The organism is Shewanella sp. SM55, assembly GCF_025654025.1.
GTDB classification, from domain to species: domain Bacteria; phylum Pseudomonadota; class Gammaproteobacteria; order Enterobacterales; family Shewanellaceae; genus Shewanella; species Shewanella oncorhynchi.
On the sequence record NZ_JAKKRS010000009.1, the window covers coordinates 1 to 193,835 of the forward strand.

A 193,835-nucleotide genomic window follows, 5' to 3' on the forward strand; every position below is an offset into this window, starting at 1 on the left:
TGGTGTGCCACCCTGGCGTTCTAGTTTTAACTGTCTCACCCACTTATCCATAGTGGACTTACCTACGTTCATCGCCTTTGCAGCTTCGATGATGCTATGGTTTTTATCGAGGACTAATTGGGCTGCTTCAAGTTTGAATTCAGCACTAAATGTTTTTCTGGTTGTCGATCTCATGTGTTCACCTAAAGTCATCTACGAGGTAATAATATCACCTCTATTTAGGTGGCCAAAATTAGTGTGCCACTACATATGGGCACATTTAGATGCTTAAGGTACAGGCTATGAACAATGGATGTCTTGATAATATTGATAATAAAGCAGAAAAAGAGTTATGGGAGTCCTGACTTTCGCTTATATGCTCAATGCATAGCCGAGCAAGTCGAGTCTAGTGACCAAAAGAAATCGAGCTTGGATGAAAACCGCATTTCTTGAAAAGATATTAATGGCTGGGCTTGCCAAGGCGGACAAAATATGAACATTTACGCGATTACCCTGGGAACCAGACGAGATAAGTCTGGTTCAGTGAATTGCAGATTTAAATTTTATTTATTTTTTACCATGATTAATTGACCATCTTTATAAATCTCTTCAGATGCTAATTGCCCATCGTCACAATAGCTTTTAAGAACTCCTTCTAATAAGTCATTTTTATAAGTCCCTTCCTCCATCAATTGACCACTTTCATAATATCGCTTATATGGACCTTCTTTTAGATTATTTTCAATAATTGCATCACAATTGACCTTTCCATTTTCATAATAATGTATAGAGTGGCCATTTTCCAAACCACTTTTATACGTCATCTCCCACCACAACTGACCACTTTCATAATAATATCTAGAAAGGCCTTCCTGCTTACCATCCTTACAGAAAACCACTCCCCACAATTGACCATTTTCATAATATGATTCACAAATTCCTTCTGGAAGTCCATTTTTCTTAGTTCCTTTTCTCAATATCCTCCCACTTTCATAATATCTATTATAAGGACCATCTTCTAATCCATTATTATAATTCCCTACAAGCCTTACAGCGCCATTTTTATAAAATATCTTGTAAGGGCCTTCTTCTAATCCATTTCTATAACTTCCTTCCTTCTCCACTCCGCCATTTTCATAATATTTTTTGTAAGGGCCTTCTTCCAACCCATTTTTATAAGATCCTTCGAACAATAGCAAACCATCTTCATCATATGTTTTAAAAGGACCGTCTTCTAGACCATTTCTGTAAGTTATTTCCCTATATCCGTCACAATCATCACTTTCATAATACCTTTTACTTTTCCCAGTAAAAGGTATTTGTGTATCTATTTCATAATAGATCCCATTTATATTTTGCAATTGATTAAAATCTATTTCCTTCATCGATAACTCCTTTTTTATCTATAATTCTCAATGCTCTCACACCTACCATCGGTGTTTTTCAAGGTAGTAGGCACTCCTTGCTCAAATATTATGCTTCAAGCTGAGCTTGCACTAAGGCCTCGGGTGTCGCTATTTTTGCGGTTAAATTGCTCAAAGATGATTCCTTACTGAAATGAATTAGCTCGAAATGCATTGCTGTGTAGGGAGGGAAAGAGCGCTTGTCGTCGCGCTACTCTCATCGCGCTCATTATCATCGCCATGACTGCTTTCTTTCCCTCTAATATTTTCTCAGTTAAGTACACTATTCCAATAGCTTAAGCTGTATTTTTCCCCATTGGGTGGCATAGGGCATGGCTTCTTGCGGGCTGAGGATAAACTCATTTTCACAGCCATCGCCGCGGGGCGTTTCCCAGAATTTGATCCCCTTTGGCTCAAGGGTGAGCTGGTAATATCCCGAGCCGTCTGATGTGGGGCATTCTGCGTCCGGTGCTTTGCCAGTAAACAATTTGTCTCTTAATGCTGGGGGTAAAGGATGACTCATACCCACGAGCATACTTTGTGGTTGCGTATCGGCGAGAAACCACTGCCACGGGTGGAAAGGTTTGCCGTCGGTAAGGGAGAAACTCACAAATTCTTGGCTGATACCATTGGCGCCATAACCTGCAGCCCAGCGATATAGGCGCACACTGAGCCAATGCTGATTAATAAAAATCGGTTCGGCAAAGGTTTCGTCAGTTACAAAACTGCCCATTTGTGCCAGCATTCTGCGGCGAGTGTCAAAGGTTTGTGCTAGTTGGGCTTCATCGGTGAGCTTATGTTCAAGCCATTGATTAATTACCAAGATACCCGTTTGTGGGCCTTTAAATTCGATACCTACATCTGTGCCAAACGTCAGCGGGCGATACTCAATATTTTCGTAGTTTTGCCATTTACCTCGGCTGAGTTTTGGCGTGGTTTCTAGCGGTAGATTGTAAGCATCGGCACCACAATCCTCGACTTTATCTGGGCTGATTTCTCGCTCAAGTTGCACTGGTAATGATTTACTCGCGGTATCTTTAAACCAATGGCCGCTCAGTTTTTGTGGTGTGACACTATCAAACTGCCAATTTCCGGTATTGCCTTCTTCTTTCCACAGTTCATCTTGCTGCTCGAGTTTTATCGGCGTTAAGTAGCGTTGATAGTAATAACTGCCTGTTCCATATTGATTAAAACAAATTCTGACCTTGCTTTTACCTAACTGTCCCTGCCAGATCCCTGTGAGTTCATTGGCCGCAAAGGTCGGCAAAGAGATCGTGGCGGTCAGCAACAGGCTTGAAGATAAAACGGAGAATAACATCCTTGTGGGCATACTGATTTTCTCTTAAAAGGTGATAAGTAAGGGCCGTATTCTAAGCGCAGGATACTGACCGATTGTGTATTAAAAATCAAAATCTGATAAAAAAGTCGCCCGTAGGCGACTTGATGTTAAAGACTTAAGGCTTACTCAACTTGCCAATCAATGGCTTCTCCAGCACGAATAGGCACTACGTTAGTATCGCCAAGCGGGTAAGTTGCAGGAACACCCCATGACTTTTTGACCAGCGTGATGGTATCGGTATTGCGTGGTAGATGGTAAAAGTCTGGGCCGTTAAAGCTTGCGAACGCTTCGAGTTTATCCAGCGCATTGACCGACTCGAAGGCTTCGGCATACAGCTCAATGGCGGCATGAGCCGTGTAGGAACCCGCGCAGCCACAGGCCGCTTCTTTCTTATCCTTGGCGTGTGGCGCTGAATCTGTACCGAGGAAAAACTTCTTGTTGCCGCTTGCCGCTGCACCTAACAACGCCTGCTGGTGGGTGTTGCGTTTTAAAATAGGGAGGCAGTAAAAATGCGGACGAATACCGCCTGCCAGCATGTGATTGCGGTTATACAGCAAATGGTGGGCTGTGATAGTCGCGGCCACATTATCAGAGGCTTGAGTGACAAAATCGACGGCATCTTTGGTGGTGATATGCTCAAGCACGATTTTAAGTTCTGGGAAATCGGCGACAATTTTACTGAGGATATTTTCAATAAAGACACGCTCGCGGTCGAAAATATCAATGGCTGAATCTGTGACTTCACCGTGGACTAAAAACAGCATGCCGACTTCTTGCATGGCTTGGAGTACGGGATAGATGTTTTTAACATCGGTTACGCCGGAATCTGAGTTAGTCGTCGCGCCCGCTGGGTAGAGTTTAGCGGCGACAATTTTACCCGAGGCTTTGGCCTTGCGGATTTCATCTGGGCTGGTTTTGTCGGTTAAATACAACACCATTAAAGGTTCGAATTGTGAGCCCGCGGGCACTTGCGCTTTAATGCGATCGTAATAGGCCAGTGCGGTTTCGGTATCGATAGCGGGGGGCACTAAGTTTGGCATGACGATGGCGCGGCCCATATAGCGGCTGATGTCGCGCACTGTATCTTTAAGCTGGGCGCCGTCTCTTAAGTGAATATGCCAGTCGTCTGGGCGAGTGATTGTTATTGTAGTCATAGGGTTTGGTCTTTTGATCGTTTTTGCTGCGAGGGTGGCGGGATCTTATGTGGCAAGGATTTTACTGTAAAGGGAAACTCGGCTGTTTTGGTTAATAAATCTAGATTCTAGACCCTAGAATCTAGGAACTGCTTTTTTTCAATCGGACACTTTTCATTTCACTGCTGCGGACACTTTTAAATAAAAGCCCCAGTGTCCGCGGACACTTTTATCTGTGATTTTTCATTAAGATTATGAAAGTAAATGATTTTACTTGTTTGGCATAGGCTTTGCTATCTCTAGGGTAGAGATTTCCAATAGTGTCCGTTGATACGTTCCGGCACTGATGATTCCAACAGGGAAGCGAGTAAAGCCATGATTAAAGATACTAGCGGCCAAGATACAGTACTTGTGCCATCGACCTCTAAACGTCTTAAGTTACCGCTGATCATTGGCGGTTGCGCCTTATTAGTCAGCGCCTTAGTGTGGGCAAGTTTAGGCACTGATAGCGTGAGCAAATCCTTAAGCCGCAGCGACATCACTACCGCAAAACTCTTCGTTGGAACGTTAACCCGCGATGTGGCGACCACAGGTAAAATCGTGGCGGCCAATGCGCCTATTTTGTATAGCACAGAGGAAGGTACTGTGACTCTGCTCAGCAATCCTGGCGATACTGTTAATAAGGGCGATGTGGTCGCCAAACTTGATAGTCCAAGACTCACTAATCAGCTAGAGCAAGCCAAGTCCCTATTAGCGGGTATGGAGAGTGCATTAGAGCGCGCTAAGTTGGATGCAAGACGCGATCAATTACAAGCTTATCAAACCTTAGATATCGCAACGGTCGATCTTGAAGCGGCGGATAGGGAAAGCCGACGCGGAGAGGAGCTGATTCAAAGTCAGCTTATTGGCCAGATTGATTATGAAAAAGGCAAAGATGATCTACACAAAGCCAAGCTGAAGTTTAAGCATGCAGAGCAAGAAGTTGCGTTAACGAAAGATACGTTAACCTTTGAAATTAAAAATAAAGCCCTAGAAGTTGAGCGTCAAACTCTCGCGGTGCGTGAATTAGAACGTCAAGTCGATGCCTTGAATATTGTCGCACCTGTTAACGGTATTATCGGTAACTGGATTACCGAGCAGAAAACCCGTCTTAGCGCTAACCAACCGATTTTAACCGTCGTGGATTTAAGCGCCTATGAGGCTGAGTTAGCCGTGCCTGAGTCCTATGCGGACGATCTGGGTTTAGGCATGGAAGTCGAGTTGAGTTTTGGCAGTATTAAGTTAATGGGCAAGTTATCGTCAATTTCCCCTGAAGTGCGTAACCGTGAAGTGACCGCTAGGGTGCAATTTGACCAAAGCGACAGCCTAACACTGCGCCAGAATCAACGTATCTCGGCCCGAGTGTTATTAGAGCACAGACCCAATGTTCTTATGGTAAAACGCGGCGCCTTTATGACCAGCGGTGGGGGTAATGTGGCTTATCAAATCGAGGGCGATTTAGCCAGTCGTCGTGAGGTTAAGCTCGGCAGTACTAGCCTGAGCCAAGTCGAAGTGCTTGATGGTGGCAAAGCCGGAGATGAGTGGGTTATTTCAAGTGTTGATCCCTTTAATCACGCCGAACAGGTCAGAATTCATTGATGACCGATATTCGTAAATTATTAAACAACCAATCTGATGAATTTAACAGCGCAGTGATCAAGGTGAATGACGAAACCTGCTGCGACATGGATAAGAAAAGGAGCCGGAAATGCGTGATAAACAATTTGATATCAGCGTGTTGATGTCATCCAAAATGTTTGGAGTACTAGCCTTATTATTACTGGTGGTTGCGGTGGAATTAAGTATCGGTGAGGCCAATAGCTGGTTTTTCCTCGGACTCAATTTGTTGGAATGGAGCAATCCTTTGGATGAGTTTCGCCAAGTGGGTGAGGTTTCCACCGAAACTGCCAACCTTATGCTGGGGGCTTTTATGTGGTTTTTAGAGTGTGTCGTTGAGCCATTCTTTGGCTGATAAAGGTGTGCTGATTACGGTCGCACATGAGTCGATGCCTAAGGTGTAGACGCAGAGTCTAGGCGCAAAAATAGATTTGATTATTTAAAGGAAATTAACATGTTATCAATGAAGAATGTGAGCAAGGTTTTTAAAACGGATTTAGTAGAAACCCACGCCCTGCGCGATTTTAACCTCGAGGTGAACGAAGGCGAATTTGTCGCAGTCACAGGCCCTTCTGGCTCGGGTAAAACCACCTTTTTAAATATTGCAGGTTTACTCGAAGGTTTTACTCACGGTGACTATTTTCTCGATGGGATTAACGTGTCTAACTTGAGCGATAACAAGAGCGCCACTATCCGAAATGAGAAAATTGGCTTTATTTTCCAAGGTTTTAACTTAATTCCCGATCTTAACTTAGCTGAGAATATTGAAGTGCCGCTGCGCTATCGTGGTTTTAACGCCAAGGAGCGCCAACGTCGTGTACAAGAGGCATTAGAGCAAGTGGGCTTAGCTTCACGGCTCAAACATTTACCTACTCAGTTGTCGGGTGGACAACAACAAAGGGTGGCGATTGCTCGTGCTTTGGCAGGTGAGCCACGTTTCCTACTCGCCGACGAACCTACGGGAAACCTCGACAGCTTAATGGCACGTCAAGTGATGGAATTACTCGAAAATATCAATCAAGCGGGCACGACCATTATCATGGTGACGCACGATCCTGAACTCGCTCGTCGTGCCCAACGCAACATTCAAATTGTTGATGGTCAAGTGTGTGACTTTACTATGTATCATCAAGGTCATCGACATGTCAGTGATATCACTGCTGCGACTGATATCGACAAACTTGTTGCCAACGCTGACCGTTAAGGATATGCATTATGTTCTTTTATTATGTTGATTTAGCTTGGCGCAGCATTAAGAAAACCCCAGTGTTGTCGCTGCTGATGGTGTTGGCGATTTCGATTGGTATTGGTATCACGATTACTACGTTAAACGTGTACAAGATGATGTCATTTAATCCTGCGGGTGAACGCTCTGATGAGTTAAATGCGGTACAGCTTTGGAGCCAAGGTCCTGATTCTTGGGATGAGTTAAACTCGTTAGTGACTTATCAAGACGCGATGAATCTGCGCAACAATACCTTACCTAAACGCCAAGCTGCGATGTTTCGCACTGGGATGGCAGTGCAAACGGAGGATGCCAATTTTGCGCCTATTTTAGAAAGCATTCGGGTGACGGACAGTGACTTTTTTAAGCTGTTTGACGTGCCATTTTTGTACGGTAATGCGTGGGATAAATCCGTCGACACTGAACCTGCTTATCAAGTGGTGATTAACGATAAACTCAATCAAAAGTTGTTTGCGGGTCAAAACAGTGTTGGCAAAGTTATCTATCTTAATCGTAAACCTTATCAAGTGGTTGGGGTGATTGATGCTTGGGATCCTAAGCCTAAATATTATGATCCCACTAACGGCGCCTTTAACGACACGGAACAAATTTTTGTGCCGTTTTCGCTGACGCCTATCGAAGAGTTTGATGTATGGGGTAACACGTCGGGTTGGAAGTTTGAGACGATGAATAGTTACAGCGATCGCCTTAACTCTGAAAAAGTGTGGCTGCTGTATTGGGTTGAGTTACCAAATAAAGACGCAGTAGCCAGTTACCGTTCTTGGCTCAGCAATTATGTGGCGGAGCAAAAAGCCCTAGGCCGTTTTACGGATAATAAATCTGCCGCTGACTCAGTCAAAGTATCCGATGTGGCAACTTGGCTTGAATACAATCATGTGGTGCCAGAAGACAATAAAATCTTGGTTGGCTTGAGTGCGCTGTTTTTAAGTGTTTGTTTAGTCAATATATTAGGTTTAATGCTGACAAAGTTCCTCAAGCGAGCTCCCGAGGTGGGAGTGCGCCGCGCTATTGGTGCTAGCCGTGGCCAAATCTTCGCTCAATATATGGTGGAAGTGGGCATGATTGGCTTATTCGGTGGTTTGCTGGGACTCGCTTGGGCCTACGCTTCGCTTTATGGGTTATCGGCCCAGTTTGAGGTCGCGAAGGGTTTAACCCATTTATCGGCGAGTATGTGGATTATCACCCCAAGTATTGCGGTAGGCACAGCCTTGTTGGCTGGCTTGTATCCCGCATGGGTGGTGTGTCGTACTAAACCTAGCGTTTATCTGAAAAGCCAGTAAGGGACTCATTATGTTGCATATTAAACCTATTCTCAGCAGTTTATTGCGCAGTAAAAGCGGTCCAGTCTTACTGCTTATTCAGATTATCTTGTCTGTGGCGATTGTGGCGAATGCGAGCTTTATTATTCAAGAGCGTTTAGCCCTGATGCAGCGTGATTCGGGGATTAAAGAGTCAGAAGTCTTGACCTTTAGCTTGTTCAACTTCGATCCATTGATTGATAAAACCGCGCAAAACAAAATTGATCAGCAAATTTTGCGGGGACTAGCCAATGTGATTGATGCGACCTCAACCAATATGTTGCCGTTAAGCGGTGGCGGCTGGTCGAGCACGTTAAATCTGGGCCCCGACCCAGATAGCGCTAAATCGACACCGCAATTTGCCATGTATTTAGGGACAGATCACACCATTGAGACCTTAGGCCTTAAGCTGATTGAGGGACGTAACTTTTACCCCCATGAACTTAAGGATAACCTCGATAGCCCAAGCCGATTAGCGATCATCTCCAGTGTGTTAGCCAAAGCCATTTGGCCTGATGAATCCGCACTTGGCAAAGTGTTGTATGAAGGTAAGGATGCACAGATCACTGTGATTGGCGTAGTCGAAAAACTACAAGGCGCGTGGATTGACAGTTCTAGCCTTGAAAACAGCGTGATTCAAAATGTGGATTATGGCAGCAGTTCTTACATGGTACGGGCCAAACCTGAGTTTCACGCCGAGCTTAAAGACACGATAAAAAAAGCGCTGCTGGCGGAGAATCCAAACCGAGTGCTCGATGGATTTAAGTCAATCGAGGCCTTAAAAGATAGTTCATATCGCGATCATAAATTGATGATTACTGTGTTAACTATGATGGTGGTGTTGTTATTGCTTATCACCTCGCTCGGTTTAACGGGCATGGTGATGTTTAATATCCAGCGCCGCACTAAGCAGATAGGTACCCGCCGCGCATTGGGTGCTAAAAAGCGCGATATTATCAGTTACTTCCTCGTGGAGAACTATTTGATTTGCTTAGCGGGAGGCGTGCTGGGCGGCTTGTTAGCGATACAGTTAGGCCAACAGTTAATGAAAATCTATAGCTTGCCTATGTTGGACTTAAGCTACCCACTAATTACTGTGGCAGGTTTGTTTATTGTCACCACATTAGCGGTTTACTTACCAGCGCGTAAGGCGGCAAATATTTCGCCAGCAACCGCAACTCGCAGCGTATAGCGGAATATTTGATGTCACTCAAGGTGCTATAAAAGCTCGACAAAAGTGCGATAACAATAGGATGTTATTGCACTTTTTGTTACTTTACGGTTAACAGTTTTACTTAGGACAACACTCACACTTATGGATACTATCCTTATCGTCGATGACAATCATGCCATCTGCCAAGCCCTAGGTTTGATGCTAGAACTCAATGATTATCGGGTGCTGACTTGCCATAGTCCGGAGGACGCCCTTGGATTATTGGCGACGCAAGATGTGGATTTAGTGATCCAAGATATGAACTTTACCCGTGATACCACCTCGGGCGAGGAAGGCAAGCAGCTGTTTTACGCCCTGCGCGAACGCCAAGGGGATTTGCCGATTATTTTGATGACGGCGTGGACGCAACTCGAAACGGCAGTTGAATTAGTCAAAGCGGGCGCTGCCGATTATATGGGCAAACCTTGGGATGACGCTAAGCTACTCAATAGCATCACTAATCTGATTGCGCTTTATAAACTCTCCTGTGCTAACCACCGCTTGGAGCGGGTGAATCACCAACGCCAAGTGGCGATCGCCGATGCGGATCTCTGCGGTATTGTCTTTGGTAGTGGTGCTATGCAGCGTTGTATTGACTTAGCCTTGCAACTGGCACGCTCCGATGTGTCGGTCTTGATCTCTGGCCCCAATGGCGCGGGAAAAGACAAGCTTGCCGATATTCTCCATGCCAATTCACCCTTAAAAAACAAACCTTTTATTAAGGTTAATGTCGGCGCCTTGCCGATGGATTTATTAGAGGCTGAGCTGTTTGGTGCCGAGGCGGGCGCTTTTACTGGCGCGACTAAAGCACGTATTGGCCGTTTCGAAGCGGCAGACGGCGGCACGTTGTTTCTAGATGAAATTGGTAATTTGCCGTTATCTGGGCAAGTGAAATTATTGCGGGTGCTACAAACTGGCGAATTTGAACGCTTAGGAAGCCATAAAACCCAGAAAGTAAAAGTGCGGCTGATCAGTGCGACCAATGCGGATCTGGCCCAAGATATCGCCGAAGGGCGATTCCGTGAGGATTTGTTTTACCGCTTAAACGTGATTGAACTGGCATTGCCACCGCTGAATCAACGCATCGATGATATTTTACCTTTAGTACAGCATTTTATCGGCAGCGATTTTAGCTTGAGTAAACCCGCGTTGCAGGCGTTATTACAGCACCGCTGGCCGGGAAATGTGCGCGAGCTTGAAAATGCCTGTAAGCGAGCGGTATTGTTGGCGCAAAGCCATGTGCTGGCTGAGGCTGACTTTGGTTTGGCACCTGTTGCGAGTGTCATCAAATCTGCTTCCAGTGTTTCGGCTGTATCTGAGTCGCGGCTATCTGGCTTGAGACACTCTGATCCTCTACCTGTTTATTCGCCCGCTTCCATCCCCGTAAATACCGCATTTTATCATGAGTCTGTTCGTGCCCAAGTGTCAGATACCAATGAGGCGATAGACGTGAGCCGAGAAGATATCGAAGCGGCGCTAAAACAGCATCATGGCGTAATTGCTCGGGTGGCAAAAGCGCTTGGACTCAGTCGCCAAGCACTGTATCGGCGGATGGACAAGTTTGGTTTAGATAAGTCATAGGCTAAGTGCAGATGCTAGGGTAAAGGCTATCGATTAAGGAATCCGAGTGTTAATTCGAACTAAAATCATCATTTTTTCAATGGCTTGCTGCGCCTTTGGCGTCTTGCTGAGTTTTGCCTTGGTGAAGTATATCTCGCCCTATGCTTCGTCTGTTGCCACGTCTAACACGATTGAAATCCCTGATGTGAATGTGCAACTGGATTTTGCGGAGCTTGAGAAAACGGTCGCCTCCATCGAACTCGCCCTTAACAATAGTGAGCAATTGCAGGAGGCTGCGGCGATGCAAGCGCACCAGAGGGCCGAGCAGATTAAAGCCGAGCTGCAAAAGCTTGAACAACTTAAACAAGAGCAGTTACAAATAAAACTCTTCAAGTTAGAACAACTTAAAGAAGGGCTGTTTAATTCTATTCCTCATGTGGTTGAGCCTTTACGTGTAGAACCGCTATCTATTTTACCGCCCAAAGCACCTGTATCTCCTGCGATATCCGCTGAGATAGCTAAGGGAGAGCGTGTCTCGAGTTTGACCTTAGGTGAAGGTTTGATCGTGTTGTTTCTCGCTTGTGCTGTCTGTGGTTTAGGTATTGCTTGGTTGACTCGACATCTCGGCCGCAGTTTAGATTCCCTTGAAGTCGGCTTGCTAAATTTTAGTGATAATGACTTTAGTGTGAGTATTCCTGAACATGGCGAAGGTCAGCTCAAAACCTTAGCGCAGTTATTTAACCATTCGGCGGCAAAATTGCACCAAGAAAGGCAGTACATTTACCAGCGGGAGTTATTACTGGATAAGGTGATTCAAAGTTCTCCCAATGTGATGTTGTTACTGGACGATCATCAGCGGCTCATTTATGCCAACGATGCGGCGCGTCACCTATTTCATAAAAAGGGCAGAATGGAAGGCTTGAGCTTAGATGAATTGCTGGTGGATTTGCCCGAAGTATTGGCCTTGGCGCTTAAACATGAAAAGAACGGACTCTTCGCCATGGGTGAAGATGATGTGGAAACTTGGTATTTAAGTCGCGGCCAATTTTTATTGAATAACCAACAGCATAACTTGATTTTGCTCAAGCAGATGACCCGCGAGCTCAATCGTCAAGAGGTGGCAGTATGGAAAAAAGTCATCCGCATTATTAGCCATGAACTCAATAACTCAGTGGCGCCCATCGCCTCTATGGTGAACTCGGGCCGACTTCTCACCAAAGATATTGATAATCCCAAGCTAACCTTAATTTTCGATACTATCGAGAATCGTACCAGTCATCTAAGCCAGTTTATCTTCAACTATGCCCGTTTTGCTAAGTTGCCGCTCCCGCAACGGCGTCAGGTAAATTGGGGGCAATTTACTACCCAGTTAACTCAGCATTATCCCTTTAAACTCATTCATGAGTTACCTGAGGTTGATGGTTTTTTCGATCAAGGACAGATGGAGCAAGTGCTCCTCAATTTACTTAAAAACGCCCATGAATCTGGCTCAAACCCCGAGGATGTCACTCTATCGATTCGGTATCAAACCTTAGTGGATGGTGGAGGTTTTAGTATTGTGATTGAGGATCGCGGCGCAGGTATGTCTGGTGAAGTATTAGAACAGGCGCTACTGCCGTTTTACTCAACAAAACAATCGGGTACAGGCTTAGGTTTACCTTTGTGCCGTGAAATTATCGAAGCCCATGATGGCAGTATTAGCATGCATAATCGCAGTGACGGTGGCCTGTTGGTTCGACTATGGTTACCACAATAATGCTCGCGTTTTGAATTAACACCGTAATGCGACTCTTAAGTCGCATTTTTATTGCTTATCTTATCCGCTTGTTTAAAGCATAACTCCTATCCTCAACTGCCTCTTGGCGTATTAGCCAAATGGGCTATTTTTGCCTTTTTACCTTAGCTCTTCGGGCTAATTTGCCCCCTAGCGTAATGACGGGAGATCTTTAACCCTGTTAACCTGTTTTATCGAAAATTTGCGTTAAAACTCACCTTGTTCTAACAGAGGTTAGCGCGGTTTTTAAGGTTCGATTAAAAAGGTTAAGGAGGGATAAGTGAAACAGTTAAAACAGCGTCTGCTTACTTACGTTTTATGTCCATTCCTGCTGCTGGCTTCCCCTATCACTATTGCCGATAACGACATTGAAATTAGTGGCTTAGTAATAGATAGAACCTTGACTCGGTTTGGTAAGGACTTTGGCTTTTACTACTCAAGCTATTGGCGCGAACTGCCCTTTACCCAAGGCTTTAACGTCACTCTATATGAGACAGTGTTTCCACAGGCTGGAACCGTTTTAACTTTAGAGGTAAACGGGACTCGGATTTACACCACCCATTTTGGTCGTCGTGCAAATCCGATTAAAGAGAGCGCAGAGCAGGCGATTTTGCTTACGATTGATTATTTAGCGCAAGTCAGAGCCAATGCAATAACAGGTGATTTTTCAGGAACATCGGACGACTTTTAGGATAATAATAATGACATACAGGACGTTACTTGCTCTTGTCACGCTATGTGTGGCAAGCAGTGGCCAAGCCACTGAATTGATTTATACGCCAGTGAATCCCAGTTTTGGCGGCAATCCACAAAATGGGGCTTTTCTATTAAATAAAGCCCAAGCCCAGAATGACAATAAATCTACCTCGACCGAGAAGGACTTTGTCACCCGTTTTAAAGAATCCCTAGAGCGTAATATCATTAACTCAATCACCCGCGGTGTTGCTGATGGTGAAATTACCGATGGTGTTTATGATACAGGTGATTTTCGGATTGAAGTGGCTTCTACGGGAAATGGCGTGATGCTAACTATTACTAATACTGCAACCGGTGAAGTCACTGTGATTGAAATGCCGACATTCGGAGGAGTCAACTAATGGCCCGTCTAGTGTTAGTGAGTTTATTACTGCTAAGTGTGTCGGCCTGTAGCCTGATCTCCAAACCCGATTTAAATATCACGGCTGCCGAGGTTAACCCCTTGAGTGAGGTGATGCGTGGGTTGCAAACTCAACCAGGACCTAAGTTTCCTATCCCTGTGGCCGTGTATTCCTTTCGCGATCAAACTGGCCAATATAAGCCGCAGGCTAACGTGAGTTCGTTTTCGACCGCGGTAACTCAGGGCGCAACATCGATGTTGATGCAGACTTTGCTCGACTCGAAATGGTTTACACCCGTTGAGCGTGAAGGGCTACAAAATTTGCTTACCGAGCGTAAGATCAGCAACAAACAGAGCGGTACTAAGGGCGATGAAGTGCCCGTATTATCCACCGCCAGATTGTTACTCGAAGGTGGGGTGATTAGTTATGAGACCAACACTAGCACAGGTGGTAGCGGTGTCGAATACTACGGCATTGGCGCCTCTGAAATGTACCGTGAAGATCTGGTGACCATTTATCTACGCGCCGTGGATGTACACACAGGTAAAGTCATGATGTCGGTCTCAACCAGCAAACGAGTCTTGTCCCAAGAAATGCGTGCGGGCTTGTTCCGTTACACGAGTTTAAATCGACTCGCTGAGGCTGAAGTCGGTTTTACTACCAATGAGCCAGTGCAATTTTGCGTGTTACAAGCCATTGAATTGGCGGTCGCTGAGCTGATTGATAAGGGTATCAAACAAGGTTACTGGAGCCCAACTCAAGTGGCGCAGCCAGCAGAAAAAGCCCAAGAGTTGAGTCAGGGATAGGTGCTTGAAAGTCGGTATTAGATGCTAGAGCAAAGCAGGCTTCTGCTTGAGCACTTAGTCGCGATAGCGTAAAAGAAAACCGAGCCAGTTAAGCTGACTCGGTTTTTTATTGCGGTTATTGCAGCAATCAGTTGATATTTGGCTATTTTAGTCCGCTTGCATGGCCTTCCAAAACAGTTCAAAACTGGCATCGCGGTATGTTCTATCTGTCCCCAAGTGCGGATTATCGATAAAGAAACGCGTTGCTGCTAGATATTGGCCGTGGCAGTTTTCTAGCATCAATTCCACTGGATAATGGGCGATTAGCCCCATCATTTGTCCCTGCTTAATGAGTTCGCTAATAAAGCCTAAGATGCTATTCATGGCTTGATCGCGCACCTTAGCAGCAATCATGGGCGACATTGAATATTGCTGAAAAAACAGTTGTTTGACAGGGTTATCCAGCGACCAATCTATCGTACTTTGCCATAGTTGTAGGGCATTGTGTTTAAGATCGCTGCACTTATGGGTGTTTAATAGTAAGGCATCGGCAAATTCTTGTTTTATGGTAAGAAACAAAGATTCCATCAAGGCTTCCTTAGAAGGAAAGTGATGGAACAAGGTGCCCGTTGCTACACCTGCTTGTTTCGCAATCGAGGCGGTAGACGTGCCATGAAATCCTTGGCTGACAAAGAGCGCTAAGGCAGTATCGAGAATAGCTTGGCGTTTATCTGTCATGGTTTTAATGGGTTGTGTTGTTGATGGTTTATTCAAGATTTATCCCCCAATGACTAGCGCAAAAATAGCTTCATTAAGATACGCTGGATAAAAGTGCCGTAGGGCGGGTGAACAAATTTGCCTGTGTTGAATCGGCCACGGCTGAGTACCGTTTTAGCGTGGCTGAAGGTCAAAAAGCCTTCCTTGCCATGGTAATGCCCCATGCCCGACGGGCCTATTCCGCCGAAGGGCGCATCGTCGGCGGCGACATGAAACACGGTTTCATTGATACAAACACCGCCAGAATGGGTCTGCTGGAGGATCTTTTGCTGAGTTGGATCATCGAAACTCATCACATAAAGCGCTAAGGGCCTGGCTCTGTGGTTGATGTACTGAATCGCTTCATCTAAGGAGTCGTAGCCAATGATCGGCAGTAATGGACCAAAGATTTCCTCTTGCATCAATAGCATGTCTTCACTGGTGTGAGTTATCAACTGAGTTGCGAGTTTACGATGTTGGCTATCTATGGCTTCGTCAGTTGCTGAAATAACACGGGCACCTTTTGCTTTAGCGTCTTCGAGCACTGTCATCAAGCGGTCAAACTGACGTGTATTAATGATGCTGCCATAGTCCTTATTGTGGTTAATGGTGCCGTACATGGCCTTAAACTTAGCTTGGTAGGCGGCGATAAAGTCATCCACCTTGGTTTTAGGGCAAAGCACATAATCAGGGGCGACGCAGATTTGCCCGGCATTCAAACACTTACCGTAAATCATTCGTTCTACTGCTATCTCAAGCGGCATATCGGGGGCGATAATCACAGGCGATTTACCACCCAATTCGAGTGTTACTGGGGTGAGGTTATTCGCAGCGGCGCGCATCACATGGCGGCCGACTGTGGTCGAGCCTGTAAAGAGTAAATGATCGAAGGGCAGGGCAGAAAATTGGGCAGCAATGTCCGCCTCACCTTCAACAACCGCCACGTGGGATTCATCGAAGACTTGTGCCAATAACTGTTTGATCACTTGGTTGGTCGCTGGGGTAAATTCTGACATTTTGAGCATGGCATGATTACCCGCGGCAATAGCAGTCACTAGCGGGCCAATTGACAGCATGACGGGGAAATTCCAAGGCACGATAATACCGATCACCCCCAAAGGTTGATAATGCACTGTGACTTTGGCGGGTGCGAGTAAGATGCCCGCATGGCGAGCGCTGGGTTTGAGCCATTTTTTGAGATTTTTCAAGCTGTAATTGATGTTGTTGATGACAGGCATAATGTCTGAGATCAGGCTGTCATCAATCGATCTATGGCCGTAGTCTTGGCTTAAGGCTTCGACTAAGGGTGTTTGAAATTGCAGTATGGCCGCCTTCAGTCGAGTTAATTGCTCCACTCGCGTAGCGTAATTAGGATTCGGCGCCGCTAAATAACTGCTGCGTTGGCGTTGGAGTAACTGAGTCAGTGGCGAAGTATTAAGGTGTTCGGTGGCCATATTCATAGTGGTTGCTCCAAGGGAAATGGTAGGCTGAGTCTTATTCGGTACTTTATTTAAGTAATCGTCTAGATTGAGTCGTTTATTAAACCAGCACCGACTGATTAGTCGGTTTATCCTAGCTTGCTTAGTGAGATGGTGCAAGGTATCTGGTGTATTTTTGAGCAAGATCACGGCTTGTTGTGGCGTTAGCTTTTACACTAAATCAAGGGTTGTTACATAAGGAGTATGTATGGCATTGTTAAAGCACGGAATTTCGATTGGTATTGAGCGTTATGGTGATGATGATTTTTTCGTTACCTTTAAAGCTATCGGTACCTTAACTCATCAAGACTACGAAATGATGGTGCCTGTGTTGGAGTCTGCATTAGCTGGGGTGAAAGATCCTGATATCTTCGCCTTGGTAGATGTCACCGAGTTGGAAGGCTTGGAACTACAGGCCGCTTGGGACGATCTCAAACTTGGGGTGAAGCATATTCGTCATTTTGAGAAAATAGCTATCGTCGGTAAGACGACTTTGCAGGAAGTGTTGGCTAAATTGGCAAACTGGTTTACGCCTGCTGAGGTAAGGTTTTTTGTTGATAATGGCGATGCTGTTGCTTGGCTGAGAGACTAAGGTTGTGAGATGAAGTTTGTGGTCTGCCAATGCGCTAAATCGGGCGTTATAGCAGCACAGTAAAGATTCACCCAGCAATCCATTCGCGCCATAGAAGGAGTACAAATTATGCGTACAGGTCAAATACTCTGGCCCACAGATTTTTCGGAAACTGCGGCCCATGCACTGAGTTATGCCATTGAAATGGCTAATCTATACCATGTAGGGCTAAAAATCTTACATGTGGTTGAACAGCCGATCGGTGATGAAAACTTTATGATTCTATCTATTACCCCTGAAGAGCTTGCTAAAAGCATGGAGGAAGCGGCGGCAACTAAAATGCGAGCACTATTGGATGGATTGAATACTGAGCTTCCTATCACTACCTTGATCCGCCGTGGCGATCCTGTCTATCAAATTTTAGAAGAGGCCAACAGTAAAGACATTGGCATGGTAGTAATTGCTAGCCATGGCCGAACTGGGATTTCGCATTTTTTACACACCAATGTCTCAGAAGCGGTGGCGAATGGTGCAGCTTGTCCTGTGCTTGTGGTTAAGTAACTGGCTTTGACTCTATAAATCCAAAGGGCGCTTATAGCGTCCTTTCTTTTTGATTGATAAAGAATAATTAATTGAAATGGGTACGCAAGAAGCATAGCAAACTGCTATAAAATAGTGGTATTTTGGCCTTAATAATTAGCTTAATTAAAAACTCAAATGATGGATAAGCTTATGCGTACTCAAGAAGTGTTATGCCCTACGGATTTTTCATCCACTGCGGCCCATGCGTTAAAATATGCGGTTGAAATGGCAAATGTTTATCACGTCGATATTCGGTTGTTGCATGTGACTAGCCCTGCCCGTGGCGCCCATTGTTATGGTATTGCGGTCGATATTCCCGCTACATTGGAAAATGAACTCAAAGCTTTCGTTGATGCAAAAATGCAAAGTTTGCAGCAGGAAATGCAGCAGAACCTTACCGAAGGGCTCAATATTAAGTTAGTCGTGCGCCATGGTGATGCTATTGATGAGATTTTAGCGGAAGCCGTTGATGTAGGCATGGTGGTTATCGCTAGTCATGGGAGCAGCGGTTTAGCTGACTTTTTAAAACCCCACGTTACACAGGATATTGTTAAGTACGCTAAGTGCCCTGTGTTGGTGGTGAAATAACACTATGGGATAAGTTTAGTAGGAATCATTTTTGATCATTTTAGGTTCTGTTAACTTAGTCGACGCCTCGGCTTCATTGTCAAATGACATCAGGCGTCGATACTTTTCCTGCAGAGCCACTAAGCTACCATCTTGGGTAATTTGTTTGAGTCCCGCATTAAAATCATCCCGAATTTGTTCACTGAGAAACGCGAACTTGTATTCTGTAGGTGGGAATATTTGGTGGCAAATCGCCTGTTGTTTTAAGTCTTTCTCAGTGAGTTTGCCCTCAAGATAGGCCTGCTTTAAGTAGTATTTGAAAATATTTTTATCCATCACAACGACATCGGCTCTGCGCTTCATCAGCATATAAACCTGCTGCACTTGCCTCGCTTGTTCTTGGTAGCCGCTATTGGTCTTAACCATGTTGGCAAACTCTTCCCCCAGTAACGATGATGCACGTTGAAAGGCGACGACTTGTTTGTTGTTTAAGTCTTCTATGCTATTGATGTTAAATTGATTACTCTCGAGGCTAATGGCGCAGTTTTGGTAGGTTATCGCAACGTTGGAATAAAAAACGTTGTTAATCATTCCTTCTTTGATGTTGATGATGCCATCGAGTTTACCCTCCCTGAGTTCATGGAAAGTGCGCGCCAGTGGTAAGTAGTGGATAGAAGCAGTATGGCCTTTAACGGCGAGGGCTTGGTTAAGTAATTCGAGTTCGATCCCGCTATTGGTTGCTTGGATGACATAGGGCGGGATAGACAGGCTGACGCCTATCTTAATTTCAGCCGCTTGGCCGAGCTGAGCGCCGCATAGGATGAGTAACCCCATCAATTTATAGCGGTTACGACGAGCCACTGAGCTATTTGGCTTATTTAGTTTATGCGCCATAAGTTACCAACACCTCCGCGGTATACACTTGCAACTGTGTTTGATACTCGCCAAGTCATTCCATGACTTTCTTGAGTAAGTGTAGTGTGTCTGTGAACTCAGCACGGCTTTATTTATCAAATACACATTAACGCTTTAACCTATTACAGGCTCAAAAGGATGAGCCCGGTTCAGTCAGAAAAGCAATTTCTTCCGCCGTAGACTCCCTGCCTAAGATAATATTTCTATGTGGATAGCGGCCAAACCTGTCGATAATCGCTTTATGGCGCAGTTCAAACGCGAGGTTTGTTATCGCAGCTTCGCGATTAAACAGTTTTACTGCTACTTGGTGAATGGCTGCCGATTCGCTGTGCATATAGGGCATAAATAGAAAAGGGACTTGTTTGGATTTTAGTGCTGTGTCGACCCGTTGGGCAACGGCCTCTTGGGCGAGCACTAGGGCTATCGCATCGGCTTCGAATGCGGCAGGCGTATTGCGGTAAATATTACGGGAGAATTGATCGAGCACTATGATCTCAGCTAATCGACCTTGAGGCGTGATTCGCCAATGTGAAAGCTCTCCCCGTTTAGCTTGAAGTAGTACACCTTCGAAGCGCTGTTTGATCTGGGTATCAAATTCAACATCTTTAATCCACCAAAGCTTTGGGTCAATGTCTTCAAACCAAAATGTCAGTATTTGGTCTGCTGTGATTGTCTGGCTCATTTTAGCCTTTCTTCATAGGTGTTGAGTGATATTAGAAATAACAGTTGTTGGGGGAGGATGACAAGTCGTTTTGTTTGATTTAAGTGCAGATTTGTTATCTGATGATCTTGTCGCGAACCGTAAGTATTTAGTATTGGCTATTGCCTTATTGACTGAATATAAAGTAGTTTTGATGATAATTACTTTTGTTTCCAGACAGGTCATCCTATGTCACTTTCAATGCCAGCATCCGAACAGGTTTCAAAGCAAAATAAGGCGTTTCTGCGTAAGTTATATTTGGCGCATTTAATGGATGATGACCGCCATAATCTATTATCACTCAATAAGTTAACCGGAATGCCTCGCCGAACTTTACAGGACGCTATCGCAGCTTTTGAGGATATAGGTATTCGAGTCGAGTTTGTGCAGGAAGGCAGCCGTAACAATTCAGGTTATTACCGCATAGTCACCTGGGGGCCGATCAGCAGCGCTTGGGTCGATACCCATCTAAGCGAAATCGCTGAGCTGATAGGATTTTACGATAAGTCAATTTAAACGCTGTTTGTTACCAAGGATGAATTTGAGAACTCTTCAACTGTTAGGTTTTATTCTTGCCATTGCAGGCGTCATTTTAGGATATATAACGCTAGCATCTATTGACTGTCAAACATCTGAAGCTTCTGCTGGGGCTGCGGGTTTAGGCATGATTTTTATGGTATTACCAACCTTTGGCTGTTCTGCGTTAATGTTGGTACCTTCTTCTTTAACATTATGCAAATCAGAAGTAAGGCTACGTACATATTTTAAAGGGAGTTTTTGGTTGAGTCTGTGGAAATTGAATTTAGTTATTTCTGCTGTATATATCCTTGTTACTCTTTATGTGGGCTGTTTATGGCTACAAATCAGCATTGGTCGCTAACGAGTGAATCATCTTGTTCATAATATGTTCATTTTTTATGCTTAACCTTCAACGCGAGTCTCACCCGAGGATATTGCATTCGTTTGCATAGATATTTGAGCATTTTCTCTTCATTACTCCTTTGCCAATTTTCTGGCCTGACCAGCCTAAACTCCCTATAATCGGCTGCAAATGTCATCACGTTACATAGTGTTCACATCTAAATACCCTACATACTTAAAATAAAAAGGAACCTTGTTCCATGTTAGAAAAACTGTTCAAACTGAAACAAAATCAAACGAGCCTCAAGCAGGAAGCGGTCGCCGGTTTGACAACATTTATGACGATGGCCTACATCATTTTTGTGAATCCAATGATGTTAGCCGATGCGGGCATGGACCATGGGGCTGTATTCGTGGCGACTTGTTTGGCTGCGGCTGTCGGCTGTTTAGTTATGGGCTTGATGGCGAATTATCCTATCGCGCTTGCACCCGGCATGGGGCTGAACGCCTTTTTTACCTACACAGTTGTGGGTGAGATGGGTTACAGCTGGGAAACGGCCTTAGGCGCGGTATTCCTGTCGGGTATTTGCTTTTTAATCTTATCTTTAGTGCGCATTCGAGAGTGGATTGTAAATAGCATTCCCATGTCGCTGCGTATTGGTATTGCCGCTGGTATTGGTCTGTTCCTTGCGCTGATTGGCCTTAAGAGTGCCGGTATTGTGGTGGCAAGCCCTGCAACCTTAGTGACCTTAGGCGATATCACTGCATTTCCGGCGGTCATGGCTGTGTTAGGCTTTTTCCTGATCATTGCTATGGTGCAACGTGGAATGAAGTCGGCGGTTATCCTAAGTATCTTGATTATCACAGGGCTGGGATTAGTGTTTGGCGATGTGCAGTATCACGGCATTGTGTCTATGCCGCCGTCGATCATGCCAACATTTTTGAAGATGGATTTATCCCAAGTCTTTGAAGTCAGCATGTTATCTGTGGTGTTTGCCTTCTTGTTTGTCGATCTTTTCGATACATCTGGCACTTTAGTTGCGGTTGCGCAGCGCGGTGGTTTCCTCGATGAGAAGGGCCGTTTACCGCGATTAAACCGTGCCTTAACCGCCGACAGTTTAGCGACTATTGCGGGCGCCGCTTTTGGTACGTCGACGACCACAAGTTATATCGAAAGTACGGCGGGAGTGAGCGCGGGTGGTCGTACTGGTTTAACGGCAGTTGTCGTGGGATTACTCTTTATTGCTGCGTTATTCCTGTCGCCATTGGCGGGCATGATCCCAGCTTATGCGACGGCGGGCACACTGTTTTATGTGGCGATTCTGATGATGTCGGGGCTCGTGCATGTCGAATGGGAAGATTTGACTGAAGCCGCGCCGGTAGTCGTTGTGTGTATTTTAATGCCACTGACGTTTTCTATCGCAACAGGCATCGCCTTTGGGATGATCTCTTACGCCGCAATCAAATTACTCACAGGTCGTTTTAGCGATCTCAATGTGGGCATTGTCGTCTTGGCTGCGCTGTTTGTAGCTAAGTTTATCTATGGCTAATCCTATCGATTAGTGACTCGTGTAGTGTGAGCTCACAACGTAGATTGTCTACAATAGACAATATTTTTTGAGGGTCATCTCATAGATGGCCCTTTTTCATGCGCGATTCCAAGCAAAATCGAAAATTTCTCTCGAGTTAATAACTCCCTGCTACCAATTACCCAGCGGATTAGGTATAAGGATTGTTCGGTTATTTTTTACAAATGAATAATGAACTTAAGTGAGATTGCGTATCGCCGCGTAGTAGTGAAATTGGGGACGAGTGTGCTGACCTCTGGCAGTAAACAGCTAGATAAAGCCCACATGGTTGAGCTTGCTCGTCAAATGGCCGCACTGATGAAGTCAGGGGTCGAAGTCGTATTATGCACCTCAGGGGCCATTGCCGCTGGGCGTGAACATCTCCAATACCCGACACTGCCCGACACTATGGCCAATAAGCAATTGTTAGCCGCTGTCGGGCAAAGTCAGTTGATCCTCGCTTGGGCACAACTCTTTAGTATTTATGGGCTGCACGTGGGCCAATTGCTGCTGACCCGTGCCGACTTGCAGGATAGGGAGCGTTACCTTAACGCCCGCGACACGCTTAATGCCTTGTTGGCGAATAATATTGTGCCGATCATCAATGAAAACGATGCCGTTGCCACCAATGAGATCAAAGTGGGCGATAACGACAATTTATCGGCGCGCGCAGCACTCTTATGCGATGCTGACTTATTGATTTTATTGACGGATCAAAAGGGCTTATTCGATGCTGATCCGCGCACTAACCCGAACGCTAAGTTGATTTCACAGGTGGTGAAGATTGACGATAGTCTGCGTATGTTGGCGGGCGGTTCTGTATCGGGTTTAGGCACGGGTGGTATGTCGACTAAATTGGAAGCGGCGGATATTGCTCGCCGTGCTGGCATCGAAGTGGTTATCGCCTCTGGCCATCACCCTGATGTGATCAAAAAAGTGGTCGCCAAAGAGTCAGTCGGTACTCACTTTAGTGCCATCGAAAACCCGCTCGAAAGCCGCAAACAGTGGATTCTAGCGGGACCTGCGACTCAAGGTTCTTTAGTGCTTGATGCGGGCGCGGTCAAAGCCGTGACTGACAAGGGCCGCAGTCTATTGTCTAAAGGTATCGTAGGCGTTAAAGGTCAGTTTGAACGTGGTGCGACGCTACAATTAGTTGATCAACAAGGTAAAGTGATTGCTAAAGGGATGACACGATACTGTGGCCAAGCCCTGAGTTTGATTGCAGGTAAGCATTCCGACGAGATCGAGTCTGTACTCGGTTACGATTATGGTGACGCAATAGTGCACCGCAACGACATGGTTGTCTTATAAGCGAGGTCTGTTTTGAGTCAAATGAATCAAGATCAGTATTTACAGCAACTTGGCCAAAATGCCAAACAGGCCAGTTATGCTTTAGCCAACTTAACGGCGAGCCAAAAGGCTGACTTACTCGAAGCTATTGCCGATGCGCTGACGGCAAACTCCGCCGCCATTTTAGCCGCTAATGCTAAAGACGTTGCCGCCGCTAAGAACGATGGATTAACTGAGGCGATGATCGACAGACTGTTGCTCGATGATGCGCGTTTAGCGGGCATTATCGGTGATATCAGCGATGTGATCCGCCTTGCTGATCCCGTGGGCGAAGAGTTTGGCAGCAAGTTATTAGATAACGGTTTAAGGCTGACTCGCCGCCGCGTACCGCTGGGCGTGATTGGGGTTATCTACGAGGCGCGCCCGAATGTGACTGTCGATATCGCGGTACTCGCCCTTAAAACGGGTAATGCGGTGATCCTCCGTGGCGGTAAAGAAACCCTTGAATCGAATAAGCTTATCAGCGAAGTGATCCGCGGCGCGATTGTCGCCCAAGGTTTGCCCATAGATGCGGTGCAATTTATTGATTCTTCAGACAGAGCCCTAGTGACAGGTTTACTTAAGCTCGATCAATATGTCGACATGATAGTGCCGCGCGGCGGTCAAGCATTGCAGCGCTTATGTGCTGAGCAAGCGACCATTCCGGTGATCTTAGGTGGCATAGGTATTTGCCACTTGTATGTCGATAAAAATGCCGACCTTGAGCGTGCCTTAGGCGTAATCGCTAATGCCAAAGTGCAGCGTCCAACTGTGTGCAATGCTCTTGATACCTTGCTGGTGGATGAGCGCGTGGCTAGCAGCTTTGTACCGCAAATTGCCGAATATCTGCATCGTCTAGGCGTGCGTTTTTCAGTTTGTGACACAAGTTTTAGTCTGCTGGATGGTTTAGGGTTCAATGTGACGCTTGCTAAGTCTGAGGATTTTGGTATTGAATGGCTGTCATTAACCTTAGGTATTAAAGTCGTGAGCGATATCGATGCCGCCGTTAGTCATATTCGCCAGTATTCTAGCGGCCATTCGGAAGCCATTTTGACCGATGATATTCATGCAGCGGCGCACTTTATGAATGAAGTGAACTCAGCCGCCGTGTATGTGAATGCCAGTACTCGTTTTACCGATGGCGGTCAGTTTGGTCTTGGCGCTGAAGTGGCTGTGAGCACCCAAAAACTGCACGCCCGCGGTCCAATGGGGCTTGAGGCATTAACCACATATAAGTGGTTAGCTTGGGGTGATTACACTAGTCGTGTTTAGCGGTAAATACCGATAAACCCAAAGCCGTTAACCTACTACGTTGACGGCTTTTTTGTTTGCGGTATCCAACTGAATAGCGACATTAATGTGTTTGGCTAACAAGTTTAGCTGCTTATGGTGAGCGGGGTATAAGTAACAAGTAACCAGATACAGAAAAATATCGTCGACATAACGACAGTGAATTTACGAAAGGCCTTGATGTATTCCAAGGTATAAATAAAGTACTTTTCTTGTACTCTGCGAGTGAGTAAAACCGAAGGCAGCATAAAACTGCAATAGAGCATGACTACCATAGTGGTAAAACTGTTTCCCCAGAAATGCTCATAAATAAATAAGGCGATGCAGAGTAGCATGGCGCACCAACTGATAGGGCTGATGCTATTTTCTGGATTCCATTGGGTTGATTTTTCCATCTGACTATCCTTAGTCGATTTGTACCTCAGTACAATTTATAGACGGATATCACGGCTTTATCAAACGCTTTCCACAGTTAGACTCTGTACGCTGGCCAGTTTGTTGCCGTTTGAGCCTTGTTCACCATTTATCTAACATGAGTGCGTACAACTTAAAGTGGAGTGAATTACTTACTTAACGTCGAATGACTTGTGCTTAATGTGGTCGAGATCGCTTAAAGTGTCTTGATATCGGCAAATTCGCCTTTGCAAAGCTGAGCTAAGTCTGTGGCCGCTAAGCTTATCTCTAAACCGCGTCTGCCCGCGCTGACATAAATCCTGTCGAAGCCTTGAGCGCTGGCATCAATCAAGGTTGGCAATTGTTTCTTTTGCGCTAAGGGACTAATACCGCCAACCAGATAGCCTGAGGATTTTTGTGCTAGGTCGGCATCGGCCATTTGTAGTTTCTTTTGTCTTAAGCATTTAGCTACGGCTTTTAGATTAAGCAGATGATCGACGGGCACTAGCGCGACGGCAATCGGCGCATGGGCTTTGTCGATGGCAACTAAAAGGGTTTTAAACACTTGTGCGGGTTCGAGCCCTAAGGTGTTAGCGGCTTCTTCGCCGTAGGCGGCGCAGTGTGGATCGTGGCTGTACTCTAAGATATCAAACGCGATCTTGGCTTTTTTAGCCAATCGGACGGCCGGGGTCATTTTATACTCCTTCACAAAACGGGGGATATTAGCGCTTAATCTTGGCTTAAAATGTTAGCGAGCTCTTTTAATTGGCTCATTGCCGTGAGCTAACATTATTTAAGGCTGTTACTCAACGATTATTCCGCTAGCTTTGTGCTTATCTTGTTTTTACGCTCTAAATAACGGGGCAGAAGTTGCTGCAACATCATCCCCGATAAAATAAAGGCTAGGCCGAGATAGGTTGCCATCGCAATCGTTTCTTGCAAAATCCACGCGATAAAACCAATCGACATCACAGGGGATAAAAACACCATAGTGCTGATGTTCGCGGTGCGAGTGGCGGTTTTCAGCGCCATTAACCAGAGCACGAAGGTAATGCCCATCTCAAATAAGCCCACATACATACCTGCAAATATCGCCTTAATACTAAAACTGGGCAGGGTATCTGTCAGCACTAAGGTGACGGCAACAAAAGGTAAGCCGATAAGAAAACTCAATAATAAACTCACCACAGGATCGCCTTGATCTTTAGTGTTGACGATCCAATATAGGCACCAGAGTAAGGTGCTGGTGAGAGCAAGGCCGATACCGAGCGGGCTATCAAAACTAAAGCCGCTGATATCGCCGCCGGTGGCAATAATAAACACACCAGTGTAGGCAATCAGCGCCGCTGCAATGTCGCTTTTACGCAAATGTTGCTTTAACAAAGGCGCGGCCAGTAACGGCAGTAATACCGCCCAAGTGTAATTAAGTGACAATGCTTGCTGCGCTGGCAGTAAGGAATACGCTTTAAATAACACGACATAGTAAAGTAAGGGATTGATGAGCCCAGTCACCAGATAAAACATGGGGCGGCGTAAAAACTGTTGCTTGAGTAAGGAAAGCTTTTTTTGCCAAGCAAGGATTCCGGCAAGGGCAATAATCGAAGTGAGTACGGCAACAAACACCAGTTGCAGCGGTGTGTAGTAACTCAAGGCAATCTTAAAGGCCGTGGCCACAGTAGACCAGAGAAAGACAGCCGCCATGCCATACACGTACGCTAAATTCGAAGACTTCACTCTGCTACCTTACTAGGATAAACATCCGCCAAATGTGGGCAGATTGAATAACAGCTTTGGTTGATAAGCAAGACTATTTTATGTGATTGGATATTTTATCCCACTGTAGATGCGAGAAAGATAAATCAGAAAATTTTTTTGTTCGCCCTTGTAATTAAATTCCCTGTCCCAATATAGGTATCAAGGCAGAGAAGGTGGCCAACGATGGACTTGATATTTAAACCGTCTAGCCCCATATCAAAACCAACTAAACAAATTTAGATTGAATGAAATTTTTCGGAGGACCTCATGGGTAAAATTATTGGTATCGACTTAGGCACAACAAACTCTTGTGTAGCTGTCCTCGATGGTGGCAAAGCACGTGTGTTAGAAAACGCTGAAGGCGATCGCACAACCCCGTCAATCATCGCTTATACAGATGATGAAACCATTGTCGGTTCGCCAGCAAAACGTCAAGCTGTGACTAACCCAACTAACACATTTTTCGCGATTAAGCGTTTGATCGGTCGTCGTTTTAAAGATGACGAAGTCCAACGTGACGTGAACATCATGCCATTCAAAATCATTCAAGCCGACAACGGTGATGCATGGGTTGAATCGCGTGGCAACAAGATGGCTCCACCACAAGTTTCTGCAGAAATCTTGAAAAAGATGAAGAAAACCGCAGAAGACTTTTTAGGTGAAGAAGTAACAGAAGCGGTTATTACTGTTCCTGCATACTTCAACGATTCACAACGTCAAGCGACTAAAGATGCGGGTCGTATCGCAGGTCTTGATGTTAAACGTATTATCAACGAACCAACGGCAGCAGCATTAGCCTACGGTATTGATAAGAAACAAGGCGACAACATTGTTGCGGTATACGATTTAGGTGGTGGTACATTCGATATCTCTATCATCGAAATCGACAGCAACGATGGCGACCAAACATTTGAAGTGTTGGCAACCAACGGTGACACCCACTTAGGTGGTGAAGACTTTGACAACCGTTTGATCAACTACTTAGCTGATGAATTCAAGAAAGAGCAAGGCTTAGATCTGCGTAAAGATCCATTAGCAATGCAACGTCTGAAAGAGGCAGCAGAAAAAGCGAAAATTGAACTTTCAAGCACCAACCACACTGAAGTGAACCTGCCATACATCACGGCAGACGCAACAGGTCCTAAGCATTTAGTGATTAAAATCACTCGTGCTAAATTGGAATCACTGGTTGAAGACTTGATTATCCGTACATTAGAGCCACTAAAAGTTGCCCTGGCTGATGCAGATTTATCTGTAACAGACATCAACGAAGTGATTCTAGTGGGTGGTCAAACACGTATGCCTAAGGTTCAAGAAGCAGTGACAAACTTCTTCGGCAAAGAACCTCGTAAAGACGTGAACCCAGACGAAGCGGTAGCCGTAGGTGCTGCAATTCAAGCGGGCGTTCTGTCAGGCGACGTGAAAGACGTATTACTGTTAGACGTAACACCACTGTCTCTGGGTATCGAAACCATGGGCAGCGTGATGACTAAGTTGATTGAAAAGAACACCACTATTCCTACTAAGGCGCAGCAAGTGTTCTCAACAGCCGATGACAACCAAAACGCAGTGACGATTCACGTACTGCAAGGTGAGCGTAAGCAAGCGAGCGCGAACAAGTCATTAGGCCAGTTCAACTTAGACGGTATTGAGCCAGCTCCACGTGGCCAGCCACAAATTGAAGTGATGTTCGACATCGATGCCGACGGTATTCTGCATGTGTCTGCGACAGACAAGAAAACCGGCAAGAAACAAAACATTACCATCAAAGCTTCTTCTGGCTTAAGCGAAGAAGAAGTGGCGCAAATGGTACGTGATGCCGAAGCTCACGCAGATGAAGACAAGAAGTTTGAAGAGTTAGTGCAAGCACGCAACCAAGCTGACGGCTTAGTCCACGCGACTAAGAAACAAGTGGAAGAAGCGGGTGATGCATTGCCAAGCGAAGATAAAGAGAAAATCCAAGCTGCTATGGCCGCTGTTGACACTGCCAGCAAAGGCAATGACAAAGAAGCCATTGAAAAGGCAACTCAAAACTTGATCGAAGCATCTGCTAAGCTGATGGAAATCGCTCAAGCTAAGTCTCAAGCTCAAGGCGGCGACAATGCCGACGCGGGCAAACAGGCTAACGCTACTGCCGATGACGTTGTCGATGCTGAATTCGAAGAAGTGAAAGACGACAAGAAATAATGACTTGTTTTCAATCAAATAGATTGATTTCAAAGCGTTAATTTCTAGGCGGGCGTTACGGGGCAACCCTAACGCCCGTTTGTTCAACACCAGCTGAGAAGCATGAGATTATGTCAAAGCGAGATTATTACGAAGTATTAGGTGTCAGTCGTGACACCAGCGAACGTGAAATTAAAAAGGCCTACAAACGTCTGGCCATGAAATTTCACCCAGATCGCAACCCAGGCGACAAAACCGCAGAAGCTAACTTTAAAGAAATTAAAGAAGCCTACGAGATCCTAACCGACGCCGACAAAAAAGCGGCCTATGACCAATTTGGTCATGCGGGTGTGGATCCTAATCGCGGTGGCGGTGGTTACGGTGGTGGTCAAGGCGATTTCGGTGATATTTTCGGTGATGTCTTTGGCGATATTTTCGGCGGTGGACGTCGTGGCGGTCAACGCCAAGCGGCCCGCGGCTCAGATTTACGTTACAACCTAGAGTTATCACTGGAAGAAGCCGTTAAAGGCTTAACCAAAGAACTGCGGATTCCAACGCTGGCGACTTGCGATCTGTGTGAAGGCAGCGGCGCGAAAAAAGGCACCTCTGCAACCACCTGTGGCACCTGTCATGGTCAAGGCCAAGTGCAAATGCGCCAAGGTTTCTTTGCCGTGCAACAGCCTTGTCCAACCTGTCATGGCCGCGGCAAGATCATCAAAGATCCTTGCACTAAGTGTCATGGCGATGGCCGTGTTGAAAAGAGCAAAACCTTATCGGTTAAGATCCCAGCCGGCGTTGATACGGGTGATCGTATTCGTTTAGCGGGTGAAGGCGAAGCGGGTGAGTTTGGCGCGCCAGCAGGGGATTTATACGTTCAGGTCAGTGTGCGTGAGCATGCGATTTTTGTCCGTGATGGCAACAACCTTTACTGCGAAGTGCCGATATCCTTCAGTAAAGCGGCCCTAGGCGGTGAGATTGAAGTGCCAACACTGGATGGTAAAGTCAGCCTGAAGATCCCAGCCGAAACGCAAACGGGCCGTATGTTCCGTTTACGTGGTAAAGGCGTCAAGTCGGTTCGCAGCCATGCGGTAGGTGACTTGCTCTGCAAAGTGGTTATGGAAACCCCAGTTAACTTAAACGATCGTCAAAAAGAACTGTTACGCGAATTTGAAGCCACCTTAACCGGTGAGTCAAAGAAGCACAGCCCAAAGGCTGAGGGCTTTTTCGATGGCGTGAAAAAGTTCTTTCAAGATCTGAATAGCTAACTTGGTCTAGTGGCGCAGAGGTTAGCTGCGCACTAGATGAATAAAGCCTCGCAGTGTTTAGCACTTGCGGGGCTTTTTTATGGTTGTTTTATGCTAAAACCACTTAAAAGGCTAGATGTTAGTTTGATCGTTCTGCTTTGCTATTTGGCTTTATAGCCGAGATTGTTTGTGACTTAAACCTAGCTTTAGGTTTCTCTTTTTTAAAGAAAATCAAAGTCGTGGGGCTTCACCCCACACCCGACCAAGGAGGACTGCTCGTCCTATCCTCCTTGGATGCTCCATGACGCCCCCAACGGAGTTGAAAGCCCCTTGTGCTCATTGGCAAATTTGCTGACGCTTCCGATGGGGCGTCCCTTCCCCTCGAAAGCTAGCTTGCCATCCATGGCAAGACTCACGCAATTTGTCTATTCGCCCTGCGGCAACTCCGAGGGGATGGTGTATTCCTTTGATTCTGGTGTTATCGGTAAATTGTTCAGGTATAAAAGTTATTCATGTCCGGTCTTTACGTTCGCCCAGCGGCAATTCCGAGGGGATAGTGTATTACGTATTCATTGATGCTATTGATAAGCAAATAAATAATAAAATCAAGCTCACATAACCTTTCATTTATCTAAAAGTATATAAAATGAGATTTAAGAACAACTATCTAGTTTTAAATTATTGTTTACAAAGAGGAAAAACAGTGGGAAATTGAGTGTATTCAATATTGTTCATTTGTGTATCTAAACACTGTAAATGTAAAGTAATTAGAATTATTTATATATGGAGTATCGATGAAAGTATTTATAAGTTGGTCTGGTGAAATGAGTCATAAAGTCGCCAAGTCGCTAAGAGACTGGCTACCATCTGTAATACAGAGTATTACACCTTACGTTTCTTCAGAAGATATTGACAAAGGAGCACGTTGGTCCAGTGACATTGCATCAGAACTCGATGAATCATCTTTTGGCTTATTATGCGTAACGCCGGACAATATAAACGCACCGTGGTTAAATTTTGAAGCTGGAGCACTTGGTAAAAGTGTAGATAAGAGTAGGGTTTGTCCTTTTTTGTTTAGGATTAAACGCTCTGATATAAAAGGACCTGTACTCCAGTTTCAATCAACTATTCATGATAAAGAAGATATTTATAAGTTATTAAAATCTATCAATGATGCTTGTGGAGATCAGGGGATAGAGGAAACTAGACTTGAAAAAACATTTGCAGTTTGGTGGCCTAAATTAGATGAAGAACTTTCTCAAATTCCAAATCCGCAAGAAGCTCAAGAGGTTACTTCGAATCAACCTGAAGAAATGTATGGGTATGTTTCTAGAGTTCTAGAAGAGGTCTTAGAAGTTAGCCGAACAAATCAAAGGTTACTTCGTGATCCTACCACCCTCTTACCAGTGGACTATTTCGAGCATGTTTTGGATAGGCTAAATAGGGATAGTAGGTTGCGTAAAAGATCAATGGAGGAACGTATTATAGAAGAACGTATTCATCCGGCTGCATTAGAAGAATTGGTTGTTAGATATCGAGAATTCCTAAAGTTTTTTGGTAAAACTAGACATAAATTTGGCGAAAATCCTGAAATGATGGAAGAGTTGCTCTTTTTACTTCGACGCATGGATGATCCTCTTCGATATTTATGCAACAACATAGGTATGAGGCTACCAAAAGAGATGCTTGATGAGTTTGATAGACTATAAATCAGATTTATCTTACTTTGCGGTATTTAACCATTGATACCTTCAAATACCTATCGTCATAGACTCTTGTTTATAAAGATAGGTATTTGAGCGTGAGCCATCAATGATGATCAATGGCTCTTTTGAGAGGTTACTCTTCTGTATCAGTAAATGCGGCTTCGGCTTTCTCTAACTCTTGCTCGGTTTTCAGCTGAAACGCTTGTTGCTTTTTAAGTTTGGCTTCTTCTTCAAGTGCGGCTTCTCTTTGTTTAAATTCGTGTCTCTCTGGTTTAGTCAGAAACTTAAACGCGAGCTTGTTGCCTAGCACGTAGGCGACCACGTCTTCGCCTTTTGTGCGGCGTTCATCGACGCGTTGTGAAAAACGGGCGTTATCGCGGGCTTTACGTTCTTCGGCATTTAACTTACTCATAATCTGTTCTCCTCATTTAGTTAATCACGGTAGTGTTCCACTACGTTCAGTTAAACAAATGAGTTGTGTTGCACATTCATAAAGCTGATTGGGCGGGATTCTACCATAAGCAATCACGAAAGCTGTGGGATTAAAATCTACCATTCCATCACCTGCGTTAACTTTGCGCACATAAGAAAGATGCGGCTGGAGTCTCTTTTAAGATACACCACAAACATCGAAGCGACAGGAATTCACCTATTCCTGCGAACTGGCCGTTATATATGGACCTTGCCGGCAACGGAGATCCAAGAGGAGATTGCTGTTGATCCCCTCTTGGTCGACTCTTGATTTAACATCAGGGGGGGAAGCCCCACGACTTTGATTTTGATTTGATATTCGGTTTAGAAATTCAAACGAAGTTTAAAACTAGACTTTCTTCGTTGCGTAACGCAAATGCCGTAACTGTATCGTTGCAAACCGTACCGTTGTAAAGAGTACCGTTGCAAACTGAACCAAGGCTTGCGTAAATACCTAAACAACATTGGTATTCACTGCCAACTCTCAGTAAACTTTCGCTCCCATGTTTTGATCCGGTGCTGTGATGACCTTTCCCGAGCTTTCTTCCCCTGAGTCGTTAACTTTTGCTGAGCTTGGCTTAAATTCGGCGTTACTTAAGGCCTTGCCTGCAACACTGGCGCATCCGACTCGGGTGCAGCAATTGGCGATTCCGGCCATTCTTGCGAGACGGGATTTGTTAGCCTTAGCACAAACCGGTAGCGGGAAAACCTTAGCTTTTGGTTTACCACTTCTACAACAACTTTTGTTGCAACAGCAAACACAGTTACAGGGTGCTAAGTCTGTGCAGGCCCTAAATGCGCAGGCCTTAGTGCTGGTGCCTACGCGGGAATTAGCGCTGCAAGTGACTGAAGCGTTGCAAGCGGTGGCGAGTCAGTTATCGGCTTCGTTGAACATTCAGCTTCTGTGTGGCGGCGTCCCCTTGGAAGACCAATTAGTAGAACTTGCAGCCAAGCCGCAGGTATTAGTGGCAACCCCTGGGCGTTTACTGGATTTATGCAAACAGTCCCACGTCAGCCTAGATTCGATAAAACATCTCGTGCTTGATGAAGCTGACCGCCTGCTGGAAATGGGGTTTTGGCCCGATGTGCAAAAGCTGATGGCGTTTATGCCTAAGCTTAAGCAAACCTCGTTGTTTTCTGCCACCTTGCCCGAGGCGTTGGATACATTGGCGGGCAAGCTGCTGGTGAATGAGCCGCTACGGGTTGAAGCCCACAAGGTGAATTCAGTGGCAGGTGAAATCGAAGAACAACTCTATTTAGTCAACAAGGGCAGTAAAGCGCAGGTATTGATTGCGCTATTAAAACAGTATCAATGGCCGCAGGTGTTGGTGTTTATCAGCGCCCGTGATGATGCCGATGCCGTCGCTAAACGACTCGCCAAAGCGGGGATGAAAGTCGCTGCGCTGCACGGTGAAAAAGAGCAAACCGTGCGCAGCCAAACCTTGGCCGACTTTAAAGCCAATCGCATTCAAGTATTAGTTGCGACTGACTTGATAGCGCGCGGCATTCATGTTGATGCCTTGCCAGTCGTTATCAATTTGGATTTGCCCATGAGCGCGCCTGTGTACGTGCACCGCATTGGCCGCACCGCGCGCGCTGGCGAAAAAGGGCTGGCGATTTCCCTCGTGTGCCACGGTGAAATGGCAACTTTAACGGCGATCCGCAGTTTAACTGCGCGGGAGTTACCGCTGGCATTATTGGCTGACTTTCCGGTAACGGATAAGCCGAGTGAAAATACCAGTGATGGCGCCACAGAGAGTAAAGTTGAGCGTAAGCGACCACCACGGGATAAACAGGCGAATCGCCGTAGCATCAATAAGCATAGCGCCAAAGAGTTTAAAGGTAAGCGCTGAGCTTGAAGCTATTCATAGTGAAGCTAAAGCGATGCCATCCTCAAGCAAAGAGTGAAGCGATTCATAGCATCCAAGCTTGGCGCGCAGCTATCACTAGACTGATAACAGAATAAAGCGCATTAGCCGCTGTTAACGTTTTCGCTCTGGGTGTAACTTAGTGACTTATTTACATTAAGGGAGCTAAGTTATGGCATCGACATTGGCGTTAAGCAAAGCACTTCATAAAGTGGTGAATAACGGTTTAACGACTGAGCACTTTGTACTTAGGCCATTCCAGCGAGCGGATTTTGAGGCTTTTACCGCCTATCGAGCCGACCCTAAGGTCGCTAAATATCAAAGCTGGACGGATTACCGCTATAGCGATGCAGTCGCGCTGTTCGACAATATGGATTACGCACAATTTGGTGCGGCGGATACATGGTTTCAACTTGCGATTGTCACTGCCGCGTCGGGAGTAACACCGACCGCGCTCGTTGGCGATCTGGCGCTGCACTTTATTGATGAGCAGCAGGTAGAAATCGGTTTTACGATTGCGCCTGAGCATCAAGGTAAACAGGTCGCTTTTGAGGCCGTCAGTGCATTGCTGGATTACCTCTTTATTGAATTGCATAAGCATCGCGTTATTGCCATCACCGACGCACAAAATCTTGCCAGCTGTCGCTTACTCGAAAAACTCCACTTTAGGCGCGAAGCCCATTATGTGAAAAACATCTTCTTTAAGGGCGCGTGGGGCGATGAGTATCTCTACGCCTTGTTAAAAGAAGAGTATTAATTCCCTTTAGGTGCAAAGTATCGCTAACGCGCGCCGCCAGTGTTTCTCTATTTGGCTTATCTTGTCTATCTCAGTAAAATCTTTCCATTAGTTGAGCCCCTGTTGGCTCAAAGATCTTCACGCCCGTCATGGGATTTAAGGAGTGCCACATGAAATCAATGCGTTTAGGCTTAGTGGGAATGGCGGTTGCGCTCGGATTATCGGCCTGTGCGACCACGCAATCGCCAACGGGGCGAGGGCAGACCTTGTTGTATTCAGCGGCGCAAATGCAGCAGATGGGCGATTCCTCCTTCGAGGAAATGAAAAAACAGCAAAAAGTGAGTAGTGATAAAAAGCTGACGCAATACGTCAATTGTGTCGCTAATCGTATTACCGCAGTGCTGCCGGACCAAACCCAACGCTGGGATGTGGTTTTGTTTGACTCAGAACAAGTTAACGCTTTTGCTCTGCCGGGTGGGCATATTGGGGTTTATACCGGATTGCTTAAGGTCGCTAAGGGACCTGATCAGCTTGCTACTGTGCTCGGTCACGAAGTCGCGCATGTGTTGGCGCAACATGGTAACGAGCAGGTTTCCCGTGGACAGTTAACGGGCGTTGGAATGCAGATTGCCGATGCAGCGCTAGGGGCGAGTGGTGTGTCGAATCGCGACTTATATATGTCGGCATTGGGACTCGGTGCTCAGGTAGGGGTTATTCTGCCCTTTGGCCGTGCCCAAGAGAGCGAAGCCGATATCATGGGCGTAGAGTTAATGGCTCGAGCGGGTTTCAATCCGGCTCAGAGTGTTGAGTTATGGCAGAATATGTCGAAGGTGGGCGGTAGCCAAGGGCCGGAGTTATTATCGACCCATCCATCGAACAGTAATCGCATTGCTCAGCTACAACAATTGCAAGCACAGATGCAGCCACTTTATGCCAGTGCTAAAGCGCAGGTGAAGAATCAATGTGTGGCGCCGAAATAAGCTGAAGTCTATTTAAGATCTAAGTGCCCGTTTGGTGAGTGTTCGCTGTCGTTTGTGGAGAGATATGTGTCCTTAACCTATTTATGCTTTTGGATAAATACGCAATAAGTGTGTAAAAAAGCCTCCTTAGTTAAATAAGCAGTCAGTTTACCAGCATAGCTCGCTGAACTATGGTAAACTGGCGCGCAAAATTCCACTGATAATTGAGAGTCGTTAATTATGTCTGATAAATTCAGTACTGTTGAACAGCAAGCAAGCTACGGTGTAGGCCGTCAAATGGGTGAGCAACTGGCCGCCAATTCTTTTGATGGTGTGGATATTCCAGCCGTTCAAGCGGGTTTAGCCGATGCGTTTGCCGGTTTAGAAAGTGCTGTGTCTATGCAAGATCTGCAAGTTGCTTTCACTGAAATTAGCGGTCGTATTCAAGCTGCTCAAGAGCAAGCTGCTGCTGCTGCGTCTGCTGAAGGCGATGCCTTCTTAGCTGAAAATGCTAAGCGTGATGGCGTGACTGTGACTGACTCTGGTCTGCAGTTCGAAGTATTAGTCCAAGGTGACGGTGCTACTCCAACTTACGAAGATACTGTTCGTACTCACTACCATGGTTCTTTCATCAATGGTGATGTGTTCGACAGCTCTGTAGTTCGTGGCCAACCTGCTGAGTTCCCAGTTTCTGGCGTTATCGCTGGCTGGACTGAAGCACTGCAACTGATGCCAGTAGGCACTAAGTTGAAATTATTTGTGCCACATCACTTAGCTTACGGTGAGCGCGGCGCGGGGGCATCGATTCCTCCTTATTCAACTTTGGTATTCGAAGTTGAATTATTAGATATCATCTAATATTGAAAAAACGCCTAAGCCTGTCTTAGGCGTTTTCTTATGGAATACAAAGAAAGATTGAGGAGATTGAAATGAGTGGACAAGTGAGAGTGGCAATCGTCGGTGCCGGTGGTCGTATGGGACGCACTCTTATTGAAGCGGCCTACAATCACGACCATATTTTACTGGGTGCTGCCATTGAGCGTGCAGGCTCAAGTTTAGTGGGTGTGGATGCGGGTGAGTTAGCTGGTGTGGGTAAATTAAACGTCATGATCATGGATTCGCTCGATTATGCGACCGATGATTTTGATGTGTTGATCGATTTCACCGCGCCAGACGCCAGTATTGTCCATTTAGATTGGTGTGTTCGCCATAAGAAAGCCATGGTGATTGGCACAACGGGTTTCAATCATGCTCAAAAAGAACAGATCAATGCCTTTGCCGAGCAAACGCCGGTCGTGATGGCGCCGAATATGTCTGTGGGTGTCAATTTGATGTGGAAATTACTCGAACTGGCTGCCGAAGTCATGGGTGATTACACGGATATCGAAATTATCGAAGGCCACCACAGACACAAAAAAGATGCACCGTCGGGTACAGCCCTGAAAATGGGTGAAGTGATTGCTAAGACCTTAGGTCGCGATCTTGAAAAATGTGCCGTATATGGCCGCGAAGGGATCACGGGTGAACGTGACCGTGAAACTATCGGTTTTGCGACTATTCGTGCCGGTGATTTAGTTGGTGAACATACGGCCATGTTTGCCGATATCGGTGAGCGTTTAGAGATCACCCATAAAGCTTCGAGTCGTATGACCTTTGCTAATGGTGCTATGCGTGCCGCTCACTGGCTCGTGGAGCAAAAGCCGGGCTTGTATGATATGCAGCAGGTTTTAGGTTTGCATTAATATTAAAAACGCCGATATGGCGTTTTTTTTTGCACCCAGTTACCAGTGGGTGGACGGTTTCGCGTTTTTACTGTAAACTCGCTGGAATTTGTCAAAATTTCGTAAATTAGCGGAAATTGGTATCTTAACATAACATAAAAACATTATATTTCAGTGGCTTGGCTCTTTATGGAGGTCGCGTTGACAAAGTCTGCCTTACTCGTACTCGAAGATGGAACTGTATTCTCTGGCACAGCAATTGGTGCCGATGGTCTCTCTGTTGGTGAAGTTGTTTTTAACACTTCCATGACAGGATACCAAGAAATTTTAACTGATCCATCCTACTCACGCCAGATTGTAACATTAACCTACCCACACATAGGCAACACTGGTACCAATGATGAAGATATTGAATCCGATGGGGTTCACGCTTGTGGTCTTATCATTCGTGATCTTCCGCTCATCGCAAGTAGTTTCCGTAATCAACAAAGCTTAAGTGATTATCTCAAAGCGAACAATGTCGTTGGCATAGCTGATATTGATACTCGCAAGTTAACTCGTATTCTCCGTGAAAAAGGTGCTCAAGCCGGTTGTATTATGGCAGGTGCAGACTTAGACGAAGCAAAAGCGCTCGCCGCTGCCAAAGCTTTCCCCGGTTTAAAAGGCATGGATCTGGCTAAAGAAGTCACGACCAAAACTGCCTATCCATGGCGTAAAGGTAGCTGGCGTTTAGTGGGCGGCTTACCAGAAGATACGCCAGCAAATGAGCTTAAATACAAAGTAGTAGCCTACGACTACGGCGTTAAGCAAAACATTCTGCGCATGTTAGTGGACCGCGGTTGTGACGTTACCGTAGTGCCAGCTAAAACTTCAGCTGCCGAAGTGTTAGCGATGAATCCCGATGGTGTGTTCCTTTCGAACGGCCCTGGCGATCCAGAGCCATGCGATTACGCGATTGAAGCGATTCAACAAATTCTGAAAACCGACACGCCGATTTTCGGTATCTGTTTAGGTCATCAGCTACTCGCGCTGGCCTCAGGTGCAAAAACCTTGAAGATGAAGTTTGGTCATCACGGTGCAAACCACCCTGTGAGCAATATCGAGAAAGGTAACGTGATGATCACCAGTCAAAACCACGGTTTTGCTGCCGATGAAACGACCTTACCCGCCAATATTAAGGTGACGCATAAGTCGCTGTTTGATGGTTCACTCCAAGGTATCCATCTCACGGACAAGCCCGCGTTCAGCTTCCAAGGTCACCCTGAAGCGAGCCCTGGCCCGAACGATGCCGCCCCGCTGTTCGATCACTTTATCGAGCTAATCGACATATACCGTCAGAACGCCAAGTAGTACGCTAGCTAGGAGAAGAGAGAAGCAATGCCAAAACGTACAGATATAAAGAGTATTCTTATCCTAGGCGCCGGCCCAATCGTGATTGGTCAGGCATGTGAATTTGACTATTCTGGCGCACAAGCGTGTAAAGCGCTGCGTGAAGAAGGCTACCGTGTCATTCTGGTGAACTCTAACCCTGCCACCATTATGACTGATCCAGAAATGGCCGATGCCACTTATATCGAGCCGATTCACTGGGAAGTGGTCCGTAACATTATTGCTAAAGAACGCCCAGATGCGATTCTGCCAACCATGGGCGGCCAAACCGCACTGAACTGCGCATTAGAACTTGAAGCCAAAGGCGTACTGAAAGAATTTAACGTCGAGATGATTGGCGCGACTGCCGATGCTATCGATAAAGCTGAAGACCGTAGCCGCTTTGATAAAGCGATGAAAAGTATTGGTCTTGATTGTCCACGCGCGGGCATTGCCCACAATATGGACGAAGCTTATGGCGTACTTGATCAAGTGGGTTTCCCTTGCATTATCCGCCCATCCTTTACTATGGGTGGCTCGGGTGGCGGTATCGCTTACAACAGGGAAGAGTTCGAAGAGATCTGTTCACAGGGCTTAGAGTTATCGCCAACGAGTGAACTGCTGATCGACGAATCACTGATCGGTTGGAAAGAATACGAGATGGAAGTGGTCCGTGACCGCAACGATAACTGCATTATCGTCTGCGCCATCGAAAATTTCGATCCTATGGGCGTGCACACGGGCGACTCTATTACTGTTGCACCCGCGCAAACCCTGACTGATAAAGAATACCAAATCATGCGTAACGCCTCTATGGCCGTACTGCGTGAGATTGGTGTTGAGACAGGCGGTTCGAACGTACAGTTTGGTATCAATCCGAAAGATGGCCGTATGGTTATCATCGAGATGAACCCACGGGTATCGCGCTCTTCAGCATTAGCATCAAAGGCAACAGGTTTCCCGATTGCAAAAATCGCCGCTAAGTTAGCGGTTGGTTTCACCCTTGATGAGCTGATGAACGACATCACTGGCGGTCGCACGCCAGCATCATTCGAGCCTGCTATCGATTACGTTGTGACTAAAGTGCCACGCTTTAACTTTGAAAAGTTTGCCGGCGCCAATGATCGCTTAACCACACAGATGAAATCTGTGGGTGAAGTGATGGCGATTGGCCGTACTTTCCAAGAGTCACTGCAAAAAGCCTTACGTGGTTTAGAAGTTAGCCGTAACGGTCTCGATCCTGTCACAGACATGTCTAAACCTGAGGCGATGTCGCGTATTCGCCACGAGCTGAAAGAGCCTGGTTGCGACCGTATTTGGTACATAGCTGATGCGATGCGTGCGGGGCTGAGCTTAGATGAAATCTTTAAACTGACCAATATCGACCCTTGGTTCCTCGTGCAAATCGAAGAGCTGGTTCAGCTCGAAGGTGTTGTTGCTGAAGCGGGTCTGGCGGGTCTGGATATCGACTTACTGCGCAAACTGAAACGTAAAGGTTTTGCCGATGCGCGTCTGGCCGATGTATTAGGCGTGAACGAAGCCGAGGTGCGTAAGCTGCGTGATAAGTTCGACCTGCACCCAGTCTATAAGCGTGTGGATACCTGTGCGGCTGAGTTTGCAACAGACACGGCTTACATGTACTCAACGTATGAAGAAGAATGTGAAGCTAACCCATCGACCCGTGACAAAATCATGGTGTTAGGTGGTGGGCCAAACCGTATCGGTCAAGGTATTGAGTTCGATTATTGCTGTGTGCACGCGGCGTTAGCGCTACGTGAAGACGGCTATGAAACCATCATGGTGAACTGTAACCCTGAAACAGTTTCAACTGACTACGACACTTCAGACCGTCTGTACTTCGAACCCGTCACACTGGAAGACGTATTAGAAATCGTCCGTATCGAGAAGCCAAAGGGCGTTATCGTGCAGTACGGTGGTCAAACGCCATTGAAATTGGCCCGTGCCTTAGAAGCTGCTGGCGTACCTGTAATTGGTACTAGCCCAGATGCCATCGACCGCGCCGAAGACCGTGAGCGTTTCCAGCAAGCTATTCAACGCTTAGAGATGAAGCAGCCTGAAAATGATACCGTGACTACGGTTGAAGGTGCTGTGATTGCCGCTGAGCGTATCGGTTATCCGCTAGTTGTGCGTCCATCCTATGTACTGGGCGGCCGCGCGATGGAAATCGTCTATGATAAGCAAGATTTGCTACGTTACTTCAACGAAGCCGTGAGCGTATCGAACGCGTCGCCAGTATTGCTCGATCGCTTCTTAGATGATGCGATTGAAGTGGATATTGATGCAGTATGTGACGGCGAAATCGTGGTGATAGGCGCGATTATGGAGCATATCGAACAAGCGGGTGTTCACTCTGGTGACTCAGGTTGTTCTCTACCGCCATACACGCTAAGCCAAGAAATCCAAGATCGCATGCGCGTTCAAGTCGGCAAGTTGGCGATGGAACTCGGTGTTGTCGGTCTGATGAACGTACAGTTCGCCGTGAAAGATAACGAAATCTATATGATTGAAGTTAACCCACGTGCTGCCCGTACTGTGCCATTCGTGTCTAAAGCGACCGGTGTGCCTTTAGCTAAGATCGCCGCGCGTGTGATGGCGGGTCAAAGCTTAACGTCGCAAAACTTCACTAAAGAAGTGATCCCACCTTTCTACTCAGTGAAAGAAGTGGTGTTGCCCTTTAACAAGTTCCCAGGTGTTGACCCACTGTTAGGCCCTGAAATGCGCTCTACCGGTGAAGTCATGGGCGTGGGCGATACGTTCGCCGAAGCCTATGCTAAGGCGCAGTTAGGTGCGACTTCTGAGGTGCCTAAGTCGGGCCGTGCATTATTGTCTGTGCGTAACAGCGATAAGAAACGCGTTGCCGATTTAGCGGCTAAGTTAATTGAGCTCGGTTATCAAATCGATGCGACTCATGGTACTGCGGTTATCCTAGGCGAAGCGGGTATCAACCCACGTTTAGTGAACAAGGTGCACGAAGGGCGTCCACACATTCTCGATCGCATCAAGAATGGTGAATACACTTATATCGTGAACACTACCGAAGGTCGCCAAGCGATTGAAGATTCTCGTCAATTGCGCCGCGGTGCACTGCGTTACAAAGTTAACTACACGACGACCATGAATGCTGCATTCGCCACTTGTATGGCCCATGCCGCCGATGACCGTACTAACGTGACGTCAGTACAAGAACTGCATCTGCGCGTATTGGCTAAATAAGCCACAGGGTTAATGCCGTTAATTAGAGGGCCGCATAACTTAGGTTATGCGGCCTTATTATTTCGTCCATTTTGAGCGCTTCGTTCATTTTATCTTCTACTTAGATTGCCTGAGAAAACTATGCCTGCGCCAGCCGATAGCCTTGCCAAAGTCGATACTTTTATTGCGCCGCCTTGCCTCGGGCAAATACGCGTGCTTTATCAAGATAACGATATTCTACTGATTGATAAGCCGAGCGGATTATTGAGTTTGTCGGGGAAGAATCCGCTGAATCTCGACTCAGTGCATTATCGTTTAGTGCAGGATTTTCCGACGGCCACTTTGCTGCACAGGCTCGATTTTGGCACTTCCGGTATCATGCTGGTGGCGCTGAATAAAAGCGTGAATGGTTTGCTGACAAAACAGTTTCAGGCGCGCACGGTTGAAAAGCGTTATACCGCCTTGCTGCACGGGCATTTAGCCGCTGACAGCGGGGTGATTAATCTGCCGATCGCTAAAGATGTTGAGCATTTCCCACTGCAGAAGATCTGCCATAGCACAGGCAAAGTTGCGATCAGTGAATATCAGGTGCTGGAACGATTAACCGAACCTTTCGCCACGCGGGTCGAATTTATCCCTGTTTCTGGCCGAACCCATCAACTGCGGATCCACAGTCAGCAATTGGGTCACTCAATACTGGGGTGCGATCTCTACGGTGGCGTGGGTGAGTGCGTGACTGATAAGGCTGATGCAGATGAAGCTGATATCACTAATACGACGAGCAGCAGATTAATGCTGCATGCGACCCGCTTAGCGTTTAACCATCCTATCAAGGGTGAGCGTATCGACTGGGTTTGTGAGTGTCCTTTTTAAGCGCTTTTAAAAGAGCAATAGAGTTTAACTCTCAGCATTCAGCACTTAGCACGTAGAATTTAGAGCAATGGGTTTAGTTGCTAAACCCGATACGTTCGGTCTGCATTGGCGGCGTATCGTTGGGGAGCCAAGTATGGTAAATCGTTGCGAAGGTGCCATCTGCTTTTATCGCTTCTAGGCTGTTTTTCCACTGTTCGATCACATCATTGGGTGTGCCTTGTGAAAAGGCAATATAAAGATGATTAGCACTAATCGTGAAGAGCGACTCTACGTCATCAATGCTCGCGCCCGCATCCGACAGAATACTCGGCGCGGTGAGATTGGCATTACACCAAAGATCGACACGTTGCTTCATCAATTGTTTGGCACTCAATAAGGGCTCGGATGAGGCCGCAACATTCGTAAATCCCAGTTCGAGCAATAGGCGTTCTTCCACCGAGGCACGATAGACACCAATTGCCTTAGCTGTCTTTGCATCATCTATAGTGGTTATTTTTATACCGCTATTTTTTAAGGCATAAAAATTAGTCGTGCCGATAGCAACAGGCCCAATCATAGTAAACATTTGCTCCCTTTCTGCTGTGCGCGTCATAGTAAACAGCACAGTATTAGGTTGCTCGGTCAGCATTTTCCAGCCGCGAGCCCAAGGTACGACCTTGATTGGATCTGGGTTGTTTATGCGCTTTTGAATTTCTTGTACTACCTGTACAGCTAAACCATCGGGTTTGCCATCGACAGAAAAGCTGATTGGTGACCATTCTTCGGTATAGATGTTGAGCGGCTGCGCGCGAAGAGAAACTGCGCTGCTAAGGGTGAGTGATAACAATAAACTTGTGACTAATTTCATTAATAACCCTAAAAATTAGAATGTTATAATTGAGTCTCACTGCTTGCTCTTGAAACGATTAAAGATGAAGGCTGTGTTTAAATCAAGTATAGCTAGGGGTTCATTTTCTAAGATTAAATTTACTATACCGTTTTGAACGATAAAAAAAGAGCGCTTGTATGGCGCTCTTAGGTAGGCTTATTTATGGGCGATAGCTTATCTTTCTGTGCCTATATATCACGCTCGATATACATCACGCATAAGGTTATCAATGCAATGCACAACACGCATACTGGCGTCTTCCATTGAGTGCAGTTGTTTGACCATCTCAGGCAAATTACCTTTTTGTCTCGCATTGAGCGCCGCTTTTCCTGCCTCGTGTACCGCTTTATGTGGTGCATCTAATGCTTTGAAGTTACTTAAATGCTGATAATTCTCGGCACCAAATCCTTTGAAATACCATTGCCCTAGGCGGCACTCAGTGTGTGAGTTCACATTGTGGTTATGCTGTGGTTTTTCAATTAATTGATAAACACTACTTTTCCAGACTGCGTGGTCGAGCTTAGTGGTATTCAAGAATGACGCTGTGGCTGCGTTATGGATAACGTGCTGCATTTGTTTTGAGCGTTGCAGGACATCTTCAACGACTTGACCAATTTGGGTTGAGGAGGTGGCTACATCAACGGCACTACTTTGATTATTATGAACAATTTCTTTAATCTCAGCCGCTTGCGCGACGATTTGTTTCACGAGTTTTTCAATATGGCTACTGGCTTCATGGGCTTTGCTTGCAAGCTGGCGCACTTCATCGGCCACCACGGCAAACCCCCGTCCCGCTTCGCCTGCACGGGCGGCTTCAATGGCGGCGTTCAATGCCAGCAAGTTTGTTTGTTCTGAAATTCCTTGAATAGCCGCGACAAATTGATTGATTGAAGAGGTCGTAGCATCGAGTTCTGTGACAGCTTTCATGCTGTTCGATGCTTGATCATTAATATAAGTTGCTCTAGTGCCTAAATTGGCAATGGCCACACGGGTTTGATCAAAAACGTGATTGAGTTCAGACAGTGATTCTTTTTCCGCAGAGAGTAATTCGGCACTGCTGGCTAAGCCTTCGCGCACGGCATTAAGCATATCTCCGCCTAGGTTTTGGCAGGCGATCACTTCAGTGTAGTGGTCTGCATTTTGGCGCGACTGTTGCTGCATAGTCTCATTTTCACGGATCATGCCACGCAGTTCATCTATTTCATTTTGGTGTTGGCGTTCTAGTTGGATGAGTCGCTCTTTTAGCGCCTGGTTTTCAGCTTTGAGCTGGGAATTAAACCACATATAAAACCTCTCAAGTCGCTAGGACTATCACTATTGCTTATCGACTTACTGTGACTGGGCTCAGCGGTAAATACTGCAATGTTAATAAAAAGTAAAACGATTCAGGTATGGAAATATTAACTGATCTTTAAGCTTTATTCTTAATTTTTTTAAGGTTATTGAAGCTTTTATGCTTTGTCATAAATGGGTTAGTACTATCGAATGATAAGTGAACCACGCTAAGGTTAACTTAGCTTGGTTCACTTTGAGGTCTTAGGTCTTAGGCCTATGGCATAGGTAAGTCGAGCACCACTGTGGCTATGCTGAAATACACGAGTACACCTATGATATCGGCGATGGAGGTGATGAGTGGCGCACTAGCGGCCGCAGGGTCCATCTTTAACTTGCTCAGTAAGAAAGGCAGAGACATACCAATCAAGCTGCCAATAATCACCACAATTTGCATTGTGAGTGCCACAACCAGCGCGATTTCAGGTCCGCCGCGCCAAAATCCTAGCAAGGACACTGCCGCTGCCATGCTGGCTCCTAATAATCCGGCGACAAATAACTCGCGCCCTAGCATAGATAACCAATCCTTGAGAACCACTTCCCCTGTGGCTAAGCCACGTACCATTAAGGTCGCCGATTGTGATCCCGCATTACCGCCGCTATCGATCAGTAGCGGCAGGAAGAAGACTAAAGAGACATAACTGGCAATCGTGTCTTCGAAGAAGGCGATACCGGCCCCTGAGAAGATATTACCAAAGACCAAAATCACCAGCCAAACCACGCGCTTGCGGTAGAGTAAGCCTATGCTGGCGGTCTTAAGGTTATGGTCAATATTGCCGATGGCCGCAGTTTTTGTGAACTCAAGATCCGCCTGTGAGCTGGCGATATCCATAGCATCATCATAGGTGACGATACCGACGAGCTGGCCTTTGCCATTGACTACTGGCAGCGCCATTAAGTCGTAATGGGCGATCATCTGCACCGCTTCTTCGCGAAAGGCATTGGCATCGAGCGCGACGGGGTCGGGTTTCATAAAGTCGACCACTCGCTCGTGCGGTTGCGCCAGCAATAACTGCCTTAAAGATACAGTTCCTATTAAGCGGCCTAACATATCCACCACATAGGTTTGATAAATCGTTTCTTTATCAGCAGCTTCAGTACGCAGAGTATCGATGGCTTCTGCCGCAGTATGGCGGCTATTCAGTAATGTGTAATCCGAGGTCATGACCGCGCCAACTTTAGCTTTATCATAGGCGGCGAGGGTGCGCATATCTTCGCGTTTGGCCAATGCTAGCGCAGGTAAAATCGCCGCTTGCTGGGTTTCATCAAGTAGATTATAGAGGTCGGCACGTTCATCTGCAGCCATGTGAACCAGTAGCGCAGATAGCGTGGTTTTATCTAATTGCTGTACTAAGCTGGCTTGCAATTCATCGGTCAGGTAGCGAAACAAATTGGCGCAAACCTTAGGTGAGGCCAGTTGCAATAATAGGACTTGTTGAGCTTGATTAAAGACGTTAAATACGGCTGCAATATCGGCAGGGTGGCGTTTTTCGGCTAATTCAGCCATGGCGCTGGCACTGCGTTGCTCGATAATCATTTGCAGGTTATGGATGATTTTTTTAGTGTTGTTTGTGCTGTTATTCATGTTCATAGTTCATTCTCTCAACGATCTAGTGACCAAAGTAAAAGGTGATGTCTGCGCCAAGTTGCAGCGCGTTGCCACGAAGGGCATTGCCTAAGCTCAATTCCAGCTGTAGCTGTTGTTGCGGTGTGTGTTGATAAGCGAACTGATAGGTAGTCTCGCTCAATTCTTTTTGATAAATCTCAGCTATCACGCGATGGTGACTACTGAGTTCATACGCCGCCGCGATACCCACAAGCAATTGGGTTGATTGATTAAACTCATGGGTAAAACCTACATTGGCATAGAGACTGACATCAGAATCGCCTAAGGTTTTGCCAAAAATGCCGAAGACTTCGGTGGCTAATTCGTTACTGGCATCGAGGTTTTTCTGCAAGTTAATCACCAGTGCGCTGTGCCAATCATCCTGTTGCTGCTCTGGATCTGAGTGGGAGTTTACGTTGAGTGGTAGCTTAATGCCGACCTCTGCTTGCTCCTCACGAATATCGTCATTGGCATTGGACGCTAATCCTAAATGCCATTCCCATTGATTGCGGCTGCAAGTCGTGGCCGCGTTTAATTGTGGGCGAGCATGATCCGACCTAGGTTGTTGCCAGCCCATTTCTAATTCACAGCGCTCCGCGAGGGCCGGATCATCTACTTCGAGATGGGATGCCGCCGCACTCATGCTGTAGTACAAGCTGATACTTGCACAGGATAAAGATCGCAAAATTGATGTGTTGTTTATGTAAGCCATATTTAGGCTCCTCAGATGTAAACCCATAGGTGTAAATCCATAGGGAAAACGAAGTCCACTGAGGCAAAAAACTTGCTTTGAGATGCAATAAATACACATAACTGAATCCCAGCAAAATGCTGGAATTGCTAAAGCGCAGCCATAGGCTCAGGCTTATTGTCTGTGATTGATATTTTTGGGGAGGCTGAGTGAAGAATGGTTCACACTACTACCCTGCTTAGCAGGTAGCAGCAAATATTGCGGGCTAGTGCTAGGCGTTAAATCCTGTCTTTTGGACAGGGCATCTACTGTCGCTTATGTGTGTGCCCACAGTGGGTCTCCGCAATGATTAAAGTCGCCACATTCTAAGGGACTGAAATGTAAAGTCAACCGCACATGTTATTACATATGTTTTTGTTTGAATTTACACTTTGAGGAAAAGTTAATTTTATGATCATTCTTGGGCTTGCGTGATTTTGTTGGGAGTGCTGGTGGTTTTGCGCACTATTCATTGTTATTTGATTGTTTGTTTTTTGGCTGGTGGTGGTTGATTTTTGTTGTCGGATTTAACTGTGATATTGAATTATGGTTTTTAACGGTATGACTTATCTCAGTAAGCTGTATTTGAGTCGCCAGAGATGAGTTAGCACTTTATCCATAATGGGGATTTGGCATTAGTGCACTTCGGGTATACCCTTGTCGTGCCTGCGGTGAGTCATTGTGCTCACTCAGATTAAGTCAGATTAAGTCAGATTAAGTCAGATTAAGAGAGTTTGCTGTATTCAGATTTGGGGGGATTAAGCTGTGGCACATAATATCGATGAGTTGGAATCAATTACTGCACCTATCGATCTTAAGTGCACCGCGAATATCAAGATCGCCAGTATCAATCTGTTTAACTTTATTGAGCCGCCTTTGGCTTACTATGATTTTGAAAATATCTATAGCCATGGGCAATGGCAGAAAAAGTGTCAGTGGTTGAGTGAGTTTCTCGCACATCGTCAGCCCGATATTGTGGGATTTCAAGAAGTGTTTAGCCCTGAACCGCTCAAACGAATCGCCAGTGAGCAAGGTCTAGTGCATTTTGCTGTCATTGATGCGCCAACTCTTATCAGTGATTACATTTATCGTAGCCCTGTGGTTGCGCTTGCCTCCCGTTATCCCATAGTGGAAATCAGCAGTGTCGAACCTGATGCGCGTTTAGTGGCAGCCATGGGATTATCGAGTGAATTTGCCTTTAGCCGTAAGGTGCTGCGCGCAACCGTTGAAGTGCCACATATCGGCAAGTGTGACTATTATGTGGTGCACTTTAAGTCAAAACGCGCCGGATTAGCACTTGAACCTAAGCTATTTGAACATCAACCTCTCGAACATCAGCCACTTGGTTTAGATAATTTAGCGCCCGCAGCAAGCATGAAACTGCATTCAGAAACCCAATTACTCACAGAGCAAGCCTTAGGCCGCTGGGCATCTACCATGCAGCGCGGCGCGGAAGCTGCATTATTATTCAATGGCATATTGGTACGCAGGCAAGAATCTAAACATCCCGTTATCGTGATGGGAGACTTTAATGACAGTCTGACAATGGGCGCCTTAGATGCGTTAACGATACAGGGCGAGAGTATCCACAGTAATGACATTAAAGCCGCTGGCCTTGGGCATTTATCCGATGCGGCATTAGCGGCGGTGTTTGCTCAGTATCAACTTAAGGATGCCTATGAGTTATTTATTGAAGCGAACTTGAGGGACAGTTTGACTGGTAATACCGCTTACCATAGGGAACACCGAGCGGCGACCCATTACTATGGCCCTAAAGGTTCAGTGCTGGATTATATTTTGCTTTCGAGTGAGTTTGATGCGAGCCATGGCCGCAGTTTAGCGCAAGTGGTGGATTATCAGACCTGCGATAGACACTTAGTTAGACCTGAATATGAACGCGACGCCTACAGTACTGACCATGCGCCCGTCATTGTTGAGTTAGCGCTACGTAGCTAAGTTCTCGTGTTTGCTTATTAATTCGTCTTATTTCAAATCATGTCAGTTGTCTTTATCGTGCAGGCATCTTTTCGCTACGGTTTTGTTAGCGTTGTGTCATTAACCATTCCTACATCATTTCGCATGAATATCATTCAGAATTAACCGTTAAAATAAGGTATGATCGGCCACCCGTGGATGATGGAAAATAAGCGCTGCGGCGCGTTCGGTACTCGCACTTAGGTGACATTGGGTATATCATCCGTTTCCCATTTTTTAGACAGCAGCCCTTTTTAGTGGCGGCACTATTTTTAAAGGCAACTATGGCTATCAGAATCAAACTTAAACCCGGCCGCGAGAAGTCACTTGAGCGTCGCCATCCTTGGGTATTTTCCAATGCTATTCATAACATTAAGGGAAAACCTGAAGCGGGTGAGACAGTCGATGTGGTCGCGCATGATGGTCATTGGTTAGGTCGTGGTGCTTGGTCGCCTGAGTCGCAAATTCAAGTGCGGATTTGGACTTTCGATCGCGAAGAGGAAATTGATCGCGCGTTTTTTGCCAGACGTTTACAGCGGGCGCAAATCGGCCGTAACGATTTAATCCGCGAGCAAGGCTTAACGGGTTACCGTTTAGTGGCTGCTGAGTCCGATGGTTTACCTGGGATCACCATCGACAGATATGCCAATGTGTTGGTGTGCCAGTTACTGAGCACAGGTGCTGATTTATGGCGCGATACCTTAGTCGAGCTATTGGCTGAGCAATATCCTGATTGCGCTATTTATGAGCGTTCCGATGTGGATTCCCGTAAGAAAGAAGGCCTGCTGCCTGTTACCGGTTTACTGCACGGCACTCTGCCTGAAATGCCGGTGATTATCGAAGAAAACGGCATCAAGATCGCCGTCGATGTGATTAAAGGCCATAAGACAGGTTTCTATCTCGATCAGCGTGATAACCGCGCCATTGCCGCCCGTTTTGTCAAAGATAAATCGGTATTGAACTGTTTTTGCTACACGGGGACTTTTGGTCTGTACGCTGCGAAAGCAGGCGCTGCCAGTATTGAAAACGTCGATGTGTCTTCTCTAGCCTTGGCGACAGCGCGCCTCAATATGCAAGTGAACGGTTTGAGTGATGACAATGTGCATTACAACGAAGCCGATGTGTTCAAGTTGTTGCGCCAATATCGTGATGAAGGCAAAACCTTTGATGTGATTGTGCTCGACCCGCCTAAGTTTGCCGATAACAAGGCACAGTTAAACGGGGCTTGCCGTGGTTATAAAGACATCAATATGATTGCATTGCAGTTGTTGAATCCGGGCGGCGTGTTATTGACCTTCTCTTGCTCAGGATTAATGCCTGCGGATCTGTTCCAAAAAATCGTGGCCGATGCCGCGCTCGATGCGAAACGTGAAATCCAGTTTATTGAACGCTTAAGCCAAGCGAGCGATCACCCTATCGGTAGCGCCTTCCCAGAAGGATTCTACTTAAAAGGTCTAGTTGCCAGAGCTTGGTAAGCCAGCGTTTGATATAAGCTGTCTGCGATGGGCAGCTGAGTCAGATAACATTGAACTATAAAAAAGAGCTATAAAAAGAACCATAAAAAGAACCATAAAAAATGCCAGCCCTTTGAAAAAGTGGCTGGCATTTTTACAGCGTATTTTTACAATCAGCAGCCTTGTGACTGCGATGGATTCTTTAAACGCAGAACTTATTTGGCGGTAAAGGTTTTTACGCCATCAGGGGTGCCAACGAGTAACACATCCGCACCGCGTTTGGCAAACAGACCGTTAGTCACTACACCGACTATCTCATTGATCTGACTTTCTAATTCTTTTGGATTAAGGATCTTAAGATTATACACATCGAGGATCACGTTGCCGTTATCGGTCACAACGCCTTCACGGTACACAGGATCGCCGCCAAGTTTAACGAGTTGACGCGCCACATAAGAGCGTGCCATCGGAATGACTTCTACGGGTAGTGGAAATTCGCCTAGTATGTTGACTTGCTTAGTGTTATCCACGATACAGATAAACTTCTCAGCCACAGCCGCGACAATTTTCTCGCGAGTTAATGCCGCGCCGCCACCTTTAATCATATCCATGCGGTCGTTGATTTCATCGGCACCGTCCACATAGACAGATAAACGATCGACGCTGTTTAAGTCATAAACGGGAATACCCAGCGCTTTCATTTTCTGAGTTGATGCCTCAGAGCTAGAGACTGCGCCTTCGATATCGGCTTTCATGGTCGCCAGTGCATCGATAAAGTGATTCACAGTCGAACCCGTACCAACACCAACAATGCTGTCTTTTTCAACGTACTTAAGTGCGGCCCAACCGGCAGCTTTTTTCATTTCATCTTGAGTCATGTTGACATCCTGTAACGGCAAATGAGTAAAAAATTCTGGGCTTAGTATACTCTTTTCCGATAAATAATGTGGCGCAATTCCACCGTGGGTGTGATCTAGATTGCAGGCATTTTCACATTAGCAAGCAGTCCCAATAACGTAAGTAACTTAAGCAGTTAAGTTGGAAAGCATTTCGCTATACGCAACTAATCTAACTAAGCTACTATGGCAAAAGCAGAATGGTTTATAGATGATTTGTAGAGGGATTTAGCATGGCAGGCGCGAGTTTATTAACCTTACTTGACGATATCGCATCAATTTTGGATGACGTAGCGGTAATGAGTAAAGTGGCGGCAAAGAAAACCGCGGGTGTACTGGGGGATGATTTAGCCCTCAATGCCCAGCAAGTGACGGGCGTAAGCGCCGATCGTGAATTACCCGTAGTGTGGGCGGTGGCTAAGGGATCATTCCGTAATAAGTTGATTTTAGTACCAGCAGCAATGCTTATCAGTGCTTTTATTCCCTGGGCTGTCACCCCTTTATTAATGTTTGGTGGACTGTTTTTATGTTACGAAGGGTTTGAAAAACTGCATCACAGTTATAGCCATAGAAAAGGCCAGCAACAACACGAAACCCAAGTAGAGAATGAGTTACCTGAGATTAAAGATTTCGCCGCCTACGAGGCCGAAAAAGTCAAAGGGGCGATTCGTACCGACTTTGTGTTATCGGCGGAAATTATTGCCATTACCCTTGGTATCGTGGCGGACAAATCCCTATCGACACAGTTTTTTACGTTAGCTGTCATTGGGATAGTCATGACCATAGGCGTGTATGGCTTAGTGGCGGCAATTGTGAAAATGGATGATGCGGGTTTGTACTTGAGCCAACGTGAAGGCGCCTCTGTATTAACTCAAATGAACCGTAAATTAGGTTTTGGTTTATTGAGCACAGCTCCCGTATTAATGAAAAGTTTAACGATTATTGGCACGGCAGCCATGTTTATGGTGGGCGGTGGGATTTTAACTCATGGCCTACACCTAGTCGGCGAGCAAATCCACCATGCTGAACAAGCGGTTGCTGCCATTGGTGTTGTTGGACCTGTGTTTGCTGTGCTGACGCCAAGTATTCTTAATGGCTTATTTGGTGTCGTTGCTGGCGCTGTTGCACTTATTGCGATGACAGGAATACAGAAATTGCGTAGTTAACGAGCTGCGCGCATCAACCATCAAGGATGAGCACGATGAAGTTAATGAAGTACTGTGTCTCCCCGAGTAAGCTGGCTTGGTTACGTAAAGAGTTTGGCAAAGATGCCGATGGGTTAATGGCGGCAATGGATGCTGCTGGCACGGCTTATCTTGATAACCTCAATGCCTTGACCGAGCCGCTGAAAAGTGAGCAGGTATCGGCCGAGGCTGAAAATGCGATTAAAGCTAAAACTCAACTTCAAGCGCAGCGTCAGTGGGCATATTTGTGGCTGCAGCAACGTATCGCTTTGACTACACGTATTGATGATATTGAACTTGCAGCGTTAGCAGCTTTTGAATTTCAACATGTCCGCATCGAGGTAGTTGATCCGTCGGAGTTTAATACAGTATTAGCACTATTACAGGCTGAGCAAGTCTTAGGTTTTGATACTGAAACCCGTGCAAGCTTTGAGCGCGGCGTGCAACATCCCTTGAGTCTTATTCAAATCGCGACAGTGGATACCTGTTATTTATTTCAGCATGCCATTTTGGGTGAGCAATTCACCCAGTTAAAAGCCTTATTAGAAGATGAAACCATACTCAAAGTCGGGGTTGGTTTACGCAGTGATGCACACGCTCTCAGGCGGCAATGGGGCATTAATGTCGCCTCAACATTAGATTTAAATTGGGCACTGGCTCAACTTGGAGCGGAGAAGGAAATGGGGACGCGCCAATTAGTTGCGGCGCTTTTGGGTGTACGTATCGACAAACCTAAAAAAGTCACCTTATCGAATTGGCAGCTCGTGCCTTTATCCAGTGCGCAAATTCATTATGCCGCAGCCGATGCCTTGGCCGCACTCAAATGCTTCAACGCGTTAATCACTCAACTGACACCCTTTTATCATGCATCGAGTGCCGCAAAAGCCGCATTATTCATTCCTTCAAGTTTGATAGTGCCCTTGGCGAAATATTTTAAGGATGCAGAATGAAACACAAAACCCAAGATGCTGCAAAAGTTAAAATCATGCCATTACATTCGGATGTGAGCTCGCAAGGCACCAGTACTTTAGGTTTGATTTATCGCGTACTTGGCATCTTGCTTCTGTTAAGTGTTATCACTTTTGGGATTAATGCTTGGGCATAGATAGCGGTATTGCCAGCAGTCGAAAATAAAGGACAACACTATGTTAGATGCTATTTGTGAACTCGAAACAGAGGATCATTTAATTGCGAGAACGACTTATAGTGTTTTTAAGTTTCAACAATTACCCGATGAGGATATCGAGCGTTTGCGGCAATGGTTAATTTGCCCCGCCTGCGGTGGTAAAGCATATTTCCGTAAAGCCTCAAAAGACGGTAAAGCCGCTTGTTTTGGCTCGCGATATCACCAAGCCGATTGTATTGAATTTAAACCTTCGGCACAAAAGTCCCGTGAGGAGCAAGATGCCATTGAAGTGCAGCAACAGCTGGTGGACGCCGATGCCTTAATGATCGACTTTAGCCGTAAACCTCGTCGCCATTCACCTGCAAACAAAGTTTCGACTGCAGAGGTATTAACCAGCAAGACTGAGCCAACGCCTAAATTGTCCTCTATGCCTGAGCCATCGAAAGCGTCTGTTGCATCGTCAGTGGATGATCGAATACAAGAGTCGAAAACAGGCTACCAAGTTAACACCGCTGAACATACCACTGAAAAACGAGTGCCTAGCCAAGGGCTCGAAAAGTTACTCCACAGTTTATTGCGCGGTACAGATTTAGCAAAATCGGATCTCTGGGTATACACAGACGCTGAGCGAAAATACCGTTGGCGGGCGAAGAACCTGTTTGTCAATTTTGCCGATGCGGACCCAAGCGACAATAAACCCCACATGTATTGGGGCACGATATCCCACACTGACCCGACGATGAGTTGGCTTAATCCTGCCGACAGCAAAGATATCGGCATTCCTATCGATGGGATAAAGCAACCATTATTAGCGCAATTTGAAATAGAAGATAAACGCTGCTTTGAAGGTGCGGGTTTGATTTTATTTGGTAAATGTTTTTGGAATAAAGAAAAGACCCGCAAAATTATTCAGCTATGGAATAACGATTTGCAGCGGATTTTTATCTCAAAGTTGGAAGATTAATTGGCTTTGGGGAGAGAAATTAAAAAGAGGGGAGAAAAGGGGCGATTCCCGACGCACAAAAGCGTTACAGCAAAAGTCCCTATCTATATCACGCTGATGAAAGCGCTTACTTGCCGCAGCACTTCTTGAATTTTTGACCGCTACCACAAACGCAAGGCTCGTTACGATTCGGTTTTTTCTCGAAAGTCGTGGTCTTAGGCTTATTTAATAAACCTTCTAATTCAACAATATCTTCAGCGACGTCGGCATTGACTTCGATATTGGCGAGCAGTTGGTGTTCGGCAACTATCGCGGCAACTTCGAGTTTACGCGCTTCGTCGGCAACAATTAATTGTAATGGTAATGCTTCTGTACCCGGTTTAGCGGCACGCTTAGTGTTGTAGCCATAGCTTTCGTGCTTCGGCTTAGGGGTTTTACGACCCTTGAAGAAAAATTTGTCAGACATGAGTGGTTCCGTCGAGCTGTGTATGAAATTGACGATGCTTATACTATAAAACGCCGATTTTATAAATCGAACTCAGATCTTTTTTCGATAAATGCGCGTCTTTAACCCTTAAGAACCTCAAAATGGCCGAAACGGCACACTTATTCGACGTCATCAAACTGATTTGTTGTGGGATCATTTAGTCGAGTTACTATTAACCTATGGGCTCTAAACTAAGTATCTACTACGTCATTAAGCTAATATGCGATGGCTTTTTAATCTCAGTGGCAGTTAAATCAACAGCAATAGCCTAACTTGTTTGAAAAACCTTCAGTTAATGAGTTTTGCCATAAAAAGTACTTTACCTTTGGAAGTGCTTTTAGCATAATGCCCCACGTCAACAGGGGTGTAGTTCCAATTGGTAGAACAGCGGTCTCCAAAACCGATGGTTGCGGGTTCGAGTCCTGCCACCCCTGCCAAATAAAACAACGGCTTGCATAGAAATATGCGAGCCGTTTTATTTTGTGTTGAATAAAACGAAAAAAATGATTTTGCTTGGATTGAATAACTCGCCATTTTTTAACGCTACCCATTGCTGGTACTATTTCCATTTTTTTGTTGTAACCCTCCACATAACTGCGGCTTGTAGGCTATTTGCTGTCAATGCTTGTTCATCAAATAGGTTGTTGGCGAAGTCACTAATCCGCCAGTTTCTAGCCTGATAATCGATGCTAAAGCGAGTTACCACATAATCATCTGCAACTGTTATCGCCGTTATAAATTGAGCTGCCTGTGCTATCAAAGTCTTGGCTGTGTTCGAAATAAGATAGGCCAATCAAAGCCACGGTTATTTAAATCAAAACGGTATTTCTCCCATCTAAAATTTACCAATGTGTGACTGTTTGTGCCGTTACCTGTGTAAAAGTTTGCATCGAACCTTTGTCCATCATGAACCCGCAGTACATTGATCAAGCCTATTAGCCGTCAGAAATGAGTATTCCACGACACTTTATTTTTTGTTCATCTTTGGGATCTTAGTTCCAAAATCTAAGATTTAGTTTGAATTGAAGGTCATAACAGTACAATATAAGGATTATATTGAATGCATCTTAAGTGTGTTCGTCATCGTTCTGCTACTCGGCTAACAACTATGCTAAATATTGATGATCCTACACAAACCGAACGTACTCACGCGTTATGGCGCTTAGGCTTTAGACCTTTTTTCCTTGGGGGAGCAATATTAGCTGCGCTATATATCCCTTTGTGGCTATTAACTTGGTTTACTCCCCAATATAGCTTTTTCCCTTCATCCTTTTGGAGCCAAATATTGCCGCTATGGTGGCATCCACATGAAATGTTGTTCGGTTTTGCTATGGCAATTGTGTGTGGATTTTTGCTGACAGCCGTTCAAAATTGGACCAACCAACCTACATTAAAGGGATGGCCACTTGCATTGACCTTTAGCTGCTGGTTACTTGCACGATTATTACTCTTACTCCCAATGCAGGTTCCGCTCATTTTGCCCGCCTTGTTTGATTCATTGTTCCTTGGTATGGCAAGCCTTACCCTATGGCGCTGCATTTATAAGGTGAAGCAATGGCGCAATATTGGTTTTCCGATCATGTTGTTTGCTGCACTCGTGATTAACAATGTCAGCTATTACGCCCTTTTTGAGCGCGACTTTATTCTTGCCAACCAGATCTGGCAGGCGATGTTATGGTGGTTAGCCTTACTTATCACCATAGTCGGTGGGCGTGTCATTCCATTCTTTACCGCGATGCGCATTAAGGCCACCAAAGCAGAACCCTTAACTTGGATTGAATACCCGCTGATCCTGACAATGATCTTGCTCGTCATTCAATCACTCATCCACCTTATACCTCTGGAAGTCGAGCGAGGCTTACTGCTCATTGCAGGGCTCTTGCAGCTGGTCCGATTTGCACGCTGGTTACCCCATAAAACACTGAAGGAACCTATGCTGTGGTCCTTGCATCTTGCCTATTTAATGTTGCCACTCAGCCTGTTAGCCATGAGTTGGTATCTCGATAATGAATATGCCTATCGCAGTTTGCTTCACCTATTTGCTATTGGCTGTATGGCTACCCTGTGTCTTTCGATGATTTCCAGAGTGTCACTCGGGCACACAAGTCGAAATATTTATGAGGGCCCTAAGATGATCTTGGCATTTATTTGCCTACCGTTAGCGGCACTGCTCAGGGCGCTAATGCCCATCTGGTTTCCGGCCCACACCCAAGTCTGGTTATGGTTGGCTGGCAGTTGCTGGTTTATCGCATTTGCACTGTTTGTATGGCATTACTTGCCGATACTTTCTCGCCCCCGTATCGATGGGCGCCCAGGTTAATATTGATGTTAGGACAAAAGGATACAAAGTGAAAACTTATTTGAAAACAGTTACATTGCTAAAAATGATTTGCTTGCTCGCCATAACTACATGTACATCTGTAGCGGCTTCCGATACTAGCAATCAACAAAAATACCCTAACCAATATCAATCTTGGCAAGCGACCTCTGAACAGGTCGAGCGCGAGGATATGCTCGCCAATTATCCCGCCAGCATCATACTCTGGGCAGGATCTTCCTATGCCAAAGAGTACCATAGCCCACGTGGACACCATTTTGCCGTTGCTGATGTGACGCATACTTTACGAACAGGTGTCCCCCCTAAGGCAGGAGAGAAAGGATTATCCGCTAGTTGTTGGACCTGCAAGACACCGGATGCCCCTAGATTGATTGAACAACTAGGATTTGAAGGATACTCCGCTAAAAACTTTACCGATCTGGGCAAAGAGATCCAAAGCGTAGTGTATTGCAGCGATTGCCATGAATCTGGCACTAATAAGTTAACTTTACCTCGCCCCCATGCCCAAGAGGCTATGGCTAAAATTCACCTGCCATTCGATAAACAAGATACCGATATGCAAGGTGCGCAGGTATGTGGTCAATGTCATGTCACTTACTATTTCCGTCCAGAAAAAAGTAATGTTGTAAATATTCCCTGGATTTTTGGCAGCACAGCCGACGATATTGAAAAATATTATGACACTCGCCGCTTCTTCGAATGGATCCATCCTCTTTCGAAAACGCCCATACTCAAAGCACGTCATCCTGAGTTTGAACACTGGAGTCGCAGTAAACATGCCGAAGTCGGTGTCACTTGCATTACCTGCCATATGCCTACCCAGCAGGATGCAAAAGGTGTTGAATTTACTAGCCATAAAGTTGATAAAGCCTTACCGCATTTTGATAACAGTTGCAGTGGCTGCCATAGCAGTAAAACCAAAATTGAAACCAAGCTCGCGGCCAATAAATTAACGATTGAGACCAAAGCTCGCGAAGTTGAAGCTCTGCTCGTCAAAGCCCACTATGAAGCCAAAGCGGCATGGGATGCAGGTGCTAAATGGGAGAATATGAATGAGCCAATTATGGCGATACGACACAGTCAGTGGCGCTGGGACTTTGCCATGTCTTCACATGGTTTGTATGCACATAATCCACAAGAAGGTAAGCAGCTTTTAGATAAAGCCATCGAACAAGCGAACGAAGCACGTCATCTGCTCGCTGGAATATTGAAGCAACTTAACGTGACTCAAGTTAGTTATCCAGATATCAGTACTAAGGAAAAGGCCCATCAAGCGATAGGGTTAGTTGAATCGGATTTAATCAAAGAAAAACAAAAGTTTATTGAAGATGATGTTAATAAAAACTGGCACCCTGTCGCAAAATATGGTTATTAGTTTATTAACGGGTGGCTGATAATTTGAGGGATTTTAAAGCTCAAAAGCGAGAGGAAGTTCGAGTATTTATGCTTTGATTCAGTGAGCGTTATGCCAACAAGGCTTGGTCGGTTCTACAGCGATGCTCATCTTATTTGCACGAGCAATAACTGCAGTCGAAATGATTCATGTCATTTCGGCTGCAGTACATAACTCATTGAGATGTGGTCAATAACGACAAATTAATCACTGTAATCTGTGTCTGACATCTGTAATTCAGTTTTCTAATGCGTAGAAAGCCGATCCTACTTTGAGGCAACTGATTGATGAAATTCTATTATCTTGGTTGGCTGCCAAAGTGATTGGTTTCGGTGCGAAACTAAAACCAATGTACAACTCTGTTCGCAAATAGCCTTGGCTACACGCTTTTCTGTCTCTTCATCCAATGCCGAGGTGGCCTCATCCATTATCAGAATCGGCGCATTTTTGATAAGCGCGCGTGCTAAGGCAAGCCTTTGGCGTTCCCCTCCCGATAACCCTGCGCCTTGCAAGCCGACTTCTTGGTAAATGCCCAGTTCTGATCTGTCTAATACTTCATCCAGTGCCACTTGGCGTGCCGCTTTATCTACGGCTTGATCGTCGGCATCAGGGTTACCAATACGAATGTTACTGGCAATGGTGCCTGTAAAGATGAGTGGATCCTGCGGCACATAGGCGAAAAAGCGGGCAAGTTCAGCAGCAGGGATTGAAGTGAGTGGCACTTTGCCCAAAGTGATCAGGCCTAGGGTGGGATCATCAAAGCGCATCAATAGCTTAAGTAAGCTGGTTTTACCTGAACCACTCGGGCCACAAATCAGCACGCGTTCACTTGGCTCGATAGTGGCATTGATATTTTGCACCGCAGGGGGAAATGTTACGTTATTCAATTCTATTGTATGATTGTTCGGTGTCTTTTGTTGCGCTTGGCTTGGCTCTTTGAGCATTGGCGCATGAGTCGCTTGTCGATAGTGTTTAATAGCCGCTAACTGATCATTAATGCTTATTGCCGCCACGGCGAGAGTCTCAAGTGGCGCCGTCGCGCGCATGGTCAACATCAAGACTGCGAGCAACATTGTTGTATTGTTTATACCGGATAACACCAGATAGAGTGCCATGCCTGCAATAGGTAAAAAGCTGGCGATAGCCGACAGTAATGTTGCTATAGCAGCGGCGCGATTAGTTCGTTCCAATGCGATTTCTTGTGTTTGCCAGTTTTGCTCTAACCGTGTTGTTGCGCCGCTATATCCTGCTGCTGTGCGCAGTAACTCTAGGTGGTCGATCAGTTCAAGAGTTGACTGATCTGCTGCCAATTCAGTGTTGTTTCGGTCCATATCTGCGCGGGCAAGGGCTCGTTGCGCCATACTCTGAATCACAAATGACACGAGCAACAAGCTAGCCAACATCAGTACCAGTGGTATGCCACCGATCAATCCTATGCCAAAGGTAATGCAGAGCGGAATAAGCGGTGCGTGAATAAATACCTGAAATTGATGTGCCGGAATACTCATAAAGCCAGGAATACTTCGAGAGACAGTTTCTATGAGTAGTGTCCTGACACTCGGTGTAAACCAAGAGAGTTTAGCTTGTTGCATGGTCGTGCCTAAGGCACTGTAGAGCGCATTGGCCAGCCTTGCGCCAGCCCAAAAACCTGAACGCGAAGCCAGTATTGTGGTGAGTATGGTTATTGCAGCAATCGATAGCACTTTTTGCGGTGATTGCTGCTCAATAATGGCTAAAGCCAGTTGAATGTAGCATGCCGCTTCCAATATGGCCGTCACAGCCCAACCGCAGGCAACAGGTATTAAGTGCTTTATGGCTGCGTAATTTTGGGGACGATTTATCATTGGCCTTCTCCTTCCCTGTGATGATGCTTGAGTGTGAGCTTGTCATCCGCCAGCTCGGCAAGCGTTAAGTCATGGGTGACCATCACAATCGTTTTGTGGTTTGTTTTTGCGTGATGGCGTAGCGCTGTGAACACGTTAAATGCCGTTTCGCTGTCTAGGGCCGATGTGGGTTCATCAAGCAATATCACCCTAGCGGGTGAAAGAAATACACGAGCAAGATTAACGCGTTGTATTTCACCGCCAGAGAGCGCGCTTGCATGAGTAGTTAAGGGTTTATCCAATTGCGCGCAGTGTAATGCTGCTAAGTAATCGTCATCCGTGGCATAAGGTGCGGTGAGTGCGAGATTGTCGGCGATGGAGGTTGCCAGTAGTCCCGCACCTTGCGGTAATAGCATGATCGCGCGATTAATCGAGGCTTCATCCATCTCATTGAGTGCAATACCAGCAAGTCGAATATCTCCGGTATTTAGCGGCTCCATGCCAGCTAATAAACGCAGTAATGTGGATTTGCCAATACCACTGATCCCTGTAACTGCCGTGACTCTGCCAGATCTAAATTGATAGTGAATGGGCACAGATTGATTGCTTGTAGACAGTGAAGGCACAACATTCGTGAGGGTGAGCTGCATATTTGCATTAAGCTCAATATTGCCGTTACCAACAGGAACTCTCGACTGCTCAAGAAAATCCGTTAGCCGCTGAGCGGCAGCGCGGCCCGTGGCAAGATAATCAAGCCCATGCCCGAGCTTTAGGGCTGGCGTGACTATGGCCAGACTGAAGAACAAGGCTGCAGCAAGGTTTTCTGGCGGCCATTCATACCCGATGGCATAGACAATGGCAAAAGTACAGACAGCCTGCAGTAGTGATGTGGCCACAGCGACTGAAGTTGATACCTTGCTTACCCGCTCAAGAATATCCCCAATAAAATGTGTCGTTGCCTTTTGGTAATCGGCCATAGCACCCGTTTGTACGCCATAAATGCGAAATACAGGCGCACCACGGGCGTAGTCATCCACCGCGGCAGTGATATTTCCCATCACATTGACTCGTGCTTCCCCCTGTTTTGCTGCAAGCCTTGGGATCACCACCAAATAGAAAAGCGCTGCGACTAGGCCTGGTATAAGGGCAAGTAATGCCACTAAGCCAGCGCTTAAGATCAGCAAACCAATAGTGATGGCAGGGACAATGATAAAGGTCGCTAATTCTGAGGGTAAATGCGCGATCATATGATGCAATGATGCTATGTCATCGACCATTAATCGCTTTAACTTTTCGCCCTTATATTTTGCCAAGGTGCTTGGTGGCAACCTGACAAGATGCGCTGCAACATGACGCCTTAATCTTCCAGAAAATTGCGCCTCAGCATTGTGGTTAACCCAAGATGCGCCAGCTGATAGCAACGCTGACGCGACCCCAAATATGAGCGCCACCGCTAACCATAGCGAATGATGACCAGCAATAAGTTGAATCATGCACCAGAGTGCACTTAGTGCCATCACGCCAGCACCTGCCGCTAGCAGCATTCCGAAAGTGAGTGCGGGAATCGCCGGACGTAGGGCGAAGGCTAATGTTGAAGTGGGACTGAAAAGTCGCTGCATTTTAATGTTCACCTAAAAAATCGAAGTGGAACAGGCTGGGCTTCGGTCTGGAAAGTGTGATTAACACAAGGCCAATGAAGCGATGAAGTCTTGATATTGCAGAGTAAAAAAGAGTCTGAGTGCCAGAGTTTATGGGCAAATGAACATCCACGAGCCAAATTCCTTGTTTCATAAAAATTGAACCGCCATGAGATGGCGACCATATTAAGCGGTCATTTTTATTTATCAACACAGTGTTGATAAATATTTTGAACGGCGATAATATAATTGATAACTATTCTCATTGGCAACAAATCTTTCGTATAAGGAGTTATTAAACATGCCCCGATTTGGTAAGTTTTACCCACAATCAAAGTGGGTTATCGGTTCTCTTGCGCTGGGGCTTAGCGCTATTTCCGGCTCAACTATTGCTGACAGTGGAACTGCTCCAGATAAGCAATCCAAGCAACAAGATGCAGCGGGAAATATTGAAGTCATCACAGTTTACGGTCAGAAAATCGAGCGGACGCTGAAGGAAACGGCGAGCTCAGTGACAGTGATCACCGAAGAGCAGTTGAGGAAAAATGCGGACCAATCAACGATTTCTGAAATTCTCGGCGGTACGCCAAACTTAATTTATGCCGGAAATACCGATGCGCCCATTATCCGCGGTACGGATACCAAAGGGCCTGTTGCAGCGGGTAATGCCTATTTATCTAAGCCTGTACCCGGGGCAACTATCAGTGTTGATGGTAAATATCTGAGCCCCGCAGAACTGGATTTAGGCGCCGCAGGCGTGTGGGATGTGTCGTCTATTGAAGTCTACCGTGGTCCGCAAACGACCAGTCAAGGAGCCAACAGTATTGCTGGCGCTGTAGTTATCCATACCCATAACCCCACTTATACGCCAGAATTTGCAGCGCAAGCACTTTATGGCAGTCGAAATAAGCAGCGTTTTTCGGTTATGGCATCTGGTGCGCTCAGTAATGACTTTGCCGCAAGAATTAGCGCAGATTACAGCGCTAGAGATACCTTTGTTGATTACGTTAACCCAGAGTTTACTGCCCATGATTTGGATTTTGAGTTTAAAAACCAAAATCTACGGGCGAAGTTGCTATGGGAACCCGAAAAATACAGCAACTTTTCCGCCATGCTGACTTATTCCTCCACTGAGGCTAAACGTCCCAGAAACGAGGTGGTATCAGAACCCTATGATGACTTAGAAAATCGTTCAATTTTTCAGGATAATCAAGAAGTCAGTAATCATGTCGGGATTTTTGATCTTGAATATGTGTTCGACAATGGGATGAAGTTGCATAACCAACTGCAGTATTCAGAAGGGCAGTTTGATTATCGCTTCGCAGCACCTTATCAAGGGATCGCAAAACGAGATAATGAAAACTTTTCGAATGATATAAGGCTGAACTTTGGTGACAAAAGTTCAGAGTTTAGTGGGGTTGCCGGTGTCTTCTACTGGGATGATAAAACCAACAACAAGCTGAACAACGTATTTGGTAATGCCGACGCAGACCTGAGGCATACCAGTTTTGCCCCCTACGGTGAAGTCATATGGCGCTTCTCACCTAAGTGGGCATTCACCAGCGCTCTTCGTTATCAGTCTGATGAAATTAGCCACGATGGTATTGCCAGCTACATCCCAGGTGTGCGCCATCAATATAAAGAAACGTTTACGGCGTTATTACCTAAGGTTGCCCTGTCCTATGATCTGACAGATAACGTCTTAGTCGGCGCTATGATCAGTGAAGGTAACATTCCTGGGGGCACAGGCATTAACTTCCGCGGCGGCGAATATTATACATTCGATGCCGAATCGGCATGGAACTATGAACTTTTTACCCGTATCGATCTGCTTGAACAACGCTTGATCATAAATAGCAATCTCTTTTATACCCGCTTTAAGGATTCACAACGTTCAGTTACTGATTACCTCGATGGGCGTCCCTTTGGTTCTGTCATTATTAATGCCGATGAAGCGCAGAGCTATGGGATTGAATTAGATTGGAACTTTAAAGTGGCCGATAGTTTTAGCCTATATGGTGGGCTGGGTTTACTTGAAACTGAGATAAGTGAATTTAATGACTACCGTGGCGAGGAGTTTGTCGGCAACGAGTTTAGTAAAGCGCCGGGATATATGTTCAATATAGGGTTTGACTATTCAATCACAGACGCCATTAAAGTGAGCGGTGATGTGCGCCATACGGATGGATACTTTTCAACGGATACCAATGAGCCAGAGTTAAGAGTGGGATCTTACACTACGGTAAACCTGAATTCTTCCTATCAAATCAACCAATATTTTGAAGCCTTTGTTTATGCACGCAATTTGCTGGATGAACGTGCACCCGTGGCAAAAATGGCTGACAGAAGTACCGGAGGCGTGGATGCATATTTACTTGAACCTCGAGAAATAGGTGTAGGCGTTAGGGCGAAGTTTTAGCGGCTAGATTCTACCCGCGGTATTGGCTATTGCCATGCAGCGGGTAGCAAGAGCGGTTAGAATGGCTTTTTTGCCTTGGAAACCTTATCGATATGACACAAGTACCGGATCAACCCACTCAAAAACGCCAGCGTGGCAGACCTAGCCGTATTTCCCGTGAGGCTATCGCCAGAGCTGCGTTGGAGATTGGGGTTGATCAAGCGACCATCCCTGCTATAGCCGCGCATTTAAAGGTCGATCATTCTTCCCTCTACCATCACGTAGCAGGTCGGAATGATGTTATCTCCATTGCTGCTGAGCTTGCAATTAATGAGCTGGACTGGCGAGCGCCAGCGGCCACAGATTGGCGGAGCGAATTGATCATATTGACCGATGCCATTTGGGCACTCTATGAGCGTCATCCTGGCCTCGCTGAGTCTATCCATCAGGCCAGTGTTACGCCGTCATCGGGTATACGTTCTTTTGCTGAATCGGTCGAAAAGCTGCAACGCAAAGGCTTCTCCCTCGATGAAGCAGTGCTGGCCGTTGATATCTTAGTTGACATGGTGGGGGAGTGCTTTTTGGGATGGTGGTCAACCACTAAACCAGAAGCCGATGGTCGGACACGTAAAGAGCGAATTATCGCAATTTGGGAAGATGAAGCCACCAAGCTCCCTGATAAAGCTGAGCAGATAAATGCGATGGTAGACATTATGAAGGTGGGCGCTCGCAAATGGTGGGAGCGAAAACGTGACTTAGTGTTAGCGGGTATTGCCGTTACCCATGCCCAAAAGGCAGGGGGATCTGATAAGGCTCAAACATAGCGCGTCGATATGAAAACCTCATAGCGGCTGCAGATTAGTACAAGATTTATTGCGTATAGGAAGTATCAGTTTGTGAAGGTGGTTTATGCACTGACGTGCTTTTTTGTGCTTTGTTTTGCCTCATTGCTGCTAGGCGCAAAGTATGCCTCTGTGGCGCAGATGCTGACGTTATCGGATGATGTTTGGTTGGTGTTATCTGCTAGTCGTCTGCCGCGGCTCTTTGCCTTGATTTGCTCAGGTGTCGGGCTCGCAGTCTGTGGCGTGATATTACAGCAGATTGTGCAAAACAAGTTTGTTGAACCTGCTACTTGTGGCGGGCTTGATGCCGCCAAACTAGGCATATTAATTTCAATCATTCATGCCCCGAGTATGGGGGTTACCGCCAGAATGTTGGGGGCTTTGGTTTTTTGCCTGCTTGCGAGCTTAGCCTTTATTCTGATTATTCGTGGTATTCGGTATAAGAGTCCGGTGCTCATTCCAATTATTGGGATTATGTTTGGCAGTGTACTCAGTGCGATAGCGGAACTTTATGCTTATCAAAACAATATGATGCAGAGTATGCAGGGATGGATGCTGGGTGATTTTTCAAAAATCGTGCAGGGCAACTACGAAATCATCTATCTGATCCTTCCCGTGGTCATACTGACCTACCTTTATGCACAGCGCTTTACCATAGTGGGAATGGGCGAAGGCTTGGCTACCACACTAGGCCTGAGTTATTTCAACCTAGTTATCTTAGGGTTAGTGCTGGTTTCCCTGACTATAGCGACCACAGTTATCACAGTCGGGAGCATTCCATTTATTGGTTTGATTATTCCTAATCTTGTCGCTATGCGTTACGGCGATAATTTAAAACGTACCTTGCCTATTATCGCCTTTGCTGGCGCAACGCTTCTGATTATCTGTGACTTGCTTGGTCGGATTATTTTGTATCCCTTTGAAATTCCTATAGGTCTAACGGCAAGCTGTTTAGGTGGACTCATATTTTTAGTTATCGTTTGGAAAATCAAATGAAAGACAGTGCATGGCGTTTTTTGAGCTGGGGGCTGCCTATTATGTTGGCAGTCACATTTTTATTGATGGGCTCAGGCTTTGATTTTGACTATGTCATACCGAATAGATTGGTGCGTTTAGCTACAATTTGCCTTGGTGGTGTCTGTATTGCGTTTTCTTCGATACTGTTTCAGACCTTAGCCGGAAATCGCATTTTAACGCCATCTATCATGGGGTATGAAGGGGTTTACTTGATTTTGCAGGCACTGTTGATCCTTATCTTAGGGACGGGCAGCAGTATTCTGATCACCGCTAACAGCAATTTTTCTGTCTCAGTCGTGGTGATGTTGCTTTACTCAATGGCGATTCACCGCTGGCTATTTAGTGGGGATCGACATGATGTGTTCTTCCTACTGCTTGTGGGCTTAGTGCTCACTGTGGTGTTAGGCAGTTTTACTCAGTTAATCCAATATTCTATCAGTCCCGGTGAGTTTTCTATTTTCCAGAGCTACAGCTTAGCGTCGTTCAACCGCGCTCAACCAGAGCAATTGCTTATCTCTCTAGTACTTGTTAGTGCCGTGTGTATTGCCGCTTGGAGAGTGCGTGCTGTACTTGATGTATTACTGATGGGGCGGGAGCAAGCTATCTCTCTTGGTATTGATTATCAAAAAGTGGTGCGCCTGCTATTGGGTCTTATCGCGGTATTGGTCGCAATATCAACCAGTTTAGTGGGGCCGACTGCTTTTATGGGGATATTTGTCGCGAATATGGCCTATGCACTGGCAAGGCATCCGTCGCACTCATTTACCTTGATAACAGGATGCGCTGTTGCTATCTCGGTTTTTCTGATCGCGCAAATGCTTGTTGAGCATCTGTTTAATTATCAAACCAGTGTTGGGCTGTTAATTAATCTATTTTGTGGCGCCTATTTCTTTGTCTTAATTCTTAAACCTCGGAGCGCAGTGTGATAACCGTCAATAACTTATATCAGTCTTATAGCGCGAAACCTGTGCTAAAAAATGTCACGGCACAATTTCCCGAACATCAGATGACTTCTCTCATCGGCCCTAACGGTGCCGGCAAAAGTACCTTACTGATGTCGATTGGTCGGTTACTGAATATCCAGCAGGGCGAGGTATTACTCAAAGGTACTGCTATCCACAATATTCCCTTGAAGGATTATGCCAAGCAAGTGGCAACCATGCGTCAGTTTAACAGCCTCAATTTACGCCTGACGGTCAGGGAGTTAGTGGCATTTGGTCGTTTTCCCTATAGCCAAGGGGCACTCACAAAGGAAGATCATCGCGCCATTGATGAAGCGCTGTCGTTTTTAGCTTTACAGTCATTAGCCAATGTATTTATTGATGAACTTAGCGGCGGACAACGCCAAATGGCTTTTCTGGCAATGGCGATTGCGCAGCAAACGGATTATTTATTGTTAGATGAACCGCTCAACAATCTGGATATGAAACATGCCGTTAGCATAATGCGGGCACTTCGCCATCTGTGTGACGATTACAAACGAACGGTAGTGTTAGTGGTTCACGATATCAATTTTGCGGCGAACTACTCCGACTATATTGTCGGTATGAAGCAAGGCGTTGTGCACTGCGCTGGACCCGTTGAAGAGGTCGTCACAGCACAAAGGTTAAAAGCACTGTACGAACTGGATCTTGAGGTGCTGAAAACGAGTCAAGGAACAGTATGTAACTATTTCAACTTCAACTTACAAGGAGAATACAAGTGACGTCGAAATGTAGAAGTGGGACTAAAGTGATAGCGATTCTGTTATTTAGCTCGGCTTTTTTGCTGGCCTGCGACAATAAAACTGAATCAGTACAACTTGCATCATTGGATACGAGTGCTTCAACGGCTGAGTTGGATTTTGCCCCGATAGAGGTAGAGCATAAGCTGGGCACTACTGTTATTACAAAACGGCCAGTACGTGTTGCGGCCCTAGATATGAATGAAGTCGACTATCTCGAACAGTTGGGTATTCCCATTGTCGGTATGCCAAAGGATTTTGTTCCTTACTACCTGAAAGACTACAGCAACAATAGTGATATTGTTGATTTAGGTGCTATCGTTCAACCCAATATGGAACGTATTTATGCACTTAAACCCGATTTGGTGCTGATGTCATCCGTTCAAGCTAGTCATTATCAAGCGCTTTCCAATTTGGCTCCGACCATTCATTTGGATATTGATTACCAAGACAGCAACAGCGATTACTTTGATATAGTCAAACAGCACTTGTTGGTGCTGGGTAAATTATTCGATAAGCAAACCTTGGCAAAACATAAAGTGGATGAACTGGAAAGTAAGATCCAAGCCGCCAGAATGGTGATTAAGGACAGGCCAGAAAAAGCCTTGGTGGTGCTACATAATAATGGCGCTTTTCGATTTTTAGGTATTCGTTCTCGGTATGGGTTCATTTACAGTGCGCTAGGGGTTAAACCCGCTAGCTTGTCAGAGCAGATGGGATTACACGGTCAACCTGTATCAAGCGAGTTTATTCTTGAAAACAATCCCGACATCATTTACGTGGTTGACAGAACCGCAGTGATGGAGCGAAGCCCTGTATTGGATAAACAATCTATCGATAACCCTCTCTTGCGTGAAACTAACGCTTGGAAGACGGGGAATGTTATTTTTGTGGATCCCGAGGCTTGGTATATCACAGGTGCGGGCATAACATCCCTTAATATCATGATTGATGATGTGTTAAAGGGTTATGTAAAGTAGCTGGCTGCAAATAGTCTATGGACGGCATAGCTAATGACTCATGAGATAAGTTACCTCTTGTAACATTTAAGCCCTACGGCTTAGGTAAATCGGTTTGCAACTTTAGTAGTGCTTAACATACAATCGCCTGCCAAATTATCTGAGGAAGTAGGGTTTGAATAGTGTGATACAAACAAGACGCACCCTAGCGATATGGCTTGCTGCCATATTGGTGCTATTGTCTGTTGCCATTGCTGTTCACAGTGTTTCCCATGCTAGTGAAGACTCTAAGGCCAATTGTTCGCTGTGCTTACATCAGCACCAGTTGCAACATGCGCTAACCAGTACACCCTTTCATTTCCAACTCGCTCAACAGGGTTATATTTCGGTTGAGTTTCAGGCAGTTTCCTTTAAGCGACCTTTTAGTCGTTTCTTCAATAGTCGTGCTCCGCCCATAACAGCATAAGTTACTGTTTATTCAATTTATCTTAATTAACTTTGAGCGCCTTGGCTTAGCTAAGGCGCCGATGCTGTTTATTTTCGGAGTGAAAATGACTTCTTTTTATGTCCCTAAGCGCACTGCGCTGTTGCTGGGCGCCTTGTTTGTGCTCAATCCTATTTCAATGTTGTTGGCCGCAGAAAGCAGTCAATCGAGTTCACAAGCTATTGATACTGTGAGTGACGCAGTGCTTGACACTGACATTGAACGTTTAAGTATCCACTATCGCCAAGCCTATCGTGGCAATGTGTCCTCAACTGAACTTCCCCAAGCGATCAGTGTGTTAGACGAGCAATTGATAAAAGATGCGGGACTGACGCGGTTTCAAGATGTACTGGACTATTCCGCGAGTGTGGCGCGGCAAAATAATGGCGGCGGCTTATGGGATAGTTTTTCCCTACGCGGCTTTCCGGGCAACGAAAACATGCCATCGGGGTATTTAATTAATGGATTTAATGGTGGCCGAGGTTTTAGTGGTCATAGAGATTTATCAAACGTTGCCTATGTCGAGATTTTAAAAGGCCCAGGTTCGGCACTTTATGGCCGCTCGGAGCCCGGTGGCACAGTTAATATCGTCACTAAGAAACCCCAATATGAAACCAGTGGATATTTAAAAGCATCGGCTGGGAGTTTCGACCAATATCGGTTAGAAGGTGATGTGACCTCAGGTTTAACCGATAACTTGGCATTTCGGATTAATGGCGCTTGGCAGGAACACGATAGTTTTCGTGATTATGTGTTTAGCGATAAAAAAATCGTTACGCCGTCTGTGCGTTGGCAGATTTCCGAAAAGGCTTCTTTGCTATATGAAATGGAATACCTCAAGCAGGAACAGCTATTCGATCGCGGCATTATTGTGCTCAATAACGATATTAATACCGTACCACGCTCGCGTTATTTAGGTGAGCCTAATGATGGCGCAACGGAGGTGAATGCCACAGGGCATCAGCTGACCTATGACTATGAATTAAATGATGATTGGTCATTAACTGCTGGCTATAACTATCGAGACTCTAGCTTGAAGGGGTATTCGTCTGATGCAGAGTTAGCAAAGGGGCGGCAATTGCTATTTGATGATGGTCGCACGCTGACTAGGCAGCACAGATATCGTGACTACGCCTCTGAGGACAATTCACTGCGTCTAGAGTTAAGTGGTCATGTGGATACGGGTTTTATTCGTCATAATTTGCTGCTCGGTGCCGATGCCTATCACTACAATTTGAAGACGGGGCTATATCGTTATCGGGGCAAAAAAGGTGAATATGCCATCGATATCTATGCCCCTCAATACGGTGGGCCTCAGCCAGAGGTGAGTTTGTTGTATGAGAATAACGAGACTCAAAAGGCGTGGGGGACCTATCTGCAAGATCAAATGGATTTAACTGAAAAGTGGAAGTTGCACCTTGGGTTAAGGTTCGATAGTTATCAGCAAGATATCAGTGAAGTCGCGAAAGATACTCTGTCAGAGCAAACCGATAGTCGAGTCAGCCCCAAGGTGGGCCTGGTGTATTTATGGTCCGATGCCTTAAGTTTCTATAGCTCTTATTCTGAAGGCTTTTTACCGCTTTCTGGAACTGACTTTGCGGGTAAGCCCTTCGAAGCGGAAGAGAGTCAGTCGGTTGAACTGGGGATGAAGTTTAATGGTACTTGGTTAAACAATCTTCCTATAAACGGTAGTTTAGCCGTGTTCGATGCTCAAAAGAGCAATATCTTGACCTCAGATCCTATCAATGTTGGTTTTTCTGCCACCTTAGGTAAAGCTAAAAGTAGCGGGGTTGAACTCGATTTAGCCGCCGAACTGACGGAGGATTTACAAGCAAAATTATCCTATGCCTATCTTAATACCCGTACCGCCAATGACAGCTTGAATCCTGATTGGGGCGTGCTCATTCCTGCAGGCAGTCCACTGGTGAATGTGCCAAAGCATACCGCGAGTGTGATTCTGAAACAGGATTTGAATAGGCTTTCTATTGATGGTCATCTAGGGCTTAGCTGGCGTTATGTGGATTCGCGTCTCGGTGATTCTGCCGATCCGAGTTTTCAATTGCCTTCTTATCAGTTAGTTGGGTTGTTTATGAACACCCACTTAAACGACAACTTAAGCCTTGGAGTGAATCTGGATAACTTACTGGATGAACATTACATCGCGAGTAGCTATTCCGCTCTTTGGGCCGTGCCGGGTGAGCCACGTAGCATTAAAGTGAGTGTCAGCTATGAATTCTAATATCAGTGCTAACCCAGCGTTATCTTCAGGTTTTGCTGAGCAAGAACTGGGTCGTTCTATTGGCCGCACCCGGATTAATAGTATCGATATGATGCGCGGCATGGTGATGCTTATCATGTTACTCGACCATGTGCGGGAGCGGTTTTTCTTTCACATGCAGGTGAGCGATCCTATGGATTTGAGTTCGACCTCTTGGGGGCTTTTTGTGAGTCGCTTTGCCGCCCATTTTTGTGCGCCGGTCTTTGTGTTCTTAACCGGGGTTTCTGCATGGCTTTATGCCAATCGTAGCCATGGCGAGCCACGTTCAGCACGTATGTTTTTGATTAAACGTGGGCTGTTTTTAATCGCGCTGGAAATTTTTGTGATTAACTTCTCTAACCTCTCTTGGATGGTCAGCTATTACACCCTTTGGTTGCAGGTGATTTGGGTGATTGGTCTGAGTATGTTAGCGCTCGCTGCGCTGATAAACCTGCCTAGACCTTGGATGGCCCTTTTAGGATTTGCGATTGTTTTTGGCCATAATCTGTTGACGCCAATTGGTTTTCAGCCCAATGAGTGGGTTTACGGTCTGTGGACCATATTGCACGACCGCGGTTATCTCGTCAGCGAAGGTGCGCTTAGGGTTAAGGTGAGTTATCCCGTGCTGCCTTGGATTGGGGTGATCTTACTGGGTTATGTTGCAGGGCCACTTTTTAGTAATAAGCCGAACGGAAGCCATCTTGATGCATCGGCTCGCCAGCAAAAGCTGTTGTTTTTAGGGATCAGCTGTTGGGTACTTTTTGCGGTGCTACGTGGGTTTAACCTTTATGGCGAAACCCTGCCTTGGCAGTCGGGGGCACATTTGGGTGAAACCTTGATGTCGGTATTTAACTTAACGAAATACCCGCCATCACTAAGCTTTTTACTGGTGACCTTAGGCGGCATGTTTTTTTGCTTAGTGGCCTTTGAGCGGTATTTTGCATCAAGTGGGAAAGTGGATGGGGGATTAGCGCGAGTGGGCCATGGGTTGTCTGTGTTTGGCTCAGTCCCTATGTTCTTCTATATCTTACATTTGTACGTGCTGTTACTGCTTTATACTTTAGCGAAATTCATCTTTGGCGTAAACCATGGTGAGTACTTTGGCGTGAGCAATATAGGATGGGTTTGGTTTATCGCGGGCGTGTTAGCCATCGCATTGTATTATCCCGTTAAGCGATTTAGCGAATATAAAAAGCACAGCACTCAGGCTTGGATTAAGTACCTCTAATCTATTCTGTTTGATCAAGCTTTAAAGGCAAAAGTCGCCAAGTGTTTACTTGGCGACTTTTTTGCTTTGGTCAGAGAAATAATCTATTTAGCGATTATTCTGCGAGTAAGCTGCGTAGCATCCAGGCATTTTTTTCATGCAGTTGGATGCGCTGGGTGAGCAAGTCCGCAGTCGCTTCATCATTCGCTTGATTCACCAGCGGATACAAGGCTCTGGCATTGCGGATTACTAGCTCCTGATCGCTTAATAGTTCGCGGATCATGGTTTCGGCTTGAGTGACACCTTGATCTTCTTTTATCTCGGTCAGTGCGGCATAGGCTGAATATGAGCCGAGTGCTCTGGCGCCTAATGCACGTACACGCTCTGCGATAAGGTCGACTGCAAGGGCAAGTTCGGTATACTGCTGTTCAAATAGCAAGTGTAAGCTAGTGAACATTGGGCCAGTAACGTTCCAGTGAAAGCTATGGGTCTTAAGGTAAAGACTGTAGCTGTCAGCCAATAGTTGGTTTAGCCCTGCGGCGATTTCTTCTCTGTGAGCTTGATTGATACCTATGTTAATCATGGCGTTTTCCTTCTATTGTCTTACTGAGTGTGTTTAGTCTAATCTTCTGATATTAAATGTAAAATGAGTAAATTAGATTTTGTAAATCTATAAATTCGATTGAACTTCCGAGTGTTAAATCTCGTAAGCGATAAAGCCAGATATCATCTCCTTTCGCCGTGCTGCAGTAACAATGCCATGGCAGAACTGCTATCCTAGCGGCATATTGTGAGTCGATACTTTAATTGAATAAAACTGACCTTAATGAATAAATCAGCCTATTTAACCGCCATGAATGTGACAACTTGGCGAGTGCGCGACACTAAGGTGAAACCTTATTTAGTGATTTGGGATGAAAACGGTGAGTTACCAGAAGCAGAGCCGCTTATTGACGCTGTGCTAACGCTTATCGACATAAAGCGGGACGAATGTGATTTTGACTGTGAGCCCCATACGGGTAAACAGATCGTTTGGGATCTGCGACGTCACAAAGTTAGGCCACGTACCGCATGGTTAGTGTCTGAGCCGTTGGCCGATTTATTGGTGGGTTGGCAGGCTAAAAGCGCGCTCTGGCAGCAGATTTACCAATGGCGCGACCAAGTTAGCGGCCAAGCGCCAAGCAAGTCTTAAGCTCTACTCGTAAATACATTAATAACCAATACTTTGGAATACCGGCGTTGAACATCCCACCAGTAGATAGTCTATTCACAACACCATTCGCAGCACAATTGACAGCAGGTTTGCCTGTTGAGCTTGTGGCTCTCACGCTTGAAGATGTTCCCCAAATGGCGCAGCTTGAATCCTTGGCCCATAGCCATCCCATGAGCGAGGGGAATCTTGCCGATTGTTTTGGTCACTTGTACCGTGTCCTAGGTTTAAAGCTGAGTGCTCACTTAGATGTAGGTGCAAATACTGAGGCAAATATTGACGTCGTTTCGGATTCAGATACTTATCACGTCGAAGGACTCTTAGGGTTTGCGATAGTGCAGCAAATTATCGATGAAGTGACTTTATTGGATATTTGCCTATTACCGAGTCAGCAGGGCAAAGGTTACGGTAAGTTATTACTCAAGGCTGTGATGGCATCGGCCAAGGTATCGGGCGCTGTGGTGCTTATGTTAGAAGTGCGAGAGTCCAATCTTGCCGCCCGTGCTTTATATCAACAGGCTGGCTTTATTGAATCGGGACGTCGTAAAGGTTACTACCCGATAGAGGGCGGTAAAGAAGATGCTATCTTGATGGATTTAGCGATAACCCAAGAATGAGTCGAGCATTAGCATTCATGTCGTAAAACGACAGCTATACGAACCACTCTTCATAAACAACTGTCATAAAAACAGCCAATAAAAAACAGCGCCTAAGCGCTGTTTTTCTATTTTAATAACCCTGAATTCTATATTACTTAAACTCAGCATCCCCTGAAGTTTGCATAAAGTTTTCCGCATCTAAGCAAGAGGGTTATTTCACTTCTTTACCTTGGGCTTGCAGGTCCGCATGGTAGCTTGAGCGCACTAATGGGCCACAGGCTGCATGGGTAAAACCTAACTCATCGGCTAAGGCTTTAAGCTCATCAAACTCTGCTGGTGGCACATAACGTTCAACCGGCAAATGGAACTTAGACGGCTGTAGGTATTGGCCTAAGGTCAGCATTTCAACTTTATGTTCACGCAGATCACGCAGTACTTGAGCGATCTCTTCGTTGGTTTCACCCAGTCCCATCATCAGGCCTGATTTAGTGGGCACATTTGGATGACGTTCTTTAAAGCGTTTTAGCAGATCGAGCGACCATTGGTAATTCGCACCTGGGCGCGCTTTACGATAATGCATGGGCGCCGTTTCTAAGTTGTGGTTAAACACATCAGGCGGCTCAGTCGATAAAATATCTAAGGCAGCATCGATACGACCACGGAAATCAGGCACTAAGGTTTCGATCTTGATGTCAGGATTTAGTTTGCGAATTTCGCGGATACAATCGGCAAAATGCTGGGCGCCACCATCACGTAAATCGTCACGATCTACAGAGGTAATCACCACATATTTTAGCTTCATATCGCGAATAGTTTGCGCCAATTTAACTGGCTCTTCAGCATCAGGCTTAAGCGGACGACCATGGGCCACGTCGCAGAATGGGCAACGACGAGTACAAATCGCACCCAAAATCATAAAGGTTGCAGTGCCGTGGTTGAAGCATTCAGCGAGGTTAGGGCAAGAGGCTTCTTCACAGACCGAGTGCAGGCCATTTTTACGCAGCGCTTGCTTGATGTCTAAAATGCGTTGATTCGATGCCGGCAGTTTAACCCGTAACCAATCGGGTTTACGCAACATAGTGTCGCGCTCTGATGGGACGATTTTGACCGGAATACGAGACACTTTATCGGCATCTCTTAGTTTTACTCCGGGTTGTAAACGTTCAGGCCTATTCATGACGCTGCTAATCCTTGATGATGAACTAGGTGTTGATAGCCCAGTAATTGGCTAAAAGTAATAGTAAGTTGCTCGCCCGCTTCAATCACGGTTTGTGGTCCGCCAAGTGCTTTGCATTGCACCATTTCAAGACCGGCATAACCACAAGGGTTGATGCGGCGAAATGGTGCTAAATCCATATCGACATTAAGGGCTAATCCATGGAATGAACAGCCTTTACGGATGCGTAATCCGAGGGAGGCAATTTTACGTTCATCCACATATACGCCAGGCGCATCGGCCTTGGCATAAGCGTTAATGTCGTACTTGGCGAGCATATCGACAATGCTTTGCTCTATATGAGTAACGAGTTGACGCACGCCGACTTTACTACGTTTTATGTCGAGAAGAGGATATACCACTAGTTGTCCAGGGCCGTGGTAAGTGACTTGGCCACCACGGTCCACTTGGATCACAGGAATATCACCAGCATTCAAAATATGCTCGCTTTTACCTGCTTGGCCTTGGGTAAACACGGGTGGGTGTTCTACTATCCACAGCTCATCTGGGCTCTCATTATTACGCGTGTCAGTGTAGTGCTGCATAGCATGCCACACTGATTCGTAATCTTGTTTTCCAAGATGCCGAATGTGCAAAGTCGTGTCTTGCAAGGGCAACCTCTCCCCTTAGAATTGAGTGGCGCTATTATACGCCTCTTGACCATAAATGTAAGACAGATCACATTTCATGGCCTTGAGGAATATTTATAGTACGCGGCGTACGCCTTCGATGGCGGCAAGTTCAGTGTACAAAATTTCGATATGGTCTTTGCTGGTCACTGTCACGCGGATAGTAATGGAGTGATAGCTACCTTTGCTCGACGTTTTTGTCGAAGGTGAATAATCACCCGGTGCATGTTTTTGTACCACAGCCACGACTTTGTCAGTTAGCGTTTCGTGGGCTTCACCGACGACCTTAAAAGGAAATGCGCAAGGGAAATCCATCAGTTCATCAAATTTAGTGTCTAACATACTCAGTACTCTTAGCGGCTATATTGGGATATATATGGTGGCGATTATACCCGATTCAAGGGCGATGCACTCCCCAAAAAAATAAAGCCACCCTAAGGTGGCTTTATTTATGGGACTTAGCTTAGCTAAACCATCCAGAAAACATCTGCTTAAAGTAATCGACTAATTTACTAAACCAGCTACCTTCGTTGACTTCTTGCAAGGTCACCAGTGGGAACTGGGCAATGTCTTTACCATCAAGTTGGAAGAATAGACGGCCTACAGTTTCACCTTTTTTCAACGGTGCATCTAATGGCTTAGTCAATTCGAAGTTTGCTTTCAAGTCTTTACCGCGGCCACGGCTGATTGTAATAGGTGTATCAGTTGCGACGCCTAAATCAACAGTGCTCTTGTCACCGTACCATATCTGTTGGGTTGTGAAGCTATCACCCGCTTTGTAAGGCGTGACAGTTTCAAAGAAACGGAAGCCATAGGTCAGTAACTTTTTACTTTCAGCTTTACGGGCTGATTCACTTTGAGTACCCAGAACCACAGAAATCAAACGCATGCCATCTTTGGTTGCAGATGCCACTAAGTTATAACCTGCACCAGAGGTGTGGCCTGTCTTGATACCGTCCACGCTCATGCTGTTATCCCACAACAAACCATTACGGTTATATTGTTTGATACCGTTGAAGGTATAAAATTTTTCGCTATAGATGCGGTATTCTTCTGGAACGTCGCGGATTAAGGCTGCACCTAACAATGCCATATCATAGGCGGTTGTTTTGTGGTTTTCTGAGTCTAAGCCATGGGAGTTTTCGAAGTAGCTATCACGCATACCCAGCTGTTTTGTCCATGAGTTCATCATGTCAACGAAGGCGCCTTCGGTGCCAGCGATATGCTCTGCCATAGCCACACATGCATCGTTACCCGATTGGATGATGATACCGCGGTTTAAATCCCCGACTTTAACGGTAGTTCCGACTTCAATGAACATCTTCGAGGAGTCAGAGAAGTTTTTAGACCAGGCATTTTTACTGATAGTCACATCATCATCGACCGAGACATTGCCCGCTTTGATTTCTTGACCTATGACATAGCTGGTCATCATTTTAGTTAGGCTGGCTGGGTTAAGGCTTTCATAAGCGTTACTCTCAGCGATAATCTGGCCCGAATTATAATCCATCAAGACGAAAGCCTTGGCGGCCACTGCTGGTGCATCAGGTGTAATAATAGGCTGCGCAGCATAAACGGGGAGAGACACACTGGAAATTAGCAGCAATGTTTTAATGGGACTTTTTACAAAATTCATCATTAACTTGGCACGTCTTTTGGTTGTATTAAATGGAAAGGATTCGAGAAGATCTCCAACAGTGTACCACTTTCTGACTGTGGGTTTTAGTGAAGGTTCCTTCATCTCTATTTTTAAATCAATTCTGGTCCGAGCAAACAGTCATTACTCATGGACTATATAGCCCTCAGGAAAGCCATTTTGCTGGACGTTATTGAGCAGTTTGTCTGCTAACTCAGGTTGGCCTATGGGGCCGAGCTGTAGTCTAAACATATTGTTTGCGGCTTGTACACGGGTCTTTACCTGATATTTTCGCTCCAGATTTTTCGCCATGGTATTGAGTTTGGCTTTATCTTTCGATGCAACTAACTGAATGTAATGATTACCTGTATCTTGCGCGCTGGCAATAGCCGAATTAGTGGCCGCGATACTGCCGACATACACCACATCGAGTTTGATCCGCGCGGTTCCTTTGCCGAGCATGCCGAGTTTATAGGCGGCGGCGTAGGAGACGTCGAGAATACGGTCTGAGTGGAATGGCCCGCGATCGTTGATACGAATGATCACTTGCTTATTGTTATCTAAGTTAGTGATCCGAGCATAACTTGGCAGTGGCAGCGTTTTATGAGCACCTGACATGGAATACATGTCATAGGGTTCGCCATTGGATGTCTCATAGCCATGAAATTTTTCACCGTACCATGAGGCACGGCCCGTTTCACTAAAACCTTGGCCTGTGTTCATCACAGTGTAAGACTCGCCGTAAACCGTATAGGGCTTGTTACCGCGGCGACTATAAGGTTCGTACTTAGGCGTAGCATTTGGCACATGGTCCACATTGGGTGGATTGAGTGGCAGCTTGTCATTCTTTAGCGAATAGCGCCCCTTGTTGGGGTCCATATTTTTTTTGTTTGTGCTGGAGCTAGCTTGGTTTGGGCTCGAAGAACACGCAACAAGTGTGAAGCACGCAACCAAAGCGACAAGCTGTAAAAGATTATTTTTTAGCGGCATGCTGTTCCTTTAATTGTTGGCTAAATTGATAAACGGCCATTGAATACAAAGGACTGCGATTATAGCGAGTGATTACATAAAAATTGTTTAAACCAAGCCAATAATCATCGTGATCGGCTTGTTCCAGTTTAATGAGTAAGGCTTTTTGCGAGACATCCAAGTCCCTCGCATCAGCCAAGGACAAGGTTGGCGTTAGAATATTGGCGACTTTATAATTGAGCTTTTCGCCTGCCCATACTTTCGCTTTTGGCGCTGTTTGGCTGCTATTGACCAGCGGTAAAGCAACAGGAGCATTGGCTTGCCAACCGTGTTCATGGAAATAATTGGCAACACTGCCAATCGCATCCTCTGGGCTTTGCAATAAATCGCGGTTACCACTGTTATCGAAATCGACGGCGTAATGGCGGTAACTTGAGGGAATAAACTGCCCATAACCCATGGCACCCGCATAGGAGCCTTTGAGGGTATTGATATCTAAGTGCTCTTCTTTGACTAATTTCATCAACTCACCAAATTCCTTGCGGAAAAAGGTGGCGCGAGGCGGATAGTGAAAACCTAAGGTATAGAGGGAATCAATTACAGGGTAATTACCAGTGAACTGCCCGTAGAAGGTTTCAATCCCAATAATGGCGACAATAATCTGTGGGTCGACTTGGTACTTAGCCGCCGCTTTAGAAATGGTTTTCTCGTGTTTTTTCCAAAAAGCGAGCCCAGCATCAAGACGTTTTTCTGTTAAAAAAATCGGGTAATACACATGCCAAGGTTTTGCTTCCCATGGACGGGTCATCGCATCGATAACCCCTTGGTTGTATTTTGCTTTGTCGAGAAAAGCGAGCACTTCTGTCCGAGTAAAACCTTGTTTTACTTGAGCTTGGATAAACTCTTCTTTGAGTTCAGCGGGAGTGGCGGGTGCGACTTCAGCGGCCGGAGCCACTGGTATGCTTGAAGCGGGTGCCTGCGCGGGTGTCGGTTCATTTGCCGTAGTGCATGCGACTAAGCATGAACTTAAACACAGTAAACCGAGTGGAGCCAAATAAGCTCGGAGAGTAGGCATAAAAAAGTCCCTAAAATTATCTATCTACGAAACGTCTATGGGTATGAATGCTCATAAGAATGCCAAACCCTGTCATCAATGTCAGCATGGAGGTTCCACCATAACTGACAAGGGGCAGTGGTACACCTACCACGGGCAGGATACCTGAAACCATGCCAATATTCACAAAAACATAAACGAAAAACGTCAGCGTGATACTGCCAGCCAGTAGACGAGCGAAACTGGTTTGTGCGCGGGAGGCGATGACTAACCCACGGCCTATGATGTAAAGGTACATAATTAACAGTAAGATACTGCCAATTAAGCCAAATTCTTCACCGATCACCGCAAAGATAAAATCGGTATGGCGCTCGGGAATAAACTCAAGCTGTGATTGAGTGCCTTCGAGCCAACCTTTGCCCCAAAGCCCACCTGAGCCGATGGCGATTTTCGACTGGATAATGTGATAACCCGCGCCGAGGGGATCTTGCTCTGGATCGAGCAAGGTTAATACCCGCGTTCTTTGGTAATCGTGCATCAAGAAATACCAAAGGATAGGCAGGAAGGCGAGTACTGCTGCGATAAAGCTGCCAACAATAATCCAGCTCATGCCCGATAAAAACAGCACGAAAATCCCCGATGCAGCCACCAAAATTGAGGTGCCTAAGTCGGGTTGTTTAGCGATCAATAGGGTTGGTACGAGTAAAATCACTCCTGCGCCAGCGAGGTAACGTTTCTTGGGGGGAAGAGGGAACTTACTGATATACCAAGCCATTGTGATGGGGAAGGCGAGTTTAATAAGCTCTGAGGGTTGGAACTCCATAAAGCCTAAGTTCAACCAGCGCTGCGCGCCTTTATTTATTTCACCGAAAAAGTGTACCCCAAGCAGCAAGACAACCCCCGCAAGATAAATGGGTAATGCCCAACGTTTAAGCGCTTCAGGATTGATTTGTGCCATGGTAAACATGATGCCTAGCGACAACACCATACGGAATAGTTGTCGTTCCATCATCTCTAAATCTGCACCGCTGGCAGAATAGATGACAAACAGGCCAAAGCCCATCACAGCTAATAGTCCGAGCAATAATGGCAAGTCTATGTGCAAGCGTTGCCAGATGTTTTGATATTGGCTATGGGTACTCATGGTATGGGTTTCCAAGTATCTCTAAGCATATATTCATCGAGCATAGCTCGAGCGACTGGGCCAGCATTTGCGCCGCCCCAACCTGCGTTTTCCATCACGACGGCGAGGACGATTTTAGGATCCTCGAAGGGCGCATAGGCCACAACTAAGGCATTATCGCGGAAATGTTCGGCAATTTTACTGGCATCGTATTTCGTATTTTCCGCCACGCCGATGACCTGTGCAGTACCGGTTTTCATTGCGGCAGTGTAAGTGGCATCGGTAAAGCGTGACTTATTTGCGGTTTGTCGCATAGCTTCGTTGATGATGTTCCAGTTACGGGGATTTTTAAGTTCAATTGGTGGTAACTCATTAATCGGTGAGTCAATTTTGGCGGTATTGTCTTTAATGGATCTCAGCAGATGTGGCGGGAGACGGCGGCCTTTGTTGGCCATAATCCCAACGGCATTAGCGAGTTGTAATGGCGTTGCCGTCCAATAACCTTGGCCAATACCGACGGAAATGGTGTCGCCTATATACCAAGCTTGATTGTACTTTAAGCGTTTCCATTCTTTGGATGGCATATTGCCAGCCGATTCTTCAAAGATATCAATCCCTGTATTTTGGCCAAAGCCAAATTGTTCCATAAAGCGGGCGATATGATCGACACCGACCTTATAGGCTAACTCATAGAAAAAGGTATCGCAGGATTCTACAATCGCGCTATAAACGTTGACCCAGCCATGCCCCCAGCGTTTCCAGTCGCGGTATTTACGTTCAACACCAGGTATTTGCCAAAAACCGGGATCCCACACTCGGGTACTCTCGCTAATGGCTTTCTCATCAAGGCCTAACAGTGCGAGGTGAGGTTTGATGGTAGACGCAGGTGCATATTGACCTTGAGTCGCGCGGTTGATCAAGGGGCGGGATTTATCATTGAGTAACGCACTGTAATCTTTACTATTAATGCCTTGTACAAACTGGTTTGGATCATAGCTTGGGCTCGATACCATAGCTAATACTCCACCGTCACGGGGATCGATGGCAACAATAGAACCACGCAGACCTGTGAGTAGTTCCACCGCTTTTTGTTGCAGCTTGAGATCTAAGGTGAGGTAAATATCTTGCCCCGGCTCTGGCGGAACAATTTTTAAGGTGCGAATGGCGCGGCCGCGGTTGTTCACTTCTTCTTCTAAGTGTCCGGGTTTACCATGCAGCAAAGATTCATAAAATTTTTCAATGCCTTGCTTACCAATGTCTTTGGTTGCCGCATAGTTTTTCCACAGATCGCTGCGTTCAAGTTGGGCGCGATCTCGGGTGTTAATTTTACCTACATAGCCCAGCACATGGGTGATTTGCGCGCCGTAGGGATAGTTACGTTTAAGACCCGCTTCGACCGAAATCCCCGGAAATCTGTGTTGGTTAACACTGAAAATGGCCACTTGCTCTTCGGTGAGCTGGTTTTTCAGTGTTAACGGTTTGAAACGGCGATGAAATTTCAGGGCGTCAGTAAAGGTTTCGCGCTCGTCATCGCTGATCTCAATTAACTTGCCGAGTTCATCTAAGGTCTCTGACATGTTACTGATTTTTTCGGGCACGAGATCGAGGGAATAAAAGGGTAAATTTTCAGCTAAAAGTATGCCGTTGCGATCGTAAATGAGACCACGACTAGGGGCAATTGGAACAACACGGATGCGATTATCATTTGAGCGAGTTGCATAATCTTTATAGGATTCAACCTGTAAATGATAAAGGTTGGTGACTAATACGCAAAATAGAGCGAAAACGCAAAAAAAAGTGAAAAGCGCCCTGCGCTTAAAAAGAGACGCCTCGGCGGCGTGATCATGCATTGTTATCCGCTTTTTTGGCGACACTTATGCTATCTCCGGCTGATCCCATGACGGGTGGTTGACACTCGTTAACATCAAGATCCCGCTATTCTCTATGGTAGGGGTGATTCGTGTTCACGCTCCACGCGCGGTACAAACTTTCGGCAACCACCACCCGTACGAGTGGGTGAGGTAAGGTTAATGCCGAAAGACACCAACTTTGGTTTGCCGCTTCTTTGCAAGCTGGCGCTAATCCTTCAGGTCCACCAATCAGTAAACTGACGTCGCGACCATCGAGTTGCCATTTAGTCAGCGCGGTTGCTAGCTCGGGGGTCGTCCAGTTTTTGCCGGGGAGATCTAAGCTAACAATATGATTGCCTTTGGGAATGGCCGCCAACATTTGTTCGCCTTCTTTTTGAAGTATCCGGACAATGTCGGCATTTTTCCCCCGCTTTCCAGCGGGTATTTCGATAAGCTCCAGCGCCATATCACGGGGAAAACGGCGCTGGTATTCTTCGAAACCACGGGTAACCCAATCGGGCATCCGTGTTCCTACTGCGATGAGCTGTAACTTCATCAGTCTTGCTTTTCTGACCAGAGCTTTTCAAGCTGGTAGAAATCACGGGTTTGATCTTGCATAACGTGCAGGATCACATCGCCCATGTCCACAAGAACCCATTCGCTGCTTTCGCGGCCTTCAACACCTAAAGGTGGAATACCGGCTTTTTTCGCTTCAACCACAAGGTTTTCGGCGATAGCTTTAACGTGAGTCTTTGATGTACCTGAACATATGACCATGTAGTCAGTGATGTTAGATTGCTTGCTGACATCCAGAACAACAACGTCTCTGGCTTTCAAGTCGTCGATCTTGTCGACAACAAACTGTTTTAATTCCGCGCTCTGCACGCTGGCGTACCTCATTAATTTTAAATAGCGCGGTAGTATACCAGTGTTGCTGCTGGGAATACATTGTCATTGGCAGTTGAGTTGGCGATATCTGCTTACGGTTCGAGCTAAGGTAAGTAAAGTCGTTGATTTTGGATGTAATCTAGCGTGACGGGCATGAGTAAATCGGTGGGAATTTCGCCTTTTGCCAGTTGTTCGCGGATTTGAGTTGAGGAAATATCCTGTGGCGTAATTGTCACAGGGAAAATCTGCCTACAGTTTTTATGGACGCTGCTAGTACGACCTTCCACAGTCCCTTGGGGCGCTTGACTGCGGGCCGTCAATACCTGTTGCATAGGATGCTCTGCATCGAGCTGCCAACCCGGGCGCTGGCAGACAACGAGATGGGCAAAGTCGAATAGGCGTTGCCACTCATGCCAGCTTTTTAATTGGATGAAAGAGTCCATCCCCATGATAAAAAACAGCTCGTCTTCCGGATGTAAGGCTTTCAGTTGCTCAAGCGTGACAACTGTGTAGGAAGGCGTGTCACGTTTAGCTTCGATGTCGCACAGTGCAAATCCGTCGAGTTGCTGACAGACATCAGCTACCATTTTGAGGCGCTGTGTTGTGGTTAAGTTAGGCTGCTGTTTATGGGGCGGAATATGGTTCGGCATCAGTAGGATTTTATCCAAGGCTAATGCTTGCTTCACTTCAATCGCAGGACGGATATGACCATAGTGTATCGGGTCAAAGGTGCCGCCTAAAATACCAATACGCATATCAAGCCTTTGGTTAACCTATGATTAGTCTATGGCTATATGTGCCAGATGCCGATGGGCTCTAGGATCAAATAACAGACACAGGTGGCTCAGACCAGTCCAATCCTCTTTCCCCTGTTGCTTTAAGTTGAGCTCAAGTTTCGAGGCGAGGGCGAGCATATGTTCGAGTTGTTCAAGGCTGAGTCGTTGCAGCGCCGCTTGATACAGTGGTTTACGTTTATCCCAAATTCGATGTTTACCCCAGAGTGCACTTAGCGCAACGCCTTGGGCTTGCTCGCATTTCAAATTGAATAACAAACCGAGTTCTTTAAACAAGGCCCACAGCAGGATAGGTAAGGCAGTGCCTTCGCTATTGAGCTGGGCTAGCATGTGCTGCGCGCTATCCTGTTTATTATTCAGCAATGCATCCGTGAGTTGGAATACGGTGAAGCGCGACTGATCTTCAAAATAGTGGCCCAGTTCGTCGGCACTGACGGGTTTTGTTGGGCTCAGGAGTTGCAGCAACTGCATGGCTTGATCGGCAGCTAGTAAATTCCCTTCATACAGAGAATGCAGCATAGCACGGGCATCAGGCTGCAGATTGAGCTTAAAGTGCTTGATGCGGCCATCGAGCCAGCGCATAAACTGCTCGCCCTCTGGCGTAGCGCAGGGCAGATACATGCCATGGGCATCTAAGGTCTTAAACCATTTACTGTTGGTTTGCTCTGTGGCGAGCTTTGGCCCTTCGATAATCAACAGCATATCGGGATTGGGCGTCTGCAATAGGGCTTGCAGTGTGTTTGAGCCTTCGGCACCGGGCTTAGCTTGGGGAAGGGTTAGCTCAATCAAGCGTTTACTGGAAAACAGGCTCATGGCCTGCCATTCCTGAGTCAGATCGTTCCAATTAAAGCCCGTCTCTTGAATGAGTTGGACTTTTTCATCGAATCCATGACGTTTGGCGAATTGGCGGATCTGATCTTTGGTGGTTTCAATCAACCAAGGGTCATCCCCAAAAATCAGATAACAAGGAAATAACTGGTTAAGGTGGCGGGAGAGTTGATCTGGATAGACTCTCATTTAATGATAGCCCCGCATTAATTCACCTCAGTACTGGCCATTGCTTGCAGAATACGATCGGCAGCTTGGATACGCATTTCCTTTGTCAGCAATTCCATTTCACGGCTCTTTGCCAATGCGGTACGTGGATCGTCTAAGTAGTCGCGGCGAATTTCAACCTTGAAAGGCTGCGCTTCTTTGCCCGGCAGTGCCACAGCAAATTCGACTAAATAAATTAGCTCATACTCGGCGACGTTACCTGTGGGGTACAAAGATAATGTCGAGCGTTCAAGGGAGTCGGTGATTAGCCTTAATACTGGAACGTCATCGGCGGCGTCGACAACTTGGATATTGTTCAAGCGCAGGCGTTCACGCACCAAACGAGTGAGTTCACTGTATTCATCCACACTGCTCAAACTCAAATGATTGAGGGCATCAGGGATCTGATAACTGCGTTGAAGCTTAAAACCGCAACCAGCGCTGGTCATAATGATCAGTGCCATGATTGCGAAGCATATGCGTTTGATTTGCATAGATTTCGCGGTTTCCTATTCGTGGTATACCCTGCAGGCTTGAAGTTGCAGCTATGCTGCAACTTCATTGGCTTTGAGTATAGCGAGTTATTAGCAGCCGTTAATTGGCCACTATGCTGAGCAGTTTGCCCGGCACATAGATCACTTTACGTACTGTCAGGCCGTCTAGGTATTTGATCACGTGTTCATCACTCATGCCTAAGGCTTCTACTGATTCTTTATCAGCGTCGGCGGCTACTGTGATTTTTGCGCGAACTTTACCGTTAACTTGCACAACGATGAGCTTGCTGTCTTCAACTAGCGCAGCTTCATCAACGACTGGCCATTGGCTGTCTTCGATGTTGCTAGCATTGCCTAACTCGTTCCACAGGTTAAAGCTCACATGCGGAATGATAGGGTACAGCAAACGCACTATGGCGGATAAGGCTTCGCCGATAATGGCGTTGTCTTGGCCTGTGGTTTGTGGTGCTTTTTGCAGATGGTTCATCAGTTCCATCACGGCGGCAACCGCAGTGTTGAACATTTGACGGCGGCCGATATCGTCGGTTACTTTGGCGATCGTCTTGTGGACTTCACGGCGCAGCGCTTTTTGATCGGCAGTTAACTTGCTGACATCTAAGGCTTCGCTGTTATCTTGGTTCACATGCTCGTTTGCAAGCTTCCACAGACGTTTAATGAAGCGGTGTGCGCCTTCAACGCCAGATTCTTGCCATTCCAGAGTTAATTCTGGTGGTGAGGCGAACATCATAAATAGGCGAACGGTATCGGCGCCGTATTTTTCGACCATGACTTGAGGATCGATACCATTGTTTTTCGACTTAGACATCTTGCACATGCCGGTATAAACCAGCTCGTTGCCGTCTTTGTCGATAGCCTTAGTAATACGGCCCTTGTCGTCTTTTTCTGTGGTCGCTACATCTAAAGGCGAAACCCATACACGGGCGCCTTTTTCGTTGATGTAGTAGAAAGCATCAGCCAACACCATGCCTTGGGTCAGCAATTGTTTGGCTGGCTCGTTAGAGTTAACCAGACCTGCATCACGCAGCAACTTGTGGAAGAAGCGGAAATATAACAAATGCATACAAGCGTGTTCGATACCGCCAATGTATTGATCCACAGGTAGCCAGTAGTTGGCTTTAGCGGGATCTAACATTTCGTCTGCATGCGGGCTGCAGTAACGGGCGTAATACCAAGAGGATTCCATAAAGGTATCGAAGGTATCGGTTTCGCGCAGCGCATCTTGGCCATTAACTTGGGTTTTCGCCCATTCTTTATCGGCCTTGATTGGGCTTTGAATACCGTCCATCACGACATCTTCTGGCAGCAATACTGGCAGTTGATCTGCTGGCGTTGGGATCACAGTGCCGTCGGCTAAGGTCACCATAGGGATTGGTGCGCCCCAGTAACGCTGACGTGAAACACCCCAATCACGTAGACGATAGTTGACTTGGCGCTTGCCTTTACCTTCGGCGACTAACTTGTTAGCGATGGCATTAAAGCCTGCTTCAAAGTCTAAACCGTCGAACTCTCCCGAGTTAAACAGTACGCCTTTTTCGGTATAAGCGGCTTCGCTAATGTCCACTTCGCCATCAACAGGCTTGATCACAGCCTCAATTGCTAGACCGTATTTTTTTGCAAATTCAAAGTCACGTTGGTCGTGCCCAGGAACTGACATTACGGCACCTGTGCCATAGTTCATCAACACAAAGTTAGCTGCCCAAATCGGCACTTGCTTACCAGTGATAGGATGAATGGCGAAAAGCCCTGTAGCGACACCGCGTTTTTCCATGGTCGCGAGTTCGGCTTCAGATGTTGTGCTGTTTTTGCACTCATCGATAAAGGCGGCAAGCTCAGGATTGGTTTGCGCGGCGATTTCAGCTAATGGATGACCTGCGGCAATCGCCACATAGGTCACGCCCATTAAGGTATCTGGACGTGTGGTATAGATATCGAAGCTTTTATCGTGACCTGCAACGCCGAAGGTCATTTCTACACCTTCGCTGCGACCAATCCAGTTGCGCTGCATGGTCTTAACCTGTTCAGGCCAGCCATCTAAGGTATCGATATCGTTTAATAATTCTTCTGCATAGGCAGTGATCTTAATAAACCACTGTGGAATTTCTTTTTGTTCCACAGGGGTATCACAGCGCCAGCAGCAACCGTCTTGAACTTGCTCGTTCGCCAGTACGGTTTCATCGTTTGGACACCAGTTGACTGAAGCTGTCTTTTTGTAGACTAGGCCTTTCTCGTACAACTTAGTGAAGAACCATTGTTCCCAGCGATAATATTCAGGGGTACAAGTGGCGATTTCACGGCTCCAATCGTAACCAAAACCCAGCAATTTCAGCTGGTTCTTCATGTATTCTATGTTTTCATAGGTCCATGGTGCAGGCGCAGTCTTGTTGTTAATTGCGGCATTTTCTGCGGGCAAACCAAATGAGTCCCAACCAATAGGCTGGAGCACGTTTTTGCCTTGAAGACGTTGAAAGCGTGCAACTACGTCACCTATGGTATAGTTGCGTACGTGTCCCATGTGGAGTCTGCCAGAAGGGTACGGAAACATCGAAAGGCAATAAAACTTTTCTTTGTTTGCGTCTTCAGTGACTTCGAAGGTTTTGTTGTCATGCCAGTGCTTTTGCACTAAGGCTTCAATTTCTGAGGGATTATATTGCTCTTGCATCACTCTATTTCCGGCAGTGCCGCCTATTATTGGATCTAACGCCATATCAGCGCGAGTAAGATCTGCATAGAATAAACTAGAAGCGATGCATTAAAAAGGTTCGTATGAAGGAGTATTGGTTATGAATGATAGAAGTAACGCGTTACTAGGACTGTATCAAGCCTTAATTACCGAAGTGAAATCTCAATTTGAAGAAGATAACACTATGACTGTAAAGAACTTATTTAATTCTGTCACTCAAGGTAAGGAGTATTTACGTCTTAAAGAACAGGCAGGGGAAGATGAACTCGCTTTAGTCGAACAATTCTTAAAGCGTGATATTACGAGTTTTCTCCGTGAGCAGAACGCGGATAGTTTGAGTCATAGCCCAACCGTGATTACTTTAGAGAATACGCTTTGGCATTGGCTCAGTGAAATCACCGACCGCAGCCAAGTCGAATGGCATGAGTTAACGCAAGATTTTAAGCACCAAGGCTACTACAAGAGTGGTGATATTGTGAATCAGGGCATCATGGTGTGCACTAACTGTGGTAATGAAATGAGTATTGAGTTTCCTAGTCCCATCCCAGACTGTCCTGAATGTGACCATGAAGAATTTACCCGCGAACCGCTTACGCCTTAATCAAGGTGATGATGTTATGCAGCTAAAACGACGCCTCAGCGTCGTTTTTTTTGAGTTCTATTAGACCTAAATGGCTCATATCTGCATTAATTAGGTTGTATCAACTGTTGGTACGAGAGTAGTTGAGGATTTGACCGCCAAAGGGCGCTAATAAAAATTCAGTGTGAATGGGTTTATGTTGTGAGTGTTCGTAACCTAAGGTCACCATACGTTTACTGAATTTTGCATGATTACCACGGCCTGGATCGACTAAGACTACATCACAAATTGGTTTAGCATGCTGCTCAATAAATTGTGACAACAGATCGGCATGTTCTTGTTCGTACAAGAGATCGCTGCCGATAATGAGATCAAATAAACCTAAATTAGTTTGTGCATCTGCCCACCCTGTTCGAACAAACGGAATCGCACGACCATGATTTAAATCGACATTTTGCTTAAGGAAATTTTCCGACTCGGGGTGATAGTCGGTTGCTGTGATGTCGGCATGTCTGTGGTTTAGCACTAGACTTGCCAGCCCTATACCGCAGCCAACCTCAAGAATGCGTTTATTATCAATTTGATAATCGGCCATATGATGGGATAGCACTTGGCTAGACGGCCAAACTATGCCAAATAATGGCCAAGTTGCGGAGGAAATACCGAGCTTTTCAGCTTCGCCATCTAGGTCTTCAAATTCTTGGTTATTTCTTAGGGTTCTGACATGAATGTCGAGATCCCCAAATTCGTGGGTTTGGTAGCGCACGCGAAGCTGTGCCATAGAGTTGCCTTGACTGTGTACCTTGGTTAAGGAACGAGGTAATGGTACCAATCATATTGGCTATGCAGACACAGTTACTGTGATTGGTATAAGGCCACGTCTAATCGTTCACCTTAACGTGGAACGCGCAATCAGCCTAATGTATTCGCAGACAATTGCAGGATAACACAGGTTAACTGAGTGTCAGCCTAACAACCTTGGGTGTTGATATCATATTGCGGCGCAGTGTTGGCATCGCTGGCTTGGGTGTAGCGGAAATAGCATTGGTCATCATTCACTAAGGAGTTGTTGTTAAGATCGTAGCCTATATAAGTGATATCAATGCCTTGATATTGAATGATAAGTTTATCATCTGAGGTGATCCATTTTTCCATATCAGTATTATCGAGGTAACCCCATTTTAATCGTGTATCTGGAGTGCCATCACCATTGAGGTCGATATCAATAATATCATCGCGCCCAGCTACCGCTTGGCTTAGTAGGCTAGGCATTTGGGTTTTTGAGTAAGCTAGCATATTGGCTGTTTTAACGCTGGCCTGTACTTGGCTTAAGGTTTGTACCCGCGCTTCTTTACTTAAGCCGATAAATTTAGGCGCGGCGATCACAGCCAAGATCCCAAGCACAATAATCACAACGACAAGTTCAATTAAGGTAAAACCTGCCACATCTTGTTTATTGACTTGGTAATGCATGGCCTAAATCCTATTGCGCTTTAAAACGTCGGGCAAGACCGAGTAGAACGATTAAACCACAGAGTATCAGTAGGGGCATTTGGCCTAATTTTGCAAACCAAGTTTGTCCTGTGACTAATGGAATGCTTGCACTTAGCACGCCTATTTCAAACTGTGGCAATGACGCTGTGATATTGCCACGCTCATCGACTATGGCTGTCACGCCATTGTTGGTTGCGCGTAATAGAGGCCGACCCAATTCAACCGCGCGCATTTGAGCGATTTCCATATGCTGTAATGGCCCATTTGAGCTACCAAACCATGCATCGTTAGAGACAGTTAATAGTATATCTGTCCCTTGATTAACGTTGTCGCGCAACTGTTCCGGAAAGGCTATTTCATAACAAATTGCTGGCGCGATTTTATGGCCTAGTGCGCTGAGGTTCGGCTGTTGATATTCGCCTCGCGTAAAGGACGACATGGGCAAATTAAAGAAAGGTGCTATCGGGCGCAGCAGCGCTTCAAAGGGGACAAACTCGCCAATTGGCAACAGATGGTGTTTCTTAAATTGATTGCTACCATCACCCTCATAGTCTGGGCCTGCTTGTTGTTTCTGATTATGATTACCAAGCACAATCAATGAATTATAGAACTCATTGTTTTGATGGCTGATAATACCAGTGATAATTGAGGTATGGTTTAGATTGGCGACTTTATTGGCGTTATCTAAAAAGTCCTGCACCATAGATTCTGGCGCTGGAATTGCCGCTTCTGGCCAAATAATGATATCGGCATCCAGATGTTCGCGGGATAAATCCATGTATTTTAACAGCGTCGGCCACAGGGCATCGGGTTCCCACTTCATGCTTTGGGGAATATTGCCTTGCACCAGTGCCACTTTAACATTTTCACCCGTAGGATGAATGTCCCAAAGTTTAGGCGCAGCCCAAACGGCCAGAATACTGAGCGGCAGTAAAAGCAGTAAACTCTTATAACGCTTAGTAAAACAAAGCGCTAATGCACCAGCGAGCATGGCCAATACAAAACTTATTCCCAGTGTGCCTATGATACTGGCAAGGGGTTTTAGTGGCCCTTGAGTTTGCGAGTAACCCGCCCATAACCAAGGGAAGCCTGTCATTACCCAGCCACGAGCCCATTCGGTCAAGGTCCATAATGCGGGGAATAGGGCGAGATTACGCCAAAGACCAAATCGATTTTCACCATTATGGCTCAGCGTTTTAGTTAACCAAACCAGCGCCAAACCAGTTAGCGCGGGATACAAGGCTAAATACAAGGCTAACAAGGCCATTAACCCAACGGAGGCAATGAGCGGCATACCACCAAAGGTATCCATGCTCACGTGAACCCAGCTGATCCCTACGGCAAAACAGCCAAATCCAAAGCTTAACCAATAGTAAAAGCTTGCCTTAGCGCTCAGCGTTCGGCTGTGCCAGAGGGCAATAGCCATGGCAAACGGATAGATTATCCAAATGGAATAAGGCGCAAATGAAAGCGCCGTACTGGCGCCAAGGGCAAATGCCAGTACGAGTCTCACAGCACTAGGTTGGGACTGTTGTTGGGCAAAAGCCCGGATTTTTTTTAGCACGAGTGATTATTCTACGTCTTCGCCAGTATTAGGATCGGGGAGTTTAACTCTGAGTTGGATTAAACGCCTAGTGTCAGCATTGATGACTTTAAATTCTATGCCTTCAATGATGATGCTCTCGTTACGTTCTGGCAGATGGCCAAAGGCGTGTGAGACTAAGCCACCGACGGTATCAAACTCTTCATCGCTGAATTCAGTGTTGAATTCTTCGTTGAAATCTTCGATTGGCGTCAAAGCTTTAACCATATAAACCGTGTTACCGACTTTGCGGATCTCGGTTTCTTCAGTGCTATCGTGGTCGAATTCGTCTTCAATCTCGCCGACAATTTCTTCAAGAATATCTTCGATAGTCACAAGACCCGATACGCCGCCGTACTCATCAACCACAATCGCCATATGGTAGCGTTGAGAGCGGAATTCTTTTAGCAGAACATCGACGCGTTTGCTTTCGGGCACAACCACGGCGGGACGGATCACGCGATCCAGTGAGAAGGGCTCATCACTGTTGGAGAAACCGTAAGGGATCAAATCTTTGGCAAGCAATATGCCTTCGATATGGTCTTTATCTTCGTTAACGACGGGGAAGCGCGAGTGACCTGAACCAATCACAGTCGCAAGTAACTCTTCGACCGAATTGTCTATCTGGAGGGCGACAATTTGAGCTCTTGGGATCATGATATCCCGAACACGCATATCAGAAACGTCTAATACACCTTTTATCATCTCGCGGGTGTCTTGGGTGATCAAATCGCGCTGCTCGGCACCATCAATCACATCAACTAGATCTTCGCGATTTTGAGGTTCGCCCTGAAATAGCTGACTTACTCTATCAAACCAACCTTTCTTGTGGGCGTTCGTACTAGGGGGGATATCGTCACTCATAGTTTTCTCATTAGCTTTTGATAGGGATTATCTTAGCTAATTATTGTTCCTTATATGGGTCAGTAAAACCTAAGCTTTCAATGAGTTGAGTCTCTAATGACTCCATCTCTTCGGCTTCTTCATCGTCGATGTGATCATACCCTAGCAGATGCAAGCAACCATGTACAACCATGTGTGCCCAGTGCGCTTCTAGTGGTTTTTGTTGTTCACGGGCTTCATTTTCAACGACTGCCGCGCAAATGACAAGATCTCCGAGTAAAGGAAGTTCAATTTCTGGTGGTGCTTCAAAGGGAAATGACAGTACATTGGTCGGTTTGTCTTTACCGCGATAGGTATTGTTGAGCATTTGGCTCTCGCGGCTATCGACGATACGTATGGTTAATTCAGCTTCATCCATGCTATTGCCAATTGCGGTAGTGACCCAAAGGGCGAATTGTTCGTCCGTTGGTAGCCACTCACTGGTGCTGGCATGTTGAATATCTAAGGCTAACTCAAGACTCATGTGTTGCGGCTTCCTGCTGTTGCTTTTGGTACTGGCTTTCTTTTTTGGCTTTTAAGGTTTGCTCTTTTAACTCGAAGGCTTCATAGGCTTCAACGATACGGGCAACCACTGGGTGGCGCACTACATCTTGGGAGACAAAAAAGTTAAAGCTGATTTCTTCGACTTGGCTTAACACTTCAATCGCGTGACGTAGCCCTGACTTTTGATGTTTAGGTAAGTCGGTTTGAGTGATGTCGCCGGTGATCACCGCACGGGAATTGAAACCGATACGGGTAAGGAACATCTTCATCTGCTCGATTGTGGTGTTTTGGCTTTCATCGAGAATAATAAAGGCATCGTTCAAGGTACGACCGCGCATATAGGCAAGCGGTGCCACTTCTATTACATTTTTCTCGATGAGGCGTTCCACTTTTTCAAAGCCAAGCATTTCGAACAGGGCATCGTAGAGCGGACGCAAATAGGGGTCTACCTTTTGACTTAAGTCACCGGGTAAGAAACCGAGTTTTTCACCCGCTTCCACCGCAGGGCGAGTCAGCAGAATGCGGCGCACTTCTTGGCGCTCTAACGCATCTACTGCCGCTGCTACGGCAAGGTAGGTTTTGCCCGTTCCAGCAGGACCAATACCGAAGGTAATATCGTGACGCGTAATATTGGCCACATACAAGCTTTGATTCGGATTGCGTGGCTTAATGACACCGCGGCGGGTTTTGATATTAATACCGCTGTCGTCGTTAGCGTCTGCTTGCTCTAGGGCAATGGCCGCTTGAATGGCGATATGGACTTGCTCAGGCTCAAGATCGGGCGTGCTGCCTTTAACCGTTTGGGTCTCGATGTAGAGTTCTTTTAGTAAGTTGTTGGCGCTTAAACAATTGCGTGGCAGTCCGGTGATCTGGAAATGATTGTTCTTACGGACGATTTCAACGCCAACGCGACGTTCTATCTGCTTGATATTGTCATCGAATGGACCGCACAGTGAAGCCAAACGGCGTGTTTCTGCGGGTTCGAGATACAGATTCATGGTAGTTAATTTACTGGACAAATAGCACTCCCAATAGCGAATAAGAAAGCAAGGTACGAGGTTGGTTAACCATCGCAAGATAATTTTAGTTTACGAGCCATAGCCGATAATTGCTAACGGAAAATAACAATTGCCTCGGTAGACTTAAACAAAAGTGCGTGAAAGCAAAAGGGCGACTAAGTCGCCCTTCTTTATATAGGTACTGTTTAAGCTTAAGCCGATTTAACGCTTATGGCTTAAATTGAGTCACACCCAGTTCATCATCTTGCTTGCGCTTGGCCAGAATTTCTGCCGGACGCAGGCTACGACGTAGATCCATTTCATCTTCGCCGCGGATAAAGACACCGCGCAGTGAGTTAGTGTAAACGTCGACAATTTCTACATCCACGAAAGTACCAATGTGTTTTGGTTGACCTTCGAAGTTCACTACTCGGTTGTTCTCAGTACGGCCGCGCAGTTCCATAGGATTTTTCACCGATGGTCCTTCAACCAGAATACGTTGCACTGTGCCCATCATGTGGCGGCTGTAGCGCATGGCTTGCTGGGTGATGCGGTCTTGCAGAATCGCCAGACGTTGTTTTTTCTTTTCCATATCGACGTTATCGGGTAAATCTGCCGCTGGCGTGCCCGGACGTGCGCTATAGATAAAGCTGAAGCTGTGGTCGAAACCTATGTCTTCAATCAACTTCATGGTATCGGCAAAGTCTTCTTTGGTTTCGCCAGGGAAGCCAATGATAAAGTCCGAGCTGATTTGAATCCCTTCACGGGCTTTACGCAGGCGGCGGATGATTGACTTATATTCAATCGCCATATGGCCGCGTTTCATCGCTGTGAGAATACGGTCAGAACCCGATTGCACTGGTAAGTGCAAGAAGCTTACAAGCTCAGGGGTATCTTCGTAAACGTCGATGATATCTTGTGTAAATTCAATCGGGTGACTGGTCGTGAAGCGGATACGGTCGATACCGTCGATGGCTGCCACGAAGCGCAGTAATTCCGCAAAAGTACAGATAGCGCCATCGTGAGTTGCGCCGCGATAGGCATTCACGTTTTGGCCGAGCAAGTTTACTTCGCGCACACCTTGCTCCGCCAATTGGGCGATTTCAAGGATAATATCGTCCGATGGACGGCTGACTTCTTCGCCGCGAGTATAAGGTACAACACAGAACGAGCAGTATTTGCTGCAACCTTCCATGATAGACACAAACGCGGTTGGGCCTTCGGCGCGTGGCTCTGGCAGACGGTCGAATTTTTCGATTTCAGGGAAGCTGATATCGATAACCGCTTTATCACCACGGCGCACTTGCTCGATCATCTCGGGCAGACGGTGCAAGGTTTGTGGTCCGAAAATAATGTCGACACATTGGGCTCTGTCTTTAATGGCTTTGCCTTCTTGTGAGGCAACGCAGCCGCCCACGCCAATAATCAAATTAGGATTTTTATCTTTAAGCGTCTTCCAGCGTCCTAGCTGATGGAACACTTTTTCTTGCGCTTTTTCGCGGATAGAACAAGTGTTGAGCAGGAGAATGTCTGCCTCAGACGCTTCTTCAGTCAAGGTATAACCTTGGTATTCGCCTAACAGATCAGCCATCTTGGATGAGTCATACTCATTCATTTGACAGCCCCAAGTCTTGATATGGAGTTTCTTACTCATCAGTTGTGTCGCCCTAAGATGACCAATAAAAATAGCGCGACATTTTACCTGCTGTTACGGCTGCTGACCAGCTTTGTCCACACTTTTAGCTGTTGGCTTTTGCCAAGGGCGATACCCTCACAAATGCTAGGTTTTTATTGTTCGGCTGCATTTGGGCAAGATTAATATTGTTAACATGCTGAGCTTTCGTTATTCCCAGCAAACTATTCGGGCTTGAATGCCTATGTCTTCACGGATTTCGAATCGAAATGCGCTCAACATTTCCGTGGTATCTTGATATAAGGCATAATCGAGCGGGTTTGTGAAAAGTCGCTTGAGCAGAAATACAGAAGGGCTTAAAGGTGCTAACTAAGGTCGTAACTAAGGTGGTAAGTAGGATGAGCCAGATTGAAGATACACATGCACAGATGATATCCGACACCACAGATTCTAACGTGACTCATTCTGACGTCACTCATGCAGAAGGCACTCATGCTGAAAGTACTGAGTTCGATGTCATTCTTGTCGGCGGCGGCATGGTTGGTGCGGCGACGGCAATTGGATTAGCCCAACAGGGTTTGCAAGTGGCGGTGATTGAATCTTTTGCGCCAGAGGCTTATCAAGCCGAACAGCCATTAGATGTGCGAGTCTCGGCCATCAGTGTGGCTTCTGAAACGCTGCTTAAACGTCTTGGCGCCTTGGACTCATTGCTCAAGATGCGTAATGTGCCTTATCTTGGCTTAGAAACTTGGGAGCTCGATGGCTGCATCACCCAATTCCACTGTTCGCAAATTGGTGCCAGCCATTTAGGTCATATAGTCGAAAACCGTTTAATCCAACTTGCCCTGTGGCAACAGATGACACAATTAGCTGGCATCACCTTATATTGTCCCGATAAAGTGGTGGCATTTGCCCGCGATAGCGACGGTGTGAGCGTGCACTTACAGTCAAATAGTAAACTGACCGCTAAGTTGTTGGTTGGCGCCGATGGTGCTCACTCGCAGGTACGTCAATGGGCGGGAATTGGCATTTCGGGTTGGGATTACGCTCAATCGGCCATGTTGATTAATATCAACACCGCACAGGGGCAACAGGATGTGACTTGGCAGCAGTTTACGCCCAAAGGACCGCGTTCATTATTACCTTTACCAGGCAATAACGCTTCGCTGGTGTGGTACGACGATGCCAATCGAATTAAGCAGTTAATGCAGCTTAATAATAAACAGCTTGCAGATCAGATAAGAGTGCATTTTCCAGCGCGTTTGGACGCTGATTTTACCGTTGAGAATAAAGGCAGTTTTGGCCTCACTCGTCGCCATGCCCAGCGCTACTATAGTCATAATGTGGTGATTTTAGGTGATGCCGCTCACACCATTAATCCCCTCGCAGGCCAAGGGGTGAACCTTGGGTTTAAGGATGTCGAAGCATTTTTGGCGGTAATAAAGGAGGCATTAACTCAAAATAACCTCTGGTGGTCGAATGAAGTGCTTGCCCAATATCAGCGCAAGCGTTATCGCGATAATCAATTGATGATGACGGCGATGGATTTGTTTTACGCCGGTTTTAGCAACGATATTCTGCCGCTAAAGCTGCTGCGTAATGGCGCGTTAAAGTTAGCAAACATCAATTCTCCGCTCAAAAAGACTGTCCTTAAATATGCTATGGGGCTTAATTAACGCTTTGTTGTTCTGTGTTCTGACCTTGTGTTCTGCTCCTGTGCGATGACGTGGCATTTGTTGACTTGGGGTTTGAGTGCTAAAATGCCGCGTTTTTAGCTGGTATGGTCAGTTCAGTCGGCTCTTTGCGCGGCTGTCATCGACGAAATAACGATATTGAGTGTCATGAGCGAAATAAAATTAATAGTTGGTCTGGCTAATCCAGGTGCTGAATATGCACACACTCGCCATAATGCGGGGGCTTGGTACGTACTTGAGTTAGCGAGAATTTGCGGCGTGACTTTAGTGGCCGATAGTAAGTATTTTGGTTTGACCGCCAGAGCCGTATTGCACGGTAAAGATGTCCGCTTATTGATCCCGACGACTTATATGAATTTAAGCGGTAAAGCGGTTGGCGCTTTGGCGAATTTTTTTCGTATCACGCCGGAAGAGATTCTGGTCGCTCACGATGAACTCGATCTGCCGCCCGGTGTGGCTAAGTTTAAGCTCGGTGGCGGTCATGGCGGCCACAATGGTCTGAAAGATATTATTGCTAAACTGGCTAACGATAAAAACTTCTACCGTTTACGCTTAGGTATCGGTCATCCCGGTGATAAAAATCAAGTGAGTGGTTACGTACTGGGAAAAGCGCCTGCTAAAGAGCAAGAACTTATCGAGGCGGCGATAGATGAAGCCGTGCGTTCTACCGAAATTTTGTTTAAACAAGACATGGTGAAAGCCATGAACAGATTACACTCCTTTAAAGCGGAGTAGGTTTTGCCTTTGGCGAGACTTAAGTGATTCAAGTGATTTAATTATTCAGTAATGTGCTGCCATAGGGCAGGACGACTAAACCTCGCTGATGAGTGTGACTTGTCAGCCAATAATCGAGAGAAAGGTAAGCATATGGGTTTTAAATGCGGCATTGTTGGTCTTCCTAACGTAGGTAAATCAACGCTTTTTAATGCGTTAACTAAGGCTGGCATCGAAGCGGCTAACTTCCCGTTTTGTACCATTGAACCTAACACTGGTGTTGTACCTGTGCCGGATCCACGTCTGGATGCGTTAGCTGCGATTGTGAATCCACAACGTGTGTTACCTACCACCATGGAATTCGTGGATATTGCGGGTCTTGTGGCTGGCGCATCTAAAGGCGAAGGCTTAGGTAACAAGTTCCTCGCTAACATCCGTGAAACCGATGCGATTGGTCATGTAGTACGTTGTTTTGATGATGACAACATTGTTCACGTTGCTAACAAGGTTGATCCTGCTGGCGATATCGAAGTCATCAACACTGAATTAGCGTTAGCTGACTTAGACAGTTTAGAGCGTGCGGTTCAGCGTCAGCAGAAACGTGCTAAAGGTGGCGATAAAGACGCTAAGTTTGAAGTGGAAGTATTAGAAAAAATGCGCCCCATTTTAGACGAAGCTAAAATGTTGCGTTCAATGGATTTATCGAAAGAAGAGCTGGAAGCGGTGGCTTATCTGAACTTCTTAACCTTAAAACCGACCATGTATATTGCTAACGTGGCGGAAGATGGTTTTGAAAATAACCCGCACTTAGATGCCGTTCGCGCCATTGCTGCGACAGAAAACGCTATCGTTGTTGCCGTATGTGCGGCGATTGAATCTGAACTGGCCGAGATGGAAATCGAGGAGCGCGATGAATTTATGGCGGATCTGGGTATCGAAGAACCAGGTTTAGATCGTGTGATCCGCGCAGGTTATGAATTACTGAATCTGCAAACCTATTTCACCGCAGGCGTGAAAGAAGTGCGTGCTTGGACTGTGCCAGTGGGTGCGAGTGCTCCGCAAGCGGCGGGTGTTATCCATACCGATTTTGAACGTGGTTTTATCCGTGCCCAAGTGATGGCATTTGATGACTTTATTGCCCACAAAGGTGAAGCTGGCGCGAAAGAAGCCGGTAAGTTACGCGTGGAAGGTAAAACCTATATCGTTAAAGATGGCGATGTGATGCATTTCCTGTTTAACGTATAACAAAGCTTATTCACGCTGTAAGTCTCGATAAATTAAGCTAAGTATGAGCAACAAGGTGTTATTTAGCACATCTGTTGCTCAGTTTGGTGAAGTAATAGCCGAACAGCTTAACCTAAGGGAAATAGCGAAAAAAAGCTGTTGACCTAGATACCTTGAATAAGCATAATACGCCCCGTTCCTCGCTGAGAGGGGCGCGTAATATCGATGTGGCAATGTAGCTCAGCTGGTTAGAGCACAGCACTCATAATGCTGGGGTCGCAGGTTCAAGTCCCGCCATTGCTACCATTTTATTTAAGATAAATTTCTTATATAAAATGAATCACGATTTTACTCTAGCATTGATTGCTAGCATCTCTTCACGATGTAAACATGAAACTGTGCGGGAATGGTGAAATTGGTAGACACGCCAGATTTAGGTTCTGGTGCCGCAAGGTGTGAGAGTTCAAGTCTCTCTTCCCGTACCATTTTTTAGATATATGAATTTAGAAACATCGGCGATAGCGGATGTTTGAAACAGAGTTAGTTGGGGTATCGCCAAGTGGTAAGGCACCGGGTTTTGATCTCGGCATTCCAAGGTTCGAATCCTTGTACCCCAGCCATTTTTTCTCAGTTTCCAAGTTGATTGGGGTATCGCCAAGTGGTAAGGCACCGGGTTTTGATCTCGGCATTCCAAGGTTCGAATCCTTGTACCCCAGCCATTGGCAATGTAGCTCAGCTGGTTAGAGCACAGCACTCATAATGCTGGGGTCGCAGGTTCAAGTCCCGCCATTGCTACCATATTTAACTCTGTTAAAGTGATTTATCAGAGAAAAATCCAAAAATGTTGAATAGACAATTTTGGTACATTTTGATGCGGGAATGGTGAAATTGGTAGACACGCCAGATTTAGGTTCTGGTGCCGCGAGGTGTGAGAGTTCAAGTCTCTCTTCCCGTACCATCAAAATGCAATCTTCGATAGAAGATTAAACACAGTTTATTGGGGTATCGCCAAGTGGTAAGGCACCGGGTTTTGATCTCGGCATCCCAAGGTTCGAATCCTTGTACCCCAGCCAAAAAGTTAAAAAGCCTGTCTTCGGACAGGCTTTTTGCTTTTTAACTTTTAACTATTTTCAGCTTAGCGTTATTTTGCTTTCAGTTTCCCTTCAATATTAGCCCTTCCAGCCTTTCCCTTGTCTCTATAATTCCCGTTGGTTGTGGCAATTCAGCTATTTTCAAAGTTAATCCACAGTGCCATTTGAGCTGGCACTGTGGTGATCCGTTTTATTGCTTTTTGACTTCAGGAGCAACGGGTGGCGATTTTATTTCTGCTGGATCCGCTGGAGCCGCTGGAACGGCGACTTTTGCAGCTGCTTCAGTGATATTGATTGGCATTGCAGCATTCTTAATGACGGCATTCTCTGTGACCGCACTATCAATAACGGCACCTTGGGCCGCTTTAACATCACCTGTTGCAACGGCTTTGACTGCATCAGGTATTGCTAACTGTTGCTGTACTTGATTTGCGCCCGCTTCTAAGGCTTTTTGTTGTAACTTCTGTGGATCCGTATAGTCGGCTAATTCCTTCGGCCAACTTGGGACCCGTTTTTCTGCCTGATTACTGAATTGCTCAGAAATCACTAAGGGTGCACCGCCTTTCATCAGCATGACTGCCATTTGGTTGGTGTCTGAGTTCCAAACTAGACCCGCTTTTTCGGCCATTTCGGGGACAGGGGTGTAAGTCGACACTAAGTAGATGAGTGGACCTTCCTGTTGGATCTTGTCGGCCGTTTTGAGCAGGGACAGGGTGGTATCGTAATTTTTACCCAGCAATTCCTGCATACGGTTCTTGATGAGCGGTTGTTCGAATAATCCGACATCGTTCGGGTCTAAACCGACAAGGGGTTTAAGCAAGGCCCACATGAGCTGGCCTTGGGGTGACATTAATAAGAGTGGTGCAACGCAGGCATTGAGCATTAATGCGAGCCACACAATATGTAGGCAGCGCATTTTTTTGAGCAGAGATGTACTCAAGATGATATTTCCTTGGAAGTACCAGCAAGTCGCCGGCGGCGGATTGTAGCTGATTGGCATAAGGTAAACGAGAGGGTGGCAAAGTAAATTTTAAGCAAAAAAATTAACCCAAATGTTGGATTTTATCCTTATGAATTTGAAAGGTATTTACAGGTGATACAATAAATCATTTGCTGCTAATTTAATCGAAGGTAATGGTTTTTGAGTGCTAAAAACAGATTTACCCCTAAGTGCTTTATTTTTAGCACTTATTTTTCTTCTTACTTTTTAACTTCTTTTTCAGTATTGAATATGTAAAGTTTGTAAACTTTGTTCTGTTTGATAATCGATCTCATTTAATCTCGGCGCATTAAATTAGTTTAATGCAGCTTATTTCTCTCTTTAGCTGCATAGGGAAAGCAGACTCTGGAGGTATTTCTCTTCGGTTTGTTTTTGAGAGTGCATCATTGAAATTAAGAGTCAGTAAGTCGTCTTTGTCCTTTGCCCGCATTATTCATGTTTATGTGTCCATGGCTTTATTGTTGCTGATGCTGTTTTTTGCGGTGACAGGTATAACGTTAAATCATCCTAATTGGTTTTCTCAAGCTGATCAGGAACCTAAGCGGGAACAAGTGCCAATCCCTGCCTATTTGTTACCCGTTAATGCCCAAGACTCACAATGGCGTCTGGCTGCGGGTCATTGGTTGAAAAGTGAATGGGCTATGGATATGGCGAGCGCCGATATCGATGAAGATGAAATTAGTTTAGTCAGCAAAGGACCTGGTACTTATCGGAGTCTGACATTGGACTTGCTCGACGGCCAAGCCTATGTCGAAACCTTAGATTACGGTGTCGTTGCCGTAGTGAATGATTTGCATAAGGGCCGTAACACAGGCACAGCTTGGGCTTGGATACTCGATCTCAGCGCTGTGCTTATCATTTTATTTTCGCTCACTGGGGCTTATTTGTTGCTGCCTCAAACCAAGCGCCTCAAAAAGTCATTGTTATACATGGTACTCGTCAGCAGTAGTTGCGGGCTTGTGTATGTTTATTTTGTTCCATAAGGAGTGTAGGCCTAGTATGCGTCATCTTATTCGCACCATTGCGGTGAGTGCTTTGTTTGTCAGTTCTGTGGCGTTTGCGACGCCTAAAATGACAGTCGATTTAACCTTGCCTGAAATTACCGAAGGGCAATATCACAGACCTTATGTGGCCGTATGGGTTGAGGATGCCAAGGGGCAAACGGTTAAAACCTTAAGCCTTTGGGTATGGGATGAAGGCCATAAATGGTTGAAAGATATCCGTCGTTGGTGGCGTAAAGCCGGACGCGAAGATATGAGCTTTGTTGACGGTATTGCATCTGCGACACGTCCCGCGGGTCATTACAAAATCGATTGGGATTTAAAAGATGAGGCGGGAAAAGTGCTTGAACCTGCCACTTACACTGTATTTATTGAAGTGGTGCGTGAACACGGTGGTCGCGATCTTGTACGACAAAATATCGATTTAGCTGCGGGAGATTTCTCTGTGCAGTTGCCCGCCACGACAGAAACTGGCGTTATCGACTTACGCTTAAGCGGCATGGCTCGTTGAGTCAATCCATTAAATATTTAGCCCGTATATTAATTGTTAAACTTAAGGAAAAGGCATGAAATTACGTCTTATTGCATTACTTGGCACACTTTGCATTAGCCCATTGGCAAGTAGCCACGACAGATGGATTTTACCTAGCCACTTCAACGTTTCGGCTGAAAGTGAAGAAATTGTGTGGATTACTTCAGATGTGTCTGCCAGCAATCAAGTGTTTATGATGGATAAACCTTTTAGTGCCAGTGATGTGCGTGTGTTACAGCCAAATGGAAAACCAACGTCTCCAAGCTCAAGTTACACGGGCGGACGTAAGTCGGTGTTTGATGTGCAACTGATGCAAGATGGCACTTATAAGTTTGAAAAAGAAGTTTCACCTCGTTATTTTTCTCAGTATAAAGTTAAAGGAAAAGAAGGGGTTGTACGCAGCCGTATGGATAAAAAAGCCACAACTGCTGCTATGCCAAAGGGAGCCTATGAACTTGAAAGTTCTTTAAATGTGTCGCGGGTTGAAACCTATGTCACACGTAATAAGCCAACTGAGGAGGTGTTAAAGCCTAAGGGGGAATATTTAGAACTAGTGCCTGTGACTCATCCTGCAGATATTATTGAGAATGAAGCTGCTACCCTGCAATTTGTTTTCGATGGTAAGCCCGTTGAAGGCGTTAAAGTCGCCATTATTAAAGACGGTAGCTTATATCGAAACAAACCAGAGGAAATCGAATTTACCTCAGATAAAGACGGTAAAGTTTCAATGATCTTACCTTCAGCAGGACGTTATCTCTTACATGCGGCAATTGAGCGCCCTAATTCAGATAAATCCCTTGCTGATAAAACGGTTAGTGAAATCTTTTTGACCTTTGAGGCTGGGCTTGAATAAATGAGTTAACCTCTATTTGAGGTTTTTGCTTTGAGTCTTAATGCCCACGGTCTAAATGGCGAGTGGGCATTTTTGTATTCATTTCGTACTAAAACGTGTGCGAAATTTCCTTAGGTATACAGATTTGAATTTGATTACTGGTAACTCTGCTTAAGGTTGGGTAAGCTGCGTCAATGCATTGTTCTTGGTGCATCAAAAGCGCATAACGATTAGAATAGCGCAATTCCACCCTCATTTGACTGTGTTGACCTTAGCGTTGGCACGGGTTGCTTTTGTTTTAAAGGAGACGAAAGAAGTTATGACTAAGGTTCCTATGACAGTTGTCGGTGCAGAGCAGCTGCGTAAAGAGTTAGATATTCTCAAGTTTGACCGTCGCCCTAAAATCACTGAAGCAATTGCTTCAGCGAGAGAGTTAGGCGACTTGAAAGAAAACGCGGAATACCATGCGGCTCGTGAGGAACAAGGTATTTGTGAAGCACGTATCCGTGATATTGAGGGTAAGTTATCTAACGCGCAAATTATCGACGTCACTAAGATGGTGAATAACGGTCGTATCATTTTTGGCGCCACTGTGACTATTTTAAATCTTGATACCGATGTCGAAGTGACTTATCGCATAGTCGGCGATGACGAAGCGAATATTAAGGAAAACCTGATTTCAGTGAATTCGCCAATAGCCCGCGGCTTAGTCGGCAAAAATGAAGGTGATGAAGTGTCTATTACTACGCCAGGTGGTATGACAGATTACGAAATCATCTCAGTACAGTATTTATAATCTGCTTATAATACTTTGCTTATAGTGTCGTGAGCGTGACTCATGCAATATCGCTAAAACCGTCCTAGGGCGGTTTTTTGTTATCCGCGAATTAAGTTTGTTTACAGCTTGAGTTTAGGGCTTTAGCTAAGGATATCGATCGCGCTTCAGCGTTGAATTCGGGGTAAGATGGACAAAGTTTAATTTGTCTCTTTGTAGGTTTTTGCCTAAGCTGCCATCCTAGCAAAATCAACATTGGCGAAATGTGTATGTTGTTTTTTTGCGCGAGTTTCACTTTATGGACCCACAGTTAAGCATCAAAAGCGGACGGTGAATAGGTTCATCTTTAGTTTGATAATGTTTTATAAGAGGGCACGCTTTGGTCAAACATTGGCGTACAGGATTGATGTTAGTTTGCGTAGCGATCATGTTGATTGCACACTCGGCTAGCTATGCGCCAAAACCCTCAGTACAGCGCAGTGATGTAACTCGCCATTATGCTCAGATGAATACTGTGAGTCTTGATAGCTCGACTCCCCATACAAAGCGAAGCGCTGAGCCTCAAAGCTTGCCCGATGCCGATGTTATCGCCCAAGACAATGCACAGCTCAATGCCCAATCTAATGCACAGTCTGATGCGCAAACCGTTGAAAGCTGCGGCTCACCGAATAGTCATGATACCGATCTAGTCAGTGCAGACTCAGAATCAAAGCCAGCACCTTGTCCGAGCTCTGACTATGTAAGTCATTCTGATGACTTAGATTTTGCCCCGATAAATTCACCGCGATTTATCAGTCTTGCCCAGCACGATGTGCGTGAGGTCAAGCCAGTATATGTACTCGCTGTAGACTTTACTGCCGAACCGACATCCAATGTTGTTGAACCCACCGATCTTGATATCACATCAGATTGGACGCTTTCTGCTGTTTCTTCCCCCGCCCGAATTTCGGGTTGGAAAGTCTCAAATCTTCAATATCGATTTAGCCAACAAGCCGCTTAACTCGCCTATTTAGGCATGACGTTGATAGGAGCCTACTCTTATCGATTTTTCATGCTGTTGCCTTTTTATACTCACCGAAACTTTTTATAGCTGCTTAAGTAAGCAGTGATGATTTGAGCCTTACGAGCTTAGCCGCTGGTACTCAATCATGTGTTTCGGACTGATATCAATATGTTCGCTTAGCGATTTGATTCAAATGCTGAGCGTTAAATAGCGAGTTAATCCCATGGAAAGAAAACCCAATCAACGGCTGCTAAATCACTATTCAGCTTGGAAATACTTAGTGCTTATCGTCACTATTATAGTGATGCTATTCAGTGCTTTGCCGACATTTTACGGTGAGGATGCGGCGGTGCAGGTGGGCGCGAAGGCGGGGTTAACGCTCACACCTATTGCCCTTCGAGATAAGCTGCAAGCTGAAGGCGTGACGGTCAAACGTATCGACCAAAAAAATGGTGAAACCTTAATTGTCCTCGATGCGGATAACCAACAAACCTTAGTCAAAACTTTAGTCTCTTCTATGGTCGCAGAGCCAAAAGAATTGACTTTATCCCTTGCCAGTGCGGCGCCAAGTTGGTTACAAAACTTAGGCTTTCAGCCGATTAAACTCGGGCTCGACTTGCGCGGTGGCGTACAGTTCTTACTCGATGTTGATATTGATCCTGTTTATCAAACTCAGGCCGAGACGCTTGTTGATTCGCTACGTCAATTCATCCGTGAGCAGAAAATTCGTGGTGCTAGCGTGCATTTGGACCAAAGTCATCAGTTAAACATGACGTTGCCCGATAATGATGCCCGTGCTGCCGTGCGTCAAATGATGAAAGAGTCCTATCCTAATTGGCAGCTATCCAATGCAGATGGCGCGGGTTTACTGATTAAGTTGAGTCAAGAAGAGCAAACGAAACTGCGTAACTTGACAGTGCAGCAAAACTTACAAGTGATGCGCAGCCGTATTGAAGAGCTCGGTATCACTGAAGCTTTAGTGCAGCGTCAAGGGGAGCATCGAATTCGGATTGAATTGCCTGGAGTACAAGATCCTGCCGCCGCCAAAAACGTTATCGGTGCTACGGCGAGTCTGGCCTTCTTCGAGGTTAAAGAGTCTGGCTCCGTTAATGCTATGGTACTCAATGATAAGTCTGGTAAGCCTATTTATGTGAGCCGCACACCAGTGCTGGGTGGTGATCATATTGTCGATGCGAGGGCGAGTTTAGGCGAGATGGGCATGGCGGAGGTGAACATTAACCTTGACCGTGTGGGCGGGCAGAAAATGTCTGAGTTTTCCCGTACCAATATCGGCAAACCTATGGCGACGTCTTACAGCGAATACAGCCGTGATGAGCAAGGTAAGGCAAAGCAAACACAAGAGATTATCAGTGTTGCGACGATTCAATCCCAACTTGGAGATCGTTTTCGCATTACGGGTGCAGGCTCCTATCAAGAAGCACAACAATTAGCTTTGTTACTGCGAGCGGGCTCTATGACGGCGCCAGTGACTATTGTTGAAGAGCGCACTATTGGCCCGACGCTGGGTGCTGAAAACATTGAAAACGGTTTTGCTGCCCTTGGTTTAGGGATGGGGATTACCTTGCTGTTTATGGCGTTTTGGTATCGCCGTCTCGGTTGGGTGGCGAATATAGCGCTGATCTCCAATATGGTGATCCTGTTTGGTTTACTGGCGCTTATCCCTGGCGCTGTGTTGACCTTACCTGGTATTGCGGGTTTGGTGTTAACAGTCGGTATGGCAGTCGATACCAACGTACTGATTTTCGAGCGAATAAAAGATAAGTTAAAGGAAGGTCGCAGTTTTGCGCTGGCAATTGATACGGGTTTTGATAGCGCGTTTTCTACTATTTTTGACGCCAACTTCACCACTATGATCACTGCAGTGGTGCTTTACTCCATAGGTAATGGTCCAATTCAAGGTTTTGCCTTGACCTTAGGTCTAGGTCTATTGACCAGCATGTTTACCGGTATCTTTGCTTCAAGGGCCTTGATCAACTTAGTTTATGGGCGTGATGCTAGCCGTCATGTGAGGGTATAACCATGAAAAATATCAATCTAACTAAATGGCGTTATGTTTCGAGTGCTATCTCTATTTTGTTGATGCTAGTGTCATTAACCATCATCGGCGTGAAAGGTTTTAACTGGGGCTTAGATTTTACTGGCGGTGTCGTCACCGAAGTGCAGATCGATAGAAAAATTACCAGCAGTGAATTGCAACCTTTACTCAACGCCGCTTATCAGCAAGAAGTGAGTGTAGTCTCCGCCAGTGAGCCGGGACGTTGGGTGTTGCGCTATTCCGATATAAAGAGTGCCGATACAGAGCAAGGTAATATCGATATTCAGCAGGTATTAGCGCCGCTTAACTCTGAAGTGCAAGTGCTTAACAGCAGTGTTGTCGGGCCGCAGATTGGTCAAGAATTGGCAGAGCAGGGCGGTTTGGCGCTGTTAGTCGCTATGCTGGCGATATTAGGTTATTTAAGTTATCGCTTCGAATGGCGACTCGCATCGGGTGCCCTATTCGCTTTAGTGCATGACGTAGTGTTCGTGCTGGCATTTTTCGCCTTGACTCAGATGGAGTTTAATTTAACGATACTTGCGGCTGTGCTGGCGATTTTAGGTTATTCCTTAAACGATTCGATCATTATCGCTGACCGTATTCGTGAATTATTGATTGCTAAGCCAAAGCTTGCGATTCAAGACATTAACAACCAAGCAATTGTTGCGACGTTTTCTCGCACTATGGTGACATCAGGGACAACCTTAATGACGGTCGGTGCGCTGTGGATCATGGGCGGTGGACCGCTGGAAGGATTTTCGATTGCAATGTTTATCGGTATATTAACTGGCACATTCTCTTCGATTTCAGTTGGTACCTCATTGCCTGAGTTATTAGGCTTAACGCCTGAGCATTATAAGGAACAAGTGATTTCTGAAACACCTTAGGGCTATGCCTATCGCTTAAATTAACAGCGAAAACAAAAAGGCCACTCGATTGAATGGCCTTTTTGTTAACACGATAAAATCAAGAAAAATTACTTTGCCTTTGGCAAAGCAATTTTCATTTCTGGTGATTGACGATAAATCACCAGAATATGACCAATAAGTTGCACTTTTGCGGATTGAGTTTCACGTACTATGGCATCAACGATGGCATTTTTTAGCTCTCTGTCGGCAGAGGCTACTTTCACTTTAATCAGTTCATGATAAGCGAGTGCGCTTTCAATTTCAGCGAGTACACCTTCAGTCAATCCATTGGCACCAAGCAGCACCACTGGCTTTAGCGGATGCGCTAGACCTTTTAAATGCTGTTTTTGTTTGGTTGTTAAGTTCATTTCTACCAACTTTTGCTGAGTTACTGTTGAAAAACGGCTATTCTACCCTTATATAGCCTTTGTGTAACTCTCAATTGTTGCGGATTTTAAATGTCAGGTATAAAACGTACGGCCAGTTCTAATCGCTGGATGCTAGAACACTTTGATGATCACTATGTCAAACTCGCCCAAAAAATGGGCTTGCGATCTCGCGCTGCGTTTAAGCTTGAGGAGATCCAGCAAAAGGATCAACTAATTCGCCCAGGCATGACTGTGGTTGATCTCGGCGCTGCTCCGGGAGGTTGGTCTCAAGTGGCAGTTAAATTAGCGGGAGATAGAGGTAAAGTCATCGCCTGTGACATTTTGCCTATGGATCCCATCGTCGGCGTCGATTTTTTGCAAGGGGATTTTCGTGAAGATAAAGTCCTTCAAGCATTACTTACTCGCGTCGGTGATGCTAAAGTTGACGTTGTGTTGTCTGATATGGCACCCAACATGAGTGGTTCAGATAGTGTTGATCAGCCCCGTGCCATGTATTTAGTGGAATTGGCGTTAGATATGTGCCATCAAGTATTGGCTCCTAATGGCTGTTTTGCGGTAAAAGTCTTTCAGGGGGAGGGCTTTGACGAATACATGAAAGCGGTAAAAGCAGTGTTTAAAGTCGTTAAAACACGTAAACCAGACTCTTCACGGGCTCGTTCCCGCGAAGTCTATCTTGTGGCGACAGGGTACAAGTTGTAGTAACCTAGCGTTAATAATCGCAAGACTTAATGAGGTCTAGTAATTTGAGTGACATGGCAAAAAATCTAATACTCTGGGTTGTCATCGCCGTTGTGCTGATGTCAGTGTTTCAGGGTTACTCCCCCTCTTCTTCGTCATCGCAGAAGATGGATTATTCTACCTTCTTAGATAATGTCCGTGATGGACAGGTCGCAACTGTTGAAGTTAAGAGCGACCAACGTACTATTGAAGGTGCTAAACGAACTGGTGAAAAATTCACTACTATCATGCCGTTATATGACCAAGATTTAATTAATGATCTTGATCGTAAAGGCATCACTATGAAGGGCCAAGAAGCCGAAGAGTCAGGGTTCCTTACCCAAATCTTCATCTCTTGGTTCCCGATGTTATTGCTTATCGGGGTATGGATTTTCTTCATGCGCCAGATGCAAGGCGGCGGCGGCAAAGGCGCTATGTCCTTTGGTAAGAGCAAAGCCAAGCTGATGAGCGAAGATCAGATTAAAACTACTTTTGCCGATGTTGCTGGTTGTGATGAAGCAAAAGAAGAAGTGAAAGAGCTGGTTGATTACCTGCGTGACCCAACTAAATTCCAAAAATTGGGCGGCCGAATTCCAACGGGCGTACTGATGGTGGGTCCTCCAGGTACAGGTAAAACTTTGCTGGCGAAAGCCATTGCGGGTGAATCTAAAGTCCCTTTCTTCACTATTTCAGGTTCTGATTTCGTGGAAATGTTTGTTGGTGTCGGTGCATCCCGTGTGCGTGACATGTTTGAACAAGCGAAAAAGTCGGCACCTTGTATTATTTTCATCGATGAAATCGATGCGGTCGGTCGTCAACGTGGCGCGGGTTTAGGTGGTGGTCATGATGAACGTGAGCAAACACTGAACCAAATGCTGGTTGAGATGGATGGCTTCGAAGGTAATGAAGGCGTTATTGTTATCGCGGCAACTAACCGTCCAGACGTACTCGATTCTGCGTTATTACGTCCGGGTCGTTTTGACCGTCAAGTGGTCGTTGGTTTACCAGACGTTCGTGGTCGTGAGCAGATTTTGAAAGTGCATATGCGTAAAGTGCCGCTTTCTGAAGATGTGAAAGCAAGCGTGATTGCCCGTGGTACGCCAGGTTTCTCGGGTGCTGATTTAGCTAACTTAGTGAACGAAGCTGCCTTGTTTGCGGCTCGCGGAAATCGCCGAGTTGTAGGCATGGAAGAATTTGAGCGTGCAAAAGATAAAATCATGATGGGTGCTGAGCGCCGCTCTATGGTGATGTCTGAAGCTGAAAAAGAAATGACCGCTTACCATGAAGCAGGCCATGCGATTGTGGGTTGTTTAGTACCAGAGCACGATCCTGTGCATAAGGTGACTATCATTCCTCGCGGCCGTGCGCTTGGTGTCACTTTCTTCTTACCTGAAGCTGATTCAGTGAGCCAGAGCCGTCGTAAGTTAGAAAGCCAAATTTCGGTCGCCTACGGTGGTCGTTTAGCAGAAGAGCTTATCTACGGTACTGAGAAAGTGTCGACTGGCGCATCACAGGACATCAAATACGCGACATCTATTGCACGTAACATGGTGACTCAGTGGGGCTTCTCGGACAAGTTAGGTCCATTGCTGTATGCAGAAGAAGATGGTGAAGTCTTCTTAGGTCGCAGCATGGGTAAAGCCAAAGCGATGTCCGATGAAACTGCAACTATTATCGATGCTGAAGTAAAAGTCTTTATCGACAAAAACTACGCTAGAGCGAGACAGATATTGACGGATAACCTCGATATTCTGCACTCAATGAAAGAAGCTTTAATGAAGTATGAAACCATTGATTCACTTCAAATTGACGATTTAATGAAACGTCGTGAAGTGCGTCAGCCTGCTGATTGGCAAGTGGATGACAATGGTTCTAACGATAAAGGCAATGGTCATGGTGAGCCAGCAGCGAAAGCTGAAGACAGTGTGACTGCACCTGCTGAGCCAGAACTGAAAGATCCTGATGAATCTCCAGCTAAGTAATGTGTTGTGAAACCAAAGAAAACCCCGTAAAGGGGTTTTCTTGTTTTACCTTGTTAGCAATTTGACTGCGCTGTCATTGATACTCTCTGCCACCATTGATATTTATCTTCTGACAGTTAGTCATTTCGGATAGAAAATGAAGGCTTGAAATTAATGACGCAAGTTATGCCAGTGAGTAAAATCGTAAGTGTTCGTATTACAGGAGTAAATGCGTGTTTGAACTGATTGCTGGCACTAAACGCCTCGCGTTATCTTCACCCATTGTGATGGGGATTCTTAATGTCACTCCCGATTCTTTTTCCGACGGTGGCCAATATTCTTCCTATGAGCTTGCCTGTCAGCATGCCGATGACATGGTGGCTCAAGGCGCGGGAATGATAGACATTGGCGGTGAGTCGACAAGACCTGGCGCTGCCGAGGTGAGCTTAGCCGATGAACTTGCGCGGGTGATCCCGTTAGTGAAATATGTTGCGGCGCACCATGATGTGTGGATTTCGGTTGATACCAGTAAGCCTGAAGTCATGCGTCAAGCTGTTGCTGCGGGCGCACATTTGATTAACGATGTGCGCGCCCTGATGGAACCCGGTGCGCTTGAAGCTGCTGCAGAGTTGCAAGTCCCCATATGCTTAATGCATATGCAAGGTGAACCCAAAAGCATGCAATTTGCACCGACTTACCATAATGTTATTGAAGAAGTTTCTGCCTTTTTAACTGAGCGGATTGAAGCTTGCTTGCGAGCAGGGATCCCCCGTGAATTATTAATACTCGATCCGGGATTTGGTTTTGGTAAAAGCTTAGAGCATAACTATGAATTACTGGCGAAGCTCGACTGTTTTGCCCAGTTTGATTTACCGATATTGATAGGATTGTCTCGTAAGAGCATGATAGGAAACCTCTTAGCAAAACCGACCTCAGAACGTCTTGCTGGGAGCCTTGCTGGCGCTATGATAGCGGCCCAAAAGGGCGCTCATATCATTCGTGTGCATGATGTTACTGAAACTGTGGATATGCTCAAGGTGTTACAAGCGACACAAGCGTATTTTTAAGCATCGTTATGCTCTCGTTAAGCATTTAATTAATATTATGATCCCAAATCATTGGGACACATTTGAGTTTGTGGAGCGATATGAAAGAACGTAAATTTTTTGGAACTGACGGTATTCGGGGAAAAGTCGGTTCAGGTCAAATGACGCCTGAGCTCGCGCTTAAGTTAGGTTGGGCGGCGGGGCGCGTGTTATCCCGCAGTGGTACCAAAAAGGTGATTATAGGTAAAGATACCCGTATTTCGGGCTATATGTTTGAGTCAGCATTAGAAGCTGGCCTTTCTGCTGCAGGCCTTAATGTGATGTTAATGGGACCTATGCCAACGCCAGCAGTAGCCTATTTGACGCGCACGTTTCGCGCCGAAGCTGGGGTGGTGATCAGCGCGTCACACAATCCGTATTACGATAATGGTATTAAGTTTTTTTCCACCGACGGCAGTAAGTTAGACGATAACCTAGAGCTAGAAATTGAAGCCGAGCTTGAAAAGCCCCTCGTTTGTGTTGAATCGCATCTATTGGGGAAGGTATCGCGTATTGAAGATGCCCGTGGCCGTTATATTGAGTATTGCAAAGGTAATTTTCCTGCAGAACACACGTTAACTGGGCTAAAAATTGTGGTTGATTGTGCCCATGGCGCAACTTATCACATAGCGCCAGCAGTGTTTCGTGAGTTAGGCGCCGAGGTGATTGCCATTGGTGATAAACCCAACGGGATGAACATCAATGATAAAGTGGGCGCGACGTCCATGGGCAAAATTTGTGAAACCGTTCTAGCCGAAAGTGCCGATTTAGGCATCGCACTCGACGGTGACGGTGACCGTATTATGATGGTCAACAGCAAAGGTGAAGTGATCGACGGCGATCAAATTTTATATATTCTGGCCTGTGATGCGAAATCCCGTGGCGTATTACGCGGTGGTGTAGTTGGTACGTTAATGTCAAACCTTGGGCTTGATCTCGCCTTGCAAGCATTAGACATCCCCTTTGCGCGTTCGAAAGTGGGCGACCGTTATGTGATGGAACTACTTAAAGAACTCGATTGGCGCATCGGCGGTGAAAATTCAGGGCATATCCTCAATCTTGATCACGGCACAACTGGTGATGGCATAGTTGCGGGGATTTTAGTGTTAGCGGCCATGCGTCGTCAGAATGCTACGCTAGAAGAACTGACTTCTGCGATGGAAATGTTGCCGCAGGTGTTAGTCAATGTGCGCTTTGAAGGCGAGCACGACCCTCTTAAGTCAGATAAAGTTAAAGCGGCGCAGGCACAGGTTGAATCTCAACTGGGCGTGCGTGGCCGAGTATTATTACGTAAGTCAGGTACTGAACCTTTGATCCGTGTCATGGTTGAAGGTGACGATCATAGTGCAGTATTGGCGCACGCAAATTTGATTGCGGATGCGGTAAAATCGGCAAGCTAATATTTGCTAATTTTGTAATGAGTGCGGCTGATACCAATTTAAAATTAGGGTGTTAGCTGCACAAATGAACAGAAAACAGCTTTGGCGTGTAAAAAATAAGCATTCCAACCTGATATCTGAAAAAATTCGAATTTAGCTATTGTAACTTAATAAGTGGTTCGCTATTATTCACGCCGCTTTCAGAGGAGACAGTGATGGCACTCAGACGTCCTATGGTAGCTGGCAATTGGAAGATGAACGGCAGTGCGGCATTAGCCCAAGAGTTGTTCAAAAAATTTGCCTCTAAGCTCCAAAATGATTCAGCTGAAGTGGTTTTATGCCCGCCTTCTATCTATCTAGAGAGCGTTAGGCAACTGCTAGAAGCAAACAAGGAAGCGTTAGACGGTTCACTTGTTAGGATGGGCGCTCAAAACCTAAGTCAACATGACTTTGGCGCTTATACCGGAGAAGTTTCAGGTCAGATGCTCAAAGATTCAGGATGTCGATATGTAATTATCGGGCATTCAGAACGTCGCCGTATGTACGGAGAGACGAGTAATATCGTAGCGGAGAAATTCGCCGCTGCACAAAAGCATGGCTTAACCCCAATTTTATGTGTGGGTGAGTCAGGTCCAGCACGAGAAGCAAGACGCACCTTCGAGGTGATTGCTGAAGAGTTGGATATAGTGATCCAGAAAAATGGCACTATGGCTTTTGATAACGCTATTATCGCCTACGAGCCGCTTTGGGCTGTAGGAACAGGTAAAAGTGCTACACCAGAGCAGGCACAAGAAGTTCATGCGTTTATTCGCAAACGCCTCTCTGAAGTGTCTCCGTTTATCGGAGAAAATATCAGGATTCTCTACGGTGGTAGTGTGACACCGAGTAATGCTGCAGATTTATTTGCCCAACCTGATGTTGATGGTGGACTGATTGGCGGTGCTAGCTTAAACTCTAGCGAGTTTTTAAGTCTGTGTACCATAGCGATGAGCGCATAATATGTATGAAGTTCTAGTAGTTATTTACTTGTTGGTTGCATTAGGTCTAATAGGCTTAGTATTAATTCAGCAAGGTAAGGGAGCTGACATGGGGGCCTCTTTTGGCGCCGGTGCATCAGGTACTCTTTTTGGTTCAAGCGGTTCAGGTAATTTCCTGACACGCAGTACGGCGATTCTTGCCATTGCGTTTTTCACTTTAAGTCTGCTTATTGGTAACTTAAGTGCAAACCACGCAAAAAATGAAGATTCATGGAAAGATTTAGGTTCAGACACTGAACAGGTTACCCAACCAGTTGAGCAAGGAACCCAAAAGTCAGAAACGAAAATTCCTGACTAGTAAAAGGTGTCGCCGAGGTGGCGAAATTGGTAGACGCGCAGCCTTGAGGTGGCTGTGACCTAACGGTCGTGCGGGTTCAAGTCCCGCTCTCGGCACCAAATATAACTAAGATAGACGAGATAAGTTCTCTCTTAGTTATTGCAAGAAATGACGATAGTCAATATACTTGCACACAGTTGACGCGGGGTGGAGCAGCATGGTAGCTCGTCGGGCTCATAACCCGAAGGTCGTCGGTTCAAATCCGGCCCCCGCAACCAGCTCCTAGTAACGAATAGTGTTTGAATTCGTTATGGTTTACAGGTTCTTGAAATTAATGACCTCGTGATTACGGGGTTTTTTGTTATCTGGGACTTTTAAATTTGTCGCATGCTTCGTATGTGGCGTTGTACTAGGGCTATTAAGCCCTTTTTTGTTTTTTCGGGGGTCAATCTTGGCAACGTTAGAATTCAGACTGGCAGAAATGCTCAAAGTACCTGTGGAAGCATTAGGCTTTCAGCTGTGGGGCATTGAATATGTTCAAGCGGGTAAGCATTCCACACTGCGAGTGTTCATTGATGGTGAGAATGGTATCAATATTGAAGATTGTGCCAATGCAAGTCGCCAAGTCAGTGCTGTACTCGATGTTGAAGATCCTATTTCTACAGAATATACCCTAGAGGTTTCTTCGCCAGGCGTAGATAGACCCTTATTTACTGCTGAGCAGTACGCGGGCTATGTAGGCGAGGATGTAAAGCTTCAATTGACTATGCCGGTTGACGGCAGTCGTAATTTAAAAGGCGCCATCACTGCGGTCGACGGGCAAATGCTCTCGCTGAAAGTGAATGGTAAAGAGTTAGTTGTCGCATTGGATAATATCCGCAAAGGCAACTTAATCGCTAAGTTTTGATGGTTTCAAGGTGAACGAGGCAAGACGAGATGAATAAAGAGATTCTGCTAGTCGCTGAGGCGGTTTCAAATGAAAAGGCCGTTCCACGCGAGAAAATTTTTGAAGCGCTAGAGATTGCTCTGGCCACAGCAACCAAGAAAAAGTACGAAGGTGATATTGACGTTCGTGTTGCTATCGACCGTAAAACCGGTGGTTATGATACTTTCCGTCGTTGGATGGTAGTTGATGATCACGGTGAAGCGTTAGAAAACCCTTATCGTGAAATCACGTTAGAAGCGGCACGTTACGAAAATCCGGACATCCAGCCTGGCGAGTTTATCGAAGACGATATCGAGTCAGTGGTGTTTGACCGTATTACCACTCAAACCGCTAAGCAAGTGATCGTACAGAAAGTACGTGAAGCAGAACGTGCTCAAGTGGTTGAGCAGTTCCAAGATCAAGAAGGTGAGTTAATCACAGGTGTGGTCAAAAAAGCGACTCGCGAGAGCGTAGTGGTTGACTTAGGTAATAACGCTGACGGCGTATTGTTCCGTGAAGACTTAATTTCACGCGAATCTTTCCGCCCTGGTGACCGTGTGCGTGCATTATTGTACTCAGTACGTCCAGAAGCTCGTGGTGCACAGTTATTTTTAAGCCGTACTAAACCTGAAATGCTGATCGAGCTTTTCCGTGTTGAAGTGCCTGAAATCGCTGACGAACTGATTGAAATCATGGGCGCTGCTCGTGATCCAGGCGCTCGCGCTAAGATCGCCGTTAAGTCGAATGATCGCCGTATCGATCCTATCGGTGCGTGTGTGGGTATGCGTGGTGCGCGTGTACAAGCCGTTTCGAATGAACTGGGTGGCGAACGTGTTGATATCGTGTTGTGGGATGATAATCCAGCACAATACGTGATCAATGCCATGGCGCCAGCCGATGTTGCCTCTATCATAGTCGACGAAGATAACCATTCTATGGATATCGCTGTTGAAGCCGATAGTTTGGCACAAGCCATTGGACGTAATGGCCAGAACGTACGTTTAGCAACACAACTGACTGGTTGGGTTCTGAACGTTATGACAGTGGAAGATATGAATAAGAAACATCAGGCAGAAAGTGCCAAGGTGGTTGATTTATTTGTTAACTCACTGGATGTCGATGAAGATTTTGCACAAGTACTGGCAGACGAGGGCTTTACGTCGCTCGAAGAAGTTGCCTATGTGCCTGTGTCTGAACTATTGGCGATTGACGGTTTTGACGAAGATCTCGTCGAAGCTTTACGTGAACGTGCAAAAGCGGCGATCTCAACTCGAGCTCTCGCTACTGAAGAAGCACTGGATGGTGTGGAGCCAAGTGAAGAGTTGCTAGCACTTGAAGGTGTTGAAAGACACTTAGCCTATGTTTTCGCTAGCAAAGGTATTGTGACTCTAGAAGACTTGGCTGAACAAGGCATTGATGATTTGATCGAAATTGAAGAATTGACAGAAGAAAAAGCAGGTGAGCTCATCATGGCAGCCCGCAATATCTGTTGGTTTGGCGAAGAAGCATAAGTCGATCAACAGGGGGATTTAACTGATGGCAGATACTACCGTAGAGAAATTGGCCACGGAAGTGGGTAAAAGTGTTGAACGTCTGATTGAGCAATTCTCTCAGGCTGGAATTAAGAAAGGCCAAGCTGATAAAGTGACTGAAGCTGAAAAGCAGCAGTTACTGGATTATCTGAAAAAGCAGCACGGTGGCGAAAATGCGCCAACGAAAATGACGCTGCAGCGTAAAACCGTATCGACCCTAAGTGTGGCCGGTAATGGTGGTCAATCTAAAGATGTTAAAGTTGAAGTTCGTAAAACACGAACTTTCGTTAAGCGTGATGCTAATGAGGCTACTCTGAAGGCTGAAGAAGAAGCGAAAGCCGAAGCAGAAGCTTTGGCAAAAGCAAAGGCCGAAGCAGAAGCTGCTGCGGCAGCAAAAGTGAAAGCTGAAGCAGATGCTAAGGCAAAAGTGGAAGCAGAAGCCAAGGCGAAAGCTAAAGCAGCAGCCGAAGTGAAAGTGGTTAAAGATATGTCACCAGAAGCAGAAGCGGCTCGTCTAGAAGCTGAACGTTTGAAAGCGGCGCAAGAAGCGGCAACCAAACGTAAGCAAGACGAAGAAGCGGCTAAAGCGGCAGAAACTGCTCGCTTACTCGCTGAAGAACATTCTAAGCGCTGGGCCGAAGAAGAGCGCCAACGTTTAGAAGCCGAGAAAAACGGTGATCATCACATCACGACATCTAAAGTAGCTCGTGCTGCTGAAGATACTTCTGATCTGGATGAAGAAAAACGCGGACGTCGTGCTCGTAACAAGAGCAACGCGAAAAAACGTGGCGGCAAAGATGCCCGTGACGGCCGTGAAAAACACATGCGTAACCGCAGTACTGCACCTGAGTCTATGGCGCATGGCTTCAATAAGCCTGTGGCAGCAGTGAGCCGTGATGTGCGTATCGGTGAAACTGTTACTGTTTCTGAACTTGCGCATTTAATGGCAGTGAAAGCAACTGAAATCATCAAACAGATGATGAAAATGGGTTCTATGGTCACGATCAACCAAGTGTTGGATCAAGAGACTGCCCAGCTAGTTGCTGAAGAAATGGGTCACAAAGTTGTGCTTATCCGTGAAAACGAACTTGAGCACCAAGTGCTACAAGACCGTGATGATGAAGATGGCATCAAGCTAGAATCTCGTGCACCAGTTGTGACTATCATGGGTCACGTTGACCACGGTAAGACTTCGTTACTTGACTACATTCGCCGCGCTAAAGTGGCTGCTGGCGAAGCCGGTGGTATTACTCAGCATATCGGTGCATACCATGTTGAAACTGAAAATGGCATGATCACTTTCCTTGATACTCCTGGTCACGCCGCGTTTACCGCAATGCGTGCCCGCGGTGCCAAGGCAACGGATATTGTTGTGCTAGTTGTTGCTGCCGATGACGGTGTAATGCCGCAAACAATCGAAGCTATTCAACATGCTAAAGCTGGTAACGTGCCATTAATCGTGGCTGTGAACAAGATGGATAAACCGGAAGCGGATATCGATCGCGTTAAGAGCGAATTGTCACAACACGGTGTTATGTCTGAAGATTGGGGTGGAGACAACATGTTTGCCTTCGTTTCAGCTAAGACAGGTGAAGGCGTTGACGAACTGTTAGAAGGTATCTTACTGCAAGCTGAAGTTCTCGAACTGAAAGCGGTACGTGATGGTATGGCTGCCGGTGTGGTCATTGAATCACAATTGGACAAAGGTCGTGGCCCTGTGGCTACGATTCTGGTTCAAGAAGGTACGCTGCGCCAAGGTGATATCGTTCTGTGTGGTCTTGAGTACGGTAAAATTCGTGCAATGAAAGACGAAAACGGTCGTTCAATCACTGAAGCGGGTCCATCTATTCCTGTTGAAATTCTAGGTCTGTCAGGCGTTCCGTCTGCAGGTGATGAAGCAACAGTCGTACGTGACGAACGTAAAGCTCGCGAAGTTGCCCTGTATCGTCAAGGTAAGTTCCGTGATGTGAAACTGGCACGTCAGCAAAAATCTAAGCTAGAAAACATGTTTGCGAACATGACAGACGGCGAAGTGAAAGAACTGAACATCGTTCTTAAAGCAGACGTACAAGGTTCACTCGAAGCGATTACTGATTCGTTAACAGGTTTGTCTACCGACGAAGTGAAAGTGAACATCATCGCTCGCGGTGTGGGTGCACTGACTGAAACGGATGCAACCTTAGCGGCTGCCTCTAACGCTATCATGGTTGGCTTTAACGTACGTGCCGATGCACAAGCCCGTAAGACTATCGAAAGTGAAAGTGTTGATTTACGTTACTACAGCGTTATCTATAATTTGATTGATGAAGTTCGTGCAGCGATGACAGGTATGTTGTCTCCTGTGTTCAAACAACAAATTATCGGTCTGGCTGAAGTTCGTGATGTGTTCAAGTCACCTAAGCTGGGCGCAATTGCTGGCTGTATGGTGACCGAAGGTACCATCAAGCGTAGCGCGCCAATTCGCGTACTACGTGATAACGTTGTTATCTACGAAGGTGAACTCGAATCGCTACGTCGCTTCAAAGACGACGTTGCTGAAGTTCGCAATGGTATGGAATGTGGTATTGGCGTTAAGAACTACAACGATGTTCGCGTAGGCGACCAAATCGAAGTATTCGAAACCGTCGAGATTGCTCGTACTCTGTAACGATAATAAGGGCGGCTTTAGCCGCCCTTATCAATTTAAGCTATGGTAAGAAATATTATGGCAAAAGAATTCAGTCGTACTCGTCGAATCGCTCAGCAGCTTCAGCAAGAACTTGCTCAAGTGCTACAGCGCGACATGAAAGATCCTCGTATTGGCTTTGTGACTGTGAATGACGTCGACGTCTCTCGCGATCTCAGCTATGCCAAAGTGTTTGTGACTTTTTTCGAAGAAGACAAAGCTGTCGTTCAAGAAAAGCTAAACGCTTTGATCAGCGCAGCTCCTTATATCCGCACTTTAGTGGCGGGTCGTATGAAGCTGCGTGTCATGCCTGAACTGCGTTTTATCTACGATAGCTCGCTAGTTGAAGGTATGCGCATGTCTAACTTAGTTAGCCAAGTGATCAACCAAGACAAAGCGAAGCAACAGCAATTTGGCAGCGAAGACGCATCGGTTGAAGATGAAGTCTTAGGTGATGATATTGCTGATGACGCAGATGAAACGGAAGGTAAAGATTAATGGCTCGTCGTCCAAAAGGTCGTTTTATCGATGGGATAGTGCTGCTGGATAAATCCACTGGCATGAGTTCTAACTTTGCATTGCAAAGGGTAAAGCGCTTTTTTAATGCGAATAAAGCTGGGCATACGGGCGCACTCGATCCGTTAGCGACAGGTATGTTACCTGTATGCTTAGGCGAAGGGACTAAGTTTTCTCAGCATCTATTGGATGCCGATAAACGCTACTTAGTCACGGCAAAGCTTGGCGAACGGACAGATACCAGTGATTCCGATGGTGAAGTGGTGCAAAGCCGCGCCATTGATTTTACCGAGGCGCAGCTATTAACTGCGCTTGATTTCTTCCGTGGTGAAACTCAGCAAGTGCCTTCTATGTATTCCGCGCTGAAATATCAGGGTCAGCCCCTGTATAAATATGCCCGTGAAGGCATAGAAGTGCCGCGTGAATCTCGCCCTATTACGGTATTTGAGCTAAATTTCATCGGTCTTGAAGGCGATGAGCTGACCTTAGACATTCATTGTTCTAAGGGCACTTATATTCGCACTATCATAGACGATCTCGGTGAGATGCTCGGTTGTGGCGCCCATGTGATAATGCTGCGCCGCACCCAAGTTGCGCAGTATCCCTATGCCAGAATGGTCACTTTAGAACAACTTGAAGCGCTAGTTGCTCAAGCACATGAACAACAGATAGATCCGAGCGTATTACTCGACCCTCTGTTATTGCCTATGGACACGGCCGTGGCCGATTTCCCAGAGGTCAATGTGCCGGATGCGATAGCTCCTTACTTAATGCAAGGTCAAGCGGTTCGTGTACCGGTTAATGCAGAATTGAAAACCGATGAGTTGGTACGTATCACTTTAGGTGACATTCGCCGATTTGTGGGGATTGGCACAATGAACGAAGATGGCTTATTAGCGCCGAAACGACTCATTGTTATCCATGACGAACCTTCAGAAACGCATTAGCCCGCTATCCATCGACAAATGATTAAATTAGTTGATGCATTAGTCCCCGCCTTTTATTGCGCTAACGTGGGTTTATGGGTAAAATAGCGCGCCCTCTGGCTGAGTTAGTGATCGGCTAGAGATTCATATTATTTATTTGGAGATATACATGTCACTAAGTCCTGAAGCAAAAGCAAAAATTTTGGCTGATTTTGGCCGTTGTGAAAACGACACTGGTTCAACTGAAGTTCAAGTTGCTTTGTTAACTGCGCAAATCAACCATTTGCAAGATCACTTCAAAGAGCACATTCATGATCACCACTCACGTCGTGGTCTGTTACGTATGGTTAGCTCACGTCGTAAGTTAACTGCTTACCTGAAACGTACTGATTTAGCACGTTACACTGCTCTGATCCAAAAGTTAGGTCTACGTCGTTAATTTCGCGTCGACTAACGTGAAAAAGGAGGCTTAGCCTCCTTTTTTATTGCCTAAAATTCAACAGAATATTTATTGTGCAAACGAGAGATATACAGAAGTTACAGCCAAAATCAGTCTAATGTTTAGGTCTGTTACGCTGAGCTTGATGTGATTAAGCATCGAATCGAAACTTAAGTGCCAATGTAAGTATCCTAAGCCCCACGTAAACCATCAAGACTGCTTATTATTGCTGTTTGTGTTGCTATATACAGCGCTTCAAATTCTGCTTGGGGTAGAGGCTGACTAAAATAGAAACCTTGGCCGACTTGGCACTGATTTTCTTTCAACCAATCCAATTGCTGCTCGTTTTCAATGCCTTCGGCCACAATGGTCAAATTAAGCTGCTTTCCCAACATTAAAATGGTCGATGCAATTGCACTATCCCCTGGTAGATCGGAAACGAAACAACGATCGATTTTCATGGTAGTGATAGGCAAATGGCGCAGGTAAGAGAGTGAAGAATACCCTGTGCCAAAGTCATCGACTGCAATACCAAATCCGGCTGATTTCAATTGTTCCAGCTTAGCGATAGCGAGTTCAATGTCGTTCATCAACGAGGTTTCAGTGATTTCAATTTCCAGCAACTCGGGTTGGATTTGATAGCGTAATGCCATCTGTTTGATATCGGGAACTAAACTAGCATCGGCAAATTGCTGTGAGGCAACATTAATCGCAATTGGGATGGCATAGTTATATTTTTTCTGCCATTCCCTAAGTACTTTACAGCTTTGCTCTATCACCCAACGACCTATAGGAATGATGATACCGGTCTCCTCCGCGACGGGAATAAAGGAAATGGGGCTGATGAGTCGTCCGTCTTTTTGCCAACGGATCAAGGCTTCACAGGCGATGACTTTGCCCGTTTGCAGATCAAGTTTCGGTTGGAAATACAGTAAAAATTCATTGTTTTTTAACGCATCATGTAAAGATGCTTCAGTGCGTAAACGAACTGCTGCTCGCTCAGTCATCTGTTGTTTAAAGAAGGCCCATTGATTCGAGCCTGCAGCTTTCGCGCTGTACATGGCAATGTCAGCGTGACGGATCAAATCTTCAGCGCTGTTACCGTCTTCGGGATAAATAGAAATCCCAATCGATGCCGCTGGATGAATAGCATGTTCATTTAATTGAATCGGGACATTGAGCTGGATCAGTAGCTTATCTACAAAATCTGCTGCTTGGTCTGGGGTGTGAACTGTATCGGCCAGAATAACAAATTCATCGCCACCTAAGCGGGAAACTGTGCCTTTATCACCAACGAATCGTTCGAGAATGCGGGCGATACGAGCGAGGAATTGATCGCCTAATGCGTGGCCAAGGGAATCGTTGATATTCTTAAAACGGTCTAAGTCGATAAACATCAATGCAAAGCTGCGTTTGTGTACTCGCGAGCGTTGGATAGTGACTGCGATAGTTTCAAGTAATAATGTGCGGTTAGGTAAACCCGTTAGCGGATCTCGGGTCGCCATTTTGCGCAGTTTGGACTGGGTTTGGCTAAATTGAATAAGAATTTGGTTGAATTTTGAGGTTACTAAGCCGAGTTCATCATCCTTGTGTGCGTTGGACATAGGTAAGAGATTTTCATCCGGAGAGTCGGGTTCGATCTTATCGATGGCCTCACTGATGCGTGCGATAGGCTGAGTCAGGAAGCGATGGAATACCACGGACAGTACTAAGGTGAGTAAGAGTGCACGAGCGAGAGTAGCAAAAAAACTAAATCTTAACTGCGAGAAGAGGGTGTTTGTGAGTTCTTGGGTATCGTAGAAAACCGTTAATGTACCAATGAGTTGCTGTTGTTGGGTACCTTCAAAATAAAAAGGCCTATACAAAGGGCGAGAAATTTCTTTGAGATCATCAAATAATTTATTACTTAAACTGATAAAAGTCTGTGAGTTATTCTGCTTATTATTACTGACAGAAACAAACATTGAGCCATCGTCCAGCTCAATCACCGCCGAGCCAACATGTTCGACTTTGATGGCACCCTCTAAAGTTTGACGGGCTAAATTATCATCTAATGCCCATACAGCATTTGCTGCAGGTTGTTCAACTGAATCAAGGAGTTCTTGCTGAGTGGTCGTGAGTTGTTGTTTGGTTGATACGACGACTAAAGCGATTTCAACAATAAAAATGGCAATGGCAAAAAATAGGGCAGTAAATACGACTAGGTTAGTTTGTTTCCACGTCAGTGACTTAAAACGGCCTGTCATCGGGCGCATCCTTCATGATAATTATTCACCATCGGCGAGATTTTCCGTATCAATATAAACCGCAACTCTTTGTTGATTTAACCACTTTAGTGAAAAGTTACGTATTTGTCATCATTATCTGCTCTTTATCTATTGATCCGAATTGCAGTATACTTACGCGCGTAATTCAAGGTCATTAATTAAGGAATGGGTCACGTGAATCCTATTGTAAAGAGTTTTGAGTATGGTCAACATACAGTCACCCTGGAAACAGGTGTTATAGCGCGTCAAGCTGATGCAGCCGTTTTAGCGAGTATGGGTGACACGACAGTGTTAGTCACTGTTGTCGGTAAAAAAGATGCAGATGCAGGCCGTGACTTTTTCCCTCTGACTGTTAACTATCAAGAAAAAACCTACGCAGCGGGTAAAATTCCTGGTGGTTTCTTTAAGCGTGAAGGCCGTCCTTCAGAAGATGAGACATTAATCGCTCGTCTGATCGACCGTCCAATTCGCCCTCTTTTCCCTAATGGTTTCAAAAACGAAGTTCAAGTTATCATTACCGTAGTATCTGTCGATCCACAAATCGAGCCAGATATCATCTCCATGATCGGTACTTCTGCGGCACTGGCTATTTCTGGTATTCCATTCAGCGGTCCTTTAGGTGCTGCACGTGTGGGTTACATTGATGGCGAATACGTGTTGAACCCAAGTGTTGCACAACTTGCAACCAGCCAACTGAACTTAGTGGTTGCTGGTACTGCTGGTGCAGTATTAATGGTGGAATCAGAAGCCCAAGCATTACCAGAAGAAGTGATGTTAGGTTCTGTAGTTTACGGTCACGATCAACAACAAGTGGTTATCAAGGCGATTGCTGAATTTAAAGCAGAAGCCGGTAAACCAACTTGGGATTGGACTGCACCAACGCAAGATGCCGATTTAGTCGCCCAAATCAAAGAGCTTGCTGAAGCTGGTTTAGGTGATGCGTATAAAATCCAAGTTAAACAAGATCGTTATGCTCAAGTTTCTGTTGTAAAAGCAGCAGCAAAAGAAGCCTTGTTAGCGAGCAATCCAAGCGTTGATTTACGTGAAGTTGACAACTTACTGGGTAGCTTAGAGAAGAAAGTGGTTCGTGGTCGCATCATCCGTGGCGAGCCACGTATTGATGGTCGTGAACCAGACATGATCCGTGCCTTAAGTGTGTTAGCGGGCGTATTGCCACGTACTCACGGTAGCGCATTGTTCACTCGTGGCGAAACTCAAGCGTTAGTCACTTGTACTTTAGGTACTGAACGTGATGCACAGAAGATCGACAGCATCATGGGCGAGCGCACTAACCGTTTCATGCTGCACTATAACTTCCCTCCATACTCTGTTGGTGAAACAGGCATGGTGGGATCACCTAAGCGCCGCGAAATCGGTCATGGTAAGTTAGCATGGCGCGGTATTAACGCTGTTATGCCTTCAGCGGCTGAATTCCCATACAGCGTACGCGTTGTATCTGAAATCACTGAATCTAACGGTTCAAGCTCTATGGCGTCAGTATGTGGTACTTCTCTCGCGCTGATGGATGCCGGTGTACCTATCAAGACTTCTGTAGCGGGTATCGCTATGGGTCTAGTGAAAGAAGGCGATGATTTCGTTGTTCTTTCTGACATTTTAGGTGATGAAGATCATTTAGGTGACATGGACTTCAAAGTTGCGGGTACGCGTGATGGTATTACTGCACTGCAGATGGATATCAAGATCGAAGGTATCACTAAAGAAATCATGGATATCGCACTGCAACAAGCCTATGGTGCACGTGTACATATCCTGAACGTGATGGATCAAGCGATTGGTTCACACCGTGATGATATTTCTGATCACGCTCCACGTATCACTGTTATCAAGATCAACCCAGAAAAAATCCGTGACGTTATCGGTAAAGGTGGTGCAGTTATCCGTGCTCTGACCGAAGAAACGGGCACTACGATTGAACTGGAAGATGATGGTACTGTGAAGATCGCTTCTTCAAACGGCGAAGCAACTAAAGAAGCTATCCGTCGTATCGAAGAAATCACATCAGAAGTTGAAGTGGGTCGTATCTACAATGGTAAGGTTATCCGTATCGTTGATTTCGGCGCGTTCGTGAACATTCTGCCGGGCAAAGACGGTTTAGTACACATTTCACAAATCAGTGATGAACGTGTTGCTAACGTGTCTGATCACCTTGAGCTGAACCAAGAAGTTGCCGTTAAGGTGATGGAAGTGGATCGTCAAGGCCGCGTACGTCTGTCAATTAAAGAAGCACAAACGAAAGAAGCTGCTGCTGAATAATGAGTCTTTGACTTATTTATAGTCACACACTTTTTAAGTGATTGCATCAAAAGGAGATCAAATGATCTCCTTTTTTGTTTTAGCATTAAGAAAGTCAGTATTAATCTTAATTCCCTAATAGCGGTCCTGTGGTGGGATTGCTATCATGAAGATTCTTCTGCGTATGTTGGGAATCTAAAAAGGTAGAAATGGATGAGTCTTAAAATTAGAACCGCTGTCGTTGCTGTGCTGGCCAGTGCCAGTCTGTTGTTAGCCGGATGCGCAACCACCCAGTCTCCTTTAGATAACCATAATGATGTTGAAGGTAAATTGGTTGTCGCGCCAGTTATGCCTGATTATAAAGTCGAAGTGACACTGGCAAAACTCAACGAGATTTTGGCTACGGTCGAACTGACGAATGAACAGAGAGCCAGATTTCATTACGATCGTGGTGTGATTTACGACAGTGTGGGCTTAAGACTGCTTGCACGGATTGATTTTATGCAAGCGTTAAAACTTCAGCCTGATCTCGCTGATGCCTATAATTTCCTTGGAATTTATTACACCCAAGAAGGTGAATACGACAGCGCCTATGAAGCCTTCGATGGCGTATTAGAGTTAGCACCTAATTATGATTATGCCTATTTGAATCGCGGTATTGCTTTGTACTATGGTGACCGTATTGATTTAGCGACTAAAGATATGCAGGCGTTTTATGCAGGCGACAATAAAGATGGTTATCGGGCATTATGGCTGTATTTGATTGATTTGAAAGCTGACTCCGTTGAAGCTAAAAAACAGTTAGCGCAGCATCGTCAGAATTTAGAAAATGATGCTTGGGCGACCGTTATCGTCGATTATTATTTAGGTAAAAAAAGCCGTGATGAGGTGTTTTCAGCCGCTAAAGTAGGCTTAACATATCCGAAAGAATATGCTGAACGTTTATGCGAAGCTTATTTTTACCTTGCAAAAATGGCGATAGAAACTAAGCAATATCAAGATGCGGCAAACTATTTTCGCTTAGCATTGGCAACCAATATCTATGATTTTGTCGAACATAGATATGCGCGTATTGAACTCGCCAAAGTCAAAGGTTTGCTCGAAGCCACAAAATAACCTCTCTCAGCCCGAGTTCATCTCGGGCTTTGCCTAGCCAAGCTCGAACTGAGGCGCTATAATTTGCGCCTTTTTAGCGATACAAGTGCATAGGTTAACATGTCAGGCAATAAAGTAGAGGTCGATAAACGTCGCACCTTCGCGATCATATCGCACCCAAAAGATGCCCCTACTGACTCGATATGACAAACAGTTAATTTTTATTAAATTTAGCTATAATTATCAATAGTTAACCATCTTCACGCTAGACACCTCATGACGTCCTCCCTTCTCTATAGACACCAAAAACTTGTACAAATTTGCGTACAAATTTAGACTGTACACACTCGGTTTAAAAAATTTGTACACAGTGAGTTTAAAATGTCCTTATCTGACACATGGTTAAAGGCTAATTTATCTAAAAGTTACCCCAAGTCTTTTGAACGCGCAGACCGTGATGGTCTGAGTGTTAGGGTGTCTCCGAAAGGTAAGATTACTTTCCAAATCAGATACCGCTATGTTGGAAAAGCCTGCCGAGTTGACTTAGGCTCTTACCCACTTATGTCACTTAAGGATGCAAGAACTGAATGCGTTAGATTGCGTGCAGAGCTTGAGCAAGGCAATAACCCGAAGACCGTAAAGGAACTTGAGCACAAAGCCGTTTCTACAGCGCTAACAATGTCTGAGTTGTTTATGCAGTGGTATGAGAGTTATTGTGTGGCCAATAAAACCAGTCACGCTGAAATTTTAAGATCCTTCAAATTACACGTTCTGCCAAAGATAGGTCACTTGCCAGCAGATAAAGTCTCGCTACATATTTGGCTTGATGTTATCGAGACCAAAGCAAAAACCTCACCTTCAATTGCCGATAGATTACTCACAAATGGAAAGCAATTACTTAAGTGGGGCGTCAAGCGGCAATTACTTAAGTCAAACGTATTGGTTGATATCAGCGCCAAGAGTGACCTACAAATAACTAAGAATGTGGGTGATCGCTCACTTAACAATGATGAAATTCGGTTGTTTTGGTTAGCGATAGAAGGGTCCAGAATTGCACAAAAAAATAAAATCTTTCTCAAGCTCAATCTTATCTATGGCTGCCGTAATGGTGAATTGAGGCTAAGCAAAAAATCAGACTTTGACTTCAATACTATGGTGTGGACTGTACCTCCTGAAAATCATAAAACAGGTAAGGTAACTAAAAAACCATTGCTCAGGCCAATCATTCCAGAGACAAAAGAGTTGATTGAAGAAGCCGTGCTTTTGAGTGGTGACGGTGAGTTTTTATTTAATAATGAAGGCACAGATCAGCCAATGGGGCGTTCTTCATCGCTTTCTCTGCCATACAATATTATCCAATGGCTTAAGAAGAACATGAGCTATGAAATGGAACACTGGTCAATACACGATTTGCGTAAAACGGCTCGGACAAACTTTTCAACTTTAACCGAGCCGCATGTCGCCGAGATCATGTTGGGCCATAAACTGCCAGGGCAATGGCAAGTTTATGACCACTATGAATATCTAGAAGAACAAGCTAACGCATATAGTGGATGGGTAGAAAGACTACGTAAAATCACGGCCTAGCATTAGGCTGCATGCTGTGATGTATCGACTCCGGCTGCTTCCCATTCCTCTACATCATCAATTGCCCATCGGTTATAACTTCCAATGGCTAATATTCTGGGTAGTGGGAAAGGATGTTTTTCTCGCTGCATCCACCGAACAATTGTGCGGCTTGAACATCTATAGCGCGCAGTTAAATCCTTAGTGGTCCAATAGCCTTTAATTACGGGTTTAGCAGTAGACTTAATCATCATTTACCTTCCTTTGCCAATTCCTCGGCGAGTCGTTTTAAAAATTGTTGGCAGCTGCCGGCTTGTTTGCGGGGCAGGGTGTACCACTGGCGCAAAGCGTCTTTGATTACTGCAGATTGCTTCATGCCGCTTCCTTATCCTTAGGTGCGAAGAACAGCGCGACGGGGCCATCTTCTGTGTCGTGAATACTCAGCAAGAATGAGCCGGCCTTGTCGCAAACGGGGTTCCAATCGCTGATATCGGTGTCGCCCTCGTCAAAGTAGCGCTCGATCTGATGTTCAGTGGCATCGAGTTCAAACCAAATCGCTACAAACTCGCCGCCTTGGCGTGCTGCCCATGCTTCACACTCCACACGTGTCACGCCTTCATCCCACTCGGGCAAATCGGGATGGGTCCAATAACCTTCTTCACGTTCTACTGTTGCTGCTTGTATCAACTTCATGCTGCTTCTCCTTGGCGCTGGGCTTGATATGTTTGCCATGCGGGCAAATCAGTGTTTGATACTCGCCAATCAAGCTCGCCAGCCTTGTCATAGGCCACTGAGCCGCCATATTGAGCACCTTCAAAAGTAAATGTCGCAGTGCAATACAGTTGTGGATATGCACCGTTAAACGCCGTGAAGGTCAGATCAGGGCGCAGTGATAACAGTCGTTGCTTAAAGGCTTCTGCCTTAGCATTGTGCTGCGTAATGTCAGCTTGCTTTTGTGAATGGCACGCCGCGTTGCAATAAAACGCCTCGCCGACGCAGAGCACCGCTTCAATGTCCGTCGCATTGCCTTCATCGTCTTCGGCACTAATTTGGTTGCCACAGTGGTAACAGGTAAAACACCAACCATCGGCCAGTAACACTTGATAAGGCACGTTGCCTTGCTCAGCGTATTGGTCATATTCAGGGCAGCGAGTAACTGACATATCATCTTCAAAGGTCAGATTGAGTTCGCCCGCACCTATGCGACGAGCGGCTGCAGCATGTTGATGAAACACGATGCACGCTGCGCCCTCGCAATGTTCTTGTACTTGAAACGCTTTAATCTTGGGTGTGTTCATGCTGCTTCTCCTTTTATCCTGAGTTTTGATTCTGCGTTGAGTGCGAATACTTCGGCGTCGGCTTGGCCGAAGTCGCTGCACTCGATGGCGTTAAAAGACTTACAAATGCCCCAGCCGTGGTAATTGTTGGGGGTGTATTTCACTTCGATTTGTTGCTGATCGCACATCAAGGTGGAGTAGGGCTTAGATAACGTGACCACGCCATCTTTAGTGCTAAACGTATTCATGCCGCCTCCTTGTTTTGGCTGTCGCTTGTTTGGCTGACAGGCGAATGGCAGGGCAGGCGCATTGGGTGATATCGGTACGAATACACTATGGTGCGGCTAATGCCCTTGGCGAGGTTGGTTAAACCGTTGCCCAATGCTTGCCAGTAGAGGCAATCTAACGCGCCCAGCGCCAGTGCGATTTTGATGCTGTCACCCGTTGTTGCCTTGAGTAACAGGCTTAACTTATGGCTGCGGTAATGATTTAGCAGATGGCGAAACGCCGCTGATTGAGTCATTTAGGCCACCTGCTTCGGTTGCAACGGAGTTGTTAGCAAAGCGCTTGATTGCAAATGAGTTAATTGCAGCTTGGCCCAGTCGATGGCTTTAATGGCCTCAACCGTGGCGGCGATTTGCTCTAGCTTCTTTTGCCCGCGCATAAAGTTCGACAGTTCAATACCGTGGCGAGCCGCCGCGCGTTCGGCGGGTAGGGCGCTGGTGTAATGCAGCGTTAACGCGGCAATCACCTCGGGCGAACTAATGCGGGTAAGCGAAAGCAATAACGCAACGCGCTCTTGTGATTCAAAGCCCGGGAGTAAGTGGTTCATGCTGCACCGCCTGTGGTACTGATCACCTTAAACTCAACCACCCACACCCATGGGTTGGCATCCCAATTTTTATAGATTGAGTTCCATAGGGATTTAAAAGCATGCTGTGGGTTTTTATACCAACGCCAATGAGGCGAGTGAGGCTTATGGTTCGAATGCTTTTCAACGCCACCCCACTTTTGGTAAAGGGCGTGATATTGCAAACCTTCTGCTTTTGCATCTTGCTCGCTGATATCATTTAGCCTTTCTACCCGAACGGCGGTGACTTCAAGCAGAATACGAGCGCAAGAACGTGGCATATGGATAGATGGTTTCCATTTGCTTTCGCCACTATCATCCGTTGCTTTGAATAGAACCGTTCCGTTAGCCGGACATGAGCAAGGCGATTCACTGCAACCACATTCATCAGATGAATTGAATAATCTCCAAGTCTCACGCACCCACAGCTGATCACCAAGCGTGCCGAACGGCGAAACAAACGCGCAATCTTCATCGCTAACACCAAAAACCTCATCATTGGCTGGTTGATAGAATCCGTGCTTATCAATGACTGTCGGTGTATACCATTCGGCATTTCTAGAAAATGGCGCCCAATCATCATGCGGCTGAGCTTTAAACATTCTGCGCGTCTGTGTTTTATGGCCATCAAGGATGGCGCGCACCATTTCGGTGTTGAAGATAATAGGGCGCTGTTTCATGCTTCACCTCTGTTCCATTCGTGCTCAGGGCTTGCGTCCCAGTAGCAAAACTCGATAAAGTTTTTAAAGCCGTCGCCGTACTCTAAATAACGCTTATAGCGCTGCTGTGACTTAGTTGTTTTGCGGATACTGCCAATGCCACCGTATTCAACCTCCCAAGTTGGGTGGCAATGACGAATAACGCCTGGCTTATCGTCGTCAAAGTTAACGCCAAGGTGATGGCCGCAATCTTTGATGATCACGCCAGCGCGGCCATTCACTTTAACTAAGCGGCCTATTTCGGCTGGAACAGCGTAATGCTGTTTGATGTAGTCAAATTGGCTCATGTTGATTTCCTTATCTTCTAACCAAGAAACGGTGCAGACCTTTGGCGGCACGAATGGCGACAGTGCGGTCGGTGGTAAACTTGCCACCGGGCAACATCCAACCTTCCTTAAACGCGACGATATGGCCAACGCCGATTTTGATATCGCTGTGTAGCGGTTTGTCATCAGTTAACATGCTGCTTTCCTTCTCTCGTCATTGCCTAAGCTGCGGCTTCGCCGTTAAACACCACCAGATTGATGATGGGTTTCTTGGTTTTGGGGTTCACCTTGTCCGAAAGCTTGTGATAGCGAATATGCACATCGCGGTGGGCTTCTTGGGTCATGGCTAAAACTATGTATTGCTGGCACAGCGCGGGCGTCGATAACGAATGCGATAGGCGTTGTGGCTTCATGGTTTCAAACAAGTGCTTCGCCATATCATCCAACTTGGCTTGGTACTCGTCGGGGCTAAGTTGACGGCGGTTAGGGTGCGCGCCTACTGAGGTGCTGCACTTTTTGGCCGCTTGATTTTTCGCTAAGGTCATGGACACGCCGTAAACAAAAAACATAATTGCCTCCAACAAGGTGAAACTGTCGTCGTTACCGTTACAGGGATATGGACCATCACCCCTTGGCTGCTTTGCCTAGATAGCCTAAATCGTGAATGTGCGCGGCTCTACTGCGTTAGCGGCCGACGGGCGTGGCTGTCGTCATCGTGTGCAGCGGATGCACATTAGTGACGGCCTGCGAGTCGTTACGCCACACCATCACCTTGCCGTACAAACCTTGTTGGGGCTCAGTGAAGCGCAGGCTGAAATTGAGCCCGAGTTCGCCCGTGTGGCGGATGAACTGGCGGTAAAAGGCAGGGCTTGGGTGGTGATAGGCAAAATGCTTGACCAGTTCGGCGCAACGGGCTTGCACCCGTGGGCAATCCATTGGGTCGGTGTGGCCCTTGGCCAGCGCCATCAAGCAGGCAAAACGTATTGCAACCAGTAGACGAAACTCATCGCGTTGCTTAGGTGTGGTGTGAACTTTCGCTAGAATCATTTCCTTGTCCTCGGTAGTACCCATTGGGAGTAAATCTCGAAAGATTTATCAGTCGTTCATGAGCCAGATTGTTAAAGAGTGTGGCGTGTCGCTGATGCAACGAATATTACATAATGGAATTTATGTGTCAATTACAAAATGGAATAATATTTTGTTTTGACATATTTCCACTAAACAAATTGGCGTTGATATTTTTAGAGGTGGTAATGATTGGGAAGAAGAAACGGATAAGTATTTGATGGTTTTAATAGGACAAGAAGCGTTTATAGAACTGAAGAACGTAGGGAGGCAATCTTGAATTGACTAATCAAGCTTGGAGCTGGTGACGTGAACTATCTAAAAATAGGGTGTATTTGGTGGTAGTGATGTGGATGGGGCATAAACAAACACATGACTACGGATTTGATATCTGAGCCAATATGAGGATGTAGGTGCTTTTTGGGATAATGCTGTTGTTGATCGATTTTTTGACGGTTTGAAACACGAATGGTTTTTTAACGTTGTAAGTAACAAGGGAATTTATAAAGCCATATGTGACCGCTTTACATGGAACACTGCAACTCGGAACGACTTCATTTGGCTAACAGTGCCTTGTCACCTGAAGAGCTTGAAAGCTCTCAACTAAAGTGTCCGGTTTGTGCTTGCTAGTAGAGTCAAAAAATTTTCATTTTTGCGTCTACAACGACGCCTATTATTTTACAGTTACCATTGATTGGCAGAGTTGGATAAGCAGTATTTAATGGCCGTAGAAACTTTTGCCCTGCATCTATCACTAGTTTTTTAAAGGTCGCTTCGTTGATATCTGTTAGCTTAGCAACAACGAATGAGCCATTTTGATAGTCTTTTTCCGCATCAATTAAAATAAGCGTGCCTTCAGGAAAACTAATGCCTGTCGGTGTCGTCATAGAGTCACCTTGAACGCGAAGCCAAAAACAGTTTTCGCTCGTGCGCTCTGTGGTGTCTTGCCATTCATCCAATGCAGAGGCTGGACAGGATTCAACAGCCTCAGTCCAAGCGCCAGCTTGGACATAACTGATAACTGGGAATGAATTTACATAGGATATCTTCGCTGGTAATTCCTCAGTGTTACCTAACACAGAATCAGGGTAATCAATCAGTCCATCAGCCCCTAAAGTCATGTGACGAATCCCCACGATATTCATCATGGATGCAATGTCTTCAATGCTTGGCTTTCTTTTCCCACCTAACCAGTGAGCGATGGCGCCCTGAGACATTCCCATCTTTTCAGCAAGCATTGACTGAGTTACCCCAGCCTCTTTCATTCTGGTTTTAACCAGATCAATCCAACTTATTTTCATATAGCAATTATTACCTATTGTAATTGATTTCAGAATATCCATTTTGTAATAAGTGTTTGCTGTTTAATATTTCATTGTGTAATATCCGTGTTAAAGGCAAAACGGAGTCGATATGACAAACATCAAAAAAATACTGAAAGCCATTAATAGGTCTCAGGATGATTTGGCTAGCGAGGTTGGGATCTCACAAGGTTCTGTTAACCACTATGCCAATGGAAATAGAAAACCTAGCTATGACATGGCTTGGAAAGTAGTAAACGCTCTCAATCGCTTAGGTTCCTCATGTTCATTTTCTGATGTTTTTCCTGATCCGTTGGAATGTGATCCACATGCTGTAAATCAATCAAACGATAAACAGGATAACTCAGTTTTAGATATCCCTAAGTCGGCGAGTGTGGCTTAGGTTCACTGTAGGTTGAAGGAGGTAAGTACACATGAAAACCAATTCACGTAAAAAAGATAGCCGTTTGAATTTGTTGATGAAAACGATTCATCGGGTGTTGGAATTGCCCAAGATGACGCGCTTTGCGCTGGCGATAGATTTTGTTGAGGCGGTTGAGCGCCTTGGGCTGAGTGAGGTGTTGGCCGCGGAGGGCATTAGCTTTGCGAGCACGCAAGACGTGCACAACGATGCGCGGATAAATGCCCAAAAGCTGTTCCGTTGGCTTGGCCAGTACGAGGGCCAACATCCACAGGCGGATCGCTTGTTTCATGTTGAGCAAGCACTGGTGGCGGCATTGCCTGAGCATTTGCGGATGCAGTATCTCAACGATGTATTTGGTTGTACTGGGGTGACGGTCATTGCCGATCGCATGAGTGTCGGCCATGTGTTGCATGTGGCCGATATGGCGGCATCGTTAACCAAAGAGAACGCCGAGGCGCAAGTGGCGGTGATCCATTTGGGCTGTGAGCCCAAGCGCGAGCAGTTAGTGGCGGCGCACCGTGAGTTAAAAGAGTCGGCGGCGACCACGCAAGCGAGCATGGCGGCGTTAGAGCTGGCGTACCCGTATTTAGCGAGTCATGGCGGCAAGGCGGCGCAATTCGCGGCCGAGAAGTGACCGCGATGCCGCAATCGAACCTTAACATCAATGTTATCGCCAGTGCTAAGACTGAGCTGCATCAGCAGTTGATCCGCTTGGGCGACATGATCGGCGACGGTTTGCACTTGGAGCCCGATGGCAAATGGATTGCGAAAGAGTATGTAAAAGTGGCGCGGGCGTTAGGTTATCGGCCTAAACGAGCGAATCACAGCGCACAGATTAATGCGGTGATGCTTAAGCGGGTGGCTGATGTGCCGTGTGGCCAGTGCGGTTTGGCTTTAAAGCAAACCAAGTCGGGCTCGAAACGCGCCGTGTGTGCCAATGGGCATAAGTGGCAGTTGTTGAAATGAGTTGTTTGAATGACTTGTTGAAATAAGAGACGGAGTGAATGACATGTTCACAAATCAGTTAAGTGATAACTGGGCGCGTAAAAAGTGCCGTTATCAAATTGCCCGCCACAGTTTGGCGACGAACGCGGGCTTGATACCTAAGTGGCAGTGAGGAGGATAAACGATGTTTGATCCTGAATGTTTAATTTGTTGTTTGGAGGGCGGCGCTGAGTGTTCGGTGCATGGGCAAGTTAGCCGTGATGATGGACCCGCCGTGGCCGCGCTAACCGAGATGGAAACCGCGCAAGTGACGTTACTCGTGATGCAAGCAAGGCAGTTAATGCTTAAGGCGATGGCGCTTAAATCTAAGTCGAACATGCCTAATAGTACTGAGCCTAATGTGCCTGAGCTTAGCGCGGCAACCACTGAACGGGCAGCGTTAAGTGGCGTGAACATGGGCAAAGACATTGCCTGTTTTCATGGGCATACCACGGCGGATTTGTTTAGGCGAACGCAGGTGGGCCGAATGGTTGAGGTGTTAAGGGGCTGCGATGAATTGCAGCATAGTCGCCCTGAGCGTTTGGCGGTTATCGCGACCGACATAGTGGATAAGGCGTTGTTGGGCAATGGCAAGCAGTTGTTGCTGCCGACGGTGAGCATCGATTGGATTATGAATTATCTGCTGATGGAAGAACAACGCGCGGAACGTTCTATTGCGCTATTGGCGGCGGATGTAGGCGCGGCTGATGCGAGTGCAACTAATGCGAATGCCGCTGATATGAATGCAGCTAATGTGAATACCATCGTGACTAGCCGCAACGTGCACATTAAACGGCGTGATTTTTTTAGCCAGTTGCGCAGTAACTTGGCGCAAAGGGTTTACTTGCTTGGCTGTGAAGGCGAGCGAGCGGAGGGCAACGGGGCGCATTGCAGTTGATCCCGTTGTTGTAGACATAAGAAAGCCCGCTGAAGTTTTGGCGACGAACGCGGGCTTAATACCTAAGTGAGGCAATATCATGTTACTGAAGCATGGGGTTTGCGTCAATTCGAGTTTGTGGGTTGCTCCGTTTGGGGGTGACTTATGAGTATGGAATTGATGGTAAAAGCGATGAAGGCCAAGGTGGGTAATCCACTGCGCAAGCTGGTGTTGATCAAGCTTGCCGATAACGCCAATGACCAAGGCGAATGCTGGCCGAGTTACGAGTATATTTCGCAGGCTTGTGAGATAAGCGAGCGGTCGGCGATTAACCACATTAATGCGCTGGTTGACGTCGGACTGGTGCGCAAAATTACCCGCAAGAGTGAGCATAAACGCAATACATCCAACCTTTATATTTTGGACTTTTCATCGTGTGTTCTGAGTGATAAACCTGCTCAACCCCTACCTTTTACTGAGGGTGCAGCAAATTCACCCCTAGAAAATACTGAGGGTGCAGCAGATTCACCCCTAGAAAATATTGGGGGTGCAGCAGATTCACCCCTAGCCAATTTTGAGGGTGCAGCAAATGCACCCATGGGTGCAGGAGATTCACCCTCTGAGGGTGCAGGAGCTGCACCCAGAATCTGTCACTCTTTTGAACCTATCAAAGAATCTTTAAAAGATAGTTGTCCAGCAACGAGTGCGAAGTCGGTTTTCAATGCGTTTTTCAAAGCGTATCCCGCCCACCGCAAAGGCGGCTCGGATTCGGCTGCGTGGAAAGCGTGGAAGGCCGAAAAGCTGACCGATGCTGATTGCGTGTTGGCGGTGACGTGGTTGAAGGACGCTGCGGCGCTGGATGCGAGTTGGGGCTTTAGTGCTAACGGCCAGTTTGTGCTCGGCATTACCAAGTTTATCCGTGAACGCCACTGGCTAACGCCGTTGCCAAGACCGATGGGTACCGCGGTTGGGCAAGTGGATTGGAGTTATGCGGTGTATGACCCAGAGGACCCCTTGATATGACTGCCAATCAAAATGCGAGCATGAAATCACTGCAGACCTTGATGCGCCAGCCGCTGGTTGGGCAGGGGCGTGTTAGCCAACCCGAACCCACGGCAATGGACATGGCGATTGTGGACAGCGTGTTTAGCAAGTTGCGGGTGTTGTTTCCGGTGAGTGCACCGCGGCCTGAGGACGAAGCGACCCACAAAGCCGAGTGGCTTAAAACCTTGGCGGCACAGGGCATTGCGAGCCGCGAGCAAGTGCAAGCGGGGCTGAATCGCGCCAGACGCGAGCAGGGCGACAGGCAGTTTTGGCCGACACCACGCCAGTTTGCTTTGTGGTGCCAACCCACGGCCTGTGATTTGGGGTTGCCCAAGTTAGAGGCGGCGTTTAAGGAAGCGACGCGCCATTACCATCACCCTGATAAGCATACGTGGAGCCATGATGTGGTGCGCTTAGCGGTGCGTGAAACAGGCAGTTGGATGTTTGCAACAGGGCTCGAAAAGGACGTGTTGATGACGTTTGAGCGCAATTACAAAGTGTTGTGCCGCCGCTTTAGCCGTGGCGAGTTGACGGATATTGAGTTGCCAAAGGCACTACCCGAAACGGTGACGCGGCCCACTGAGGCAGCAAAGGCCAAATCAATTATTGCCACGCTACGAACCAACCTTGGGCTTAAGGGGGCAAATGATGGCGAATAAACCACTGACCCAGCGCGAACGCTTGATGCGCATCATCACAGGGAAACGGTTTTGGACTCTGTTTGAAATCCAGCAAGAGAGCTTTAACCGTTTTGGGGTTCACGACAGCGAGACGGCGTTAAGTGCGCGGTTTCGGGATATGCCGATGAACCAGCGGGTAAAACGCATACGCTCGGGTACTCATCACACCTTTGAATATCGGTTGGAGGGTTAGATGGCGCAGGTGATGACAGCAACAGGCGTGGAGCAAGGTAAGTTAAACGATGCGGTATTACGCCGTTGGTTAAGGGCAGGGATAACGCGGGACTTTCGGGACACGCAGTTTCCGGCAGTGCGGTTACGGGCCTCGACCGATAGACGCCAAGCCTCAGTGTATTTAGTGATGAACGAAGCGGGCAAAACCGTGTGGCAAAAACAGGGCGTGTGGCCAGTGATGTGCTTAAAGACCTTTTTAACCGAGTTACCCAGTTTGCTCGCCAAACGCAGTATGGGCCAAGCGGTAATCAGCAACGAGTTTGCCACGGTAGCGCAATTGCTGGCGTGGTTTGTCACCCATGTGGAATGCAACCGCACTTTAAGCAACAGCTGGCGCAGTAACTGTAAATCGTTAGTGAGTAAACATCTCAGTGGTTGCTTTGGTGAGTTACCACTCAATGAGCTGAACTTTATCGCGGTGGACAGTTACTTAATCAAACCCATGTTGGCGCAAGGCTACTCGGCCAATTACATCAAAGCCGCGGTAAAAGTGTTGAAACGAGCGCTATCGGTTGCGGCCGATTTACGGGTGTTAGACACCAATAGTTTGGCGGGGTATCGGGTGCAAATGAGTTTGAAGATGCCCCCTTTGGTGGGCACGCAGTTAAGCGAGTCGGACGTGGGGCCGTTATTCAGCGCCCTACGAAATGCTGCAAGACCGGTGGCGATGCTGTTTGTGTTAATGCTGATGTTCGGTACCCGCATAGGTGAAACCCGCTTAGCAAGATGGGACCACTTTGCCGGCGATTACTGGTTTATTCCCGCTGAGAATGCCAAGAACCGCCAAGAGCATCGCTTGCCCATGACGCCGACGGCCAAGAAGCTGATAACCCATTATGCCCAGTGGCAATACACGCATGTGGGCAAGCGGGCGTTTTTGTTCCCAGGCGAAGTGGGGCCGGTGAGCATTCGCACTGCGCAGTATTGGAGTGAAACGATTCGGTTTAAGGCGTTTACATCGCATGCGCTGCGCAAACTGTGCCGCACCATTATTGCCGACATGGGCGTAGATACCATGGTCGGTGAGCGGATTTTGAATCACACCTTGCCATTGCTGCTACGCACTTACGTTAACAGCACCTTAGATAAAGGCATGTTGATGGCGTTGGATGCCTACCACGCACACTTAATCACGCTAGGGTTTGATGATGTGGCGCCCGAGATTATGCGCCAATCGACCACTGAGCCGAGTGAGCCAGACGAGCCAATGTTAGTGGGGTGGTTATGACAATGACAATTGGAACAACTAGAACAACTGGGTTATGGACTTCACGCAGGAGGATTTATGGCTAATCGCGCCGCGGATGTATTGAAAGTAGGGCGCCGTTTACGGGGCATGACCCAAGACGAAGTGGCTGAGATTTACGGCATTAGCCGCAACACTTACCAACGTTGGGAAAATGGCCGTACTACTGCGCCCTATGACGATGTGACATCGATATGCCTTGATGTGTTTAAGCTTTCGATCGAGAAGATAAATGAGGTGGCCAATGGGCTTTAGCGATGAACCCGAGCAGAGGATGAACATTAAGGCGTTGCGGTTAGGGTTATATCGCTGGGGCCGTTATTGGGTGTACCAAGAATTGGGCAAGGGGTTTTCGAACCGCAGCGCCTGCGACCGTTTAGGTGAAGCACTGGGCGGCGGCAACTTAAAGCACGAACTTAACGTGCCTGCCCACGTCGCCCATTTTGACCACCTCGTTGAGCAGTTATCCCTTAACTGCAAACGCGCCATTCGCGCTCATTACCTGTGCAAAGAGCAGTGGGCCTTAATGGGATTTGACAGCAAAAAGTCCTATATCTTCTGGCTAAGAAAAGCCGAAATGGCACTGCTAGATAGGGTGAGTTAGAAGGAACGCTCTCTTGCGAGGGCTGGCGGGTTAGCCGGTTGTCCACCAAGACTGCTAACCCGTTGACCGGATTTTATCCAAGGTTCGGACAGATACCTATGTATACCACCACGAGTGACCGAAACGGGATCTTGTTTTCAAATTATCTCAAACACCCAAATCTAAATACATTTAAAATTAGATACTTAAAGGTTACCCTTTTGAGGTGGTCGGTTTGGAAAAACTCGCATGCGGTTTTTATGTTAGATTATTGTATATGAAAAGCGGTAGAAAGCTGATAACTTCGGTTTAATACAGATAGTCAACTATGTGCGTTTTTATTGTGCTCATCAGATAAACAGCACCGCGCATAAATACTAAGACATTAGGTGCTTACCGGAGTTCGATCGCTCACAAGTAAGAGTTGGCCCAAATTGGAGTGTAGATAATCTTAGTGGCACTACATTTGGTGCTTTAGAGATTATTCAAAGAATAAAAAAATATGAAACCTATGGTGGATCAAACACCTAACAAATGGTTTCAAGTCGGGCTAGTAACAGCTTGTACGGTTCCACTTTGTTTCACAGTTTAATAAACTACGCTAGCCGCTAAAAACGGCGTTAAAAATAAGGATGTTGTAAATGGAGACTGTTGATCTGCTCAAAAGAATGCAGGAATTAGGCGCGTCATTTTCGATCAGTGTGCCAGCACCCTTTGGTACTCAAATATTCGTATGTGGGCCTTGGGACATGATCGAGCTTATAGAAGATCAGGCAGCTTTACACGCAAAATGCTACGGTGTTTCAAAGGAAGAATATCTAAGGTGTGTCGAAGAAGAGTTTTGTTTAAGGTGTGCAGGAATAACATCTAAGGGTAACCGCTGTAAAAATATTGTCGAAGATGGCACTGGCATATTGCCTAAAGAGTGGGCAGAGCGGCAAGGTGAGTATTGCCACTTACACGGCGGAGATACAGCCAACTTCTAACAAGGCCGAGCAGCAGGACGTCAAAAGCTATGGGCCTTGGTGCCTTTACTTCGTAAATTATGTACCCCTGTCGGCGCAGTTAATTCATAGAGTTTCTAATCCGAAAGTTACAAATCAGAGTAATTGTACTAACATATTTATGCCCCATTTCTCGTTGGCAAAGTGACATCTAGCTCACTACAACATCAGTATGTTGACCCAATTTTAGTAATGATAAAGAGTTCTGGCATTATCAGTTATCAACCGCAATTACCCTAGCCAATGAGAAAATGTGGTGCGAGTATCAACCTGAATGCGAGGTCAAAATGTTGTTCATCAAGATCAATAATGAGTCAGATATGAGCGTAAAAGAATGAGAAAGATAAAACGATATCAAGTAATTACCCATCAAACTGTATAAGAAATAGCTATCGCAAAAAAGCAAATTCCTATAGCATCATTTATACCAATTGACATGGATGTGACAGCGGCAAAGTCTAACAAGCGATTTATGCCCCGCAAACAGCGCAGAGCATAAATATTAGGACGTTAGCTGAATGAGTATGTATAGACCTCCGAGTGTTAGAAACTTTAAATTATTTATCGGCGAACTCACTGCTGAAGCCGCGGCTGTTCACATATCTCTACTTGACTCACAGGATCGAGAAAAAGAACAAAAAGACTACTGGAAAAGCAAAGCAAGTGACGCAGGGATAGTGCTAAATGGCATTACTTCAAAGCGCATTTTGAATAGTCAAATCAGGTTATCTATTGTATCTATTTATAGTGGTTTCGATGTGTTTTTGGAAGAAGTAGAGGACGAATTTAAAAAGTTTGGCTATAAGTGGATCAAGCCGGATAAAGTTTCTCCCCTTGTAGTTCTTGAGCAGAACTACATTGGTAAGCCAACTAATAAAACGTACTTCCGGTACGAAAATGATGCCGTTGACTATTTCCGGTTGCTTCGTAACTCAATTGCCCATCCGAGTGAAGATAATAAAACTAGCGCAAACGAGTTTTATAAATCAAGATCCGAATCGATTGATTTCGTTAGAAACAAATACAACATGGTGTCAGCACCGAATGATCCAAGCAGCATATCATTTCATGATATAAAGTTTTGGTGTCAAATGCTTTTGGAGTTTACCGAAACAATTACTCTGTTGCTTGAGCCTGAAGAAAGTAAAATTTACTCAAAGATACCTTTTGAACGGTGGAAAAAATATGGTCACAACCATGAGAAGCTGAAAAAAGTGGCAACAAACTATATTCATTCTGAATATTCGTATAGTTTAGATCTAGCTAGAGAGATCGTAGATAAGTTTTATGACCCACTCGCTTAATCGGTAAAGCAACTCCCTTCATAAGCACCTTGGTATAGGGTGTTTATGAAGGAGTAGCTCTGAGTTCGAGTCTCAGGTGGGCCACATTGCTAACAAGCCAATGCACGCGGGGCCTGCTTCGTTGCTCAGTGATTGGGGCGTTAGCTACGCCTAAGAGGAATATGAAAGTTCTGGAATTGAGGTATCTAGATGAGCTATGTGAAGGGATTTTGAAGTGTAATGATCCGGATATTGTAAAAAGTAAGCTCAGGTATTTTTGTATAAATACGAAGACGTTAGGCATTACGATAGATTGTGGAACATATATGCAAATTTCTAGAAGAACAAAGTTCTCATTAGCACAACTTTTAGGCGTAATTGAACGTCCTGATATTTTTGTTATTTTTGAAAAGTACCACCTCAATCCGCAAGCAGTCTCTTCGGTGGGAGGTATTAGCTCTGAGATTCAAGGGGCGCATGAAAGCGTTTTATCAGATTTAGTTGTTGAAGTGGTTCAAAGTAATAAAACACTTAGAAATCAGACCTCACCTCGGTACAAGTTTGATGAAAAATATTCTATTTTTCAAAAATCCCTCTTGCTAGATGGTTATGGAATCGAGGGAAATCAAATCAGCGCTCTTGACCCAAACTTTGACAGATACGAGCCTGTTGAAGATGAGTTATTGAATGAGATCGATAACTCAAATCTCTCAAATAAGGCAAGCATTTCACAAGCGGTAAAGGCATCAGCAGAAGATTTTATAAAAGCGCAGCCTGATTATAATGGTAGTCTGACTAATATTCGTATTGCTTTGGAAACGATTATTCGTGAAATTGCGATTCTCAATGGTTTTGCCCATGCTAGAAATGGTGGGAATACATGGGGACCTTCTCTTGCACACTTAAGAACGTGTGGATTCATTGACACTAGAGAAGAGCAAGCATTAGCTGTGATGTTTACATTTATCAGTAATGGAGCACATATTCCTCTAGGTTTTAGCCATGAGGAATTTGTTCGTCTTGGTCGTAATATGTGCTCATCAATGTGCTATTTTGTCATGAAAAAGTTCAATGCCTAATAAATTCTTCAAGAGTGACTGTCAACGCGTGGTGTTTCCAGTCTCATTGAGCTGCGGTGGTTACGGTTGTTTTGTTTGAGTTTAGTGGTGATGCTTTGCCTGCCCCTTAGGCGGGCGTTAGCTATTAAGGAGAGTAACGAGTAATGAAAAAAATTATTATAAACAACATATGGTGGGTAACATTCTTGCTCGCAATATGTTTGCTTACTCTTCATAGCTTTAAAATCGCGTCTATTGAAGTTGATTCAACATCAATTATTTTGCTAATTGTTGCACTATTAAGTCCATTCATAACATCCATTAAAAAAATTAAATATGGAGAGTTTGAAGCAGAAATTGATCCGAAAGAAGTTGAGAAAATTAAAACCGATATTGAAAATAATTCAACAGCTAAAAGTACAGAAGAAGAATTTGAAAGTGAAGTGGACGAAACCTCTAATGCAATTAGAGAATTAGCAAAATCGGACCCAATCATTGCGCTAGCGAAAATTAGAATTGAACTTGAAAAAGTTCTAAATAGGATAGCTAGAAGCACGGAAATTGATGTTCATCGACTCTCGTTAGGTAGTATTGTAAAAGCTCTCTCTAATCATGAAATTATTTCTGCCCAGACTGGGAAGTCACTTAGCCAAGTAATAAATATCTGTAATAGAGCAATTCATGGGGAAACAATTTCTGAAGAAAGTGCTGAAACTATAGTAGAGTTGGGAATTAAATTACTTGAAGAGATTACTTGGGATTTAGAGCTACAGTTAATGTCCGGTGTAGTAAAAAGTGAAGTGGTAATAACACCAGAAGAAATGCATAGTTATTATGAAGAGAAAAAATACAAACTAACTACTATTATTCCATTGGTAGAAAACCCTAAAAGAGTTGTTCGAGAGCTTAGTCAAGAACAATTATATAATTTTCTTGACGGTTATACAGAGTTTGCTGAGTTTATTGTCGAGTTGGTTGAAATTAAAAAATGACTAATCGGATAGCAGGGGGTATCTAATTTTCTGCCCCACATCACCCTACATGCAGCTATTCTGGGGCGGTTTTTTCCCTTAAGATGAATCGAATCTCTAGAGAACTGATTCACACCGATACCCAGATGTTACAACCGAAATTAATATTATTATTGGGGCCTGATATCATTAGCTAGCAGAGGATTTTAAAGTCGTTATGTAGTTTCGCCCAGTGTGTTTTTAATATTGCTTTATGCTCTTCATGCATGGGGAGTTCAGCAAGTGCCTCTGGCCAAAGAGTACGGGCTTTTTGCATGGCATCTAGTAAATGAACCTTTATCGCGGGCCATGGTAGGCCTGTTCTCGTTGCCCATGCTTGGAAGGTGGTGATATCAATGGCGTACCATAGCTTTTGTTTATTCATGTTGAGGGCTATGGCGGTTTCGCCTTCTATGTAGGGTAAGGTGCTGACAATATCGTAAGCGGGCGAGAGTATCGCATTTTGGGCATCTGGGTAGATAACACTCCAATTTTTTAAGTGGGCATCACCGTTGGCGAGCAAGATATTGGCCAGCAACCGCCTTGCCATTTGCTGCACATCTTTTAATCCATTGTAGCTGCTCATGTATAGAGCTTTAGCTATGGCTTCATAGTTGTATTTACCGTATTTATCATGGGCGTAAACTTCGAATATTTGGGCAAAGTCCTCTGCATGAATGCGGCCTGTATCACTGCGGTCAAAGCGTTTAATTGCGTATGCCGTTGGTTCATCTGGGAGTTTGATGTTAGGTAGATTATCCAATGCGTTAAGCGAGATGAGCTCAATTTCAGGGATATTCACTCCGATTATTTGTGCCAACTTCATTGCAGTGTATTCATTTTGCGGGACGTTGCGGTGTACTGTTGAAGGCGTCTTGATAATCCAACTATCTTGGCCTTCTTGATTGGCATTTATGTTGAATCGTCCATCGTTTCTGCTTGTCGAGAATTTCATTTGAACACCAGCAAGTGAAAACTTATTACTGGTGTGGGTGATGTCGATTACGATAGCTTCTGTTCTTTCCCGTGGTGATAGTGCCCAGGCTGGAATATCTTCTTTTGCTATGGCTGATGCGATTAAGCCGCCAGGAAGATTGTTCCCTGCCCATGCTAGTATAGGAAATTCGTTGTTTTCATGTACTTTTAGCGCGGCTGACATCCAGTGCCGCAATGCGCCCTCGGGGAGCAAATTGGACAGCACCGGTGATAATCTTTGTGTTCTGACTTGTATTTTATCGATGTAGTGGGGGTCTAGCAGCTGGGTGAGCGTTAATGTTGGTCTAAGTGCTTTTGGCATCGCGATATATTCAGGGTCAAATTTCAGAATGTTTTTACCACCAGAATAATGGGTGAGTATCGCAATCCGTTGATGATTTAAATAAAGCGCGAGGGCCTCTACTGATTCAGCCGGTTTCATAGGTTATCTTCTTTATCATCAACTGAATGTAGGACCTTATCCCAAGATGTGCCCGTCTCTGTCGTTAAGTTGTTAGGCGAGTGACGGTCAATTTCTGGTTCTAAAGTTGCTTGGTTAATGAGTGCTTTTACTGCACTTATGTGCTGTTTAGGAACGAGCATCATTTCAAGATTTAATCCTTCCAAGACTCTCAGTAATGTCGATAAGCGAGTATCACTGCCACTTTCTATTCGTTGGTATTGTTGCTGTGACATTCCTATGTTTAGCAGCATGTCTTTCTGACTTAGTGCTAGTTGTTCTCGGTAGTGCTTGAGTTCTGTGGCTAATTCACTGAGGTGCTTCATGGTGTTGGCTCGATTATCTTTTACTCATAAACATCATATTAGTTGTTATCTGCTATTAATTACAACTAATGCGATGTTATTTTGTGTAAATACAATCAATTTGTTGTTTATACGTATGAATACAACATATTAGTTGTATATGTGCCGTTGATGTCGTATTGAATTTTGTCATAGATGAGGCGGTGTCGCTGGCTACACTATGGCCGCGCTGGTGTGTGTGAGTAGGCCGGCTTGATTGTGTGAGAGAGATTAAAGAGTCGTTATTTAACACCACACTTCTGGACAAAACCTTGTTAGATAATTCATTCTTATTAGCCAGATTCGGATTAGCTATCCTATTAGTAACGCCTCTTTGGGCTACAAACTAATCAACGCTCGATATAACTAGTCGGAATGGGCATAACAGGGACTTTGTTCATCTTAAGGGAAAAACGCCCCAGAATAGCCGCAAATGGGGGGGAGGGCGGGTTTTAGCGGTTGGCGTGAATCAGTCTGGTGTAGAGTGATTCACTAGCTCATTTTTGGATAATTCCGAATTTGACTTTTAGCTCGAATTAGTGAATTTCGAATTAAAATTTCTAAGGATTAACTCCCCACATAGTGGGAAGGTATTGTCACCTAAATTGTGTGAACAGTTTAGGTGACAACTATTGTTGAGTACGGCTGCAGACGCTTGTTAAGCGACATTTTTTATGAATGACTTTAATATTGCAACATTTTCTATATCATCTTTATATGACCGAATTAAATCGAAAACTCGATCTGATATTCTTATATAATCGTCAAAGTTTACATCCATAAATTCACCATGAGCGATATAGTTTCTTTTGTTAACTATAGACTCATCAATAAATGGGTACAGGTGCATATATTTTTTTACATCTATACCAACAGATTTTGCTATACGGTCAAACACTTCGGAACTAAGGTTAGATTCAGTATTTACATAATTTTTATAGCTTATATTGGAGTTTTTTTTCATATTGTTAACAATAAATCGAAGAGACTCAATTGCAGCAACAGAGCTTTTTGTATCAGCAAGCGTTGAAAGGTGAGACTTAAATGACTGTACTATATAAACATCACTAAGCTCATCATTCTTTAGTTTCTGATTTGATATATATTCTAGAAGTATTTCAGTCGATGATTTAATGAAACCTTCCCAATGGGAGTAAAGAATAGCTACTCCTGCCCTTAATATCGTTTTGTGCGCAACATTACCCTTCATAGAGGCCTGCATTCTTAGTTCAATAATTTCGCGACTTCTCCAGGAAATTTCATCATTTAATGCCGCAGATAAATGTTGAACCGTTTTTATTCTCATAAGTTAAAACCATTCTACGGCTATTGGCAAAATATTTGCCAATCTTGTTGTTCCTCTTACGCCTGCTTTAGCGTTATCTGTAAATCTTGCGTCAGCCCACATATTTTTTATGGAATCTATTACTTTAGCTTCGCCACCTACCTCAAGATTATCAATATTCTTTGACATTCCATGCGTTATTGCTTCATATGCTGAAATTAAAAAGCCTCTGATAAAGTTTCCGTTATCATATTTTTTGAAGCTTTCCGCACTAAGGGATTTTTCTAACAATACGAAAATCCGATTAAATAATAATATTTCAGAATCTATATCGTATTCAACGTCGGTAGCCATATCAATCGCAACGTCATCAAGCCAAACATGTACATCTATTTTTTGGTCATAATCTTTATATCTATATGCAAGAAAACGCAAGAGAAGTTCAATAGGCTTTTGCTCTGATATAGATTTCTCAGTTTGTGCGGTACATTTTATAAAGTTTAAATTTTGCGACGCTAATTCAAGTTTTCTATAAAGTTCTTTGTTTAGCATTACTATCACACAATTACGCACCTCTTGTTCTGACAGCTTTGCACCGCCGGTATTTAAGCGTTGAAAGAGTTCATACTTAGCTCTTTGATCACTTTCACGCTTCAAAATTTCGACTCGAATTCTTGCCCTTTCAACATCCAATCGTATTGACATGGGTAATGCCTTATCTTCATCCTCATCTAAGGCGAGCCAACTAAGTCCATCTAATGATGGAAGTAGTTTTGTACCCGACGGTGAAAAAGGTAAGATTTTTTCACCGTCGGCGTTTTTAAGGATTCCCGCATAATGAAAAATAGTTGATAGCCGCTGTAGTCCATCAATCAGCTCCCAGCGGCCTTTTTCATCTGTAAAAACAAAAATAGGCGGAATTGGAATTCCTAAAATTAGTGATTCAATAAACCTTGTGCGTCTGGAGTCATCCCAGCGATATAATCTTTGGTATTCTGGCTGAATAATGAGTTCGCCTCTCTCATAAATGCGCATAATCTCACCAAGAGACATATCCAAGCCATCTTTAACTATTTCTTGCTTAGCTTTGCTTACTTCTTTATCAATACTCATATAAGGTATCCGGAATGCGATCAATTCTCTATTCACTTAATTTATACTTTGCACTGTTTGCAGGGCATAAATAGCTTGAACAATTTATTTGTAAACATGCGCGTTTACCTCATTAGGCCATTAAACATGCGCACAGTTAACTAGCTGTATTGCAAAGAACTTATCAGTTTTTTTTCAAATACACCATGCTTTTTTCAAACTTATAATCTAGCAATCACAATACTTAACCAATTATTTTTACCTTTACCACATGAAAAACGCGCCCGAACATTAACTAAAACCCCTTAAAACACGTATTTTTGATGACGGAGGTATAACGATCCTGTTCCGGCCACCACTCGTCATGTATGACCGAAGGCAAAATATAGATAAGCATTTGTTGGGCAATAATAAGGTCGCCAGTGTGTAGTTCAATGCTCGTTGCTGAGTTATTTTGGAGCAATTGCGCGTTAACCCACATCGTAAAATTGACCTACATATACTACAAACTCTTCTAAATTAAGATCAAAAACACCCTAGTCCCTATCATCTTCTTCGATATCATTTAGAGTTGCAATTTGTCGTATTGAGTTTGTTAAACTAATCCATGACATTGCATGCTTATATGAGACTTGAAACGCAACCGGAATCAGTTGCTCAAAAGTCGGCAATATCTCATGAGCCGACTGAACCAAACAAATGGCCTTCAACCTTCCCAATTTCTCATAGCTAGCGTCACGCTTGAACCTGTTATATTGCTTTAAATGTTCATTGATATTTTTACAATTAATAGCATGCTTACTCTAATGAAAAACTATACTCGAATCTTTCCGAGCATGGAAAAACGCCTCAAGCATAAATGATACGACCTGCCCAATTCTTCTGTAAGCTCTTTTTGTTTTCGCTATCTGGTATTACGACAACCAACAAATAAAAAAATTGGCTCACTATATAACCAATACAAAGATTAAATATGATCGAGTTTCCTAAATCAAACTTGTAAAACAGTGTCCCTACAAAAGTTTCCGTAAGTAAAGAGGTTAAGGGTTCATCTGATGATTTAAACAGTAAGAACACCGCAAGTGCTAGGAAAAACCATATAAGGCTTTTTCAATAATTTTCACAACTTCCTCATGTGAGCTAATGTTTTATTAGTATGTATGCGCGTTTACCTAATTAGACCAGTAAAAATGCGCACAGTTAATTACGTGTAATAAAAGGAACTTATCCGCTTTTTATCAAATACTCCATGCGCGTTTTCCAAATCTATTATCTAACCTATATAAAATTTAAGTATTTATTTTTTTAATAGTTTTATCATTACAGTATTGGGATAACACGCACGCAAATTGAATGAAAAATACTCGTTTTTGTATACGACTGTATAACGATCCTTTTTCGGCCACTCGTGGAGAATAGTTGAATGTCGGACATAAATGAGAATTTGTAGGGCAATGAGGTAGCAAATTTGCGATTTACCAACCGAGTGCTAGTAAGCTTTTGCGCATAAACGTGCCAGAACTGACTGGCCTGACACGAGTTTGGACCAAAGCATGTGAAACAGACTAGGCAAGTCTGATTCATTGAATCAGTCTGACCTAGAGTGATTCACTGGCTCGAGTTCTGCTTGAGAAACTAGTTAAATTGCGCTTCACATTCTTTAGATTTACAACCAAGACAAACTTTATTTTTTAAATACTTAACTACAACATCATTCACTATAGATACTGCTTGTTCATGGTTTACTGTATTTTGGGGTATTTCCCAACCCATAACACCATGCCGAGCTTCTACGCCTAAAATACCAAAATTATTTGCTGTACCTGTAAAAAGCTTTTATTTTATTTTCATCTGATTTTAAATCTTTAATTATTTTTTAACGCCACCGCTATAGTGGAAACGGTATCCCAAATACAATATAGATTCCTCCAATCTAAGCCTATTGTGATTTGCCTTAAAATATTAAAGATATCTTCATTATCTATACAAAACTCAATATACCCTGTAGTAGAACTAAATGGGTTTAGTAATTTTGAAACAATTGGCTCTCCAATAAAAGGATTAGATGGTAATATTTCCCCTTTGACTCTAGAAGAAGTTCAATCAGAATATGATGGGCATTCTTCATTCGAGAAATATAGTTCATCCAACTTTATGCTACCCCTGCAGAGGTAATCATTAAACCCCCAGTGAATAGCAGATGCTCCATTTACCAGTTGGATTAAGCCACATACAGATGAGTATACTTGTTGAGCATCATCAACACCTTTTAAATGGTTTGAGCGTAGAGAAAATTGTTCCGCTTGATGATCATCAGAGTCTTGAAAAATACTAAAGTGTGGAGATTTCATTTTGTCTAAGCTAGACAGAATAATGCTATTTCCATTTAGAGTTGCTAACCAGTGCAATTTGATTCCTCATGACAAAAATATAGCCATTTATTTTAGATCAACAACATAATGCACTTTCCGTTTGTCTACAACTTGTAAGTGTTTACATTGTTAAAAAAGAACTACCAACAGCCGCAGCGGAAAGCATCTGAGGCAATAATGTACGCTAATTCCTTTAAAAATGGTGTTTTTCTGACGAGGAACGTGATCCCAGAACTTGGAAGGTACTAGGCGATGATATTTTCAGCATGGTAGGAAGTCAGCTACCGCGCTACTGAGGGGGCGGTACTTCCTGATTGTCCTTGTTTAACAGCTTGCTAGGTGAATTTTCCACCAAACCAGTTTATAAATGTTTCTTTAGGAATCGCTTTAACTAAACCCTTTTTGCTCTTTATATCGAATTGGAATAACTGCCATACTATGTCGCTTCCAAAGTCAAAATACACAGGTTTAGTTGATTTAGACCATTTAGCAAAAATCTTACTTCTTCCATACCATTTAAGCTGACGTAAATAAGGATCTTCGGTGTGTGGAGAGTATAAGCTGAGTCTAAAATTTATTTTATCAAATTCATTTTTACAACCATCAATTACCCAAATCATATTATTATAAAACGCTTCTCTCAAACGAGCTTCATCTTCTTTTATAGGGTAACTTTGGATTTCTATTACAGTTTGATTAATATAAAGATCAGCAATATGTTTTTCATTGGTGATTACGTTTTTAAAAATAATTTCCTGTGTCTCTACTGGAAAATAGTTTTTCCATTTTCTATGCCATTCACCTTCATTTTCCCACCAAGGATCACAATACTCTTTCGATTTATGCGCCCAGTGGTGCACTTTAAAATTACCACACTTTGCAATTGTGTCACTTCCACAGCATAAGCAAGTTCCAGTTCCACCTTTAAAGGGTTCTGCTCTAAATCCATTTACAAGTGAAAATTTCATGCTACTTCCTTAATACACATAACTTATTAGTATTTATGCGCTGCGCTGTTTGCATGGCATAAATTGCGTGTAGGACTTGGCCGCTGCCACATTCATGTAAATGGGTATGAATAATGCTATAGGAATTTGCTTTTTTGCGGTAGCGGTTTTTATACCATTTGAAGAGGAATTGGTTAATATCTATGACTGGATGTTACTCTGTGAACCAGACTAGGTAAGTTTGATTCACTGTAACGGTTTATGAAATTCCTCATGATCATACCTTACTTTTTGGTAGTCATTACTTTATGTATCTCAAATTATCAGACAACAAATGGCTGAACTTCGAGCTGTGGCGAACTTTTGGTAGAAGTGGGTTAAAGCCATCTGTCGGAACTAATTGCCTAGTGGTTTGAATATTGAGGGATTTAGTCAAGACTAATCTAGTTCAATCGTGCGTTTTGCTTGACCTGTTCATAGATCACTATCTTTACCTGCTGACGTGTCACCCGATCACCTTACGCCTCATGCTCAAATCGTCGGCTTTACCCAATCCCTATTTACATCATGAGTTGTGGGCAGTAATACGCTAATGACGGTCGATGATGGCCGGTACCTAAGTATGGTGTTCCGCTTGGTCCTACGAGCCTGCCGTGTTTACCTGCAGCTGTGTCCGCTGATCTCACGCTGGCTAATTGCTTGTTGGGATAAGGGGATGGATAGGGCTGATACCAAGCATTAAGGTGCATGCTTCCGTTCGTTAGCTGCTTAATACCTGCAGATGTATTAGTCGTTCAGGCATTTACATCATGTCTGTGGGTGAAGTCAGTAATGTTAGGGCGGATATAGGCGTGTTATGCGACGATGACGAGTGAGAATACCACACGTTTTCCTAGTTGTAGTTGTTTCTTATATGTTATATGGCGATAGGGGGATTACGCCATTCGAGTTCAACAGTACTTCGATGCGGCCTAGATAATCCCTAGATAGCATCAAAAAGTTGGGAGCACTCAAACCCATGCAGCAGTAGGGCTACAGGCGAGTCGTTGCATCAACCCTAGAGGAGGATGCAACGACTCGCTTTTGTTGCTTTTGTGTTAACGCTTGAGGGGCGTAAAGGGTAGGGCAAAAGGTGAGTTTTTTGGTAGTTCTGGGTGAATTGATGGCGCCTAAATGGATCCTTCTATTCGGCTAACGGTTTAGGTCGTTGCCTCATCCTGCTTGGGTGCTATCCGCTCGCCGTTTTTGGTCATTAAAAGCAGGCAAAGTGGGATGATCTGCACACTGTTTCTGAGTGATTGAACGCGTTTTTAGGCTCATGCTGCCTTAGTTTGAATTGTTATTGATATGTTTCTATTCAATGGGTGTTGTTCAGTGTGTTGCACCAATATGGTTCAACCGTTTTTCGATGCGGCCTAGATAATCCCTAGATAGCCTCAAAAAGTTGGGAGCACTCTAGCCCATACAGCAGTAAGGCTACAGACGAGTCATTGCATCAACCCTAGTGGAGGATGCAATAGCGCGTATTTGTTGCTTTAGTGTTAATTGTTAGCGATAGGGTGAAGAGGGTAAAAGCCAAGGTTTTAGACGGTTTTAGGTGAATAGCGCTGTCTAGGCCTAGGCTCATTTTAACCGAGTGCCACTTTACCTATATTAGTCATCCTGCATGGATAGAAAGGGAGCGATGATCATGTGCAATTATAATGAATTTAGACTTTCTGATGGGCGGATTTTGTGTCTCGCCGATGCTCACGGTTTGATTGAAACCGAACGCGACACTTTATGATGATGAGAATCACTCTCAACTCGTTGTAGATGCGAACCATTATCATCGCGGGTCCTTCCGGCGCGGTTGATTGCGGGGGCGGCGACACGCAGTGCTTCACTACATATGAGGATTTTAGAGGGCTTGGTTGTTGTTTTATTAGCGGGCTTTTAAGGGGCGTTCATAATTTTGAACGCTATCTATGGTGTTGATTATAAATAATTATTCTCCTTACTTTCTCAAAAGCTCAAAAAATAGGTGTGCTCGGATATACCAACTTCAATAGATCGATTTTGTGATCCTTTGATCCTTTCTTAATTATTGACTTTGGTTCTGACAATATATGTTTTTCGTGAGGTTGTTGCTGATATGTGAGCGATGTATCGATTGTTGCATAGGGAATCAAATGGTTCTAAGTTACTATTGCTTGAATTAGGACGATAGCTTTGATTTGTTGAAGCTTTTCATTCCACATGGAGGTATTTATGGACGATCTTTCTCCCTCGGATTTAAAAACGATACTTCATTCTAAACGAGCTAATGTTTATTACCTCGAATACTGTCGAGTGATGCAGAAAGACGGTCGTGTGCTTTACTTAACCGAAGCAAAAAACGAAAACCAATATTTCAATATCCCCATCGCCAATACCACAGTTTTGTTATTGGGCAATGGCACGTCCGTCACCCAAGCTGCCATGCGAATGCTGGCGCAGGCAGGTGTATTAGTCGGCTTTTGTGGCGGTGGCGGCACGCCACTTTATATGACCTGCGAAGTGGAATGGCTGACGCCCCAGAGTGAATACCGGCCCACTGAATATTTGCACGGTTGGATGCAATTTTGGTTCGATGATGAAAAACGATTACTCGCCGCGAAAACCTTTCAGCAAGCCCGCATCCAATTTATCGAGCAAGTGTGGCAGAGGGATCGCGAACTCAAAACGGAAGGCTTTATTTTTAAGGATCCGGCAATCCAAGCCGCGCTTGAGACTTTTCATACCCGCACAAAGGTGGCAACCAAACAGTCCGACCTGCTATTGACCGAAGCTCAGTTAACGAAAGTGCTATACAAGCACGCCGCCAATAATACCCAACTCAAAGATTTTACCCGTCAACACCAAAGCACAGATATCGCTAATGACTTTTTAAACCACGGCAATTATTTAGCCTATGGACTTGCAGCTAGTTGCCTCTGGGTACTGGGCATTCCCCACGGTTTTGCGGTGATGCATGGCAAGACTCGCCGCGGGGCCTTAGTGTTCGACGTCGCGGATCTCATTAAAGATGCCATAGTGTTGCCATGGGCTTTTGTTTGCGCCAAAGAGAACGCCACTGAGCAAGAATTTCGTCAGCAAGTATTGCAGGCATTTACCGATCATAAAGCATTAGATTTTATGTTTAATACGGTTAAAGCCGTTGCACTCCAAGACTACAGTGCTGAGCAAATTGCAGCCCAAGGCTTATAAGGTACAGCAGCTATGATGGTGACTTTTATCAGTCAGTGCGAGAAAAATGCCCTGAAAAAGACCCGCCGCGTACTTGATGCTTTCGCCAATCGCATAGGTGATAACACTTGGCAAACTCTGATCACCGAAGATGGGCTATTAACTGTTAAAAAAATGCTGCGCCAAACCGCCAGTAAAAGCACCGCCGTGAGTTGCCACTGGTTCCGCTCACGTTCAAGAACTCAGCTGTTGTGGGTGGTGGGTAACAGGTCGAAATTTAATGCCCAGGGCATAGTGCCGGTTAATAATACAGTGAAAGAGGTTTTTATGGATGTTGTAACAGACAAACCCAAGCAAGGTGTGTTGTATGCCAACACCCAACTACAGCCGCTGAGTGAGCATTTATTTGCGGTCGGCTTTGTAGCCGAGCTACTGCACCGTCAGTTATTTCCAGACAATACACAGTTTTCAATTGCGAATTTTATTGCAGGTTGTTTGCATGACTTAGGAAAAATTGACCCCAAGTTTCAAGAGTGGGTGACTAATCCCAAAAAGAGGGGCTTAATTGCCGAAGATGGACAACACATTGATGATGCTAAATTTAGCTTTGATAAACATCCAAGGCATAATGAAGTGTCACTGCTACTCTATCAATTGCTTGATAGTGCAGAACTTAAATTACTAAACCCAAGTAATAAACGCTCAGTAAAGCATGCGGTGTACTGGCATCATGCTAAGCCATTTCGTAAAGAAAAGAATGGTTTTGATACCTATAAAGACATCAGCAAAAAGCTAGTGGCAAATCAAAAAGAGATAGGTCTATCTGATATTGTCGCTCAAGCTCAAACACTGCTTAGGCAGGTTATCGGAATCGATAAAAAGTATCGTGAGTTAACGAATAGTCTTCTTGAAAAAGCCTTCTTAACTGAAGTTGAACAAGATCTAGTGGCGAATCTGCCCGATGCACCAGCCTTACCCAGTTACAAAGAATATGAATTTGAAGAGTCGGTATCGGCCAATAGCACCAATGTTAAACTCAATGCGCTAAACAACATAGTACGTGCTTGTTTGATCTCAGCTGATCGTACTGTATCGGCATTGAGCGCGGCAGAGTTACATACTGCCATTTTTGAGCGCCAGTTAGATGAAATAGTTACCGAGCTATTTGAAGTGGAAACGACACTTAGTTCTGATATTGACACTTGCCTAAACGCCTTTTTTCCTACGAGTGAGCGCAGTCAAAAACAAAGGGATATTGCCAAGCAGCTAACCACCGCCGAAGATGTCGCTGTGCTCGCGGGGGCTGCAGGCTGTGGTAAAACCAAAATCGCCTTAGAGTGGGCCAAATTGCAGGGGGCAAAACGGATTATTTGGGTTTGCCCTCGCGTACAAGTCTGCCAAGGATTATTTTATGAGCTGACCTCAGAGCAATACCTTCCCAATAGCACCATTGAAATTAATACAGGTGAATTTAAATTCCACAATCAATGGGATAACCCTATTCCTGATGATGAAAACTTTTCCGGTGATATAGTGATCACCACCATAGACCAAATTCTTGGCTCAGTGATCAGCCACACGAAAGCTAATACGCTTATTGATTTTTTAAATGTGCATGTAGTGTTTGATGAGTTCCATGAATACGTCAACATGCCAGCTTTTAATTTGCTGTTTGCTGAACTCATAGCAGCAAAAAAAATGCAAAAAGATCAAGCTAAGACCTTATTAGTGTCGGCAACACCTCATTATGTCTTTGTAGAAGATTTACTCGGTATTCACCCTGACGATATTAAAGTCATGCCATCATTTAACCCAAGCCAGTATCAACTCGATTTTAAAATCTTTGATGATACTAATCTAAGCAATATAAACCCGCTATTTGCACAACAGAGTGGCTGTACTTTTGTTATCAGTAACATGGCGCTGACGGCGCAAAACAGTTTTATTAAAAATCAGCACAACGAGAATGCGGTGTTATTGCATTCCAAATTTATTAAAAGTGATAAACGTAAATGGTTTGGTGAAGTGTACGAGGCTTACAAGCGCGATGGCACTCGCAAATATGAAGTGCTACGCAGTGGTCCGATTGTACAAGCGTCGCTTAATATCAGTTGTGATTATATGGTGGCCGAAATCACCAGTGCTGAAGATTGTTTACAGCGTTTGGGTCGTTTAGATCGTTTTGGTGAAAATAGTCAGGTGAATACCTATACCTTAGCTGTGCCTGAAACAATCGCCAATGGCAAAGGTAAGGGGCCAGCAGCGGGCTTTCTATCAAAAATGTATACATTGAGTTCTGTTCGGGCTTGGTATCAGTTTTTACATAGTGAATTGGTAGACAATACCTTTACTTTGCCAGAGATTTATCAACTTTATTTCACCTTTCATCACACCGAGCGTAATCGGGGGGTTATTGCAAGTGACTTAGTGGCCGCCCTCAAAAATAGTGTGCAACAAATCAAAGCGAAAATTGTTGATCCCATTACTGCTTCACCAAAGAACAACAAAGATAAAAAACGCACCAAGATCAGCAAAGGATCACTGCGCGGTGATAATCGCTTTGTACAATTAGCTGTGGTGGATTTAAGTCAAGCTGAGCCGAAATATATTGAAGCCTACGCTTATTCGATTCCAGTGGATGATGACAGTAATATCGACAATCTCACATACGCTATCAAAGCTATTTGTGGTTATGATCAAAGCGATAAAGATTTACTATCCCACATGTTTAAAAAGCATCACAACATTATGGGCGGTACGGGTAAGGCGTTCACTGATAAGATTTTACTCAACGAAGCACGCGACCCAGAGTCACCGATTTATTTGAGTTATACCACTAATGATTTACTGCAAGTGGGTGGCGAAAGTGCTCGTCATCCTCATGCCATTTATTACGCCGTGTGCGACAAACAAGCCATCGGTGCTATGTCCATTAAACAAATTAATCAAACCACTGAAGATGAGGAATAAATCATGCAAAAAGTAACGGGAATTAAAAGTGTTGATTTTAAAATTAAAGCATTAGGTCATGGCGTAGTGAATTGGAATGGGCCTACAACCTTAACCGGTGATGATGGTAAAACGGTTGATAATCATACCTTGCCAAAATTGCGTGGTTACACAAACTTGACCGGTAAAGTGAAAGATGAAACGGGCTATAAATATAAAAAACAAGCAACTGACATTAATTTTAAAGAAACGCCACTGTATATAAGTCAAAATTGCATTCGCCATCATTTATTTCGTGAACAAGCATTCGATTTACATTATGCCAGTGACAAAAACCTCAAAAATGTCCTGGCTTCAATTACGGGGTTGATCCGTGGTTACGTAGTGCCATCAAGTCAATGTAAGCGCACCAGTCCGCTATTGTTGGAAGATTTTGTTGATCAATTGGGCAACGGCAATTTTGAACAATATGGGCAGGCAGGAGCAAGAGATAGTACATCATTTTTTTCAAAAACCACTTTTGGGGATACAGAATACATTTCCTATGGCTCTATTAGTATTGAACAGCTGCAGTTTATATCGTTGGATAAGAAGTTTGATCGTGCTGCAATGGTTATCAAAGAAGGAGAGGGGGAGGTTATTGCCGCTGAACTACAGAATTATATTCAGTCACTTAACCCCAGCTTAAATCCACAAGCCATTTTTCATTCAAACTACGTCAGAAGAGGCACTATATTCGAAGAGGGAGAATGCGGCATTTTACTTAATGATGATGCAGTAAAAGCCTTGATTGCTGAAACATTAGAACGCTTAGCTAATTTGTCTATTCGCCAAGCTAAAGGTTATATGTACGTGGATGACATCACGGTGGATTACAACGACAGCCATAAAATGATGCGTATCAAGCGTGATGAGTCAGAAATCATCAATGAGCAGCATGCACCATTTGCACAGTATTTTTATGCAAAATAGGAGGTTGCATGAAAATAATCATAGAATATGACTCTTGCTGGCGTAATGCCTTTTTAGGTGGTTCAAATAATGAACCTGTACCGAAAAAAGGCCGCGAATTTTTAGGCTCAATGACGAGCTTAAAAAAAGAAGGCAATTTTAAGGTGTGTGAAAATACCTTAGATACCGTAATGGGAGTACTAAATCGTTTAATTGGCGACCAACGAAAGCTTTATCAGGCGCGCAGTAAAATGTACGAATCCGGTTATTACTTCGAAGCACTGGAAGATAAAGTCAGCTTTATAGATAAGCCGCAGTTGACCAATGAAATATCATTTATTCGTAATATGAATGGCAGTACGGATCAGAATGCATTTACTGGAATGATCAAAGTGTCTGATCCTGTTTTTACCTCTGAATATTCACAGCAATTTTGGGGCGTTTTGGATCTCGATTTCACTCAGCTCTGTGATTTTATTATTAAGCAATCACAAGTTGTAGGATCTATTGAGTTAAACCCGTTAAGTATTATCAATCGCTTGGAGAGCCTTAATCAGGAAAAAGCACTAGAAAATAGTGATGATTTAGCCCAAGTATTAAAGGTACTAAATGAATACTTTCCTGATATTGAATATTTAAATAATAAAGGTTTGATCACACCTATCAGCATTTATTGCTCGGCGCTTTACCTTCAGCTTGCCCGCTTAGAAACTAGCTTTAATATGACCACAGCTAAAACGAAAGCAGGGGGGATTAGTGGAATTTCCAAACGAGGTTTCACTAAAAAAGACTTCATGGACCGATATACAACGGGACCCAAAAAAACAATCTGGGGTAATCCTTTTATCAAAAAAGAAAAGATAAAAGGGCAAGGTGAAGTGACTTCCATGATGACCAAAGCCAGTGGTCAATTGGAAATTAGTATCGATGTGGATCGAGACAAAGCCCAAGAAATCAAAAGCTTGATTGAAAATGCTGGCGTATCAAGCTTTTACCTTGGGAAAAAAGGGCTGGCTTATGTATCAAACATTCGAATTTAGGAGGAATTATGAACTCATATATTGATATACGGCTTAAGCCTGATGCCGAAATGCGGGAGGCTGAGCTCAGTAGTAAAGTATTTACTAAATTTCACAAAGCGTTAGTGACGCTCAATAGCCATAAAATTGGTATTAGCTTTCCGCAAATGAAATTAAGCTTAGGGCAGTTATTTCGCATTCATGGTGATGCGAGTTTATTGCATGATTTACAAGGCCTGGATTGGTTAGGCCCTTTGGCAGGATATTGTCAGGTTACTGCTGTTTCTGCCGTGCCTGATCACGTGCAATATCGTATTGTTTCCGTTAAACGCAGTAATTTAAGTAAAGCAAAATTGAAGCGTTTAATTGCCAGAGGCAGCATAGATAAAGACGGAGAGAAACGGTACAAGGTAAAAATGCTCGGTCAAGGATTTGATAATCCATATCTTGATCTGTTTAGTAGTTCCACAGGGCAGGTATATCGTAAATTCTTTGAGTTTAGCGACATTCAAGCTCACCCCCTTGATGGTGAGTTTGATAGTTATGGTCTTAGCAAAACCGCAACAGTACCTTGGTTTTAACCCTTTATTTTTGCTCTTTAAAAAATTGATTGTAAAACAATTACTTATTTCAGGTGGTTATTCAATAGGTAAAAAAGTGAATTTTACCTATCCGCCTGTTGTAGCTTATTTTTTTGAAGATTATCTACTGTTCACCGCCGTACAGGCGGCTTAGAAATCGGTGAATCGCTCGGTTAAGCCAAAAATCAAGTTCACCGCCGTACAGGCGGCTTAGAAATGCTGTAACAATTTGTAACCTGTAGAGTTTTGGTTCACCGCCGTACAGGCGGCTTAGAAATTATAAGTCTTTGGCTCAAACAGAGTGATATTGTTCACCGCCGTACAGGCGGCTTAGAAAATAAACCTAATGCGTCCCTGCCAACATCGTTTGTTCACCGCCGTACAGGCGGCTTAGAAATGTGTTAAAGATGTAAATGCAGCCTTTCTTTCGTTCACCGCCGTACAGGCGGCTTAGAAATGTCCACGATATTCCGTTGCGGGATGTCTTGTGTTCACCGCCGTACAGGCGGCTTAGAAATCTTCACGAACGTAGTCTTCATTGCGTCCGCTGTTCACCGCCGTACAGGCGGCTTAGAAAATACGGTCATAAATCTGTGCACCCATTTTGAAGTTCACCGCCGTACAGGCGGCTTAGAAATGTTATCTGGACTCCGGAAGGCCAAGCGGTGAGTTCACCGCCGTACAGGCGGCTTAGAAATGCTAGATGTTATTAATAACTCTACAGGAGAGGTTCACCGCCGTACAGGCGGCTTAGAAATGACAGTGGTATGGCTTTCCCGTATTAATTTGGTTCACCGCCGTACAGGCGGCTTAGAAATTTAGCGTCATTCAGTAACTCAGCCGTGTCTTGTTCACCGCCGTACAGGCGGCTTAGAAATCAGCAAGTTACGTGCAGAAGTTCAGCCTTCCAGTTCACCGCCGTACAGGCGGCTTAGAAAATTACCTTTGGATCAGGTTGAGTGGTTCCGCCGTTCACCGCCGTACAGGCGGCTTAGAAATCGAATACGAGTATGCATGCCTCATCTGAACTGTTCACCGCCGTACAGGCGGCTTAGAAATTTAGATGCTGCCATAACTGCTTGTGTTTCAAGTTCACCGCCGTACAGGCGGCTTAGAAATCGATTCACTGCATAGCCATCTTCACTGCATAGTTCACCGCCGTACAGGCGGCTTAGAAATAACACTAAAGCGTCGAAGTCAATGCGTTCAAGTTCACCGCCGTACAGGCGGCTTAGAAATGTTTGGTACATAACATGATCCCCGATTAAACGTTCACCGCCGTACAGGCGGCTTAGAAAAGATGCCGTACTAGTTGTCGTAGGGTTAAACTGTTCACCGCCGTACAGGCGGCTTAGAAATTTATTGATGGATACGTATTTTAAGCTTGACTGTTCACCGCCGTACAGGCGGCTTAGAAAACACAGATGAATAAACGTAGCAACAAGTGGCGGTTCACCGCCGTACAGGCGGCTTAGAAAGTACTTAGCGCCCTTCTCGGCATTGAAGTTACGTTCACCGCCGTACAGGCGGCTTAGAAATTGATCCCTGAGCAGTTCCGCAACGACCCGCGGTTCACCGCCGTACAGGCGGCTTAGAAAAAACATCAAACTACCCATCAATTTCTTGAGTAGTTCACCGCCGTACAGGCGGCTTAGAAAGTTACTATCTCGCAGCCTACGCATTAGCCAGCGTTCACCGCCGTACAGGCGGCTTAGAAATTGACTTGGCACTTGTACTCTACTGTTAAGTGGTTCACCGCCGTACAGGCGGCTTAGAAATTGCTCGCTTTCAAATCTTCGCAGGTATCCGAGTTCACCGCCGTACAGGCGGCTTAGAAATCTGCTGCACTATAGAACGCCAGCTTATTGGCGTTCACCGCCGTACAGGCGGCTTAGAAAGCTAATAATAATATGAGCGACCCTTGTTTAATGTTCACCGCCGTACAGGCGGCTTAGAAAGAAGTGGCGCCAGATAATCATTCCCGCGTTGAGTTCACCGCCGTACAGGCGGCTTAGAAATAACGACGATATGTGCGATAACACGTTTATGGGTTCACCGCCGTACAGGCGGCTTAGAAAACGGAAAAAGGCTTTGTTGCCGCACTGTTCGAGTTCACCGCCGTACAGGCGGCTTAGAAAACCCTGTAGCGGGGCGACTGCGCCAGCGATGCGTTCACCGCCGTACAGGCGGCTTAGAAAGAAATACGGCTCAATACTGTGGCCATGCTCCGGTTCACCGCCGTACAGGCGGCTTAGAAAGTACAGCATGTAAACACGGTTGCGGCAACCAAGTTCACCGCCGTACAGGCGGCTTAGAAATCATCGCGCGAAAGTAGCAAATCGATATACTCGTTCACCGCCGTACAGGCGGCTTAGAAATCAAGTATCTGCTCCGCCGCGTTAATGGCGTCGTTCACCGCCGTACAGGCGGCTTAGAAAATACACGGACGGTTACGCGGGGTATATGGGCAGTTCACCGCCGTACAGGCGGCTTAGAAATTAGAAAAACTTCTCACTAAAAAAAAACGCCAGGTTCACCGCCGTACAGGCGGCTTAGAAAAATTAACAAAGAGGCTGTGGCAAAGTTTTATAGTTCACCGCCGTACAGGCGGCTTAGAAATTGAACAGATTGTATAGGCTGCTCAGGGTTCGGTTCACCGCCGTACAGGCGGCTTAGAAATTTAAATCACGATGTAATTTTTGAGGGTTTTGGTTCACCGTCGTACAGGCGGCTTAGAAAAGTATTTACACCGGAGGAAGAAGCCAAACTTGGTTCACCGCCGTACAGGCGGCTTAGAAATTGGACTTTTTAGTAGGGAAAATATCTGAAACGTTCACCGCCGTACAGGCGGCTTAGAAAGTTACCTGCACCCGTACAGCGGCCATGGCATCGTTCACCGCCGTACAGGCGGCTTAGAAATCTTGGCATAAGTCAAAGTAATGGCCTGCTGCGTTCACCGCCGTACAGGCGGCTTAGAAAAAATCTGTGATACGCACAATAGGCGCACCTTTGTTCACCGCCGTACAGGCGGCTTAGAAAACTTAGCTTAAAGTCCGACTTAGCTTTCATGAGTTCACCGCCGTACAGGCGGCTTAGAAAAAATCTGTGATACGCACAATAGGCGCACCTTTGTTCACCGCCGTACAGGCGGCTTAGAAAACTTAGCTTAAAGTCCGACTTAGCTTTCATGAGTTCACCGCCGTACAGGCGGCTTAGAAAAGTAGTTGTCGTTTTGGTTGAAATACAGCGAAGTTCACCGCCGTACAGGCGGCTTAGAAAAGTAGTTGTCGTTTTGGTTGAAATACAGCGAAGTTCACCGCCGTACAGGCGGCTTAGAAATATAGGCTAATCGGGCATAATCGCAATCAAAAGTTCACCGCCGCACAGGCGGCTTAGAAATGAAATATAAACCCCTGAAACTGACTTCTCAAGTTCACCGCCGCACAGGCGGCTTAGAAATGCAGGGGATCTACGCTTACCCATGCCACCCGGTTCACCGCCGCACAGGCGGCTTAGAAATGAAATGACACGGTATTGGCCGATTCGTTGTAGTTCACCGCCGCACAGGCGGCTTAGAAAATGCAGCTCCTCCGTATAAGACTAATTTGACCGTTCACCGCCGCACAGGCGGCTTAGAAATGCTGATACTAAAATATCAAATCTTACCTTAGGTTCACCGCCGCACAGGCGGCTTAGAAATCTAATTCATCGACTTCAAAAACCCCCTTATAGTTCACCGCCGCACAGGCGGCTTAGAAATTTTCGCGACACTAATACAAAACACTGGTTAAGTTCACCGCCGCACAGGCGGCTTAGAAAAGCGTCATATAGGCTTCGGGATCATTACCATCGTTCACCGCCGCACAGGCGGCTTAGAAATTTGCGAGCAGGATCAGGGCGTTGATTTTGTGGTTCACCACCGCACAGGCGGCTTAGAAATTTAGGCTCTGCTTGTTTAGGTACAATCCCAAGTTCACCGCCGCACAGGCGGCTTAGAAAACTGATTAAGATGTTTGTTGATGAAGTTGATCGTTCACCGCCGCACAGGCGGCTTAGAAATTATCTATTGCTGTGCTGTTGCATTCTACTGAGTTCACCGCCGCACAGGCGGCTTAGAAATTTGGCGGGATTCATCGCGAGTTTGGTTTGGTGTTCACCGCCGCACAGGCGGCTTAGAAAGACAGCATGACCTCAACCACCTCAGCGCCATAGTTCACCGCCGCACAGGCGGCTTAGAAAAGTATCGAGAAACATTATTACCGTCGGTTCGGGTTCACCGCCGCACAGGCGGCTTAGAAAAGTATCGAGAAACATTATTACCGTCGGTTCGGGTTCACCGCCGCACAGGCGGCTTAGAAATAGAGGTCAACGTGTGCGAGTAACACACTGGCGTTCACCGCCGCACAGGCGGCTTAGAAATTATAAAATGGATGATGCGGTATTTCAGGTTCGTTCACCGCCGCACAGGCGGCTTAGAAACACTTCTTCAGGGCAGATAAGCTGACGGTTTCGTTCACCGCCGCACAGGCGGCTTAGAAATTGCTTCGATAGTTACCTTGTTGTTAAGCGACGTTCACCGCCGTACAGGCGGTTTAGAAAGTTGGCGCGAAGGATGCATCAAGCTTATTCGGGTTCACCGCCGTACAGGCGGCTTAGAAATGACATTTTCACGAACATATACTGTAGCGCTGGTTCACCGCCGTACAGGCGGCTTAGAAATCCCATTAGTGCGCCAATACAGAATCCGATGAGTTCACCGCCGTACAGGCGGCTTAGAAATTGACTCGTAATCCATTAACTCAACAAGGAAAGTTCACCGCCGCACAGGCGGCTTAGAAATGTAATGTCCATCCAGTTTTATTAATGTTATCGTTCATCGCCGCACAGGCGGCTTAGAAAGTAGGTTTGATGGGAGCGGAGCGTGACGCTTGGTTCACCGCCGCACAGGCGGCTTAGAAATCTCGGTTTTAGTGTCACCAGTTATCGCGTTGGTTCACCGCCGCACAGGCGGCTTAGAAAACATAACTAACGTTAATGTGGTGATAGCAAGCGTTCACCGCCGCACAGGCGGCTTAGAAAATTAGCATGACAATGAGCCTCAAGCGTGGTTAGTTCACCGCCGCACAGGCGGCTTAGAAATGCAGGTTTGGGCATTTGCTCATTTAAGCGAGGTTCACCGCCGCACAGGCGGCTTAGAAATCAGAAAAGACTTGGCGCGTATCATAGGCGGCTTAGAAATGTAGCTGGCCATCCGTCTTTTTTGCTGTAAAGTCCACCGCCGCATAGGCTGCTTAGAAAAAACATGGACATATGAAAGCGTTAGTGGCTTTGTTCACCGCCGAATAGGTGGCTTAGAAATTTCGCCCTACTTCCGTCAATGAAGTGTGACTGTATACTGCCGCACAGGTAGCCCAGGTATTCTTTATATTCAAGTTTCAAAATATGTGATTGTTCACTGTCGTAAAGGCTGCCCATAAAATCTATGACAAGCTGATTTTTGAGCGCGATTTTAACTGAATGATTCTGCTATACTCCGCGCCAAGATATCAAATGACAAATCATTATTTTAGTTTTGTGTACAAACGTGTGTACAAACTGATTGAACAACGAGTAAGACTTAATAAATATGTCTATAGAAATCAATAAGCGACGCACTTTTGCTATTATATCGCACCCCGACGCGGGTAAAACAACCATTACCGAAAAAGTGCTGTTATTCGGAAACGCTTTGCAGAAAGCGGGTACGGTTAAAGGCAAAAAATCGGGTCAGCATGCTAAGTCTGACTGGATGGAAATGGAAAAAGACCGTGGTATTTCTATTACTACGTCTGTCATGCAATTTCCCTATGGTGGCGCCCTTGTTAACCTACTCGATACGCCTGGTCACGAAGACTTCTCTGAAGATACTTATCGTACTCTGACGGCCGTTGACTCATGTTTGATGGTGATCGACTCTGCTAAGGGTGTTGAAGACCGTACGATCAAGTTGATGGAAGTGACACGTCTGCGTGATACGCCGATTGTGACCTTTATGAACAAACTCGACCGCGATATCCGTGATCCTATTGATCTGATGGATGAAGTCGAAAGCGTGCTGAATATTGCCTGTGCACCTATTACTTGGCCTATTGGCAGTGGTAAAGAGTTCAAAGGTATTTACCACATACTGCGTGATGAAGTGGTCTTGTATCAAGGCGGTATGGGACACACGATCCAAGAGCGTCGTGTAATTAAAGGCATTAATAATCCTGATCTTGAGAAAGCGATTGGCAGTTATGCCGCTGATTTGCGCAATGAGATGGAATTAGTGCGCGGCGCGTCGCATGAATTTGACCATGCAGCTTTCTTGAAAGGCGAGTTGACGCCAGTGTTCTTCGGTACTGCGCTAGGTAACTTTGGTGTGGACCATATTCTTGACGGCATCGTCGAGTGGGCACCTAAGCCATTACCGCGCGAAAGCGATACACGCGTTATCATGCCTGATGAAGAAAAATTCACCGGTTTCGTGTTCAAGATCCAAGCAAACATGGATCCAAAACACCGTGACCGTGTCGCCTTTATGCGTGTGTGTTCTGGCCGTTACGAGCAAGGCATGAAAATGCACCATGTGCGTATTGGTAAAGATGTTAACGTTAGCGATGCATTGACCTTTATGGCGGGCGATCGTGAGCGTGCTGAAGAAGCTTACCCAGGCGATATTATCGGTTTACATAACCATGGCACTATCCGTATTGGCGATACGTTTACCCAAGGTGAAAAATTCCGTTTCACTGGCGTACCTAACTTCGCCCCTGAAATGTTCCGCCGTATTCGTTTGCGCGATCCGCTTAAACAGAAGCAACTCTTAAAAGGCTTAGTACAGTTATCTGAAGAAGGTGCTGTGCAGGTATTCCGCCCAATTGATACTAACGATTTGATTGTTGGCGCTGTGGGTGTACTGCAGTTTGAAGTGGTTGTTGGTCGTCTGAAGAGTGAATATAACGTTGAAGCTATTTACGAAGGTATTAGCGTGTCGACAGCTCGCTGGGTTTATTGTAAGGATGAGCGTAAGCTTGAAGAGTTCCGCCGTAAGTGTAGCCAAAACTTGGCTCTCGATGGTGGCGATAACTTAACCTATATTGCACCAACTATGGTTAACCTTAATCTTTCGATGGAAAGATATCCTGATATTGAGTTTGCGAAAACCCGCGAACATTAATAGGGTTCGGTCTAGAATAGTGGTTGAAATGGCGGTGAATTCACCGCCATTTTTGTATCTAATGAAAATTAAAAATCGGTTCTGGATGTGAATGATGGCGAATTGGATCACAAAAACATGGCAGGCTTATATTCATTGGTGCGACCGAATGGGGCTGACACCTGAAAATCGTCGCTGTTGCATGCCGCGCCTTGAAGATCCTCCATTAGCGGTAAAATGCGCCAAAGCTTTGGTGGTTGACGAAACGGTATCACCACCAGAACCTCATTCAATTGGTAAATCGACCGCAGAGTGAGGCATTTACTGTGATTGATACCCACGCCCATTTGGATTTTGCCGAGTTTGATGTTGACCGCGACGATGTGGTGTTACGAATGCACAGTGTTGGCGTAGATAATCTGATTATTCCCGGTGTGTCCCCGCGGCACTGGCACAAACAGCTCGCCGTTGCCGAACAATACCAAACTTATTTTGCCCTTGGTATTCATCCTTGGTTTTGTCCAGAGGATGTTGATGCTGGGATCTTAGCATTAACATCTCAAGTTTCGGCGTTACTAGAATGTCCTCGCTTTGTTGCTATTGGTGAATGTGGCTTAGATAAGCTCTATTCCTCAACTTGGCCTCAGCAGCTCGCATTTTTTGAGGCACAATTAGCTTTAGCTAAGTCCGTTAATCTGCCAGTTATTATTCATAGCGTAAAAGCACATTCAGAGGTTTTAGGATGTTTGAAAAAGCATCAATTGCCTAGAGGCGGTGTTATACATGCTTTTTCTGGCAGTACTGAAATTGCACTGGAATATATCAAATTAGGTTTTAAGCTGGGAATTGGTGGTTTGATTATGAACCCTAATGCTAAAAAATTGCTCAAAACTGTCAGCGAATTACCACTTCAGCACTTCATACTTGAGACTGACTCTCCTGCAATGACTCCGCTAAATGTTACTGAAAAACGTAACCAGCCCGCTAACCTTGTTCTTTTTATAGACAAAATTGCCAATTTGCAAAAAAAATCAAGTGTTCTAATATCAGAACACTTGGTGTCGAATGTAATGCAACTGTTTGACCTTTAGCTGTTTTTAAATAAACAGGTGTAGGTCGCACTAGCATTCTGCACTAAGCGATTGAAATTAAACTCCAAAAATATGATCAAAACGACGATTTTCGACTTTGCCTCGGGTATAATCTGACTCGGAAATAGGTTGATTAACAACATAATTAAAAAGTGTTAACAATAGGGTGATGGTTAATGGATATATTAATGAGTTTAGTAGGGGTGGTCACCCTACTTGCGATAGGTTTCCTCCTATCGAATAACAAAAAAGCAATTAATTTACGTACAGTGGGTGGCGCGTTAGCTATCCAAGCTGCCTTCGGTGGTTTTGTACTGTATATTCCTGTTGGTAAAGACATTCTGAAAGGGATGTCTGATGCGGTTTCTAGCGTTATTGGTTACGCACAAAACGGTATCGGTTTCCTGTTTGGTGATTTAGCTAACTTTAAACTTGGCTTTATCTTCGCAGTTAACGTGTTACCCGTTATTGTGTTCTTCTCTTCTCTGATTGCGGTTCTATATTACTTAGGCGTTATGCAGTGGATCATCCGTATCATCGGTGGTGGTTTACAAAAAGCATTGGGCACAAGCCGTACTGAATCGATGTCAGCAACAGCTAACATCTTCGTTGGTCAGACTGAAGCCCCATTAGTGGTTCGCCCATTCATTCCAACTATGACGCAGTCTGAACTGTTTGCGATCATGGTGGGTGGTTTGGCATCAATCGCGGGTTCAGTATTGGCTGGTTACGCGCAGATGGGTGTACCTATCGAATACTTAGTTGCCGCTTCATTCATGGCAGCACCAGGTGGTCTATTAATGGCTAAACTGATGCACCCTGAAACTGAAGCTGCTAAAAATGACATGAGCGATTTACCAGAAGATCCTGACAAACCAGCTAACGTATTAGACGCCGCTGCTGCAGGTGCTTCATCTGGTATGCATTTAGCCTTAAACGTAGGCGCTATGTTGTTAGCCTTCGTTGGTTTGATCGCTATGGTCAACGGCATTATTGGTGGTGTGGGTGGTTGGTTTGGCGTTGAAGGTTTAACACTTGAACTGATCCTTGGCTATGTGTTTATGCCATTAGCATTCCTTATCGGTGTGCCTTGGAATGAAGCATTAGTAGCAGGTTCTTTCATCGGTCAAAAGATCATTGTTAACGAATTCGTTGCTTACTTAAACTTTGCTCCATATATCTCTGATGCTGCCACTACTTGTACAGCGGTTGCTGCTGAAGTTGTTAAAGGCCTGCCGTTATGCGTTGCTGAAACTCAAGCTGTGATGACTCATAGAACACAAGCGATTATTTCGTTTGCTCTGTGTGGTTTCGCTAACTTGTCTTCAATCGCGATTTTGCTTGGTGGTTTAGGTGCTATGGCTCCTAACCGTCGTCATGATTTAGCTACAATGGGTATTCGTGCGGTTATCGCCGGCTCTTTAGCTAACTTAATGAGCGCAACACTTGCTGGTTTGTTCTTAGCTATCTAAGTAACAACAGCAGGGGGAAACCCCACTAACTGGGTCCTGACCATGCAGGGCAGGGCCTAAGTTAATTCAACCATTTTCCAGTAGTGATTCCTGTAGTGAATAGTTTCTCCAATTGAAAGATACAGAATGCAACTGAAGTGTAGCTGTCATTCTGTCTTAAATGTCGTGAGTCTACGGTTACGTTAATTAATCGTAATGCAGAAGTCGCGACTTTGTTCACAATTAAGAATTTTGTGTTTGTGATTTTACGCTAGATTATTGAGATTTTTTTTAATCTAGGTAGAATGCGAACGCCACAAAAAGAACGCTACCCTCGATGGTAGCAAACAAGATAAATGGGGTTGATGATGAAAAACGTTAAAACTTTAGCTTTAGCCGCTACTGCAGTAGCAGCAATCTCTGGCAACGCATTTGCTGCTGATCGTACTGATCTTCACGGTACTGATTATAAGTGGATGCAGTTCAACGCTATGTACTCTATTGGTGAAAAGCCAGATAACCCAGCAACAGGCGATCAACATAACTATTTAGAAATGGAATTCGGCGGTCGTTCTGGCGTATTCGATCTATACGGTTATGTTGACGTATTCAACTTAGCAAACCAATCAAGCAGCAACGGTGACAAGAACCCAGGTTCTGGCACAAGCAAAATTTTCATGAAGTTTGCTCCACGTGTGTCTATCGATGCTTTGACTGGTAAAGACTTATCTTTTGGCCCAGTTCAAGAAGTTTACTTCTCTACTCTGTTCAACTGGGACGGTCTGAATGGTGAAGGCGTTAACTCTTCATTCTGGGGTGTTGGTGCTGATGTAAACGTGCCTTGGTTAGGCAAAACAGGTATGAACCTATATGGTTTTTACGACCTGAATGCTAAAGAGTGGAACGGATATCAGTTCTCTGCTAACTGGTTCAAACCTTTCTACTTCTTTGATAACAAGAGCTTCCTGTCATTCCAAGGTTACATCGATTATCAATTCGGTGCAGATGAAGACCAAGCTGCTTTCGTACCAAAAACGTCAAACGGTGGTAACATCTTCTTCGGCCTATACTGGCATTCAGATCGTTATGCTCTGGGCTATGGCTTGAAAGGCTTCAAAGACGTTTATCTGTTAGAAGATGGTGCTGGTGCTCTAGCTCTAGAATCAACAGGTTGGTCACACTACCTGTCAGCAACTTACAAGTTCTAATCTCTTGTAATAGTAGTTGCTTGTTGGAGCCGCATTATGCGGCTCCATCTTTAGTTTTACCATGAGTCTTTATCTAAGCCTATTAGGCTAACAAGTGAGTTTATATAAAGGTTTGTGTTTTTCTCGCGCTAAAATGGATTTTTCGCGGAAAAGTAGGAGCAAGATTTTATTCGTATCCTCTCTTCCGGTCTTCAAGGATTCAAGTCGTGGTCACTTATAAGTTATTTTAAGTGTCAGGATGCCTATTGTTCTTTATGGCTTAGGCAAGATTGAATACCTACAACAAGGTAGTTTGTACAAGCAAATTACTCGGCACCGCCTGAAGGCCCGGCCATATAAAAATAATCAAAATAATGCCACCTCTCAAGCGTTGCGTTTATGCGACTGATTTCTATTCATTTAATTTTTATTTTGGAGAGCTATTATGACTGATTTAAAAAAAGCAGCACAACGCGCCATTGAGTTGATGGACTTAACGACTTTGAATGATGACGACACAGATCAAAAAGTGATCGACCTGTGCCACAAAGCGAAAACTGCTGCGGGCAATACTGCCGCTATCTGCATTTACCCACGTTTCATCCCGATTGCACGCAAGACGTTAGATGAAATCGGTGCTGAAGATATCCAAATCGCCACTGTGACTAACTTCCCCCATGGCAATGATGACATTGCCATTGCTGTGCTAGAAACTCGCGCAGCTGTTGCCTATGGTGCCGATGAAGTGGACGTGGTATTCCCATACCGCGCACTGATGGAAGGCAATGAAACAATTGGTTTTGAATTAGTTAAAGCCTGTAAAGAAGCCTGTGGTGAAGTCTTGTTAAAAGTCATCATCGAATCTGGCGTGTTAGCTGATCCTGCGCTTATCCGCCGTGCATCTGAGCTTTCAATCGATGCAGGTGCTGACTTTATTAAAACCTCTACTGGTAAAGTGCCTGTAAACGCCACACTTGAAGCGGCTGAAATCATGTTAACTGTGATCAGCGAGAAGAATACCCAAGTAGGCTTCAAGCCTGCCGGTGGTGTGCGTGATGCTGCACAAGCGGCTGAATTCCTCGGTGTTGCTGAGCGTATTTTAGGTGCTGATTGGGTTTCACCACGTACCTTTAGATTTGGTGCTTCAAGTTTACTAAACAGTTTGTTACACACACTAGAATTAGCTGATGCGCCTAAGCCGACTCAAGGCTATTAATTGCAAACTATCGCTGATTAATACTATCAGCGTATAGCGAGCCTAATTAAGTGTGACCTAAATCTATTTGGCAAACTCAAAACTTCGATAGTATGAACTTGTAATATTGCTACAGTTTTGATGTTTCATTGCAAAGATAAGCACTAGCGACAGGGTTGTTAGTGCCTATCTTGGAGGCAGTATCATGTTTCTAGCTCAAGAGATTATTCGTAAAAAACGTAATGGTTTAGCGCTAAGTTCCGCAGAAATACAGTTTTTTGTTCAAGGTATCACTACCAACTCCGTATCTGAAGGTCAGATCGCCGCATTAGGTATGGCGGTGTATTTTAATGACATGAATATGGATGAAAGAATCGCTTTAACGACAGCGATGCGTGATTCTGGCACTGTGCTTAATTGGCAATCATTGGGACTCAACGGTCCTGTCATCGACAAACATAGCACTGGTGGTGTCGGCGATGTGATTAGTCTCATGCTTGGTCCTATGGCTGCGGCTTGTGGTGGTTATGTACCTATGATTTCTGGGCGTGGCCTAGGTCATACGGGCGGCACGCTCGATAAGTTTGATGCCATTCCGGGTTATCAAACTGAGCCATCAAGTGAATTGTTCCGTAAAGTGGTTAAAGAAGTCGGTGTGGCGATTATTGGTCAAACAGGCGATCTCGTTCCTGCCGACAAACGTTTCTATTCTATCCGCGATAATACCGCCACCGTTGAGTCCATTTCTCTCATCACAGCGTCGATTCTGTCTAAGAAATTAGCCTGTAATTTAGATGCACTAGCGATGGATGTGAAAGTCGGTAGTGGTGCTTTCATGCCAACCTATGAGGCATCGGAAGAATTAGCTCGCAGTATCGCTGCTGTTGCAAATGGCGCAGGTACGAAAACGACGGCTTTGCTGACGGATATGAATCAAGTGCTTGCATCTTGCGCCGGTAACGCGGTTGAAGTGAAAGAAGCCATCGACTTTTTAACGGGGGCTTACCGTAACCCGCGTTTATATGAAGTCACTATGGGTCTTTGTGCTGAGATGCTGCTTCTAGGCGGTCTTGCAAGCAATGAAGCCGACGCTCGCGCTAAACTGAATCGTGTGCTCGATAATGGTCGCGCTGCAGAACTCTTTGGCAAGATGGTGTCGGGTCTTGGTGGTCCAGTCGATTTTGTTGAAAACTACAGTAAATACCTACCGCAGTCACAAATTATTCGCCCAGTTTTTGCCGATATGCAAGGTTATGCCTATAGCATGGATACCCGTGAATTAGGTTTAGCGGTTGTGACCTTAGGTGGCGGCCGCCGTAAGCCCGGTGATGCACTAGACTATAGTGTTGGCTTAACCCAAGTGTGTGCTTTAGGCGATAAAGTAGATTCATCGACTCCGATTGCCGTTATCCATGCACAGTCTGAAGCCGCCTTTGCTGAAGCAGAACTTGCGGTGAAAAAAGCGATTCACATTGGTGAAACCGCTCCAGAAAAAACACCTGAGATCTATGCCTATATTCGTGCATCGGATCTTTAAGGAAGAATTATGAAACGTACCATTATTATGATGTTGGACTCCTTTGGAGTCGGTGCTTCTGCTGATGCAGCAAGCTTTGGTGATGTCGGTTCCGATACCTTTGGTCATATTGCTAAAGCATGCGCCGAAGGCAAAGCCGATATTGGCCGTGAAGGCCCGCTGAAATTACCTAACTTAGCGCGCTTAGGTTTAGGCCATGCAGCGATGGAAAGTACTGGCGCCTTTGCCCCCGGTTTTGGCGATAATGTTGAGCTGATTGGTGCTTATGGTCATGCACAAGAGTTAAGTTCGGGTAAAGATACGCCGAGCGGTCACTGGGAGATGGCGGGCGTGCCCGTACTATTCGAGTGGGGTTATTTCAGCGAGCATCAAAATTCTTTCCCTAAAGAACTGACGGATAAGATCTTAGCCCGTGCAGGTCTGGATGGATTCTTAGGTAATTGCCATGCCTCAGGTACAACCATTTTAGAAGAGTTAGGCGAAGAGCACATGCGCTCTGGCAAGCCTATTTTCTACACCTCTGCTGATTCAGTATTCCAAATCGCTTGTCATGAAGAAACCTTCGGTTTAGACAATCTCTATCGTCTTTGCGAAATAACCCGTGATGAGTTAGAGCCTTACAACATAGGTCGCGTCATTGCCCGTCCATTTGATGGTACTGGTCCAAGTGATTTTGCCCGTACTGGCAATCGTAAGGATTATTCTCTCGCGCCACCTGCAAAAACTGTACTCGATAAGCTGAAAGAGGCTGGCGGTGAAGTAGTGAGTGTGGGCAAGATTGCCGACATTTATGCTTACTGTGGTATTACTAAAAAAGTGAAGGCGAACGGCTTAGAAGCACTTTTCGATGCGACCTTAGCTGAAGTGAAATCTGCGGGTGATAACACTATAGTGTTTACTAACTTCGTTGATTTCGACTCTCACTACGGTCATCGCCGTGATGTTGCTGGCTACGCCAAAGGGCTGGAATATTTCGATGCCCGTTTGCCTGAAATGCTCGCATTATTAGGTGAAGACGATCTGCTGATTTTAACGGCGGATCACGGTTGCGATCCAACATGGCAAGGCACGGATCATACCCGTGAATATGTGCCAGTATTAGCCTTTGGCGCTGGATTGAAAGCGGGATCGCTGGGTCGTCGTAATAGCTTTGCCGATATCGGCCAATCTATTGCGAGCCACTTTAAGCTTGAACCTATGGCCTATGGCGAATCGTTCCTTTAGGCAAATTAGCATTTATTTCGATTTGGCGGCTGACATTTGCCGCCAGTAAACAAAGACTTAAGTCTTAATAAAATAAACAGGGGTTATTTCGATGGCAACACCACACATTAATGCTGTAGAGGGCGCATTCGCTGAGACAATGCTGTTTCCAGGCGATCCATTACGTGCAAAATATATTGCTGAAACATTCTTAGAAAATGTTGAGCAAGTGACTGATGTTCGAAACATGCTAGGTTTTACTGGTACTTACAAAGGTAAGCGTATTTCAGTAATGGGTTCTGGCATGGGTATTCCTTCATGTTCAATCTATGCAACTGAATTAATTCGTGATTACGGCGTTAAGAACCTGATCCGTGTGGGTACTTGTGGTGCGATCAGCACTGACGTTAAAGTACGTGACGTGATCATCGGTATGGGTGCATGTACTGACTCAGCGGTTAACCGTTTACGTTTTAAAGGCCAAGATTTTGCCGCTATCGCTAACTATGAGCTGATGAATGCGGTTATCGAATCTGCGAAAGTTCGTGGCACTAAAGTTCGCGTAGGTAACATTTTCTCTGCGGACCTGTTCTACACTCCTGATCCACAAATGTTTGACGTGATGGAGAAAATGGGCGTGTTAGGTGTTGAAATGGAAGCGGCGGGTTTGTACGGTGTTGCCCATGAGTTTGGTGCGCGTGCCCTGTGCGTTGTGACTGTATCTGACCACATCCGCACCGGTGAAAAGACTTCTGCAGAAGAACGTCAAACCACATTCAATGATATGATCATCATGACATTAGAAGCGGCGATTACACTGTAACTGTTACGCTGTAAGAGTGTGCTACTGAAAAGGGTTCGCAATGCGAACCCTTTTTTATGCCAATTTTTAGCGGCTGTTCTATTCGACTTTGTTATTAATGGTTTGGTTATTAGAAATTGCTTGTTTATGGCTTATCTAGAGCTTAGCTATCAATAGATTAGTGATTTACCTTATCTATCGAAATAGATATTAACCTGTTGAATCTGTGTCGAGATCGCTTGGCTCATTGAGCGTTTTTGGCGTAGAGGTTTCGGCCGCAGCGGCTGTTGTTTTAGTCGCGTGTTTTACTCGGCGGACACTTTTCACTTTAGGTTTAACCTTAACAGGTGCCGCTTGTTCCGCATTGTTTGTCGCGTTTTCAACTGTTGTATTATCCTGTAATTCCAATGATTTTTCTGACGTTTTTTCGGCCTTAGTTCGCACGCTGGTCTGAGTGAGCTTATCGGTATTTGCCTCTGTCACTGCTTTTGGTGCCTTAGTGGGGTTAGTCGCTTTCTCTTGTGGGTTATCAGTGGTAGCCACCGGTTTATCTTCGGTTGGCTCTTGCGCCAAACCATCATTAACACTTTCTGATGGCTCTTCAGTTGAGGATCGTTTCTCAGGTTTTTTCGGCGCTTGACGCAACTTAACCCGAAAGCGACGGCGGTCGAAGTCGGCACGTTTGAAAGACAAAGAGCGTGAAAGCAACATACCAATCAAGCCTGCAACCAACAGCATGATTTGTTGTTGCTCCATGTTTAAATTATGGGCTTCTTTGATTTCGTTGAAAAATAACTTGGTATCAAGCCTAACTTCGACATAACCTAGATTTTTCCCTTCTTGGATCACGGGCTCTACATAGGGAGGATATTTGCTTAGCAGCAAATTCATATCTTCAGAGTCAGGATCAACTACATCCTTAGTGATGCTTTGAGCGAAGGATAGCCGCATGCCTTGGTCACTGAAGATGGCGGCGGACATCACCTTAGGATCTTCCACTAAAGCGCTGGCGAGCCATTGCAACTGCTCGTCATTTTGCAGTTGTAGCGCGGGTGCGGCACCATAAGCGGTTTGCTGTACCAGTAATCTGGCCATCTTTTGAGTTTGGGACTTTAGAAGCAGCTGACCTTGTAGTAGGCTTGTTTGCCACAATTGCACTAAGCCGAATATTAAGGCGAATGCGGCGGCAATTTGGATCAGTCTACTGATTTTATGGCTTTTCTTTAGCCCTTTAAGATATAACACTTTGACCCTTAAAATGTAGAGCGCTTGCCTAATCATAATTGATTCTGAGTGAGCCCGATAGTTGGAGAATTTAAGTCCGATGGAAAGCTTGAACCAAGATGCGCTTTTTTTGTGGTTAGTCTCTGACCATTCCCCAAGGTTTGAACGCCAAGGGCAAGTGTTTGAACGTTATCAAGAGTCAGCAAACCCCGCTGGTGTTTCACGTGTGCGAATTATTTATCAAGATGCCGCGGTAGAGGCGACAATATCGGCCTGGATAGCGCAATTGCCTCAGTCTAACGTTATCGGTATCGCCCATATCGAACGCCAAGTTGGTTTACATTGTATCGAGTTGGCACTGGGAAATTTGCCTTCTCAGGCGCAGTTAGCTGCATTCCCGCAGTCTTTAGCTGAACTGCATGTCATTCATGCTGATTTGCCTCGCTTGAATCAGCCCGGTTTATTAGTGATGGATATGGATTCCACTGCGATTCAGATTGAATGTATTGATGAATTAGCGGCCATGGCAGGCGCGGGTGAGCGCGTGGCGGCGATTACTGAACGTGCTATGCAAGGTGAGCTAGATTTTGAGCAGAGTCTGCGTCAGCGTGTGGCACAGCTTAAAGGCGCCGATGCCAGTATTATCACGACATTGTGCGACAACTTGCCTTTGATGCCTGGGCTTGAGCTTATGCTTTTAGAGCTTAAATCCCATGGCTGGCGTTTAGTGGTTGCATCTGGCGGCTTTACGCCTTTTGTTGGCCATTTAAGGCAGCTTCTAAACTTAGATGCGGCCTTTGCTAATGAGTTAGTGATCACTGACGGTAAACTTGTGGGGGAAGTAACAGGTAAAGTTGTGGATGCGCAGTTTAAAGCAGATGTGGTTGAGCGTTGCAGTGAGCAGTGGCAAATTCCAAAAGGCCAAAGAGTCGCGATCGGCGATGGCGCGAATGATATTCCTATGGTGATGGCAGCGGATTTTGGTATCGCTTTCCATGCCAAACCTAAGCTGGCAGCGGCGGCGGATGCCAATATTCGCCATCTCGACCTGCGGGTTCTACCCTATCTGCTACAAATCTAGGTTATTCATTTATTTAAATATAAGTCTGGATATAGACTGAGTTAGAGTAAGGACTCTTGTCTTTTATCGATGAACTGGTAGTTTAGGGAGATTGATAAACTACCAGTGACTTATTTTGACTCAGCTTGCCCAAGGCTCAATTTCGACCATTTCACAGTCTTCAATCTACCTGCCGTACCGCGATGGTCAACTGCATCTACGCCAGTTATTACCGGCTGCGCCTGATTTTTCTAAAACGCCTATCCTCATGCTCCATGGCGCTATGTCTAACGGTCGGGTGTTTTATAGCCAGAGTGGCCGTGGTCTTGGTTGTTATTTAGCGAAGGCGGGATTTGTAGTGTATGTGCTGGATACTGCAGGAAGAGGGCTCAGCTTGCCTAAAATCGATCGTGATTTTACCTTAGGGCAGGGTGAAGTGATCCGCGAGCAGTTACCTTTAGTGCAGCAGGCTATTCTCGATTTACATCAAAAAGTCTGCCAAGAGCAGACGACTCGTAAAGCCGTGGCGCCTTTGCAGGTGCATTGGTGCGCCCATTCATGGGGCGGCGTGTTGATGGCGAGTAGTTTGGCCCGATATCCTGATTTTCAGCAAAGCGTTCGTTCACTGCTTACTTTCGGTAGCAAACGGACAATTCGGGTTAAGTCCTTCAAAAAGTGGTTAATGGTTGATGTTTTTTGGAATCGTTTAGCGCCAGGTTTAGCGATGGGCCAAGGTTACCTCGCCGCCGATAAGCTGCGCATTGGGATGGATAATGAGAGCCGTGCCTCATTAGTTCAAAGTATCGATTGGGTGCGGGGTGATTGGATCGATCACGATGATAGATTTGATTATGCGAAAGCGGCAAAGCGCGCTCATTGGCCACCGGCTTGGTTTATCTCAGGGCAAAACGATACTGTGTTGGGGCACCCTGAAGATGTGGCGGATATGGTCGTAGAGTGTGGCTTTAAACGGGTTAAATCGACGCTTCTCGCTAAGGAGAATGGCTTTAAGCATGACTATGGCCATGCAGATATGCTGACGCATTTAGATGCCACCAGTGATCATTTTCCTAAGATAAGGGATTGGTATTTAAGTTTTGATCTGGCGGTATTGAACAATTAAGACTGCTTTTTATGAAGTACTGGGTATCTTAATTCGACTTCTTGGGTAATATCTAATAGTTCGCCGACACCAATCACACGCCATAACTGTTCTTCTAACTGTTTAGCTTTATGGTTTGCATGAATATTAATGTATTCCAATTCACGGCGTAGGTAGTTCATGTCAGGCTTCTCTGTCGCGCCGCGATAAATCCGTAGGGCGAGGAATCTGCCTAATGCTTTGCTCTGATTGATAAAGGTTATCTGTGCTTCGACATCACCGATTTCAGTTGCAAGAGTGCACTTTAAAAAGATTTTTCCGCGAGATTGGCGAATTAACTGAATAAACACTTCAATAAAATCCATGTCCTGTTGGGGTTTCATTTGGCGGATAGGTTCGAGAATATCTCGCTTAAAAAAACCGTCTTTTAGCAGTGGCGCTAAATTATATTGCAGAGTATCTGAGGTGCCCGCGGCAAAAATATCGCTGATCTCATCCTGTTGTGTACCAACGCCTAAACAAGCGACTTGGGCAGATTTTGTCGTTTTTTCAACAAAATAGGGCACAGAATGTAAATCATGCATCAAAATATTTTTTAAACCATCGGCAAGTTCTTTGATTTCACTATTGTTTTCGGTGAGTTGCTCTAATTTTTCTTTGTTATGGGCAATAAGTTTATTTAAAAATTCTACCCCAACATGGGGCGTATGGCCCATAACGGCGGTTAAATGCAAGGTTACACCATTCTTGCGGGTACGCACTAAGCGGTAGGGGAGGTTATCTAGCTGTGTTTTGCCTGCAATGGTTTGGAGCTTTGGGAAGCTTAACAGTAGTGGTTTATTTGATGAAAAATCTGCAGGATTATCCAAGGTTAATTGCATGCCTCGGCTTGAAATATCTAAAGTAATGCCCGTGGCTTTGTGCTTGTCTTGAGTCACATTGACTAAGGTTTTAAAGGCGAAACGCGCTTCTTGGCGTCGCTCGCTAAACTGCATGGAAACTAACTTAATTTGATTGGTGGTCAGTCTTTGTTGACCAAAGGTTTTTAGGGCGTTGGCATTACTATCGTCTTGCCAAGCTTTGTAATGGCCTCTGGTATCTTCGTTGCTGATTTCGATGAGCTGAAGCAAATGGCTAAATTGTGATAATTGTTGTTCGACCAATGGGCTAAATTTTGCTTCATCTCCGGGGAGGGTCGCACGTCGATAACCCTTATCATGATAAATTTTATCTTGGGTGACTTTGAAGATCCGCCAGCTGGGCTTGGTCGATGCAAAGCCTAAAAATAAAGGCATCATGCCCTTAGCTTTAAGCTCTGCTAAGGTGGCAGAGTAAAAATATAAGCAACCTTGGGCATTATAGGTAAAGCTAAAAAATAGCCCATGGTCGGGATTTTCAGGATGATTAAGTAGCTCAGATAAACGGCTTGGTGTCAGCATAGCTGGTAACTGGCTCACATCATTTTCATCTTGAAAATAATGCACTATCTGCTGGTTATCTCGGCTGAGTAGCATGTGGCTCAAACCTTGCGTTTGAGTATTGAAATATAAAGGTAAGTGCGGTAAATGGGGTAAATAATGACGCTCAAATCCAAGCCCTGTTGCTGTGACTATCACATCATTCACATCTACTTTGTAACGCAGTTTGTAGCCGCGGATTAAATTGCCAAGCATTTCACTTAAGGCTTCGCTGCCCCCAATACGCTTGAGTCTTAACCAAATATATTCGCCATTGGTTTGGCTATCGACAACCTCATAGTCAACACCGAGCTGGAGATCGGGATAGTAAAACTCTTCACTGAGTTCCAGTAATTTTATTTTAAGGGGATGGTCGAGATCGAAGGGATGGTTGGCTGCAAGACGAATACGGGCACCACCTACGGATAAATCTGCAGTTATCCCTTGTACTTCACCACGGCCGGTTTGCGATGCTGCGATGCGAATACTGTAATTCATCCGCTCTTCTGTGCGGTTGAAATAACTGCCTAATACCACGCCTGGCACCATAAAAGGCTCTGACTCAGCGGCTTCCACTTGCGTGACATTTTGGCGCAACTTTAACCGACGTTGTTGGTGAGCATTGAGCACATACTCGTATACTCCCAAGGTATATTGGTTGCGAAACAGTGACATGGCCTCATGCATACTGTTTTTGGCGGGTTCATCTAAAAAATGTCGCTGTTGACCTAACATCACTTCAACACAAGGAAGCTCAGATTTATCCCTGAGATCGATAATTCGCGTGCATGGTGAAGCCAAACGACTGAGTTCCATTTTCACTAGAAAACGGGTCGAATTGGTTTCATCTATCGTCAGCTGCTGGAAAATCTCTTGGAAGTTAGGTTCCATGAGCAATGGCTTGAGCTGTTCGATGAGTGCACTATGGTTATCTAGACTCATGTAGGGTTCTTTTTAATGCTTATTTTGTATTGGGCTGTTAGTCTTATGTCGGCAGTATTCGCAGTTACTTAAATTGATTTTATACAGATTTTAATGAGTTATGGCAAAGAATAAAACGGCGTACGTATGTAATGAGTGTGGACAAGACTTTCCCCGTTGGCAAGGGCAGTGTAGCGCTTGTCAGGAATGGAATACGATCACTGAGGTGAGGCTCGGTGCAGCTTCGCCTGGGCGTAGCACTAAGTTTGTCGGTTATGCCGGAGCAAGCAGCAATGAAGTGAAGACATTAGATCAAATCGATCTCAATGCCTTACCGCGGATCTTGAGTCATTTTGGCGAATTAGACCGAGTACTCGGTGGTGGGATTGTACCAGGTTCTGCCATTTTGATAGGCGGACATCCAGGCGCAGGTAAGAGTACGCTTTTATTGCAAACTCTGTGTCATTTGGCCGAGCAAATGCCTGCACTTTATGTCACGGGTGAAGAATCGTTGCAGCAGGTAGCGATGCGCGCCCATCGCCTTGGTTTACCAACCAATAAATTGCGGATGTTGTCTGAAACCAGCGTCGAGCAAATTTGCGAAGTTGCCCTTAAAGAATTGCCGAAAGTCATCGTCGTTGACTCGATTCAAGTGATGCACATGAGTGATGTGGCATCGAGCCCTGGCAGTGTGTCGCAGGTGCGTGAATCCGCTTCTTACTTAACCCGTTTTGCGAAAGAAAATGGCATTGCCGTGATTATGGTCGGCCATGTGACCAAAGATGGCAGTTTGGCTGGGCCCAAGGTATTGGAACATTGTATCGACTGCTCTGTGATGTTCGAAGGGGATAGCGATAGTCGTTACCGCACTTTGCGCTCCCATAAAAATCGTTTTGGCGCGATCAATGAATTAGGCGTATTTGCCATGACAGAGCGCGGCTTAAAGGAAGTCGCCAATCCTTCGGCAATCTTCCTCTCTCGTGGTGAAGAAGAATCATCTGGCTCGCTTGTCATGGTGGTTTGGGAAGGCACCCGGCCCTTGTTGGTGGAGCTGCAAGTGCTGGTGGATAACTCAGCTATGTCTAACCCGCGCCGCGTGGCTGTGGGTATGGATGCAAACCGTTTGGCCATGTTGCTTGCCGTAATGCACCGCCATGGTGGTTTGCAGATGTCGGATCAGGATGTGTTTGTTAACGTGGTGGGCGGCGTGAAAGTAACGGAAACCAGTGCCGACTTAACCTTGCTGCTTGCAATGGTATCGAGTTTTCGCGGTGATATTTTGCCTAGCGATTTAGTTGCCTTTGGTGAGGTCGGGCTGTCCGGCGAAATTCGTCCTGTGCCCAATGGGCAAGAGCGATTAATCGAAGCCGCTAAGCATGGTTTTAAGCGAGCAATCGTGCCCAAGGCCAATGTGCCGAAAAAGCCTCCAGCTGGGATGGAAGTGGTGGGTGTTTCTAAGTTATCCGAAGCGCTAGAAGCGATTTAGCATCAAATGCTCGCGAGTGAGATTAACACCAGCAAGCAAAACAGCGCCATGAGGCGCTGTTTGTATTTGTGAGCTGGTGTTTTAAGCTGTGATATTGTGTTTTTCGATAAACAACATAAGTTCACGATTCAGCAAAGAAGCATCACCTAGGTTCAGTTCCACCATACGTTTTAGGTGGCTGATACTATCAACATCGATAAAGTTACACTTCAAACCTAATTGGGCATTTTTTTGATGGACCAACTCAGTTTCCATACGGATCTCAATGTCAGATTCTGGTAAGGCAAAACTGAGGGTAATAGCATCACCCGAATTAATAAAATTTTGCGGTTCTTCAACCAAGGCACCATTTAGACTCAAATCGAGAATGGTCGTCTCCCACTGTGCACCACCTTGTTGTAGATGTGCGCTCGTGGCAAATAGAATCCGCGAAAACTTACGCCTTTCGTCCATACCCAATCCTTTTTCTTTCATAGTCAGCTAAGTGTAGTCCCATCAGTGCCTCTAAGCATAAGTCATATTGATGTGGCTGTAAAAGCAGAGTAATTTTTTGTTCAATAAAGCTACCAAGATCGCATATTCACGCAGGCGGTGTGAATGACGAGGTGTTCGTTACATAAAGCGTAAGTGTGGCTCCTTGTACAACAACCCCTGAAACGTTAATACGCCAAGTATCAATACACTAAGTATCAAGGTTTGGTTGACTTGCCATATTCTAATATTGGGAGATGAAGGAGGGGGTGAAGTTAGCGTACGTTTACGCGGCACTGGCAGACTCTTATCGTGATTAATGTGATATTAAGTAGCAGTTATTACATAGGTTTAGGCGTTTTTTTAAACAACAGATTTCAGTTTTTGCCGCTAATTTTTTATCGAAGTGTAGGCGATGTCTTAGCTATCTTTGGGAGATTCCAGTATCATCCGCGGCCAACAACGGCTGCGTCTACATGGTTAATGGCTTTTTAATCATCGCGAGGCATCACTGCTTGCAGATCATGGATTTTTCCCACAGTAGGAAAATGATGTGGATCTCTCACCCAAGTCTGATGGATTTGGGGCTCTAATCTGCCGCAGCCAGCGTCGCCAATTGCGTTTTAGGGTAATTGGTACCGACCCCATTTTAAGAGATCACAAGGTATAACAACATTATGTCTGAGCAATTGAGTTCAACAGCCGTATCCTCTGGTTCGTTTCTGGACCGTTATTTTTCTATTCAACAACGTGGTAGCACAGTTCGCCAAGAAGTGATTGCGGGATTCACAACCTTCCTCGCTATGGTCTACTCAGTGATTGTGGTGCCTAACATGTTAGGCCAAGCGGGATTTGATCCCGGTGCCGTGTTTATTGCAACCTGTTTAATTGCTTCATTTGGTTCTTTACTCATGGGTTTATGGGCTAACTTACCTATGGCGATTGGCTGCGCGATTTCGCTCACTGCCTTTACTGCGTTTAGCTTAGTCCTAGGTCAGGGAATGTCGATTCCAGTCACCTTAGGCGCTATTTTCCTAATGGGCGTGACGTTCACACTTGTGAGTGTGACAGGTATTCGCCAGTGGGTGCTGGCGAATTTACCTAAGGGCATAGCCCACGGTACAGGCATAGGTATCGGCTTGTTTTTACTTTTGATTGCGACTAACAGTGTGCAGTTGATTGTGGCCAATAGCGCAGGCTTACCTGTGAAGTTAGGCGACATTAACAGTTTACCTGTTATCGCTACCGTTATAGGTTTAGCGGCGACAATTGGTTTAGAGCGCCGCGGTGTACCTGGCGGTATTTTGTTGGTGATTATCGCGCTATCGGTATTTGGTTTAGTGTTCGATCCGAGCGTTAAATACCAAGGCTTGTTCGCTTTACCTGATTTTACCTCAGAGCATTCACTGATTGGTCAGCTCGATATTATGGGTGCCTTTAATCCTGTGGTCTTGCCTATCGTATTAGCGTTAGTAATGACGGCGATTTTTGATGCGACCGGCACTATCCGTGCTGTGGCTGGGCAAGCGAATTTACTCGATAAAGACGACAATATTGTCGGCGGCGGTAAAGCCTTAACTTCAGACTCAGTCAGCAGTATGGTGGCAGGTTTAGTCGGCGGTGCACCAGCGGCTGTGTATATCGAGTCGGCGGCGGGGACTGCAGCGGGCGGTAAGACAGGTTTAACGGCTACCATAGTTGGCGTACTGTTTTTGTTGATGATGTTTTTAGCGCCATTAAGCTACTTAGTGCCTGCCTATGCGACAGCGCCTGCTTTGATGTATGTGGGTTTGTTGATGCTGAGTAATGTGGCGAAACTCGACTTTGACGATAAAGTTGATGCCATGTCGGGTTTAACCTGCGCTGTGTTTATCATCTTAAGCTGTAATATCGTTACCGGTATTATGCTGGGTTTTGTGACACTGGTGGTAGGCCGTATTTGCAGTGGCGAATGGCGTAAACTGAAGTTAGGCGTGCTTGCCATCACCTTAGGTTTAGTGGTGTTTTATATGGGTGGTTGGGCGATTTAAGTTAGGCAAACTGAGTGATTTGAACTGAGTTATTGAGAACAGAAGCGAGTGTAGTCTTAGGATTAGCACTCGCTTTGATTTTGTGTCCTGTATTCACAATAGGCACGTAATAAGTCTTTCCAAGTAACAATCCCAACCAATTTACCGTCCTCTAACACGGGTAAGCAGCCGATATCGTTATCTAATAACATGCGGGTGGCCGTGTCTAAATTGATGTGGGGTGCGACGGTAACCGGATTACGCGTCATCACTTGATGTACACGTTTTTGTAGAGTTTCTAAGTCTCTTGCGGTTTCGGCGCTACTGCCCAAGTTCGGGCTAATCGCGCGCAATAGATCCCGCTCCGATAACACGCCTTCAAGTTGGTACTCATCGACGACCAACAAGTGATGAAAGCTCGCTTGGTCGAAGATTTCCTTCGCCACAGTTAATCGATCGTCCATTTCAACCGTGACGACTCGGGTACTCATAATATCGGCGATAATGATCGGCATGATGATCCCCTGTTAAGCTTGCGCATCCTAAGATGCGCTCTGTTAATGCGCTGCATTACAGTTACTTATAACAGAGTGGTGCAAGTTTAGCCAACACCCATTACAAAGTTTTAACTCAAAGATCTTGGACCTCTGGCTCATCATCCGCTGTGATTGGCATCCGCTCCGATTCGGGCAAGTGTGCGCCTATGTAGCGTTGATACTTTTTACCTTTCAGTTTGTGGGTGTCCACCAGCACTAAGCCATCGATACAATCGCCAAAGTCGGCGTCGATACCAAAGGCGAGAAACTTAACCCCATCGGCTTTACACAGTTCACCATATTGTTTGTAGAGCGTAGGTACGGCCGCCCCCATACTCGCGAGCACTTGTTTGAGTTGCTTAAAGTTACTCTGATAATCCTCGGAGAAATACAAGTCATCTAACTTAGCTTTTTGGGATTTAGATAAGCCAAAGGGCGACATGGAAACTGCCATCTGCTGTGCAGGTGCAAATTCCCGCGCATAGAAGTGCACTAGCATTTCCCTAGCACTTCCAGGCAGTTGATTGCTGATGGACACAGGGCCAAATAGATAACGATATTCAGGATGCTTGGCGAGATAAGCCCCAATGCCAAACCACAGATAGTCTAAACTGCGTTTACCCCAATATTTAGGCTGCACAAAGCTGCGACCGAGTTCTAACCCTTGCTTCACAAAGGGCATAAAGCTGTCGGCGTATTGGAATAGGGATTGGCTGTAGAGTGCGTTGTCGCCATATTTTGCTAAGACTTGCTCACCACTGGCAAAACGATAGGCGCCGATAATTTCAAACTGCTCTTTATCCCACAACACTAAGTGTTGGTAGTAGGAATCGTATTTATCAATATCGCGGCGCTTGCCCGAACCTTCGCCTACGGCGCGAAAGGCGATTTCCCTCAGGCGGCCAATTTCCCGCATGATGGGATTACTGTCGTGGTGTTGGTAGAGATAAATCAACTTGTTATCTTGCGTTTCCCCTAGAAGTTCACATTGTTGCAGTGCCGTTTGCAGTTCACGGCGCGATTCGGGGTGGGCGATAGCGCTCTGGGTGATAAACAGTGGATCTTTATCTTTGCCAATACGATACAAGTGATTTTTAAGCAGTTTTATCTTTGTCTTGAGTGGAAAGTCCATTGAGCGTACGGCTTCATTGGGAATGAGCTCGCCAATGCGGATCGGCATATTACGTTTAGCCTGCTTGAACATTTCCTTCACTAGCAGCAGTGTCGCAAGTGGCTTGTAAATCATAGATGCACCGTAGAAAGTGGCAGAGTTTTTGGCATCTAAAAATATTGGCAGTAGGGGCGCATTGCAGGAAATCGCCATCTTTAAAAAGCCTGAGTGCCATTGGGTATCACGCACGCCGTTAGGGCGCAGACGCGAGACTTCGCCCGACGGAAAAATCAGCACTGCGCCTTCATTACGCAGATGCTGGTGGATTTTTTCTAAATGCTGTTTCGGTGTGCCGCCGGTCATATTGCGCACTGGCAGTAGGATTGAGTGCAGCGGTTCCAGCGCCATCAAGAGTTCATTCGCGACGACTTTAATATCAGGGCGAACTTCACTGATGAGTTTGATGAGCGCTAATGCATCGAGTGAACCTATAGGATGGTTCGCGAATATGACCACTCGGCCTTCACAGGGAATATTTTCTATCTCGTTGGCGGGCACGGTAAAACTAAAGTCAAAACTCGCCAGCATTTGTTCGACAAAGTCTACGCCCTGTAAATAGGTATATTGACTGGCGATATCGTTGCACTGTTTTTCATTGAGTAGGTAACGCAGCATGGCCTTGGCAGGTTTAGCGAGCCAAGGTTTGTCATTGATAGCTGGCAGATTTTGTTCAACCACATTATCAACGGTAAAAATCATGTTATTCGCCTTAAACGGCACAGTATGCTTGTTATGGCTAATGCTGCTGTTTAGCATTTGTTCATTGTATTCCATAGCGTTATGTAATTGATTCATAGTGTTAGGCAACATCCCTTGGGCGAGTTTCGCCGGTATTTATGTTTGGCATTTGCTGCGCTGCCGTTTTTTGTTGCTTGTCTTTGTGCGTCTCAGGCGGTTGTTGTACCAGCGCTATACTGTTGAGAATATCGAGCTTGAGCGTTTGCTCGTTCCAGCGGCAAAGTTGTAATTCGCCGCTTAAGGTTTCTGTGATTAAACTGCAGTTTTCGACCCAGTCACCGTCGTTGGCGTAGATGATCCGCCTCTTTTCTGGGGGACTGAGTGGTGAGTAATATTGGGCAGCTCTGGGGTGAGTCGAGAGTTCGGGCTGATGGATATGACCGCAGATCACACCGTCAACATCAAAGTGCTGGGCATAGTTGAGTACCGCTTGACGGTAATGTCCAATAGCCGCTTGAGCCTTGCCCACTTTGGACTTGATATAACTTGCCAGTGACCAATAGGGATAACCTAAGCGTTCCCGCAAGCTATGGAGATTGCGATTGAGGAACAACAATAGGTCATATAAATGGTCGCCCAATATGGCGTAGAAACGGCCGACACACACATCGGCATCAAACTGATCCCCGTGGAGCATCAAAAGTTTATGGCCGCCAATTCCGTGGTGAATATGTTGGCGGACAATTTTAATATTCCACAGGCTTAGCTCGGCGTAGGGTTTAATCAGTTCGTCGTGGTTGCCCGGCAGATAAATCACTTGGGTGCCGTTTTGTGCCAGTTCAATGAATTTTTGCAGCACTTTATTATGGCTATCGGGCCAGTGCAGCTTACGTTTTAACGCCCATAAATCGACTATGTCACCGACCAGATACAAGTGCTGACAACGCACGGTTTCAAGCAAGCTGAGCAGGTAGTCAGCCTTGCAATCCTTACAGCCTAAATGAATATCTGACAACCAGAGGGCGTTAACTGTGATGCTTGCTGTTTGGGTTGAAGTTAATGCGGATGGGGTAATAGCGGCACAATTGGATTGATTTGAGGATGTTGGTGCTAATGTTGGCGTTGAGCGATTAAAGATGGGAGGGGAAAGGCTGGGGTCATTTATCTCTTCCCGCGTAGACCTCTCAAGTTTCCTGAAATTAAATCCTGTCATCTCGTATTCACCCCATTAGGCTGTTAACGAATATGAGCTTAGTGAGGGGCTTTGACCGAATGATGAAGTTTAGATGACATGCAGATGACAAAAGGGGAATTAGCCTGGACTGAACCTGCAAGATTCACATCAGGATGCAATTAGATCCGATAGGTTGGTTTAACTTACTTCTGCCCCAAAGCAAGATAACTTTGTTGTCAGTTTGCAGCATGAATTGTCATTGTTTCCCCTGTGACACGCCGCCCTTGCATTTAACAAGAAGCGTCCCTGAGGGCTCGACGACATCCATGCCGCCAACGGTCACAGTTGCAACAATGCCAATCTTAACTAACACTTCTGCTGTTCGTTTAGCTAAAAAGATATTGCCCCATTCCGTGTTTCGTAGTTTGAATGCTTTAATCAAAATCAAAGTCGTGGGGCTTCACCCCACACCCGACCAAGGAGGACTGCTCGTCCTATCCTCCTTGGATGCTCCAAGACGCCCCCAACGGAGTTGAAAGCCCCTTGTGCTCATTGACAAATTTGCTATCGCTTCCGAAGGATGCGTCCCTGCACCTGCGAAAGCTAGTCGGTCATATATGGACCCATCCGGTTTGCAAGACATTCGATAGCGATTTTGAGAAGAGTTCATTGCACCCATATATTCGGCCTGTTATTGAGGGATTCCTCTGGCCCTGATGGATATCTGCTTCTACTGTCCTTATCATCCTTGCGGCTTCATTATGAGCCTATGCCCGACTAAGGTTTTCAGTAGATCAGTCTGACTGTCTCGTCATCAAATCAAGTGTCTTAGCAA

175 protein-coding genes, 11 tRNA genes, 1 pseudogene and 1 CRISPR repeat array are annotated in these 193,835 nt (G+C 45.4%); of the genes and pseudogenes, 118 read left to right on the forward strand and 69 right to left on the reverse strand.

The window, feature by feature from the left end:
- The 4 genes from L5L91_RS12490 to pyrC all read right to left on the reverse strand — a co-directional run.
- The coding region (locus L5L91_RS12490; RefSeq protein WP_263148818.1) for a transposase at window positions 1–174 on the reverse strand (174 nt) is incomplete at its 3' end.
- 368 nt (window positions 175–542) lie between these two features.
- Window positions 543–1,364, reverse strand: coding sequence for a toxin-antitoxin system YwqK family antitoxin (locus L5L91_RS12495; RefSeq protein WP_263161657.1), 822 nt, complete (start codon window positions 1,362–1,364; stop codon window positions 543–545).
- A gap of 301 nt (window positions 1,365–1,665) precedes the next feature.
- Window positions 1,666–2,712, reverse strand: a complete 1,047-nt coding sequence (locus tag L5L91_RS12500; RefSeq protein ID WP_263236731.1) for a hypothetical protein — start codon at window positions 2,710–2,712, stop codon at window positions 1,666–1,668.
- A 131-nt stretch (window positions 2,713–2,843) separates the two neighbouring features.
- Window positions 2,844–3,875, reverse strand: coding sequence for a dihydroorotase (gene pyrC / locus L5L91_RS12505; protein ID WP_263161662.1), 1,032 nt, complete (start codon window positions 3,873–3,875; stop codon window positions 2,844–2,846).
- A 354-nt stretch (window positions 3,876–4,229) separates the two neighbouring features.
- Between pyrC and L5L91_RS12510 the strand changes: the two genes are divergently transcribed.
- The 10 genes from L5L91_RS12510 (at window position 4,230) to L5L91_RS12555 (ending at window position 14,504) form a co-directional block, all read left to right on the forward strand.
- Window positions 4,230–5,492 (forward strand): efflux RND transporter periplasmic adaptor subunit, encoded by a 1,263-nt coding sequence (locus L5L91_RS12510; RefSeq protein ID WP_113941198.1) that lies wholly within the window; start codon window positions 4,230–4,232, stop codon window positions 5,490–5,492.
- A 109-nt stretch (window positions 5,493–5,601) separates the two neighbouring features.
- On the forward strand, window positions 5,602–5,865 hold the full coding sequence (locus L5L91_RS12515; protein WP_028761690.1) for a hypothetical protein: 264 nt from the start codon (window positions 5,602–5,604) through the stop codon (window positions 5,863–5,865).
- 99 nt (window positions 5,866–5,964) lie between these two features.
- Window positions 5,965–6,714 (forward strand): ABC transporter ATP-binding protein, encoded by a 750-nt coding sequence (locus L5L91_RS12520; RefSeq protein WP_028761691.1) that lies wholly within the window; start codon window positions 5,965–5,967, stop codon window positions 6,712–6,714.
- 11 nt (window positions 6,715–6,725) lie between these two features.
- On the forward strand, window positions 6,726–8,036 hold the full coding sequence (locus L5L91_RS12525; RefSeq protein WP_113941170.1) for an ABC transporter permease: 1,311 nt from the start codon (window positions 6,726–6,728) through the stop codon (window positions 8,034–8,036).
- A gap of 10 nt (window positions 8,037–8,046) precedes the next feature.
- Entirely contained in the window at window positions 8,047–9,246 is a 1,200-nt protein-coding gene (locus L5L91_RS12530) for an FtsX-like permease family protein (RefSeq protein ID WP_263236734.1), read from the forward strand.
- A gap of 123 nt (window positions 9,247–9,369) precedes the next feature.
- Entirely contained in the window at window positions 9,370–10,848 is a 1,479-nt protein-coding gene (locus tag L5L91_RS12535) for a sigma-54-dependent transcriptional regulator (protein WP_263236736.1), read from the forward strand.
- 46 nt (window positions 10,849–10,894) lie between these two features.
- Entirely contained in the window at window positions 10,895–12,583 is a 1,689-nt protein-coding gene (locus tag L5L91_RS12540; RefSeq protein WP_263236737.1) for a sensor histidine kinase, read from the forward strand.
- Between the two features lie 298 nt (window positions 12,584–12,881).
- Window positions 12,882–13,292, forward strand: coding sequence for a curli production assembly/transport protein CsgE (locus L5L91_RS12545; RefSeq protein ID WP_131523186.1), 411 nt, complete (start codon window positions 12,882–12,884; stop codon window positions 13,290–13,292).
- A 10-nt stretch (window positions 13,293–13,302) separates the two neighbouring features.
- Window positions 13,303–13,698 carry a curli assembly protein CsgF gene (locus tag L5L91_RS12550; RefSeq protein WP_131523187.1) on the forward strand — a complete coding sequence of 132 codons (396 nt, stop codon included), beginning with the start codon at window positions 13,303–13,305 and terminating at the stop codon, window positions 13,696–13,698.
- A complete protein-coding gene (locus L5L91_RS12555) occupies window positions 13,698–14,504 on the forward strand; it encodes a CsgG/HfaB family protein (protein ID WP_105251644.1) in 807 nt (268 codons plus the stop codon). The genes L5L91_RS12550 and L5L91_RS12555 overlap by 1 nt, the downstream gene beginning before the upstream one ends.
- Window positions 14,505–14,651: 147 nt before the next feature.
- Here L5L91_RS12555 and L5L91_RS12560 read toward each other — a convergent pair whose 3' ends face one another.
- Together L5L91_RS12560 and L5L91_RS12565 are read right to left on the reverse strand one after the other, a co-directional pair.
- On the reverse strand, window positions 14,652–15,257 hold the full coding sequence (locus tag L5L91_RS12560) for a TetR/AcrR family transcriptional regulator (RefSeq protein WP_263236740.1): 606 nt from the start codon (window positions 15,255–15,257) through the stop codon (window positions 14,652–14,654).
- 17 nt (window positions 15,258–15,274) lie between these two features.
- Window positions 15,275–16,699: a coniferyl aldehyde dehydrogenase gene (locus L5L91_RS12565; RefSeq protein WP_263236742.1), complete on the reverse strand. Its 1,425-nt coding sequence runs from the start codon at window positions 16,697–16,699 to the stop codon at window positions 15,275–15,277.
- A gap of 226 nt (window positions 16,700–16,925) precedes the next feature.
- Between L5L91_RS12565 and L5L91_RS12570 the strand changes: the two genes are divergently transcribed.
- The 3 genes from L5L91_RS12570 (at window position 16,926) to L5L91_RS12580 (ending at window position 18,458) form a co-directional block, all read left to right on the forward strand.
- Window positions 16,926–17,309 carry an STAS/SEC14 domain-containing protein gene (locus tag L5L91_RS12570; protein ID WP_028761699.1) on the forward strand — a complete coding sequence of 128 codons (384 nt, stop codon included), beginning with the start codon at window positions 16,926–16,928 and terminating at the stop codon, window positions 17,307–17,309.
- A 108-nt stretch (window positions 17,310–17,417) separates the two neighbouring features.
- Window positions 17,418–17,849: a universal stress protein gene (locus L5L91_RS12575; protein WP_028761700.1), complete on the forward strand. Its 432-nt coding sequence runs from the start codon at window positions 17,418–17,420 to the stop codon at window positions 17,847–17,849.
- A 171-nt stretch (window positions 17,850–18,020) separates the two neighbouring features.
- Window positions 18,021–18,458, forward strand: a complete 438-nt coding sequence (locus L5L91_RS12580; protein WP_219251157.1) for a universal stress protein — start codon at window positions 18,021–18,023, stop codon at window positions 18,456–18,458.
- Window positions 18,459–18,473: 15 nt separating this feature from the next.
- On the opposite strand, the gene L5L91_RS12585 is transcribed toward L5L91_RS12580, so the two are convergent.
- Entirely contained in the window at window positions 18,474–19,331 is an 858-nt protein-coding gene (locus tag L5L91_RS12585) for a substrate-binding periplasmic protein (RefSeq protein ID WP_263139984.1), read from the reverse strand.
- A 151-nt stretch (window positions 19,332–19,482) separates the two neighbouring features.
- On the reverse strand, window positions 19,483–20,034 hold the full coding sequence (locus L5L91_RS12590; RefSeq protein ID WP_113941177.1) for a DUF924 family protein: 552 nt from the start codon (window positions 20,032–20,034) through the stop codon (window positions 19,483–19,485).
- Between the two features lie 207 nt (window positions 20,035–20,241).
- Here L5L91_RS12590 and L5L91_RS12595 point away from each other — a divergent pair, with 207 nt between their 5' ends.
- From L5L91_RS12595 to L5L91_RS12615, 5 genes are all read left to right on the forward strand, one after another.
- Entirely contained in the window at window positions 20,242–20,568 is a 327-nt protein-coding gene (locus L5L91_RS12595; RefSeq protein WP_219255339.1) for a winged helix-turn-helix domain-containing protein, read from the forward strand.
- Between the two features lie 25 nt (window positions 20,569–20,593).
- Window positions 20,594–20,932 (forward strand): carbon starvation protein CstA, encoded by a 339-nt coding sequence (locus L5L91_RS12600; protein ID WP_263161677.1) that lies wholly within the window; start codon window positions 20,594–20,596, stop codon window positions 20,930–20,932.
- Between the two features lie 241 nt (window positions 20,933–21,173).
- Window positions 21,174–22,463, forward strand: a complete 1,290-nt coding sequence (locus L5L91_RS12605) for an NCS2 family permease (protein WP_006083923.1) — start codon at window positions 21,174–21,176, stop codon at window positions 22,461–22,463.
- A 210-nt stretch (window positions 22,464–22,673) separates the two neighbouring features.
- Entirely contained in the window at window positions 22,674–23,792 is a 1,119-nt protein-coding gene (gene proB, locus L5L91_RS12610) for a glutamate 5-kinase (protein WP_105251651.1), read from the forward strand.
- Window positions 23,793–23,804: 12 nt separating this feature from the next.
- Window positions 23,805–25,082 (forward strand): glutamate-5-semialdehyde dehydrogenase, encoded by a 1,278-nt coding sequence (locus L5L91_RS12615; RefSeq protein ID WP_263236745.1) that lies wholly within the window; start codon window positions 23,805–23,807, stop codon window positions 25,080–25,082.
- 104 nt (window positions 25,083–25,186) lie between these two features.
- Here L5L91_RS12615 and L5L91_RS12620 read toward each other — a convergent pair whose 3' ends face one another.
- From L5L91_RS12620 to L5L91_RS12630, 3 genes are all read right to left on the reverse strand, one after another.
- Window positions 25,187–25,495, reverse strand: a complete 309-nt coding sequence (locus tag L5L91_RS12620) for a hypothetical protein (RefSeq protein ID WP_212599364.1) — start codon at window positions 25,493–25,495, stop codon at window positions 25,187–25,189.
- A gap of 215 nt (window positions 25,496–25,710) precedes the next feature.
- Complete coding sequence (ybaK, locus tag L5L91_RS12625) at window positions 25,711–26,187, reverse strand: Cys-tRNA(Pro) deacylase (RefSeq protein ID WP_263236746.1); 477 nt, start codon at window positions 26,185–26,187, stop codon at window positions 25,711–25,713.
- A gap of 119 nt (window positions 26,188–26,306) precedes the next feature.
- On the reverse strand, window positions 26,307–27,227 hold the full coding sequence (locus L5L91_RS12630; protein WP_263236749.1) for a DMT family transporter: 921 nt from the start codon (window positions 27,225–27,227) through the stop codon (window positions 26,307–26,309).
- A 288-nt stretch (window positions 27,228–27,515) separates the two neighbouring features.
- Between L5L91_RS12630 and dnaK the strand changes: the two genes are divergently transcribed.
- The 3 genes from dnaK to L5L91_RS12645 all read left to right on the forward strand — a co-directional run bounded on the left by dnaK (window position 27,516) and on the right by L5L91_RS12645 (window position 32,367).
- A complete protein-coding gene (gene dnaK, locus L5L91_RS12635) occupies window positions 27,516–29,435 on the forward strand; it encodes a molecular chaperone DnaK (protein WP_263236752.1) in 1,920 nt (639 codons plus the stop codon).
- A 110-nt stretch (window positions 29,436–29,545) separates the two neighbouring features.
- Window positions 29,546–30,679: a molecular chaperone DnaJ gene (dnaJ, locus tag L5L91_RS12640; RefSeq protein WP_006082793.1), complete on the forward strand. Its 1,134-nt coding sequence runs from the start codon at window positions 29,546–29,548 to the stop codon at window positions 30,677–30,679.
- Window positions 30,680–31,452: 773 nt separating this feature from the next.
- On the forward strand, window positions 31,453–32,367 hold the full coding sequence (locus L5L91_RS12645; RefSeq protein WP_263221752.1) for a toll/interleukin-1 receptor domain-containing protein: 915 nt from the start codon (window positions 31,453–31,455) through the stop codon (window positions 32,365–32,367).
- A 130-nt stretch (window positions 32,368–32,497) separates the two neighbouring features.
- On the opposite strand, the gene L5L91_RS12650 is transcribed toward L5L91_RS12645, so the two are convergent.
- Window positions 32,498–32,776 (reverse strand): DNA polymerase III subunit epsilon, encoded by a 279-nt coding sequence (locus L5L91_RS12650; RefSeq protein ID WP_173243176.1) that lies wholly within the window; start codon window positions 32,774–32,776, stop codon window positions 32,498–32,500.
- 583 nt (window positions 32,777–33,359) lie between these two features.
- On the opposite strand from L5L91_RS12650, the gene L5L91_RS12655 reads away from it, so the two are divergent.
- From L5L91_RS12655 to L5L91_RS12690, 8 genes are all read left to right on the forward strand, one after another.
- Window positions 33,360–34,688 (forward strand): DEAD/DEAH box helicase, encoded by a 1,329-nt coding sequence (locus L5L91_RS12655; protein ID WP_263236753.1) that lies wholly within the window; start codon window positions 33,360–33,362, stop codon window positions 34,686–34,688.
- Between the two features lie 187 nt (window positions 34,689–34,875).
- Entirely contained in the window at window positions 34,876–35,460 is a 585-nt protein-coding gene (locus L5L91_RS12660) for a GNAT family N-acetyltransferase (protein WP_263236754.1), read from the forward strand.
- Between the two features lie 149 nt (window positions 35,461–35,609).
- Window positions 35,610–36,419, forward strand: coding sequence for a M48 family metallopeptidase (locus L5L91_RS12665; RefSeq protein ID WP_028759303.1), 810 nt, complete (start codon window positions 35,610–35,612; stop codon window positions 36,417–36,419).
- Between the two features lie 219 nt (window positions 36,420–36,638).
- A complete protein-coding gene (locus L5L91_RS12670; protein ID WP_006083907.1) occupies window positions 36,639–37,256 on the forward strand; it encodes an FKBP-type peptidyl-prolyl cis-trans isomerase in 618 nt (205 codons plus the stop codon).
- 71 nt (window positions 37,257–37,327) lie between these two features.
- Window positions 37,328–38,140 carry a 4-hydroxy-tetrahydrodipicolinate reductase gene (dapB, locus tag L5L91_RS12675; protein WP_105251661.1) on the forward strand — a complete coding sequence of 271 codons (813 nt, stop codon included), beginning with the start codon at window positions 37,328–37,330 and terminating at the stop codon, window positions 38,138–38,140.
- Between the two features lie 168 nt (window positions 38,141–38,308).
- Entirely contained in the window at window positions 38,309–39,469 is a 1,161-nt protein-coding gene (gene carA / locus L5L91_RS12680) for a glutamine-hydrolyzing carbamoyl-phosphate synthase small subunit (protein ID WP_113941188.1), read from the forward strand.
- Window positions 39,470–39,496: 27 nt separating this feature from the next.
- On the forward strand, window positions 39,497–42,721 hold the full coding sequence (carB, locus tag L5L91_RS12685) for a carbamoyl-phosphate synthase large subunit (protein WP_105251663.1): 3,225 nt from the start codon (window positions 39,497–39,499) through the stop codon (window positions 42,719–42,721).
- A 120-nt stretch (window positions 42,722–42,841) separates the two neighbouring features.
- A complete protein-coding gene (locus L5L91_RS12690; RefSeq protein ID WP_263236755.1) occupies window positions 42,842–43,573 on the forward strand; it encodes an RluA family pseudouridine synthase in 732 nt (243 codons plus the stop codon).
- Between the two features lie 73 nt (window positions 43,574–43,646).
- On the opposite strand, the gene L5L91_RS12695 is transcribed toward L5L91_RS12690, so the two are convergent.
- The 4 genes from L5L91_RS12695 to L5L91_RS12710 all read right to left on the reverse strand — a co-directional run bounded on the left by L5L91_RS12695 (window position 43,647) and on the right by L5L91_RS12710 (window position 48,091).
- Window positions 43,647–44,420 (reverse strand): substrate-binding periplasmic protein, encoded by a 774-nt coding sequence (locus L5L91_RS12695; protein ID WP_263221765.1) that lies wholly within the window; start codon window positions 44,418–44,420, stop codon window positions 43,647–43,649.
- A 216-nt stretch (window positions 44,421–44,636) separates the two neighbouring features.
- Entirely contained in the window at window positions 44,637–45,725 is a 1,089-nt protein-coding gene (locus L5L91_RS12700; protein WP_028761511.1) for a methyl-accepting chemotaxis protein, read from the reverse strand.
- A 265-nt stretch (window positions 45,726–45,990) separates the two neighbouring features.
- A complete protein-coding gene (mgtE, locus tag L5L91_RS12705) occupies window positions 45,991–47,364 on the reverse strand; it encodes a magnesium transporter (RefSeq protein WP_105251666.1) in 1,374 nt (457 codons plus the stop codon).
- Window positions 47,365–47,383: 19 nt separating this feature from the next.
- Window positions 47,384–48,091 (reverse strand): hypothetical protein, encoded by a 708-nt coding sequence (locus L5L91_RS12710; RefSeq protein ID WP_263221770.1) that lies wholly within the window; start codon window positions 48,089–48,091, stop codon window positions 47,384–47,386.
- Window positions 48,092–48,874: 783 nt separating this feature from the next.
- Here L5L91_RS12710 and L5L91_RS12715 point away from each other — a divergent pair.
- Window positions 48,875–50,065 (forward strand): endonuclease/exonuclease/phosphatase family protein, encoded by a 1,191-nt coding sequence (locus tag L5L91_RS12715; protein ID WP_263236756.1) that lies wholly within the window; start codon window positions 48,875–48,877, stop codon window positions 50,063–50,065.
- A 302-nt stretch (window positions 50,066–50,367) separates the two neighbouring features.
- Window positions 50,368–51,558 (forward strand): class I SAM-dependent rRNA methyltransferase, encoded by a 1,191-nt coding sequence (locus tag L5L91_RS12720; RefSeq protein WP_011788387.1) that lies wholly within the window; start codon window positions 50,368–50,370, stop codon window positions 51,556–51,558.
- Between the two features lie 194 nt (window positions 51,559–51,752).
- Here the strand turns inward: L5L91_RS12720 and rpiA are convergent, their stop codons facing one another.
- Window positions 51,753–52,415 carry a ribose-5-phosphate isomerase RpiA gene (gene rpiA, locus L5L91_RS12725; protein ID WP_263140033.1) on the reverse strand — a complete coding sequence of 221 codons (663 nt, stop codon included), beginning with the start codon at window positions 52,413–52,415 and terminating at the stop codon, window positions 51,753–51,755.
- 251 nt (window positions 52,416–52,666) lie between these two features.
- On the opposite strand from rpiA, the gene L5L91_RS12730 reads away from it, so the two are divergent.
- The 4 genes from L5L91_RS12730 to L5L91_RS12745 are packed head-to-tail and all read left to right on the forward strand — an operon-like array spanning window position 52,667 to window position 55,707.
- A complete protein-coding gene (locus tag L5L91_RS12730) occupies window positions 52,667–53,599 on the forward strand; it encodes a DUF808 domain-containing protein (protein WP_263149145.1) in 933 nt (310 codons plus the stop codon).
- Between the two features lie 35 nt (window positions 53,600–53,634).
- Window positions 53,635–54,567 carry a 3'-5' exonuclease gene (locus L5L91_RS12735; RefSeq protein ID WP_263149146.1) on the forward strand — a complete coding sequence of 311 codons (933 nt, stop codon included), beginning with the start codon at window positions 53,635–53,637 and terminating at the stop codon, window positions 54,565–54,567.
- Window positions 54,564–54,722, forward strand: a complete 159-nt coding sequence (locus L5L91_RS12740; protein ID WP_173243196.1) for a hypothetical protein — start codon at window positions 54,564–54,566, stop codon at window positions 54,720–54,722. The genes L5L91_RS12735 and L5L91_RS12740 overlap by 4 nt, the downstream gene beginning before the upstream one ends.
- 40 nt (window positions 54,723–54,762) lie before the next feature.
- Complete coding sequence (locus tag L5L91_RS12745; RefSeq protein ID WP_263149148.1) at window positions 54,763–55,707, forward strand: hypothetical protein; 945 nt, start codon at window positions 54,763–54,765, stop codon at window positions 55,705–55,707.
- A gap of 106 nt (window positions 55,708–55,813) precedes the next feature.
- Here L5L91_RS12745 and L5L91_RS12750 read toward each other — a convergent pair whose 3' ends face one another.
- On the reverse strand, window positions 55,814–56,152 hold the full coding sequence (locus L5L91_RS12750) for a PBPRA1643 family SWIM/SEC-C metal-binding motif protein (protein WP_263149149.1): 339 nt from the start codon (window positions 56,150–56,152) through the stop codon (window positions 55,814–55,816).
- 381 nt (window positions 56,153–56,533) lie between these two features.
- Between L5L91_RS12750 and L5L91_RS12755 the strand changes: the two genes are divergently transcribed.
- From L5L91_RS12755 to L5L91_RS12765, 3 genes are all read left to right on the forward strand, one after another.
- Window positions 56,534–56,610: transfer RNA gene (locus tag L5L91_RS12755), tRNA-Trp, on the forward strand.
- A gap of 671 nt (window positions 56,611–57,281) precedes the next feature.
- Window positions 57,282–58,493 carry an NnrS family protein gene (locus L5L91_RS12760; RefSeq protein WP_263146834.1) on the forward strand — a complete coding sequence of 404 codons (1,212 nt, stop codon included), beginning with the start codon at window positions 57,282–57,284 and terminating at the stop codon, window positions 58,491–58,493.
- Window positions 58,477–59,886 (forward strand): ammonia-forming cytochrome c nitrite reductase subunit c552, encoded by a 1,410-nt coding sequence (locus L5L91_RS12765; RefSeq protein WP_263236758.1) that lies wholly within the window; start codon window positions 58,477–58,479, stop codon window positions 59,884–59,886. The genes L5L91_RS12760 and L5L91_RS12765 overlap by 17 nt, the downstream gene beginning before the upstream one ends.
- Window positions 59,887–60,170: 284 nt before the next feature.
- Here the strand turns inward: L5L91_RS12765 and L5L91_RS12770 are convergent, their stop codons facing one another.
- Window positions 60,171–61,748, reverse strand: coding sequence for an ATP-binding cassette domain-containing protein (locus tag L5L91_RS12770; protein WP_263236759.1), 1,578 nt, complete (start codon window positions 61,746–61,748; stop codon window positions 60,171–60,173).
- Window positions 61,745–63,346, reverse strand: coding sequence for an ATP-binding cassette domain-containing protein (locus tag L5L91_RS12775; protein WP_263236760.1), 1,602 nt, complete (start codon window positions 63,344–63,346; stop codon window positions 61,745–61,747). Before L5L91_RS12775 ends, L5L91_RS12770 begins: the two co-directional genes overlap by 4 nt.
- 319 nt (window positions 63,347–63,665) lie before the next feature.
- On the opposite strand from L5L91_RS12775, the gene L5L91_RS12780 reads away from it, so the two are divergent.
- The 9 genes from L5L91_RS12780 (at window position 63,666) to L5L91_RS12820 (ending at window position 74,272) form a co-directional block, all read left to right on the forward strand.
- Complete coding sequence (locus L5L91_RS12780) at window positions 63,666–65,783, forward strand: TonB-dependent receptor (RefSeq protein WP_263221782.1); 2,118 nt, start codon at window positions 63,666–63,668, stop codon at window positions 65,781–65,783.
- Between the two features lie 92 nt (window positions 65,784–65,875).
- On the forward strand, window positions 65,876–66,586 hold the full coding sequence (locus L5L91_RS12785; RefSeq protein ID WP_219234616.1) for a TetR/AcrR family transcriptional regulator: 711 nt from the start codon (window positions 65,876–65,878) through the stop codon (window positions 66,584–66,586).
- Between the two features lie 72 nt (window positions 66,587–66,658).
- A complete protein-coding gene (locus tag L5L91_RS12790) occupies window positions 66,659–67,600 on the forward strand; it encodes an ABC transporter permease (protein ID WP_287480675.1) in 942 nt (313 codons plus the stop codon).
- Complete coding sequence (locus tag L5L91_RS12795) at window positions 67,597–68,547, forward strand: iron chelate uptake ABC transporter family permease subunit (RefSeq protein ID WP_263146845.1); 951 nt, start codon at window positions 67,597–67,599, stop codon at window positions 68,545–68,547. The genes L5L91_RS12790 and L5L91_RS12795 overlap by 4 nt, the downstream gene beginning before the upstream one ends.
- Entirely contained in the window at window positions 68,544–69,326 is a 783-nt protein-coding gene (locus L5L91_RS12800) for an ABC transporter ATP-binding protein (RefSeq protein WP_263146848.1), read from the forward strand. Before L5L91_RS12795 ends, L5L91_RS12800 begins: the two co-directional genes overlap by 4 nt.
- Entirely contained in the window at window positions 69,323–70,324 is a 1,002-nt protein-coding gene (locus L5L91_RS12805) for a siderophore ABC transporter substrate-binding protein (RefSeq protein ID WP_263146849.1), read from the forward strand. The genes L5L91_RS12800 and L5L91_RS12805 overlap by 4 nt, the downstream gene beginning before the upstream one ends.
- A gap of 154 nt (window positions 70,325–70,478) precedes the next feature.
- Entirely contained in the window at window positions 70,479–70,769 is a 291-nt protein-coding gene (locus L5L91_RS12810; protein WP_028761491.1) for a DUF2607 family protein, read from the forward strand.
- Window positions 70,770–70,854: 85 nt separating this feature from the next.
- Complete coding sequence (locus L5L91_RS12815; RefSeq protein WP_263236762.1) at window positions 70,855–73,026, forward strand: TonB-dependent siderophore receptor; 2,172 nt, start codon at window positions 70,855–70,857, stop codon at window positions 73,024–73,026.
- Window positions 73,016–74,272 (forward strand): DUF1624 domain-containing protein, encoded by a 1,257-nt coding sequence (locus L5L91_RS12820; protein WP_263236764.1) that lies wholly within the window; start codon window positions 73,016–73,018, stop codon window positions 74,270–74,272. The genes L5L91_RS12815 and L5L91_RS12820 overlap by 11 nt, the downstream gene beginning before the upstream one ends.
- A gap of 94 nt (window positions 74,273–74,366) precedes the next feature.
- On the opposite strand, the gene dpsA is transcribed toward L5L91_RS12820, so the two are convergent.
- Window positions 74,367–74,834 (reverse strand): DNA starvation/stationary phase protection protein DpsA, encoded by a 468-nt coding sequence (dpsA, locus tag L5L91_RS12825; RefSeq protein WP_028761488.1) that lies wholly within the window; start codon window positions 74,832–74,834, stop codon window positions 74,367–74,369.
- A 243-nt stretch (window positions 74,835–75,077) separates the two neighbouring features.
- On the opposite strand from dpsA, the gene L5L91_RS12830 reads away from it, so the two are divergent.
- Together L5L91_RS12830 and rimI are read left to right on the forward strand one after the other, a co-directional pair.
- Window positions 75,078–75,443: a hypothetical protein gene (locus L5L91_RS12830; RefSeq protein ID WP_028761487.1), complete on the forward strand. Its 366-nt coding sequence runs from the start codon at window positions 75,078–75,080 to the stop codon at window positions 75,441–75,443.
- 47 nt (window positions 75,444–75,490) lie between these two features.
- Window positions 75,491–76,078, forward strand: coding sequence for a ribosomal protein S18-alanine N-acetyltransferase (gene rimI / locus L5L91_RS12835; RefSeq protein WP_411568909.1), 588 nt, complete (start codon window positions 75,491–75,493; stop codon window positions 76,076–76,078).
- A gap of 193 nt (window positions 76,079–76,271) precedes the next feature.
- Here the strand turns inward: rimI and lipA are convergent, their stop codons facing one another.
- From lipA to leuS, 14 genes are all read right to left on the reverse strand, one after another.
- The gene (gene lipA, locus L5L91_RS12840) at window positions 76,272–77,237 is read right to left on the reverse strand and encodes a lipoyl synthase (protein ID WP_028761485.1); all 966 of its coding nucleotides are present in this window, start codon (window positions 77,235–77,237) and stop codon (window positions 76,272–76,274) included.
- A complete protein-coding gene (lipB, locus tag L5L91_RS12845) occupies window positions 77,234–77,887 on the reverse strand; it encodes a lipoyl(octanoyl) transferase LipB (protein WP_263140066.1) in 654 nt (217 codons plus the stop codon). The genes lipA and lipB overlap by 4 nt, the downstream gene beginning before the upstream one ends.
- 93 nt (window positions 77,888–77,980) lie before the next feature.
- Window positions 77,981–78,247, reverse strand: a complete 267-nt coding sequence (gene ybeD / locus L5L91_RS12850; protein WP_006082758.1) for a DUF493 family protein YbeD — start codon at window positions 78,245–78,247, stop codon at window positions 77,981–77,983.
- 121 nt (window positions 78,248–78,368) lie between these two features.
- On the reverse strand, window positions 78,369–79,544 hold the full coding sequence (locus L5L91_RS12855) for a serine hydrolase (RefSeq protein WP_028761483.1): 1,176 nt from the start codon (window positions 79,542–79,544) through the stop codon (window positions 78,369–78,371).
- 141 nt (window positions 79,545–79,685) lie between these two features.
- Window positions 79,686–80,531 carry a septal ring lytic transglycosylase RlpA family protein gene (locus L5L91_RS12860; protein ID WP_263236766.1) on the reverse strand — a complete coding sequence of 282 codons (846 nt, stop codon included), beginning with the start codon at window positions 80,529–80,531 and terminating at the stop codon, window positions 79,686–79,688.
- Complete coding sequence (mltB, locus tag L5L91_RS12865) at window positions 80,515–81,585, reverse strand: lytic murein transglycosylase B (RefSeq protein WP_263236767.1); 1,071 nt, start codon at window positions 81,583–81,585, stop codon at window positions 80,515–80,517. Before mltB ends, L5L91_RS12860 begins: the two co-directional genes overlap by 17 nt.
- A gap of 16 nt (window positions 81,586–81,601) precedes the next feature.
- Window positions 81,602–82,708, reverse strand: coding sequence for a rod shape-determining protein RodA (gene rodA / locus L5L91_RS12870; RefSeq protein WP_028761480.1), 1,107 nt, complete (start codon window positions 82,706–82,708; stop codon window positions 81,602–81,604).
- Window positions 82,705–84,561 (reverse strand): penicillin-binding protein 2, encoded by a 1,857-nt coding sequence (mrdA, locus tag L5L91_RS12875; RefSeq protein ID WP_131523225.1) that lies wholly within the window; start codon window positions 84,559–84,561, stop codon window positions 82,705–82,707. The genes rodA and mrdA overlap by 4 nt, the downstream gene beginning before the upstream one ends.
- A gap of 61 nt (window positions 84,562–84,622) precedes the next feature.
- Window positions 84,623–85,093 (reverse strand): 23S rRNA (pseudouridine(1915)-N(3))-methyltransferase RlmH, encoded by a 471-nt coding sequence (gene rlmH / locus L5L91_RS12880; RefSeq protein ID WP_006082752.1) that lies wholly within the window; start codon window positions 85,091–85,093, stop codon window positions 84,623–84,625.
- Window positions 85,093–85,422, reverse strand: coding sequence for a ribosome silencing factor (gene rsfS, locus L5L91_RS12885; protein WP_006082751.1), 330 nt, complete (start codon window positions 85,420–85,422; stop codon window positions 85,093–85,095). The genes rlmH and rsfS overlap by 1 nt, the downstream gene beginning before the upstream one ends.
- 107 nt (window positions 85,423–85,529) lie before the next feature.
- The gene (gene nadD / locus L5L91_RS12890) at window positions 85,530–86,180 is read right to left on the reverse strand and encodes a nicotinate-nucleotide adenylyltransferase (RefSeq protein WP_263236769.1); all 651 of its coding nucleotides are present in this window, start codon (window positions 86,178–86,180) and stop codon (window positions 85,530–85,532) included.
- Between the two features lie 24 nt (window positions 86,181–86,204).
- Window positions 86,205–87,236: a DNA polymerase III subunit delta gene (gene holA / locus L5L91_RS12895; protein ID WP_263236770.1), complete on the reverse strand. Its 1,032-nt coding sequence runs from the start codon at window positions 87,234–87,236 to the stop codon at window positions 86,205–86,207.
- Window positions 87,237–87,253: 17 nt separating this feature from the next.
- Complete coding sequence (lptE, locus tag L5L91_RS12900; protein WP_263236771.1) at window positions 87,254–87,748, reverse strand: LPS assembly lipoprotein LptE; 495 nt, start codon at window positions 87,746–87,748, stop codon at window positions 87,254–87,256.
- Between the two features lie 100 nt (window positions 87,749–87,848).
- On the reverse strand, window positions 87,849–90,428 hold the full coding sequence (gene leuS, locus L5L91_RS12905; RefSeq protein WP_263236844.1) for a leucine--tRNA ligase: 2,580 nt from the start codon (window positions 90,426–90,428) through the stop codon (window positions 87,849–87,851).
- Between the two features lie 121 nt (window positions 90,429–90,549).
- Here leuS and L5L91_RS12910 point away from each other — a divergent pair, with 121 nt between their 5' ends.
- Window positions 90,550–91,050 (forward strand): zinc ribbon-containing protein, encoded by a 501-nt coding sequence (locus L5L91_RS12910; RefSeq protein ID WP_219251193.1) that lies wholly within the window; start codon window positions 90,550–90,552, stop codon window positions 91,048–91,050.
- 100 nt (window positions 91,051–91,150) lie between these two features.
- On the opposite strand, the gene L5L91_RS12915 is transcribed toward L5L91_RS12910, so the two are convergent.
- The 7 genes from L5L91_RS12915 to miaB all read right to left on the reverse strand — a co-directional run bounded on the left by L5L91_RS12915 (window position 91,151) and on the right by miaB (window position 98,143).
- Window positions 91,151–91,810: a class I SAM-dependent methyltransferase gene (locus L5L91_RS12915; RefSeq protein WP_105251687.1), complete on the reverse strand. Its 660-nt coding sequence runs from the start codon at window positions 91,808–91,810 to the stop codon at window positions 91,151–91,153.
- Between the two features lie 188 nt (window positions 91,811–91,998).
- Window positions 91,999–92,502 (reverse strand): type II secretion system protein, encoded by a 504-nt coding sequence (locus L5L91_RS12920; RefSeq protein WP_263161882.1) that lies wholly within the window; start codon window positions 92,500–92,502, stop codon window positions 91,999–92,001.
- A gap of 10 nt (window positions 92,503–92,512) precedes the next feature.
- Window positions 92,513–94,087, reverse strand: coding sequence for an apolipoprotein N-acyltransferase (lnt, locus tag L5L91_RS12925; RefSeq protein WP_263236772.1), 1,575 nt, complete (start codon window positions 94,085–94,087; stop codon window positions 92,513–92,515).
- A 6-nt stretch (window positions 94,088–94,093) separates the two neighbouring features.
- Window positions 94,094–94,969: a CNNM family magnesium/cobalt transport protein CorC gene (gene corC / locus L5L91_RS12930; RefSeq protein ID WP_006082742.1), complete on the reverse strand. Its 876-nt coding sequence runs from the start codon at window positions 94,967–94,969 to the stop codon at window positions 94,094–94,096.
- A 40-nt stretch (window positions 94,970–95,009) separates the two neighbouring features.
- Complete coding sequence (ybeY, locus tag L5L91_RS12935) at window positions 95,010–95,471, reverse strand: rRNA maturation RNase YbeY (protein ID WP_105251690.1); 462 nt, start codon at window positions 95,469–95,471, stop codon at window positions 95,010–95,012.
- Window positions 95,461–96,510: a PhoH family protein gene (locus L5L91_RS12940; RefSeq protein WP_028761469.1), complete on the reverse strand. Its 1,050-nt coding sequence runs from the start codon at window positions 96,508–96,510 to the stop codon at window positions 95,461–95,463. The genes ybeY and L5L91_RS12940 overlap by 11 nt, the downstream gene beginning before the upstream one ends.
- A 208-nt stretch (window positions 96,511–96,718) precedes the next feature.
- A complete protein-coding gene (gene miaB / locus L5L91_RS12945; protein WP_263236774.1) occupies window positions 96,719–98,143 on the reverse strand; it encodes a tRNA (N6-isopentenyl adenosine(37)-C2)-methylthiotransferase MiaB in 1,425 nt (474 codons plus the stop codon).
- A gap of 377 nt (window positions 98,144–98,520) precedes the next feature.
- On the opposite strand from miaB, the gene L5L91_RS12950 reads away from it, so the two are divergent.
- From L5L91_RS12950 to L5L91_RS12995, 10 genes are all read left to right on the forward strand, one after another.
- Window positions 98,521–99,798 carry an FAD-dependent monooxygenase gene (locus tag L5L91_RS12950; protein ID WP_263236776.1) on the forward strand — a complete coding sequence of 426 codons (1,278 nt, stop codon included), beginning with the start codon at window positions 98,521–98,523 and terminating at the stop codon, window positions 99,796–99,798.
- 165 nt (window positions 99,799–99,963) lie between these two features.
- Window positions 99,964–100,551, forward strand: coding sequence for an aminoacyl-tRNA hydrolase (gene pth, locus L5L91_RS12955; protein WP_028761467.1), 588 nt, complete (start codon window positions 99,964–99,966; stop codon window positions 100,549–100,551).
- A 132-nt stretch (window positions 100,552–100,683) separates the two neighbouring features.
- Window positions 100,684–101,775 (forward strand): redox-regulated ATPase YchF, encoded by a 1,092-nt coding sequence (ychF, locus tag L5L91_RS12960; protein ID WP_028761466.1) that lies wholly within the window; start codon window positions 100,684–100,686, stop codon window positions 101,773–101,775.
- A 208-nt stretch (window positions 101,776–101,983) separates the two neighbouring features.
- Window positions 101,984–102,060 (forward strand) — tRNA-Met (locus L5L91_RS12965).
- Between the two features lie 94 nt (window positions 102,061–102,154).
- Window positions 102,155–102,239: transfer RNA gene (locus L5L91_RS12970), tRNA-Leu, on the forward strand.
- 60 nt (window positions 102,240–102,299) lie between these two features.
- Window positions 102,300–102,374 (forward strand) — tRNA-Gln (locus L5L91_RS12975).
- A gap of 24 nt (window positions 102,375–102,398) precedes the next feature.
- A tRNA-Gln gene (locus tag L5L91_RS12980) sits at window positions 102,399–102,473 on the forward strand.
- Window positions 102,474–102,475: 2 nt separating this feature from the next.
- Window positions 102,476–102,552, forward strand: a tRNA-Met gene (locus L5L91_RS12985).
- A 75-nt stretch (window positions 102,553–102,627) separates the two neighbouring features.
- Window positions 102,628–102,712, forward strand: a tRNA-Leu gene (locus tag L5L91_RS12990).
- Window positions 102,713–102,752: 40 nt separating this feature from the next.
- Window positions 102,753–102,827, forward strand: a tRNA-Gln gene (locus tag L5L91_RS12995).
- Between the two features lie 208 nt (window positions 102,828–103,035).
- Here the strand turns inward: L5L91_RS12995 and L5L91_RS13000 are convergent.
- Window positions 103,036–103,761, reverse strand: a complete 726-nt coding sequence (locus L5L91_RS13000) for a hypothetical protein (protein WP_263161941.1) — start codon at window positions 103,759–103,761, stop codon at window positions 103,036–103,038.
- Between the two features lie 470 nt (window positions 103,762–104,231).
- Here L5L91_RS13000 and L5L91_RS13005 point away from each other — a divergent pair, with 470 nt between their 5' ends.
- The 7 genes from L5L91_RS13005 (at window position 104,232) to secF (ending at window position 110,931) form a co-directional block, all read left to right on the forward strand.
- On the forward strand, window positions 104,232–104,828 hold the full coding sequence (locus L5L91_RS13005) for a PepSY-associated TM helix domain-containing protein (protein ID WP_212599331.1): 597 nt from the start codon (window positions 104,232–104,234) through the stop codon (window positions 104,826–104,828).
- 16 nt (window positions 104,829–104,844) lie between these two features.
- Window positions 104,845–105,357 carry a DUF2271 domain-containing protein gene (locus tag L5L91_RS13010; protein WP_263185633.1) on the forward strand — a complete coding sequence of 171 codons (513 nt, stop codon included), beginning with the start codon at window positions 104,845–104,847 and terminating at the stop codon, window positions 105,355–105,357.
- A 55-nt stretch (window positions 105,358–105,412) separates the two neighbouring features.
- Window positions 105,413–106,231, forward strand: coding sequence for a DUF4198 domain-containing protein (locus tag L5L91_RS13015; RefSeq protein WP_198572947.1), 819 nt, complete (start codon window positions 105,413–105,415; stop codon window positions 106,229–106,231).
- A 298-nt stretch (window positions 106,232–106,529) separates the two neighbouring features.
- Complete coding sequence (gene greA / locus L5L91_RS13020; RefSeq protein ID WP_028761461.1) at window positions 106,530–107,006, forward strand: transcription elongation factor GreA; 477 nt, start codon at window positions 106,530–106,532, stop codon at window positions 107,004–107,006.
- 385 nt (window positions 107,007–107,391) lie between these two features.
- Window positions 107,392–107,985 carry a hypothetical protein gene (locus tag L5L91_RS13025; RefSeq protein ID WP_263236777.1) on the forward strand — a complete coding sequence of 198 codons (594 nt, stop codon included), beginning with the start codon at window positions 107,392–107,394 and terminating at the stop codon, window positions 107,983–107,985.
- Between the two features lie 226 nt (window positions 107,986–108,211).
- Window positions 108,212–110,026, forward strand: a complete 1,815-nt coding sequence (gene secD, locus L5L91_RS13030) for a protein translocase subunit SecD (RefSeq protein WP_263236779.1) — start codon at window positions 108,212–108,214, stop codon at window positions 110,024–110,026.
- 2 nt (window positions 110,027–110,028) lie between these two features.
- Window positions 110,029–110,931, forward strand: a complete 903-nt coding sequence (gene secF, locus L5L91_RS13035; RefSeq protein ID WP_028761458.1) for a protein translocase subunit SecF — start codon at window positions 110,029–110,031, stop codon at window positions 110,929–110,931.
- 89 nt (window positions 110,932–111,020) lie between these two features.
- Here the strand turns inward: secF and yhbY are convergent, their stop codons facing one another.
- Complete coding sequence (yhbY, locus tag L5L91_RS13040) at window positions 111,021–111,320, reverse strand: ribosome assembly RNA-binding protein YhbY (RefSeq protein WP_006082725.1); 300 nt, start codon at window positions 111,318–111,320, stop codon at window positions 111,021–111,023.
- Window positions 111,321–111,410: 90 nt separating this feature from the next.
- On the opposite strand from yhbY, the gene rlmE reads away from it, so the two are divergent.
- From rlmE to rpsO, 14 genes are all read left to right on the forward strand, one after another.
- The gene (rlmE, locus tag L5L91_RS13045) at window positions 111,411–112,040 is read left to right on the forward strand and encodes a 23S rRNA (uridine(2552)-2'-O)-methyltransferase RlmE (RefSeq protein ID WP_006082724.1); all 630 of its coding nucleotides are present in this window, start codon (window positions 111,411–111,413) and stop codon (window positions 112,038–112,040) included.
- A gap of 29 nt (window positions 112,041–112,069) precedes the next feature.
- Window positions 112,070–114,040 (forward strand): ATP-dependent zinc metalloprotease FtsH, encoded by a 1,971-nt coding sequence (gene ftsH / locus L5L91_RS13050; protein ID WP_168822810.1) that lies wholly within the window; start codon window positions 112,070–112,072, stop codon window positions 114,038–114,040.
- A gap of 212 nt (window positions 114,041–114,252) precedes the next feature.
- Complete coding sequence (folP, locus tag L5L91_RS13055) at window positions 114,253–115,086, forward strand: dihydropteroate synthase (RefSeq protein ID WP_028761455.1); 834 nt, start codon at window positions 114,253–114,255, stop codon at window positions 115,084–115,086.
- 80 nt (window positions 115,087–115,166) lie between these two features.
- The gene (gene glmM / locus L5L91_RS13060; RefSeq protein WP_028761454.1) at window positions 115,167–116,504 is read left to right on the forward strand and encodes a phosphoglucosamine mutase; all 1,338 of its coding nucleotides are present in this window, start codon (window positions 115,167–115,169) and stop codon (window positions 116,502–116,504) included.
- 194 nt (window positions 116,505–116,698) lie between these two features.
- Window positions 116,699–117,481, forward strand: coding sequence for a triose-phosphate isomerase (tpiA, locus tag L5L91_RS13065; protein WP_006082720.1), 783 nt, complete (start codon window positions 116,699–116,701; stop codon window positions 117,479–117,481).
- Between the two features lies 1 nt (window position 117,482).
- A complete protein-coding gene (gene secG / locus L5L91_RS13070; protein WP_028761453.1) occupies window positions 117,483–117,818 on the forward strand; it encodes a preprotein translocase subunit SecG in 336 nt (111 codons plus the stop codon).
- An 11-nt stretch (window positions 117,819–117,829) separates the two neighbouring features.
- A tRNA-Leu gene (locus tag L5L91_RS13075) sits at window positions 117,830–117,916 on the forward strand.
- An 82-nt stretch (window positions 117,917–117,998) separates the two neighbouring features.
- A tRNA-Met gene (locus L5L91_RS13080) sits at window positions 117,999–118,075 on the forward strand.
- A 173-nt stretch (window positions 118,076–118,248) separates the two neighbouring features.
- Window positions 118,249–118,704 (forward strand): ribosome maturation factor RimP, encoded by a 456-nt coding sequence (gene rimP / locus L5L91_RS13085; protein WP_006082718.1) that lies wholly within the window; start codon window positions 118,249–118,251, stop codon window positions 118,702–118,704.
- Between the two features lie 29 nt (window positions 118,705–118,733).
- Entirely contained in the window at window positions 118,734–120,233 is a 1,500-nt protein-coding gene (nusA, locus tag L5L91_RS13090) for a transcription termination factor NusA (RefSeq protein ID WP_028761452.1), read from the forward strand.
- 25 nt (window positions 120,234–120,258) lie between these two features.
- On the forward strand, window positions 120,259–122,901 hold the full coding sequence (gene infB, locus L5L91_RS13095; protein WP_105251699.1) for a translation initiation factor IF-2: 2,643 nt from the start codon (window positions 120,259–120,261) through the stop codon (window positions 122,899–122,901).
- 57 nt (window positions 122,902–122,958) lie between these two features.
- Window positions 122,959–123,417 carry a 30S ribosome-binding factor RbfA gene (gene rbfA / locus L5L91_RS13100; protein WP_105251700.1) on the forward strand — a complete coding sequence of 153 codons (459 nt, stop codon included), beginning with the start codon at window positions 122,959–122,961 and terminating at the stop codon, window positions 123,415–123,417.
- A complete protein-coding gene (gene truB / locus L5L91_RS13105) occupies window positions 123,417–124,382 on the forward strand; it encodes a tRNA pseudouridine(55) synthase TruB (RefSeq protein ID WP_263236780.1) in 966 nt (321 codons plus the stop codon). The genes rbfA and truB overlap by 1 nt, the downstream gene beginning before the upstream one ends.
- Window positions 124,383–124,530: 148 nt before the next feature.
- Window positions 124,531–124,800, forward strand: coding sequence for a 30S ribosomal protein S15 (gene rpsO / locus L5L91_RS13110; protein WP_028761447.1), 270 nt, complete (start codon window positions 124,531–124,533; stop codon window positions 124,798–124,800).
- 191 nt (window positions 124,801–124,991) lie between these two features.
- Here the strand turns inward: rpsO and L5L91_RS13115 are convergent, their stop codons facing one another.
- Complete coding sequence (locus L5L91_RS13115; RefSeq protein ID WP_173497505.1) at window positions 124,992–127,046, reverse strand: putative bifunctional diguanylate cyclase/phosphodiesterase; 2,055 nt, start codon at window positions 127,044–127,046, stop codon at window positions 124,992–124,994.
- A 195-nt stretch (window positions 127,047–127,241) separates the two neighbouring features.
- Here L5L91_RS13115 and pnp point away from each other — a divergent pair, with 195 nt between their 5' ends.
- From pnp to L5L91_RS13130, 3 genes are all read left to right on the forward strand, one after another.
- Entirely contained in the window at window positions 127,242–129,341 is a 2,100-nt protein-coding gene (pnp, locus tag L5L91_RS13120) for a polyribonucleotide nucleotidyltransferase (RefSeq protein WP_105251702.1), read from the forward strand.
- Window positions 129,342–129,533: 192 nt separating this feature from the next.
- Complete coding sequence (nlpI, locus tag L5L91_RS13125) at window positions 129,534–130,436, forward strand: lipoprotein NlpI (RefSeq protein WP_168822816.1); 903 nt, start codon at window positions 129,534–129,536, stop codon at window positions 130,434–130,436.
- Between the two features lie 360 nt (window positions 130,437–130,796).
- Window positions 130,797–132,002 (forward strand): tyrosine-type recombinase/integrase, encoded by a 1,206-nt coding sequence (locus L5L91_RS13130; protein ID WP_173243273.1) that lies wholly within the window; start codon window positions 130,797–130,799, stop codon window positions 132,000–132,002.
- A 2-nt stretch (window positions 132,003–132,004) separates the two neighbouring features.
- Here the strand turns inward: L5L91_RS13130 and L5L91_RS13135 are convergent, their stop codons facing one another.
- The 12 genes from L5L91_RS13135 to L5L91_RS13190 all read right to left on the reverse strand — a co-directional run bounded on the left by L5L91_RS13135 (window position 132,005) and on the right by L5L91_RS13190 (window position 136,140).
- Complete coding sequence (locus tag L5L91_RS13135; RefSeq protein ID WP_173248576.1) at window positions 132,005–132,232, reverse strand: hypothetical protein; 228 nt, start codon at window positions 132,230–132,232, stop codon at window positions 132,005–132,007.
- Complete coding sequence (locus L5L91_RS13140; RefSeq protein WP_012089916.1) at window positions 132,232–132,357, reverse strand: hypothetical protein; 126 nt, start codon at window positions 132,355–132,357, stop codon at window positions 132,232–132,234. Before L5L91_RS13140 ends, L5L91_RS13135 begins: the two co-directional genes overlap by 1 nt.
- Complete coding sequence (locus L5L91_RS13145; RefSeq protein WP_263236784.1) at window positions 132,354–132,674, reverse strand: hypothetical protein; 321 nt, start codon at window positions 132,672–132,674, stop codon at window positions 132,354–132,356. The genes L5L91_RS13140 and L5L91_RS13145 overlap by 4 nt, the downstream gene beginning before the upstream one ends.
- Window positions 132,671–133,279, reverse strand: coding sequence for a hypothetical protein (locus L5L91_RS13150; protein WP_263236786.1), 609 nt, complete (start codon window positions 133,277–133,279; stop codon window positions 132,671–132,673). Before L5L91_RS13150 ends, L5L91_RS13145 begins: the two co-directional genes overlap by 4 nt.
- Window positions 133,276–133,506: a hypothetical protein gene (locus L5L91_RS13155; protein ID WP_012586784.1), complete on the reverse strand. Its 231-nt coding sequence runs from the start codon at window positions 133,504–133,506 to the stop codon at window positions 133,276–133,278. Before L5L91_RS13155 ends, L5L91_RS13150 begins: the two co-directional genes overlap by 4 nt.
- The gene (locus L5L91_RS13160; protein ID WP_263236788.1) at window positions 133,503–133,781 is read right to left on the reverse strand and encodes a hypothetical protein; all 279 of its coding nucleotides are present in this window, start codon (window positions 133,779–133,781) and stop codon (window positions 133,503–133,505) included. The genes L5L91_RS13155 and L5L91_RS13160 overlap by 4 nt, the downstream gene beginning before the upstream one ends.
- Window positions 133,782–134,090, reverse strand: coding sequence for a hypothetical protein (locus L5L91_RS13165; protein ID WP_012197003.1), 309 nt, complete (start codon window positions 134,088–134,090; stop codon window positions 133,782–133,784).
- Window positions 134,087–134,788, reverse strand: a complete 702-nt coding sequence (locus L5L91_RS13170; RefSeq protein WP_263236791.1) for a hypothetical protein — start codon at window positions 134,786–134,788, stop codon at window positions 134,087–134,089. The genes L5L91_RS13165 and L5L91_RS13170 overlap by 4 nt, the downstream gene beginning before the upstream one ends.
- A complete protein-coding gene (locus L5L91_RS13175; protein ID WP_173497750.1) occupies window positions 134,785–135,114 on the reverse strand; it encodes a hypothetical protein in 330 nt (109 codons plus the stop codon). The genes L5L91_RS13170 and L5L91_RS13175 overlap by 4 nt, the downstream gene beginning before the upstream one ends.
- 10 nt (window positions 135,115–135,124) lie before the next feature.
- Entirely contained in the window at window positions 135,125–135,289 is a 165-nt protein-coding gene (locus L5L91_RS13180) for a hypothetical protein (protein WP_006083880.1), read from the reverse strand.
- A 25-nt stretch (window positions 135,290–135,314) separates the two neighbouring features.
- On the reverse strand, window positions 135,315–135,662 hold the full coding sequence (locus L5L91_RS13185) for a hypothetical protein (protein WP_105252235.1): 348 nt from the start codon (window positions 135,660–135,662) through the stop codon (window positions 135,315–135,317).
- Window positions 135,663–135,777: 115 nt separating this feature from the next.
- The gene (locus tag L5L91_RS13190; RefSeq protein ID WP_259520239.1) at window positions 135,778–136,140 is read right to left on the reverse strand and encodes a hypothetical protein; all 363 of its coding nucleotides are present in this window, start codon (window positions 136,138–136,140) and stop codon (window positions 135,778–135,780) included.
- 424 nt (window positions 136,141–136,564) lie between these two features.
- Here L5L91_RS13190 and L5L91_RS13195 point away from each other — a divergent pair.
- A pseudogene (locus tag L5L91_RS13195) lies at window positions 136,565–136,788 on the forward strand (IS3 family transposase); the annotation flags it as partial.
- Window positions 136,789–136,793: 5 nt separating this feature from the next.
- On the opposite strand, the gene L5L91_RS13200 reads toward L5L91_RS13195, so the two are convergent.
- Complete coding sequence (locus L5L91_RS13200; RefSeq protein ID WP_173243294.1) at window positions 136,794–137,459, reverse strand: LexA family protein; 666 nt, start codon at window positions 137,457–137,459, stop codon at window positions 136,794–136,796.
- A 112-nt stretch (window positions 137,460–137,571) separates the two neighbouring features.
- Between L5L91_RS13200 and L5L91_RS13205 the strand changes: the two genes are divergently transcribed.
- The 15 genes from L5L91_RS13205 to L5L91_RS13275 all read left to right on the forward strand — a co-directional run bounded on the left by L5L91_RS13205 (window position 137,572) and on the right by L5L91_RS13275 (window position 147,868).
- Window positions 137,572–137,862 carry a helix-turn-helix domain-containing protein gene (locus tag L5L91_RS13205; RefSeq protein ID WP_173243297.1) on the forward strand — a complete coding sequence of 97 codons (291 nt, stop codon included), beginning with the start codon at window positions 137,572–137,574 and terminating at the stop codon, window positions 137,860–137,862.
- Between the two features lie 31 nt (window positions 137,863–137,893).
- Window positions 137,894–138,517, forward strand: a complete 624-nt coding sequence (locus tag L5L91_RS13210) for a hypothetical protein (protein WP_263236795.1) — start codon at window positions 137,894–137,896, stop codon at window positions 138,515–138,517.
- Window positions 138,518–138,522: 5 nt separating this feature from the next.
- A complete protein-coding gene (locus L5L91_RS13215; protein ID WP_006083868.1) occupies window positions 138,523–138,849 on the forward strand; it encodes a hypothetical protein in 327 nt (108 codons plus the stop codon).
- Window positions 138,850–139,012: 163 nt separating this feature from the next.
- Complete coding sequence (locus L5L91_RS13220) at window positions 139,013–139,765, forward strand: hypothetical protein (protein WP_263236799.1); 753 nt, start codon at window positions 139,013–139,015, stop codon at window positions 139,763–139,765.
- A 144-nt stretch (window positions 139,766–139,909) separates the two neighbouring features.
- Window positions 139,910–140,767: a helix-turn-helix domain-containing protein gene (locus L5L91_RS13225; RefSeq protein WP_263236800.1), complete on the forward strand. Its 858-nt coding sequence runs from the start codon at window positions 139,910–139,912 to the stop codon at window positions 140,765–140,767.
- The gene (locus L5L91_RS13230; RefSeq protein ID WP_263236801.1) at window positions 140,764–141,447 is read left to right on the forward strand and encodes a replication protein P; all 684 of its coding nucleotides are present in this window, start codon (window positions 140,764–140,766) and stop codon (window positions 141,445–141,447) included. The genes L5L91_RS13225 and L5L91_RS13230 overlap by 4 nt, the downstream gene beginning before the upstream one ends.
- Window positions 141,437–141,661, forward strand: coding sequence for a hypothetical protein (locus L5L91_RS13235; protein ID WP_012088970.1), 225 nt, complete (start codon window positions 141,437–141,439; stop codon window positions 141,659–141,661). Before L5L91_RS13230 ends, L5L91_RS13235 begins: the two co-directional genes overlap by 11 nt.
- A complete protein-coding gene (locus tag L5L91_RS13240) occupies window positions 141,662–142,930 on the forward strand; it encodes a tyrosine-type recombinase/integrase (protein WP_263236803.1) in 1,269 nt (422 codons plus the stop codon). It begins immediately after the preceding gene.
- Between the two features lie 57 nt (window positions 142,931–142,987).
- Window positions 142,988–143,203, forward strand: coding sequence for a helix-turn-helix transcriptional regulator (locus tag L5L91_RS13245; RefSeq protein WP_006082023.1), 216 nt, complete (start codon window positions 142,988–142,990; stop codon window positions 143,201–143,203).
- Window positions 143,193–143,552, forward strand: a complete 360-nt coding sequence (locus L5L91_RS13250; protein ID WP_263236805.1) for a hypothetical protein — start codon at window positions 143,193–143,195, stop codon at window positions 143,550–143,552. The genes L5L91_RS13245 and L5L91_RS13250 overlap by 11 nt, the downstream gene beginning before the upstream one ends.
- 620 nt (window positions 143,553–144,172) lie before the next feature.
- The gene (locus tag L5L91_RS13255) at window positions 144,173–144,517 is read left to right on the forward strand and encodes a hypothetical protein (protein ID WP_263236807.1); all 345 of its coding nucleotides are present in this window, start codon (window positions 144,173–144,175) and stop codon (window positions 144,515–144,517) included.
- A gap of 536 nt (window positions 144,518–145,053) precedes the next feature.
- Window positions 145,054–145,839, forward strand: coding sequence for a hypothetical protein (locus L5L91_RS13260; protein WP_263236810.1), 786 nt, complete (start codon window positions 145,054–145,056; stop codon window positions 145,837–145,839).
- A tRNA-OTHER gene (locus tag L5L91_RS13265) sits at window positions 145,825–145,923 on the forward strand. Before L5L91_RS13260 ends, L5L91_RS13265 begins: the two co-directional genes overlap by 15 nt.
- 77 nt (window positions 145,924–146,000) lie before the next feature.
- The gene (locus tag L5L91_RS13270) at window positions 146,001–146,897 is read left to right on the forward strand and encodes a hypothetical protein (protein WP_263236812.1); all 897 of its coding nucleotides are present in this window, start codon (window positions 146,001–146,003) and stop codon (window positions 146,895–146,897) included.
- 143 nt (window positions 146,898–147,040) lie between these two features.
- Complete coding sequence (locus L5L91_RS13275) at window positions 147,041–147,868, forward strand: DUF4145 domain-containing protein (RefSeq protein ID WP_263236814.1); 828 nt, start codon at window positions 147,041–147,043, stop codon at window positions 147,866–147,868.
- Window positions 147,869–148,040: 172 nt separating this feature from the next.
- Here L5L91_RS13275 and L5L91_RS13280 read toward each other — a convergent pair whose 3' ends face one another.
- The 5 genes from L5L91_RS13280 to L5L91_RS13300 all read right to left on the reverse strand — a co-directional run bounded on the left by L5L91_RS13280 (window position 148,041) and on the right by L5L91_RS13300 (window position 155,382).
- Entirely contained in the window at window positions 148,041–149,303 is a 1,263-nt protein-coding gene (locus L5L91_RS13280) for a type II toxin-antitoxin system HipA family toxin (protein ID WP_263236816.1), read from the reverse strand.
- Window positions 149,300–149,647 (reverse strand): helix-turn-helix domain-containing protein, encoded by a 348-nt coding sequence (locus L5L91_RS13285; protein WP_263236819.1) that lies wholly within the window; start codon window positions 149,645–149,647, stop codon window positions 149,300–149,302. Before L5L91_RS13285 ends, L5L91_RS13280 begins: the two co-directional genes overlap by 4 nt.
- Window positions 149,648–150,323: 676 nt before the next feature.
- Complete coding sequence (locus L5L91_RS13290; RefSeq protein ID WP_263236820.1) at window positions 150,324–150,971, reverse strand: MAE_28990/MAE_18760 family HEPN-like nuclease; 648 nt, start codon at window positions 150,969–150,971, stop codon at window positions 150,324–150,326.
- Window positions 150,972–150,974: 3 nt separating this feature from the next.
- Window positions 150,975–152,063: a DUF262 domain-containing protein gene (locus L5L91_RS13295; protein ID WP_263236823.1), complete on the reverse strand. Its 1,089-nt coding sequence runs from the start codon at window positions 152,061–152,063 to the stop codon at window positions 150,975–150,977.
- 2,686 nt (window positions 152,064–154,749) lie between these two features.
- The gene (locus tag L5L91_RS13300) at window positions 154,750–155,382 is read right to left on the reverse strand and encodes a competence protein CoiA (protein WP_263236824.1); all 633 of its coding nucleotides are present in this window, start codon (window positions 155,380–155,382) and stop codon (window positions 154,750–154,752) included.
- Window positions 155,383–157,611: 2,229 nt separating this feature from the next.
- On the opposite strand from L5L91_RS13300, the gene cas1f reads away from it, so the two are divergent.
- The 14 genes from cas1f to deoD all read left to right on the forward strand — a co-directional run bounded on the left by cas1f (window position 157,612) and on the right by deoD (window position 179,732).
- Window positions 157,612–158,589, forward strand: coding sequence for a type I-F CRISPR-associated endonuclease Cas1f (cas1f, locus tag L5L91_RS13305; RefSeq protein ID WP_263236825.1), 978 nt, complete (start codon window positions 157,612–157,614; stop codon window positions 158,587–158,589).
- A 12-nt stretch (window positions 158,590–158,601) separates the two neighbouring features.
- Window positions 158,602–161,538 carry a CRISPR-associated endonuclease Cas3'' gene (locus L5L91_RS13310; RefSeq protein ID WP_263236827.1) on the forward strand — a complete coding sequence of 979 codons (2,937 nt, stop codon included), beginning with the start codon at window positions 158,602–158,604 and terminating at the stop codon, window positions 161,536–161,538.
- Window positions 161,539–161,541: 3 nt separating this feature from the next.
- A complete protein-coding gene (gene cas7fv / locus L5L91_RS13315) occupies window positions 161,542–162,489 on the forward strand; it encodes a type I-Fv CRISPR-associated protein Cas7fv (protein WP_263236829.1) in 948 nt (315 codons plus the stop codon).
- Window positions 162,490–162,497: 8 nt separating this feature from the next.
- Complete coding sequence (gene cas5fv / locus L5L91_RS13320) at window positions 162,498–163,508, forward strand: type I-Fv CRISPR-associated protein Cas5fv (RefSeq protein WP_263236831.1); 1,011 nt, start codon at window positions 162,498–162,500, stop codon at window positions 163,506–163,508.
- Window positions 163,509–163,516: 8 nt separating this feature from the next.
- Window positions 163,517–164,068, forward strand: coding sequence for a type I-F CRISPR-associated endoribonuclease Cas6/Csy4 (cas6f, locus tag L5L91_RS13325; RefSeq protein WP_011919227.1), 552 nt, complete (start codon window positions 163,517–163,519; stop codon window positions 164,066–164,068).
- A gap of 129 nt (window positions 164,069–164,197) precedes the next feature.
- Window positions 164,198–169,268: direct repeats of the CRISPR family, unit length 28 nt; unit sequence GTTCACCGCCGTACAGGCGGCTTAGAAA.
- A 426-nt stretch (window positions 169,269–169,694) separates the two neighbouring features.
- Entirely contained in the window at window positions 169,695–171,266 is a 1,572-nt protein-coding gene (gene prfC, locus L5L91_RS13330; protein ID WP_173243370.1) for a peptide chain release factor 3, read from the forward strand.
- 91 nt (window positions 171,267–171,357) lie between these two features.
- Entirely contained in the window at window positions 171,358–171,561 is a 204-nt protein-coding gene (locus tag L5L91_RS13335) for a hypothetical protein (RefSeq protein WP_105251705.1), read from the forward strand.
- 10 nt (window positions 171,562–171,571) lie between these two features.
- Entirely contained in the window at window positions 171,572–172,336 is a 765-nt protein-coding gene (locus L5L91_RS13340; RefSeq protein ID WP_263176272.1) for a TatD family hydrolase, read from the forward strand.
- A gap of 176 nt (window positions 172,337–172,512) precedes the next feature.
- Complete coding sequence (locus L5L91_RS13345; RefSeq protein WP_263140119.1) at window positions 172,513–173,808, forward strand: NupC/NupG family nucleoside CNT transporter; 1,296 nt, start codon at window positions 172,513–172,515, stop codon at window positions 173,806–173,808.
- Window positions 173,809–174,155: 347 nt separating this feature from the next.
- Window positions 174,156–174,995 carry an outer membrane protein OmpK gene (locus L5L91_RS13350; protein WP_113939307.1) on the forward strand — a complete coding sequence of 280 codons (840 nt, stop codon included), beginning with the start codon at window positions 174,156–174,158 and terminating at the stop codon, window positions 174,993–174,995.
- A gap of 424 nt (window positions 174,996–175,419) precedes the next feature.
- Entirely contained in the window at window positions 175,420–176,190 is a 771-nt protein-coding gene (deoC, locus tag L5L91_RS13355; protein ID WP_006086931.1) for a deoxyribose-phosphate aldolase, read from the forward strand.
- A 184-nt stretch (window positions 176,191–176,374) separates the two neighbouring features.
- On the forward strand, window positions 176,375–177,706 hold the full coding sequence (deoA, locus tag L5L91_RS13360) for a thymidine phosphorylase (protein WP_198572939.1): 1,332 nt from the start codon (window positions 176,375–176,377) through the stop codon (window positions 177,704–177,706).
- A gap of 9 nt (window positions 177,707–177,715) precedes the next feature.
- The gene (locus L5L91_RS13365; RefSeq protein ID WP_263172650.1) at window positions 177,716–178,930 is read left to right on the forward strand and encodes a phosphopentomutase; all 1,215 of its coding nucleotides are present in this window, start codon (window positions 177,716–177,718) and stop codon (window positions 178,928–178,930) included.
- 91 nt (window positions 178,931–179,021) lie between these two features.
- A complete protein-coding gene (gene deoD / locus L5L91_RS13370) occupies window positions 179,022–179,732 on the forward strand; it encodes a purine-nucleoside phosphorylase (protein WP_006086929.1) in 711 nt (236 codons plus the stop codon).
- A 189-nt stretch (window positions 179,733–179,921) separates the two neighbouring features.
- Here the strand turns inward: deoD and L5L91_RS13375 are convergent, their stop codons facing one another.
- A complete protein-coding gene (locus L5L91_RS13375; RefSeq protein WP_263236835.1) occupies window positions 179,922–180,956 on the reverse strand; it encodes a YtjB family periplasmic protein in 1,035 nt (344 codons plus the stop codon).
- A 79-nt stretch (window positions 180,957–181,035) separates the two neighbouring features.
- On the opposite strand from L5L91_RS13375, the gene serB reads away from it, so the two are divergent.
- Together serB and L5L91_RS13385 are read left to right on the forward strand one after the other, a co-directional pair.
- Entirely contained in the window at window positions 181,036–182,016 is a 981-nt protein-coding gene (gene serB / locus L5L91_RS13380) for a phosphoserine phosphatase SerB (RefSeq protein WP_263236837.1), read from the forward strand.
- Window positions 182,017–182,131: 115 nt separating this feature from the next.
- A complete protein-coding gene (locus L5L91_RS13385; protein ID WP_263236838.1) occupies window positions 182,132–183,118 on the forward strand; it encodes an alpha/beta fold hydrolase in 987 nt (328 codons plus the stop codon).
- Here L5L91_RS13385 and L5L91_RS13390 read toward each other — a convergent pair.
- Window positions 183,115–185,496, reverse strand: a complete 2,382-nt coding sequence (locus L5L91_RS13390; RefSeq protein WP_028761432.1) for a PilZ domain-containing protein — start codon at window positions 185,494–185,496, stop codon at window positions 183,115–183,117. The genes L5L91_RS13385 and L5L91_RS13390 overlap by 4 nt on opposite strands.
- 100 nt (window positions 185,497–185,596) lie before the next feature.
- Between L5L91_RS13390 and radA the strand changes: the two genes are divergently transcribed.
- The gene (gene radA / locus L5L91_RS13395) at window positions 185,597–186,961 is read left to right on the forward strand and encodes a DNA repair protein RadA (protein ID WP_006082696.1); all 1,365 of its coding nucleotides are present in this window, start codon (window positions 185,597–185,599) and stop codon (window positions 186,959–186,961) included.
- Window positions 186,962–187,042: 81 nt separating this feature from the next.
- On the opposite strand, the gene L5L91_RS13400 is transcribed toward radA, so the two are convergent.
- Window positions 187,043–187,414 carry a PilZ domain-containing protein gene (locus tag L5L91_RS13400; protein ID WP_105251715.1) on the reverse strand — a complete coding sequence of 124 codons (372 nt, stop codon included), beginning with the start codon at window positions 187,412–187,414 and terminating at the stop codon, window positions 187,043–187,045.
- 695 nt (window positions 187,415–188,109) lie between these two features.
- Here L5L91_RS13400 and L5L91_RS13405 point away from each other — a divergent pair.
- Window positions 188,110–189,462: an NCS2 family permease gene (locus L5L91_RS13405; RefSeq protein WP_105251716.1), complete on the forward strand. Its 1,353-nt coding sequence runs from the start codon at window positions 188,110–188,112 to the stop codon at window positions 189,460–189,462.
- Window positions 189,463–189,524: 62 nt separating this feature from the next.
- Here the strand turns inward: L5L91_RS13405 and L5L91_RS13410 are convergent, their stop codons facing one another.
- From L5L91_RS13410 to L5L91_RS13420, 3 genes are all read right to left on the reverse strand, one after another.
- A complete protein-coding gene (locus tag L5L91_RS13410) occupies window positions 189,525–189,956 on the reverse strand; it encodes a CBS domain-containing protein (protein WP_028761428.1) in 432 nt (143 codons plus the stop codon).
- Between the two features lie 115 nt (window positions 189,957–190,071).
- Window positions 190,072–191,958: a lysophospholipid acyltransferase family protein gene (locus L5L91_RS13415; RefSeq protein WP_263161914.1), complete on the reverse strand. Its 1,887-nt coding sequence runs from the start codon at window positions 191,956–191,958 to the stop codon at window positions 190,072–190,074.
- Window positions 191,948–193,039, reverse strand: a complete 1,092-nt coding sequence (locus tag L5L91_RS13420) for a UDP-2,3-diacylglucosamine diphosphatase (protein WP_263236840.1) — start codon at window positions 193,037–193,039, stop codon at window positions 191,948–191,950. Before L5L91_RS13420 ends, L5L91_RS13415 begins: the two co-directional genes overlap by 11 nt.
- Between the last annotated feature and the right edge of the window lie 796 nt (window positions 193,040–193,835).

Bases quoted from the DNA above. Each gene is read 5' to 3' on its own strand.
- L5L91_RS12495 (WP_263161657.1), bottom strand. From the start codon at position 1,364: ATGAAGGAAATAGATTTTAATCAATTGCAAAATATAAATGGGATCTAT.
- L5L91_RS12500 (WP_263236731.1), bottom strand. From the start codon at position 2,712: ATGCCCACAAGGATGTTATTCTCCGTTTTATCTTCAAGCCTGTTGCTG.
- pyrC (WP_263161662.1), bottom strand. From the start codon at position 3,875: ATGACTACAATAACAATCACTCGCCCAGACGACTGGCATATTCACTTA.
- L5L91_RS12510 (WP_113941198.1), top strand. From the start codon at position 4,230: ATGATTAAAGATACTAGCGGCCAAGATACAGTACTTGTGCCATCGACC.
- L5L91_RS12515 (WP_028761690.1), top strand. From the start codon at position 5,602: ATGCGTGATAAACAATTTGATATCAGCGTGTTGATGTCATCCAAAATG.
- L5L91_RS12520 (WP_028761691.1), top strand. From the start codon at position 5,965: ATGTTATCAATGAAGAATGTGAGCAAGGTTTTTAAAACGGATTTAGTA.
- L5L91_RS12525 (WP_113941170.1), top strand. From the start codon at position 6,726: ATGTTCTTTTATTATGTTGATTTAGCTTGGCGCAGCATTAAGAAAACC.
- L5L91_RS12530 (WP_263236734.1), top strand. From the start codon at position 8,047: ATGTTGCATATTAAACCTATTCTCAGCAGTTTATTGCGCAGTAAAAGC.
- L5L91_RS12535 (WP_263236736.1), top strand. From the start codon at position 9,370: ATGGATACTATCCTTATCGTCGATGACAATCATGCCATCTGCCAAGCC.
- L5L91_RS12550 (WP_131523187.1), top strand. From the start codon at position 13,303: ATGACATACAGGACGTTACTTGCTCTTGTCACGCTATGTGTGGCAAGC.
- L5L91_RS12555 (WP_105251644.1), top strand. From the start codon at position 13,698: ATGGCCCGTCTAGTGTTAGTGAGTTTATTACTGCTAAGTGTGTCGGCC.
- L5L91_RS12565 (WP_263236742.1), bottom strand. From the start codon at position 16,699: ATGAATATGGCCACCGAACACCTTAATACTTCGCCACTGACTCAGTTA.
- L5L91_RS12570 (WP_028761699.1), top strand. From the start codon at position 16,926: ATGGCATTGTTAAAGCACGGAATTTCGATTGGTATTGAGCGTTATGGT.
- L5L91_RS12575 (WP_028761700.1), top strand. From the start codon at position 17,418: ATGCGTACAGGTCAAATACTCTGGCCCACAGATTTTTCGGAAACTGCG.
- L5L91_RS12580 (WP_219251157.1), top strand. From the start codon at position 18,021: ATGCGTACTCAAGAAGTGTTATGCCCTACGGATTTTTCATCCACTGCG.
- L5L91_RS12585 (WP_263139984.1), bottom strand. From the start codon at position 19,331: ATGGCGCATAAACTAAATAAGCCAAATAGCTCAGTGGCTCGTCGTAAC.
- L5L91_RS12590 (WP_113941177.1), bottom strand. From the start codon at position 20,034: ATGAGCCAGACAATCACAGCAGACCAAATACTGACATTTTGGTTTGAA.
- L5L91_RS12595 (WP_219255339.1), top strand. From the start codon at position 20,242: ATGTCACTTTCAATGCCAGCATCCGAACAGGTTTCAAAGCAAAATAAG.
- L5L91_RS12605 (WP_006083923.1), top strand. From the start codon at position 21,174: ATGTTAGAAAAACTGTTCAAACTGAAACAAAATCAAACGAGCCTCAAG.
- proB (WP_105251651.1), top strand. From the start codon at position 22,674: ATGAACTTAAGTGAGATTGCGTATCGCCGCGTAGTAGTGAAATTGGGG.
- L5L91_RS12620 (WP_212599364.1), bottom strand. From the start codon at position 25,495: ATGGAAAAATCAACCCAATGGAATCCAGAAAATAGCATCAGCCCTATC.
- ybaK (WP_263236746.1), bottom strand. From the start codon at position 26,187: ATGACCCCGGCCGTCCGATTGGCTAAAAAAGCCAAGATCGCGTTTGAT.
- dnaK (WP_263236752.1), top strand. From the start codon at position 27,516: ATGGGTAAAATTATTGGTATCGACTTAGGCACAACAAACTCTTGTGTA.
- dnaJ (WP_006082793.1), top strand. From the start codon at position 29,546: ATGTCAAAGCGAGATTATTACGAAGTATTAGGTGTCAGTCGTGACACC.
- L5L91_RS12645 (WP_263221752.1), top strand. From the start codon at position 31,453: ATGAAAGTATTTATAAGTTGGTCTGGTGAAATGAGTCATAAAGTCGCC.
- L5L91_RS12650 (WP_173243176.1), bottom strand. From the start codon at position 32,776: ATGAGTAAGTTAAATGCCGAAGAACGTAAAGCCCGCGATAACGCCCGT.
- L5L91_RS12655 (WP_263236753.1), top strand. From the start codon at position 33,360: ATGACCTTTCCCGAGCTTTCTTCCCCTGAGTCGTTAACTTTTGCTGAG.
- L5L91_RS12660 (WP_263236754.1), top strand. From the start codon at position 34,876: ATGGCATCGACATTGGCGTTAAGCAAAGCACTTCATAAAGTGGTGAAT.
- L5L91_RS12665 (WP_028759303.1), top strand. From the start codon at position 35,610: ATGAAATCAATGCGTTTAGGCTTAGTGGGAATGGCGGTTGCGCTCGGA.
- L5L91_RS12670 (WP_006083907.1), top strand. From the start codon at position 36,639: ATGTCTGATAAATTCAGTACTGTTGAACAGCAAGCAAGCTACGGTGTA.
- dapB (WP_105251661.1), top strand. From the start codon at position 37,328: ATGAGTGGACAAGTGAGAGTGGCAATCGTCGGTGCCGGTGGTCGTATG.
- carA (WP_113941188.1), top strand. From the start codon at position 38,309: ATGGAGGTCGCGTTGACAAAGTCTGCCTTACTCGTACTCGAAGATGGA.
- carB (WP_105251663.1), top strand. From the start codon at position 39,497: ATGCCAAAACGTACAGATATAAAGAGTATTCTTATCCTAGGCGCCGGC.
- L5L91_RS12690 (WP_263236755.1), top strand. From the start codon at position 42,842: ATGCCTGCGCCAGCCGATAGCCTTGCCAAAGTCGATACTTTTATTGCG.
- L5L91_RS12695 (WP_263221765.1), bottom strand. From the start codon at position 44,420: ATGAAATTAGTCACAAGTTTATTGTTATCACTCACCCTTAGCAGCGCA.
- L5L91_RS12700 (WP_028761511.1), bottom strand. From the start codon at position 45,725: ATGTGGTTTAATTCCCAGCTCAAAGCTGAAAACCAGGCGCTAAAAGAG.
- mgtE (WP_105251666.1), bottom strand. From the start codon at position 47,364: ATGAACATGAATAACAGCACAAACAACACTAAAAAAATCATCCATAAC.
- L5L91_RS12710 (WP_263221770.1), bottom strand. From the start codon at position 48,091: ATGGCTTACATAAACAACACATCAATTTTGCGATCTTTATCCTGTGCA.
- L5L91_RS12720 (WP_011788387.1), top strand. From the start codon at position 50,368: ATGGCTATCAGAATCAAACTTAAACCCGGCCGCGAGAAGTCACTTGAG.
- rpiA (WP_263140033.1), bottom strand. From the start codon at position 52,415: ATGACTCAAGATGAAATGAAAAAAGCTGCCGGTTGGGCCGCACTTAAG.
- L5L91_RS12730 (WP_263149145.1), top strand. From the start codon at position 52,667: ATGGCAGGCGCGAGTTTATTAACCTTACTTGACGATATCGCATCAATT.
- L5L91_RS12735 (WP_263149146.1), top strand. From the start codon at position 53,635: ATGAAGTTAATGAAGTACTGTGTCTCCCCGAGTAAGCTGGCTTGGTTA.
- L5L91_RS12740 (WP_173243196.1), top strand. From the start codon at position 54,564: ATGAAACACAAAACCCAAGATGCTGCAAAAGTTAAAATCATGCCATTA.
- L5L91_RS12745 (WP_263149148.1), top strand. From the start codon at position 54,763: ATGTTAGATGCTATTTGTGAACTCGAAACAGAGGATCATTTAATTGCG.
- L5L91_RS12750 (WP_263149149.1), bottom strand. From the start codon at position 56,152: ATGTCTGACAAATTTTTCTTCAAGGGTCGTAAAACCCCTAAGCCGAAG.
- L5L91_RS12760 (WP_263146834.1), top strand. From the start codon at position 57,282: ATGCTAAATATTGATGATCCTACACAAACCGAACGTACTCACGCGTTA.
- L5L91_RS12765 (WP_263236758.1), top strand. From the start codon at position 58,477: ATGGGCGCCCAGGTTAATATTGATGTTAGGACAAAAGGATACAAAGTG.
- L5L91_RS12770 (WP_263236759.1), bottom strand. From the start codon at position 61,748: ATGATAAATCGTCCCCAAAATTACGCAGCCATAAAGCACTTAATACCT.
- L5L91_RS12775 (WP_263236760.1), bottom strand. From the start codon at position 63,346: ATGCAGCGACTTTTCAGTCCCACTTCAACATTAGCCTTCGCCCTACGT.
- L5L91_RS12780 (WP_263221782.1), top strand. From the start codon at position 63,666: ATGCCCCGATTTGGTAAGTTTTACCCACAATCAAAGTGGGTTATCGGT.
- L5L91_RS12785 (WP_219234616.1), top strand. From the start codon at position 65,876: ATGACACAAGTACCGGATCAACCCACTCAAAAACGCCAGCGTGGCAGA.
- L5L91_RS12795 (WP_263146845.1), top strand. From the start codon at position 67,597: ATGAAAGACAGTGCATGGCGTTTTTTGAGCTGGGGGCTGCCTATTATG.
- L5L91_RS12815 (WP_263236762.1), top strand. From the start codon at position 70,855: ATGACTTCTTTTTATGTCCCTAAGCGCACTGCGCTGTTGCTGGGCGCC.
- L5L91_RS12820 (WP_263236764.1), top strand. From the start codon at position 73,016: ATGAATTCTAATATCAGTGCTAACCCAGCGTTATCTTCAGGTTTTGCT.
- dpsA (WP_028761488.1), bottom strand. From the start codon at position 74,834: ATGATTAACATAGGTATCAATCAAGCTCACAGAGAAGAAATCGCCGCA.
- L5L91_RS12830 (WP_028761487.1), top strand. From the start codon at position 75,078: ATGAATAAATCAGCCTATTTAACCGCCATGAATGTGACAACTTGGCGA.
- lipA (WP_028761485.1), bottom strand. From the start codon at position 77,237: ATGAATAGGCCTGAACGTTTACAACCCGGAGTAAAACTAAGAGATGCC.
- ybeD (WP_006082758.1), bottom strand. From the start codon at position 78,247: ATGTTAGACACTAAATTTGATGAACTGATGGATTTCCCTTGCGCATTT.
- L5L91_RS12855 (WP_028761483.1), bottom strand. From the start codon at position 79,544: ATGATGAATTTTGTAAAAAGTCCCATTAAAACATTGCTGCTAATTTCC.
- L5L91_RS12860 (WP_263236766.1), bottom strand. From the start codon at position 80,531: ATGCCGCTAAAAAATAATCTTTTACAGCTTGTCGCTTTGGTTGCGTGC.
- mltB (WP_263236767.1), bottom strand. From the start codon at position 81,585: ATGCCTACTCTCCGAGCTTATTTGGCTCCACTCGGTTTACTGTGTTTA.
- rodA (WP_028761480.1), bottom strand. From the start codon at position 82,708: ATGAGTACCCATAGCCAATATCAAAACATCTGGCAACGCTTGCACATA.
- rlmH (WP_006082752.1), bottom strand. From the start codon at position 85,093: ATGAAGTTACAGCTCATCGCAGTAGGAACACGGATGCCCGATTGGGTT.
- nadD (WP_263236769.1), bottom strand. From the start codon at position 86,180: ATGCGTATTGGTATTTTAGGCGGCACCTTTGACCCGATACACTATGGT.
- holA (WP_263236770.1), bottom strand. From the start codon at position 87,236: ATGAGAGTCTATCCAGATCAACTCTCCCGCCACCTTAACCAGTTATTT.
- lptE (WP_263236771.1), bottom strand. From the start codon at position 87,748: ATGCAAATCAAACGCATATGCTTCGCAATCATGGCACTGATCATTATG.
- leuS (WP_263236844.1), bottom strand. From the start codon at position 90,428: ATGCAAGAGCAATATAATCCCTCAGAAATTGAAGCCTTAGTGCAAAAG.
- L5L91_RS12910 (WP_219251193.1), top strand. From the start codon at position 90,550: ATGAATGATAGAAGTAACGCGTTACTAGGACTGTATCAAGCCTTAATT.
- L5L91_RS12915 (WP_105251687.1), bottom strand. From the start codon at position 91,810: ATGGCACAGCTTCGCGTGCGCTACCAAACCCACGAATTTGGGGATCTC.
- L5L91_RS12920 (WP_263161882.1), bottom strand. From the start codon at position 92,502: ATGCATTACCAAGTCAATAAACAAGATGTGGCAGGTTTTACCTTAATT.
- corC (WP_006082742.1), bottom strand. From the start codon at position 94,969: ATGAGTGACGATATCCCCCCTAGTACGAACGCCCACAAGAAAGGTTGG.
- ybeY (WP_105251690.1), bottom strand. From the start codon at position 95,471: ATGAGTCTTGAGTTAGCCTTAGATATTCAACATGCCAGCACCAGTGAG.
- miaB (WP_263236774.1), bottom strand. From the start codon at position 98,143: ATGAGTAAGAAACTCCATATCAAGACTTGGGGCTGTCAAATGAATGAG.
- L5L91_RS12950 (WP_263236776.1), top strand. From the start codon at position 98,521: ATGAGCCAGATTGAAGATACACATGCACAGATGATATCCGACACCACA.
- pth (WP_028761467.1), top strand. From the start codon at position 99,964: ATGAGCGAAATAAAATTAATAGTTGGTCTGGCTAATCCAGGTGCTGAA.
- ychF (WP_028761466.1), top strand. From the start codon at position 100,684: ATGGGTTTTAAATGCGGCATTGTTGGTCTTCCTAACGTAGGTAAATCA.
- L5L91_RS13000 (WP_263161941.1), bottom strand. From the start codon at position 103,761: ATGCGCTGCCTACATATTGTGTGGCTCGCATTAATGCTCAATGCCTGC.
- L5L91_RS13010 (WP_263185633.1), top strand. From the start codon at position 104,845: ATGCGTCATCTTATTCGCACCATTGCGGTGAGTGCTTTGTTTGTCAGT.
- L5L91_RS13015 (WP_198572947.1), top strand. From the start codon at position 105,413: ATGAAATTACGTCTTATTGCATTACTTGGCACACTTTGCATTAGCCCA.
- greA (WP_028761461.1), top strand. From the start codon at position 106,530: ATGACTAAGGTTCCTATGACAGTTGTCGGTGCAGAGCAGCTGCGTAAA.
- L5L91_RS13025 (WP_263236777.1), top strand. From the start codon at position 107,392: ATGTTAGTTTGCGTAGCGATCATGTTGATTGCACACTCGGCTAGCTAT.
- secD (WP_263236779.1), top strand. From the start codon at position 108,212: ATGGAAAGAAAACCCAATCAACGGCTGCTAAATCACTATTCAGCTTGG.
- secF (WP_028761458.1), top strand. From the start codon at position 110,029: ATGAAAAATATCAATCTAACTAAATGGCGTTATGTTTCGAGTGCTATC.
- yhbY (WP_006082725.1), bottom strand. From the start codon at position 111,320: ATGAACTTAACAACCAAACAAAAACAGCATTTAAAAGGTCTAGCGCAT.
- rlmE (WP_006082724.1), top strand. From the start codon at position 111,411: ATGTCAGGTATAAAACGTACGGCCAGTTCTAATCGCTGGATGCTAGAA.
- ftsH (WP_168822810.1), top strand. From the start codon at position 112,070: ATGAGGTCTAGTAATTTGAGTGACATGGCAAAAAATCTAATACTCTGG.
- glmM (WP_028761454.1), top strand. From the start codon at position 115,167: ATGAAAGAACGTAAATTTTTTGGAACTGACGGTATTCGGGGAAAAGTC.
- tpiA (WP_006082720.1), top strand. From the start codon at position 116,699: ATGGCACTCAGACGTCCTATGGTAGCTGGCAATTGGAAGATGAACGGC.
- secG (WP_028761453.1), top strand. From the start codon at position 117,483: ATGTATGAAGTTCTAGTAGTTATTTACTTGTTGGTTGCATTAGGTCTA.
- nusA (WP_028761452.1), top strand. From the start codon at position 118,734: ATGAATAAAGAGATTCTGCTAGTCGCTGAGGCGGTTTCAAATGAAAAG.
- infB (WP_105251699.1), top strand. From the start codon at position 120,259: ATGGCAGATACTACCGTAGAGAAATTGGCCACGGAAGTGGGTAAAAGT.
- rbfA (WP_105251700.1), top strand. From the start codon at position 122,959: ATGGCAAAAGAATTCAGTCGTACTCGTCGAATCGCTCAGCAGCTTCAG.
- truB (WP_263236780.1), top strand. From the start codon at position 123,417: ATGGCTCGTCGTCCAAAAGGTCGTTTTATCGATGGGATAGTGCTGCTG.
- rpsO (WP_028761447.1), top strand. From the start codon at position 124,531: ATGTCACTAAGTCCTGAAGCAAAAGCAAAAATTTTGGCTGATTTTGGC.
- L5L91_RS13115 (WP_173497505.1), bottom strand. From the start codon at position 127,046: ATGACAGGCCGTTTTAAGTCACTGACGTGGAAACAAACTAACCTAGTC.
- nlpI (WP_168822816.1), top strand. From the start codon at position 129,534: ATGAGTCTTAAAATTAGAACCGCTGTCGTTGCTGTGCTGGCCAGTGCC.
- L5L91_RS13130 (WP_173243273.1), top strand. From the start codon at position 130,797: ATGTCCTTATCTGACACATGGTTAAAGGCTAATTTATCTAAAAGTTAC.
- L5L91_RS13135 (WP_173248576.1), bottom strand. From the start codon at position 132,232: ATGATTAAGTCTACTGCTAAACCCGTAATTAAAGGCTATTGGACCACT.
- L5L91_RS13140 (WP_012089916.1), bottom strand. From the start codon at position 132,357: ATGAAGCAATCTGCAGTAATCAAAGACGCTTTGCGCCAGTGGTACACC.
- L5L91_RS13145 (WP_263236784.1), bottom strand. From the start codon at position 132,674: ATGAAGTTGATACAAGCAGCAACAGTAGAACGTGAAGAAGGTTATTGG.
- L5L91_RS13150 (WP_263236786.1), bottom strand. From the start codon at position 133,279: ATGAACACACCCAAGATTAAAGCGTTTCAAGTACAAGAACATTGCGAG.
- L5L91_RS13155 (WP_012586784.1), bottom strand. From the start codon at position 133,506: ATGAATACGTTTAGCACTAAAGATGGCGTGGTCACGTTATCTAAGCCC.
- L5L91_RS13160 (WP_263236788.1), bottom strand. From the start codon at position 133,781: ATGACTCAATCAGCGGCGTTTCGCCATCTGCTAAATCATTACCGCAGC.
- L5L91_RS13165 (WP_012197003.1), bottom strand. From the start codon at position 134,090: ATGAACCACTTACTCCCGGGCTTTGAATCACAAGAGCGCGTTGCGTTA.
- L5L91_RS13170 (WP_263236791.1), bottom strand. From the start codon at position 134,788: ATGAAACAGCGCCCTATTATCTTCAACACCGAAATGGTGCGCGCCATC.
- L5L91_RS13175 (WP_173497750.1), bottom strand. From the start codon at position 135,114: ATGAGCCAATTTGACTACATCAAACAGCATTACGCTGTTCCAGCCGAA.
- L5L91_RS13180 (WP_006083880.1), bottom strand. From the start codon at position 135,289: ATGTTAACTGATGACAAACCGCTACACAGCGATATCAAAATCGGCGTT.
- L5L91_RS13185 (WP_105252235.1), bottom strand. From the start codon at position 135,662: ATGTTTTTTGTTTACGGCGTGTCCATGACCTTAGCGAAAAATCAAGCG.
- L5L91_RS13190 (WP_259520239.1), bottom strand. From the start codon at position 136,140: ATGATTCTAGCGAAAGTTCACACCACACCTAAGCAACGCGATGAGTTT.
- L5L91_RS13200 (WP_173243294.1), bottom strand. From the start codon at position 137,459: ATGAAAATAAGTTGGATTGATCTGGTTAAAACCAGAATGAAAGAGGCT.
- L5L91_RS13205 (WP_173243297.1), top strand. From the start codon at position 137,572: ATGACAAACATCAAAAAAATACTGAAAGCCATTAATAGGTCTCAGGAT.
- L5L91_RS13210 (WP_263236795.1), top strand. From the start codon at position 137,894: ATGAAAACCAATTCACGTAAAAAAGATAGCCGTTTGAATTTGTTGATG.
- L5L91_RS13215 (WP_006083868.1), top strand. From the start codon at position 138,523: ATGCCGCAATCGAACCTTAACATCAATGTTATCGCCAGTGCTAAGACT.
- L5L91_RS13220 (WP_263236799.1), top strand. From the start codon at position 139,013: ATGTTTGATCCTGAATGTTTAATTTGTTGTTTGGAGGGCGGCGCTGAG.
- L5L91_RS13225 (WP_263236800.1), top strand. From the start codon at position 139,910: ATGAGTATGGAATTGATGGTAAAAGCGATGAAGGCCAAGGTGGGTAAT.
- L5L91_RS13230 (WP_263236801.1), top strand. From the start codon at position 140,764: ATGACTGCCAATCAAAATGCGAGCATGAAATCACTGCAGACCTTGATG.
- L5L91_RS13235 (WP_012088970.1), top strand. From the start codon at position 141,437: ATGGCGAATAAACCACTGACCCAGCGCGAACGCTTGATGCGCATCATC.
- L5L91_RS13240 (WP_263236803.1), top strand. From the start codon at position 141,662: ATGGCGCAGGTGATGACAGCAACAGGCGTGGAGCAAGGTAAGTTAAAC.
- L5L91_RS13245 (WP_006082023.1), top strand. From the start codon at position 142,988: ATGGCTAATCGCGCCGCGGATGTATTGAAAGTAGGGCGCCGTTTACGG.
- L5L91_RS13250 (WP_263236805.1), top strand. From the start codon at position 143,193: ATGGGCTTTAGCGATGAACCCGAGCAGAGGATGAACATTAAGGCGTTG.
- L5L91_RS13255 (WP_263236807.1), top strand. From the start codon at position 144,173: ATGGAGACTGTTGATCTGCTCAAAAGAATGCAGGAATTAGGCGCGTCA.
- L5L91_RS13260 (WP_263236810.1), top strand. From the start codon at position 145,054: ATGAGTATGTATAGACCTCCGAGTGTTAGAAACTTTAAATTATTTATC.
- L5L91_RS13270 (WP_263236812.1), top strand. From the start codon at position 146,001: ATGAAAGTTCTGGAATTGAGGTATCTAGATGAGCTATGTGAAGGGATT.
- L5L91_RS13275 (WP_263236814.1), top strand. From the start codon at position 147,041: ATGAAAAAAATTATTATAAACAACATATGGTGGGTAACATTCTTGCTC.
- L5L91_RS13280 (WP_263236816.1), bottom strand. From the start codon at position 149,303: ATGAAACCGGCTGAATCAGTAGAGGCCCTCGCGCTTTATTTAAATCAT.
- L5L91_RS13285 (WP_263236819.1), bottom strand. From the start codon at position 149,647: ATGAAGCACCTCAGTGAATTAGCCACAGAACTCAAGCACTACCGAGAA.
- L5L91_RS13290 (WP_263236820.1), bottom strand. From the start codon at position 150,971: ATGAGAATAAAAACGGTTCAACATTTATCTGCGGCATTAAATGATGAA.
- L5L91_RS13295 (WP_263236823.1), bottom strand. From the start codon at position 152,063: ATGAGTATTGATAAAGAAGTAAGCAAAGCTAAGCAAGAAATAGTTAAA.
- L5L91_RS13300 (WP_263236824.1), bottom strand. From the start codon at position 155,382: ATGAAATTTTCACTTGTAAATGGATTTAGAGCAGAACCCTTTAAAGGT.
- cas1f (WP_263236825.1), top strand. From the start codon at position 157,612: ATGGACGATCTTTCTCCCTCGGATTTAAAAACGATACTTCATTCTAAA.
- L5L91_RS13310 (WP_263236827.1), top strand. From the start codon at position 158,602: ATGATGGTGACTTTTATCAGTCAGTGCGAGAAAAATGCCCTGAAAAAG.
- cas7fv (WP_263236829.1), top strand. From the start codon at position 161,542: ATGCAAAAAGTAACGGGAATTAAAAGTGTTGATTTTAAAATTAAAGCA.
- cas5fv (WP_263236831.1), top strand. From the start codon at position 162,498: ATGAAAATAATCATAGAATATGACTCTTGCTGGCGTAATGCCTTTTTA.
- cas6f (WP_011919227.1), top strand. From the start codon at position 163,517: ATGAACTCATATATTGATATACGGCTTAAGCCTGATGCCGAAATGCGG.
- prfC (WP_173243370.1), top strand. From the start codon at position 169,695: ATGTCTATAGAAATCAATAAGCGACGCACTTTTGCTATTATATCGCAC.
- L5L91_RS13335 (WP_105251705.1), top strand. From the start codon at position 171,358: ATGATGGCGAATTGGATCACAAAAACATGGCAGGCTTATATTCATTGG.
- L5L91_RS13345 (WP_263140119.1), top strand. From the start codon at position 172,513: ATGGATATATTAATGAGTTTAGTAGGGGTGGTCACCCTACTTGCGATA.
- L5L91_RS13350 (WP_113939307.1), top strand. From the start codon at position 174,156: ATGAAAAACGTTAAAACTTTAGCTTTAGCCGCTACTGCAGTAGCAGCA.
- deoC (WP_006086931.1), top strand. From the start codon at position 175,420: ATGACTGATTTAAAAAAAGCAGCACAACGCGCCATTGAGTTGATGGAC.
- deoA (WP_198572939.1), top strand. From the start codon at position 176,375: ATGTTTCTAGCTCAAGAGATTATTCGTAAAAAACGTAATGGTTTAGCG.
- L5L91_RS13365 (WP_263172650.1), top strand. From the start codon at position 177,716: ATGAAACGTACCATTATTATGATGTTGGACTCCTTTGGAGTCGGTGCT.
- deoD (WP_006086929.1), top strand. From the start codon at position 179,022: ATGGCAACACCACACATTAATGCTGTAGAGGGCGCATTCGCTGAGACA.
- serB (WP_263236837.1), top strand. From the start codon at position 181,036: ATGGAAAGCTTGAACCAAGATGCGCTTTTTTTGTGGTTAGTCTCTGAC.
- L5L91_RS13390 (WP_028761432.1), bottom strand. From the start codon at position 185,496: ATGAGTCTAGATAACCATAGTGCACTCATCGAACAGCTCAAGCCATTG.
- radA (WP_006082696.1), top strand. From the start codon at position 185,597: ATGGCAAAGAATAAAACGGCGTACGTATGTAATGAGTGTGGACAAGAC.
- L5L91_RS13400 (WP_105251715.1), bottom strand. From the start codon at position 187,414: ATGGACGAAAGGCGTAAGTTTTCGCGGATTCTATTTGCCACGAGCGCA.
- L5L91_RS13405 (WP_105251716.1), top strand. From the start codon at position 188,110: ATGTCTGAGCAATTGAGTTCAACAGCCGTATCCTCTGGTTCGTTTCTG.
- L5L91_RS13410 (WP_028761428.1), bottom strand. From the start codon at position 189,956: ATGCCGATCATTATCGCCGATATTATGAGTACCCGAGTCGTCACGGTT.
- L5L91_RS13415 (WP_263161914.1), bottom strand. From the start codon at position 191,958: ATGTTGCCTAACACTATGAATCAATTACATAACGCTATGGAATACAAT.
- L5L91_RS13420 (WP_263236840.1), bottom strand. From the start codon at position 193,039: ATGACAGGATTTAATTTCAGGAAACTTGAGAGGTCTACGCGGGAAGAG.